General features: G+C 48.9%; 177 protein-coding genes, 2 pseudogenes and 1 riboswitch. Of the genes and pseudogenes, 85 read left to right on the top strand and 94 right to left on the bottom strand.

Features of this window, described 5'->3' with window-relative positions:
• Positions 1–171: 171 nt before the first annotated feature.
• From cas2 to G451_RS0110560, 7 genes are all read right to left on the bottom strand, one after another.
• Positions 172–462, bottom strand: coding sequence for a CRISPR-associated endonuclease Cas2 (gene cas2 / locus G451_RS0110590; protein ID WP_027184232.1), 291 nt, complete (start codon positions 460–462; stop codon positions 172–174).
• Positions 463–465: 3 nt separating this feature from the next.
• The gene (gene cas1c / locus G451_RS0110585; RefSeq protein WP_027184231.1) at positions 466–1,479 is read right to left on the bottom strand and encodes a type I-C CRISPR-associated endonuclease Cas1c; all 1,014 of its coding nucleotides are present in this window, start codon (positions 1,477–1,479) and stop codon (positions 466–468) included.
• Positions 1,464–2,177, bottom strand: coding sequence for a CRISPR-associated protein Cas4 (gene cas4 / locus G451_RS0110580; RefSeq protein ID WP_027184230.1), 714 nt, complete (start codon positions 2,175–2,177; stop codon positions 1,464–1,466). The genes cas1c and cas4 overlap by 16 nt, the downstream gene beginning before the upstream one ends.
• A gap of 4 nt (positions 2,178–2,181) precedes the next feature.
• Positions 2,182–3,102, bottom strand: a complete 921-nt coding sequence (gene cas7c / locus G451_RS0110575; RefSeq protein ID WP_027184229.1) for a type I-C CRISPR-associated protein Cas7/Csd2 — start codon at positions 3,100–3,102, stop codon at positions 2,182–2,184.
• Positions 3,103–3,112: 10 nt separating this feature from the next.
• Entirely contained in the window at positions 3,113–5,095 is a 1,983-nt protein-coding gene (cas8c, locus tag G451_RS0110570) for a type I-C CRISPR-associated protein Cas8c/Csd1 (RefSeq protein WP_027184228.1), read from the bottom strand.
• Entirely contained in the window at positions 5,077–5,799 is a 723-nt protein-coding gene (cas5c, locus tag G451_RS28810; RefSeq protein WP_034641643.1) for a type I-C CRISPR-associated protein Cas5c, read from the bottom strand. Before cas5c ends, cas8c begins: the two co-directional genes overlap by 19 nt.
• 66 nt (positions 5,800–5,865) lie before the next feature.
• A complete protein-coding gene (locus tag G451_RS0110560; protein ID WP_034641641.1) occupies positions 5,866–8,232 on the bottom strand; it encodes a CRISPR-associated helicase/endonuclease Cas3 in 2,367 nt (788 codons plus the stop codon).
• Positions 8,233–8,988: 756 nt separating this feature from the next.
• Here G451_RS0110560 and G451_RS0110555 point away from each other — a divergent pair.
• Positions 8,989–9,222: a hypothetical protein gene (locus G451_RS0110555; protein WP_027184226.1), complete on the top strand. Its 234-nt coding sequence runs from the start codon at positions 8,989–8,991 to the stop codon at positions 9,220–9,222.
• 145 nt (positions 9,223–9,367) lie between these two features.
• On the opposite strand, the gene G451_RS0110550 is transcribed toward G451_RS0110555, so the two are convergent.
• Together G451_RS0110550 and G451_RS0110545 are read right to left on the bottom strand one after the other, a co-directional pair.
• Entirely contained in the window at positions 9,368–9,934 is a 567-nt protein-coding gene (locus tag G451_RS0110550; RefSeq protein WP_027184225.1) for a GrpB family protein, read from the bottom strand.
• A 91-nt stretch (positions 9,935–10,025) separates the two neighbouring features.
• Entirely contained in the window at positions 10,026–11,720 is a 1,695-nt protein-coding gene (locus G451_RS0110545; RefSeq protein ID WP_027184224.1) for an FAD-dependent oxidoreductase, read from the bottom strand.
• 136 nt (positions 11,721–11,856) lie between these two features.
• On the opposite strand from G451_RS0110545, the gene G451_RS28805 reads away from it, so the two are divergent.
• Entirely contained in the window at positions 11,857–12,558 is a 702-nt protein-coding gene (locus G451_RS28805; RefSeq protein WP_051261376.1) for a Crp/Fnr family transcriptional regulator, read from the top strand.
• 87 nt (positions 12,559–12,645) lie between these two features.
• Here G451_RS28805 and G451_RS0110535 read toward each other — a convergent pair whose 3' ends face one another.
• From G451_RS0110535 to G451_RS0110515, 6 genes are all read right to left on the bottom strand, one after another.
• Positions 12,646–12,978 carry an AzlD domain-containing protein gene (locus G451_RS0110535; protein ID WP_027184223.1) on the bottom strand — a complete coding sequence of 111 codons (333 nt, stop codon included), beginning with the start codon at positions 12,976–12,978 and terminating at the stop codon, positions 12,646–12,648.
• A complete protein-coding gene (locus G451_RS34790; protein ID WP_211236346.1) occupies positions 12,975–13,244 on the bottom strand; it encodes a hypothetical protein in 270 nt (89 codons plus the stop codon). Before G451_RS34790 ends, G451_RS0110535 begins: the two co-directional genes overlap by 4 nt.
• A complete protein-coding gene (locus tag G451_RS34785) occupies positions 13,241–13,666 on the bottom strand; it encodes an AzlC family ABC transporter permease (RefSeq protein ID WP_211236345.1) in 426 nt (141 codons plus the stop codon). The genes G451_RS34790 and G451_RS34785 overlap by 4 nt, the downstream gene beginning before the upstream one ends.
• 154 nt (positions 13,667–13,820) lie before the next feature.
• Entirely contained in the window at positions 13,821–14,789 is a 969-nt protein-coding gene (locus tag G451_RS0110525) for a UDP-glucuronic acid decarboxylase family protein (protein WP_027184222.1), read from the bottom strand.
• Positions 14,790–14,988: 199 nt separating this feature from the next.
• Positions 14,989–15,909 carry a 50S ribosomal protein L11 methyltransferase gene (gene prmA / locus G451_RS0110520; RefSeq protein ID WP_245587804.1) on the bottom strand — a complete coding sequence of 307 codons (921 nt, stop codon included), beginning with the start codon at positions 15,907–15,909 and terminating at the stop codon, positions 14,989–14,991.
• Between the two features lie 476 nt (positions 15,910–16,385).
• Positions 16,386–16,814 (bottom strand): response regulator, encoded by a 429-nt coding sequence (locus G451_RS0110515; RefSeq protein WP_027184220.1) that lies wholly within the window; start codon positions 16,812–16,814, stop codon positions 16,386–16,388.
• A gap of 267 nt (positions 16,815–17,081) precedes the next feature.
• On the opposite strand from G451_RS0110515, the gene G451_RS0110510 reads away from it, so the two are divergent.
• On the top strand, positions 17,082–17,744 hold the full coding sequence (locus G451_RS0110510) for a cysteine hydrolase family protein (protein ID WP_245587803.1): 663 nt from the start codon (positions 17,082–17,084) through the stop codon (positions 17,742–17,744).
• Here the strand turns inward: G451_RS0110510 and G451_RS28795 are convergent.
• Positions 17,717–18,109 (bottom strand): DUF1499 domain-containing protein, encoded by a 393-nt coding sequence (locus G451_RS28795; RefSeq protein WP_034641638.1) that lies wholly within the window; start codon positions 18,107–18,109, stop codon positions 17,717–17,719. The two genes, G451_RS0110510 and G451_RS28795, sit on opposite strands and share 28 nt — an antisense overlap.
• Before the next feature lie 481 nt (positions 18,110–18,590).
• Here G451_RS28795 and G451_RS0110495 point away from each other — a divergent pair, with 481 nt between their 5' ends.
• A complete protein-coding gene (locus tag G451_RS0110495) occupies positions 18,591–19,916 on the top strand; it encodes a (Fe-S)-binding protein (RefSeq protein WP_027184218.1) in 1,326 nt (441 codons plus the stop codon).
• A 332-nt stretch (positions 19,917–20,248) separates the two neighbouring features.
• Here the strand turns inward: G451_RS0110495 and G451_RS0110490 are convergent, their stop codons facing one another.
• The 7 genes from G451_RS0110490 to G451_RS0110460 all read right to left on the bottom strand — a co-directional run bounded on the left by G451_RS0110490 (position 20,249) and on the right by G451_RS0110460 (position 27,339).
• On the bottom strand, positions 20,249–22,003 hold the full coding sequence (locus G451_RS0110490; RefSeq protein WP_027184217.1) for an ABC transporter substrate-binding protein: 1,755 nt from the start codon (positions 22,001–22,003) through the stop codon (positions 20,249–20,251).
• A 103-nt stretch (positions 22,004–22,106) separates the two neighbouring features.
• Positions 22,107–22,379 (bottom strand): DUF2160 domain-containing protein, encoded by a 273-nt coding sequence (locus G451_RS0110485; RefSeq protein WP_027184216.1) that lies wholly within the window; start codon positions 22,377–22,379, stop codon positions 22,107–22,109.
• A 95-nt stretch (positions 22,380–22,474) separates the two neighbouring features.
• A complete protein-coding gene (locus G451_RS0110480) occupies positions 22,475–23,278 on the bottom strand; it encodes a carbohydrate ABC transporter permease (RefSeq protein ID WP_027184215.1) in 804 nt (267 codons plus the stop codon).
• Entirely contained in the window at positions 23,275–24,147 is an 873-nt protein-coding gene (locus G451_RS0110475) for a carbohydrate ABC transporter permease (RefSeq protein ID WP_027184214.1), read from the bottom strand. The genes G451_RS0110480 and G451_RS0110475 overlap by 4 nt, the downstream gene beginning before the upstream one ends.
• On the bottom strand, positions 24,144–25,244 hold the full coding sequence (locus G451_RS0110470; RefSeq protein ID WP_027184213.1) for an ABC transporter ATP-binding protein: 1,101 nt from the start codon (positions 25,242–25,244) through the stop codon (positions 24,144–24,146). Before G451_RS0110470 ends, G451_RS0110475 begins: the two co-directional genes overlap by 4 nt.
• Positions 25,245–25,261: 17 nt before the next feature.
• Positions 25,262–26,368 carry an ABC transporter ATP-binding protein gene (locus tag G451_RS0110465; protein ID WP_027184212.1) on the bottom strand — a complete coding sequence of 369 codons (1,107 nt, stop codon included), beginning with the start codon at positions 26,366–26,368 and terminating at the stop codon, positions 25,262–25,264.
• Positions 26,369–26,508: 140 nt separating this feature from the next.
• Positions 26,509–27,339: a DeoR/GlpR family DNA-binding transcription regulator gene (locus G451_RS0110460; RefSeq protein WP_027184211.1), complete on the bottom strand. Its 831-nt coding sequence runs from the start codon at positions 27,337–27,339 to the stop codon at positions 26,509–26,511.
• Positions 27,340–27,642: 303 nt separating this feature from the next.
• On the opposite strand from G451_RS0110460, the gene glpA reads away from it, so the two are divergent.
• The 5 genes from glpA (at position 27,643) to acmB (ending at position 35,070) form a co-directional block, all read left to right on the top strand.
• The gene (gene glpA, locus G451_RS0110450; protein ID WP_156921581.1) at positions 27,643–29,208 is read left to right on the top strand and encodes an anaerobic glycerol-3-phosphate dehydrogenase subunit GlpA; all 1,566 of its coding nucleotides are present in this window, start codon (positions 27,643–27,645) and stop codon (positions 29,206–29,208) included.
• A gap of 138 nt (positions 29,209–29,346) precedes the next feature.
• Positions 29,347–30,618 carry a glycerol-3-phosphate dehydrogenase subunit GlpB gene (gene glpB / locus G451_RS0110445; protein WP_027184208.1) on the top strand — a complete coding sequence of 424 codons (1,272 nt, stop codon included), beginning with the start codon at positions 29,347–29,349 and terminating at the stop codon, positions 30,616–30,618.
• Between the two features lie 88 nt (positions 30,619–30,706).
• Positions 30,707–32,218 carry a glycerol kinase GlpK gene (gene glpK, locus G451_RS0110440; protein WP_027184207.1) on the top strand — a complete coding sequence of 504 codons (1,512 nt, stop codon included), beginning with the start codon at positions 30,707–30,709 and terminating at the stop codon, positions 32,216–32,218.
• A 474-nt stretch (positions 32,219–32,692) separates the two neighbouring features.
• A complete protein-coding gene (locus tag G451_RS0110430; RefSeq protein WP_027184205.1) occupies positions 32,693–33,706 on the top strand; it encodes an AraC family transcriptional regulator in 1,014 nt (337 codons plus the stop codon).
• Positions 33,707–33,879: 173 nt separating this feature from the next.
• On the top strand, positions 33,880–35,070 hold the full coding sequence (gene acmB, locus G451_RS0110425) for a methyl acetate hydrolase AcmB (protein WP_027184204.1): 1,191 nt from the start codon (positions 33,880–33,882) through the stop codon (positions 35,068–35,070).
• Between the two features lie 103 nt (positions 35,071–35,173).
• Here the strand turns inward: acmB and G451_RS0110420 are convergent, their stop codons facing one another.
• The 8 genes from G451_RS0110420 to G451_RS0110385 form a co-directional block, all read right to left on the bottom strand.
• Positions 35,174–35,572, bottom strand: a complete 399-nt coding sequence (locus G451_RS0110420) for a hypothetical protein (protein WP_027184203.1) — start codon at positions 35,570–35,572, stop codon at positions 35,174–35,176.
• 50 nt (positions 35,573–35,622) lie between these two features.
• Positions 35,623–36,456, bottom strand: coding sequence for a hypothetical protein (locus G451_RS28790; RefSeq protein WP_051261375.1), 834 nt, complete (start codon positions 36,454–36,456; stop codon positions 35,623–35,625).
• Positions 36,457–36,617: 161 nt separating this feature from the next.
• Positions 36,618–37,772, bottom strand: a complete 1,155-nt coding sequence (locus G451_RS0110410; protein WP_027184202.1) for an iron-containing alcohol dehydrogenase — start codon at positions 37,770–37,772, stop codon at positions 36,618–36,620.
• A 222-nt stretch (positions 37,773–37,994) separates the two neighbouring features.
• The gene (locus G451_RS0110405; protein ID WP_027184201.1) at positions 37,995–38,837 is read right to left on the bottom strand and encodes an Mrp/NBP35 family ATP-binding protein; all 843 of its coding nucleotides are present in this window, start codon (positions 38,835–38,837) and stop codon (positions 37,995–37,997) included.
• A gap of 266 nt (positions 38,838–39,103) precedes the next feature.
• Positions 39,104–39,358 (bottom strand): FmdB family zinc ribbon protein, encoded by a 255-nt coding sequence (locus G451_RS0110400; protein ID WP_027184200.1) that lies wholly within the window; start codon positions 39,356–39,358, stop codon positions 39,104–39,106.
• A gap of 105 nt (positions 39,359–39,463) precedes the next feature.
• Positions 39,464–39,850, bottom strand: a complete 387-nt coding sequence (locus G451_RS0110395) for a VOC family protein (protein ID WP_027184199.1) — start codon at positions 39,848–39,850, stop codon at positions 39,464–39,466.
• A 45-nt stretch (positions 39,851–39,895) separates the two neighbouring features.
• Entirely contained in the window at positions 39,896–40,555 is a 660-nt protein-coding gene (locus tag G451_RS0110390; protein ID WP_027184198.1) for an HAD family hydrolase, read from the bottom strand.
• A 193-nt stretch (positions 40,556–40,748) separates the two neighbouring features.
• Positions 40,749–41,393 (bottom strand): HAD family hydrolase, encoded by a 645-nt coding sequence (locus G451_RS0110385; protein WP_027184197.1) that lies wholly within the window; start codon positions 41,391–41,393, stop codon positions 40,749–40,751.
• 533 nt (positions 41,394–41,926) lie between these two features.
• On the opposite strand from G451_RS0110385, the gene G451_RS32645 reads away from it, so the two are divergent.
• From G451_RS32645 to argB, 5 genes are all read left to right on the top strand, one after another.
• On the top strand, positions 41,927–44,581 hold the full coding sequence (locus G451_RS32645) for an ATP-binding protein (RefSeq protein ID WP_051261374.1): 2,655 nt from the start codon (positions 41,927–41,929) through the stop codon (positions 44,579–44,581).
• 202 nt (positions 44,582–44,783) lie between these two features.
• On the top strand, positions 44,784–45,341 hold the full coding sequence (hslV, locus tag G451_RS0110375) for an ATP-dependent protease subunit HslV (RefSeq protein ID WP_027184196.1): 558 nt from the start codon (positions 44,784–44,786) through the stop codon (positions 45,339–45,341).
• On the top strand, positions 45,338–45,475 hold the full coding sequence (locus tag G451_RS34105) for a hypothetical protein (protein ID WP_156921580.1): 138 nt from the start codon (positions 45,338–45,340) through the stop codon (positions 45,473–45,475). Before hslV ends, G451_RS34105 begins: the two co-directional genes overlap by 4 nt.
• Entirely contained in the window at positions 45,472–46,875 is a 1,404-nt protein-coding gene (gene hslU / locus G451_RS0110365) for an ATP-dependent protease ATPase subunit HslU (protein WP_027184195.1), read from the top strand. Before G451_RS34105 ends, hslU begins: the two co-directional genes overlap by 4 nt.
• Before the next feature lie 42 nt (positions 46,876–46,917).
• Positions 46,918–47,802 (top strand): acetylglutamate kinase, encoded by an 885-nt coding sequence (gene argB / locus G451_RS0110360; protein ID WP_027184194.1) that lies wholly within the window; start codon positions 46,918–46,920, stop codon positions 47,800–47,802.
• Positions 47,803–47,893: 91 nt separating this feature from the next.
• Here the strand turns inward: argB and pyrR are convergent, their stop codons facing one another.
• Positions 47,894–48,457, bottom strand: coding sequence for a bifunctional pyr operon transcriptional regulator/uracil phosphoribosyltransferase PyrR (gene pyrR / locus G451_RS0110355; protein WP_034641635.1), 564 nt, complete (start codon positions 48,455–48,457; stop codon positions 47,894–47,896).
• A gap of 134 nt (positions 48,458–48,591) precedes the next feature.
• Here pyrR and G451_RS34995 point away from each other — a divergent pair, with 134 nt between their 5' ends.
• The 3 genes from G451_RS34995 to G451_RS28775 all read left to right on the top strand — a co-directional run bounded on the left by G451_RS34995 (position 48,592) and on the right by G451_RS28775 (position 51,387).
• Positions 48,592–48,909 carry an IscA/HesB family protein gene (locus G451_RS34995; RefSeq protein ID WP_245587802.1) on the top strand — a complete coding sequence of 106 codons (318 nt, stop codon included), beginning with the start codon at positions 48,592–48,594 and terminating at the stop codon, positions 48,907–48,909.
• 259 nt (positions 48,910–49,168) lie between these two features.
• Positions 49,169–49,564, top strand: a complete 396-nt coding sequence (locus G451_RS0110345) for a response regulator transcription factor (protein WP_027184192.1) — start codon at positions 49,169–49,171, stop codon at positions 49,562–49,564.
• A 17-nt stretch (positions 49,565–49,581) separates the two neighbouring features.
• Entirely contained in the window at positions 49,582–51,387 is a 1,806-nt protein-coding gene (locus G451_RS28775; RefSeq protein ID WP_084448494.1) for an HD domain-containing phosphohydrolase, read from the top strand.
• Between the two features lie 10 nt (positions 51,388–51,397).
• On the opposite strand, the gene G451_RS28770 is transcribed toward G451_RS28775, so the two are convergent.
• A complete protein-coding gene (locus tag G451_RS28770; protein ID WP_051261373.1) occupies positions 51,398–51,934 on the bottom strand; it encodes a carboxymuconolactone decarboxylase family protein in 537 nt (178 codons plus the stop codon).
• A gap of 40 nt (positions 51,935–51,974) precedes the next feature.
• Entirely contained in the window at positions 51,975–52,565 is a 591-nt protein-coding gene (locus tag G451_RS0110330; RefSeq protein WP_027184191.1) for a TetR/AcrR family transcriptional regulator, read from the bottom strand.
• A gap of 144 nt (positions 52,566–52,709) precedes the next feature.
• Here G451_RS0110330 and G451_RS32640 point away from each other — a divergent pair, with 144 nt between their 5' ends.
• Positions 52,710–53,558, top strand: a complete 849-nt coding sequence (locus G451_RS32640; RefSeq protein WP_051261372.1) for a FecR family protein — start codon at positions 52,710–52,712, stop codon at positions 53,556–53,558.
• 197 nt (positions 53,559–53,755) lie between these two features.
• On the opposite strand, the gene G451_RS28760 is transcribed toward G451_RS32640, so the two are convergent.
• Complete coding sequence (locus G451_RS28760) at positions 53,756–55,744, bottom strand: ATP-binding protein (protein ID WP_169727862.1); 1,989 nt, start codon at positions 55,742–55,744, stop codon at positions 53,756–53,758.
• A gap of 217 nt (positions 55,745–55,961) precedes the next feature.
• Here G451_RS28760 and G451_RS0110315 point away from each other — a divergent pair, with 217 nt between their 5' ends.
• From G451_RS0110315 to G451_RS28750, 6 genes are all read left to right on the top strand, one after another.
• On the top strand, positions 55,962–57,680 hold the full coding sequence (locus G451_RS0110315) for an ATP-binding protein (protein WP_027184190.1): 1,719 nt from the start codon (positions 55,962–55,964) through the stop codon (positions 57,678–57,680).
• 103 nt (positions 57,681–57,783) lie between these two features.
• Positions 57,784–60,558 carry an excinuclease ABC subunit UvrA gene (gene uvrA, locus G451_RS0110310; RefSeq protein ID WP_027184189.1) on the top strand — a complete coding sequence of 925 codons (2,775 nt, stop codon included), beginning with the start codon at positions 57,784–57,786 and terminating at the stop codon, positions 60,556–60,558.
• Positions 60,559–60,570: 12 nt separating this feature from the next.
• Positions 60,571–60,924, top strand: coding sequence for an aspartate 1-decarboxylase (locus tag G451_RS0110305; RefSeq protein ID WP_027184188.1), 354 nt, complete (start codon positions 60,571–60,573; stop codon positions 60,922–60,924).
• A gap of 200 nt (positions 60,925–61,124) precedes the next feature.
• Complete coding sequence (locus tag G451_RS32635) at positions 61,125–61,733, top strand: TetR/AcrR family transcriptional regulator (RefSeq protein ID WP_051261370.1); 609 nt, start codon at positions 61,125–61,127, stop codon at positions 61,731–61,733.
• Positions 61,733–63,112, top strand: coding sequence for an efflux RND transporter periplasmic adaptor subunit (locus G451_RS0110295; RefSeq protein ID WP_027184187.1), 1,380 nt, complete (start codon positions 61,733–61,735; stop codon positions 63,110–63,112). The genes G451_RS32635 and G451_RS0110295 overlap by 1 nt, the downstream gene beginning before the upstream one ends.
• Positions 63,109–66,210 carry an efflux RND transporter permease subunit gene (locus G451_RS28750; RefSeq protein WP_034641631.1) on the top strand — a complete coding sequence of 1,034 codons (3,102 nt, stop codon included), beginning with the start codon at positions 63,109–63,111 and terminating at the stop codon, positions 66,208–66,210. Before G451_RS0110295 ends, G451_RS28750 begins: the two co-directional genes overlap by 4 nt.
• 178 nt (positions 66,211–66,388) lie before the next feature.
• Here G451_RS28750 and G451_RS0110285 read toward each other — a convergent pair whose 3' ends face one another.
• Entirely contained in the window at positions 66,389–67,567 is a 1,179-nt protein-coding gene (locus tag G451_RS0110285) for an alginate O-acetyltransferase AlgX-related protein (protein WP_027184186.1), read from the bottom strand.
• A gap of 8 nt (positions 67,568–67,575) precedes the next feature.
• Complete coding sequence (locus tag G451_RS0110280) at positions 67,576–69,033, bottom strand: MBOAT family O-acyltransferase (RefSeq protein ID WP_027184185.1); 1,458 nt, start codon at positions 69,031–69,033, stop codon at positions 67,576–67,578.
• A gap of 196 nt (positions 69,034–69,229) precedes the next feature.
• Here G451_RS0110280 and G451_RS0110275 point away from each other — a divergent pair, with 196 nt between their 5' ends.
• From G451_RS0110275 to G451_RS28740, 9 genes and pseudogenes are all read left to right on the top strand, one after another.
• Entirely contained in the window at positions 69,230–69,940 is a 711-nt protein-coding gene (locus G451_RS0110275; protein WP_027184184.1) for a class I SAM-dependent methyltransferase, read from the top strand.
• Between the two features lie 17 nt (positions 69,941–69,957).
• Positions 69,958–71,460, top strand: a complete 1,503-nt coding sequence (locus tag G451_RS0110270) for an ATP-binding cassette domain-containing protein (protein ID WP_027184183.1) — start codon at positions 69,958–69,960, stop codon at positions 71,458–71,460.
• Positions 71,461–71,695: 235 nt separating this feature from the next.
• Positions 71,696–72,763, top strand: a pseudogene (locus G451_RS35325) (HAMP domain-containing protein); the annotation flags it as partial.
• Between the two features lie 285 nt (positions 72,764–73,048).
• Positions 73,049–73,738: pseudogene (locus tag G451_RS35320) on the top strand (methyl-accepting chemotaxis protein); the annotation flags it as partial.
• 227 nt (positions 73,739–73,965) lie between these two features.
• Positions 73,966–74,256, top strand: a complete 291-nt coding sequence (locus G451_RS0110255) for an STAS domain-containing protein (RefSeq protein WP_027184182.1) — start codon at positions 73,966–73,968, stop codon at positions 74,254–74,256.
• Positions 74,257–74,286: 30 nt separating this feature from the next.
• Entirely contained in the window at positions 74,287–76,419 is a 2,133-nt protein-coding gene (locus G451_RS0110250; protein WP_027184181.1) for a chemotaxis protein CheA, read from the top strand.
• A 23-nt stretch (positions 76,420–76,442) separates the two neighbouring features.
• Positions 76,443–76,847 (top strand): response regulator, encoded by a 405-nt coding sequence (locus G451_RS0110245; protein ID WP_084448491.1) that lies wholly within the window; start codon positions 76,443–76,445, stop codon positions 76,845–76,847.
• Positions 76,848–76,954: 107 nt separating this feature from the next.
• Positions 76,955–77,752, top strand: coding sequence for a 3'(2'),5'-bisphosphate nucleotidase CysQ (gene cysQ, locus G451_RS0110240; protein WP_034641626.1), 798 nt, complete (start codon positions 76,955–76,957; stop codon positions 77,750–77,752).
• Between the two features lie 38 nt (positions 77,753–77,790).
• On the top strand, positions 77,791–78,072 hold the full coding sequence (locus G451_RS28740; RefSeq protein WP_034641623.1) for a circadian clock KaiB family protein: 282 nt from the start codon (positions 77,791–77,793) through the stop codon (positions 78,070–78,072).
• Between the two features lie 24 nt (positions 78,073–78,096).
• Here G451_RS28740 and G451_RS0110230 read toward each other — a convergent pair whose 3' ends face one another.
• Entirely contained in the window at positions 78,097–78,540 is a 444-nt protein-coding gene (locus tag G451_RS0110230) for a DMT family transporter (protein ID WP_027184178.1), read from the bottom strand.
• Between the two features lie 457 nt (positions 78,541–78,997).
• Between G451_RS0110230 and G451_RS0110225 the strand changes: the two genes are divergently transcribed.
• Positions 78,998–79,672 carry a TVP38/TMEM64 family protein gene (locus G451_RS0110225; protein WP_169727861.1) on the top strand — a complete coding sequence of 225 codons (675 nt, stop codon included), beginning with the start codon at positions 78,998–79,000 and terminating at the stop codon, positions 79,670–79,672.
• Positions 79,669–79,953 carry a GIY-YIG nuclease family protein gene (locus G451_RS28735; RefSeq protein WP_027184176.1) on the top strand — a complete coding sequence of 95 codons (285 nt, stop codon included), beginning with the start codon at positions 79,669–79,671 and terminating at the stop codon, positions 79,951–79,953. Before G451_RS0110225 ends, G451_RS28735 begins: the two co-directional genes overlap by 4 nt.
• A 60-nt stretch (positions 79,954–80,013) precedes the next feature.
• Here the strand turns inward: G451_RS28735 and G451_RS28730 are convergent, their stop codons facing one another.
• From G451_RS28730 to G451_RS0110205, 3 genes are all read right to left on the bottom strand, one after another.
• Complete coding sequence (locus G451_RS28730) at positions 80,014–81,507, bottom strand: mechanosensitive ion channel family protein (protein ID WP_169727860.1); 1,494 nt, start codon at positions 81,505–81,507, stop codon at positions 80,014–80,016.
• Between the two features lie 203 nt (positions 81,508–81,710).
• A complete protein-coding gene (locus tag G451_RS0110210; RefSeq protein WP_034641719.1) occupies positions 81,711–82,454 on the bottom strand; it encodes a DUF6125 family protein in 744 nt (247 codons plus the stop codon).
• Between the two features lie 180 nt (positions 82,455–82,634).
• A complete protein-coding gene (locus G451_RS0110205; RefSeq protein WP_027184174.1) occupies positions 82,635–83,366 on the bottom strand; it encodes a FadR/GntR family transcriptional regulator in 732 nt (243 codons plus the stop codon).
• Between the two features lie 252 nt (positions 83,367–83,618).
• Between G451_RS0110205 and G451_RS0110200 the strand changes: the two genes are divergently transcribed.
• From G451_RS0110200 to G451_RS0110190, 3 genes are all read left to right on the top strand, one after another.
• Complete coding sequence (locus G451_RS0110200; protein ID WP_027184173.1) at positions 83,619–84,497, top strand: NAD(P)-dependent oxidoreductase; 879 nt, start codon at positions 83,619–83,621, stop codon at positions 84,495–84,497.
• A gap of 266 nt (positions 84,498–84,763) precedes the next feature.
• On the top strand, positions 84,764–85,396 hold the full coding sequence (locus tag G451_RS0110195; protein WP_027184172.1) for a CatB-related O-acetyltransferase: 633 nt from the start codon (positions 84,764–84,766) through the stop codon (positions 85,394–85,396).
• A gap of 67 nt (positions 85,397–85,463) precedes the next feature.
• Positions 85,464–85,781 (top strand): hypothetical protein, encoded by a 318-nt coding sequence (locus tag G451_RS0110190; protein ID WP_027184171.1) that lies wholly within the window; start codon positions 85,464–85,466, stop codon positions 85,779–85,781.
• Positions 85,782–85,880: 99 nt separating this feature from the next.
• On the opposite strand, the gene amrB is transcribed toward G451_RS0110190, so the two are convergent.
• The 3 genes from amrB to G451_RS0110175 form a co-directional block, all read right to left on the bottom strand.
• Positions 85,881–86,690 (bottom strand): AmmeMemoRadiSam system protein B, encoded by an 810-nt coding sequence (gene amrB, locus G451_RS0110185; protein ID WP_027184170.1) that lies wholly within the window; start codon positions 86,688–86,690, stop codon positions 85,881–85,883.
• A 125-nt stretch (positions 86,691–86,815) separates the two neighbouring features.
• Positions 86,816–90,271 (bottom strand): tetratricopeptide repeat protein, encoded by a 3,456-nt coding sequence (locus G451_RS32630; RefSeq protein WP_169727859.1) that lies wholly within the window; start codon positions 90,269–90,271, stop codon positions 86,816–86,818.
• A gap of 67 nt (positions 90,272–90,338) precedes the next feature.
• On the bottom strand, positions 90,339–91,352 hold the full coding sequence (locus G451_RS0110175) for a sigma-54 interaction domain-containing protein (protein WP_027184169.1): 1,014 nt from the start codon (positions 91,350–91,352) through the stop codon (positions 90,339–90,341).
• A 180-nt stretch (positions 91,353–91,532) separates the two neighbouring features.
• Here G451_RS0110175 and G451_RS0110170 point away from each other — a divergent pair, with 180 nt between their 5' ends.
• Positions 91,533–92,114, top strand: coding sequence for a DJ-1/PfpI family protein (locus G451_RS0110170; protein ID WP_027184168.1), 582 nt, complete (start codon positions 91,533–91,535; stop codon positions 92,112–92,114).
• A gap of 56 nt (positions 92,115–92,170) precedes the next feature.
• Here the strand turns inward: G451_RS0110170 and G451_RS0110165 are convergent, their stop codons facing one another.
• From G451_RS0110165 to epsE, 3 genes are all read right to left on the bottom strand, one after another.
• Complete coding sequence (locus G451_RS0110165; protein ID WP_027184167.1) at positions 92,171–92,533, bottom strand: flagellar basal body rod C-terminal domain-containing protein; 363 nt, start codon at positions 92,531–92,533, stop codon at positions 92,171–92,173.
• 291 nt (positions 92,534–92,824) lie between these two features.
• Entirely contained in the window at positions 92,825–93,598 is a 774-nt protein-coding gene (folE2, locus tag G451_RS0110160; RefSeq protein ID WP_027184166.1) for a GTP cyclohydrolase FolE2, read from the bottom strand.
• 153 nt (positions 93,599–93,751) lie between these two features.
• A complete protein-coding gene (epsE, locus tag G451_RS0110155) occupies positions 93,752–94,987 on the bottom strand; it encodes an exopolysaccharide biosynthesis GT4 family glycosyltransferase EpsE (protein WP_034641619.1) in 1,236 nt (411 codons plus the stop codon).
• Positions 94,988–95,034: 47 nt separating this feature from the next.
• On the opposite strand from epsE, the gene G451_RS0110150 reads away from it, so the two are divergent.
• Positions 95,035–95,991 carry a metallophosphoesterase gene (locus tag G451_RS0110150; protein ID WP_027184164.1) on the top strand — a complete coding sequence of 319 codons (957 nt, stop codon included), beginning with the start codon at positions 95,035–95,037 and terminating at the stop codon, positions 95,989–95,991.
• Here the strand turns inward: G451_RS0110150 and G451_RS0110145 are convergent.
• The 19 genes from G451_RS0110145 to purU form a co-directional block, all read right to left on the bottom strand.
• Positions 95,988–97,436 (bottom strand): sugar transferase, encoded by a 1,449-nt coding sequence (locus G451_RS0110145; protein WP_027184163.1) that lies wholly within the window; start codon positions 97,434–97,436, stop codon positions 95,988–95,990. The genes G451_RS0110150 and G451_RS0110145 overlap by 4 nt on opposite strands.
• A gap of 39 nt (positions 97,437–97,475) precedes the next feature.
• Complete coding sequence (locus G451_RS0110140) at positions 97,476–98,201, bottom strand: sugar transferase (protein ID WP_027184162.1); 726 nt, start codon at positions 98,199–98,201, stop codon at positions 97,476–97,478.
• A 6-nt stretch (positions 98,202–98,207) separates the two neighbouring features.
• Positions 98,208–99,662 carry a WecB/TagA/CpsF family glycosyltransferase gene (locus tag G451_RS32625; RefSeq protein WP_051261366.1) on the bottom strand — a complete coding sequence of 485 codons (1,455 nt, stop codon included), beginning with the start codon at positions 99,660–99,662 and terminating at the stop codon, positions 98,208–98,210.
• Positions 99,659–101,764, bottom strand: a complete 2,106-nt coding sequence (locus tag G451_RS32620; RefSeq protein WP_051261365.1) for a glycosyltransferase — start codon at positions 101,762–101,764, stop codon at positions 99,659–99,661. Before G451_RS32620 ends, G451_RS32625 begins: the two co-directional genes overlap by 4 nt.
• Before the next feature lie 142 nt (positions 101,765–101,906).
• The gene (locus tag G451_RS28710) at positions 101,907–103,289 is read right to left on the bottom strand and encodes a hypothetical protein (protein WP_051261364.1); all 1,383 of its coding nucleotides are present in this window, start codon (positions 103,287–103,289) and stop codon (positions 101,907–101,909) included.
• Complete coding sequence (locus G451_RS0110120) at positions 103,286–104,569, bottom strand: glycosyltransferase family 4 protein (RefSeq protein WP_027184161.1); 1,284 nt, start codon at positions 104,567–104,569, stop codon at positions 103,286–103,288. The genes G451_RS28710 and G451_RS0110120 overlap by 4 nt, the downstream gene beginning before the upstream one ends.
• The gene (locus tag G451_RS32615; RefSeq protein ID WP_051261363.1) at positions 104,566–105,681 is read right to left on the bottom strand and encodes a glycosyltransferase; all 1,116 of its coding nucleotides are present in this window, start codon (positions 105,679–105,681) and stop codon (positions 104,566–104,568) included. The genes G451_RS0110120 and G451_RS32615 overlap by 4 nt, the downstream gene beginning before the upstream one ends.
• 21 nt (positions 105,682–105,702) lie before the next feature.
• On the bottom strand, positions 105,703–106,917 hold the full coding sequence (locus G451_RS28700) for a glycosyltransferase family 4 protein (protein WP_051261362.1): 1,215 nt from the start codon (positions 106,915–106,917) through the stop codon (positions 105,703–105,705).
• A gap of 26 nt (positions 106,918–106,943) precedes the next feature.
• Complete coding sequence (locus tag G451_RS0110105; protein ID WP_027184160.1) at positions 106,944–109,199, bottom strand: GumC family protein; 2,256 nt, start codon at positions 109,197–109,199, stop codon at positions 106,944–106,946.
• Positions 109,200–109,208: 9 nt separating this feature from the next.
• Positions 109,209–111,014: an MATE family efflux transporter gene (locus G451_RS0110100; RefSeq protein WP_027184159.1), complete on the bottom strand. Its 1,806-nt coding sequence runs from the start codon at positions 111,012–111,014 to the stop codon at positions 109,209–109,211.
• An 8-nt stretch (positions 111,015–111,022) separates the two neighbouring features.
• Complete coding sequence (locus tag G451_RS32610) at positions 111,023–113,230, bottom strand: SLBB domain-containing protein (RefSeq protein ID WP_051261361.1); 2,208 nt, start codon at positions 113,228–113,230, stop codon at positions 111,023–111,025.
• Complete coding sequence (locus G451_RS0110085; protein WP_027184158.1) at positions 113,227–113,736, bottom strand: serine O-acetyltransferase; 510 nt, start codon at positions 113,734–113,736, stop codon at positions 113,227–113,229. Before G451_RS0110085 ends, G451_RS32610 begins: the two co-directional genes overlap by 4 nt.
• A 4-nt stretch (positions 113,737–113,740) precedes the next feature.
• Entirely contained in the window at positions 113,741–114,709 is a 969-nt protein-coding gene (locus G451_RS0110080) for a glycosyltransferase family 2 protein (protein ID WP_034641699.1), read from the bottom strand.
• Positions 114,710–114,720: 11 nt separating this feature from the next.
• Complete coding sequence (locus G451_RS0110075; RefSeq protein WP_027184156.1) at positions 114,721–115,059, bottom strand: STAS domain-containing protein; 339 nt, start codon at positions 115,057–115,059, stop codon at positions 114,721–114,723.
• A gap of 56 nt (positions 115,060–115,115) precedes the next feature.
• On the bottom strand, positions 115,116–115,526 hold the full coding sequence (locus G451_RS28690) for an ATP-binding protein (protein WP_051261360.1): 411 nt from the start codon (positions 115,524–115,526) through the stop codon (positions 115,116–115,118).
• Positions 115,523–115,897: an STAS domain-containing protein gene (locus G451_RS0110065; protein WP_051261359.1), complete on the bottom strand. Its 375-nt coding sequence runs from the start codon at positions 115,895–115,897 to the stop codon at positions 115,523–115,525. The genes G451_RS28690 and G451_RS0110065 overlap by 4 nt, the downstream gene beginning before the upstream one ends.
• Positions 115,894–118,383, bottom strand: coding sequence for a PAS domain S-box protein (locus tag G451_RS32605; protein WP_051261358.1), 2,490 nt, complete (start codon positions 118,381–118,383; stop codon positions 115,894–115,896). Before G451_RS32605 ends, G451_RS0110065 begins: the two co-directional genes overlap by 4 nt.
• Positions 118,380–118,748, bottom strand: a complete 369-nt coding sequence (locus tag G451_RS32600; RefSeq protein WP_051261357.1) for a PAS domain S-box protein — start codon at positions 118,746–118,748, stop codon at positions 118,380–118,382. The genes G451_RS32605 and G451_RS32600 overlap by 4 nt, the downstream gene beginning before the upstream one ends.
• A 398-nt stretch (positions 118,749–119,146) precedes the next feature.
• Entirely contained in the window at positions 119,147–120,004 is an 858-nt protein-coding gene (gene purU / locus G451_RS0110045; protein WP_027184154.1) for a formyltetrahydrofolate deformylase, read from the bottom strand.
• Between the two features lie 182 nt (positions 120,005–120,186).
• On the opposite strand from purU, the gene G451_RS28675 reads away from it, so the two are divergent.
• Positions 120,187–121,707, top strand: coding sequence for an HD domain-containing phosphohydrolase (locus G451_RS28675; protein WP_051261356.1), 1,521 nt, complete (start codon positions 120,187–120,189; stop codon positions 121,705–121,707).
• A gap of 83 nt (positions 121,708–121,790) precedes the next feature.
• Here G451_RS28675 and G451_RS0110035 read toward each other — a convergent pair whose 3' ends face one another.
• The 3 genes from G451_RS0110035 to pgl are packed head-to-tail and all read right to left on the bottom strand — an operon-like array spanning position 121,791 to position 127,054.
• Positions 121,791–123,299: a carboxypeptidase M32 gene (locus G451_RS0110035; RefSeq protein ID WP_027184153.1), complete on the bottom strand. Its 1,509-nt coding sequence runs from the start codon at positions 123,297–123,299 to the stop codon at positions 121,791–121,793.
• A gap of 33 nt (positions 123,300–123,332) precedes the next feature.
• On the bottom strand, positions 123,333–126,308 hold the full coding sequence (locus G451_RS0110030) for an NAD-glutamate dehydrogenase domain-containing protein (RefSeq protein WP_027184152.1): 2,976 nt from the start codon (positions 126,306–126,308) through the stop codon (positions 123,333–123,335).
• Between the two features lie 14 nt (positions 126,309–126,322).
• Positions 126,323–127,054 (bottom strand): 6-phosphogluconolactonase, encoded by a 732-nt coding sequence (pgl, locus tag G451_RS28670; protein ID WP_051261355.1) that lies wholly within the window; start codon positions 127,052–127,054, stop codon positions 126,323–126,325.
• A 218-nt stretch (positions 127,055–127,272) separates the two neighbouring features.
• Here pgl and G451_RS34555 point away from each other — a divergent pair, with 218 nt between their 5' ends.
• From G451_RS34555 to G451_RS0109970, 11 genes are all read left to right on the top strand, one after another.
• A complete protein-coding gene (locus tag G451_RS34555; RefSeq protein ID WP_169727858.1) occupies positions 127,273–127,440 on the top strand; it encodes a hypothetical protein in 168 nt (55 codons plus the stop codon).
• Between the two features lie 86 nt (positions 127,441–127,526).
• On the top strand, positions 127,527–129,629 hold the full coding sequence (locus G451_RS32595) for a sensor histidine kinase (protein ID WP_051261354.1): 2,103 nt from the start codon (positions 127,527–127,529) through the stop codon (positions 129,627–129,629).
• 314 nt (positions 129,630–129,943) lie between these two features.
• Positions 129,944–131,176 (top strand): BtaA family protein, encoded by a 1,233-nt coding sequence (locus G451_RS0110010; protein ID WP_027184151.1) that lies wholly within the window; start codon positions 129,944–129,946, stop codon positions 131,174–131,176.
• A 14-nt stretch (positions 131,177–131,190) separates the two neighbouring features.
• The gene (locus G451_RS0110005; protein WP_027184150.1) at positions 131,191–131,847 is read left to right on the top strand and encodes a class I SAM-dependent methyltransferase; all 657 of its coding nucleotides are present in this window, start codon (positions 131,191–131,193) and stop codon (positions 131,845–131,847) included.
• A 94-nt stretch (positions 131,848–131,941) separates the two neighbouring features.
• Positions 131,942–132,748 carry an FKBP-type peptidyl-prolyl cis-trans isomerase gene (locus tag G451_RS28660; RefSeq protein ID WP_211236344.1) on the top strand — a complete coding sequence of 269 codons (807 nt, stop codon included), beginning with the start codon at positions 131,942–131,944 and terminating at the stop codon, positions 132,746–132,748.
• Between the two features lie 228 nt (positions 132,749–132,976).
• Positions 132,977–134,149, top strand: a complete 1,173-nt coding sequence (locus G451_RS0109995; RefSeq protein ID WP_034641610.1) for a response regulator — start codon at positions 132,977–132,979, stop codon at positions 134,147–134,149.
• Positions 134,150–134,241: 92 nt separating this feature from the next.
• On the top strand, positions 134,242–135,744 hold the full coding sequence (locus G451_RS0109990) for a DUF1800 domain-containing protein (protein WP_034641679.1): 1,503 nt from the start codon (positions 134,242–134,244) through the stop codon (positions 135,742–135,744).
• Positions 135,745–135,821: 77 nt separating this feature from the next.
• Entirely contained in the window at positions 135,822–137,096 is a 1,275-nt protein-coding gene (locus G451_RS28655; protein ID WP_051261352.1) for a DUF1501 domain-containing protein, read from the top strand.
• A gap of 127 nt (positions 137,097–137,223) precedes the next feature.
• A complete protein-coding gene (locus G451_RS0109980) occupies positions 137,224–139,035 on the top strand; it encodes an autotransporter assembly complex protein TamA (RefSeq protein ID WP_051261351.1) in 1,812 nt (603 codons plus the stop codon).
• Positions 139,032–143,468, top strand: coding sequence for a translocation/assembly module TamB domain-containing protein (locus G451_RS0109975; protein WP_156921578.1), 4,437 nt, complete (start codon positions 139,032–139,034; stop codon positions 143,466–143,468). Before G451_RS0109980 ends, G451_RS0109975 begins: the two co-directional genes overlap by 4 nt.
• 28 nt (positions 143,469–143,496) lie before the next feature.
• Positions 143,497–143,850, top strand: coding sequence for a hypothetical protein (locus G451_RS0109970; protein ID WP_027184145.1), 354 nt, complete (start codon positions 143,497–143,499; stop codon positions 143,848–143,850).
• 82 nt (positions 143,851–143,932) lie between these two features.
• Here the strand turns inward: G451_RS0109970 and G451_RS0109965 are convergent, their stop codons facing one another.
• A complete protein-coding gene (locus G451_RS0109965) occupies positions 143,933–144,232 on the bottom strand; it encodes a cysteine-rich small domain-containing protein (RefSeq protein ID WP_084448487.1) in 300 nt (99 codons plus the stop codon).
• A 257-nt stretch (positions 144,233–144,489) separates the two neighbouring features.
• On the opposite strand from G451_RS0109965, the gene G451_RS32590 reads away from it, so the two are divergent.
• From G451_RS32590 to G451_RS34100, 3 genes are all read left to right on the top strand, one after another.
• Positions 144,490–145,734 carry a VgrG-related protein gene (locus G451_RS32590; protein ID WP_051261350.1) on the top strand — a complete coding sequence of 415 codons (1,245 nt, stop codon included), beginning with the start codon at positions 144,490–144,492 and terminating at the stop codon, positions 145,732–145,734.
• Positions 145,735–145,818: 84 nt separating this feature from the next.
• Entirely contained in the window at positions 145,819–147,168 is a 1,350-nt protein-coding gene (locus G451_RS28645; protein WP_051261349.1) for a PP2C family protein-serine/threonine phosphatase, read from the top strand.
• Between the two features lie 522 nt (positions 147,169–147,690).
• Positions 147,691–147,870, top strand: coding sequence for a hypothetical protein (locus G451_RS34100; protein ID WP_156921577.1), 180 nt, complete (start codon positions 147,691–147,693; stop codon positions 147,868–147,870).
• Here the strand turns inward: G451_RS34100 and G451_RS28640 are convergent.
• Positions 147,860–149,272: an MFS transporter gene (locus tag G451_RS28640; protein WP_034641602.1), complete on the bottom strand. Its 1,413-nt coding sequence runs from the start codon at positions 149,270–149,272 to the stop codon at positions 147,860–147,862. The two genes, G451_RS34100 and G451_RS28640, sit on opposite strands and share 11 nt — an antisense overlap.
• A gap of 64 nt (positions 149,273–149,336) precedes the next feature.
• Positions 149,337–149,825, bottom strand: a complete 489-nt coding sequence (locus tag G451_RS28635) for a hypothetical protein (RefSeq protein ID WP_051261348.1) — start codon at positions 149,823–149,825, stop codon at positions 149,337–149,339.
• 235 nt (positions 149,826–150,060) lie between these two features.
• Between G451_RS28635 and G451_RS0109930 the strand changes: the two genes are divergently transcribed.
• The 5 genes from G451_RS0109930 to G451_RS0109910 all read left to right on the top strand — a co-directional run bounded on the left by G451_RS0109930 (position 150,061) and on the right by G451_RS0109910 (position 155,152).
• The gene (locus G451_RS0109930; protein ID WP_027184142.1) at positions 150,061–151,206 is read left to right on the top strand and encodes an ABC transporter substrate-binding protein; all 1,146 of its coding nucleotides are present in this window, start codon (positions 150,061–150,063) and stop codon (positions 151,204–151,206) included.
• A 150-nt stretch (positions 151,207–151,356) separates the two neighbouring features.
• Positions 151,357–152,478, top strand: coding sequence for an ABC transporter substrate-binding protein (locus G451_RS0109925; RefSeq protein WP_425387497.1), 1,122 nt, complete (start codon positions 151,357–151,359; stop codon positions 152,476–152,478).
• Between the two features lie 3 nt (positions 152,479–152,481).
• On the top strand, positions 152,482–153,357 hold the full coding sequence (locus tag G451_RS0109920) for a branched-chain amino acid ABC transporter permease (RefSeq protein WP_027184140.1): 876 nt from the start codon (positions 152,482–152,484) through the stop codon (positions 153,355–153,357).
• A 3-nt stretch (positions 153,358–153,360) separates the two neighbouring features.
• Positions 153,361–154,380, top strand: coding sequence for a branched-chain amino acid ABC transporter permease (locus tag G451_RS28630; protein WP_425387493.1), 1,020 nt, complete (start codon positions 153,361–153,363; stop codon positions 154,378–154,380).
• Positions 154,370–155,152, top strand: a complete 783-nt coding sequence (locus G451_RS0109910; protein WP_425387491.1) for an ABC transporter ATP-binding protein — start codon at positions 154,370–154,372, stop codon at positions 155,150–155,152. The genes G451_RS28630 and G451_RS0109910 overlap by 11 nt, the downstream gene beginning before the upstream one ends.
• Positions 155,153–155,532: 380 nt before the next feature.
• Here the strand turns inward: G451_RS0109910 and G451_RS0109905 are convergent, their stop codons facing one another.
• The 6 genes from G451_RS0109905 to thrB form a co-directional block, all read right to left on the bottom strand.
• Positions 155,533–156,387, bottom strand: a complete 855-nt coding sequence (locus G451_RS0109905) for an HDOD domain-containing protein (protein WP_034641598.1) — start codon at positions 156,385–156,387, stop codon at positions 155,533–155,535.
• Positions 156,388–156,408: 21 nt separating this feature from the next.
• Positions 156,409–156,969, bottom strand: a complete 561-nt coding sequence (locus G451_RS0109900; RefSeq protein WP_051261347.1) for a chemotaxis protein CheD — start codon at positions 156,967–156,969, stop codon at positions 156,409–156,411.
• A 274-nt stretch (positions 156,970–157,243) separates the two neighbouring features.
• Positions 157,244–159,652 carry a glycosyltransferase gene (locus G451_RS0109895; RefSeq protein ID WP_027184136.1) on the bottom strand — a complete coding sequence of 803 codons (2,409 nt, stop codon included), beginning with the start codon at positions 159,650–159,652 and terminating at the stop codon, positions 157,244–157,246.
• 353 nt (positions 159,653–160,005) lie between these two features.
• A complete protein-coding gene (locus tag G451_RS0109885) occupies positions 160,006–160,512 on the bottom strand; it encodes a hypothetical protein (RefSeq protein ID WP_027184135.1) in 507 nt (168 codons plus the stop codon).
• 81 nt (positions 160,513–160,593) lie between these two features.
• Complete coding sequence (locus G451_RS0109880) at positions 160,594–161,187, bottom strand: hypothetical protein (protein ID WP_027184134.1); 594 nt, start codon at positions 161,185–161,187, stop codon at positions 160,594–160,596.
• Complete coding sequence (thrB, locus tag G451_RS0109875) at positions 161,184–161,714, bottom strand: homoserine kinase (RefSeq protein WP_051261346.1); 531 nt, start codon at positions 161,712–161,714, stop codon at positions 161,184–161,186. Before thrB ends, G451_RS0109880 begins: the two co-directional genes overlap by 4 nt.
• Positions 161,715–161,914: 200 nt before the next feature.
• Between thrB and G451_RS0109865 the strand changes: the two genes are divergently transcribed.
• From G451_RS0109865 to G451_RS0109850, 4 genes are all read left to right on the top strand, one after another.
• Complete coding sequence (locus G451_RS0109865; RefSeq protein WP_027184131.1) at positions 161,915–162,529, top strand: D-sedoheptulose 7-phosphate isomerase; 615 nt, start codon at positions 161,915–161,917, stop codon at positions 162,527–162,529.
• 18 nt (positions 162,530–162,547) lie between these two features.
• Positions 162,548–162,787: an FmdB family zinc ribbon protein gene (locus G451_RS0109860; RefSeq protein ID WP_027184130.1), complete on the top strand. Its 240-nt coding sequence runs from the start codon at positions 162,548–162,550 to the stop codon at positions 162,785–162,787.
• A gap of 79 nt (positions 162,788–162,866) precedes the next feature.
• Positions 162,867–163,802, top strand: a complete 936-nt coding sequence (hemC, locus tag G451_RS0109855; protein WP_027184129.1) for a hydroxymethylbilane synthase — start codon at positions 162,867–162,869, stop codon at positions 163,800–163,802.
• An 8-nt stretch (positions 163,803–163,810) separates the two neighbouring features.
• Positions 163,811–165,127 (top strand): hypothetical protein, encoded by a 1,317-nt coding sequence (locus tag G451_RS0109850; RefSeq protein ID WP_245587801.1) that lies wholly within the window; start codon positions 163,811–163,813, stop codon positions 165,125–165,127.
• Positions 165,128–165,209: 82 nt separating this feature from the next.
• Here G451_RS0109850 and cobT read toward each other — a convergent pair whose 3' ends face one another.
• Together cobT and G451_RS28625 are read right to left on the bottom strand one after the other, a co-directional pair.
• Positions 165,210–166,274: a nicotinate-nucleotide--dimethylbenzimidazole phosphoribosyltransferase gene (gene cobT / locus G451_RS0109845; RefSeq protein WP_027184127.1), complete on the bottom strand. Its 1,065-nt coding sequence runs from the start codon at positions 166,272–166,274 to the stop codon at positions 165,210–165,212.
• A gap of 135 nt (positions 166,275–166,409) precedes the next feature.
• Entirely contained in the window at positions 166,410–167,792 is a 1,383-nt protein-coding gene (locus G451_RS28625; RefSeq protein ID WP_084448485.1) for an ATP-dependent 6-phosphofructokinase, read from the bottom strand.
• Positions 167,793–167,902: 110 nt separating this feature from the next.
• Between G451_RS28625 and G451_RS0109835 the strand changes: the two genes are divergently transcribed.
• Positions 167,903–168,919, top strand: a complete 1,017-nt coding sequence (locus G451_RS0109835) for a glycosyltransferase (protein WP_027184126.1) — start codon at positions 167,903–167,905, stop codon at positions 168,917–168,919.
• Between the two features lie 29 nt (positions 168,920–168,948).
• On the opposite strand, the gene G451_RS32585 is transcribed toward G451_RS0109835, so the two are convergent.
• On the bottom strand, positions 168,949–171,390 hold the full coding sequence (locus G451_RS32585) for a hybrid sensor histidine kinase/response regulator (RefSeq protein WP_051261345.1): 2,442 nt from the start codon (positions 171,388–171,390) through the stop codon (positions 168,949–168,951).
• 199 nt (positions 171,391–171,589) lie between these two features.
• On the opposite strand from G451_RS32585, the gene G451_RS0109825 reads away from it, so the two are divergent.
• Together G451_RS0109825 and G451_RS0109820 are read left to right on the top strand one after the other, a co-directional pair.
• A complete protein-coding gene (locus G451_RS0109825; protein ID WP_027184125.1) occupies positions 171,590–172,186 on the top strand; it encodes a MarC family protein in 597 nt (198 codons plus the stop codon).
• A gap of 109 nt (positions 172,187–172,295) precedes the next feature.
• Positions 172,296–173,264: a class I SAM-dependent methyltransferase gene (locus tag G451_RS0109820; protein ID WP_027184124.1), complete on the top strand. Its 969-nt coding sequence runs from the start codon at positions 172,296–172,298 to the stop codon at positions 173,262–173,264.
• A gap of 67 nt (positions 173,265–173,331) precedes the next feature.
• Here G451_RS0109820 and G451_RS0109815 read toward each other — a convergent pair whose 3' ends face one another.
• On the bottom strand, positions 173,332–176,481 hold the full coding sequence (locus G451_RS0109815; RefSeq protein WP_027184123.1) for an efflux RND transporter permease subunit: 3,150 nt from the start codon (positions 176,479–176,481) through the stop codon (positions 173,332–173,334).
• A gap of 3 nt (positions 176,482–176,484) precedes the next feature.
• Positions 176,485–177,756, bottom strand: coding sequence for an efflux RND transporter periplasmic adaptor subunit (locus G451_RS28615; protein WP_051261344.1), 1,272 nt, complete (start codon positions 177,754–177,756; stop codon positions 176,485–176,487).
• Between the two features lie 348 nt (positions 177,757–178,104).
• Between G451_RS28615 and G451_RS0109805 the strand changes: the two genes are divergently transcribed.
• Both G451_RS0109805 and G451_RS0109800 read left to right on the top strand, forming a co-directional pair.
• Positions 178,105–178,377, top strand: a complete 273-nt coding sequence (locus tag G451_RS0109805; RefSeq protein WP_027184122.1) for a phasin family protein — start codon at positions 178,105–178,107, stop codon at positions 178,375–178,377.
• On the top strand, positions 178,374–179,924 hold the full coding sequence (locus tag G451_RS0109800; RefSeq protein ID WP_034641592.1) for an ABC1 kinase family protein: 1,551 nt from the start codon (positions 178,374–178,376) through the stop codon (positions 179,922–179,924). Before G451_RS0109805 ends, G451_RS0109800 begins: the two co-directional genes overlap by 4 nt.
• Positions 179,925–180,061: 137 nt before the next feature.
• Here G451_RS0109800 and G451_RS0109795 read toward each other — a convergent pair whose 3' ends face one another.
• The 3 genes from G451_RS0109795 to G451_RS32580 all read right to left on the bottom strand — a co-directional run bounded on the left by G451_RS0109795 (position 180,062) and on the right by G451_RS32580 (position 182,910).
• Complete coding sequence (locus G451_RS0109795) at positions 180,062–180,274, bottom strand: hypothetical protein (RefSeq protein ID WP_027184120.1); 213 nt, start codon at positions 180,272–180,274, stop codon at positions 180,062–180,064.
• A gap of 76 nt (positions 180,275–180,350) precedes the next feature.
• On the bottom strand, positions 180,351–181,463 hold the full coding sequence (locus tag G451_RS28610; RefSeq protein WP_051261343.1) for a mechanosensitive ion channel family protein: 1,113 nt from the start codon (positions 181,461–181,463) through the stop codon (positions 180,351–180,353).
• Positions 181,464–181,740: 277 nt separating this feature from the next.
• Positions 181,741–182,910 carry a PAS domain S-box protein gene (locus tag G451_RS32580; protein WP_051261341.1) on the bottom strand — a complete coding sequence of 390 codons (1,170 nt, stop codon included), beginning with the start codon at positions 182,908–182,910 and terminating at the stop codon, positions 181,741–181,743.
• Positions 182,911–183,247: 337 nt separating this feature from the next.
• Here G451_RS32580 and G451_RS0109775 point away from each other — a divergent pair, with 337 nt between their 5' ends.
• The 7 genes from G451_RS0109775 (at position 183,248) to G451_RS0109745 (ending at position 189,815) form a co-directional block, all read left to right on the top strand.
• The gene (locus tag G451_RS0109775; RefSeq protein WP_027184118.1) at positions 183,248–184,927 is read left to right on the top strand and encodes a hydantoinase/oxoprolinase family protein; all 1,680 of its coding nucleotides are present in this window, start codon (positions 183,248–183,250) and stop codon (positions 184,925–184,927) included.
• Positions 184,921–186,240, top strand: coding sequence for a histone deacetylase family protein (locus G451_RS0109770; protein ID WP_027184117.1), 1,320 nt, complete (start codon positions 184,921–184,923; stop codon positions 186,238–186,240). The genes G451_RS0109775 and G451_RS0109770 overlap by 7 nt, the downstream gene beginning before the upstream one ends.
• Positions 186,241–186,326: 86 nt before the next feature.
• Positions 186,327–187,058, top strand: a complete 732-nt coding sequence (locus G451_RS0109765; protein WP_027184116.1) for an EI24 domain-containing protein — start codon at positions 186,327–186,329, stop codon at positions 187,056–187,058.
• Entirely contained in the window at positions 187,055–187,699 is a 645-nt protein-coding gene (locus G451_RS28600) for a histidine phosphatase family protein (RefSeq protein ID WP_051261340.1), read from the top strand. The genes G451_RS0109765 and G451_RS28600 overlap by 4 nt, the downstream gene beginning before the upstream one ends.
• A gap of 16 nt (positions 187,700–187,715) precedes the next feature.
• On the top strand, positions 187,716–188,201 hold the full coding sequence (locus G451_RS0109755; RefSeq protein ID WP_027184115.1) for a peroxiredoxin: 486 nt from the start codon (positions 187,716–187,718) through the stop codon (positions 188,199–188,201).
• A 10-nt stretch (positions 188,202–188,211) separates the two neighbouring features.
• On the top strand, positions 188,212–188,469 hold the full coding sequence (locus tag G451_RS34095; RefSeq protein ID WP_156921576.1) for a hypothetical protein: 258 nt from the start codon (positions 188,212–188,214) through the stop codon (positions 188,467–188,469).
• Positions 188,470–188,987: 518 nt separating this feature from the next.
• On the top strand, positions 188,988–189,815 hold the full coding sequence (locus tag G451_RS0109745; protein ID WP_027184113.1) for an MBL fold metallo-hydrolase: 828 nt from the start codon (positions 188,988–188,990) through the stop codon (positions 189,813–189,815).
• 54 nt (positions 189,816–189,869) lie between these two features.
• Here G451_RS0109745 and G451_RS28595 read toward each other — a convergent pair whose 3' ends face one another.
• Positions 189,870–191,378, bottom strand: coding sequence for a hypothetical protein (locus G451_RS28595; protein WP_156921575.1), 1,509 nt, complete (start codon positions 191,376–191,378; stop codon positions 189,870–189,872).
• Between the two features lie 167 nt (positions 191,379–191,545).
• Here G451_RS28595 and G451_RS32575 point away from each other — a divergent pair, with 167 nt between their 5' ends.
• Together G451_RS32575 and G451_RS0109725 are read left to right on the top strand one after the other, a co-directional pair.
• Positions 191,546–192,739: a phosphodiester glycosidase family protein gene (locus tag G451_RS32575; protein WP_051261338.1), complete on the top strand. Its 1,194-nt coding sequence runs from the start codon at positions 191,546–191,548 to the stop codon at positions 192,737–192,739.
• A 10-nt stretch (positions 192,740–192,749) separates the two neighbouring features.
• A complete protein-coding gene (locus G451_RS0109725; RefSeq protein WP_027184112.1) occupies positions 192,750–193,385 on the top strand; it encodes an SdpI family protein in 636 nt (211 codons plus the stop codon).
• A 44-nt stretch (positions 193,386–193,429) separates the two neighbouring features.
• Here G451_RS0109725 and G451_RS0109720 read toward each other — a convergent pair whose 3' ends face one another.
• The gene (locus tag G451_RS0109720) at positions 193,430–194,713 is read right to left on the bottom strand and encodes a serine hydroxymethyltransferase (protein WP_027184111.1); all 1,284 of its coding nucleotides are present in this window, start codon (positions 194,711–194,713) and stop codon (positions 193,430–193,432) included.
• A 36-nt stretch (positions 194,714–194,749) separates the two neighbouring features.
• A riboswitch (ZMP/ZTP riboswitch) is annotated at positions 194,750–194,835 on the bottom strand.
• 76 nt (positions 194,836–194,911) lie between these two features.
• Here G451_RS0109720 and G451_RS0109715 point away from each other — a divergent pair.
• Positions 194,912–195,430 carry a DUF6790 family protein gene (locus G451_RS0109715; protein ID WP_211236343.1) on the top strand — a complete coding sequence of 173 codons (519 nt, stop codon included), beginning with the start codon at positions 194,912–194,914 and terminating at the stop codon, positions 195,428–195,430.
• Between the two features lie 62 nt (positions 195,431–195,492).
• Here the strand turns inward: G451_RS0109715 and G451_RS0109710 are convergent, their stop codons facing one another.
• The 4 genes from G451_RS0109710 to G451_RS0109700 all read right to left on the bottom strand — a co-directional run bounded on the left by G451_RS0109710 (position 195,493) and on the right by G451_RS0109700 (position 198,977).
• Positions 195,493–196,680 (bottom strand): putative sulfate/molybdate transporter, encoded by a 1,188-nt coding sequence (locus tag G451_RS0109710; RefSeq protein ID WP_027184109.1) that lies wholly within the window; start codon positions 196,678–196,680, stop codon positions 195,493–195,495.
• 177 nt (positions 196,681–196,857) lie between these two features.
• Positions 196,858–198,093 (bottom strand): NupC/NupG family nucleoside CNT transporter, encoded by a 1,236-nt coding sequence (locus G451_RS0109705; RefSeq protein ID WP_034641587.1) that lies wholly within the window; start codon positions 198,091–198,093, stop codon positions 196,858–196,860.
• A gap of 158 nt (positions 198,094–198,251) precedes the next feature.
• Positions 198,252–198,455, bottom strand: coding sequence for a hypothetical protein (locus G451_RS34090; RefSeq protein ID WP_156921574.1), 204 nt, complete (start codon positions 198,453–198,455; stop codon positions 198,252–198,254).
• 36 nt (positions 198,456–198,491) lie between these two features.
• Positions 198,492–198,977, bottom strand: a complete 486-nt coding sequence (locus G451_RS0109700; RefSeq protein WP_027184107.1) for a hypothetical protein — start codon at positions 198,975–198,977, stop codon at positions 198,492–198,494.
• A gap of 263 nt (positions 198,978–199,240) precedes the next feature.
• Here G451_RS0109700 and G451_RS0109695 point away from each other — a divergent pair, with 263 nt between their 5' ends.
• On the top strand, positions 199,241–199,447 hold the full coding sequence (locus G451_RS0109695) for a hypothetical protein (RefSeq protein ID WP_027184106.1): 207 nt from the start codon (positions 199,241–199,243) through the stop codon (positions 199,445–199,447).
• Positions 199,448–199,472: 25 nt separating this feature from the next.
• Here the strand turns inward: G451_RS0109695 and G451_RS0109690 are convergent, their stop codons facing one another.
• Positions 199,473–199,790, bottom strand: coding sequence for a hypothetical protein (locus G451_RS0109690; protein ID WP_027184105.1), 318 nt, complete (start codon positions 199,788–199,790; stop codon positions 199,473–199,475).
• A gap of 72 nt (positions 199,791–199,862) precedes the next feature.
• Positions 199,863–200,171: a hypothetical protein gene (locus tag G451_RS0109685; protein ID WP_027184104.1), complete on the bottom strand. Its 309-nt coding sequence runs from the start codon at positions 200,169–200,171 to the stop codon at positions 199,863–199,865.
• Positions 200,172–200,444: 273 nt separating this feature from the next.
• Here G451_RS0109685 and G451_RS32570 point away from each other — a divergent pair, with 273 nt between their 5' ends.
• The 5 genes from G451_RS32570 to G451_RS28580 form a co-directional block, all read left to right on the top strand.
• On the top strand, positions 200,445–203,171 hold the full coding sequence (locus G451_RS32570; protein ID WP_169727857.1) for a type VI secretion system Vgr family protein: 2,727 nt from the start codon (positions 200,445–200,447) through the stop codon (positions 203,169–203,171).
• Positions 203,172–203,177: 6 nt separating this feature from the next.
• The gene (locus G451_RS0109670; protein ID WP_027184102.1) at positions 203,178–205,784 is read left to right on the top strand and encodes a DUF2169 family type VI secretion system accessory protein; all 2,607 of its coding nucleotides are present in this window, start codon (positions 203,178–203,180) and stop codon (positions 205,782–205,784) included.
• Entirely contained in the window at positions 205,768–206,706 is a 939-nt protein-coding gene (locus G451_RS0109665) for a pentapeptide repeat-containing protein (RefSeq protein ID WP_027184101.1), read from the top strand. The genes G451_RS0109670 and G451_RS0109665 overlap by 17 nt, the downstream gene beginning before the upstream one ends.
• 14 nt (positions 206,707–206,720) lie before the next feature.
• Entirely contained in the window at positions 206,721–207,446 is a 726-nt protein-coding gene (locus G451_RS0109660; protein ID WP_027184100.1) for a DUF3540 domain-containing protein, read from the top strand.
• A gap of 71 nt (positions 207,447–207,517) precedes the next feature.
• A partial coding sequence (locus tag G451_RS28580) for a transposase (RefSeq protein ID WP_156921573.1) occupies positions 207,518–207,738 on the top strand: 221 nt, incomplete at its 3' end.

The raw sequence follows: 207,738 nt of genomic DNA, 5'->3' as shown, positions 1-207,738 counted from the left end.
GCTTGGCGCGTAGTAAAATCGAGGACTTTACGCCGACCCTCTCCATCGTTCCGCAGAAATACATGTTTTGTTTTTATATCACCTCCTATTTCATTAGTATATAACGATTTTTGTGAAACGCCGACATCCTGATGGAATGGCCACTGCTTGGGGTCGGCGCAGCATATTTTTTCAGATGATAAGCGGCCCTGTTGGGTCGTATCCTTGCTTGGCTCCCACATGCTCGAGGCGCCGTTTCCAGTTTTTCCCGAGAAAATAGAAACGCAGTGAATCCGATTCTTCATCGATTATATCGAGGAGTTGCAAGCGGAGACCTGTCCATTGGGCTGGATCGACAAGACATTCAAAGACGGAGAATTGCACTCGCTGGCCGTGGTTCTCGCAAGCTTTTGCGACTTGGCGCAGGCGTTTCCGCCCAGCTGGCGTTTGTGTGTTGACGTCATATGTTACAACAATCAACATGGTTCATCTCCAAAGCATGATAGGATAGGAATCGAGATCTCCACGGAGATGACGTGCCAGAAGCATTGCTTGAATATGCCAAAGCATGCCGATTTCAGCGGTTTCATCCAAAAACGGATGTGTTATTGTTTCACGCTTCCGTTCAGCATAGGCAACAAGAACCGTTTTCCGTGTTTTGTCATCCATGAAAATAGCTCCGCTTGGCGAGGTGTGAAATTCTTTTGATTGAATCATCCCACGGTTAATGAGGCGGAGAACCAGCCGATCAGCAAATGTGGCGCGAAATTCTTCCATAAGATCAAGCGCAAGACCCGGACGACCAGGTCGATCGGCATGCAGAAACCCTACTTGTGGATCAAGTCCGGCTGATGCCACAGCGGCCGCACAATCATGTGCCAGAAGGGTGTAGACAAACGAGAGCAGACTATTGATCGCATCAAGCGGCGGACGACGTGATCGACTACAAAATTGGAATCCATCTTGTTGAATACGATTGTTCAGCACATTGAAGTAGATTTGCGCTGCATTTCCTTCAATTCCACGGGCTGTATCGATTGAAACAGAAACATCCAATTGTTTGCCCAGGCAGCCAATCTCATGGGCTGCTTTGCTGATTGCTTCGTCTCCCGTTGTACGAGCGGAACGAAGAAGCATTTGTCTCGCATTCGCCAGCTTGGAGACAACAAAGAGTCGGGCCAGTTCCGCCCGACGATAATCATCATCGGCAACGCGAAATTGTTCTCGCCGCAGCAAAACATTGCCCGATGACGGTGGTCGCACACAAGCAAGATAGCGACCGGAACGTGAAAGAAACGATACCGCCAGACCGCGTTCAGCACAGAATCCCAACAGCGCCGGGCTCGTCCCGACACGACCGAAGGTTACGATACCTTCCAACGTATGGATTGGAATTTGTAATAAGACCTTTTGATCCTGGGAGACGCAAACCGTTTCACCGTCTTTGTGAATATACGTTCCTTGGGTTGTGACATACAGCGTGTTTAGGACATGTCGCATGTATCGTCCTCGAAAACCCGCATCATGCGGGAGTTATGAGTGGCTGCACTCTTTCCGGATTCGCGAGGCATGCACTGTGCAACTAAAGAACATTCCTTGCATTTTTTGCTATAGTGCGCAGGGGGAAGTCTTTTTGTCCGCACAAGTTCATGGAAGGATTGGGCGGCGTTCAGGGTGCATACCCGCAGGGTATCGTCAAAAGATACATCGAGACGACGACGTGTTTTACCGAAAAAAAGTGCTCCATTTTTAATATGAATTTCAAGTATATGTTCAAGGCACATAGCTTGAGCACAGAGTTGGATGAGATATCCCTGTTCCTGGCGCAGTCGACCGCGTTTGTATTCGACAGGAAACGGATGCCACCAGCCTTTTTGTTCTGGTAAGCGACATCCGTTTTCCTTGTGATCGGTCGGCGTAAACTCGACAACATCGGCTATGCCAACGAGTCCTAATTGAAGAGAACGAATATGCAGAGAACGGGCTATCAGTTTCTCTCCCTGTCGTTCGAGACGTATCTCCGCATCGACACGACGATGAAAGTGGGCCCCCTCCATGGTCGCCGCGCTTTCAGCCCAAAGTCGTTCGATATGGATCAATGCAGCCCGTCGAGGGCAATAGGCCATGTGCGCCAGGCCGGAAAGCGGGAGAAGATCGGACTCGTCATAAAGACGCGTTGGTGTCGGTTGCGCCGGCATGCGATTATTCCTGTGCTGTTTTATCTAAAACCGACACGCCATCCGGCATACGATCATTGAGTTCGTCGATAGATGTTACGGTGTAGTCGGTAAAAGCGCGAGGTGTCTCAACCCCTTCAACCCGCTGCACCTTCACCATGTCAAACAATTTGTGCGAAGGGGCATTCCCTAGAGCGCTTTCATGTTCGAACACATAGCAGCCTCGCGCCGCCATGCGACCACGTGCGGCCGAATGATCAAGGTCGAACATATTGGTCAGAGCCGTCCACAATACCTGTAAGTCGTCTTCAGAAAATTGCGTTCCATCATCGCCGCCGGCCAAATTAGGGTTGATGAACCCATATGCCGCATAGAGACCATAGGCCACAGTGTGTTTGTGTCCAATTTCCGTTTGCGCCGAAGTTCCTTCTTTTTTGGATTCCTTGGTATAGGCAACGCGTGTAATCGCATGATCGGTGCTGAAAATGCGATCATAGGAACGGGCAAATGTGATTTGTACCGGACCGCGTACCTGTCCGCACCAAAAGTCAGTGGTACTCATGACTGCGCCGAATGTACGCACATCGAAAAAGTTTTTGCACATCCACGCACGAGCCATTCTCATCGATTCGGCCTTGGTGTTTTTGCCTTTGGCTTCTTTGTCAAGTTCCTTCAAATTATCGTAGGGCATGCGCTGGCGGCTTTCCAAGGAATTGCCTTGCAACACATAAATATCGTAGCCGGGTTCGATGGCTCCAGACTGACTTTTTAAGGCATAAACATAGTCACGGATTTTTCGCTTCAGGCAAACATCGGATACAAGCCCCTGATATGTTTCAGGGTCAAATCGTGGAGTGTTCGCAAAATCTGGGTCTCCATTAGGATTGCCGTCCGTGACATCAAACAAGTAAAGAAAATCATATCTTTTATTAATGATGTTGCTCATTGTCGTCTCCTCAAGATGCTTCAATGTTGTTTTGTTGATCTTTTTCTTCGTTTTTGGCTTTGCTTTGGCGGATACTTTCTGCTTTTTCAGTATGATACCCTATTATAAATTCGCCTTGCTGTTTTAGACTGAGATTGCCGGGAAACGACTTGCCGACCTGCTCCATGAGTTCTGAAATGCGCTTGGAGATCGCAATTGCGGTGCCTTCTCGCTTATTGCTTCGTAATCGTCGGATGTGAGCTTTGCTTAATCGTTCCAGGTAAGGAAACGCCAAAGCCGGCCAAAGGGATGCTTGGGAAAAATAACGATCCACCACAGAGACGTTGAGTCCTGGGCCTTCGTTTTTTTCGCTTGAGTCGTTTTTTGTAGCCTCTACCTTTCTTCCTGCTTGGTATTGCAGATTTTCGTACTGGGCCATGAGTCGACCGCAAACGAATGCAGGGCGTTCGGCGAGATATTCGTTCACGAATGCCTCCATCTCCATGTTGAGGGTGTTTCCGGATTCATGGCGCTCAATATCATAGACCGCCATACGAACCAGGCCGATTCGATAGGGAATGAGTCGATCACTCGATGGTTTGCGTTCTTTCGAATTCGCTTTTTCACTCGGATCTTTTTGTTGACCGATGCGAATGCGTCGCAGAGCGGCATCGAGTATTTCGTAGCCCAATGGCGTGCCGTAAAGCGCTCGCCGCAAAAGCATCATGGCGCGACCACTATTTCCTGAATCTTTGGGGTCTGCGCGTGGAGGCAACAATGATTTGAGCAGGGTATACAGACCGACAGGTTTAGACGGCTCCCCAGCATCAAAGACATTGGGGACACTCAAGCCGCTCAACCAGTTGCGTACATTATCGCGGACACTTCCAAGGCGTTCATGAAACCAATCCCGCACAACAAGCCTGGCACCGGTCGCAGACACCACCAGCAAATAAAAGTCATTGTCCGGATCGATGTCATTCAGTGCGTCTTCCATTTGTCGGGTATATGGCGCGTTAAGCAGATTTCGTATTGTTTCGGGGTCTGGTGAATCCACCATGCCAAACATGGACATGTCTTCGGGGGCTTTGGTCCAATAGAGGAAGGCCATGCCTTCATAGTCCGAACGCGTCGGGAGCATTCTTCCTTCGCTGCGGCCCCGACAATGCTTTCCCGGTCGGAGCAAGTCATTGATACCGGTTACATACGCGCTGGCCGTTTGGATGCCGACAGGACTGTTCGCGTTTTGTTTCCAACCGTACGACTGAAACGCCGCTTTATCGAAGGCCATAAGACTGACGCCGGCCGACTGTCCGCCGAGGCTTGATGTGCCTTTGATTTTTTCGTGAGTGGTGGCAAGCGATGTGACGTCACCGGTGACAAGGCACATGCCAGTACCGCCTTCTTCATGGCGTTTGGTAAAGGCTTCGTCATAATACGGTGCCCACCATGTTTTCACCGCAGATTGTTCAATCACGGGTTTATCGGCGCTATCGCTTTCCGATGAAGAAAACCGAACGGCAAGACAGACGGCTTCGGTTCCAGGTTTCTGTTCTCGATACTCCTGTGCAGCCTGCTTCACGGCTTCTTCATTTTTATAAAAAGCCACACATGCCGCGAGCATCGGGTCATTCGTTGCTATCGCCGCATGACGGAGCAATGCGACAAAGTCAGCATTTTTTTGTTGATCTCGCGGTTTCATTTTTCCATCCGTGAGATACTCTGCCGGGAACACATATTCAGCCGAATCACATCCGAGCAAAGGGAACACACCGGAGTTGCGGTTGACGGGGGATTTCGGCACAAGCAGACTATCCGGAAACGATGCCATTTTATCCGTTCCGTCTTTGTTTTTCCCCGCCGGCCGTTCGTGCGTATGTTCGCTTATCGAGAGAAATGATCCGTCTTCGCGGATATCCACCCAAAAACGGACTGGCTTCTCCTCAAACTGCGGGTGTTCCGTCATTTCTGTGAGATACGTGTGGGCATACTCGGCTAGGGCTTGTACGAGCATGACAACAGCTCCTTTCGTATGGCGTTGTCGGTAATGGCCGTTTCAGGTCGTGTATCCACAACGCCATTGTGCATATGCGCGCGAAAAAACAGCGGGCGATTGTCCTTCCCTTTCTTATCGAACAGGATGTCATAGAGCATATAGCCGAGATCACGCGTTTCAGAGAGAGGGATTTCGTCACCTGTTGGAGGTTCCACACGAGCAACGAATTCTCGGCAGCCAAAACACGGCGTGCGGTACCACTGTCCTTTGTGTAAACGCCGGGTAAACATCTCTACATACTTTCGTGGCGTGTTATTGCCGTCGTTCTCCTCGAATACGATTGGTCGCGCTTCGATAATGTAGGCAACATCCCGTAGAGCAAGAGTGTTACGAGGTGTTCCATCCGTTCCTTGACCGGCTCCGGCTACTTGCGGGGTGTATTTCTCTGGCTTCTTCATCCACCCCAGAACGCCGGATGCTCCTGTTACCGGAATCGTACTTTGCACTTCATTGCGTTTGAGCGCTTGAAACCGGATAGGCGACAACACCGTAATGGACTCGATACGCCAACGCATTTGCGGTTTCCACAGAATGGAATCCACAATACCGCGAGCGGCCGACGGCGTGATAATGTCGTATGAGACTCGCTCAACCTTCATTTCCGGCCGAGAAAAGCAGGCAAGCGGACCGCTGGCCTTTACCCGGACGATTTGGTCTTCCACATGCGTCCTCCTGGTTTGAGGTTGAAAAGCGCTTTCGAAAATACGTCGCGCGTGAAATTTGTCATTTTACATCATCGCTGTTGTCACTCCAGGGCGATCGAGTATCAGGCCAAGGTATTCATCGTAGTTTTCTTGCATACAACAGCCCCAAATATCACCTTCCGGCCAGAGTCGAGTAATGATTCCCAATTCACAGGCCAGGTTGAACTCATGCGGATATAAGCCGACCTGAAAACGACCGGCACGACGCATGATGTCGCGATCGATGTGTTGCGTTGATCGAAGCTCTTCCATCAATTGTTTGCCGTCGCCATACGGAACAAGAACCGCTTTGGTACGATCATCGATAAGATGGAATTGTTTGGAGACTTCAGGGAAATCGAAACTGAGACGAAGATTGTCGATGTTTTTGGGGTCCTGGTCGTCTTCATAGAGCCGATTGAAATAGCGTCGAACGTCTTTGGGGGTGTGCAACGAGAGACCGTCCAAAAGAAGAGCACGCGTTATGTCGGTTTGGCTTCGGTAGGGCGTTGCATTGTCTTCCGGCTCGAAGACGATAAGCCGACCGGCAGGAGCGCCTAAACGCGATGTTTCCCGGCCTTCTCGGTCACAACGACCGGCGGCTTGCACAATGGAATCGAACGGTGCCATGGCGCGCATGACAACCGGGAAATCGAGATCGACCCCCGCTTCAACGAGTTGTGTGGTGATAAGGCGACATGGGAGGTCGGTATTTTTGCAATGGGCTTTGATGGTTTCAAGAGTTGTCAAGCGATGGGCTGCGCACATGCGCGTGGAGAGATGCCAACAGTATTCCGTTGTCTCCCGTAACTGCGCAAAGATATCGGCGGCGAGACGCTTCGTGTTGACAATAGTGAGAACACGACCGGACCGTGTGCCGCGCTCCGTTGCTTCTGCCTCTATTTCTTCGGCAATACGCTCACTGCTCCATGTATCGTCTTTGGATGGCCATATTGGTTCAATGACTCGTCGGAACGTTTCGGAAAGACGTGCATGGAGCGTTGGAGAAATAATGGGAAGAATACGTCCCTGTTCGAAGCGTTTGTCGCGATCACGTGCTTCATGCGGTTTTTCAAAAGCAGGCTGCGTGGCCGTGCAAAAGACGAAATCGACCCCAAAATCGCGGGAGAGGGCATCCATCATGGACAACAAGGGTGCGAGAAATCCTTTCGGAAGTGTTTGGACTTCATCAAGAATCACAATAGAGCGGGCGATATTGTGCAAACGGCGCAGGTCCGATGCCGCGTTGGAAAAAAGTGATTCAAAAAAACGCACGGTGGTCGTCATGATAATGGGAGCATCCCAATTCTCTCGGGCGAGATCGTCGCGAGGGCGATCATAGAGACGTTTTTCCAGATCCTTTTCGTCTGCTGTTTGGAAGGTTTCGTTGCCATCATTTTCAGAAATGCTTCGTTTTCGTCCTTCCTCTGTACGAGGCATCGTGTCCAAAGAGCCGAGTTCGCCTGAATGGTGTTCCACGACCGCGTTTTTTCCCAATGCCTTGGCATAGACGGCAGCGTTTTGCTCAATGACACTCAAAAATGGAACCACGACGAATACACGCCGATAGCGTTCGGGAAAACACTTTGCGCGTTTCAAGGCAAAAGCCATGGACGAGAGCGTTTTTCCTGCCCCCGTGGGGAGGGGAAGTGCAAACATGTTGCCGTCGGTGCCGGCCGCGTCGAGACAGGCGTTCAGGGCATCGCGTCGACCAGCTTTAATCGGACCGTCAGGACAGTTTGCCGCCAGTCCGCCAATATACTTGAGCAATCGATCTAAACGATGCGAGGCATCCAACGGTTTAGCCGTGGGCAAGGCTCCAAGTTCGTGGCGAATACAATCACAACGGTCGGCATCGATAACGCATGAGGACAACATGCGAATACGGAGGTCCATGCGTTTTTTGTCATTGTTGCTTGATGAGTTCATGAGTGGAGTCGGTGCGGGCCAGGGCTCGTCAATTCCGTCGAGATGGTCTTCACTGGCACGGTTGAGACATTCCGTGGCGAGCGAAGCGTTTTTTAGAAGATCTTTATGAGCTTGCGCTTTATGCAAACCTGCATGGTGCCCATATACAGCAAATGCCGCCTCGTGCTTTGCGTTTTGTAAAGCGTGGCATGCACCAATCGGAGCGTGTGATGTCCGTTTCTTAATGTGCCCGTTAGCCGCGTCGCGTAACATCTGCTGAAAGCCATCCTGATATTTTCCCAAATCATGCAACAACCCGGAGCGCTGCGCTGTATCGATAAAAGACTGATCATCCGGCTTGGCGTTGTGTGCAAATTCGGCGGCACACCGAGCCGCGCCCAATAAGTGTTCGCGAAGGTGCTGCCAGTGCGCCCCCGGATCATCAGGAAGAAGGGTAGGATTGTAGGGATCGGTCCGGGCATAAAAAGGTTCTTTTGTCATCATGTCTCTCGTGCGTGTCGACCCGGAGAAGCAGTCGAGAGTGGGGTTGGGTGGGGATTGTAGTATTGATTTTGCTCTGGGACGTATCGATAGCTACTTATTACCAAGCAGCAATACTGAACTAGTTTCAATCCACGCCCTCGCGTAGGGGGCGATATGAGCAACGGTTATGCTTTTGAGTCTTGATTCACGCCCCAGAGCAAAATATAAGGTCAATGCTATGAAAAAATAGTATTTAGAAAAGTAATGCTGTCATGCTATTTTTTTGTTAAAGTTATACCTGTATTGCAATGGGCTAACTGGGAGACTATTTTTAATAAAGAGAGGATACTCGCTAAAAAAACTGGACGTTTAGAAGGTATTCTCCAAATAAATTGACAGAATGTCTCCGTAACCGTTTTTTTGTATACAAAGGAAATTTCCGTGATGCTTTTCAATAGCGTACCCTCATTGTTGGCTTGTGTAAGAATAAGAATACGCAGATAAATACAAAATGTCAATTCTGCAACAATACTTAACTAGACGATGGATTTGTGTTTTGGCGAATGACTTTTATTAGTAGATTGATATTAGATGGCTAGCTCCACGATGTGGTTGTATTTTGTTTGAGACGCCAAAAGCTTTAAGACTGCTAATTGGGTTCACTATAATCCGATACGCAAGCATGCGGTCAATTGACACCCCATCGCAAATGATTGATTTTTAGCGTGACGGGGTGCGAAGATGAATGGAGCGTGCCGCATATGCCAGGATAAGACGATGACATTATTATTCGACGATTCAAAAAAATTGGAAAAAGCGTTGGGCGAAGAAGCTGCCAGCGTCCTGATTAAAATCCTTGAAAAACAGGACGAAGAGACTCGACGGGAGCTTGCCACGAAACAGGACTTGCGAGAGTTGGAATTGCGACTCAAGCACGACCTCACCGTTCGTATGGGAGGGCTTCTCGCGGCGACTGTGACAATTATTGCTGCGTTGAAACTGTTTTCGTAATTGTGTCTGTTCGCATTGTGTATTTTTGTAAACGAAATATTTTATACGCGACTAAAATTTTTGAAAATAGAATGCTTGTTTTTGTGTGAGTATGTAACCAGCCACAATTTTTGACGATGTATTGTTCCTCTTTCTAAATGTACTTTCAAAAGATGTTTTCATCGTCGAGCGTCTCTTGAATGAAGCTCCCTTTGGCGGTGGTATATGCGATACGATTGTTTTTGTGTTGGAGTTCAAGGCGCTGCTTCAGGTTGGCGTATTCATGGGCTCGTTCTGGATTTGCAAGAAGGATATCCCGAAACCGTACCTTGTTTGCCTGCGCTCTGGGGGCATCGATGTGGAGATGGTGGGTGCGTGTGCCATTGGATGCGCGTTTGATGCACCAGGTATAGTATGGGGGGATATTGCGATTGCCATGAGGACGCCAAAAGCAATCATATCCTTGGGATTCGAGAATTTCAGGGATAAGGCGTTTACCGCGTTCCACGTCAGTAATCTCAATGAGCATGTCGATAATGGGTTTGGCGATAAGGCCGGGAATGGCTGTGGAGCCGATATGTTCAATGCGAATGATCAAGTCAGCGGGAAGGCATGCCTCCAAATGGCGTTTTTCTTCTTCGAAATGACTCGGCCATGCGGGATCATACGCCGATAGCATCACGATTTCTGCTGTGACGCGAGCGATTTTTTCTGCAAGCGTTTCTTTTGTCATCGTACGTTGTTCTCGTATAATAAAATACAGGAGAGCCCCCAATGGGGTTCTCCTGCATATTATTCACAATGTAAATTCTGTCTTTCGTTCGTTATTTTTTCCGTCCATACGGCCAGGCCATGACGCCGCCTTCCATGACGGTGACGTTGCTGTAGCCGGCATGGTGCAAGACTTGTTGGGCTTCGTAGCCACGCATGGAAATTTTACAATAGGTAATGATTTCCGCATTTTTGTCTTCCGGAAGCTCGCTCATTTTCGAACGCAAAGCGCCCAAAGGAATAAGCTTTTCACCGATGCCGAGTTCCATTTGGGCGAATTCTTCCGGTGAACGCACGTCGAGGAAAAACAGCTTTTCTCCGGCATCGAGTTTCGCTTTGACTTCACGGTTGGTCACGCCGGTCATCAAGCCGTTCATCTTGTTTTGCAGGATATGCGCCGACGTGATGAAATGATCGATGGCCAAGGAATAGGGGGGCGCGTAGGGCAGGTCGGCGACAGCAAGATCGTTGATACTCATGCCGGCCATGACGGCAACAGCGGCTTCGGCGACCTGGCGGTTGACCTCGCCCGGGCCAACAATCTGGAAGCCCAGCAGGCGCCCGGTTTTGGCGTCGGCAACCATCTTGGATACAAGCAGTTTGGCGCCCATGAATCCGGGACGATCAAGACCGGCATTGGTGGCCGAGACCACATCGAAACCGGCCTGGCGCGCACGCTCTTCAGATAATCCCGTCGTAGCTGCGGTAAAATCGAATACCTTGCAGATACCGCTGTGTATGGTCCCCGGGAAAAAAGAGCTATTTCCTTTCACCGCGTTTTCCGCGGCAACACGGCCTTCGAGGTTGGCCAAGTCGCCATACGGTGCCAGAGTCTTTTGTCCGGTGATGCGGTTGGTCAGTTCCACGCAGTCACCGGAAGCATAGATATCGGGATCGGTGGTTTGCATGAACTCATTGACTTCAATACCACCGAATTTGCCGATGCCAAGACCGGCGTCCTTTGCTAGGCGCACATTGGGCACAACGCCAATAGCGACAACGGCAACATCGCAGGGCAGTGTCGTCCCATCGTTGAGTTTGACCGCGCTGACGTGGCCGTTTTCGCCGATAAATTCGGCAACACCATTGTTCGTAATAATATTGACGCCCTTGGCCTTGACGTGGTTTTCTACGAGCTTGGCCATCTCTGGATCGAGGAACATGAGGATTTGCGGAAGGAGTTCCACGACGGTGACATCAAGTCCTTTTTCGGCGAACGCTTCGCAGGTCTCTATGCCAATTAATCCACCGCCCACGATGATGGCCTTTTTGCCCTTGGCTTGGGCAGCGGCTTCATGCAGGGCATCAGCATCGCGCATGGCGTGCAACGGCGTAATACCAGCCAGTTCACGACCCGGGATGGGGGGAACGCGTGGGCTGGCACCGGTACAAATGATGAGCTTGTCATATTCCAGACTGCCGGTTTCGTTGGAGTCAAGCTTGGAGAACGAAACGGTCTTGGCTTTGGGATCGATCTCAGTCACTTCGGTGCGGACCATGGCTTCTACACCTTTGGCCTTGGCAAAAAAGCCGGGATCACGCACAACCCCGGTCGGGGTGCAGATAAGCTGATTGCGGTCGTCGAATGTCCCGCCGATATAATACGGATAGCCGCATGAAGCCATGGACAACTCAGGATCCTTTTGCAACAACACAACTTGGGCGTCCTGATCAAGACGTTTAGCCCGGGCTGCGGCTTTGGGACCGGCGGCAGAGCCGCCAATAACGACGATGCGTTTGGATTTCATCAAAAGCTCCTTGTCTTTCTCGAAGGTGAAGAAGGTCGCCGTAAGGAAAGCATCCGGCGTTGTATCCACTGACAGCCCAATACTACATTCCCGGAGAAATGACGACATTGATTGCAATCAACGCGAAGGAGATTTTATGAGTCGACCGTCGGTTTTTTACGAACTGCGCGCAATGCCGCTTTTTTCTGGACTGGATGACAACAACCTGGTCTCATTGGCTACTCAGGGGCGGATAGCGCTTATTGAAGCTGGAAGTCTGGTCGCCACCGAACAAGACCCTGCCGATGATTTTCATGTCGTTCTTTCGGGTAAAGCCAAGCTGTATAAACGATCACCAGGTGGAAAAGAGCAAATTGTTTATGTTTTCGAAGCAGGGGAACCGTTTTGTCTATGCGCTATGCAAACCGGTGAGCGCTATCCTTTGAGCGCTGAAGCCATGGAAAGAACACGGTTGTTTACTGTCTCGGCACTTTCTTTTGCCGATGCCTTGGAATCCGATCCTCATCTGGCGTTCAACGTCATTAAAGTGTTATCCCGACGCCTCAAGGAAGCCATGGCGCTTATTGAATCGTTATCTCTCAAAGATTTATCTGAACGGGTTGCCGCTTTTTTGATTCAGGCGCGACCATCTTCCGGAGATTCCACGTATAGTCTTCCTGTGTCGCAACGAGAAATCGCCAAAATTGTCGGTGTCACACCCGAAGCATTATCGCGACATTTTAAAAAATTTGCTGATATGGGAGTTGTGGCCGTGAGCGGTCGTGCCGTTGTTATTCTGAATCAAAAGCGACTTGAAGAGCTTGCAGGCACAATAGAAAAAGAAGATCACGCCGAATAAGTCGTAGACGTCAATATACGGGAGAGAAATTCCCTGTGTGCTCTACATAATGTATACTATAATCCAGAGATTACATTGTTTTGTTGTTTAGAAAATCCACTCAAGAACTCCGACGGCGACCATGCCTGTCGTGATGGTCGCCAATATATTCTTGGTTCTCCAAGCTACTATAGCGGCAGCAATGCCGGCGATAATACGTTCTTTGCCATGCAGCGCGTCAATGTGTCCTTGGTGATAGATAATGGCTGGAACAACCAACGCACTGAGAACGGCCGCAGGAATGAAGCTGAGAAGTCGGATAAATCGTTCCGATGTACGGAGCCGGTCCGCAGCCAAGAGAAATGATGCGCGAAAGATCCATGTTCCCAGTCCCAAGAGAAGACACGCGAGAAAGAATGTCGTCGCTTGATCGTTCGTCATGATGTACGCTCACTCAGAAAGAATCCCGTCGCAATGCCGATAGCTGAAGCAATGACAAGCCCCAGGTTATACGGCAATGTATACGTAATAATCGCTGCCATCCCCGATGCGAGTGCGGCGGCGGCTTTAGGGCGGTTTGTTATTGCAGGAAAAATGAGCGCCATAAATGTCAGAGGTATCGCAAAATCAAGATTGAGCTCGGGTGGCGCTGTCGCACCGGCGAAGATGCCGGCCACAGTAGCGCTTTGCCAAACCACCCATATCATGAGTGACGCACCAAGATAGTATCCGGCTTTATTAACGGGGGGGGCTTTTCGAACCGAATGACAGAAAGTGCATAGCCTTGATCGGTCAGGACATAGGCCATGAGAATGCGTTCAAAAAGGGTACGGTTCTGAAGGTGTGGGGTTATCGACGCGCTATACATGACAAATCGGAGATTGATGACAAGCCCTGTCATGACGACAACGGCTAACGGTGCCCCTGCACTGAAGAGCTCCAGAGCGGCAAGCTGTGATGCCCCCGCAAAAACGGTCAATGACATGAATGAGGCGAGGTATCCTGGTACTTGGGCTTTCATTGCGGTTACACCACAGATCAAAGCAAAAGGGACGAGTCCGGGAAGTGCAGGAAAGACAGAACGCGCACCGGCACGGAATGCGGCAATGAATTCGGGGGAGGGGGACATCTGGAACCTACTTCTCGGTATCCTGTTCTCGCGACGACACGCAGAGGTGGGTCTGCGAACCCGTCTCAAGACAATTCGATGGTGGAAAAATATATACCGGAACCGCGAACATGATTCACGGTTCCGGTAAGAACACGCTTTTCTGTGAATCCGCTTACTGCGCAGCGGCTTCTTCTTGGGTAAGGTATTTGTCGAAATACGTAATGGTTTTCAGAAGGCCTTGCTCGAGTTTGGTGTACGGTTGCCAGCCCAAAACTTCTTTGGCCAAGGTGATATCAGGGCGTCGTTTTCGGGGATCATTTTCCGGCAGCGGCTTGTAAATAATCTCCGATTTTGAGTTTGTGTACTCTATAACGAGATTTGCAAGCTGGAGAATCGTAAATTCTCCTGGATTACCGAGGTTTACCGGGCCGGAAAACGCGTCGTCCGTCACATTCATGAGGCGGTAGAATCCTTCGACAAGATCATCGACATAGCAGAACGATCGAGTCTGCGAACCATCGCCATAGACCGTGATGGGCTCGTTTTTGAGAGCCTGAACAATGAAGTTGGAGACAACGCGGCCGTCGTTGGGGTGCATGCGAGGTCCGTACGTGTTGAAAATGCGAGCGACTTTGATGCGCAAGTTATGCTGGCGTTTATAGTCGAAGAACAATGTCTCAGCACAACGTTTTCCTTCATCGTAGCACGAGCGCATGCCGATAGGATTCACGTTACCCCAGTAGGATTCCTGTTGTGGATGCATTTCGGGGTCGCCGTACACTTCGGATGTCGATGCTTGCATGATCTTGGCGCGAACTCGTTTGGCCAGACCAAGCATATTGATGGCGCCATGGACGCTTGTTTTCGTTGTTTGGACGGGGTCGAATTGGTAATGGATGGGCGATGCCGGGCAGGCCAGGTTATATATCTGATCCACCTCAAGGTAGAGCGGAAACGTAATATCGTGTCGTAAAAATTCGAAGTTCGGATCATTATGCAGGTGGAGAATATTCTGCTTCGAACCGGTGAAGCAGTTATCGAGGCAAATGACCTCGTAGCCTTCTTTGAGAAGGCGTTCGCAAAGGTGAGAGCCGAGAAATCCAGCCCCGCCCGTAACGAGGACACGAGTTTTTCTGTACATAGCAAATATTCCCTTCAGGTACGAAGCGCTTGAAGTAAGCGGTTTTTTGCGTTTTGTCCTGTCCGTATTGATTTCAATCTTTTGCCTCGACACACACGATAGCCCCCAAACACAGCACGTGTGCTGACTTAAGCGTCGCCGTTTATACAGCAGACAGGAGAAAAGCAAAGATTTTTTTATGCATACCAATACAAGGTATTCATGACCATACAAGAACTGCCCAGGTATCGTCATCCCCTTTCGTCTCGATGCGTGGTCGTCCACGTCTTGAGTACGCACGCGCGACATCTTCGGCTTGGTGAGATAAAATGCCGGAGAGAATAAGAACACCGTCTTGTGCAACGCAGTCCAAGAGATCCGGGGCCATGGAAATAAGCGGCCCAGCCAGAATATTGGCAACGACCACATCGAATCCTCGTGTTACGGCAAGACTATCGAGGCTCCCTGCAGCCAAGGTGAATTTCTCGGCCACGTGATTGCGAAGAACATTTTCTCTGGCACAATGCATCGCTAAAGGATCAATATCGAGACCAACACCGGTTAATCCAAGCAAGGACAAAGCGATACCGAGAATGCCCGACCCTGTCCCCAAGTCGAGGAACTCCATATTTTTTTTAATTCGACCAGATTCAACCAAATTGGAAAGATGTTCAAGGCATAACGCCGTTGTTGGGTGATGCCCCGTACCAAAGGCCATTTTCGGTTCGATGAATATGGGAGTGCGTGTTGGATCGGCTTGGTCGGCTGACCATGGAGGGAGAATTTCAAAGCGCGATCCAGCTTTGATGGGAGTGAAGTACTCTTTCCAGGCGAGACTCCAGTCCTGGTCCGATATTTCTTGGACAAGGAGGCCGATATTGGGCCAACGCAAAGAAATTTCTTCGATTAATGCCGAGCTGGATGGTCGTTTGTCCAGTATTACGCGAAAAACAAGATGACCATTTGTCGCGTTTTCTTCTTCCTCCCATCCATGGGCAATGTTCATCGTGAGGAAGGTCGTCAGTTGAGCTATGAGTGCTTCACGGTTGCAATCCGGCGAAAGCACGTCTTCGGAGCAATATGACGGAGTTGAGCCATTTGCTGCGGGTACAGTAATATCAATTTGCAATAGATTGCCCACGTTTCTCGGGACCTCCAAGCAGGAAGATTATTTAGAGTTCAAAATCCGATTTAGTGCATATATCTTTTTTTTTGCTTTTGTCCATGCTGAAATGGAGAGCCCTCTTCCGCAGGGAACGTTTTCATTACGATTAAGTAGCGATGAGAATGTTACGAGGGATCTCTTGAGAAACAATACACAAAGCATTTATTATTTCTATATTACGTAAAAGTGATACGTCGCAGGGTATATCCCCATTGTTTATTTTTGTTAATATACCAGATTCATGTGGTTTTTAGTTGAATAGGCGTAGTCTTGATGTTGCATCTCCGCTGTTGTGTGTCATGATACGGTATATTGTTTTATAATGTATGTGAGGCTGATTTTGTATGATGTGTGATAAACGCACGTATGGTTGATATGAATGCACTTTCGCGAGTTTTAGAGCTAGTGCGATAGGAAATGTCAGAATTGGACGCGTATAAAAAAAATGAATTTTAGTCGATCAAACGTGCACAGTGTCGATCGATAATCGCGATGAGGTCGAAGAGATCTAAGGGTTTGGAAATGTAATCATCCATACCGGACGAAAGCAGTTTCTCCCGGTCACCGGCCATGGCATGGGCCGTCAGCGCAATAATAATGGGAGCCGTAAGTTCTCGTTCAGCGAATTCAGTGCGAATACGTCGTGTCGCTTCCACACCGTCGAGACCGGGAAGTTGAATATCCATGAGAATAATATCGAATTTTTCCGACAAAGCTGTGTTGACGGCTTCGATTCCATTTTGCACTTTGGTCACGGTGTGCCCAAAACGTTCCAGAAAAAGAGACATGGCAAGACGGTTGGCTGCTTCATCCTCGACAATGAGTATACTACACGGGTTTTTTGTAGGCTCAAAAGATGATTTTATCGTATGTGATTTCATTGTGTTGAATATTTCGTTGGCTTCGTGTTGTGTACTTTAAAGCAGAACCGCATATGCTCGTATCAAACGTCTCTCTTTTGACTAACTTCATATTTTCGTCAGGAGCACGATGCTGGTTTATACTGAAAACTGATCAATAAGTGAAGCAGGTACTTAATTTTTATCTATCGATTTTTATGTGGTGTTGCGTTGTGGACTGGATCCGACGCGGCCCTCCATTGTAACATTGGTATATCATGTGTTTGGCTTCTGTTATAGGTGATTCCTATGCAGTGCTTTGTTTTGTATAATTTATTTGTGTTGTGTCTTGAGATCAAACCTATTGAAAGGAGCGTTGAGATAATGAGCAATTCCTTTGCGTTAGTATCGATTGATATGCAAAATGACTTTGTTCTTCCTGGAGCGCCTTTTGCAGTTGGAGAAGCGATGTCCAGGATAGAGAATATGTCAAAAGTTCTTCATTTTTTTCGTAGTAAAAATCTTCCTGTAGTCCATGTATGTAGAAGGTATAGGACTGATGGTTCTGATGTTGAGCTTGTCAGGCGAAGCGCGTTTCTTGACGGAACATCCCGTGGAGTTGTCGAAAATACAGAGGGTGCGAAGATAGTTCAAGAACTTTCTCCCTCTAACAATGAATACGTTATTGTAAAGCCACGGTTTAGCGCCTTTTTTGCTACTGAGCTTGATTTATTGCTTCGCCGACTTGGTATTCATACAATTGTTCTTATTGGTGTCAATACAGCGAATTGTATTCGATCAACAGCCTATGATGGCATAAGCCTTGATTATGATGTTGTTGTTCTCGCTGATGCAACAGCAGCACAGACGAAAGCTATCACAGAGTATAATCTTCAAGATATGGCTCGAATTGGTATTGCTACGCCGAGTTTCGAGGAGTTTCGTCACAGCTTTAACTCTTTGCTGGCGTAATTGTGCTCGAATATTCGGCGAATACGTTCGATGCGCTTTCGGTTCGCACCAAGATCCCAGTACCCAATGCGTGATGCTGAATGCACATCAATGACCGAAGCATCAGGTCGCATGACAAAAATGACGTCATCTATGAATTTAAAAATGTGACTGGTTACAGTACAAACCAGCCTATCTGTGCTTTCCTCGATAAGTTGCGTTCCGGGGATGGCAAGAACAACGGACCGAAGGCGTTTCCATGCGGTTGAACGAGATTCCTGTGTTTCATCAAACGTCAAAGGCAGAATGGCATTCCGTGGATGCGTCTCTTTTGAATTGACGCAGTTTGGTCGCGAAGGACAGGTGGGGAATGATGCTTTTGTCATGGGAAACTCCTTGTTTTCTTTTTGTGTTCGATACCATTCCTCAAAAATCAAAAAAAATGGAATCAGAATCTATCTCAACGCTCTCTTTGTTTTAACAATTGAAAATCAAACAAAGTTCATGCCAATGATATAGGTTTTGGTTTGGTAGTGATGATCATTTTATGTTGTAGATGTGCATTCATCGGTAGAAAAGAACATATTCAAATCAGGTGAACCTCTCATATGTCCGTATATGCCAGCATTGCCACATGTTGAAATGATGATCATATATTTATACAATGATCAGAACAGTATTTTTCTGTTTTGTGCACCAACACAATATCCATACTCTTTGCTTTACTAGGTGCATTGTTTTCGGTATAAAGATTTCATTGCCGTTACCGTACTGTGTAATCAACGATATGGATATTTTTGACGATCAAGCCGGAAGGATGCACTTCAGCGCTACGGCTATTCTTATCTTTTCACCAAGGATTGTATCATGAATTACCCGCCTAATAGTCGATGCATGGACCCGGAGCTCCGATCACTTCTTGACCAGTATGATTTCTCTGAATGCATGGTCTGTGGTGCGTGTTCAGCCGGTTGTCCAACGAGTGGTGCTCCTGAATTAGATGGTTTGGACACACGCAAAGTCTTGCGCTTGCTTGCTAATGGGCTTGTCGACGAGGTTATCGAGTCCCGTTTTCCGTGGCTTTGCACAGGGTGCGGCCGCTGTGCCAGCAACTGTCCACATAATATCGATGTTCCGGCAATTATGGCGCATTTGCGGAGTCGCCGCAACCGCGATAGCGTTCCTGGATCATTACATAAAGGCGTTCTCAACAATCTTAAGACCGGCAATAATCTTGGCATCACGCAAGAAGAATATCTTCAAGGAATGGCTGAGCTTGGTCAGGAGTTGTCTGAAGAGTTGCCAGGGTTTTATGTGCCTGTCGACAGAGATGGTGCGAAGACATTGTTTTTCCCGAACTCGAAAGAGGTCTATGGGGATTTTGAAGACCAGTTTTGGTGGTGGCAGATTTTTTATGCTGCTCGTGAATCCTGGACCGTCCCGTCTGAGAATTGGGAGGCTGTTGACTGGGCCTTGTTTTCAGCCAATCCCGACGCCAATCGTGAATTTGCCCGGCGGAAAATCGACTATGTGAAAAAACACAATATTGGTCGATTGATCATGCCTGACTGCGGTGGGGGATCATATGGTTTCCGGAAGGGCATGGAAACATTGGTGAAAGAAGATCCAGCCAATGCGATCAATTTCATCTATTTGTATGATTATCTTATGGAGATCATCAAAGAAGGGCGTATTACGTTGGATAAATCCGTACATGCAGGGAAGACATTTACATTTCATGATTCCTGTAAGCATGGTCGCGAACTCGAACGAAATTTTGGGAAAGGATATTTTGACGAACCGCGTTGGATAATTCAACAGTGTGTTGATAACTTTGTCGAACTCACGCCGAATCGGCATCAAAATTATTGTTGTGGAGCTGGTGGAGGCTTGTGGCCCATGCCGTATGAAGAACAATCGGCTTGGCATGGTCGCTACAAATATGAGCAAATTCAGCAGAGTAAGGCCAACGTTATTGTTGTTGGCTGCTCGAACTGTCGTGATCAAATCATGAAGCGTTTGCCAAAATACTTCGATGGGTGCACGTATGAAGTCAAGTATATTTGGCAACTTGTCGCCGAAGCGCTTGTCATTACACCCTGGTCTCAAGAGCGTATTGAAAAAGCTGAAGCTGAAGCCAAGGCACAATGGGATCATTTCGGCATTACACCTGAAGGTGATGTGGATTGGTAGGAGGGGGGCCTCCGGCGGTTGGGGAAGGGGGGAAACTTTTTGAAAAAAGTTTCCCCCCTTCCCCAGACCCCATCCCCTCTTCAAAAACGTTTAACGGGACGCTGTTTGGAATTCGTTTGTTGAATATTTAGATCATCTTCTGTTTTTATTGAATTAATTTTACCTGTGATACATTTGTGCGTTGTAAGTGTTTTAATTTATTTTGTATTTCGAAGTTGTTTTGTTCGGGGATTTATTGAGTCGCCGAGGCTTTTCTTTGTCTTTTCTTTAAAAATAAAAAGGGACGCCACGAATGGCGTCCCTTTGTGTAAGGCGTGCAAGGAGATGTTGGCTTATCGCACGCGGCCTTCCTTCCAGGCTTGGAGAAGCTTGTCATAGGCAACGGTTTCGCCCTGGGGCTTTTCGTTTGCCAATTTCGGCTTGGGAGAACCCGGCTGCTTGAGCCAGTATTCAGGATCTTTTTCGGGGTTCAACTTAGGACCGCATTCGCCGAGAACATTGGCGCGCTCCAGACGGGCAAGCACCTTATCCATAGCAGCCGCCAGATTGTCCATGGCCTTCTGCGGAGTGACTTCACCAGACAGGGTTTCACCGATGTTCTGCCACCAGAGCTGCGCGAGTTTGGGGTAATCAGGCACGTTGGTTCCGGTGGGGGTCCAGGCAACACGAGCCGGGCTGCGGTAGAATTCAACCAAACCACCGAGTTTCGGGGCGATATCGGTCATGGCCTGCGAATTGATGTCAGATTCGCGAATGGGAGTCAGGCTCACCAGGGTCTTTTTCAGCGAGGTGGTCTTGGCCACGCAGAACTGAGCATACAACCAGGCAGCTTTCAGGCGATCGATCGGGGTAGATTTCAGGAATGTCCAGGAGCCGCAATCCTGATAACCGAGCTTCATGCCTTCTTCCCAATAGGGGCCGTGTGGGGACGGAGCCATACGCCATTTGGGCAGACCTTTTTCATCGACAACTGGTGTGCCGGGCTTGGTCATGTCGGCGGTAAACGCGGTGTACCAGAAAATCTGCTGGGCGATGTTGCCTTGAGCAGGAACCGGGCCGGATTCGTAGAATGTCATACCCAAAGCTTCTTTGGGAGCGTACTTTTCAAGCCATTCCATGTACTTGCTCAGAGCGTAAACCGAGGCCGGTGCGTTGGTGGCACCACCGCGGGACATGGAAGCGCCAACCGGACGGCAACCATCGACACGGATACCCCATTCGTCGACGGGCTTGCCGTTGGGCAGACCTTTGTCGCCGGTACCGGCCATGGACAACCACGCGTCTGTGAAACGCCAGCCAAGGTCGGGGCTCTTTTTGCCGTAATCCATGTGTCCATACACGGGCTTGCCATCGATTTCTTTGACCTTGTTGGTAAAGAAGTCGGCGATGTCTTCATAGGCAGACCAGTTAACAGGCACGCCCAGGTCATATCCGTAGATTTCTTTGAATTTCTTCTGAAGTTCAGGATTTTGGAACCAGTCGTAACGGAACCAGTACAGGTTAGCGAACTGCTGGTCGGGAAGCTGATAGAGCTTACCATCGGAGCCAGTGGTGAACGACTTACCAATAAAGTCGTTGATATCCAGCGTCGGCAGGGTGACGTCCTTGCCCTTGCCGTCCATGAAATCGCTCAACGGCAATACATAGCCGTAACGCATGTGCGTGCCGATGAGGTCGGAGTCATTGATGTAGCCGTCATATATATTTTTGCCCGACTGCATCTGTGTTTGAATTTTTTCAATAACGTCGCCTTCTTGAATCAGGTCGTGCGTTACTTTGATGCCGGTGATTTCTTCGAAGGCTTTGGCCAGCGTTTTGGATTCGTATTCATGCGTGGTGATGGTTTCCGACACCACTTTGATTTCCATGCCGCGGAAGGGTTTGGCTGCTTCGGTGAACCACGCCATTTCCTTCATTTGTTCTTCTTTGGTCAGAGTCGACGGTTGAAATTCGCTGTCAACCCACTTTTTCGCAGCGTCGGCATATTGCCCATCTTTGGCGTAGCCAAGAGTCGCTGTCCCGACCAACGTTGTCGCGGTCAGGCCGAGAACCAGAAATCGCCAGAACCGTGCGTTCAGCATGTTCATGGATCCTCCCATGTAAAAATGATTCAACCACACACAATCACATCAACACACCAGTATCGTTTGATCCATTTTGTCCCTGTGGCACAGGACACCGTTGCATGTCTTACCCCCAGCGCATGACAACGATGATATACAAAACGGCAAGCGCCAAAGCATACCAAAGATTTGATTGAATCAAACCTATCCAAAGAAGAAGAATGTAGACTCCACCAAGCAAACCGATAAATAAGCGGTCGCCTCGAGTGGTCACAATGGGCAAAAATCCTTTTCGTGGAACAGTGGGACTGACAAGTTGCCAGACGGTCATGCCCATAAGGATGAGGCCGATGGTGATGAAGAACCATGCCGTAATCGGCGTCCAGGCCATCCATTGCATAGAGTTTCCCCTCCCGTCTCCAAATCATGAATTACATCGAAAAACCTGTGTCAGGCGTTGCCGAAATGGAAAGCCCAACGGTGCGTCCGAATTGATTAGACGCGTCCCATTGCAAAACCCTTTGCCATGTAGTTACGGACGAACCAGATAACGATGGCGCCGGGAATCATGGTGAGGACGCCGGCTGCGGCCAATCCACCCCAATCCATACCGGCTGCACTGATTGTTCGCGTCATGGTGGCGGCAATAGGCTTGGCATTGACTGTCGTCAGTGTGCGGGCCAAGAGCAATTCGACCCAGGAGAACATGAAGCAGAAAAACGCGGTGACACCGATGCCGGCCCGAATGAGTGGAATGAAGATCGTTACGAAGAACCGTGGAAAACTATATCCGTCGATGAATGCGGTTTCATCGATTTCACGCGGAACGCCGGACATAAATCCTTCCAGAATCCAGACCGCCAGCGGTACGTTGAACAAGCAATGCGCCAACGCAACGGCAATATGGGTGTCGAAAAGTCCAACCGTTTGGTAAAATTGGAAGAAAGGAAGCAAAAAAACAGCGGGAGGCGCCATGCGGTTGGTCAGAAGCCAAAAAAACATGTGCTTGTCGCCGATGAAGTTATACCGCGAAAATCCATAAGCTGCGGGAAGGGCCACACTCAGCGAGATAACGGTATTCATGGCCACATACTGAATGGAGTTGATATACCCCATATACCAGGATGGGTCCGTGAAGATCATAACATAGTTCGCCAACGTGAAATGCTCGGGAATAAGGTTGAAACCTCCGAGGATTTCATTGGTTTCTTTGAACGACATATTGACCAACCAATAGAGCGGCAATGCCAGAAACAGAAGATAGGCGATAAGACCAATGGTTTTGCCTTGGATTCTCATTTGGCGGCTCCTTTGTCGTAATTCATCATTGCTGTGTAGAAAATGAAGCAGAACAGCAGGATAATGAGGAAGTACATAAGCGAAAACGCGGCAGCAGGACCAAGGTCAAATTGGCCGACGGCCATTTTCGTCAAAAACTGGCTCAAGAATGTTGTCGTATTGCCCGGTCCGCCACCCGTAAGCACGAAGGGTTCCGTATAAATCATGAAGCTGTCCATAAAACGGAGCAACACGGCAATAAGCAAAACGCCATGCAGCTTGGGCAATTGGATGAATCGAAAAACGGCCCAACGGGACGCGCCGTCGATTTTTGCGGCCTGGTAGTAGGCTTCAGGAATAGCACGGAGTCCGGCATAGCACAGGAGAATTACAAGCGATGTCCAATGCCATACCTCCATGACGAGCACGGTGATCCATGAATCCACAGGGTTGGCTGTAAAGTTGTAATCAATGCCAAGAGAATTGAGGAATACCCCGGCGAGACCGATATCTGGACGGGCGAAAACCACCCAAATGGTCCCGACAACGTTCCAGGGTATAAGAAGTGGCAATGCCAACGCAACAAGACAGAACGACGCCCCCAATCCTTTTTTAGGAAGTGTCAGTGCGACGGCGATACCGAGAACAACTTCAATGGTAAGCGCGGAAAAAGAAAACAGAAGTTGACGAAAGAACGCTTCATGGAGGCGTCCATTATGGAGCATTTCTCGATACCACTCATCACCGACAAAATAGGCTTGACCGGGGCCAAAGATATCTTGGACCGAGTAGTTGACCACGGTCATAAGCGGGATAATGGCACTGAAGGCAACGATCAAAAAGACCGGCAGAATAAGAAACCAGGCTCTATTGTTGTCCCATTTGTTCATGAGGCGTTCTCCTCCCCGACCAGATAGCCGTCACTGAAGATTTTGGTTTTCTCTTTGGGGAAGTGAACATAGCACTCACTCTCCGGAATGGTCTTGTCTTCAGCTATGCGGGCTTTGAGCTTTTGTTCTCCGACGATGACCGTGACGATGCGCGAAGCGCCTTCATCTTCAACCGTTTCGACACGACCAAGAATAGCATCACTTGAAGCTTCCGTACGAAGGTCGAGGAAGAGCGGGCGAATGCCGAGTTCGAGTTTTCCCCCTTTTGCGAGTGCTTTTCGTGCCAGTTCAGCATCAATGGGCACCTCGCCACAGGACATCTTGGCTTTATCGCCTTCAAGCGTGCAGGGAAGGATGTTCATACCTGGACTGCCGATAAAGTAACCGACAAAGGTATGCGCGGGATTTTCAAAAAGTTCTTCAGGCGCACCGATTTGCAATAATCGACCGTCAGCCATGATGACGATGTTGTCGGCAAAAGTCATGGCTTCGGTTTGGTCATGCGTGACATAGATGAGGGTCAATTTGAATTGCTTATGAATTTCTTTGAGCTTCCGACGCAACTGCCATTTCAAATGGGGATCGATAACGGTCAGTGGTTCGTCAAAGAGAATAGCAGCAACATCTTCTCGGACAAGTCCGCGTCCAAGCGATATCTTTTGTTTGGCATCGGCAGCCAAGCCACTGGCGCGTTTGTCAAGAAAGGGCGTCAGGTCGAGTGTTTCGGCAATTTCAAGAACGCGCTGCTTGATTTTCGTTGGATCGACGCCGCGATTTTTCAAGGGAAAAGCCAAATTATCAAAAACAGTCATCGTATCGTAGAGAACCGGAAACTGAAACACCTGAGCGATATTGCGCTTTTCTGGAGGGAGATTCGTTACGTCTTTTCCATCATAAAGAATGCGTCCCTGACTCGGAGCGAGCAGTCCGGAAATGATGTTGAGCATTGTGGTTTTTCCACAACCGGAAGACCCAAGGAGAGCATAGGCACCTCCGTCATCCCAGGTGGTATGAATACGCTTGATAGCATAGTCATCCGGCCCTTGGGGATTGGGTTTGTAACTATGAGCAATATTATCGAGTTCAATGCGCGCCATGAAAACCTCGTTGCCTATCAGGCGCCGACTGCCTGGTTGATGGAACGAAACCGGTCAGGCGAGGTGACCAGCTCACCAGCTTCGTCAAATACATAAAAATCACACGGGCAAACATAGACGGTAACGGGATCGCCACCTTTTCTGCTGTGGATTCCTTCTTCCTGAAGAACGAGGGAGCGGTTGCGATAATGAAAATGCAGATATGTTTCCGACCCATTGATTTCCGCCAATTCCACGGTCGATTGAATGGCGATAACGTTGTCTTTTTTGGGAGTCAGATGAAAATGGTGTGGGCGGATACCGAATTGATAAATACCCGGTGCAAGGTTGGCGAGATGACCGGATAATGGGAAATCAATCCCGATGCGCAGATGCGCCTTTCCATCTTTGACTTCAGCGCGAATCGAGTTGATGGGTGGGTCGCTGAACACCTCGGCAACGTTGGTATTGGCCGGATTATGGTATACTTGCGCTGTAGGGCCATGTTGAAGGACGCGGCCTTCGTGCATGACTATAATATTCCCACCGAGCATCATGGCTTCGGAAGGTTCTGTGGTGGTATAGACGACGATGCTGTTGCGATGTTCGAAAATCTTGAGCAGTTCGTCGCGGAGTTCTTCACGGAGCTTGTAGTCAAGGTTGACCAGTGGTTCGTCCATGAGCAGAAGCTGGGTGTCTTTCGCAAGAGCACGGGCAATAGCTGTACGCTGTTGCTGGCCTCCGCTGAGTTCCTCGGGGAGTCGATCAAGAAGATTATCAATGTGCAGCATGGACGCAATGTGCCGTACACGCTTATCAATCTCGTCTTTGCCCATTTTGGTATTTCGCAAAGGCGAGGCAATGTTATTGTAAATGGTGAGTGAAGGATAGTTGATAAACTGCTGATAGACCATGGCAACGTCGCGTTTACGTACTGATACTCCGGTCACGTCGTTGTCATCGACGTAAATACGTCCTGATGTAGGCTTGTCGAGTCCTGCTAAGATGCGCAGAAGCGATGTTTTACCGGCAAGAGTACGTCCGAGAATGACATACCGTTGCCCGGATTGTAAGTCGATGTTCACATCATCAAGGTGAACCTCTCCAGCCACGGTTTTGTTGACGCCAACAAGTTTGAGCCCCATCGAGACCTCTTTTACGGCATGCTGCCGGCGAATAAAGTTGCCAGACAGTGTGTTTTCGTCACTATTGTGACTAGGTAACATGTCTGAAACATGTTCTCAACCGAAAATAAGCGCGAAAACGAAAACAAAACGAAAAAAAATTAGCTTACCATATTGGCAACAAATAACTTGGTGTCGCCGCGGTCCATCTCGTCCAGCACACTTTGCGGTGGAATTTTGTCTGTAAAAACAGCATGTACTTCACGGATGCTGCCAAGCCGAACCATGGCGTTACGTCCGAATTTGGTGTGGTCGGTCACGAGAAAAGTCTTTCGAGAATTTTCCATAATGGCTTTCGCGGCGCGCACTTCACGGTAATCGAAGTCGAGCATGGTGCCGTCCATGTCGACGCCGCTTATCCCGATGATACCGTAATCCACTTTGAATTGTTTGATGAAGTCTACGGCCGATTCTCCAACGATTCCTCTGTCGCGATGGCGGATGACACCGCCCGCAACGATGATTTCGATATTTTCGTTATCGCTGAGAATTCCCGCTACATTGAGGTTGTTTGTGATCACCCGAAGCTTGCTGTGGCGGGCAAGTGCTTTGGCCACTTCCTCTGTGGTTGTACCGATATTGATGAAGAGCGAAGAGCGGTTGGGGATGTGTTCAGCGCACAATTCTCCGATGCGACGTTTTTCCGCACGACAAATGACTTGGCGGCTTGAGTAGTCCACATTTTCCGTGCTGACGGATGGCCCGGCTCCACCATGATATCGCTGTAACAATCCGAGATCACTCAGGGTATTGATGTCTCGCCGAACGGTTTGAGGGGTTACGTCGAAATGCTCTGCCAACGCTCCAATTGTGGCGAATCCCATCTCTTGGACAAGGTGCACCATTTGTTCATGACGTTGTCTGACGGCAGCGTGTTTGGCTGAGTCGTCACGGACGTGTCCAGCCGGAGAGAGGGTTGGGGAGTCGGACATGGGGAGGCTCCATTTTTTCGTATATGAAAATAAAATGTATGTTTTCGTTTTTTACTGAAAAAAAACTTGGCGAACAAAACCGCGTCGTGCTAGGTGAAACGCAACGACCAAGGCGAAAATACTCGAGAATGGACGGTATCATGCCATTGTCTTTTGCACAATTGTATTTCGTTCCGTTGATAACGCAACGCGTTGCCGTCCATTTCCTCCAATTTTTTTTCGTTTTGCTTTCCGAGGGTTCGGTTTCGCACATAGAAGTCGATCATATTTCTCTCTCGGTGCTGCCAGCAAGGAAGGCGACACATGATTGAAACAATTCCAGTTCTTGTCATCGGTGGAGGATCCACCGGTACCGGCATCGCCCGTGATCTCGCGTTACGCGGTGTCCCCTGTTTGCTTATTGAAAAACGCGACATCAATTCCGGAGCTTCCGGGGGGAATCACGGTTTACTGCATAGCGGAGCGCGCTATGTTGCTTCGGATATGGAAGCAGCAGTCGAGTGCCGTGATGAAGGAGATATTTTACGGCGCGTCGCACCACAGTGCATTGACGACTGTGGTGGATTATTTGTTGCCGTTCCCGGAGATGATGAAGGCTATATTGCCGATTTTCCCGGGCTTTGTGATCGAAGCGGTATCGGATGCAAGGCGCTCGATCCTCAGGAAGCACGGGAACTCGAACCCGTCCTCGCCGAATCGCTTGTTGCAGCATATCGTGTTCAAGACGCTTCCATTGATCCGTTCATGTTATCTTTGGATAATATGGCCCACGCCATGGAGCTCGGTGCACGTGTTCGACGGAATACCCGCGTCACCGGCTTCGATATCGAAAACGGGTGTATCAAACGGGTGAGGTGTTGTGATGACACATCCGAACGCGAAATCATTATTGAGCCCGAACTTGTCGTGAATGCGTCGGGAGCGTGGGCTGGATTGGTCGCAGCAATGGCTGGGGCGCAGATTGAGATTTTATACTCAATGGGGGAACTGCTCGTCACGCAAGACCGGTTGGCAACTCGCGTCATCAACCGTCTTCGTCCCGCTTCGGATTCCGATATCCTTGTCCCTGGAGGCGCCGTCTCCATTCTTGGCACGACGTCCGTGCGTATAGATCATCCGGACCTTTGTCGGCCCAGTATTGCTGAAGCCGATGCAATTATTGATGATGCCAAGGCCATGGTCCCATTGTTGGAAACTACTCGATATATCCGCGCTTATTCCGGGGTTCGTCCATTGGTCAAATCGGGAAATGCCGGAGACGACCGGAGTGTTAGTCGTGGTTTTGCACTGATCGACCATGCGCACGATGGAGTCGAAAATTTTGTCACGATTACTGGGGGCAAGCTCACTACATATCGCCTCATGGCGGAAAAGACGTGTGATCTTGTCTGTGCCAAACTTGGGGTGAGTACACCGTGCTCGACTCAAACAGAACCACTACCTGCATCGGAAAAGGCAATGTGGACCGAACCGGGCAGGGCACCGCGGACGTGGGTGGACAAGAAAAGCTCCACTGACCTCATTTTGTGTGAATGTGAAATGGTCTCTGCTGGGGTGATTGCCTCCATTGTCGACAATATGGGGGAGATGCGAGGACGGAGCCTCCTCAAGGCAGTGGGGCAGCGTTCACGCGTTGGCAAGGGGCCGTGTCAAGGCGGGTTGTGCGGGTTGCGCATAACAGGTCATCTCTATGATTCCGGCCGGGTGACCGATCATCATGGACTTCATGAATTGCGACGATTTGTTGAACGTCGTTGGCGAGGTTTTGCCCCTGTTTTATGGGGAGCATCCTTGCGTCAAGCTGAGCTGCAGGACGCGTTATATTGCGGCATGCTTGATCTCGAACTTGAGGATGAATCCGCGTCATAATCGTCAAAACGTCGTTTGTTCCGGTTTTCGACTTTGATTCAAATCACGCGGTGTATGCAAAGCGTACACAGGAATTCGAGGTCATCATTTTCTCTCGGTGTGATTGGCGTTTTTTCAGCAAGCAGGAAAGGATGAAGCATGGACGAGACACGCTCCCCCGTTTATGATGTTATGATTTTGGGGTCGGGCTATGCCGGTCTGGCCGCGGCGTTGTTTGCCCAAAAAGCCGGTTTAAAAGTTGCCCTGTGTGGCGGAGCCGGCGCGATTGATTTTTCAACGGGCTGTATCGATCTTATGGCTGTTGTCGATGGAAAACGGTTCGATGATCCCTACGAAGCGATTACTCAGGTTGTGAAAAGCAACCCGGAACATCCTTTTGGCCGCATGGCACAAGAAGAGATTGAGACGGCCTTGACGGAATTTACCGGTTTTCTCGGTTCGATCGGTTTGCCGTACGTTCATTCATTTGGCCGTAACCAACGCATGGTGACGTTTGCTGGATCGATTCGACGCACATACAGTGTCCCGATGATGAGCGCTTCATGCGTCGCCGCATTGGCGGCAACAGCACCGACCTTGTTTGTCGATTTTGCCGGACTTAAAGGATTCAGTGCCAATCAAATTGTCGAGACGAGAAAAGCGGATTGGCCCGGGCTACGGTCACTTCGTGTCCGATTTCCCAAACCGGAAGGGGAGTTTTACCCGGAGGCCATTGCGCGGAACCTCGATTTTCCGAACAAGCGAGAAGCCTTGGCCGACATGGTGCGCGAGCACGTACACGATGTTGAATATATAGGATTTCCGGCTGTTTTGGGGTATACAGACCCACCGGCAGCCATTGCTCACCTTGAGGAACTGCTTGGTCGACCGGTTTTTGAAATTCCTGTCATGCCACCGGCGATCAGTGGCGCACGTATTCGGGGGATATTCGAGCGCCATATGCCAACCATGGGGATCGAACTGTATCCACAAAAGACCGTGGAGTCCGTTCGGGTTGACGAAAATGGGGAAATCGAATTCAGCATTGGCAAGAAGTATCCCAAAACGGTTCGTTCCCGCACTACACTGTTGGCAACCGGCCGTTTTTTCAGCAAAGGAATTCGTGCCGATCGGCATACGGTCCGTGAGTCCGTATTTGATCTTCCAGTTGTGCAACCCGCAGTTCGTGCTGACTGGTTCAAGCCGGACTTTTTTGATCCAGGCGGGCATGGATTACACTATGCCGGTATTGCGACAGACAATCTGTTTCGGCCGTGCGATGAAAACGGGCAACCTATGTTGCAAAACCTTTATGCAGCAGGATCGATACTTGCCGGAAATGATTGGTCACGGAATAAATCCGGCGCCGGGTTCGCCATTGCAACGGCGTGGAAAGCGGTGGAGTGTTTACGCGCCGAGAGAAGTCGCTAACGTTCGGTTGAAGAAACACCTCGAAATAACCGAGCACAGCTGTAATTCTTGAAAAATCGTTGACCTATACCGTATTGAGGAGGGTGCCATGGGCAAATATGTCGGGGCGGTCGATCAAGGGACGACAAGCAGTCGGTTCATTATTTTCGATGAACGCGGCCGTATAAAGGCTTCGGATCAAAAAGAGCACAGGCAAATTTTCCCCAAACCGGGCTGGGTTGAACATGACCCCATGGAAATATGGCGCAACACTCAGGATGTCATTGCCGGTGCACTCGCCAAGGCGGGTATCAAAGGCTCGGACTTGGCCGCCATAGGGATTACGAATCAGCGCGAAACAACGGTCATTTGGGATAAATATACGGGTGAGCCGTATTATAATGCCATTGTCTGGCAATGCACGCGTACCCATGAGATTTGCAAGAGCCTCATCGCTGATGGGGGACAGGATCGATTCCGTGAAAAAACCGGTCTGCCCATTGCAACGTATTTCAGCGGCCCCAAGATCAAGTGGATTCTCGACAATGTTCCGGGCACACGGGAAGCCATAGAGCAAGGGAATGGGCTTATCGGCACCATGGAAACCTGGATTATCTGGTGGTTGACCGGCGGTCCGAGCGGGGGAGCCCATGTCACGGATGTGACCAATGCCAGCCGCACCATGCTTATGGACTTGAAAACGCTGGAATGGGATCGTGATATCCTGGCGCTTTTGAATATTCCTGAACAGGGATTGCCGCGCATCGTCCCCTCGAGCGATTCCGCGACATGGGGACCGACCGAGGAAACCGGGCCACTTGGCGCACGGGTTCCGGTCTGCGGCGCTTTGGGAGACCAACAAGCTGCACTTGTCGGTCAAACGTGTTTTTCTGTTGGTGAAGCCAAAAACACCTACGGGACGGGTTGCTTTCTTTTGCTCAATACCGGGGAGACTCCGGTTCCCTCGAATCATGGATTGATTACGACTTTGGCCTATCAGATGAGCGGATGCAAACCGGTGTATTGCCTGGAGGGCTCCATTGCTATTGCCGGGGCTCTAGTTCAGTGGCTTCGTGACAATCTTGGTCTCATTAAGTCGGCACCAGAAGTGGAAAACCTGGCCAAAGCCGTTGAGGATAATGGTGGCGTTTATATCGTGCCGGCATTTCAAGGGTTGTTCGCCCCATATTGGCGCTCCGACGCCCGCGGGGTTATGGTCGGGTTAACGCGATATGCCAATAAACATCACATTGCGCGTGCCGTCCTTGAGGCGAATGCGTATCAGACGAAAGATATTGTTGAAGCCATGAATAAAGATTCCGGCGTGGATCTCAAGGCCTTGAAGGTGGACGGCGGTATGGTCCACAATGATTTGCTCATGCAATTTCAGTCTGATGTTCTTGACGTGCCGGTCATTCGCCCGACGGTTTCGGAAACGACTTGTCTCGGTGCGGCCTATGCGGCCGGCCTGGCTATCGGTTTTTGGAAAGACCTTGAGACACTCTGCAATAATTGGTCGATTAATAAGACCTGGACACCGTCCATGGATGCTGAAGCACGAGAACAGGGATATGCCGGCTGGAAAAAAGCCGTTGAACGAACATTGAACTGGGTCGAATAAATTTTAGTGTATCGTGTGCCAGCGGTTGTCTGGCATTGGTATGCAATATTGTTCCGGCGACGGCGTACGTTTTGTACTCCGTCGCCGTGTTTTTTATCTGGATGGTTACGCGAGTTTTACCATGATTTTTTATAGAACCTTGACGAAGATTGCAGCTTCTGCCAGAGCAAGAAAGAGGAATGGAAATTTTTGTCGGCCCGTTCCTGGGAATCGCTTGCGTTGCTTTTGAGTATCGTTGAAATACGTGGACGCGTGACCCCCCCCTTCTTTTACCTTCCATGGTTGACTCCTCAGCAACGCGTGTGTGCCTGTTTGTATACCCCTCAAGGCAAATAGGTGTTCCGTTTTTGCCATCATACTATCGTCTCATGAGAGATGAGAGGGAACGATCAAGGCCGTTATTGATACAATTGTATCTCTTGTCGGCTTTGTGGAGTGGGCGTTCGTATCCATACCAAGGAGGGAAAACGGCTCATGCTTGGCCAAACGCTTCTTCTCGATGCCTCCGGACGCCCATTACGGCAGAAGCACCGAACCCATTCGCGCGATTGGGATGAAATTCGAAGTTTTTGTGATTCTGTCTATATGCCCTATCAGGTCCGTCCACTGAAAAAAGATCGCCACCCGAACGCGACGATGTATTCAACAAAAGTTGGCAGCATTGTTGTGACAAAGTTCGGCTATGGCGTGCCTATTCGATTAAGTGATTTTTCTCCGGAAGCCGGTAATATTTTGGTGCTTACCACGTTACAGGGGACGCTTCGTCACGGCGTAGAGAGAAAGAAGCATGCGGTCACCGTTTCCGGGGAAAGCTTTGTCGCCGATTGTAGCCGGACAGAATACTGGTTGGAAGGAGATGCGCAACATCTCCAATACAATTTGACGATTCCTCATGCTAAAATGGAAGCAACCGCTTTGGATTGGCTTGGTTTTATTCCTGACGACACATTGTGGAAGCGCAAGGTGAAGTTTGGTGGCGTCCATTCGTCCTGGTGGGCCTTTCTCGCGTACCTCATGCAGGTGATTTCAGAAAATCCACCTCCGAAGAAACAACCGCATCTCATAGCACATGTGGAGCAATCGCTTTGCTTACAACTTCTTGTCTCCTGGACGGAACAAGCTGGCTTGGATTTGTCTCCCGAGCATTGGTCTGTTGCTCCGAAATATATTCTCCGTGCGGAAGAATACATGCGAGCCCATGCGCAGCAGGCACCAACACTTTCGGAAGTGGCTCGCGTATCGGGGGTCAGTATACGTGCGTTGTCAGGGGCTTTCCGTCGGTATCGCGGCATGACGCCCTATACCTTTTTGCGCGAGCAACGGTTGCAGGGCATTCGGAAGGCACTTCGAAGATCTTCGGAGAATGACACTATTTCGACCATCGTCAGTGATTGGGGGTACTGTAACTTTGGTGTTTTTGCCAAGGCGTATAAAAATCGATTTGGCGAATTACCATCTGAAACAGTCAAGCGCTCGCATTATCGTTGACTGAACAATATCTGAATGACTGTTGGCGCTTTTTCCGTGCATTGCACGCAGTTCATGGTGGAGAAAACGTTTTTACATCGTATTCCGTTTTAAGACGTGATGTGCCGTTCAAAGGCGGTACTCTGTTCACCGTATGCATACACTCTTTGTGAACCTATTCGAAGGAGGAGTGTATGGAGCCGAAGCTGACCGCTGTGTGTGATGAGATTTTGGCTGGTGCGACCTCTGACCCTACTCGTGTTCCTGGGGTTGTTGCCATGGCCACCAATCGATCTGAAACAGTGTATGAAGGTGCGTATGGGAAAAGAATGCTCGGGGGGAAAGAAGCCATGTCAGTCGACACGGTTTTCGGCATTTTTTCCTGCACCAAGGCGTTGACTGGAACCGTTATCATGCAGCTTGTCGAGCAGGGGATGCTTGACCTTGATGTCCCGGCGAAAGAGTACTGCCCGGAACTCGGTGACGTCATGGTGCTCGATGGTTTTGATGACTTGGGGGAGCCCAGATTACGACCTCCTAAGCAACCTGTCACGACGCGCAATTTGCTGCTTCACACGGCTGGATTCGGGTACGATTTTTTTAGTGAATCTTATCATCGATTGTATCAGAAGGATGATATCCCTGGCATTATATTATGTCGCAAAGTCTCAATCCAAATGCCGCTTTTGTTCGATCCTGGTGAACGTTGGGAATATGGCGTCAATATGGACTGGGCAGGCCAGGTCGCGGAATGCATTACAGGGAAACGGCTTGGAGAATTGATGCAACTCGGCATCTTCGATCCGTTGGGGATGCAAGATACAGGCTTTACGATGAGCGACTCCATGCGAGAACGCCGTGCTGTGTTGCATCAACGCGACGCAGAAGGAATCCTGACCCCTTTACCGGACTTGACGTTGCCGGATGATCCGGAAGTCCATATGGGCGGCCATGGACTCTACTCAACGGTGGGGGACTATATGCGTTTCATACGGATGTTGCTCAACGACGGCAAAGGAGAACATGGGCGTGTTCTGGCCGCGGAAACGGTGCAAAAGATGAGTCTCAATGGTCTTGGGACATTAAAGGTCCGTCCCTTTATCAGTGCTGATCCTTTGTTGACAAATAGTTGTGAAGTGTTTCCCGGTATGCCCAAGTCATGGGGATATACGTTCATGATTAACGATGAGCCAGCCCCGACAGGGCGTCCAGCCGGAAGTTTGGCCTGGGCCGGATTAGCGAATTTGTATTATTGGATCGACAGGTTGAACGGGCTTGGAGGATTTTGGGCGACGCAAATCCTGCCATTTGCCGATCCTCCCTCATACGAAGGGTATTTGGGATTTGAAACGGCTGTATACGACAATTGGCAAGAGAAATCTTAAACAGGTGTATTGAGGCCATCTGTGTGCATGCTGTTGCAACACGGATGGCCTGTCATTATGGACAAAACATAAATACGTATGTCGAATCTTAGAATTATGTGGTTCAAGAATATCTATACGTGTATTGTACGTAGCAGCTTATGTTGTCGAATGATTCTGATGTCTTAAAATACGAGTTGATATTGTACTCACGGCCTCCCGTAGCACGGATTGCTTGCGCTGAGAACGAATCGACCTTTTTCCCATCCTTATACAGGCGGAAGACAACTTTTATGCTATGGATTCGACCTACATCGGGGTTCGTCACATTCATCGTGGCCGTGATTTGATATTCGTCTTGTCCCCGCTTGTAGACGGTACCATTGAGAGAAAACGTGTCGTTGGATATGGCAATATCTTTCGATGTATCGGCTGTTTGCCTGATGTCGATGTGCTTGGTGCAAGCAGCGAAGAGGAAGACGAAACTCAATAACGGTCCCCATAAACGAATGTTGATAGTCATCGTGATGTCCTCCCTTCAAGAAGAATGCGTTTGGTGATTTGTTTCTTGCCTCAATCTTGGGTTGTCAGTTGCGCGTGGTTTCCTGGATATACCATATTAAATTTTTCCCCGTCATTCATTTGGGCAATAAGTTTCAGGAGACCTCTCGTTCCGACTTCTTGGAGCCATGGGCGGACTTCGTGACCAGCCGCAGAATATAACGGGTGGATTTCCAGTTCTCCTCGCGCTTTTCGTTCATCGTTGGTTGTTGCGCCAAAACGTCTCGCTGCACTGAGCCATTGTCGTAACGATGTATATGAGATCAATTCTTCTCGCGTCGGGCGATTTATATCCGATGCGACAAGATACTCCCAATGCTCTTCCGAGTGCTCTGGCGCCTGACTCACCGCAACGGCAACTCCTTCGTCAAACCATTGTGGTAATCGACACCATGCGATGAATGAAAGTCGTGTACGCATTTCATCGTGCGACCATTCATGAGCAAGAAAATGCCAGTCGAGTCCTCGTGGTGAGAGGAGAATACGATCTCCATAGACCTTTGCTTTTGAGCTCATGCCGCCAAACTTATGATAGCATTCTTCGGTAATACACGCATTCGTTACCGGCTGGGATTGCACACTGCCATATGTCGTCTTGACAGCAGTCTCGGCTATTTTCATGGCCGATTGAAGAGCATGTATAGCTCCCTCATCGGCGCCTCTCTCGACGTAGAGATTGTCTTCAACCTTGACCAAGCCAAATTGTTCCGGTGAATACAATTTGGCGCCTCTGAGATTGCTACAACTTCCGAGGAGTACAATAAAAAATGTTGTAATAATTCCTAAGAAAATATTTATACGGTACATGACGACCTCACTTGGTATGATATACAGCAGTCTGTTCATACCATCTCCAACATGGAGTATATTTACCGAGAATTGATGGAGATGTTGTTTGTGGAAAAACAGTATAGAGCACATGGAAAGTCGTGCACAATACCCCAAATTGATACAGTTGAACTATCTCTTGCATTTCGAACTGTATCAATAATGGAGACTATGATTTTTTACATCGATTTTTTAAGAATGGCGAGTAATTCATCGTGTGTGAGTTCTACCGGATTCCCTTTCATGCTACTTGCACGAGCTGCTTTCGTGGCGATTGTTTCGTGATGTTCATCTGTTATGCCAATGGATGCGAGACCGTGAATATGCAGTTTTTCCGTAAGAGACCGGATAAATCCAATGCTATCATACACAGTGGCTGAGGGATTACCGGAGAGAAGAATTGCAGCTTCGATGAACGCTCCATATGCTGGGTTTTGCGGGTCACGCTGTTCTAAGGCCGTAAGGTTGGTTTCCATGACAGCCGGAAGCAGAGCCGCGCAAATTGCTCCGTGTGCAGCATGAAACTCTCCTCCAATCGGTGCGGCAAATCCGTGGACCGCACCAAGTTTCGCATTCGCCAGCGCAATACCGGAAAAAAGCGCAGCGAGGCTCATATCTTCGCGGGCTTGGATATTTCCGGGGTTGGCAAACGCGATGGGCAAAGATCGGGCGGCTCGAGGCAATGCTTCGCGGCACAACGCTGTTGTCATCGGATTGGCAAAACGCGAGACCATAGCTTCGAGAAGCTGCGTTAAAGCGTCCATACCTGTTGAAGCCGTAATATGCGGTGGCATATCCAAGGTGAGTTCCGGATCAACTATTGCCAGATCGGGTATCATGGCTTTATGCCGCATACTCACCTTCACCCCATGCTCCGTGGACGCCAAAACCGCATTGGCTGTCACTTCGGCTCCCGTTCCGGCCGTTGTCGGGACAGCAATACAGGGAGCCGGCGCATTCTCCAACGGCATCCCTTTTCCGATCACTTCAAGGTAGTCATACAGGTTGCGGTGGTTGGTCAAAAGAGCTGACAGCGCTTTCCCGGCATCGATAACACTGCCTCCGCCGATGGCGACGACGGCGTCGCATTGGTCTCGGCGCGCACAGGTGCTTGCTTCAAGAATGGTTTCTGTATCGGGCTCCCCGGCAATAGGCACGACAAGGATATCCAGTCCGTGAGCAAGCAAATCATCCTTAATGGCGTTGTGCCGTTGAGGACGACTTCCCGTTACAAGAAGAATGCGTTTCCCTCTGGCTGCTGTTTCCGTACACAGGTTAGCGATCGTGCCGCAACCAAATTGAATACGTGACGCTGTCGAGAACTGAAAGTGCATAATCGTTCTTCTCCGGATTGGGCTGGTGTCGTAAGCAATATGCGACATGATGTTTGCGAGAAGTATAAAGGTTTTGCGCCGTTCTATCCATGGCAAAGATGGGAAGAGAAACGATTTGCTTGGAGGAGGATGTGTTCTGCGCTGTCCTCTCCTCACAAAAAAGCACATGCCTGCATGACGCAAGCATGTGCTTTCAAAAGCGGGAAAACCACAATACAATGGCTATTTTTTACTTGATTTAATAACAGCGCGAACAACATGCTTGAAGGCTTGCGACGCCGGAGAATCACTTTTGACGGCCAACAAAGCTTCGCCATTGTCACCTGCTTTGGCAGCTTCCATATCGATGGGAATACGGCCGAGAAAGGGAACACCTGCATCAAGCGCGAGACGCTCACCGCCGCCCGTGTCGAAAATGTTGTGGACGGCTCCGCAATCCGGGCAAACAAAACCACTCATATTTTCCACAATACCGATGATTTCCGTATCCATAAGCCGGCAGAATGTAATAGAGCGGCGAACGTCGTCCATCGCTACCGCTTGAGGAGAGGTGACAATAACCGCTTTGGCGTCCTTTCCAAGAAATTGCAAGACGGACAGCGGTTCGTCGCCAGTTCCAGGAGGGCAGTCAATGATAAGGTAATCGCGCTCGCCCCATTCCACTCCGTCAAGAAACTGCTTGATGACGCTGCCTTTGACTGGTCCACGCCAAACAACAGCTTCGTGTTCATCCGGCAGCAGAAAGCCAACGGACATTACGCCGAGATTCCAGCTATATTCTACTGGGATCATCGTATCGTTGCGTACACCGGGTCTGGTACCTGTCAGTTTGAGCAGGCGAGGGATGCTCGGGCCATGGACGTCGACATCAAGCAAACCGGTTTTGTTGCCTTCAAGCGACAGGCCCACAGCCAGGTTTGCAGCAACGGTGCTTTTCCCTACGCCGCCTTTTCCCGACAAGACAACAATCTTATTTTTGATGCGGCCCATCAATTCGGCCATTTTTTTTTCTTCGGCTTCCTTATTGGTAGCGCAACCACCACTTCCACAGCTATTTTCCGACATAGTATGCTCCTAATCAAGCGTATGTTGAATTGTCGTCGGAATGCCTCCGGCGGCCTAAGAACGTTATTGGAAACAGGTTCTTAAAGAATCTTCAAAAACTTTCATCGGGTACAATATTTCAAGCACCAGCATTCTTCTGTTAACTCTTTCCCAATAAACATCTCGATACACGTCTTTGAAGAGGGAGGTGAGGTCTGTTCTGCATTCGCTATGGTGAACGCCTTTCATCAAGGTGAGAGCAAAACAGACGCCGGCGGCATTCCGTCTTATAAACCTGCTTTTCCGCAGCACGATCCTGGGCCGGCACATCCCGCATGTTGGGGGCGGGAACCACAGCATCCTGTATCTGATGGACCAGGAAGACCAGACGATTCTTTCCCGGTCAATGAACTTGTCGCAGCCATACGTTTCTGTGTGTTTGTGCTGGCACACGATGGACATGGGGGAGAGGTTTGCGTGATGGATGCGATAACTTCCCCGGAAAATCCACAATCCGCACACTCGATTTCGTATATAGGCATAGATGACTCCTTATGGATGAAGTCGTTAATAAAAGGCTAAAGAAGAGGCTCTAGTTCCGGTCGGAGAACCTGTCAAGATTTCCGTACGAAAAAGAGGAGAATTCCTTAAGTCGTAATCTCAACTCGGTTTCCGTCGGGATCAAGAACGACACTTTCGTAATATCCATCTCCTGTCGTTCGGGGCTCGCTAGCAATGACGACACCGGCCGCTCGAAAACGTTCGGTCAAGGTGTCGACATCGTCGGCATTGCCAACAGAGAACGCCATGTGCGCCAAACCGAGTTGTTCGCCGTCAGATGAATTTAGAGATGTGATATCGGGACGCTGCATGATTTCCAGCCGTGCTCCTGTGCTAAAAGACAGGAAATACGATGTGAATCCGGTTTGTTGATTATGGTACTTGGTGTTTGCTCTTCCACCAAACCATGTTTCATAAAAGTGTTTGGATCGCTCCAGGTCCGATGTCCAGATAGCGATGTGACTCAGATGCATGGTTTACTCCAATGAATGAAGATGACAACACGAATATGTGGACGTTCAGGACCACCAGAGGCCGGTTGCAAAAGCATGCTCCAATTCAACTAACGACGGGACAATAATGTCCGCCAAAGAAAGATCTTGGTCGCCTGTGCCAGGGATCTGCAACCCGGCACAACGCATGCCTGCGGCCTTGGCGGCTTTGACGCCATTAGTTGCATCTTCGACAACAATGCAACGTGGAGCCGGAACGTTGAGTTTTTGTGCAGCTGCCAGAAAAACATCTGGTGCCGGCTTGGCATGTGTCACGTCTTGACCGCTGATACGCTGTGAAAAAAACTGGCCGATACCGAGCATGTCGGGCACCGCGTCAACAACTTTACGCGTATTCGAAGAGGCGAGGGCCATGAGAACGCCCTCGTTGGTCAAATAGGTAAGCAACGATGAGAGCCCTGGCATCGGTCCGGGCCTGATTTCGGCTAATACCGCAAGATATCTGTCCATTTGCTCTGCAGCAATGTCCTCGGGACGCTCATCAAGCTGGTAGGTGTTTTTCAGGTCGGTCCACTGAACAATAGGGGAGCGGCCAATATAGGCGGCCAAGGCCCCTGGAGGCAATGTAATACCGCGTTTGGCGGCAATTTCTTGGAAAACACGTTGATGGATGGGTTCAGAATCAATAACAACACCATCCATATCAAAAATAACAGCATACGACATGGGGAGGCACCTCGAAGGTTACGTGTTCTTAGCATAGAAAATTGAGTACGAAATATGCTACGAAAGAACAAAGAGGAAAATGGAGAATGTTCTGAAGGCGTTCCTGTTCAGCATCATAGTGTCAGCGAGTGTTCTCTGTTCTTGTCAGGGGGTCACTTTTGTGTGCCCTTGTTCGACAGCTCCGCTTGGGGGACTATAATAATGCAAGAAGTTCGTCCGGGCGATTAATTACAACTGAGGCACCTGCTTGAAGGAGTTCCTCCCTGTCTCGAAATCCCCAGGATACTCCAGCACCGAACATGCCGGCATTGACGGCCGTTTTTATGTCCATCTGTGAGTCGCCGACGAATATCGTCTGGTTTGGGGAGACGCTCAATTCTTGGCAAATCGCCAAGGCGGCATCGGCTGACGGTTTTAACGGAACGTTCGGCTTGGCGCCAGCAACCACCGCAAAGGGGGTTTCCGGAAAGTAGGTTTTTACTGAATCCAAAGTGAGATCATGTGGTTTGTTGGAAAGAATGGCCAATGGCAGTCCCATGCGAACCAGATCAGCCAGCATTGCATTGATTCCCGGATATGGTGCTGTTGCTTGGTCCAGGCGCTTTCCGTATTCCGTATGGGCATCGGCAAGGACAACGGAAAAATAGGAGGTATTTTGAGGGCCAAGAGCGCGTTCAACAAGCTTTTCAAGGCCATTGCCAATCATCGTGCGGTATGCGTTCTCCGGATGCGTGGGCAAATTATGCATGGATAACGCGACATTGATGGCGTTAGCGATATCGGTCAGCGTGTTGAGAAGCGTTCCGTCGAGATCGAAAATAATGGCTTGTGTTTTCATAAGGCCGTTTTTGCCCCAACCCCCAAAGAGGGTCAAGCCTCTTTGCAAAATGGAATTGATCCTTCTGCCAGGAGGGCGTATTGTTTCTCTTTATAATTTTTGTCGATGTTTTTTCTCTTATATGCGATGAGAAAATATGCCTGTATACCGTGTATTGGAAGGGGGGTGAGAAGAATATCGTGCGTATTTTTCCTGCAACGATCCAGCGTATGGCGTTTTCTTCATTGCAACACGAGGGTAATGTGAGTAATATCGATAGATTGAGTTCAACTCGATGGGTGACGGGCATATGTTTTAGTTGTATAATACGGATGATAACGAGACGTAATTCATTCATTGTGTTGTGACGTGTTTACAAGATAGTGAATATTATTGTGTGCCGTTGGTCAATGATGCTATGTATGGTGATCACTCTGTATTGTGAAGTTATGCCTGTATGCTATTGTTTCTATTTGTATTAGCGAGCTATTTTTGGCGAGTCATCATCTGGTAATGCGATGTTCTTTTGCCGGATAATTGCAGGAGTATGGTGAATGCCGAATCCGTTTTCCGGTTTTGAATCTCCACATGATATACCTCTCTCTAAACGACTTTCATATCGGCAGGCTCGTAATGCCTTTGTCGTTGCATTGCTGCTTGGGCTAATGATTAGTACGGCTGTCATCCTCAATGATTTACGATTAGAGCGACAAACACTTTATTCCACGATTCAACATGTCGTTGAAGTTGTTTCGATGCCTGCAAGGCAGGCGCTGCATGACCTTGATGATGGGTTGGCACGGCAAGTTGTGGAAGGGCTTGTAAGGTTTCGATATATTCATGAAGCAATGATTGTTGACGACTTTGGGTCCATTTTGGCGTCGAGAACGCGACCGGAGCTCATGGGAGATTGGGGCTGGTTGCTCAAAAAACTGAAACCACACGAAATTGAATATACGTTTGACGTCATGTCTCCAGATCAGCCAAAATCTCTTGGTTTGATTCTCGTGCGAGTAGATTCCCGTGCTACCCTCGGGCCTATCTTAGATCGCATGGCTACAGTCTTAGGTTTAGGGATCGTATCCAGTCTTGTTTTTGCCTGTATCCTAACGATTCTTTTCAATCGTTCCCTGACTTTTCCTCTCGTCGCTATGATTCGACGTCTCGCCGACGTGAACCCCGAGGAGCCTGGTAGTTCGCTTATCCCTATCCCTCCTGGTCATAGAACTGACGAGCTGGGATTACTTGCAGTCACGACTAATCGTTTGCTTCAGACGATGGATGCCAGCTTGCAAACCCGACATGAAATCAATCAAAAGCGTATTGAAGCAGAACAAAATTATCGTCGAATCGTTGAGAACGCCGTTGAAGGGATTATGCAGGCAGGGCCTGATGGGCAAGTTTTGGCGGCAAACCCTGCCATGATGTACATGCTGGGCTATGAAGACGAAAAAGAGTTCAAAGATAATGTTCGTGATGTGGACCGCGATATGTATTTCGATCCAATGGATCGGGCTGCTTTGTTGTACTGTTTGAATGAAACCGACATTGTTACCGAATTTCAGACACGGTTCTGGCATCGAGACGGGTCCGTTCTGTGGGTATCGGTGAAAGCTCGGGGAGTGAAAAGTGCCTCAGGGGAATTATTGCTCATCGACGCTATGATTGAAGATATTACTGAGCGCAAAAAAGCTTTGGATGAACTTGCACGGTTGAATACGCACCTTGAGGAGAAAGTAAATCACAGAACACGCGAATTGGCTGAACGTAATACGGAATTGGAATGTGCCAATATTGCCTTGACCCAAATGGACGAGATCAAATCGGGCCTGTTGTCCATGGTTTCGCACGAGCTTCGCACCCCGCTGACGTCCATTCTCGGGTTTGCCAAATTGATCGATAAAGAATTTGCCGGGACGTTTCTTCCTCTTACCGGAAAAGAGAAAAAGCTGGTTCAGCGAGGGGGTCGCATTCGTGACAACCTTGGAATTATCGTCCATGAGGGCGAACGCCTTACACGCCTTATCAGTGATTTTTTAGACCTTGAAAAAATCGAATCCGGCCGTATTTTGTGGAATGAAAAAGATGTGAACATCTTTTCATTACTTGAAGACGTTGTTGATTCCGTGGCGGGACAGTTTTTGGAGAAAGAAGACGTCTGTTTCGAAGCAACCATTCCTCATGGCGATCTACAGCTCCAAGTCGATCCGGATCGTCTGCGACAGGTTTTTATTAATCTTTTAAACAATGCAGCAAAATTCACAGATAAAGGTTGCATCGCCTTGCGTGCATCCCGACATGATTCTTTTGTACGTATCTCGATAGAGGATACAGGTATCGGTATCCCCAAAAGTGAGCACAAGAATATTTTTGGAAAGTTCCACCAAGTCAGCCAGCCTGATATGTTGGGCGAAAGACCTCGGGGAACGGGCCTTGGATTGGCTATTTGCCAACAAATTGTTGAACATTACCATGGCTCCATCCTTGTGGAATCGGAACCTGAAGTGGGAAGCACGTTTCATGTTGACATCCCCATTGAAGAAAATGCCTGCGCACATCCCTTTCCTCTCGATGTGGAAGTTGAATCGAATAACGATGTCATGAAACCTCTGATCCTCGTCGTGGACGATGACCCTGGAGTGCGCAGTTTTTTACGGCAATTTCTTTTTCGGAAAGGGTACCGGGTTATTGTTGCAACCAACGGTCGTCAAGCCTTGGAGATGGCACAGGAGACTCGGCCGGATCTCGTGACGATGGATCTTCTTATGCCGGTCATGAATGGTCGTGAAACCATTGCGGCATTTCGCAGTGATGCCAATCTTTCATCCATCCCTATTATGGTCATTAGTGTTATGGGAGATGCAGACGATCACAATGTGGCCGATGCTGCATTGAGCAAGCCTATCGATGAGGATAGACTTGTGGACATGATTAACAGCCTGCTGAACGGTGCCCACTCCACGGAACCGGCTCTCGCCTTGCAGACAAACGGCAAACCTGATATCGAGCCCGCTTTTGCTTTGGCGCGGGAGAGTTTGGAATATTGCCGTGAATATGAACTCTACAAGCGGCTTGAATCAGGATTCCAAGGGACTGTCATTGTTTCGTCCAGAGCGGCGGCAGCAGTCGATTTCGAACGCGTCGCATCGTATTCCGGTGTGCAGGTGTTGCTTTTGCCCGACAGCATTCGCTCAAGCGTAACGTTGTAATTGCGTGGGGCAAATCGTTCCGAACTCCCAAAGACGAAGGACGTCATAGCCTGTACCCCTGGCGACTCGGCGTGGGTAATCGGCTGGAAAAGTTCCTCAAATCAAGGTATTGTTATTGATTGGCGCGGGCAGTATGCGCTATGGTGCCCGGTTTCTTTCAGATATTGATATGTCCGGTACGTCCGGGGTGGAGTGTGATAACATGGAGATTCGTGGAACGACGATTCTGGCAGTCAAAGACGCCAATGGCGTGGCCCTTGCCGGAGACGGACAGGTAACGCTGGGCCAAAACATGGCCATGAAGCATGGGGCAAAAAAAGTACGCCGTTTGTATAAAAACAAAATCCTTATCGGCTTTGCCGGTTCCACGGCGGATGCTTTCACCCTGTTTGAACGTTTTGAGTCCAAGCTTGAAGAATTCGCTGGCAACCTGACGCGAGCGGCCGTAGAACTTGCGAAAGATTGGCGAAAGGATAAATATTTACGCCGACTTGAGGCCATGCTTGTGACGGCTGATGCCGAAACGGTTCTCATTTTATCCGGAAACGGCGACGTCATCGAGCCCGATGATGGATTGGCCGCTATTGGTTCCGGTGGCGCGTTTGCTTTGTCTGCTGCCCGGGCGCTCAAACAAAACACATCGTTGTCCGCTGCGGAAATAGCACAGAAGGCCATGGAAATTGCCGCTAATATTTGTGTGTATACCAATGACAACATTACTCTGGAAACCATATCGAAAAACCCCGACGAATCATCATGATCGTTAAGACGCGTGCCGGTTGCCGCGGGCTCATTGGATGGGGAAGCGGCCAGGGATTTCCGAAACGATACGGTCCATTATGGAATCGTCCCGTGAATAGATTACGACAAGCAGCCGTGACGGAGGCTTCATGAGCACAATGACGCCACGAGAAATCGTGTCTGAACTCGACAAATTCATCATCGGCCAGAAGGATGCAAAGCGCATGGTGGCCGTTGCAATGCGCAATCGTTGGAGACGTCAACAAATCGATCCCTCATTGCGTGACGAGATCGCCCCCAAAAATATTCTGATGATTGGGCCAACCGGGGTGGGAAAAACTGAAATTGCTCGCCGATTAGCTAAACTGTCGAATTCTCCCTTCTACAAAGTGGAGGCGACCAAATTCACGGAAGTTGGGTATGTCGGACGCGATGTCGAATCCATGGTGCGCGACCTCATGGAGATTGGCATCAATCTCGTTCGCCAGGAAGAAATCGACCGCGTTCGCGTGAAGGCGGAAAAACAAGCCGAAGAACGACTTCTTGATTTGTTGCTGCCAGGGGGAGTTCCGCAGGCGCAACCTCCTCAGGGATCGCCGCTCGGGACAGCGTTGGTTACGCCACCACCGCCTTCTTTCGAAGTAGAGTCCAGCCAAAGCGCTCCGTCCGACGATAAATTGTCGACGCGGGACAAACTGAAAAAATTGTGGCGTGAAGGCAAACTTGATGACAAGCAAGTCGATATCGAAGTGACTGCCCAATCTCCTCAGGTGGAGATTATGGCTATGCCGGGCATGGAGGATATCGGCTCACAGTTTAAAGACATTATGGGCAAGATGTTTCCGCAGAAGAAGAAGATGCGGCGCATGCGTGTGAAAGACGCCTATGAAGTCTTGCTGCAAGAAGAGTCGGAACGTTTGGTTGATATGGACAAAGTCACGGATTTGGCTCGGGAGCGCGTTGAGCAGACCGGGATCATTTTTATTGATGAAATCGATAAAATCTGTGGAAAAAATAGCGGTGCCGGAGTGGATGTGTCACGCGAAGGCGTGCAACGAGATTTGTTGCCGGTTGTTGAAGGCTGTGTCGTTAACACGAAATATGGCATGGTCTCCACGGATCATATTTTATTCATTGCGGCTGGCGCATTTCATTTATCCAAACCTTCGGATCTCGTTCCCGAGTTGCAGGGACGTTTCCCGTTACGCGTGGAACTGTCTCCTTTGAGTCGCGATGATTTCTTCCGCATTCTGACCGAACCCAAGAATGCTCTTTCCTTGCAATATCCTGCATTGTTAGCGACGGAAGGCGTGACATTGACCTTCGAGAAAGAAGCTCTTGAGGAAGTGGCCGCGTTCGCTCAACAAATCAATGAGGAAACCGAGAATATCGGGGCTCGCCGGCTGTATACCATCATGGAAAAGATTCTCACTGACTTGTCGTTCGAAGCGCCTGATCGGAGTGGTGAAACGGTCGTTGTCGATCGTGACTTTGTTGTGGGACAGCTCGAAGACGTGGCCGAAGACCGCGATTTGTCGAGGTATATTCTTTAACCTTCTCAACCGGCCTGAGCCGGAGCGCTGTGGAGTATCGCCGTGGACAACGAACACGCTAAAGCCAAAATACTTCTTGAGGCACTGCCCTACATCCGAGATTTTTACCATAAGACCGTAGTCATTAAATACGGCGGGCATGCCATGAAGGATGAGGCGCTCAAACGCAGCTTTGCGCTCAATGTCATCTTGCTCAAATATATTGGGGTCAATCCGGTTATTGTGCATGGCGGAGGACCGCAAATCGGAACCATGCTCGATAAACTTGGCATCAACAGCCATTTCCGTGAAGGGTTACGCGTGACTGACGACGCCACGATGGATGTGGTTGAAATGGTGCTCGTCGGCAAGGTCAATAAACAGATTGTTGGCCTCATCAACCTGCTTGGTGGAGAATGCGTTGGCTTGTCGGGGAAAGACGGTCACCTGATTAAAGCACGAAAGCTTGAAATGGTGCTGGGTAAAAAGGATGCAACCCCTGAAATTATTGACCTGGGAAAAGTGGGTGAAGTCGCATCCATCAATGCTGATCTCATTCGGACGCTAACGCACCAGGATTTTATACCGGTCATTGCACCTGTCGGCGTGGATGAATCCGGCGAAACTTACAACATCAACGCCGATTCCGTTGCATCGGCCGTTGCTTGTGCGCTTGATGCCAAACGACTTGTATTGTTGACGGATGTTCCTGGCATACTGGACGAGAATAAAGAGCTTATTTCCACTATAGATATGCGCGCCGCGTCATTGGCCATTGAGCAGGAAACCATTTCCGGCGGCATGATTCCCAAAGCAAAATGCTGCATGGAAGCCGTTCTTGCCGGAGTGGAAAAGGCACACATCATTGATGGACGCATCGAGAATTCTCTTATTCTTGAGCTGTTCACCAAATCCGGAATTGGGACAGAGTTTGTTCTGAAACTTTAAGGCATATCGGCGGACAACGTTCTGCACAGAAACGGGCAACTCGTTGACGGGTTGCCCGTTTTATTTGGGGGGAAATGCAACAAAAGGTCGGTTAATCGTCAGCACGACAGGAGAGACAAACTTTATCCTCACTATCACGTTCACTGACAAACACGTCAACGCGTTCAGCCGGTGCCGTATCGACACGCATGCCGACATAGTCTGCCTGTATCGGGAGTTCTCGGTGACCACGGTCGACCAAGACAAGGAGCTTCACAGCTTTAGGGCGTCCGTAATCCAATATAGCTTCCAGAGCTGAACGAATGGTCCGCCCTGTGAACAACACATCATCGACTAAAAGAATATTGAGATCATCAATGGCAAAGTCGATATGCGTCGGTCCGATATTGGGTTGTTTCACTGAGGTGGTCCAGTCGTCTCGATACATGTTGATATCAAGCTTGCCGAGAGGAATCGTGGTTCCCAACCGCTCTTCAAGTGCTCCTTTGATACGTTCGGCCAGTTCGACACCACGGCGTTGGATGCCGATAATGGCAAGCCGATTATCGACAGCGAGGTCGGCGGCGACGGCATCGACAAGATCTTTCAAGGTTTTGGCCATTTCGGCACTACCGAGAACGAGCATTTCCTTCACGGGCGTAGTGGGTATGTTCATAAACGAAATTTATCGCATATTGTCATTTCTGGCAATCAGGCTGACGACGACTTTGTGCTGGTAAGACGCAAGAAATTTGACAATCACTGCGGAGAGACTTACCTACCACGCATCGAAACACTTGAGGAGGAAGTATGATTGAACTGACCGATTCCGCATTGAAGCAGCTTGAAGCGTACTTTGCGGACAAAGAAAAGACGCCTATTCGCATCTATCTGTCCGCCGGTGGCTGAAGCGGGCCGCGCTTGGCACTGGCTCTGGATGAGCCAAAAGATACCGACGACAACGTTGATGCAAACGGCTTTCAATTCATCATCGATAAAGAATTGTACGGCAAAGCTGCTCCAATCTCAATCGACATGTCCTATATGGGATTCCAGATAAACTCCCAGCTTGAATTCGGTGGCGGTAGTTGTGGGTCATCATGTTCCTCAGGATCCTGCTCCTGCTAGATGGATGCTCTGCACATCGTGTTTGATACGTGGAGAAGAAGGCTTTTGGGTCTGTCGAGCGTACGATACGAAGAGTGTCCACTGAGTAGCACAACATGAATACGAAGGCGGGTTCACAATGAATCCGCCTTTGCTTTATAAAGAAGTACATGGTAAATTTTTCAAAGTAGGACAATTCGTTCTTCACGTTTGTTTTACTCTGTGCTAACAAAATCCTTGAACCATAGTATTCCAATTTTGCTATCCTTGGAGTGCATTCATGCCTGGCAAGATACTAATTGTAGATGATGAAGTTCATATTCGGATGCTTCTCGAACAAACACTCGAAGAACTGGAAGAAGACTTTGATGTCGAGATTTTGTCCGCTTCGAATGGAGAAGAGGGGCTTGGTATTATTGTTGAGGAAAAACCAGATTTGGTTTTTCTTGACATTATGATGCCGAAACTCAACGGGTATGAAGTTTGCCAAAAAGTAAAGGCCGATCCTGCGCTACGGAATGTGAATATTGTATTGTTGACAGCGAAAGGACAAGAAGTGGACCGTAAGCAAGGATTAGAACTTGGGGCAAGCCGGTATATGACGAAGCCGTTTGATCCCGATGAAGTCCTGGATGTGGCAAAGGAACTCCTCAATATTGAAGATTCTCTTGCATAGGATTTGAACGTTAGCCGATGACCGCCTCAAAACGGCTTCTAAAGCAACACCTTCTTGTTTCGCTGCTTGAACGATCTATACAATTCCTTGGACCGGGATATGGTATCTTCGTATTGCAGGGCGAGACCATCCTCGGAAGTGCAGGTGATGTACAATGCGACATTACGGGGCTGCCTGAGCAGACTCTTTTTCAGTCGTTGAGACACGATGGAGTGGAGGTCGCACAACTTTTATTAATCCCACCGGTGCCGACATGCGCAGATGATTCCTGTACACGACTACACCTCCCCAAATTTATTGAATTTCTCGCGTATTCTATTGAGGAGCTTCTGCGTGGAGAAGCTGTTCGGCGTAGTCTGGCTTCGGAAACACTGCAAAAGTATCGAGAGATCGCGTTGTTGCATCGGGCATCGGTCAATCTCAATAATTCATTACGTCCGCGTGATGTGGCCCGAGCCTTATTGAATGAATGCCAGCAAGGAGCAATGCCAGCTGAAGGCGGTATGCTGTTTTTGCGGGATGGAACTTCAGCTGAACTTATTCCATATGATTATTATGGATCGGCTTATGAACTTGAGTTGGAAAAAGTAGTCGACACAATATTGTTCCTCGATATTATTCGTGGAGGAAAAGGCGAAATCATTAATGATTTGACACACGATTCGCGGTGGCACAATGAGATTGAAGCGGTCAAGGCGATGCTTCTCGTTCCTCTTGTATCCTCGAATAAATGTGTGGGCGCCTTGGTCCTTGCAACAAGTCAAACGCCACGTTTCGACGCCAGTCATCTTCAATACATTTCGACCATAGTTTCCGTTGTCGGCATTGCTTTAGGCAACGCGCTCAATTTTGAATCCGTCCAAGTGCTCATGAAGGCTTTGTTGCAGGCCTTGGCTACAGCGATTGATGCTCGTGATCCCTTTACATCGGGGCACTCCCAACGCGTTGCTCGTCTTGCTGTCGCACTATCGAAAGTGGTTCACGACGATAATACGCTTTTTCCCGATGTTGTGTTTTCCGAAGACAACCTGCATGAAGTTTTTTATGCGGGTCTGCTCCACGATGTTGGAAAAATTGGCATTCGTGAGCAAGTTTTGACGAAGTCGTCACGTCTGCCTGCTCGTGTCATGGATGTTATCCAAACACGTATGGCAATGTGGGGTGAAATCACTGGCAAAGAATGGCGCAAATATTTTGAGCACCTTTCACGAATTAATTCATGTGATATGGTTTCACGGGATGATGCCGCGATCATCGGAAAATTGGGCAAGTTTGAACTTCGCATTAATGGAACCATTTTGCCGCTTTTGTCTGATGATGAAATTACGTCTCTGCTTATTCCACGTGGTAATTTGACCGTTGATGAGCGTCGAGAAATTGAACGTCATCCGGTCGAAAGTTTTCGTATTTTGCAGCATATCCCATTTCCTGAGAATATGCGAAGTTTGTTGAGGATTATTTCACAGCACCATGAACGTCTCGATGGCTCTGGATATCCATCCGGAGATAAAGGAGACGATATTCTCCTCCAGACGCGTATTATCTCCATTGTCGATATTTATGATGCGATCACGATGGAACGCCACTACAAACCGGCACTTCCTCGTGACAAAGCGCTTGATGTCCTTACCAAAGAAGCCGATGCTGGGCGTATCGATGCACGTTTAGTCGAACTCCTCAAGAATTCAATCAATGCTATCGAGGAAGATGCGCAACGTATGGCGACACATGAAGATTTCCAGGAATATCTCCAACGTTCTCAAAATCGTGAGCACTCCGATGATGAAGCGGCGCGTCCAGTTTCTTCGCTTCCCTCGAATTGAGAAAGTTCTATCACTCTTCCTTCTCGTCCTCTTTGACGAATGCCTTGAATAACGTCGTTGGCACAATGAACGATGCAGCATGATAGGCGGCATCGAAGATATCTGTGTCGGAGAAACCCATTTCGCGGAGTTCGTCAACATCGTTTTTTGTCACGTCCTGTGGCGCATCAACAACTTTCAGTACAAACAAAAGCAATTGTTTTTGTTCCGGTTCAAGTGGAGCCGTCGCAGGATCTTTGGCCATGGATTCAAGTTCGCTTGGCGTGAAACCGGCAGCAAACTGAAGTAAGTGAGCATTGAAACGCATGCAAAAGGCATAGTTATTTCGCGTTGCAAGAATATAGCGCAAAGCCGCCATGGTTTGCGATTCCATACGACTTTGCGTCATGAAATATGAAATGATTTTGCTTTGCAGTTGTGCCAACTCCGGACTTGCGCTCATCATAATAAGAGGCTCGGGAACAGGGACACCGTTGGGGAAAATACTGTAGGCGTGTGCAAGTTCACCTTGGGCTTGGTCGACCGGGATGTGATTGAGCAGGTACATGTGGCAGTTCTTCTCCAAGGTTACAGTGAGATTGATGTCTTTACACAAGAATTTCCTTAAACATGAGATCGAAAAAAGCCTCGATGGGAGCCGTCGATCTCGTCAATTTGGTGTACAGTACAGCTCCTTGCCACCCTGACATCAGCCATTGCGCGGTTTGATTTGGATCGATTGCACGGGTGATGTCTCCACGGTCAATTGCTTGCTGAATAATGTGCGTGAGGCGATGTTCCATAGAAGTGAAACCGCTCTGAAGTTTCTCACGCATTGCTGGGCTCAAATCACTCATTTCCAGGACAAGATTGCCGAGTGGACATCCCATCTCGCACTGATGAGCCTTGATACCCTCCAAGAATGTTTCGAAATACGCACGAAGTCGTGCAATCGGTGGCATTGTAAGCTCATCGAAAATAGTACGGGAAATTGCACCAAACTGCTCAAAATGAAAATCGATAACAGCTAAACCGAACTCTTCCTTGCTTTTAAAATAGAAATAAAACGAACCTTTCGGGACATCACAGGCATCAAGGATTTCTTTGATGCCCGTATGGTTAAATCCCTTCTTATGGATAAGACGCGCTCCGGTTTCCAGTATACGTTGTCGCGTGTTTGCTGATGTTTTGGATTGCATATTAAATAGTAGACCGGTCGTCTAGTAATGTCAAGAAAGGGATTTGTCTGGAGAAGAGGTGACAATATGGCGACGGAATGTCATCAAAAAAGCGCGTTAACGTTGTTGATATGTGATTCAAGATAGAGAAGGAGGACACATGCCATGTCTCAACGCGGAGTGCGACATCGTTTTCTCTGTCATTTGAAAAAGGCGACGATTGGACTCTCTTTCGGGGGGCTCGTTTTCGTACTCCTTGTTTCTACAGCGCATGCAGAAACCCTGGTGGGATATGCCCAAGAATTATCTCCAGAAGTCTTTGCCAAGGCTCAAGGTGCGCAACGAACGCTTGCACAACGAGACCCTGTGTTTCGTGATGATACGGTGGAGACACGCACACAAGGTCTTGCAACTCTGGAATTCTGGGACGGTTCGGTATTGTCCATGTCTTCCGATTCACAGGTGCTGCTTTCTGACTTTGTTTATGATCCTGATCAAGCACAACGTGCACGATTGACGGTATCACTTGCTGTTGGGACTCTTCGATTTGTTTCCGGAGAAACTGCCGATCCTGATGCCGATCATATCCAGATACAAACCCCAATGGGCTTTTTAGGAATTCGTGGGACAGATGTAGCGGTATCCGTGGCCGATGATAATGTTGAAGTGGCTGTTTTCGAGGGAGGACCAGCCTTTTTTACGGATCATTCCGGCCAACGCCGACGTTTGTTGGCGGGACGATTTCTGCGGTTTCGTCGTGGGGTGTCTCCAGAGGAGTTCGGAGATATCCCTGCTATGTTTCGTCAACGGTTGGCGACGTTGGCTATTGATCGCAATAGAACGCTTGACGCTGCTATGGAGATACTCGGGCAACGCTTTGGTGCAAATCGTCGACGCGCCTTGGCCGCATTACGCGCCTGGTATGCCCGTCGCTTTCAACGACAAAATGATTTTATGCAATCCGGTATGCGACAACGCCGAGAAGAACGACGAAAACGACGTAATTTGCCATAGTTACGTTTCCGCTGAGGGGGATTCCAAGAAATTGTCATTGGCGTTTTTTTATTATGATCGGTTGCTTCTGGTCTATGAGTACAATGGTCAAACGTACGAAGATGAAGACAAAAGAGGATCAGATTACAGTCTATGCGTTGTAACGTGCAGTAAGAGAGCTATGATGTCAGGGTGAGTCGAAATAGACTCACCCTTTTTTAATCTTGCGAGGTTAAAACGAGACAGACACGGTCAATACTCGCCAACGTGTTGGGCAAAAGATATTCAAGGCGGGCGATACATTTTTCCAGGGTTTCCAGGCGCTCGTCTTTCGCGGCATGTTCAGCAGCGTGGGCTGCTTCACGAACAGCCTGAGCGCCAACCGTGGTGGAAATCCCTTTCAGGGAGTGCGCTGCATCGGCAGCGGCTTTAAAATCTTGATTGGAGGCAGCTTGCCGAATGGTAATGAGCTTCGGTGGAGCATCCTCTTTGAAGATGGTGACAAGCTCGGTTAAAAAATCGGCTTTGTCTTCAAAAGTACGGACAATCCAGTTCTCATCAAACAATTCAACAACGGATTTTGATCGTTGTGCGTCACCACTACGTTTTTCAGCCAAACGGAGAAGTACGCCTTCAAATTCGCTGAGATTGAATGGTTTCGCCACGTATCCATTCATGCCGGCAGCAAGAAATTTTTCTTTATCGCTGGGAAAGGCATGTGCTGTAAGCGCGATGATGGGGACAGGGGGCTCTCCGTTTTTAGGGGCCGTTTCGCGAATGACTTTGGTGGCTTCTATACCGTCGACCACGGGCATAGAAATATCCATCAAAATAATATCCCAATCCTGGTCAACGGCAGCATCAATCGCTTCCTGGCCATTGCTGACGATATGAACCGAGTGTCCTCGACTTCGGAGAAAAACGCTTGTGAAACGTTGGTTTATCTCATTGTCTTCTGCCAACAGGATACGCAATCCTGCTTTGGTCGGAGACTGCGTTTCCAGGGTATCATTGGGTAGTTCCAACGAGGTATCGCGCGAAATGCCAAATGGTAACGTCAACGAGAACGAGGAACCTTTTCCCACTGTACTCGTCACCCACAAGCGACCTCCCATCATTTCGACAAGTCGTCTGGTGATAGCCAATCCCAGACCGGTTCCTCCATATCGACGATTCGTCATCGTGTTGGCCTGGGTGAAACTATCGAAAATCGTATCAATTTTTTCGTCGGGAATGCCAATACCTGAATCACGCACTGTCAGTAACAAACAGGCGCGATCGTGGCACCCTGCATTCATTTCTCGCGGCTCAATAGTGAGTTCTATTTCGCCCTGCTCCGTGAATTTGATGGCATTGCCTAAAAGATTGGAGAGGATTTGACGAAGCCTGAGACCATCCCCAATGAGCATATCCGGTACATTGGCGTCGATCGTCACATGCAGGGGAATGTTTTTCTTTTTTGCCTGCAGAATGAAAACTTGGATAAGGGTATGGATAAGGCGGCGAAGTGAAAATGATTCCGAAACAAGTTCGAACTTGCCAGCTTCAATTTTGGAGAAGTCGAGTATCTCGTTGAGAATATCAAGCATTTGGTCGCACGCATCAAGTGCGCTTTCGAGCATGCGCCGGGTTTCCGCCGAAACAACGCTTTCCTGTGCCAGGGAGATCATCCCAATAATACCGTTAAGCGGAGTACGAATTTCATGGCTCATGTTCGCCAGAAATTCACTTTTGAGACGGTTTGCACTTTCCGCTGCATTTTTCGCTTTTTGGAGTTCGCGCTGTATTTTGCGCTCTTTTTGTATATTATCAAAAGTCCAGACCACACCTTGAGCAACGTTGGAGGCATCGAGAGGAGCTACGCGGATTTGGCACCATATCTCGTTGCCATCTTTGGTTTTGAATGCATGCTCAAAATGTGCAGTGCCACGTGCAGCAAGGCGACGTTCACATTCCCTATGGAAATTCTCGGCATGCGAAGGAGAAAAAAAGAATAATGATGTCGTATGACCGAGAATTTCTTCCGGGAGATAGCCGAATATTTCCGCGCCGTGCCGGTTGATATTCACAATCTGCTGATTATGGATCAGCGCAGCACCCGTTTGGATAATGTCGAATATGGCTTTGTAATTGTCCTGAGGATAAGATGATGCAGGGCTGAGTTGTGCCGTATCATCTAAAGAATCGAGTCTGTTTGAGGCTGTCACGCGAAGCACATCATCCCTTGAATCGTTTAATTCGGTTGAGGCGCATGTTTTCTTGATATCCGGTTGCGTCAACCATGGTCCTGCCGGTTCTGGACGTCAACCGATTTGAACTGTACCAATTCAAAGATACTATCCGATATTATGAGGAATGGAAAGTGAGAGGAATGTCCTTTCCGGACACAAGCTGTTGTCCGAAGGGTTCGCTGGAGGAGAAGGTATGAAGACTGAAAAAGATGTAGTTCGTATCGATCTGAATGCCGAGCCTGGGACATTATTGGCAACGTTGTATCGATTTGAGCTGACGCTTCCGATTGCCGTTGTTTTACTCATCGGGCTTGGTTGGTATGTGAGTATCCATTTTGACAAAGCCCTTCGTAATGGCGTTGTGGCTGCATATCAAGAAACCCAACTTGAAATTGTCCGCGCAATGGCCAGGAGCGTAGAAACGGCTATGTCGGAAGGCTTGGCACGCGGAGAGTCCGTTAGCGATCTGGAGCAAACAGTTCTTGCTCGCTATGTTCAACCGGTACATTTGTTGGAACATGGTGATGCGTGGATTTATACGCCGCAGTATGTTGTTTTCGATGCCAGTTCTGATTTTCCGCAAGCCTATCGTGGTAAGTCCATGGCGGAAATTTTCAAAAAACAAGAAAAAAAGGGCGCATTCCATTTCGAAACCATGGTCTCCAAAGTTTCTAAAGGGGAAGAGGGCGTCGGATGGTATGTTTGGTTGCCAGAAAAGGGACCGGAGATCGCGGCATGGACTCCAGTATGGGCTAATGGTCGAACCTGGATCATTGGAATTTCGACACCACTTGATGAAATTATGGTTGCTGCCGGGGCGCACCGACAAAATCAACTTGCAATCGTGATCATGACGATATCGACAATTTCCGGTTTGGGATTGGCGTTTCTCTCGACGCGTAATGTGTTTCGACGACAACGCGCTGAAGAGCAATTACGTCGAGCGAATGCTGAACTGGAGTCACGTGTTGAAGAGCGGACAGCGGAGCTTGGTGCACGCACACGAGCACTTCTGGAGTCACGGATACGTGAAAAAGAAAAGGAAAAGGAAGCCGGAATCGCATTTAATGCCGGTTTGTTTGAATCGGCCAGTTCCTACTTGCATAACGTGGGCAATACGCTGTCCGCTATGGATGGTAAATTTCTTAAAATTAACGGGCTCATTGCATCACTGGAAAAATATGGGACAGCTGTTGAAACGATTCGTACAGCACACCGAGATGCTCTTGAGGGAAAAGCTGATGAGACCGAAAAGTATCTCGATGCCTTACGAACGGTTTTGCTTGATCGAACGTTGCCGCGCCTTCAAGACGGCATGAAAGATATGGAGCAGTTGAAAGACCGGATGATTACGACTATTCGGCATCAGCAAGACATGTTTTCCGATACGCAACGGAGCCAGGCGCGGTACGTCAGCGATATTGATGTTGGGCATATCCTTCGTAATTTGATCGATGATTTTGCATCGACATTGGAGAAACGGGGGATTGTCGTGGATATCGAAATCGAAGACGGTCTTATGATCCGCAATCAAAAACACCAATTTATCCATGGCCTGCATAATATTTTAAAGAATGCCATGGAAGCCATTGATCTTTCGGAACAACGAGAAAATGGCCATATTCAGGTGAAGGCTGTGAAGGCGCCGATTGAGGAAAATAGAGTGGTAATTCGTATTGCTGACAACGGCATGGGGATTCATGCAGATGATTTGCTCAAAGTCGGATCCTCCGGATTTTCGCTTAAACCAGGCGGACATGGACTTGGGCTTCATGCTTTTGGGAATTTTCTCAATGAAAGCAACGGTCGCCTCAAAGTAGTGAGTAATGGGCTTGAGCAAGGTGCTGAATTTACCGTGGAGATTGGCGATGCTGAAGGCAAAATGATCCCCGCTGATGCCTCCCGAGTGTAACATTTCTTTGCGAAAAAACCTGCCTGTCCTCTTCTTCTTTCCCCCTTTGCAAATGGCGCCAGATGATTATAAAGGCCGAGTGCGTCAACAAAACGGAGACTTAATGAATCGTGAAAATGCAATCCATATAGAAGGGGCGCGTCAGCATAACCTTAAAAACCTCGATCTCGATATTCCACGTGAACAACTTGTTGTGGTTTGTGGACCGAGTGGATCGGGGAAGTCGACTCTTGCGTTTGACATCATTTATGCCGAAGGACAGCGTCGATATGTCGAATCGTTGTCTGCGTATGCCCGTCAATTTTTGCCGCAAATGGATAAGCCGCAGGTCGATAAGATTGAAGGATTGTCCCCGGCAATTTCATTGGAACAACAGACAACTTCGCGTAATCCCCGCTCCACTGTTGGAACGGTGACCGAAGTTTATGACTTCTTACGAGTATTCTATGCCCGTTTGGGCGTCGTACGATGCCCCGAGTGCGGGAAACCCATCGAAGCCCAGACGTCGGATCAAATTGTCGACGATATCTTGGCTATGCCCGAAGGCAGTAAACTGCTTGTTATGGCGCCGATGGTGGAGAACAAAAAAGGCACTCACGCAGATCGTTTGGCAAAACTCAAGAAACAAGGATTTGTCCGGGTTCGTATCGCTGGCCAGGTTACGTCGCTTGAAGCCGTGCCGACATTGGAAAAGAACAAGAAACATACGATTGAACTCGTGGTGGACCGGCTTGTCGTGAAGCCTGACATCCGCAAGCGGTTAGCCGACTCCGTTGAACTGGCTCTCTCGCAAGGTGATGGACGGCTACTTGTATCCGATGTGAGTCAAAAAGAAGAACCCCCGAAAGATATATATTTCAGTACCGCCTCAGTATGTCCGTCTTGCCGCGTGAGTATGCCTGCGCCAAGTCCGCAATTGTTTTCATTTAACAGTCCACAAGGCGCGTGTCCGGCATGTAGCGGGATCGGTTCGGTAGAATATTTCGAACCGATTTTACTTGCTCCCAATAAAGGGTTGTCCATTTCGCAAGGTGGCATACTACCATGGAAGAATGAGCGCGTTCTGGAACGCTACGTCTCGACGCTGGAGAAGGTTGGCAAAAAGCATGGTTTTACGCTGAAAACACCGTTGGGAAAATTTTCTGAAGCGGCATGGAATGCGCTTTTTTTCGGTGATGACACATGTGATTGGGAAGGGGTGACGTCCGTTCTTGATCGTGGTCAAGCTATGGGATCAATCTGGCGAGATGAATTGGCGAGATTCCGACAGAGTCGACCATGTCCGGCTTGTAAAGGGGCGCGATTGCGTCCTGAGGCTTTGGCCGTCTATGTTGGAGATAAAAATCTTTTCGAGTTTTGTGCCATGCCTATTGGCCGGACGGTCGATTGGTTGGAAAATTTGTCCTTTACAGGGATGGAAGCGCGTATTGCCGAACCCTTATTGAAAGAATTGACACATCGTCTTGGCTTCCTGGCTGGGGTCGGGCTCGATTACATCAGCTTGGCTCGGAACATGTCCACGCTTTCCGGTGGTGAGGCCCAGCGCATTCGTCTGGCCGGTCAGCTTGGTTCGGGGCTGGTCGGGGTCACCTATGTGTTGGATGAACCAAGCATCGGGTTGCATCCCCGCGACAATGAACGGTTGCTGCAGACGTTGCGGCAATTGCAAGGGCGAGGCAACACGGTCTTGGTTGTCGAACATGATGAAGCCACGATTCAAGCCGCTGACCACGTTGTGGAGCTCGGTCCTGGATCAGGGCGTTTGGGTGGCGAGATTGTGTATCAAGGAGACGTCACGGATTTGCTTCAGCATTCCAATTCGTTGACTGCGCGGTATTTGCGTGGTGACATGGTCATTAGCCGGCCGGAAACGCGTCGTACCGGCAATGGAAAATTGACCGTGCTTGGAGCGCGGACCAACAACTTACAAAATCTTGATTGTGAAATTCCGCTCGGCTGCCTCGTGTGTGTGACTGGTGTTTCAGGGTCCGGAAAAAGTTCGCTTGTCGTTGATACACTCTATAAGCATCTCGCTTTGGCGCGTGGTATCAAAGTGGAAGAACCGGGAGAAATTGACGGGTTTTCCGGCGATGACAAGGTGGAGAAAATCGTTTCCATCGATCAAACGCCTATCGGACGCACGCCACGATCCAACCCGGCGACATACACCAAAGTATTCGACGAAATTCGCAATATTTTTTCCTCTACTGCTGAGGCCAGAAAGCGTGGATACAAACCGGGACGGTTCAGCTTCAATGTCAAAGGTGGCCGATGCGAAGCCTGCCAAGGTGATGGACAAATTCGGGTGGAAATGCACTTTTTGCCCGATGTCTTTGTGACGTGTGAAGTCTGCGGAGGTAAACGCTATAACCGCGAAACTCTCGACGTTACATATAAAGGGAAAAATATTGCCGATGTCCTTGGGCTGACTGTGCGCCAAGCTCGTGAATTTTTTGATAATTATCCGATTTTAGCGAGACGTCTCGGCGTTCTGGAAGAAGTCGGACTGGAATACCTCGGCTTGGGACAACCTGCCACAACGTTATCTGGCGGGGAAGCGCAGCGCATCAAAATATCCCGAGAACTCGGTAAGCGGAGTCTTCCCGGAACGTTGTATATTTTGGATGAACCAACCACTGGTCTGCATATGCACGAAGTGGGGAAACTCATTCAGGTTTTGCATAAACTTGTGGAGAAAGGAGCCAGCGTGGTTGTTATTGAGCATAATACCGATGTCGTGCTTGCGTCGGATTATGTCATCGACCTTGGACCGGGCGGCGGCGAATCCGGCGGCCGTATTGTGTCCCGCGGTACTCCTGAAGATATCATGAACGATCCGGCTTCGGTAACGGGCCGATTTCTTTCGTCTGAACGATAAGGAGAGCATCCTATGGCATCTCGTTGTTTTTTGCGCTCGAAAATTCATAGCGCCAGATTGACCGCCACCCATCGCGATTACATGGGATCGATTTCAATTGATCCAGAGTTGTTGCGTCGAGCCGATATTGCGCCTTTTGAGCAGGTCGATGTGTATAATGTGGATAATGGAGAACGTTTGACCACGTATGCTATTGAGGGCGAACCTGGTGAAGTTTGCCTGAATGGTGCAGCAGCCCTCAAAGGCGAGGCAGGTCAGCGTGTTATTATTGCGACATTTACTTGGTTAGATGAGGACGAGCGCAAGCGTCACGTACCTTCAGTTGTCCTGTGTGGACCGGGAAACGTTCCCATGGCTGGGCAATAAGGCTTTTATTCTCTTGTAATGTGAGTGGGGTACTCCCCCACAAAAAACGATGCTGTGCTTCGGTACGGCATCGTTTTTTTTATGTTTTTGGAAAAATGTAACCTGCTGCGGATGATTGCGACCGAGAGAACACATGAGGATTGACAGGTGAGGCGTGGCTGTTTAGATGTGAATTTATATTCACGTGAATGGAGATTTACATGATCGAAAAGAAAGCAACCGATATTCGACAGGAAGAAATTATTCGCGCCACGTTGGCAGTAGCAGCTGAGCATGGCGTTTCCGGTATTACCGTCAAACGTGTTGCCGAGAAGGTGGGACTTTCTCCCGCGGCGCTGTACCGACACTTTGCGGGGAAGGATGAAGTTCTTTCGGCGGTACAGGATTTTTTGTCAGACCGGATTGGGCCTGCCATCATGGAAGCGTTGTCTGCCAAATCGCCTTTGGCTGGAGTGCGCTCCCTCTTCGAGCGAATTGTTGCGGCTATTAATGAACATCGCATGTTGCCTGTTGTTATGATTTCTCAGGATGTGTGGGGGGAGCATCCACAGAATAGAAAAAAGATGCGTCAGAATTTCGAGATGTTGCACAACGGTCTGACGAAGCTCTTTGAAGCGGCTCGCGTTGCAGGTGAGATTCGTGGAGATATCGATGTGACCAAGCTCCCGTTGTTGTTTGTCGGCCTGTATGTTCCGCCGGCTCTATTATCCATTCGTATGCCTGATCTCGTTGATTTTCAGGAACAGGTTCAGGCGAATTGGGAATTGTTTGAACGCGCCATTGTCTCAGAGACATATCGGAGGCCATAATGCATGTTTCAGCATCGTGGAGACGATTTCTGTTTTTTATCCCTGTAATTGTTGCCATTGCAGTATTCATCGTTTTGTTTTCCCGTCGACAACAGCCCGAAGAGCATTCTTTGGAAGAGCGCTCCATTCCGGTCCGTGTGGTGAGAGCGAATACAGTCGATCTCGTCCCGCGAGCTATTGGGTATGGTTCCATCGAACCGGAGATGACATGGGAAGCCGTGGCCGAGCTTGAAGGACGCATTGTCGGGATACATCCTGAACTCAAGCGAGGTGCTCTTATCTCCAAGGGTGATTTGATTGTACGGATTGATCCGTCCAAACGGATTACGGCTGGCGAACAAAGCCAAGCCGAGGTCAAAAGGTTGCTTGTCGAACTTGATGATATTGAGCAGCGGGAAAAAAATACGAGAGCGAAACTTGCTGTTGAAGAACGTGCTCTGGATATTGCACGTGTAGAGCTGGAACGGCGCCGCAAGCTTGCTGCAAAAAAAGTTATTTCAGCCAGTGAATTGGATTTGGAAGAAAAGACCTGGCTGAGTCAGAAAAACTCAGTGCAAGAGCTACGGAATCAACTTGCATTGTTGCCGACGAATCGAAAGCAAGTTCAGGCAGAACTCACGAAAGCCTATTCTTTGGTGACGGACAAGCAGCTTGATTTAGAAAAAACGGAAATTCGAGCGCCGTTTGACGCTCGCGTTCGGTCGTCTGATGTCGAGCTCGGTCAGGCCGTCAATCCTGGAGAAGTGTTGGCACTCTTAGATTCGATTGGGGTCGCAGAAGTGTTGGCGGAGTTTCCTATCAATATATTTCGAAGGACAATACCCGTTGGAGCAAATCCGCTCTCCAAAGGTTTTGAGAAAGTGGTGATGCGCGTCTTTCAGGATACTCACGCGCTGGTGACTTTTGAGATGGGAGACCGGCACGTTGCCTGGAATGGTCGGGTTGTACGCATCAGTGACGAGATCAATCCTTCCGCAAGGACCCTCGGCGTGTATGTGGCGGTGGAGAATCCATATAAAGGTGCCAAACCGGGAATACGTCCTCCGCTTATTCGTAACATGTTCTGCAAAGTTGAATTGCGTGGTGCACCGCGACCGGGCTCGCTCGTGATTCCGCGCTCAGCGGTTCGTCAGGGAGTCGTGAATGTCGTGACGCCGGAGAATCGTCTTGAGCGGCGTACAGTTACCATAGATTTTACAATGGATGATCTTGTCGTGATTGGTTCGGGTATTGAAGTCGGTGATCAGGTGATCATTTCTGATTTGCCCTATGCCATTGATGGTATGCGTGTTGACCCGGTTTTCGATGAAAGCGCACAGCAACGAATGCTCGATCAAGCTGAAGGCCGGGGAGCCGAAGCACAGGAGGAACCATCATGAAGACGACCATTCGTTGGTTTGCCGGGCATCCAACGGGAGCGAATCTCTTGATGCTCCTCTTCCTGTTTTTGGGAGTACTTGGTACTCCGCAACTCCTCCGCGAAACCTTTCCTGACTATGCAGCAACGGAAGTTCAAGTGCAGGTGCTCTGGCCTGGAGCATCGGCTGAAGATGTAGAAGACGCCATTTGTCGACGCATTGAAGACGCTGTCGAAGCGGTCGTCGGTGTAAAAGAGGTACGCTCCGAAGCACGGGAAGGTGTCGGTATTGTAACCATCGAAATGCGTGATGGCCGCAACTTTGTGACCTTCTTGAATGAAGTCAAAACCGAAGTTGATGCCATTGATGATTTTCCCGAAGATGCAGAACCGCCTGTTGTGCGTGAATTAGGGAAAACCGATATGGTCGTGTCCGTTGCTATTACAGGTCCTATGAGCGAGGTCGACCTCAAAGCATATGCTGAAGAATTCAAAGATCGAATGAAACGCCTGCCAGATATCTCGGAAATTGAGATCCTGGGTTTTTCCGATCATCAAATACGCATTACTCTTCCCGCTTTGAGTCTCAAGCAACACGGATTGTCCATTCAGGATGTCGCTCAGGCCGTTGCCGGACAGAGTGTGGATATGCCTGCCGGTGTCGTGGAAACCGCTGATGAAAATGTCATGTTGCGGTTTACCGAGTTACGCCGAACAGTTCCTGAATATGAAAATCTTGTCGTCGTTTCGTCAGCGAGTGGGGCACAAGTCAGACTAGCAGATATCGGACATGTTGTTGAACGCTTTGAAGACGATGAGGATGCTATTATTTTTAATGGGCATCGCGCCGCGTTATTGCAAATCAACAAAACCGATGAACAGGATGCGTTGCGTATTCTGGACACAGTGAAGACGTTCCTGGAACACGAACGGAAGGTTGCTCCAGCGGGGATGACGTTTACCTTGACGCGTAATGTTTCCAAAATTGTGTCTGATCGTCTTTCCATGCTGATAAAAAACGGTATTCAGGGACTCATTCTTGTCTTTCTCGTCATGTGGCTTTTCTTTTCCTTTCGATTTTCTTTTTGGGTCGCCATGGGATTACCGGTGTCATTTGCCGGTGCGCTTTTTATCATGAGTCAGATCGGCTTTACGCTCAATATGCTCACGATGGTCGGGCTATTGCTGGCTTTAGGACTCATTATGGATGACGCCATTGTTTTGGCTGAGAATATTGCAGCGCATCTTGCCAAGGGGAAAAAAGCTCTTGAAGCGGCAATCGACGGAACCATTGAAGTGGCCCCCGGGGTCTTTGCGTCTTTTGTTACTACCCTGTCTGTTTTTGGGAGTTTGGCGCTTTTTGCAGCCGGCGATATTGGTAAAGTGCTTTGGGTTATGCCGGTGGTGCTTATACTGACATTGTCGGTCAGCTTGGTGGAAGCGTATTGTATTTTGCCGAATCACCTCGCCCATTCACTGCGTGGCCATGAACAAGCCTCGCCAAACCGTTTCCGCCGTACCTTTAATGTCGTATTCGAGCGATGTGTTGATGTTGTCGTAAAACGCGGAGTAACGAGCTGCGTGCGACATCGGTATCTGTTTTTGGGTGTAGTCATAGGAGCGCTTCTCATTTCCATATCACTCCTTGCATCGGGAACCGTGAAAACTTCTGCATTTCCCGATATTGATGGTGATGTGCTTGAAGCCAAGCTTCTCATGCCACAAGGAACACCACTTGAAAGAACAAAATCCGTCGTAGGTCGGTTGGTTGCCGGCCTGCAATCTGTCAATACTGAATTGACACCGCAGCAACCTGACGGACGAAGCCTCGTTGAAAATATCAATATTCGCTACGGGTTCAACAGCGATGCGAAAGAAGATGGGACGTATCTCGCAACAATCACGGCTGATTTACTTTCGGCCGAAGAGCGTACCGTCACAGTTGATGAGGTTCGTACGGCGTGGCGTCATGCTGTTGGTGAATTACCTGATATTACAAGTCTTGTTTTTACGGAGCCTGCTATTGGACCGGCAGGGAGAGCATTCGAAATCCGGTTGATAGGATATGACCTGAACGAACTCGATGCGGCCTCCTTTGAGCTGCAAGATGGTTTGAATCGGTTTAAAGGTGTGCTCGATGTCCAGGACGATCTTCGGCCTGGCATGAAGGAATGGCGCCTCACCATCAAACCGGAAGCACGTTCACTCGGATTTGAAGCCATTGATATTGCTCGGCAAATTCGCACCGCATTTCATGGAATGACTGCTGATGAAATTCAGATTGGGGGCGAATCGTATGAAATCGACGTTCGTCTTGCTCTTTCTGACCGCGATTCCTTGGGAGACATTGATATCTTTACCTTGTCCGGCAAAGACGGAGCACAGATCCCTTTGAGGAGTCTTACCGATATCGAAGAAGGCCGGGGATGGTCGCGCATTTCTCGTATTAATGGCCTGCGGGCAGTTACGGTTATCGGGGATGTGGACACACGTATTGCCAATGCCAATCAGATTATGAAGGAAATCAAAGCACGAGTTCTGCCTGAAATTTTATCCCGACATCCCGGGGTGGAATTTGATCTTGAAGGCCAAGAGGCATCAGGAAACGAAACTGGTCGATCTATGTTGCTCGCTTTGGTCAGTGGCTTGTTTGGAGTCTTCTTGCTCCTGTCGCTGCAGTTCCGCAGTTATCTTGAGCCACTGGCCGTCATGGTGATTATTCCGTTGACATTGATCGGGGTAATCTGGGGACATTTCTTCTTGGGCTATGATCTTTCCATGGTGTCCATTATGGGGTTTGTCTCTTTAACCGGCATTGTCGTCAACGATTCCATCTTGTTGGTGGAGTTTCTTCGTTTCGGTGTGGAAAAAGGGTTGTCCGTAACAGACGCGGCAATTGATGCCAGTCGCCAACGGTTTCGCGCCGTTTTATTGACGTCATTGACGACATTAGCCGGTATGTTTCCGCTCCTTCTCGAAAGAAGCATTCAGGCGCAGGTTCTTATCCCACTCGTCATCAGCATTGTTTTTGGATTGATGACATCGACAGTCCTTGTCTTATTCTTGGTGCCATCGCTCTACGCAATATTCAATGACTTTCACCTGACACGCTCATCGTAAGATCACGACGGAAAGAGGAGGTGCTCAGGGGGCATCGATACAAAGTTCAGGGAGGGGCATAGAGCGGTGGTAAGAACAATCAGGCTTGTGAGGAGTACTGAATAGACAATGCCAGGGAAGAAGTTCTTCCCTGGCATTGATGGATGATAGTCATAGTTTTTGTGGTGATTGCCATCGTTTATTGACGACTATGCTTCGGGGGCGGTCTCGTGAAATACCGTTCGACGAACTCGTCAATAACCACATCGGGCTTTTCAGCATCAATGACCTCTTCACCGAAGTGGCGAACGTATTGGCTATCGGTGGGATACGGCCAAAGATAAATGATACGGTTGAATTTCTCCGAAAGCAGAGGAACGAGTTCGTGGGAGAACGAATCCCGAATGACGACGGCTTTCGGCAGGGTTGGATCCCCCGTTTCCATAGCGATAGGAGGCTGAAAGAAGCGCGGATGGGTGTAATCAACCGGTACTTCCCGAGCTTTTCGGCCAGCTTTGGGGGTGAATGTAATTTTATCTTCGGTATAGTGGTCACCCATTGCCAACATATATCCCAATCCACCGAGTAAACCGGGACGAACATCAATATTATAGTCGTCGAGGGTCGTTGGTTTGAGATTGGGGAACCATTTGGCCAACGCATTGATAATAACGGTATAGCCTGCATGGGCTCCGTAGGTTGTCCAGTGGTTGTCCGTGCGATAATAGGTGAGATGGTCTTTGGTGGCTTTGGCCAGTGCATCTCTGAGATCGACGACTTCGATACCGACATTGCGAAGTGCTGTAATGAGCTGATCTGCTTTCGAGAAGTCATGCACCCGGTTGAGTTCATCCGGAAGTTGGTCCGCATAGACCGTGTGCTTATTCGGTGGCATCACCACCAGGTAGTGAATACCTTTGGCCGCAAGCATATCTCGACGGCGTGTGAATTCTTTGACCCAAAAATCCAGGTCATGTTGGGTGTATGGGGTGACGGTTCGGTAATCGGTGACAACATTAAGCTCGTGATTTTCCTGCGACAGGAAGAGCCAGTTGTTTTTCCCCGCCATGACGGAATCGTATTGCGTGGACGAGTCGAGCGCGAGAATATTGAACATATTCTGCCAGCGTACCAGTACTTCACGAAATGCGAAGTTCTTTTCCAACCACCCGCGACGGAGTTTCGTGAACACGGAAGATAACCATGCCACATCACATCGAAATTCAGGCAATGGTGGTGGTGAACTCTCCATAATCGGTACACTTGGAGCGAGCTTGAACACCGAACCAACGATGGGCGTGCACAGAAACGCAATAAAGATAATCGATGAAAGAAGGGCAATGCCCTTTCGCACAATGTTCGAACGGTGACTTGTCACATTGGCCTCTAAAACTGAAAATAAATGAACGGGTTGTGGGTTCCGCTTGCCAGGGACATAACGCAGAGAACGAAGACCGCAGGCAACAGCAGAATGCTGACAACAGACTCGATGCCGTCGTCAATGGCGATAGATCCGTGTTTATGATGCGTGACGATACGTTCTCTCCAATTCCGGATAAGAGGAACAATGGGCATGGAGCCGATAATTCCGGCAGCAATGACGGCGATGACTTTCGGGTTGAGGTACAGGCCGACATGCCATTCCACCCCGGAACCCTGCGCAAAACCGAACAGAGCGGAAACATATGCCAAGGACATATCGAGCGTTTCCGCACGGAAAAAGACCCACGCAACCATGACAGTCAACAGCGTATAGCAGTGGCCTACAATTGATGGAGCGCGATCCATCATACGGCCGAAAGGTGTCCGTTCGAGAACGAGAAACAGGCCATGAAACAATCCCCAGATGATGAAGTTCCAGCTGGCGCCATGCCACAGACCGCACAGAAAGAAGACCGTGACAAGGTTGAAGTACACACGCCAGGGAGCCACCCGACTGCCACCCATGGGAATATACAGATAGTCCCGGAACCACGTGGATAAGGAAATATGCCACCGGCGCCAGAACTCTCGAATTGATTTCGAGATATACGGATAGTTAAAGTTTTCAAGGAATTTGAAGCCGAACATGTTTGCCAAACCAATAGCCATGTCCGAGTATCCGGAGAAGTCGAAATAAATTTGGATGGTGTAGCAGATAATCCCAAGCCAGGCGACCGGCGTTGTGAGTTGATCTGGTGGAATGGCGAATATTTTATCGGCAGGCAGGGCAACAACGTTGGCAACAAGTACTTTTTTGCCAAGTCCGACGATGAATCGGTTAATACCTTTTGAAAAGCGTTCGATAGAAACGATGCGGTACGTGAGTTGCTCGGCCACGTCTTTGTATCGTACGATCGGACCCGCCACGAGCTGTGGGAACAGCGCGATGTACAATGCCGTATTCGTGAACGATGTCTGTGCCGACGTCTGCTTACGGTAAATATCCAGAATGTACGATACGCAGTGGAAGGTGAAGAAGGACACCCCGATAGGAAGGTGCACATGGCCGATATCGATAGGAGCAATTCCCATCGCATCAAGGCCGAGGTTGAGGTTGTCCACGATAAAATTGGTGTATTTGAACACAATGAGCAAACTGATATTAAAGATAATACACAGTGTGATAGGCAATCGTGATTTGCCTAATGCTCGAGTTCTATCCACCCAAAGAGCGAAAAAGTAGTTGATTACAATCGAGCCGATCATAACCAACACATAACCGCCTTCGCCCCAAGCGTAGAAAAATAAACTGGCAATGATGAGAATGACATTGCGAAGGGTGCCGTATTTGACCAGGGGAAAATAGATGGCCATGACGATCGGCAAAAAGAAAAACAGGAAAGCCGCCGAGCTAAATACCATGCCGAAATTCCGTATGCTGTGGGTTTTGCCCCGGCGCGAGCGCTTTTCAATGGGGCGGGTTTTCAGTAGGGAATCATGATGTGAACCACGTGGGACGGCTGCCCATGCATCCGTAACCCGTAGGAGGGTTCCGTGCATACGCCAACCGGGACGTTTTTACAACTCTTGATGAAGCACTGAGGAAATGACAGACTAAATGCTGGAAATTAATACGGAAAAATTGGACTGCAAAAAAGACGATGTGTCTCGCCTCAAGCGACTTTTGACCGAGCTTGGCTCAGAAAGGGTCTGGAGGCCGGTTTTTATTGAAGGCAAGCAGGTATGCCGAGGACAAGGTTTTGATGAGGATGGCCCTCAGCATGCGTTAAAACACATTGACTTCAACAACAAGACGGTCATCGATTTTGGGTGTAATGTGGGACACTATGCGTTTTGGGCGGCTGGAAAAGGAGCACAAGCCTGCTTTGGTGTCGATGTCGATGCTGATGTCATTGAAGCAGCACGTTTGATGGCATATGTGCTTGGCATGCAACACGTTGACTTTGACGTGATCAACTTTTTGGAAAACCCTTTACCAACCCAATATGATGTTGGATTGCTCGTGGATTTCATCGGGAAAGCCACGATTGCAAAAGGTCGACTTCCAGCCGTTGTGCGTGCTGTGGACCAAGCGGTGACGAAAGAAGCCATTGTCACGGTGAGGCCACGTTATCACCTGCAAGATGATCTTGCGCGCTCTGAAGAAGAGATTGCTGATCTTCAGTTGGCTCCCTTTGTTCATGATGGTTGGTTCGACCTGGTGGCTTGCCTTAAAGCGTGGATGCCGGGGTGGCATTTCGATATGGCCACACAGAGTGATAGGTTGAATAGAAAATTTAAATACAGCCTGTATCTTACACGAATTTGAAGAAGGAATAGAGTTGTATGGATATGATGCAAACCCGGTGTGAAATTCCCGCGCCGGGAAGTCTTCTTGTGTCAATGGACGCTGTCAGTGTTCATCGTGGTGGTCGGGCACTTGTTTCCGGAGTAAATTTTGTGTTGCGTGCGGGGGAGCATTGGGCCGTGACGGGAGAAAACGGCTCAGGAAAAAGTACTTTCTTACGACTCGTGCGCGGTGATCTCTGGCCAGATCAGGGTGCCACCGGCGGGACACGACATTTTTACGTTGATGGACAACCAAGTCACTCACCTGTCGGCATGCGTCATCGCGTCGGTTTGGCCGGAGCGGATTTGCGTGATTATTACCGGCATCGTGAATGGAATATGTCGGTGACCTCTGCCGTCGCATCGGGTCTCAGTGATGCGCCACGCTATTACGGACCATGGAACGCTTCCGTGGAAGAACGTGTGCATCGCGCATTGACCAGAGTCGGCATGGAGGCGTTCGCCCAAACCGGTCTCGAGATTCTTTCTCAGGGAGAACTTGTCAAAGTCCTTTTGGCGAGAGCCCTCGTGACAGACCCGATTGTTCTCATTTTAGATGAGGTGGATGACGGGTTGGATGAGATGTCGAGACGTGATGTATTGCGAGTCGTCGAGATGTTGGCGCAGGGTGGAACGACGATTTTGGCTGTAAGTCATCATCGGGAATCCAGACCTGATTTTTTACACCGAGAGATTCGTTTTGAAATGGGAAAGGTGGCGTTTTGTGGAGACGTGCCGCAAGGCACACATGGCGGCTCGTCTTCTTTGCCCCTTGCTACTGATGTGACTTGTGAAAATCGAGAAGTGCAGCGGACCGATACACCTCTTATTGTACTGCACAAGGTTCAGGTGCATATTGATGAGCAAGTTATTCTCGAAGATATCGACTGGCAGCTTTTTCCTGAGGAAAATTGGGCCATTCTTGGTCGGAATGGAGCCGGTAAATCCACGTTTTTGAAATTGGTGGCTGGAGAAATTCATGCCGAAGCCAATCCGGAAACTGTTGTATCCCGGTTTGGGTACTCGTCGCTCCCACTCTCGATGTTGCGTCGGCAAATAGGGATGGTCTCATATACTATTCAAGCGGGTTTTGATGATGATGATCCTGCGTTGGCCGTAACAGCGACAGGAGTACGTGGTGACTTGGCATTGCATGTCCGTCCGGATGATCACCACTTTGAAGCGGCGGAGTCATTATTGGATCGGTTGGGCTTGATTCGGTTGGCTGGGTGCCGGATGGGGGAATTATCTCAGGGAGAACGGCGCAAAATTATTTTATGTCGCGCTTTGCTCTCAAGTCCTCGTGTTTTATGTCTTGATGAACCGCTTGGAGGGCTTGATACTTTTTCCAAACGGACATTTCTGGACTTGCTTGAAGCTCTTGATCCTCAACAAACAAATCTTGTTTTCATTTCGCATCACCAGCGAGACTTGCCTGCAACCCTTACACATGCAGTATTTTTGGACCAAGGACGTATTGTAAAGCAAGGACGGTTATAACCAATACTCGGCTTGCGTCTTGTTCATTGCAACAGAGAGCATGTTACGCTTTCTTTGCAGACTGTACTTCTTGATGGTCCAGAAAAGGATCTTGCGAAAAAATTCTTCCTGTCGCATAGTCAAATTTGATGATACCGTATTGCGTATTGTCACGAAATATTTTGACTCCATGTTGTATTGTATCTGTAGACATTAATTGCTCTTGATACCGACAGAGGTATGTACTGTGAAGAATATGAAAATTGGCTGGAAATTGGGGCTTGGGTTTGGTTTTGTTCTGGTTTTGACAAGTGCGCTGGCGATTATCTCGTGGTCGTCTATGCATAAGCTCGTCTCTGTTACCAACTCCGCCGATAATGCCAATACACTTATTGGGAAGATGCTCGAAACACGGCGAGAAGAAAAAAATTACATTATGCGTGGAGAGAGCACTGCTCTCGAAAATTTAAAAAAGAACCTTGCGGCAGTCAAAAAACTCGCAACAGAGGGCCGGCAACAGGCGTCGATTCCTGAGATCGTCAAATATTATGAGACGGCACTGTCGGAAGCTGATCGTTATTTTTCAGCCATAACAGATTATGCAACGGCTGTGTCCAAAGCCAATGATCAAGCGCAGGTTTGGCGAGACGTCAATACCGAGACCGTGGCCGTGGTCAAATATATTCTTGATACGCTGATTGCTCCGGCCAAACAAAGTGCATTCGACCTGGGAGATATCTCTGGGCTTAATATGTGGAGCGTGCGTGCGATTGCTGTCGATGAACTGGTGATGCAACGATTCTTGTATCTTCGCATCAATGCCATTTATTACATCCTCAAGAAAAATGAAAAATCCTGGACGGATTTTCAGAATGCCCAAAAGACCATGCAGGAAGGACTTGCGCTTTGGCGGGAAGGCATTGTGGGAAATACTGAATTGGAAGATGCAACGGGCCGATTGGAGCGTGCGCTTGCCCTGTATGTTGCTGCAGGTAAAAAGTATTTCGATGCGGCGTCTGAGCAACGCACAGCCGAAGCCCATATGATTCAGAGTGCGAGAGCAATCCAAAGTGCAGCCAATGGTGTTCGAGAACTGGAAAAGCAGTCTCTGGCCAACCAAGTAAGTTTTCAGGAGAAATTGCTTCTTATCGGGACGAGCGTAGCGCTCCTCGTCGGCATTTTTTCAGCCGTTTTTATTACCATTGGTGTCGTTGGCCCGATTCGTAAAGTGATTGATGCAGCGAAGAAACTTGCTGTCGGTGATCTTGACCAGCATATTACGACTGATCGAAAGGATGAAGTTGGCGAATTACAAACAGCAATGAGTGCTCTGGTGACTACTGAACGTGCTATGGCCGAGGCGGCGTCATCGCTTTCGGTCGGCGACCTTGGAGTTCAAATCAAGAAACGATCAGAGAGTGATGTCTTGGCTTCGGCACTCATCGGTCTCGTGAACGCGGAGTGTGAGGTCGCGAACGTCGCAGAAGAGTTGGCTGAGGGGAATTTGCAAGTTTCCGTCAACATGCGTTCTTCAAAAGATCGTTTGATGGGAGCGATGGCGGAAATGGTCAGTCGTCTTTCCGATATTGTTGGTGATGTCATAGAAGGTGCTGAAAATGTTTCCGGAGGGAGTTCTCAGCTCAGTTCGACCTCTCAATCGTTGTCCCAGGGGGCAACTGAGCAGGCCGCCAGTGTGGAAGAATCCTCTTCGTCCATGGAAGAAATGGCGGCCGGTATCAGCCAAAATGCGGATAATGCACGGAAAACGGAATCTATAGCTATCAAGGCTGCAGAGGATGCCATGGAATCCGGCAAGGCCGTGCGCGAGACTGTGGCAGCAATGAAAGATATTGCCGAACGTATTTCAATCATTGAAGAGATTGCCAGACAGACGGATTTACTTGCATTGAATGCCGCGATTGAGGCCGCTCGGGCCGGTGACCAAGGCAAAGGTTTTGCCGTGGTTGCTTCGGAAGTTCGAAAACTCGCCGAACGTTCTCAAACGGCTGCGGGACAAATCAATGATTTGTCCGGGTCAAGTTTATCGGTTGCTGAACGAGCCGGGCAGCTTCTCGATAAGCTCGTTCCCGATATCCAAAATACAGCTCAACTTGTTCAAGAAATTGCTGCATCGAGTATTGAGCAAAGTTCCGGTGCAGACCAGATCAATAAGGCTCTCCAGCAACTTGATCAGGTCGTCCAGCAAAATGCGGCCGCCGCTGAACAAATGTCGTCTACGTCCGAAGAGCTTTCGGCGCAGGCCAGGCAGCTGCAAAGTGCAATTTCGTTTTTTCAAGTGAAACGTCAGGCACGACAAGCTCCAACACCGCAAAAAATTCAACGAAGCGTCGAGCTTCCTGTACATCAAGAAGAGTTACCATCCATGGATGATAACAATGATGAAAACGGAGAGTTTGAGCGTTTTTAATAATTCATATTGAAAGCTTGACGTAAATGAGGTTGAATACTCTCCACACTGAAACACAGCGTCTTCTTTACAATGATTGAGAACACACAGGGTGTACTATGAATATTGAATTTGAGGGTGACTTGACAGTGGAGCGAGCGGCCGACATCAAACAACAACTCCTTGATGCCCTTTCCACCGGGGAATCTGTGGAACTTGGATTTTCCAAAGCAGCTGATGCTGATCTGACCTTCTTTCAACTTCTACATGCAGCGAAAAAATCTTTTGCTGCCAGGCAACAGCCTCTTATCTTGAAGAAAGATTTGCCTGAGCATCTCGCGTTTAAAGCTCAGGTGTCCGGAATGGAAGAAATTATTGTTGTTGGCGTGGATGCCAACAGCTCCCGATAAGCAACTCCATAGAGGGTATTGCGAGGGTGTATGTCTGATCTGGATGCAGCAGCCAAGACATTTATTGATGAAGCCTATGAGCAGTTGGCAGATCTTGAAGAATCACTGCTCGAGTTGGAGGAGAACCCTGAAGACCTTGAACGTGTGGCGCGTGCATTTCGCGCGATGCATACCATCAAGGGGTCGGGGGCAATGTTTGGTTTCGAGGAAATTGCCAGATTTACCCATGATATTGAAACGGTATACGACCGTGTTCGCAATGGGGAACTGCCCGTCACGACCGAACTTCTCACGTTGACATTGACGGCAAAGGATCATTTGCACAGCCTGCTCAGCGACGATCCAAGCGGCTCTGAGCACAATAAAACGAAATCCGATGCCATTATTGTATCGTTTCAAAAATTCTTAGCCCACGATGAGGAGCCGCACCCTGAGGAAAAGCGGCAGAAGGCACCAGCTCCGGGATCTGGTGAAGTGGATCAGTCTTCAGGTGATCCGGAAATATATTGGATTCGTTATACTCCACACATTGATGAGTATCTTACAGGAACACGTCCGCTGGGATTACTGCAAGAAATTGAAGAACTTGGAGTCTCGTCTGGACTGCCCCATGTAGACGCGATCCCTTCCTTGGAGGAAATTCGTCCAGACGGTGTCTATATTTACTGGGATATCCTTCTGGCGACGAAGACCGGTCGTAATCCCTTGGAAGATGTTTTTCTCTTTGTAGACGATCCCAATCAGGTTCGTATTCAACTCGTTGGGCCGGGCATGCTGCGGAAAACCGACCTGCATGAAATCGGAAGTTTGTGTATAAGCTTGGATGACTGTGATGACGCAACTATTTTGGCTTCATTGCGCAAAGCCTACACAGTAAAACAACAAAAAATATCCGAAGCAAAAAGCAAGTGGGGAAAAAAACAAGACTCCGGCAACACGGTGGACACACCGAAACTTGCAGGTGCATCCGGTGGAAGTTCTTCGAGCATTCGAGTGGATTCATTTCGATTGGATAAATTGATCAATATGGTCGGTGAGATGGTTATTATTCAGTCTCGTCTGGCTTTGATTGCTCGCAATGTTCATAATCCGGTTCTAAGTCAAATATCTGAAGATTTAGAGCGTTTGACAGATGAGATGCGGGATAACGCGTTGTCTATTCGCATGTTGCCGATTGGAACGGCATTTTCCGCATTTCGACGCCTTGTGCGCGATCTTGCCGGCAGTTTGGGAAAGAATGTTGAGTTGGTGACAGTTGGTGGCGAAACCGAGCTGGATAAAACCGTCATTGATCGTCTTAAAGACCCTCTCATGCATATTCTACGCAACAGTATCGACCACGGTCTTGAAGATCCGGCGAGTCGGGAAGCTGTTGGAAAGCCGACAAAAGGAACCATTCGCCTCAAAGCCTCGCATTCAAGCGGTGACGTTCTCCTCACGGTTGAAGACGATGGCCGTGGTATTGATCCGACCCAAATTATGAATAAGGCTGTCGAACGTGGACTTGTTGATCCAAGTGAGGAGCTCAGCACAAAAGAAATTTATTCGCTTTTGTTCCTCCCCGGATTTTCCACAGCGGAAAAAGTTTCTGACGTATCCGGGCGCGGGGTGGGGATGGACGTTGTCAAGAAAAGTATCGACAACTTGCGTGGCACTGTAGATATTGACAGTGTTCAGGGGGTAGGGACCACGTTGACCGTCCGTTTACCTCTGACCCTGGCAATTATTGATGGTCTCAATGTTCTTGTTGGCAAAGAATCATACGTCATACCATTGGCCTCTGTGGACTCGTGCCAAGAACGATTTATCTCGTCACCGGAAAACGTCAAAACGTTCGAGACCATTGAATGTATGGGGAAGATGACGCCCTGTATCAGTTTGCGACGCCTGCTGAGTGTTCCTGGAGAACAGCCCGACTATGAGCGTATCATTATTGTTGCTGTTGACGGGAGCTACATCGGGTTGAGCGTCGATTTTGTTGTCGGCAGACAACAAGCGGTTATTAAGAGCCTTGGTGGAGCATACAGCAATCTCGAATTATTTTCCGGTACGACCGTCAATGCAGACGGCGGTATTTCTCTTATTTTGGATGTGGCGCAGCTTGTACGTACCGCCAATCAGCGCCAAGCTCAACTGACTGCTGAAACGGCGATACGCCTTTAAAACGTTTGCCACGCAACGAGGCAATGATGAAAACTCTTGTGGTTGATGATGATTATATTGTTCGTGCCATGTTGTGCGAATTGCTCGCTCCGTATGGAGATTGCGAAGAAAGTCCCAATGGACTTGATGCGCTCAAACGATATAAGCGAGCATATCACGAGGGGACTCCGTATGATCTCATTGTCATGGATGTTTTGATGCCTGAGTTGAGTGGTCGTGAGGTACTGAAGAAAATCAGAAACATGGAGTACAAGCGTGGGGCGGCTATGGTGGACGAGGTGAAAGTCATCATGATTTCCTACCTTGGTGATCCCGAGGATGTCGTCTCATCGTTTCGTTCCGGAGCGACAGCATATATTGTGAAACCCATTGATGCCGGTGTGCTTCATATGCGTATCAAAGAGCTTGGTCTTCCTGGGGGGGAGTGAAGAGAATTGTTTGTCTTTACGCTACATGATGGTGATTGAGCTGGATTGGGAAGGAGAAACGCGGACATGAAGTGTACGGTTTACATGATGACAGCCAGGATAGAAATATGACTGCTCCTCATCCTTTCTCTTTTGATATCGGCTCATTATTGTCGGTGGCCAGGCATGCCGGGCAGGAAATCCTCCGAGTATATCATACCACGTTCGAAGTGCGGCTCAAGGCCGATTTGACTCCCTTGACGAAAGCGGATGAATCCTCCAATGCGATTATCTTAGCAGGGTTATCCGATTTGACTCCGGACATTCCTGTTTTGAGCGAAGAAACCCAACATGCGCCGTATGAAGAGCGCATGGAGTGGGAGACCATGTGGTTGGTGGACCCGCTTGACGGCACCAAAGAGTTCGTCAAAAAAAATGGTGAATTTGCCGTTTGTATTGGCTTGATTGAAAATGGGCGACCCGTACTTGGTGTTATCTATGTGCCGATTTATGATGCTTTATATTATGGTGGCGCACAGCTTGGCGCTTTTGTCAGCACTGGTGGAGGTCCACTTGTTCCTATCGAAGCAGCCAGACATCGACCTCAAGGTCCTTTGGTTGCATTGAAAAGTCGATCACATCCTGATGAGCGGTTAATTGATTTTATGAAACCATATTCGCCAATTCAATGGGTAACAGCTGGAAGTGCCTATAAATTTTGTTTATTGGCGAGCGCCGATGCGCATGTGTATCCACGTCTCAATAAAACGTATGAGTGGGATACTGCGGCCGGACATGCTCTTCTGGAAGGCGCGGGGGCTATCATGACAGATTTGGAAGGGAAACCGTTTCTCTATAATAAACCCAATCTGGAAAATGGTCCGTTTATCGCAAAGGCTCCAATTTTTCCGGATGTCTTTCCGTAAGTTTGCATTAGCGCCAAAGACTGCATAAAGATGCGAATATGGGTAAAATCGTTTTAAAACTGTACGTTACAGGAGGGCAGTCAGCAGTCGAGCAAGCTGCAGACGACCTCCAGAAATATTGTGAACAATCAACCGGACTTCCATGTGATGTGGAAATTGTGGATGCAATGCGCTGGCCACAAAAAGTCGTGGGTGCCCGGGTTCTTGCGTTTCCAACAATCATTCGCGAAGCTCCACTTCCTCTTCGTCGTGTCATCGGCGACATATCCAATCCCACTAAAATTCTTGCTGCACTCGATTTACTCCCTACGCTCGATTGATCCACCGTTGTTTGCTATGAGACATTAAAAGCGACGGATCAAAAAGACGCCCAGAACGATAAGGATAACACCGACAATGCGGCCGAATGAAATCGGTGCGGTTGTGAAGCCCAACAAGCCAAAGTGATCCAGAATTAATGATCCTGTCAGTTGCCCCGCGACGATTAGAGAGAAGAATACCGTCGCTCCGATGCGTGGACCGGCAATAACGGCAATTGTAACATAGAAGGCGCCGATAAGTCCGCCGAGCCAACTCCACCATGGTGCTCCGGAAGCAAGTTGCGACCATGTGGGCCACGCCATACCGGAGGCAAGGGAATAGGCGAGGAGTCCCAATGTTCCAACAGCAAATGAAATGAGAGCAGCAAAAACCATACTGCCCCCGGCGACGCCGAGAATCGAATTGAGACCAATTTGGACGGGGAGAATAATACCAGTTGCTATCGTGATGGCGATGAATTTGATCACAAGAAATTCCTGTGGTTAAGATAAAATCGAATAGGCGGATTGACCGCTTGCAATACGGTCAATCCGCCAAATAATAATATGGGTATGCATTCAATTGAGGGGATATTGCACCGAAATTCATTTTCAGTACAGAGAAAAGGTGTACTGAGGACACGTGAGGCGTTCGTATAAAACGAAACATATGGGTTTTGCCACTATTGCAACGTGATCTTTCTCTCTGGCAAGATATGTATGCTTCATTATGGAGAGAATATAACATGTATTTGAATGATTATATATGAATATTATATGGTTATACAAAGTGTAGTTGTGTCAAGAATGGAATGCATTCAGGCATTACTATCATACTCTCTTTTTCACAAGATAGCGTTGATGATAAGTTTATATTTATTATTTCGAGACAGATTGTGGTGATATGAAACGTATCGTATATTTTTTCTTTGGCATAGTGATCGTTATGGCTATACTTTTCATAGCAAGCCATTTCGAACTTCTCTCGAATAGTCTTCAGAAAAATGCCCTTTGGTTACGCTCGACAATAGGAAATCATGTTGTTCTTGCAGCAGTGATTTACCTCGCGTTGTCGACAGTCTTCTATAATATACCACTACCATTTGCTGCTATATTTAAAACGCTTGCAGGAGTGATTTTTGGAAGTCTTTATGGGACTGTTCTCAATGTCACGGCATCGGCGCTCGCTGCCATGCTCGGGACGTTCGTTGTTCGGCACGTTGTTTTTCGGGATGCTGCATTCTTGCATCATGCGCGACTGAACGGAATTCATCGAGAAATCGACACAAATGGATTTTGGTATGTGTTGGCATGCCGTTTTTTTATGGGAGTACCGTTCTTTTTGGTGAATGTGGCAGCAGGCATGTCGAGAATTCGTATTGTGACATGTGGAGTGGCAACGGCTGTCGGAGTCATTCCCGTTTCATGGCTATATGCTGAGGCTGGGAGCCGGCTTCGGTTTTTTAACACGATTTCAGATTTGGCTTCACCGACGTTTCTCTTTGTTCTGGTGGCGTTGGCTGCTATCTCCGCCCTTTTTCCCGCGGTGTTTCGCAGGATTGCAAAGAAAGAATTCATTTCATCAAACAGCGCATTCCATTCGAAGAAGGAGGACAAATGACATGGTGGGTCTATCTTGCACGCTGTGCCGATGATTGTCTGTACTGCGGTTGCACCACGAGTTTGAAGCGTCGCCTGGCGCAACATAATGGTTTTCTGCCTGGTGGAGCACGCTATACGGCGAGCCGACGACCGGTCTGTTTCGTTGGGGTGCGAAAATGCCAAAATCGGGCAGAGGCCTATCGTTTGGAATACCGCATTAAACGAACAGCAACAAAAAAGAAATTGACGGTGTTAAAAACGTGTTCTGATCATGTGAAGGAACGTAGCGAAGATGCATAGCATGCACCAATCGCTTCCCGCGTCCAGCTTTGGAGGACGCGGGAAGCGATATCGTTGGGTTTACGCATTGTTTTCAGAAGCGGAAATAAGATGGACTTCACGCTGTGGAAAAGGAATGACAATGCCCTCGGTGTGAAATGTTTTATAGATGGTGCAATTCAGTTCATGAAGGAGCCGTCCCCGATCTTGTGGTTTTTTTGCCCAACAGAGGAGTTCGAAGTCGAGTGATGAATCTCCGAAGACACGAAAACGGACACGCGGTTCCGGATTTTGGGCGACAAGATCACTCGAATGCGCGATATTGAGTAGCAAGGACTGCACGTGATCGATATCCGAACCATAAGCCACACCAATTTTTACCCGCACACGATATTGCGGAATGGGCGCACTTTCATTGACGATTTTGACATTCGTGATGACTGAGTTCGGCACCGTAATCATGACATCGTCTCGGGTTTTGATGCGGGTGCTTCGCATGCCAACTTGCATAACTTCTCCACGCTCCCCTTTGTCCAGCACAATGTAGTCACCGGTTCTAAACGGGCGATCGACAAAGATGCTGATGCCGCCGAAAAAGTTTGCCAACATTTCCCGTGCGGCTAAAGCAACAGCCACACCGGCAATCCCGGCCGATGCAAATACCGCTGTGACGGGTAAACCAAAATAGTCGGCTGCGCGATAACACACAAAGAACACGAGTACGAGCGAGATCAGTCGAATGACAAGGCGGATAAGATCGGCATCAATCCCTTGAGGGCGTACTCCCGGAGCATGAAGTGCTGTCCACGTCAGAATATTGCTGGCAATGAGGATGCCCCACACCGCAAAGAAAAAAGTACTTGCTTTTAATGCCATCGTCGTACCAGCAAGGACCGCACCGGTAATGTTGATTTGCTCATCGATGAAATAATTCACACTATAGGCGATAGCCGCTCCGCAAATTGGAAAGAGTAAGCGAATCCACAATGCACGGACGGCCTCTTGTTCCAGTGCATGCCGTGCTCGCGTTGCTTTGAAGATGAGCCAGATGAGCCCAATGCCGACGATGAGGGAGGCGGCAAGACCAGTCCATTGCCATATGGCTTGGTCGTGAAAGCTGTTTTTTGCCCATGGAGGTAAAGCATCAATGAATTTCCTCGGGATCATCCATCCTGGCGAATAAATGTAGTATTCGTATCCGGCCTCGTTTTTCCCTGTAATCTTGGGAAGATGTTTGACTCGGGAATAAAACGTTTCGGCATCGGCAACCGTTTCGGTGGAAAACAGATATTTTCCTTTGTAGGGGCCAGTCTCCATTTTTTCTATCACGATATCCGTTTCCGGAAGGCGCCACATGGTTTCTTTGGCGATACGCATAGCTTTACGATCAGGTATCGTGGCTGGATCAGGCAGAGGAATGCGGTCGAGCACTTCTTTAAGGAGCAGGACGGTCTCATAGCCGACGTCTTCGCGTAGAGATTGGGGGATATCACTGAGATCAAGCGTACGAGCGGCACGTTCGTTATATTCTATGGTTGGGGCGTTTCGATACCCGCTTTCGGAAAATGCTTTCATTGACATTTCAGCATTTTCAAGAAAACTTTCAAACGTAGAACGTGGGCTGGACAAATCGACTGTTTCCAAAGGCGAAGCCGAGAAGGCGCTTGCCATTGGAGGAACACAAAAAAGGAAGATGTAAAACACGAAAACAACACGCCCAATCTTGCGCGAAAACACAAGCACAACTCCTTTTGATAAGTGGTGAGCAGGAATGCGTTTTACTCAGGCTCATTTATCGTGAAACGCCAAGCACAATACCATTCGTCAGGATGTTTATCCGGTGGGCAACCGATGCATTCGGTTTGAATAGCGGGATCAATTGCTTCGGCAAACGTGGTGTACTCTGTTAACCCACCTGATTTACATGGATAATCGTCCAAACCTTTTCGTTTTCTTGCCGACTGCACACGACAGTCTTGCATATACAGAACAAGACTTCTTTCGTTTTCAAATTCAATGCGTTGGATGTTAATACAGCTATAGAGACGAAACTCCAGCGCGCGTTTCAATCCTTCAAGACCAGGCCGTTCTTCAAGACCCAGAAAATGTTTGATCGATACAGCCTCTACGGGGGAAAATTGTGCCCAACATGAGTCATTTGAGCGTTTCGCATCATTCATTCCCCGGGTGAATTCCAATGATTGAAACCAGACTCCATCATTAACCAACCAGTTCTTAGCAATGGTCTCCCTGAGCGCCGTCAAAGTCTGATCATCCATTTCAAGAAGCGGAGTCGGTAAGCCGTCATCCAGTGCAAAACCAAGTGTTTTGGAAAGTCGCTTCATGTGTATCGCGGAGCTGCGCTCCACAACATCAATGAAGAGTTGGCGTGCTTTCTCATGACCATGTTGGTGACTGACCTCGGCAAACCATAGGCCATGATGAATTATCAACCGCTGTATGAGATCCATTATAAACCGGACGTGTTCTTTTTTATCCAATCCCTCGATATTCTCTGCCATGATGTTCACGAGATTCTCCTTGTCTGGGGATGAGTGCGCATTGAGGGGGAATGACTTGGCTGCCCTTGGAAAACGTAAGAAGTATGATCCATTTGCATTGGAAAGCCAACACTCCCATATAGAGTTTTGGTGCTGATTTAAATGAAAGAACATTGAAACAATATGGTATTGAAATAATGATTATTCAAGGGAATCCCCCGTATCGATTTCTGACAAAGCGGCAACGAGTTTCTTGCCAGCGTCTTCTATGTGTACTTTCATGGCGGCCTGCGCTGCATCAATATCGTGTGTTGCAATAGCATGGAGAATTGATTCATGCTCTTCTATCACACGATTATAGCCCCAATTGAATTTTGTTTTTTGCTCCATCCAGTGCCGAACCGGCTGACGTAGCTCGGAATATAATCGCAAGAGTATGCTATTATGGCTGGCGATTGCCACGGCGTTATGAAATGCGAGGTCGGCAGCGATACGTTTTCTTCCGCTTTGTTTCGCTTGAGTGAGCTTGTGGTGCTCCTTTTGTATCGTCGCGATATCGGTTTCGGTTGCCCGTTCGGCTGCAAGCTTGACCATCGTTTGTTCAAGCTCGGATCGTGCTTCAACCAATTCTTGAATCTTCTCATGCCCTATGGTTATGAGAGAAAGTCCAACAGACCGTGACCCCAGTGTGTCCGTCGCGTCGGTCACTACGGTTCCGTGACCAGGACGGACGGAGACTAAGCCTAATAACTCCAGTGCGCCAATTGCCTCGCGAATAGAACTTCGTCCCACTTCGAACTGTTCCATAAGACGTGGTTCGGGGGGGAGTTTATCTCCGGCTTTCAAGTCACCGTTGGCAATCATGGCAAGAAGGTTTTCGATGATTTGATCGGAAAGACGTCGTCGCTGAAGTTTAGGTGGGTTGCATTTCATAATGTGTTTTTTATAAAAGAAGACAGGAGAAGATTCAAACAGAAACAGTGTCGACTCCTTTATTGGTCAGATATCGTTCAATGAATTGCGTTGACAAGAGGAAGAAGACTCAACTACTTTCATCATAACATCTGATGTTATGATGATATGATCACACTATGTTTTAGTGATCATTGAGAAAACGCATCCCCTGGGAAAAGACGACGTTCATCGGGTCTCTTTTAAAATTATTTCACGACGAGGAATTCAACTATGGACAGAACGATAGGATGGATTGGAACCGGTGTCATGGGCGCTTCCATGTGCATGCATCTCATGAAAGCAGGGCATGAGGCCTTTGTTTACAACCGTACCAAATCTAAGGCCGAGGCTCTTCTTAACGAAGGCGCTGTCTGGTGTGAATCACCTGCACAGGTCGCACGAAATGCCGACGTCATCTTTACGATTGTAGGCTACCCATCGGATGTCGAACAGACCATTCTAGGGACAGATGGCGTCTTGCAGCATGCTGATGCCAGTAAAATCATTGTGGATATGACGACATCAGAGCCAGCACTGGCGGAGCGTATCTTTCAGGAAGCCGCTCGCAAAGGCGTGGAAGCATTGGATGCTCCTGTTTCCGGTGGTGACGTCGGAGCGCGTGAAGCAAAGTTGGCTATCATGGTTGGAGGAGAGCGAGAAACGTTTGACAAAGTGAAAGACCTTTTGGATGTGATGGGTACCAACGTCCAATACAGAGGAAAAGCGGGGAGCGGGCAGCACACCAAAATGTGCAATCAGATCCTTATCGCCGGAACCATGATCGGAGTGGTTGAATCCTTGTTTTATGCATACAAATCGGGCATGGATTTGAATGAGGTTATCGATGTTATAGGGACAGGGGCCGCATCGTCTGTCTGTATCAATGTACTTGGTCGTCGGATAGCCAATGGAGACTTTGATCCCGGTTTTTTCATCAAGCATTTCGTCAAGGATATGGGAATTGCATTGGCAGAGGCAAAGCGGATGCAATTCGCCCTCCCTGGCTTGGCTCTTGCGCATCAATTCTATGTTTCGGCTATGGCCCTGGGCTATGAAGATCTTGGAACACAAGGGCTCTATAAAGTTTTTGAAAAAATGAATGGCGAATAGTTGAATGGAGAGGGAAAGGCTCCTCACTCTGCACAGAGCGCCGTCTCCCATCAGAATGTAGGTGCGCCTACTCCTCGAAAGAAGGGGGATCGTTTTCCATATTGGGTGAGAGAAAAGCGGGACATGTGTTATTCGACGCATGTCCTTTTTCGTATTCCATTTGTCGTGTGAGAGTGCCACCCTGTAACGCAAGCAACCTGTACCTCGTGTTGTTCCTATAGAAATCAACCATCGTACGAACGAAAACCCAAGGATAGTGCTCTGCCATGCATGGACCGCAGCCCACTTCAAAACATCCAATGGAAGGATTTCCACAGGTCAGTTTCATCAAGAATTATTGTAGCAATCCCAACGTCATTATTGGTGACTATACGTACTATGATGACCCGAATGGACCAGAACGATTTTTTGAAAATATTTTGTATCATTTTGATTTTATAGGCGATAAACTTATTATCGGGAAGTATTGCGCCATTGCGAGGAAAACCACGTTTATCATGAATGGAGGAAGTCATGGACTTGGTGCTTTTTCAACCTACCCATTTTTTATTTTTGGCTCCGGATGGGAGGAAGGGGTTCCTGAGAAGCATCTTTTTCCCGACGTGCAAGATACCGTTATTGGGAACGATGTTTGGTTAGGGTATAATGCCACGATTATGCCAGGAGTTCACCTCGGTCATGGGTGCGTTGTTGGAGCGCAATCCGTTGTCACGAAAGACTTTTCTCCATACAGCATTGTTGCTGGCAACCCTGCAAAGTTGATACGTCCTCGATTTCAAAATGATGTTGTTGACGCTCTGCTGCAAATTTCCTGGTGGAACTGGAGCCCCGAAAAAGTCACACGAAATTTGAAAGCTATTGTTGGATGTGATCTCGATGCGCTTGTGAACGCACAGTGAGGCGATGATTGAAACCTAACGAAGGTTACGTATCAAAACGATATGGAGAGGGAAAAGGAGAACACGAGTGAAGATACATAAACCATGGAATCTGTTTCTGTTGATTGGTTGGGTGGTGTGTATGACAGCACCGGCTTGGGCTGGCGCACAGTTTACGGAAAAAGGCAGACAGCGTTTTTTCGATCGCTTTGAAGCAAACTGCGTTGTGCAAGAAAAGACTCTTGAAACGCCACGTGCTGACGACATTGCCGCGTTTTGTTCGTGTGTCAGGCAGCGATTGTCCAAAGAAATGACGCAAGAAGAGATCATGGGCATGATTCATGGTGGAGGGCAGCAGGAATCGGTTGGAGAAAAACGGGCAGCTGCAGAAAAAGCCTGCCAATAAGGTTTGAGAGCAAACGGCGACAGGTTTTTTCAGTCTGTCGCCGTTGCTCGTCTATGCTTTAAAGATTCGGTGGAGCCTTTCGCAACCGCCACCGATATTTCAGTCCACAATGACGCCGGCGTATCCCACGACTCGGCTCGTGTCGCCATTGACTTGCCCAGAATTGGAGTAAGAGACGATGGTCGCCTGTTGGGCACCCAATTTGATTGCTGCTGCTAAACCAAGGGTCATGGGGAGCACTCCACACATGGTGATGCCGTTTTCTCGTACCGTATTGTAGAGTCGGTCTGGTCGTAACTCGACAATGGCTTGGAGTGCCATGCTATCGAGTGTTTTGGCATCTTCAGCGCTGATATAGTGGCTCATGTCCGAACTGACCAGAATAGAAACTGGTGCAGGGGACGCCGATATAGCTTGTGCTAGCCCATGGGCGGCGTTGGCCAGGTCGTGCGGATTAGTCTGCGATACGGCGATCGGGACGATGGTTGTTTTCGGATTTTTGGCCACGAGAAACGGAAGCATGACTTCCAGTGAATGTTCACGAGCGTGCGCCAGATTATCAGCTTGGAACCCCGTATTTGTTGCAATAATAGCCTGCGCTAAGGCGCTGTCCACGGGGACATTGTGTCCGGGGAAAAGCCAGGAATCTTCAGTCCAGACCGCAAGGCGATCTCCAAGCCCGGTATGGTTGGGGCCGAGAAGAATAACCGTATCGGCCAAGTTCGCTTTGCCTATGGTTGCCCCGGCAACGGCACCGGAAAAAACATAGCCGGCATGCGGTGCCATGGCGAGAAGTGTCCGTCGTTCTGATGGTGTTTCCGCCGCGCTGATATACTGTCCAACCTGAGCCATAAGCTCTGTTGGGGTGCCGGGATAGAATTGGCCGGCTACGACAGCTTGACGATTCATAGTTCAAACCCTCCGAGTGGCGGATAGAGTGCGGAGCACGATACAATATCCGCACAAACAGTTTTTTCACACTGTTTATACGAATACCGGAGGAGCATGGCAAGCCATGCTCCTAAATTTTTATTTTACATATCCGGGTTGGTCAATTCTACGGCTTGACGTTCAAGTTTTCGGGTTTTTAATTCTGTGGCAGCCATTTTTCCATACAGGCTGTCGGGCATGGTATCGCGCATATCTTCAAGAATCTTCTTCCATTCATCCGTATTGCCCATACTCCGATAGATATTTGCCTGACGGAAGCGATTGGCGGCCCAATCCGCATCACCTTTTGTCGTCAACTTAGCGTAATCATTGCTTCTATCCAAAGCTTCAGAATAATTGCCGAGAACCTGATTGGAGTAGATAAGAATATTGAGGGTATTTTTGATCTTCTCTTTTCCGCCCATCGTTTCATCGAACAAGGAAAGGGCTTCCTGCCCATAGACGCGGGCTTTGGACGGATCGTTCGCATCCAAGGCATATTTCGCTTGGAAATACATGGCTTCCGCTTTCCAGGCCGGGTCAAGCCGAGGATCGGCAGCTAACTTCGACCACAAAACACGGCTTCTGCGTTCATCGCCCAGATTCTCCAATGCAACGGCCATGGCATACTGTGTCCGACGGCGCAGGTCCGTGTCCATCTTCCAATCTTGCACTTTGGAAGCCAATTGCAGAATATCGTTCCAGGATTGGCTTTCCATGTAAATCGAGAGCAAGAGCGATAACGCCATCTCACCACTTGGGGTCTGGTCATGTTTGATATAGGGCACAGCCAGTTTCAAGGCTTCACGGGGATTGCCAAGGCGCAGATAGCTCAATGCCACAGCAAGAACCGATTTCGGGAGAAGAGCATCCGGATTTTTACTCAAGAAGGGATTGTCTTCCCAGAGAAGCAAGACACGTCGGTAGTTGCCGTCTTGCATAATCCGGCTGATCATTCTGTCGAAGGCTTGAGCGCCGACTTCGCGGGCACGCCCTGTTAAATCACTATCCGGGAACTTACGCAGGAAATAGTCAACGGCTTCCATGCTGTCCTGATCGCGATCACGGTAGAGATACCACATGGCGAGCTTGAGTTGAGCAAGTGGAGCAAGTGGGCTTTTTGAATGCTTTTCAACGATTTCTTTATAGATTTTTTCCGGGCTCGTATCCTGAGGAAGAGAGAAGGCACTGAACATGTCTTCAATAGACGGTTGATCAAAAACTCCCTCTTCAGCCAAACGCATTTTGGAAATAAGCCCACCTTCGGAATCGGGGTAATCGTGAATGACAAGATCGTAAAAATCACGTGCAGCGACTTTACGGCCAAGCAAAGAATAGAGATCACCAAGACGGGCGAGCACAATATCAATACCTTCTGCTTTGGGATCGATATTGTAATAGGTGAGATAGTTTTCTTTTGCTGAGTCAAAATTTCCGAGTTTGTAATCTATATCGCCGCTAACGCGGAGCAGCGGAGGATATTCGATATAATAGCGCGGCCATCGTTTACCGATGTAGTCGACAATACGACTGGCTTGATCATAGTATCCAAGTTTGACAAACGATTTTGCCAATCCCATGGCCGCTTCCCGGACGTAGGTATTTTCCGGATAATTCTGAATGAGTGCCTGGAATTCGTCGGCTGCTTTGTTATATTCTCCGGAGTTGTAATAATAGTCGCCCCAGTAGTAATTAATGAGCGGGACATTTTCATTGTCCGGATAGCGTTGTTTGAGGACATTGAAATAGCCTTGCGCTTCCGGTGTGTTGTTCACACGAAGGCTGAGTAAACCAAGTTGAAGCAAGGCTGCAGGAATTCGGTCGGACTTCGAGTTGTGGTTAATCGCTTCTTCGTAGGTTGCTCGAATCTGATCATAGAACAGGTTCAGCTTGTCCTTATACATTTCAAAATACGTGTCAGCTAAATTGTAGAGGCTTTCTTCTCGAATCTCTGGTTTGACATCGGGTCTGTTTTTCAAGCCTTCCAGGAGTCGTTTTGCCTCGTTATAGTTGCCCGACATCATCGCGGCTTGCGCAGCCACCATGTCATTGTAGTCTTTATTTTCAGCTTCTTCGGGAGTCTCTTGTGGAGCTTCGCTCGTTACCTGTTCTTCAGTAGGTAATTCTTCTTCAGGAGGTGCTTCCGACTTTTTATCGTCTTCTTTGGGTGCTTCTGTCGTTGCAATGGGAGCACCAGAGTCTTCAGGAGTAACTTCAACCTGGGGACGAGGCGCAACCGATTGTTTGACGGCCGCTTGGCCTGAAATCGACTCAGGAACAAGTGGTGTCGATGTCGGTGTCTCCATTGCCTGTTCAGGAGTTGCCGGTGTTTCCTCCCGTGTGGCTGCTGGCGACGGAATTGCCTCTGGTGTCGCTACAACTTGACGTACTGTTGGCTCGTCAGGCGTTGCAGCGGGAGGTGCCGGTGGCGGCGTTACGGTTTGCTGGGGAGATGCTTCAGGCAACGTGACGGACCGCTTCACTTCCGATTGTTCTGGACCGGGTGTTGCTGTGGGAGCAGGAGAGACTGCCCGGTTGATCACACCGCGCTCAGAAGACGTCGGTGAAGGAGTGCTACGCGCTTCGGAAAGATCGGGAAGCTTGATATCCGGTGGTGGAGCAACTGCCGAACGGCTTGTGCTCGATCCCTGTGGAGTCGGGGAGGGCGTTACCATTGTCGAAGCATCACTCTGTTCATTCGACGATGCATCTTGGGGGCGAACGACCAACGCGCTTGAACGATCAGTTTGCCTGATAGGGGCGCGGATACTACTTGGGACAGCAAAAAAAGGTTCTTTATATGCTTCCGCCTCGGCTTCCTCCGTCGGCGGAGGAGAAACGGGAGTTGGGGTCGGTGTCGTCAACACGCCGCTTCCAAGGTCATCTTGAAGAGTCATTGTTGGCGTACTTGTTGGCGGAGGAGTTATTGTGCCGCTTACTGACGAAGCGTTAGGCGTATTGCCTTCGGGGGCTTCTGATGGAAACACAACAGGGGATGTTGTCAGAGGTGGCGGTGTATCAAGCGATGTTGCCGGTGGTGGCGTCCCCATAACTGCCGGAGGGGGACTGGGATTGATTCCTTGAGGGAGCGTTGAAGTCGGTGTTGGAGCGGTTGTCGGTGTCGGCGATGCTTCCGAAGTTTGGGAGTCCTCGCTTTTCCACTGCCCTCCCTGCGTGTCTCGATAGAATTGAATATCAAGTCGCCGCGGAGTATCAGCAGATGCTATATAACCGAATTCCGGCGATTTTGTCGTGACAATGATAGAATCGTTTTGGACCTGCACCCCTTGGAGAAATTTGGCTTTGTCGAACGATACGGGGTTACGATTGGAAATGGGATTGAGTGTATTGGCTGGGAGCGTAATGGTCAGTTGGTTGAGTCCGCTCCGCCGAATATACGGCAACGGGATGGTATTTTCAAACGACAATCGAAGAGTATCTATATCTGATGACGTGAAGTAATTGTAGGTCAACGCATGTGCATCGTTCGCTATACAAGTCACGAGCAAGGCCATGACAAGGAGGAGTCGCACGGAGGCGTTTATAAATCGTGTTGTCACGTTTTGGTGCTTAGCAATTTTTGTGCAAAGTTTTTTATTGTGTTGGCATTGTGCACAAGGGGACACATCAGACCTTTTTTTTCTTGAGCTTTTCAATGAGTGTCGTTCTTTTGATACCGAGGATTTCCGCAGCCTGATTCTTGACGCCATCGGCTTGATTGAGGGCTTCCTGTAAAAGACGGCCTTCAATTTCATCAAGGAATTCTTTCAGGCCCAGTGCCTTGTCGCGCATGTCGTCCACGGTCGGCCAATGAAAGCCGGCAGGTGCTGAAACAATTTCAGGAGCAGTTGGTTCCGGGAGCGGTTCACCCACGTTTTCCAAAATTTTGAGAGGCAAATCCTCAGGCATAATAACATCGTTATCGCAGAGGATTGATAACCGCTCCATGAAGTTTTCCAGTTCACGTACGTTCCCAGGCCACGGGTAGCGCATGAACAGACTCTTGACCTCGGGAGAAATTTTAAGCTTTGAACGTTTTTTAAGTCTACAGAAGCGTTCGAGAAAGTGATCAATCAAGAGCATGATATCATTGCCACGTTCTCGAAGGGGTGGGAGGTGTAAAGGAATAACATTGAGTCGATAATAAAGGTCTTCACGGAATCGACCAGCCCGTACTTCGTCTTCAAGGTCGCGATTGGTTGCGGCGACAATGCGCACATCAGCTTTGTAGGTTTTGACTCCTCCCACACGTTCGAATTCACGTTCCTGTAAAACTCGAAGGATTTTGACTTGGAGGCTACCGTCCATTTCCCCGATTTCATCGAGAAAAATGGTGCCACCTTCGGCGAGTTCGAATCGGCCCGCTCGGTTTCGTACGGCTGACGTAAACGCCCCTTTTTCGTGACCAAACAGCTCGGATTCCAGCAGCTCTTTCGGGATCGCTCCGCAATTGACAGGTACGAATGGGTGCGAAGCTCGCTGACTGTTTTGGTGCAATGCCCGGACAAACAGTTCTTTGCCTGTGCCCGACTCACCCGTTACCAAAACCGTGCTGTCTGTCGGAGCGACCTTGGCCAAGATCTTGAACAAGTCCGTCAAAACCGGGCTTTTACCGATTATGCCCGACAGGTTGAGTTCCATCCACAGTCCCTTTGCTCTAGTGAAAAGATATGTCCCATTTTGTCAAACGCATTGTCAATTTAATGACAGGGCGACAAGAGTCAAGCGGAATTTCGATCAATCTCCAAACTTGACCAGGTTGAAGAAAGCAGCATAGTTATCTGTAAAATCTACTGAAGTCTTGCCTGAAAAGGAGCTATTATGGGTCATGACCTGTTTTCCATCGGCATTTTGCTGTTTCATGACGTCGAAGTTCTTGATTTTGCCGGTCCATATGAAGTGTTCAGTTGTGCTCGAAACGAGGAAAATGCTCCATATTTTCAACTTGCCACAGTGACAGAACAGAACCCGGTCATGTGTCGAGGCGGTTTAACGGTTACTTCTCAGTATACATTTGATAATGCGCCTCATTTTGATGTGCTGATTATTCCGGGTGGGCCCGGTGCTCGTGCTGTCCCATCGCCTGCATTGGACACCTATGTGCGTAAGGTATCGGACTCGGGTTGCATTTTAGCGACGGTTTGTACCGGTGCATATATCTTAGCGCATCTCGGTCTGCTTGACGGAAAACAGGCAACAACGCATACGGCATGGCAAGCCGATCTGGCGCATCGTTTTTCTGAAATTACGGTTGTCTCTGATAAAATTGTTGATGCCGGCCGAATCATTACAGCTGGAGGCGTGACAACAGGCATTGAGCTGGGACTCCATCTCCTTGAGCGCTATTTCGGTTCCGAAGCCCGGCGTCGTGAAGCCATCAGGTTGGATGGACCTTTTGTATAACGGAGAAAACACGCCGTTTGCCCTCCCAAAGAGAGGAATGCGGCGTGGATATCCGTTTACGTAACCATATCAATGACTTGTCGAGTCATATCGTCTTGAACGCGTACCGCTTGGGCGTTCGCGGCAAATCCGTTTTCTGCCACCGTCAAGTTCACCATCTCGCGCGCAACGTCGACATCGGAAGGGTGGGCTCCGGTCGACGACTCAAGTCGAGCGCGTTCAGCGGTAATTTCTTGCGGAGGTGTGGCATTTTCGAGGCGAGCATTGTCAATTGCACGAACCCCGTTGGGGTCAAGCATGCTTTCGAGTGCCACCCGGCTCGGTGTAAAGCTCGGAGTACTCATGTTGGCAATATTGTGGGCGGCCACGGATGCCATTTCAGAGTACGCACCGAGTGCGTTGACATTGGCATTTGACATGGCGTGCTTCCTTTTTTGTTGAGTCAGAAACACAATTCATCACACATCCGATGCCTTTGTATTCATGCATCTATGTTCAAACGTCAATAGCTTTTATGCAATTTCAACGCATCAATTGCAGGTAAAGTGCGTCGATTGGTCGATGTGATGCAAAACTTCCTCTGGAAGATCATAATGAGAAGAAGTCACTTGGTACGGACAAATCCGGCATAAGAATAGGCCGTGCAACGTGCAGAACCTGAAGATATTCGTATAAAGCGCGGAGTTTCGACAAGCAGCGGACGGTTCGAATCATGCGATGGATCGCTCTATTGTTGCAAATGCGCTATGATTGTGGATGGACTCAAAGCTTTCGGTTTCAACCCGATACCATGTGATTTGCGGATGATCTTCCAACGCCTTTGCAGAAGCCCGCACAACGTCTTCTACAAATGTCGGCTTTGCAAATGCCTGCTCGGTGACGTATTTTTCATCCTCGCGTTTGAGGAGTGAAAAAACAGGGGAGGATGCTGAAGCTTCGGCAATATCAATCAGTTCCTCGAACCACACAAATTTCTTGAAGCGGCATCGAATTCGTATAATGGCACGTTGGCTGTGCGCTCCAATATCGGCAATGGCAAGAGAGCATGGACATACCGTCATCACCGGGACATCCACACCAACCGTCAAGCGAACCCCGTTCGTACCAAGTTCACCTTCAACGATGCAGTCGTAATCCATCACACTTTTCGCTCGACTGGAAGGGGAAGTCCGTTCGAGAAAATAAGGGAACGTCAGGTGTACATGGGCATTGGTTGCTTCGAGACGCGTTTGCAAATCGGTGAGCAAATGCCGAAATGTCTCGAAGTCCAATCCCATGGTCCATGAGCCCAGAGCTTCGACAAAACGGGACATATGCGTTCCTTTGAACGCGGCCGGTAAATCGACGGAGAGCGAAAGATCGGCAACGGTATGTTGCTTACCGTGAGCTTTATCGCGGACGACCAAGGGTAAGCGCACATGTTTTATGCCGACACGATCAATGGCCATGGAGACATCGGCGGGGCTATTTTGTACGTCTTTCATGAGAAGGCCTTTCCGTGCCAAAACGGATTTGCAATTTTGCGAAAAGCATACGGTATGTATTGAGGTCGCAATTTGATGATAAACCTCATGCAAAGTTCTGTGTTTTGGCTAAGTTGATGAAGTTGCTCCATGTAGTTGCTTCAGGTTGTCGTGTCAAGCCGGGGCTATTTTCTGGTGTATCTGTCTGATATGTTGGGCCAAGACGTCAGCACTTCGTTTTGAGTGGAACTCACGTACAACCGTGTTTTTGCCGGCTTCTCCCAAACGCAATGCGAGATCTGGTTCATCCAGCACGGATTGTAAAGCATATGCGAGCGCTTCGGGGGCTTGGGGTGGCACAAGCAGACCATTGATGTGATCCTGGATAAGTTCGGGAACACCTCCTGCCCGTGTCCCGATGACGGGCACCCCCATAGCCATGGCTTCCATGTAGACGACACCCAAAGCCTCATGCCATGACGCAAGCGCAAAAATATGTGCCTTGTCGAGTTCTTCTCTCACTGTTGTTTCCGGAACAGCCCGGAGAAACACAACGCGTTCGGTCATACCCAAATCGTGTGTCAATTCCATCAATTCAGTCACATGCATTCCCGTGCCGGAGTCATCTTCTCCGGCAATATGGAGCTTGATGTCGTATCCGTTTTCGACGAGTTGTGCGACGGCCCGAATAAGGTCGGCGTGTCCTTTGCTCGGGTTGAGTCGACCACAGGAAAAAATCAATGCCGTTTCAGGCCTCCTGTAGGGGGTATACGGCTGTGACCGTTGGAATCGATCCAAATCAACGCCCATGGGAGCCACGGCCAATGTCGCAGGCAAATATCCTGCCAGTCGTTTTTCGACATCGGCGCGAAGCGTCTGTGTGATTATCACGGCGAACGCGGCATGACGCCATTTTTCCGGCTGGTTTCCTCCGAAAACGTCAAGAGATTCATGGAGAGTCATGCTATATGGCACCCCGGTGAGAAGGTGAGCAAACAGGGCAATATTGGCCGCATCAGAGCACATGTGAACATGGATGTGGTCGATATGTTCTCGCAGAATATGGTCGGCAAAAAGCGCGGCAGGAAGGACAAGTCCACACAAGCGGGGAAGATTACGCAATGGAAGATCTGTCCGGGCAATGGATGCGAGAAGGTGTGCCCAGGCTTTGGGACCGGAACGCACAAGACGCAGTCCGGCACGCAGTATGTCGGACAGTGACGGAGGAAACAAATAGAGAGTTTGCACTATGGCCGTCTGCGCCCATTCATGTGAAATAATTTCAGCTCTGGGTTTCCGGGTGGAGAACAGACATACTGTAATAGCGAGTTCTTCCAGAGCGTTCTTCTCTCGCCAAAAGAACGTATGGGTTTGTCCGGGAAATTCTGGTATGAGATAGGCAAGACGCATATATTCTCCTTTCGCCACAGAATGCTGGAAACCGGGAAGGTGAAACAATGATACCGCAATGGGACGACGCTGAAGTCGAGATGTTTGAACGGTTGGCACTGCGTATCGGCTTGCCCCATCTCCGTTCTCGTTTACGTCTCCAGATTAAATATGCCGCCAAAATGTACGGAGGTCTGGGGCGGGTCAAATTCCATCTGGAAAATATTGATCAAGCCTTTGTTGTGCTTCGCCTGGGGTTACAGTGCTGTGGCCTGTTCAATCTGGGGCAACAGAACTGCCTCAATGTGATTGTGCGTCATGTCGACCATGTTTTTGACGATTTGCCTGTACCGTTTCACGAATTTACATTGCTCCATCTTTCCGATCTCCATCTTGACGCCTTACCCGATCGCGGAGATCGGTTGATTGCCGAAATTGGCCGAATACAGGCGGATATAGGTGTTTTAACCGGTGATTATCGGTTTTTAACCCATGACGAATATAGAACGAGCATGGAATTGATGCATCGTCTCTCGGCCGAGTTGCCTGCATCGACGTTTGCGGTACTTGGCAATCACGATGCTATTGAAATGGTTGCTCCTTTAGAATCGTTTGGGATTCGCGTTTTGCTCAATGAACATGAAATCATTGACCGTGACGGTTCCCAAATTTGTCTGGCCGGCGTCGATGACCCGCATTTCTATGGAGCCGACGACTTACATAAAGCGCTTTTCCCCGATCCTGTTTTTACGGTACTTTTGGCCCATTCACCGGAGCTCTATGAAGATGCAGCCATCGCCGGAGTGAAACTGTATTTGTGTGGGCATACGCATGGAGGGCAAATATGTCTTCCCGGAGGAGTCCCCATTATGACCAATGCCGCCTGTCCACGGCAGTATACCCGAGGTCGTTGGCAACACCGAAAAATGATTGGATACACCTCGTCCGGAGCTGGTGCATCCGGGTTGCCGGTTCGCTATTTCTGCCCGCCGGAGATCACCGTGCACCGCCTTTTTCGATCCTAAGTTGTTGTTCCTTGCAAGCGTTCACGAATCCATCGACGCGTACATTGGAGTGTCGCTTTGGCGGTGAGACGAAGATCCGTCATCAAGCTTTTGGTTGCCACATAATAATTCTCCATGACGCGTTTGGTGTCGTCATCCGTCATCGGCATATCGAGTTCATCCCAGGGATGAAAAAAACCGGGTCGTACTGTGAACCTGGGGTGAGCCCAGGTATCAATATATTGCTGCGCAACGTTGATTGATAAGGGTTCAGGACCGACAAGATCGAGAGTTCCGGTCACGACATCGAAGAGTTCCGGCAAGCGGCTGAGTGTGGGGCAAAGCGACATGTGGTGAAGATGCAGAGTTTCCACGGTCTGTTTTCCATCAAGCGTTTGTGGAATGAGCTTTCCAGCGCGGAGAACGAACGTGAATGTGCGAGCACTTCGAAAAGTATTTCTGATCAAACACATTGCCAGAACGGGGCTGGCAAGCAGAAGTAAAACGAAGGCGATAAAACGACACAGGAGTCGGTCCAGCGTAGATGTATCGGTCAATTCGTTGACTGCGCCAAGAAGAAAGGAGTCCGGAACAACGACAACCGTACCCTCGGGCAACGTGACGAGCAGATTGTGACAGGCAAGTTTGGATTGCAGTGTTTGCGAGCTGCCAACATACGTTTCCGGCCAGACAATACTTTGAACAATCTCTGCATCATCGTCGATGACACACCCTTCATTAATAACGGCATATGGTCCGATGAGGCAGTTTTTCCCGATGGTTGTGTGGTCACTGATGGCAACAGGAGGAACCAGTCGGGCTGTGGGATGAATACGGCACTTGATGCCGACAGAGACCGAATCGGATCGAGGTGCAAACGGTGGGTTTCCTCCAAGCCATTCTCGGGTCGCATGCAGATATGAAGGAATGTCCTCAATGCGCTGGAACGCGGCGTGCGTTGTGACAGATGCCGGAGCGATGTTTTCTGCATAGGTTGCCAGATCATGACGTGAGCGCAAACCGGCCGGCATGTGTGTGAGTGCATCGCGTCGCAGCATCAAAATATCGCCCTGACCTTGAAACCAGGCAAGATCGGACTTGGTCGCTTTGAGATGCTCTTCGAGCAGGTTCGGATCGGCATGAGTAAGGACAAACCCGGCGATGAGTAAAAATGTTTCCGGAATTGCCGACAAGCGAGTCAGTGACGTGGAGACATCGACAAATTCGCGTTCCAATGCGTAATTCACATTGATACCGAACCGTTCTCCTTGGCCAAGATATGATTCATAAGCATGGGCATGGTCTGTGATGATGATCGTGACTGACATGAGTCCGCTTTGCGCCAGGTATTCGATGATGTGGCGCAGCACAGGATGTGTCCCCAGAGGCATGAGTCCTGTTGGATAACGTTCCGACAAGGACTCGGGAAAATCGCTGTCAGGAAGAAGAAGGACAATGGCGTTCATAGTATACCTGACAAATATCGTTTGGTGAAAGTCGACATGTTAGTATGCTCCTTTCCCGGAAATGACGGCAGGGATGGTTTTGAGCAAAATGACGATGTCGGTCCAGAGTGATTGACTTTCAATATATGCTTTGTCGAGTTCGACCTGTTGAGAAAAACTGAGTTCGCTTCTTCCGGAAATTTGCCACAAACAGGTGATTCCCGGTTTGACATCAAGGCGTCGTCGTTCATCAGGGGTATAGAGGGCCGTTTCACTGGGGATAGGAGGGCGTGGGCCGACCAGTGACATGTCCCCGAAAAGGACGTTGGCGAGCTGTGGCAATTCATCGATGCTCAATTTACGAATAATGCGTCCGGTTTTGGTTATGCGGGGGTCGTGTTGCATCTTGAAGCGAACACCATCTGCCCCAGGATCAGACGTCAATGTTTGACGAATGGCATCGGCATTGACCACCATGGAGCGAAATTTGAACATGGAAAATGGAGAACCATGTTTGCCCACACGCGTTTGTTTATAAAAGATGGGACCACCGTCTTCACGTTTGATGCAGAATGCTGTCAGTGCCAACACTGGGGAAAGAAGGATGAGTCCGCACAACGAACCGACAATGTCTATGACACGTTTCAGAATATAGGCTGATGCAACGGTGGCGCGCCAAAACCACGCTTTAAAGCGGGAACGCCAGCGTGCTGTACGACCTCCGCGGGTGAAACGACGGTGAAGAGCCTGAATCATTTCAAGACGATCGTGCTGCCGTGATTTCATAATGCCTCAGTGAGAGGATAGAATGTTGAGGTAGCGGTCAATTTTGACGAGTGTAAAGGTTTGTTGCACCGCAGAGGAAAGCTGTTCAAATTCCAATTGTCCTCCATTCTGGTGAAGTATTCTGTGCAAAGCAATCAGCACAGAAATTCCAGCACTATCAATAAACGATGTTTTTGCCATATTGAGAACAAGATGCTGTATTTGTGAAGACGATTCGCTGAGGGTGAGCAGTTCGGTTTTGATGGAGTCGGCCACTGAAGCATCGAATCGTCCTTCCAGATGAATTGTCAGTGTTTCATTATCGATAACGTACTTCTTCATTCCGCCTAAGCGCTTGGGAAATGTCGAGGGAGGCAGCTCATCCACCGATTCGTAAATCGTGAAATAGTCTTTGAGACGAGCAAGTCGGAATGTTTGTAAAACGACAGATGAAGGTGCCACGAGGCGCAGAACGTCGTTGTGGCTTCGTGCCTGTTTTTCCAGAGCGACAAGAGCGCCGAGTCCGGAGCTGTCTAAAAAAGAAACTCTCGACATATCCAAGAGAAAAGGACGTTCGTTTTGGAGAAACGGAAGACACTCTTCCTGCATGCGAGTGATTCCAATGGCATCGAGACGGCCAGATAAGGCGACAACGGCAATGGTGCCAGCGGTCTCTGTATGAATGTCGAGAACAGCTTCATTGTGCGTTTGTCGTGTCATCTGACGCTGATGGGCGAGTTGCGCCGTGATGGCTCGGAAAAAGATAATACCATCATATAAATAGCGGCGAAACATTCTGCGCGGTTCCATGGCTAAACGAAAGAACCATTCCAAGCCGAGACGTTGTATAATGGCCGGGGCGCGTCGCACACGGCCAGCGAGAAAGTCAACGGTGGCTCCCACTCCCATGGCAACGGGGACATCAAGTTTGTGAAGATGCATGCGAATCCATTTTTCCGCCTTCCCTGCGCCAAAAGAAACAAAAAGCATGTCCGGGGCAGCCGCTTGGACGGCTTCAAGAATCGTGTCATGCTCCATTTCAAGCAGAGGATTGAAGTCTGGGCTGTAATAATGCGCGTTCAGTTCAGGGTGAAGTTTTTTGAGATTCGCTACGGCAGCTTCGGCAATGCCAGTTGCCCCGCCAAGAAAAAAAACGCTGTAGCCTTTACGAGCCGCAAGAGCGCACAATGCGGGAACAAGATCAGCGCCCGTTACCCGTTCCTGAACTGGTTTACCGAGCTGACGTGCCGCCCACACAACAGGCATGCCGTCCGGTGTAATGATATCAGCCATGCGTACCACATCGGAAAACTCGGGATCAGATAGAGCCATTGCGATGAAATTCACGTTGGCTGTGGCAACATAATGTGGTTGCCCCGAGGCAATGAAGATTTCGATGCGTTCAATAACTTGCGATGTGGTCAAGTTGTCGATGGGAATCCCTGCCACAACGACAAGGTCACGATGGTACGATGTCGTCATACGGAACTCTCGGCTAAACGATTGGCAAAAAGCGCCGCGAGTCGATCGAGATTGGTTTCAATATCGTAGTGATTAATGATGACCTGCCGTGCCCCTGTGGCGAGTCGAGATCGTAAGTCAGGGCCACGAAGAAGACGGGCCAGCGCCTCAGCAAGTCCGGCTTCGTCGCCGGGCCACACAAGAAGACCACTCGTTTCATCAATGAGTTCCGGGATGCCGGCAACACGGGTGGAAAGGCAGGCCACCCCCATGGCCATGGCTTCCATTAAAACGACGGGAATACCTTCATCAAAGCTGGGTAATACAAATACATCGGCCTGTTTATACCATGCGAATACATCGTCCTGGGAAAGGGGGCCTGTGAAGCGGACCGAATCCGCTAGGTCCAGGCTTATCGTGAGTGTTTTGAGCTCGCTCCGGTCCGGTCCGTCTCCGACGAAAACGGCTTGGAAGGGGAGCCCTTGCCGCACGAGTCGAGCCAGTGCAGCAAGAAGAACGCGTTGTCCTTTGGCTGGATCAAGTCTCCCCACGCAGAGAATAATGGGAACCGATGATGCTTCGTGGTGTAGCGGAGCATAGTGCAAAGTGTTGACACCCAGACGGACGATATCGACTTTTCCCCAATTTCGACTTTCGAGAATACGTAAGAGACGGGAGCGGCAATACCAACCAATAGCTCGTATGAATACGGCGCGACGGGCTTTTTCGGCGAGCATATCGGCATCTATATTATAAAATTCGTACGGGCCATGAACGCTCATGCTATATTCGATCAATCCCGTTGAAGCGGCAAGCATGGCAACAGTGGCGGCAGGGTTGGCAAAATGTACATGGACATGTTTCAGACCATGACGACGCATGTCTTCGATGAGCCGGACCGCTCCCACAAAATAGGCAAGAGCGCGGACGGAGCTTTTGGGGCCAGTGACAAAAAGTCGGAACATCTGGCCGACCAATCGCATGTATCCACCTGGAGATGCGCGAAATACACTCCATTTGGCTCGACCGATCAACCAAGGGTTGAATGTTTTCAGCACATGCGTGAATGCGGCTTCACGCTGTTCGGCTTCTCCGAGAACCATACGATTCCGAGTGGAGTTAATGCTATATGTTCGGATGATGAAACCGCGTTGACGTAACCCCATGACCTCTCGATAAATGAAAGCATGAGAAACGGCTGGATACTCGCTGACGAGCCACGCTAAGGAATGAGTTGTCTCGGGCTTGGCATGATCACGAACACGTGATGAGTTGTCACGATCCCACGCGCCTCGTCTCTGAGGGTTGGTAAATTGGAGAAAGCCTTTTATGCGAGTGGTGACGGTCACCATCCCATAAAGCAGGGCATCAAACCAGTTCCGGGGATTGGCAAGGACGCCGAGAATGCGTTGTTTATAGGATTCCGGATTGGCAGGTTTGAGCTCCGGAAATTGCTGTTCGAGTTGATAGAGACTGCGTTGGTGCCGTGAACGGACAGCAATGAAGTCGCGGAGGGTACGGGGGGCGCCAAGATGAAAAACAGCGTCATGCGCGACAACACGCTCCTGTGGATCATAGAGACGTCGAATGTATTCATCTTCGGCCAGAAGGTCAGGAAATTCTCCAAATCGGCCACGACCTGCGCAGGAGAGACCGTATACACCACCGCCAATGAGATTTCGAGCATATGGTAATTGTTGCCAAATGCGATAGTATGCGCGAACAGCCATACTGCTTTGGCTCAAATCGAGATCAAGCCGCGGTGAGGCGGCCATTACCCCATCGAGTCCAAGAACACGGATAAATTCGCGCATTGATGCGGTATCCATCGTTACATCGGCATCAAGGTAGATTCGTGGGAAACACGTTGACGCGGTTTCCCCAAGATTGATGGCGTTACACTTGTTGCCCTTCTCGGTTTCTTTAACGACAAATCGTGTCTGGAGTGTCTCCCCGAATGCTCGTGCGATTGCTGCCGTTGTGTCGGTACACCCATTCGGTACAACGATGATTTCAAATTCGTCGGGCATCATATCCGCCGTGATTGAATGCAAACAATGTTCAAGCACGGCTTCTTCATTGTGAGCGGCAATGATGATTGAGGCGGTTGGTGATGTTGTCATCAATAAACTCCAACTTCAGCGGCGAAGTGGTGCAACGCGAATATTCGGACCAGACCGACAACCAGCGAAGAAACTCTTTATCAAAAGAAACTGGAGAATTGATAAAAGTCAATGGTATTATGAATTTTATATTCCCTCTATCCTATAAGAATCGTGGTCGCGAGAGTGCTACAGACCCTGCTGTTGTGACAGGGGATGGCTTCTCCTGCTGGAGGTCTACTTGTTGAGGCTGAAGAGCCGTCGACGTCAATGCGCCAGCCATCAAGATAAACATGGGATTGATCATAGCATTGAGAAGGTTGTCTACCATGTACAGCGTTAAAAGAACGGCAATGACAGCCGATGGTGCGGCGCGAGGAGTCCCCCAGCTCTTCGCTGGAAACCGTCGTAATGTGAGAAACACTGGCAGGAGTAAGGACGCGGTCATCGCGTATAGACCGAGTAAACCATATTTTCCGTAAATTATGATCCACAGGCCGTCTGTGACCGTAATGTCTTCACCTTCGTCATTATAGATTCGGGAGCGTCCCCATCCTCCCCAGCCCAACCATTGTCGAATCCGTGCTTTTTCAATGAGCATGTCTTCATTGTCGAAACGAAACCGAAGGGAACCTGCGCGATCTTCATTATACGAGGCCAAGGTATCGATGAGGTTGTTACCATCCCAACCAGCCGATGCACGTGCCACGAAATACGCTATGGGAATGGAGCAAAGAAGCAAAACGACAATACCGGATTTCGCAAACCGTGCAAATGACAAGGCAACCGTTCCAATAAGAAAAAGACCGATGGCGCCAGTGGATTTTACCATAATCATGGTGACAAGCTGTAATCCGAGCAGCCCGGCGGATTTCCCTTGGAAGTAGCGCTGAAGAACGCCAGAGAGAAAAAGCCAGACTCCGCAGAGCGATGCACTTGTCATCCACATGCCGACCATGAGTCCGTGTTCCATGAAAACCATAGGACGATACCCACCATATCGGATTGTTTGGGAGAAATCGTCATGCGCAAAAAATCCATATACCATGCGGTGGAGTTGTGGGCTGAAACGGGCTTCATAGAGGCAAAACGGAACATAGAGCAGGCCTCCGACGAAAATGCCCAAAGCAAGTTCTTCCATAGCTTTGGGGCCACCGAGAAATACGCGTCCGATGAAATAGGGCAGTCCCCAAGCGACGGTTTGACGGAGGATTTCCGAAGCTCCGTCATACGCTCCAAGACCGTTGGCCATAGATGAAATAAAGGGGCATATGCAAAAAATAATCATAGGAACATCGGCGAACCGGGGGCGTAATCCACTGAATCGATGGGATTCATAGGTTGCGGCGGCAAGAAGAACACCGATGCAGGTGGCGAACATTTTGGTATAATCCGGAAGCCCAGATAATCCATAAGATGCAACCGGCAAGAACAACCATGCCAGAATAAACGCCGCAATAACTGCACGTTGCCCTTTGAAACGGGCAAACAGGTAGAGCACAAACGGTATCCAGCCAAACATGGCAATGGGAACAAGAAAGCTCACGGCGTCCGTCCTGATGCTGCGCTTATGCATGTACGATATATTTCGATAAGCGCTTTTCCTTTCGCTTCCCAAGAAAATTGTTGAGCGCGCTCAATAGCAGCACGTGACATGGCCTGAAGACGTCCCGGATCATTGACGAGTTCGTTGAGGGTCGACGTCAGGGATGCGGTCAGTTCCGTTCGCGACGTCGGTGGTAAAGCGATGCCACATTCGTCGGTGATATATTCGGCGATCCCCCCATTGTCTGCCACAATACAGGGAAGACCAGCAGCGATAGCTTCGAGAACGACTGCGCCACCAAATTCCCGAACGGAAGGAAATACAAAAATATCGGCATCAAAATATGCTTGTCGCGTTGCGTCCTGCGGGATGAATCCGGTGAATTGGACGTGCTCCTTCAGGCCGTGTGTCTGGGTGAGTAATTCCAGCTCCTGACGTTGCGGACCATCGCCAACAATTGTCAGACTGACATGTTTTCGTACGCTGTCGGGGAGTCCGGCAAGAGCTTCGATGGTCATATCTGCCCCTTTATAGGCAGTCAGTCGGCCGACAAACAGCAATTTGATCTGGTTGTCGCTATACGGTTTTACTTCCTGGCGAAAGAAGGATTGCGGTACGCCGTTTTCAGGAAAATAGAGGAGTTTGTCTGCGGGAATGCCAATACGAGTTTGTAGAAACTCTTTGGTGAAGATCGAGCCAGCGAGAATCTGATTGGCGCGAGCGTAGGTTTGCCGATATCCAGGGAGAAAGCGTGCAAACTGGCGAAGAAAATTGAAACGTGACCCTTCGGTACGGCCGACTTCGGCAAAACCGGGAGGAAATGGAACGCCGCCGTTGACCGGACCGAGCACAAACGGAACACGAACACAATCCTTGGCTATGGAATAGGGATAGCGCGGCATAACAGGAGTCATGGCGTGGACCAGGTCGAATTCACCAGCACGGACACGAGAGCTGAACTGTTTTCGCACGCGGAAATCGAATTCCATGTAGAGAGGGTAGGACATCGCGTGGAGCAGAGGCCAATTGACTTGGCCTGTACCAAACGCTTTGGCGACAACATTATACAATCCGGAGCTGAAACGAGATTCTTCGATATACGTGATTGTATCCTGCCCTCGTACCCGTTCGAGTCCTTCGCGGTTGCGTACGTGCGTCACAAGGACCGTCTGACAATACTTCCGAATTTCATCATAGAACCGAAAGGCAACGAGTGGAACGGACGGCCAGTCGGGATTGCATTCTTCCATGACAAGCAGAACGTTGGGACGTGAGGTCATGATGTGCCCTCCAGAACCGAAGAGATGATAGCTGTAAAGTTGGAAAGAAAGACAGAGCGATCAAATGTCGCGGCGCGGGTGTATCCTCCCTGACGTAGCCTTTCCGCCAAGTGCGGTTCTGTGATAACGCGGAGAATGGCGTTGGCCATTGCATTGGGATCATTTACAGGAATCAGAAGGCCACTTTTTTCCGGTTCAATAATTTCCGAGGGACCGAAGGGACAGTCCGTGGAGATGACGACGGCGCGGCATGCCATGGCTTCAATGAGAACAAGACCGAACCCTTCTTCGCGAGAGGATAAAATGAATGCATCGGCGGCCGCCATGAAGGAAAAGGGATTGGATTGATATCCTACCATCGTGACGGCATCATCCAGTCCTAATTCTTTGCATAAATGGAGCAATCCACTGTGGAATGGTTCGGTTTCAGAACCAACGAGCACAAGACGAGCGTTAACATGCGTTCGAACCTGCGCAAGAGCACGGAGTAAGATATCCTGCCCTTTACGATGAAACATTTCCGCGACATTGACAAGAATAGGGCCGTGTCCATCCTCAAACCACGGATGCGGGGGAGACGTTGCCGCTAATCGTTCTATCTCGCCTCGCGGTTTCAACAGCCCATTAACGACAACGTGGATATTGTCTCCAAGATGCGGAAACAAGAGCCGTAAATCATCGGCGACCCCTTGGGATACGGCAACAATACGCTGTGCCCGAGGATACAGACGTCCAGCAAGAAATCGTTTCGCCGGATGTTGTCCTTCATGAACGGAAAATGTGTTGTGTTCGATAGCAATAACACGGGCTTTGCGCGAGAACAGCGTCATAGCACAGGCGAGAAGATTCGGGCCTGTACAGGACGAAATGACAAGATCAATCGCATGATGTTTGACAAATTGTGCGAGTTTCCAGGCGGAGAGAATCGCCGCACGATTGCCCCCGTTGAGTGAGAAGACCGGGACACCGGCAATATCGATACGTGATGTGGGGCGAACAACGATAATACGCAGGTCGAATCCGGACAGGCCCTCCGCTAATGCGCTCACGTATTTGAATACACTGGATTCATACTCAGCATCGAACAATAAAAGGGCAATCCGGTGCGACATAGGGGCCTCCAGGATATCACGTCACAATGCACGTGTACGTAATGTTTGGGCTAAATGAATCGCACGTAAAAGCATATGTTGAAAACTTGATTCCGGATTCCGGAACACGCCGGCAACTGATTGTGCATGGTGACAGAGTTCGACATAACGATCAGGGGTGTTGACGAAATCGGTTATGGCATCGGCTAGTGCAGCGGGCGCGTACGGAGGAACTACGACAGCCGCCGCGGCAACCTGTTCAAGAGCTGGGTTGACGGCCGTAGCGATGACAGGTCGTCCAGCAAGAACGGCTTCGGAAAGACTTTGGTTAAACCCTTCGTTAAAGTCCGGGGTCGTCGGAGCGGCAACAACATGGCTCGCTCCGAGCCGATCCATCATATCGGGACGAGAGAGATGGCCGTGTATCTGGACGATATCACCTAAACGTTCATTGTCCACGCGTCGTTTGACTTCGGGAAGTGCGGCCCCGGTCCCACAAATATCGAAAGCAATGGGGAGCCCCCGATCCTTGAGCAATGCGGCAGCCTGAACGAGGTCGAAAATTCCTTTGTTGGCCTCGATGCGACCGGCAAAAAGCACTCGAAATGGGCGGCAATGTGGATCGGGAGGGGGGAGATCGGAAAATACATCATGCCGATATAAAGGCAGAAATTCCATAATCGGCTGCGCTTCGCCATCGGTAAGATGTTCGACTTGCTGACGAATGGCACGTGATGCCGATAAAATACTAATGGCATGTTTGCTGAAGTACGGACGTGCAGCACGGAGTATTACGCTTTGAAGACGGCTTTTCGGGCCTGTGTCGGTCCAGAGCGTATTATGAAGTGTTGGGATCGGCATGATTCCTCGTGTTCGAAAGAGATCGGCAATAAAAAAATGCGTTGTGTCCTCGGAGATAAATGCAACATCGGCCTGAAATGCAGCGGCGATGTGCAGAAGGCGCAAGCCATAGGTGATGTGTGCACCATGCCAGAGCGCACCACGGGCATGTTTGAGGAATCGTGGCATATTGCGGGCCGATATCTGTTGACCGTGTGCTGTATCCGGTCTGTCATGTGAGGAGACGCACAGACCTAAGCTCTCGGTTTGTCGACATGCTTCGAAAAATTGCGTGGAATAGGCAACCGCCGTCTGCGCAGGGTCGTCACGGCCTTGGAGAAAATGGCGAAATGAGCCGACGACATCGCCGGGACCGGCTGCATAAAAAAGACGCAGTGGAGAAGTGGTATGTGACATAAGAGAACAATCTCCGCGCCGACAGTCTAAGCGGCGATATCGTTAAATTTCGAATCCGTATCTGCCATGAGGAGTTTTTTGCCGAATTTTGTCAGGCCGCGCAGCATGGGACGAAGCACACGTGGGCAGCGATCGATAATGCCGTCGAGTCGGGTAACGGGTTTTTCCCCTCCCCAGTTCAGGACGGTTGCCATTGCCGGAACTTCGAGACGGAAAATGATTTCCGCACTTCGTGTAAACAGAGGGAACAAGGTCCGATCGCCTTGAACGACAAGCACTGTCACCTGGGATGACAACAGCAAGGTTTCCGTTAGATCGTTTTCAAGAACTGGGGCCGCATCAATGAAAACGATATCATAGCGTTCCGCAACCTGGGCGAGAAAATCGGGAAGCGCTCGATATAAAGCTCGAGGCCAAGGGCCTTGTCGCAAAAACAGGAGATCAATACCGCGTCGTGTATCCGGCGTCAGGCACTCAGCCAATTCGGTGTGTCCATGAAGAGCATCCTCCAGGCAGGATTCTGCCGGAGGCGTTTGGCTTAACCGCGAAAGGCCGGGGCGTAGATTGTTCCCGTCGATGATGAGAACCCGGTCACAAAAATATTTCATGGCATGACCGAGATTAAGGCACAGAGCCGTGACTCCCGATGCATTGCTGACACCCGTCACTGTGACAATATGGGCGTCATGCTTCTTGCGTTCTTTGTCGATGCGTACCGCCAGCGAGCGAATAGCCTTTGCCGTCTGGCTGGCGGGGTGGTCCAATGTCAGTTGTGGAAATGGGTCTGCCTTGGTTTCTGAGACAACACGAGAGATCGGCCAGGATGGTGGTTGTCCTAATGCGTCTGCAATATCTTTGGGGCCGCGCACGCGGTTATCAGTGAAATCATAGGCGAGAAATCCGGCGCCAGCGATACCAAACGATCCAAGAAAGACGAGCATCAGCAGTTTTTTGAGATTCGTTCCGGCAGGTTCACCTGGTGCACTGGCATAGGTCTCAATGGAAGCGCGCAAAGGGGATTTTGATTCAACGAGCAAGTCTCGAATACGTTCTTCAAAATCGAAGAATTTTTTCTTGTTGTTATCAATGCCAGCGAGCAGACGTTTGCCGCGAAACATAGCCAGGGTCGAGTCTTCAAGCTGTTGCAAGGCTATGTTGAGTTCTGCTTGTAGAGTATCTGCAGTTTCTTTTTTGGAAAGATAGTCATGTTCAAGTTCAACAACGCGTTCTTGTTGTTCGTAAGTCCGTTTTCCGTTGATGATGCGTTTGGCTTGATCCTGGACTTCCTTGCGTTGTTGCGTTTCATAGCGCTTCATGGCGGCCATGCGATCTTCAATGTATTTGCGATCGGGATTCGATCTCGTCACCCCGTCGATGGAAGCACGCAGTTCTTGGAGTTTTTCATAGGTCCAGGACGTAGTGCGCCATAGCACTTGGCTCCCGGCAACAAGTTCTTCGGATAAGGCATTCGTTGGAATAGACTCAATCGCTTCCTTCTGTTTGAGCGCTTGGAGGTAAGCATTCTGTGCGGTAATCATTTCCGTATGCGCACGCGTGGCGGCTTTTTGCAGATCAAGAGCCTTTTCAAGAAAAATATTGGTATGGTCAATGTTGGGATTGGTTTTGGTCGCGTCGATGACCTTGGCAAGTTCGCGTGTTTGGTCGTTGATTTCTGTATCGAGAAATGTGAGTTCCTGGCGTAAATAGCTTAAGCGCGTTTCTTCTCGCCGTTCTTTCTCGCTGCGCAATTTCCCCATATAGGTTTCCATGATGGCATTGACCATATCAGCTAATCCGGTGGGATTGGGGCTTTGCAGACGCACTTCAACCAAATGTGTTCGACCGATTTGCCCGACAGAAAGACCTGCTCGAACAATGGCCGCTGCTGCGGTCAGTGGCAGGCCCGGCCGTCTGTAAATATCGCGCACATCATCAGGAAGTGCGAGAATGGCGGTCTCAATATGTTGTAAATTGAGAATGCGCTCCACCTGCGTTCGAGCATAATCATGGAAATAATTGACGATATTAGCATCATCGCGTGACTCGTTCCCCAAACGCCCCGTGATGGCAGGCATTTCTCGTGCGATCAGCAAGGTACCCGATGCTTCAAAATAGGGTCTTTCTTTGAGGAGCGCCAATGGAAGCAAGACGAGAAATAAGGCCGATCCCATAATGAGAATAGGGACAGCTCGACGTTTGACAAAGCCAAGTGCATCAAAGCGTTTGCCTTTGGGGTTGGGGGTAGGTGTAGGTTGGAGACCGGTGTCGCTTTCGTTGGGCATAATTGTTTTTTATTGCCGTTTAATCTTTTTGGCCAGGGCTTGGACAACAAGTTCCCATTCCGTTGTGTCGAGAAAAAAGTATTTGAGGAGAACCATCGTGAATGCAAGGTGGAAGAGGCCAAGTCCCAGAACAAGCCCGGCCGTATTGACGCGAGAAAGGGGAGGGAAGCTTGCCGCGAGCGCAAAAACGCATCCTCCTGAAAGGAGCGGTGCCAACATCGGAAGAGCAATACGGTGCAGTGCATGACGAAGGGGAAGTTTGAATGCACGCAATGTTCGTTTGAAAAAATAGAGGCTGGCGACAATAGCAGCCAGAGAAAAACCAGCCGAGACCCCGACGAGGCCATAGAGTTCGCCCAGAGCTGGAGCCCAGACCAAGAGCAGGACACATTGTATAATCATATATTCAAATTCTCGTCCTGAACGATCAATGCCGCGGAAAATGAGGGTTCCCGGTCCGGTTCCCTGATGAACAAGGCCTGCTGCTGAGACAAGCACAAGAATGATGGCTGCTTCATCATAACCTGCGCCTACCCAGGCAAAGAGTAAACGGCTTGAAATAGCCGCCAGGAAAACAAAGACCGTAGCATTGACAAGATTGATGAAGCGCGAGCCGGTGAGAAAGAGGTTGCGAACGTCCTCTCCGACAAAATATTCATCCTTGCCATGGAAACGATGGTACAGACCGGTTATGAATAAAATGAGAATAACCGCCACGATGATAAACACCCCATGTGTCAACTTGAGGGTGAACATACCGGCTATGGAAATGCCGTCTTCTCGCATAATAAGAAGAGGAACTAACGCTGCGACTGCGAAGACTGAACCCAGCAGAACCAATCGAAGGTATTTTCCTGCGCGGTCCCGAAAACTGGGCCATTCGCCATCGGCCCAAAATCCACCGAGATATGAGGCTGCCGGCATAAAAGGACCAAACGCGGCCGATGAGAATCCGCGTGCCGTGTTGGGAAATTTGCGACCGATTTCGAGGAAGCCGACGGCCTCGAGCCCGAGCATCGACGATGCGACGACCTTATCAAACGTATCGATAAAAATTCCCATGAAACCAAGAAGCTGAATCTTTCCACCAAAAACAAAGAAAACGCGCAACATGGACCGGTCAAACAACGCAGGGGACAAGCGCAATCCAGGCAGTTTACGAAATACAAAAAAAGCCATGGACACAATCAACGTCAAGGTTTTGGCCGCATACGCATAGAGCAGGCCTAACACTCCCGCGCCAAAGGGCAAAAGGGTAAAAATTAACACCACTTCCAAAACTACGGTGGCGAGGGACACCCAACTGACGAGAGCTGTTTCCTGTAATCCTTCCAGAATACCGCGAAATCCGCCCAATCCAATATCGAGTAAAAAAATCGCTGCCGATCCCAAAATCAGTGAGCGCGCCATGTCGTTGAATGCCGGGTCGACGCCATGTTCAGCAAGTAATAACGGTGCGAGAAAAGCAAGAATCCCATACACGGCAAGACTGACAGCAAGCATGGCAAAGACGCCGGTGGACAAGAGACGGCTGATTCCGTTTGTATCGTTTTCTCCATGATACGACGCGGTATAGCGTACATACACATTGCCGACACCAAAGGCGGTGAGCCCGGCATATGACAGAATAACAAAACAGATCGTCCAGAGACCATATTCACGAAGCCCAATAAAGCTCAGGATAAAAGGCGTCAGCGCAATGCGGCTGACAAGGTGGAAAAACTGGGTGATGACGCCAGCCGCGGCATTGCCGGCGACTTTTTTGCCGACAGCGGAAACGCTCATTCGTTTTCCCGTGGTATCCTGGTCGGTCATGTATGGTCCTATGGGGTGGATGATGAAGAGTTTTGGCCCGAGACGGAATTAATGAATCCCAAGTCGGACCCTGTACTCAGGTCATTTTTAAGCTTGTCGCGAATAGACGTTGTCATATCGACAATAGAGGTACCCATCTGCAAAATCTGCAATGTCGGCATGATTTGTTCAAGCGCGTAGTTGAAGCGGGCCATTCCGGTTTTATCGACATAGACGACATCATTGTCCTGCAACATGTAGTTTTTCGTCATTTGACCGGTTTCAATCATATCTTTCAAATCGATTTCAAGTACGGTGCCTTTTTTCCCATCGAAACGAATGAGATACACCCGTTCTAAACTGGCGGTGTCAGTGGGGCCGCCGGACATCATGATCGCGTCAAGCAACGTCAGCCGCGTTTTGAGTTTAAGTGCTCCAGGTGTTTCGACCTCGCCCATGACATAAACAAGTTCATCATCGGACTCGGGGATAAAGACCACATCGTTATTTTTGAGTCGGGCATTGAGTGCAACATTGCCATCGTTGAGCAGTGATCGGAGATCGATCCATATAATGGTGTCACGCCCGCGAATAATGGAACATTTCGTAAGAAAGGCTTCCTGACGGATAACGGGTAACCCTCCCGCCAAGGCCAACGCTTCCAATAGTGTACCGCGTCCTGGAAAGTGGACAACACCGGGATTACTGACTCGACCCAGCACGAAGGCTTTATTGTTGTTGTACCGGACGATGGACAACGCGACTTCAGGGCGTTCATACAGTTTACCGAGTTTGCTTTTTATCAGCTCGGTTGCTTCGACCATGCTTTTGCCTTCAATATCGAGAATACCGATTCGAGGCAGGGTGATTTGTCCATCCGGACTGATCACGATCTCCTTGCGGGAGAGTTCCGGACGGTTCCAAACCGAAAAATCAAGCACATCGCCTGGCCCGAGTTGGTACTCGTCGGGAACCTCGTTAGAAAATGCTTCTACCGTTGCGGGATCAGCGTATCGTTCCTGATCTCGCACTGGTTCAAGCGTGAACCCTTTTGAAGAGGTCTGGCCTCCATTGGTATCAATGGGAGTCGGCTTCGGGCTGGGACTTGGGCAGCCTGTGAGGGCGAACGCTACAACGCACAACATGAGCATGGTGAGTCGACTGACACCGGATTTGAGCCGGCGCGACTTGTTTTTCAGTGGGAGATGCAACACGCATCCGAGATAATACCGCAAGGCGCCAAAACATTGTGGAATCACTACAACGGAACAATGCAAAGCATAAGTGCTGGCAAACTCGGGTGAAATGTTGTTTTGCCGGGCAATTTCGTTCTTTTTGCCGAGGAAGGGACGAAACAGCACATAGAGTCCGAGAAGCAAACACGCAACAGCCAGAAAAGGTTTCCCCAACGCAAGAAGAGTAATGCAAGCAGGAAGCGACAAACACGAAATACCGCCACGGAGAAGAATACGTTGGGTCTCAGCAACCCAGAAGCCTCGAGTTGCGCCGTGCCTGGCGCTTACGGCGGCATATCCATAGCCGGTGCGAAAACTCCGTCGCCAATATTGGCCGACGTATTTCATCGCAATATCATGAGTGGTCATGGGGACATTGAGCCGGAGAATTGTCCAGCCCGCGTCAATGATGCGTTGAGACAATTCCGGGTCTTCTCCAGCAACAAGGATATCATCATACCCGTTGACGGCTTCGATGACTTCACGTCGAATGAGTACGTCGCCCCCAAAAGCATTCGTCGGACCGGCAGGTCCGTTCCATTCAATGTCGGCAATAGCATTATATACCGTGTCATTGGGAAAACGTTCCTGACGCAAACCACAGACCGCGCCGACATGCATTTCCGCGTTCGTCAATGCCTGAAGTCCATGTTCAAGCCAATCTTTGTCCAACGTCGTATCGCAATCCATAAACTGAATATATGGTGCCGTTCCGGCTTGATAACCACTATTACGTTGTCGTCCCGGTGTCGGCGCATCCCCGGAATCATCTATGATACACACATCGGGTCGGTTTTGCGCAATGGAAATCGAGGTATCGTTTGAACCTCCATCGACATAGATAATTCGCAAATCGAGATGGGGGCGTCGTGCACGGTCGATGCTGTCAAAACACGCTTCGAGAACCTTTTCTCCATTGATGCCGATGACGACGATATCGACAGCAGTAACATCGTCGGAATGCTCGTGCTGGTAGTAGGGTTGCAGGATCTGCAGGGTCATGAACGTTCCTTTTTCGGCAAAATGCGAGCTGGTACACCTACGGCAATACTGTTGTCCGGTACATCGGTAAGCACCACGGCATTGGCACCGATATCGACATTGTTGCCAATGGTGATATCGCCGAGAATTTTTGCTCCGGCACCGATATCGACGTTATTTCCAATAGACGGGGCGACGGGGTGAGCGACATCTTTGAGACCGATGGTAACCCCCTGACGGATAACGCAATTCTCACCGAATGTCGTATATCCACTGATGACAATGGCGCCGAAGTGATCAATGCGGAAGTTTCGTCCGATAATCGCTTCACACGGTAATTCAACGCCACAGAGAATCTGAATAAGCTTAAACAAGATTTTGTAGAGCAAAGAAAACGGTATACGTATAACCCGTGGTTTGATGCGGTAACGCCATCTGCCGAATCGATAAACGACAAGAACCCAAAAACCTTGTTGGAATGGGTCGTTACCGTGTGCGGCAAGATCGTTGCGGATATTGTCGAACATGATGTCACCACGGGCGTTGTGGGCTATATGTCCCACGCTTCGTATCACGGAATGCCGCCACCGCGCATTGTATGATGGTTCGAGAATACTGGCGTTTTGAGCGACATAAAGGACCGGGACGGCAGTTGACGAGCATGCGTAGCCCATGCCAACCAATCTCTATCGCCGCAACGGCCAGTACGCCGAATATGCCATGATGTTTACGGAAATACAGGTATTGTGAACGCAATCGAAAGGACAATACTTGTGAGCCTCCCGTGTCGAATACTTTGTCTGTTTGGGTTTTACTGCTGGCTCCGCCTTCATGGACGACCGTAGCTTCGGGGAGAAACCAGACTTCCAAGCCGACGTAATTCATTCGACGGCACAAGTCGGTTTCTTCATAATAGAGGAAAAAGCGTTCATCGAAGGTGCCGACACGTTCAAGCGCTTGAGATCGGATGCACGCAAAGGTTCCAGGAACCCAATCGACGCGTTGGGCTGCATCATGCGCCATACCAAGGCGATCGTGTTTTCCAAGAGTACGAGGAAAACGTGCAGCCAATCCGGAGAGGGTAAGAAAAAACGTGAATGGCGTGGGAAACGCACGGGCTGACGGTTCAAGGGTTCCTGATGGATTTTCGATACGGCCACCGACCATGGCGCATGATGGCTCGGTTTCCAATAATCGCAGACATGCATCGAACGAACCAGGCATGACTCGGGCATCAGGATTCAGTAAAAAATAGAATTGGCAATCGACTGCCGAAAAGGCTTGATTGCACGCCGCTGCGAACCCCATGTTCATTGTGTTTTTCAGAAGAACAACGTGAGGAAAGCGTTGCTGAATCATTTCTGTCGAACCATCAGATGACGCATTGTCAACGATCACGACCGTAAAATCACTATGCGGTGGATGAGCAAAGACTGCTTCGAGGCAAGAGGAAAGCAACTCGCACGTGTTATAGCTTATGATAACAATAGCGACATCCATAGTATCGTCCATCATTGTGCTGATGAGAAACCATGAACCGCGGCATCTCTTTCTTGATAAATATCGAAGACTCTGTCCAGCCGTGTCAACTCAAACAGTGCACGAACTTCCTTTCGTAATCCACAAATTTTCATATCTCCGCCGCTGTTTGCAAGTTGGCGGAGTGATGAAACCAAAATACCGAGTCCTGCAGAATCAACAAAGATAACATTGCTAAGATCCATTACAATTTTGTTCATTCCGTTTTTAACACACTGCACAGTAATATTTTTTATGTGAGGAGCTTGAATCGCATCAAGCCGACCATCTGGTTCGAGAATGGTGATATTATTTTCTGTTGTGTGTTTCATGTCTTGGTATCCTTTGTGGAATTTATTCATCTCTGAAATCAATTTGTCATGGCTTTTTAAAGCGGTATAAAACGTTTCTGCATTGTGAGGATGTTTGCCGTTTCGTTCTTTTCATATGTGACGTTGTCCATAGATTCTTTAATAATGAAAATACCGTAACCTCCAGGAGGATGGTTATCGAAATCCGGGTCAGGGACGTCATCAAAAGCAAAACCGAGACCATGATCGGTGACGCATAGCGTTATTTCACCGGAGTCGACAGCAATATTTAGTGAGATGTCTTTTATATGTGGTTTTGTGTGTTTTATGGCGTTTGTAACAGCCTCGCTTAATGCAAGATCAACGGCCGCTGCGACATCGATCGGTATTTGTGCCAATGATATTGCGAGTGCAACAAGTCCTGCAGATATTGTTAAGCTCTCAAGTTCTGCAGGAAACGTAGCGCGAAGTTCGAATGTGGCATTCATGTTATTTGCCCTGAAAGTGGGGTTGGATACGCTGCTAAAGCATCTTCGACGTTGGGATGAATGTCGAAAATTGTATGTAGCTTTGTCATTGTGAAAATCGTTTTGAGCTTATCCCGAAGGCCACAGAACTTCATCTCCGCGTGACGTTCCTTCAAAGCACGGAATACAAAGACAAGCGCCCCAACACCGGAGCTATCCATGAAATCGACTCCGGATAGATCGACAACAATACGCAATATTTCGGAATCGATGTCTTCAAGCAGTGCTTTTTTGGCTGCTCCGGCGGATTGAGCATCAAATCGTCCTGTCATGGAGACAACGGCCACAAGGCCGACTTGGGAGTGCGTAATCATTAAGGTGTGTTCTGTCATGATGGGTCCTTTAATGTGGTGCCGCGAAGTGAATGAGGTGTATAATGAATAATCATAAGGCTGAAATCATCATCAAGTGGAGTCTGTTGTCCGTAATCCATAATGTTTTTATACACGCTGGAAGGAATTTGGTCCAAGGGAAGTTCATTGCAATGAGAGAGAAATTGCTTGAGATTTTCAAGTCCAAAAAGATGTGTTTTGTTGTCCTCTCGTTCAATGACTCCATCGGAGTATAAAATGACTTTGTCGCCGGAAGTGAGTTGGATTGTTGATTGAGCAAAGGGAAAGAGTCCTCCCATTCCAACAAGTGTTCCCCCGGTTTCCAAATGCTGCATGTGACCATTCTTTGAGAGAACCAATCCTGGGGGATGCCCTGCATTGGTGGAGATGAATTGTCCATTGCGATATAAAATTCCATAGAACATGGTGAAATGTCTTCCAAATCGTTCAATAGGAAAAAGCAGATCCAGTTCTTCTAGTACATTTGCTGGTTCAATGATATATCCCTGCGTTTTATCAATAAGAATACCAGAATGAAGATTTAATAGTTGGGCCACGCTGACAGCAACCAATGCCGCAGGAACGCCATGTCCAGCAACATCGAGAAGAAAGAGTCCCAAGGCATCGGGGGAAAACTTGATAACGCCAAACATATCACCCCCGACGTGTGCACTGGGTTCGAATCGCCAGGCGATGTGAGCGAAGTCGATCTCAGGAAGTGACGACGGCAAAAAACTACGTTGTATCGTCGCCGCTGCCAATAAGTCCTCGTTGAGACGTTCCGTATAGTCGTGAAGTTCGTCATGAGCGTACTGAAGTGCAGCTTGAGCGGCATGGTGTTCACTCATATCGCGTACAACGCCGAGGACTTGGGACTTACCGCCAATATTAAATCGCGTCGCACGGACTTCTGCTGGAAATGTGGAACCATCTTGGCGTATGAAGTCGATTTCAATGGAGACGGATGAATGGGTTTGAAGATCGCGAACGGTACGACCTGCTTTTTCGAGCATGGTCACAGGGTGGAGGCTGGTGACAGATTTTCCTCGAAGTTCTGCATGGTTGAAGCCAAGCATGTTAAGCATTGTCTCGTTGGCATCAAGGATGGTTCCGTCGAGTGTATGCAAAATGATACCATCACCGGCATATTGAAAAATTTTTCGAAATTTCGTTTCCCGTTCAGCTAATTCCCGCTCGGCATGCTGCCGTTTTCTGTCATTTTCCATAGATTGGAAGAGCGCGGCACAAGTGGAAAGAAACGGCGATAAAAAATCTTCGATATCTGTTCCTGCATGATTTCTCTCAACTCCAGCCAAACACACTAAGCCGATGACACGATGTTGCCGTAGAATAGGCAGGCACACAATATTGGAGAGGCCAGCTTCAGGAGAGGGCGCATTGTCAAAGACAGCACGTTTGGATGTAAAAGCCTGACGGATACGAGGAAACAAAATGCGAAGCTGGGTTCGCCATAATGATGGAGAGGACGCGGTTATAGTATTCCGGAGGTGCAGCAGTGCCGATGTTTTCAAGTGAGGTTTATTTTTTCTGGTATACAATACTTCTCCGACGATACCAAAACGAGCACCGGTGATTGCTTGTAAAATATGAGAGAGCTTCTGGAAGAGTGCTTCTGGGCCTGGCGATGCAAGGTATGCATCTTGACTTTTACGTAGGCCGTCAAGCAACACGTTCGTTTCCATTATACGCTTTTGGGTTTCGATACGTTCTGTAATGTCATGTTTTATCGCAATGAAGTGTGTAATAATCCCCGTGTCATCCACGATGGGCGTGATGGTTTGTTCTTCATGATAGATCGTGCCGTCTTTTCGTTTGTTGATAAGCTCTCCACGCCAGACTTGTCCGGAATAGATTGTGTTATACATAGCGTTATAAAACGCCATGTCGTGCTTTCCTGAACGCAGTAATTTAATATTAAATCCGAAAACTTCATAAAATTCATAGCCTGTCAGGGTAGTAAATGCCGGATTGATCCATTCGATATTTCCATCGGGCGTCGTGATAACAACGGCGCTGGCCGAGGCTGCTAACGCAGCGCCGAGAAGTTTGATTTGCGAGGATTCCGCCTCATCGGTCATGGATCGCAGAACGAAAACAATACTGACCTCGTGCTTGGCATTCGTGAAGCGTGTTGCCGACAAATTGACGGTAACAATGCCATTGGTGGTAAAAAGTTCGTAGACGGCATCAAGATTTTGTTCGTCAACTAATAGGCGGGTAATCGGATGCGCGGAATCCGGGAGCGTGACACCGTTCAACCGTAACCGAGCGATGTCGGTCACCGGTTTCCCGAGAATGGCAATGCGGGCTTGTCCAAGCAGACGACAGAAAGCTGCATTACACCATTGGATGGTTCCACTATTGTCAGTCCAGACAATAGCTTCGTCAATGGAAGCAAGAGCCGTTTCCATCTTGCCGAGGACGGCATGAAGTTCATCGACGAGCTGTGTAGAATCTTTTGTCACGCGAGTGATTCCTTCTCCGATAAGGGCGTAATATACGCAACAAAACGCGGAGGGAAAGAATCAGGCTCTCGCTCTATGCGATGTATTGCAGCGAGAATATGACCGTCTCCGGCCTTGATATCCAACGCAAGACTCTCTCCGAGTAAGGTAGGAATTTGTGTTTCCAGGTAGCGAGAAAATCCAAGGTGGTGCGCGTCCCGCAGTTTTTCCGGAATAATGGTTGTCAATGAAGCGCCGAGGAGATCTTCGGCGTTCCAATGAAATGTTGTGCAAAACGCGGGATTAACATCGGTAATAATTCCCCGATGGTTGACATGAATGCAGGGGACTTTCTCTTCTTGTGAAGATATGGAGTATTCTGTCATGAAAATTTCCCAAATGCAGGACTGTATGAGAGAAAAAATTAATAGAGAATACAGTATACACAAGAAAAATATTTTTTTCTATGCCTTGAGGTAAGGTTTCAAAGTTGACTCATTACAGTGTAACGTTTGCTGAGGTAATCTCAAGAGTAAGAAAAAATGACAAAAGCACTGAACGATAAATCATACAAGAAAGAACAAAAACAATAAATTCTTTTTATGCTTGGCGGCATTGTCTTTGGTATGATTGCGTTGCGGGAGGAGAGAACAAGGAAAGACGTCGTCATCAGCGTCTTTCCTTGTTGGAGAGCAATTCTAGAATGCGTTTTAACGAAATCTTCGAAATCAGCAGCGTCCTCAGGTCCTAAAGAAGCGTTTCAGTCGAGAAAGCTTCGACGAACTTAAGTAAAAACGACCGTTTTATTTCCATGCACAAGAATGCGGTCTTCCAAGTGCCATTTGACAGCGCGTGCAAGGACGGTTCGTTCGAGATCCGATCCAAGGTTTTTCAGATTGTCCACATTTCTCCGGTGGGTCACTCGGGCCACATCTTGCTCAATGATAGGGCCTTCGTCGAGTTCTTCCGTGACATAGTGCGCCGTTGCACCGATGAGTTTCACCCCTTTATCGTATGCTCTCGCATAGGGATTCGCACCAACAAACGCTGGCAAAAAGGAGTGGTGGATATTAATAATCCGGTTGGGAAAAGGAGAGATGAAGCGAGCGGTAAGAATTTGCATATATCGCGCTAGAATTACAAGGTCTGTGTCGTCCCCTAATAACTTCAGTATGGCGTCTTCAGAGGCTTCGCGGTTATCTTTATCAACCGGGACGTGATGAAAAGGGATACCGAATGCTGTCACTTCAGCTTCAAGGTCAGAGTGATTACTTATGACTTGGGTTAAGTTGCATTTGAGATCGCCGCGTTGGACCCGCCACAAGATTTCTAAAAGTGCATGATCATGCTTGGAAACAAGCACAGCGGTTCGCTTGGGCTCGCTGGCATAGGAGATTTGCCAGTCCATATCAAACCGGTCGGCCACGACGTTTCCGAAAGATTCCTCAAGAGATTCTTTCGATACATTGAGATGCGGCGTTTGAAATTCGAGCCGCATAAAGAATGTTCCACCTTCAGGGTCGGTGGAATGCTGATCCAGGTCGTTGATATTGGCATTATGGGAATAGAGAAATGTCGTCACGGCCGAGACAATGCCTGGTCGGTCGGGACAGGTGATAAGCAAGCGTGCAGTATTGTTCATGAGAAATGTCTCCGTCGATGAGAAAATAAATATCGCGGCAACCTACGTGAAAGCATCCGTTTTGAAAATGGCGTTGCTGCCTTGAATTTACGGAAAAAGCACGCTAGTTCGATTGAAGAGAGCCGGTGTCCCAATTTCTTTGTATGACGCTTGTGTTGGTCCTTGGGTTGTGGAGGTCGAAGGTGAAAGAAAAGATTTTGTTTGTTGATGATGAGCCCCGAGTACTGAAGGCGATACAAAGGAACTTACGGAAAAAATTTGATGTCGAAATTGCAATTGGCGCTCATGAGGCGCTTCAATGCATCGCATCAAAGGGACCGTTTGCCGTCATCGTATCGGATTTAAGCATGCCCGATATGGACGGCATCGAATTTTTTGAACGGTTACGCCGCTCTCAACCTTTGAGTGTCCGTATTATGTTCACTGGTAATGCCGATGTGCAATCGGCGATGGAAGCGGTCAACAAAGGACATGTTTTTCGCTTTCTCATCAAGCCAGCGTCCAGCGATATCGTGATGGAGACCGTAAAAGCCGGCTTAGAACAATATCGGCTCATAACAGCGGAAAAAGAATTGTTACGCGGGACACTCGGCGGCATCATTAAAATGATTACCCAGCTTTTGGGGTTGGTAAATCCCGAAGCCTTTGGCCGGGCTTCACGAATTAAAAAGAATGTTGTGGCAACAGCCAAAATTCTGGGAGCTGACCACTTGTGGCGATTCGAGCTGGCAGCCATGTTGAGTCAGATTGGCTGTGTCATGCTTCCGCAAGATACTCTTGGTATGAGTTATCGGGGAGACGTTGTCAGTAGTGAAGAACAGCGCCTGTTCGCCATGCATCCAGTTTTAGCTCGTGAACTTGTTGTCAATATTCCGCGACTTCAAGAAGTGGCCGAAATGGTGGCGTATCAGAATACGTCATTTTCCGGTGAAAGGATGTCTGAAAAGAATGTTACCGGACAAGCCATTCCTCTTGGAGCGCGCATTCTTAAAATTGCTTTAGATTATGATAGTCTTATTCTTTCCGGGAGTTCTGAAGAAAATGCACTGGTGCAGCTAATGGAGCACAAAGAGCATTATGACCCGGAAGTGCTTGAAGCCTTCGCAAGTATTCTTGCATCGACACCGAACCCGAAAATACAGAAGAGACCTGTTAAAGACATCCTTCCCGGAGCGATACTCGCCCAAGATGTGAGGGGAAGAAACGGGATGCTTTATTTTGCCAAAGGCATGGAACTCTCTCAACCCTACTTGGAACATCTGCATCATCTCGTTCGTTCCGGTCATACTGATGACGTCGCCAAAGTTGAGGTTCCTTCTTCAGAACGCACCGTTTGGGGGGATGCCTCATCGAGGTCTGTAAAAGATACTCCGGTTTTGGATGTGCCGGCTGTAGCTATTGGGACGGCTCGGAAGATCATGCAGATGTTTAAGACAATGCTCGATCATGACATGCTCGGCCCGGCAATCGATGCGATATGTAGCGCGCTTGAAGTATATATGGCGAAGGATATCGTACCGCAGGATAAAAAAGAACTCTTTCGACTTATTCGTAGTGGAGTTCTTCTTCTTGGAGAAAACGAGCGGTTTGCCAGTCTCTATCCCGACACGTTGGTTTTTAAGCAAGGTCGTGAATACGAACTTCTTGCCCATCTCAAAATGTTCGCTAAAGATTTAACTATTATCGAATCGGAGAACACATAAGCTGGATTGATTTCGGAACAGCGTACAAAACGGGCGCGTGAAGAGCTGTTCTTCGCGCGCCCGTTTTGTCGATTTGGGTCTGTTTAGAGTAATAGGGCCATTTTTTGCTTCAATGCGTCGACGAGGTATTGGGCATTCGGCAATTCACCTGTTGCCTGCGATATCAGTTCGGGAGGATCGAACTGGCGTCCTTTGGAATGAACAAACCGACGGTTCCAATCGAGAAACGGTTTGAAATCTCCAGCTCGAAAATGCTCATCCTGTGCACCGAGGTCTTTGATCAGTGCATTATAGAGCTGCGCAGCATAGACATTCCCTAGCGTGTATGTCGGAAAATACCCAATAGCCCCAAGGGACCAGTGGATATCCTGCAGTGCGCCGTCACTATCGCTGGGGGGGGTGATATTAAGAAATTCCTGCATACGTTCGTTCCACGCTGCAGGCACATCTTTGACGTTGAGTTCGCGCCGCGTCAGACCAAGTTCGATTTCGAAACGAACCATGATGTGCATGTTGTATGTAAGCTCATCGGCATGAACCCGAATGCAGTCCGGACAAACATGGCTGACATAGCGTGCCATATCGTGTGGGGTGAATGCCGCAAGTTGTGGAAAGTATTGCCTGGCAATAGGAAGGGCAAATTCCCAAAACGGTAGGCTGCGACCAATGAAATTTTCAAAAAGGCGCGATTGGGACTCATGCACCCCCAGAGAGACATATTGCCCCATAGGAGTGCCGAAGTGTTCAGCGGGTAATCCTAAAGAATAGAGCGCATGACCAGTTTCATGGATGCCGGCCAGGAGTGCTTTTGTGAAGTCGGATTCATCATGAGCGATGGTAATACGCACATCACCGGGAGAGAGTTGTATGGAAAAGGGGTGAGCCGACTCATCCATGCGTCCGCTTTGAAAATTATAGCCGAGCGCGGTGGCAATATCTTGAATAAATGCAGATTGCTCTGCTACTCCATATGGGCCGGGGGGCAAGATCGGGCACGCCTCCGCCGTGTCACGTTTCTTCACGATGTCTTGAAAGAGTTCCGTCAAGTCTTCACGAAGTCTGGAGAAGAGGTGGGCAACATCACGGGTTCGGCTTCCGGGCTCGTAGGCGTCGAGGAGGGCGTCATACGGTTCCTCTTCATACCCTAAAGCTTCGGCTTTCGTCAGCGTCAGGTCAAGGATCTCGCGAAAGAGTGGTTCAAATATCGCAAAGCTATTTTCTTTCCGCGCTTCAAGCCAGGCATCTTTGGCGCGTGCTGCTGTTTCGGCAAGTTTTGAAGCGAGTTCCGCAGGGACTTTCACTTCTCGTTCATAATCCTGCCGCCAACGATGTAAGTTTGTCATGATGACGTCGCTGTGTTCCGTCGACGATGCATGATCTTCAGCTTGGCTGAGAAGACGGCCAATTGATGGATCGGTTCGGCGTTGGTGAATAATTCGTGTTAAAATTTCAATCTGTTCAGCTCGATACGGACCGCCTTTCGACGGCATTTTGGTTTGGCTATCCCAGTCGAGAAGTTCGAGAGCGGATTCCAGGCGACTGACTTCCGCAAAAAGCGTAACAAGTTGGGAATACGCGGTGTTGTCATTCATACAAAGTGCCTTCGGTACAAGGATGTGAAAGGTTTACGCCAGATCAAGAGATTCCATGGTCAAGAGTTTGCGGCCTGATCGTTCCAGAATACGCCTGGCTTCTGCGGCTTCCTTCGTATCAGAACACGACAGATGGTGCGTCAAGACATTGAGTTTGTCCTTTTCTTCAAAATAGGCGCGAATAACCTGGAAGGGATCGCGCAATTTGCTGAGTGCATCGAACCAGCCTACCCCTTCAGCGTAGACAATAGTTGAGGCGGCATGGGCTGCAATAAGAGCATAAATATAACGCTGAGGGACGTGGGTAAAAAGACGATCCTTGTGTGCCTCGACAAGACACGTGGGGCAATACGTCGTGTAGAGACGAGATAAAATGGGATCGTTGGCGATGTCGGGCGTGTTTTCTACCAGGGTGTTCAACAATGAATCGGCAAGACGATTCATTTCCCGAGCTAGGGCTAAGCTTATTTCTGTTAACGGCTTGTTTCCCCCTGCCGCTTTTCGTTCGCGGAGCATAAGCTTCGCTTCATTGGATGCACGAAGACGCAAAATGTCGAGAACATCCGTGACATAACAATCTTTTATAGCCAGGAACTCGTCTTCCGTCATGACGAGTCCCCCGAGGATTTCATAGGAGGAACAGATAACGCCGGTTTTATTGGCAGACGCACCATGAACAATGAGAACGCCTTCCTCCTGGAGGAAGGCCCGTGCTTCGGCCGTGATGAAAATGTTTGCTCCCTCAACAATAGCTCGAGCGGTCGGAAGTCCTTCGGCATCAAGAAAATTGCGCCAATTGCGCGTATTGATGGTATCGGGTCTACCTCCTGCCGGGATAAACAGGTCGGCCTTGACCGTGTTGTGCAACATATTTCGAATGCGCACATTTTCGCGATGGTTCGGGGCATTGGGATCAGCAGTCGATACAACAAATGCCTCTTTTCCGCTGAGGAGAGCAGGGTTGAACGAGTCGATGCTCTTTTCTTCACTGACTAGACGCAACAACTCGTTGTGGTCGAGGCCTTGCGGATCAAAGGCTGCCCCATGACCATCCGACATGGAGACGATGACGGCATTTTCGCCGTACTCATTATGGAGAATGCGTACAGCATTCCCGGCAACATCTCCGGCCGGTCCTCCAGTCAGTTTGACTGTAAACGGCATGCTGCGAGGATCGATGCCGAGATGGCGCAATATCTCTTCGGCAAACACGACAACGCCGAGACTCGTGACGCCATATTGCTTGTGATTGATGCCCGCTTTGGGCTTTGAACTCATGAACGCCTGTGGGTAGGGGTAACCGCGCATTTTGGCGCGTTCTACAGCCCATACAATATGTTCGGGGTCAATATTTTCATCTGGTCCCAGATAGATAAGTTCCTGCTGCCCGAGATAGTCGACAAGATCGGGCAAGGCTGGGCTGTCTTCATCGGGTAAAATGATGTCGAGAAGAGAATCGACCATGCTTTTAAAGGCCAATCCACATTCGCCGCCTGGTCCAAGTAAAATGACCGCTTTGGCTCCGCCTTCAGGGATATCCTTGTTTTTATATTGTTGCGCTCGTGCCAAGTTTGTGACTTCGGTGAACACGCGATTGGATTCAACTTCAAATTGTTCTTGAGTACGGGTGGGAACAATACGAACGCCTCCACGAGAGGTTTCTCGATAGCGAACGTGAAATCCCTGCGATAACGGCCCATGGAAAAAGAAGAATCCGTATGGTCGATCTTTTTCTGGAATATCCGCAAGATAATCTGAAGATAAACGGAAACTCAGCCCGTAGCGCGACGGGAGAAAGTAGTTTGTCCGGAGGGTGAATTTAAAGAAGTGAAGAATTTGATACAGTACTTCACGTGCGACATCATCATCAATGCAGTCCGTGGCCGCCTTGGCTTTATCGTAGATTTCGCGACTTCGATCCGTCCCCAATGGCGTGATTTTGAATACTTTCGGATCAAATCGGGAATAAAAATATTGTATGACAAGGTCGGTCTCATCGGGGTGTGCCAAGAGTGAGCGTACGATATTGTCCGAGGTAAAGGCATACAAATTGGTTTTGATAAGAAACTGATGGGCAAATTCACAGGCAGCCTGGAGAAGGGCAACTTTTTTGATATTCCATCTCCGGTGGTCGGCAAACCATTGCAGATCATGGGGCGCAAGCCATTTTATAAGCGGAAGCTGATCTTTTATTGATCTCCAGACATGGTCCGCCTCGTAAAGTGGTTGACCGTTGAGTGTCACATAAAAACTGAGAACACCGAAAACCGGAACGCCATCTTCGCGAAAAATATCGAGATAACCTCTATGAATATGTAACCCGGCACGCACAAGCAGGCGAACGGCGCGACCGAGAAGTCCTGTCCGTGGAGGGTTGGCCATAGCACAAATAATGCGTGATTCTTTTTCGTTCTCGATAGGGGTCAAGGTAACATGGACGTCTTCGCATCGACATTGGGTTCGTTCGATATCGAAATGCCTGGCTGCACGGATGGGGTCGAATTTCTCGACATATTGAGCCGGAGCACGGCGCAAAAAAGCGATGAATTCATCTTTATCGGCTTGGCGAACAACACCTTCCTCAATCGCTTCGGCCGTATCGTGTTGGATCTTTTCATCATTGGGGAGAGCTGGGTTTGCATCTTCAATTGTGAAATCATCAAGGCGTAAGGATGAATCAAAACTCTCGTACATAGCTGCCGAAATAACATGCGAGCGTGCAATGTCTTTGAGTCGTCCGAGAAATCCGTCGATGTCCTCTCCCGGTGCGAGATAGGTCACTTTGGTTTGTTCAGGGTTGCGGATGGCTACGGTGCGGCCTTCGCGGGTGACTTGACCGGAGATGAGCGAGCGTAAATGTTCCACTTGCTCTTCAAGGGTGTGTGTACGGAAATAATATTCTGGAAGGTTATCGAAGAACCAGGGGGCAAGTCGATCGGCATGACTATCGAGTTGTCTTCCCAGTTCATCGATGACAAGACGGCGTTCAGACTCGGACAGTGCAGACATAGGCGCATCCCTTTTTATGTATTAACAAACCAGTAAAGAGTACCAGCGGGTGAGATTCGGGCAGCCGGGTAATCTTGCGCAGCTTCGTGTGGATTGGTGGTAATGCGCTCAATAAGAGTTTTTTTGGCTTCACCAAACGCGAGAAAGAGGACGGTGCGGCTCGCGTTGAGTACAGGCAGCGTCAGACTTGTTCGAGCCACGAGCGGTGTATGCCCGGCGACAGGGACGTAGACCGCCCAGGCTGACGTTTCGTCAAGCGAGCTTTGTCCGGGGAACAGAGAGGCTACATGTCCGTCCGGCCCCATGCCGAGCAGACAAAAATCGAAGCAAGGAAATTTTCCTGGAGCAACGTCGGGGAACGCTGTGCGCATTTCATTTTCATATGTTTGAGCAGCGTTTTCCGGGGGAATAGTATCGCCACGGATGATATGAATATGCGATTGGGGTAAAGGAACACGGTTGAGGAGGCGTTCGCGGACTAAAGCGTGATTGCTTAATGTATCGCTTGGAGTGACCATGCGTTCATCGGAAAAAAAAATGTGGGTTTTCTCCCAGGGAAAATTTTTTCCTGGATCACCTGAAGCCAGTGTTTCATATACATTATTGACCGACGATCCCCCCGTGAGGATACACATAAAACGTCCTCGAGCAGCGATGCTTTCGTCAGCGCATTCTCGAAGATATTGTGCAGCCCGAGCTTGGGCTTCTTCCGGGGTGGGGAAGCGGCGCACGATCATACCGGACATGGTCTGTTCTCCTTATAAACGGTACAGGACCTGAAATAGCACAAGTATATCGAGTATGAATGATTTTGAACTTTTTTTAAAGTCCTGATCGACTTATACACGATATTTTCATATCAAATAGGATGTTTACTCTTTTGGAGTATATCGCCATATGCTACAATACCAAATACGGCATTGTCATCCAAATGTGATAAACCTTGTTTGAGGAAGAGACATTTATGGTTACGTATTACCGTCCTACTATTATTAAATATGGTGTCGGCTTTGGCTCAGCTCTCGCTATGGCTGTTTCTTTTTCTATCAACAAATCGATCTTTTGGGCTATTATCCACGGTGTCTTAGGGTGGATTTATGTCCTTTACGCATTGCTGTTTGTTCAGTATTGAGGTGCAACTCTCATTGACATGTGGCCACGCCTCTCCCCGGCTGAAGGTTTCGTTTTTTCAGTCGCCAACGACTCGAGGAGTTCTGTGTGGTAAAACCTCCTGATGCCAGCTTGCAACGGCAGCGGGCGTTTACTTTTGGACTGCGGAGTAAGCTGCTTACGTTCGTCTTATTGACGTCGTTGGCCCCGCTCGTCTTTTTGCTCAGTTCATATGACCACAATATGAAGAAGGTATTGACAGAGGCAGCCTATAATTCCCTCTACGCTGCAGCCAGCAGAGCTTCGGTCAGCCTTGATGCGTTTCTTGAAAAAAATGTGAGTTTACTCACTGCAGAAGCTCGGTTGCCAGCCATTGCAGACGTCTTGCAAACATCGGATTTGGATCAACATTCCGTCATTGATATCAATCGATTCATTGACATGGTTCGTGCTTTTAATTGGGAATACCGCGATTTGCTCATTTCCATTGAGATAGCATCGCCGCAAGGTGGTATTATTGCCGGGTCCGGACGTGCTCGCCCAGGTGGATATGTTGGAAAAAAGCCATTTTTTTCCAGAGCATTGGAAGAACCAAATGTCTTTCGACCATCATTTGAAATCGATCAGGAATCGGCGAAGGCCGAACTTGTTTTTGCCGGAAGCGTGTTTGACGAGCAAGGGAATGCGCTGGGTGTACTCAGCGTGATTTTTGACGCGGCTGTTTTTAGTCGTATTCTTCGTACATACTCTGATGCCGCCGGACCAGGGTCTTTTCCTATGCTTGTGGACGATCATTTCGTTCTTCTTGCGTTGTGTGAAGCAGGAAAGTCTGATTTGTCCTCATGCTTATATCGCCGGCTCATTCCTCCAAGCCCGGCTATGGCGGAAAAGCTGCGGAGTCAGGGGCGACTTCTTCCGTCACGAGCTGGACCGGAGTCAATCCACCTCTCGACGGCTTTAACCGCGGGCTTGTTGCAAGCGGACAAAAACAGACCCTATTTTGAAACGGATATTCGATTACGAGGCCACGAAGAACACATGGCCGCCGCCGTGTCGGAAGTCTCGTTATTACCGTTTCAAGTCGTTTTCATGCAACCACAGAGCTTTTTTTTGAAACCTGTTGTGAATCAGACTCAACAGGCGCTCATGTTGGCCGTGTTTGTTGCAGCCGTTGCTGTGCTTACTGCGTTGATTATGGCTGTTATTATTGTTTGGCCCATCTCCCGGTTGACCGGGGTCGCGATGCAGGTGGCGAATGGAGATTACAACGCTCGAGCTCAAATTGAGACACGGGACGAAATTGGTCTCTTGGCTTCGTCGTTTAATGCTATGACCAATAAACTGTTGTCCGTCCAAGCCGATTTGGAGCGAAAGGTTGAAGAACGGACCAAGGACTTGAGCCGGAAAGCGCATGAATTGGAATTTGCCAACCAGCGATTGCGCGAGCTTGATGAATTGAAAACGGCGTTTCTTTCATCGGTTTCCCATGAACTCCGGACCCCATTGACCTCGGTATTGGGGTTTTCCAAATTATTGCGCAAAGATTTTGCGACATCCTTTGAACCGTTGGCCAAGAACGATTCACGACTTCAAAAGAAGACCGGTCGTATCCGAGAGAATCTTGATATCATTATCCACGAAGGGTTGCGCCTGACTCGTCTCATCAATAACGTTCTTGATTTGAGTCGTATTGAGGAAGGCAAAATGATGTGGAATGATATGCCTGTCAGACCGGTTGATATCGTGAATAGAGTCGTGCGGTCGGTCATGATGCAATTTGAAGAGAAGAAAGGCGTTCATCTGGTGGTCGACATTGAAGACGGCCAGCCTGATTTCGTGCTTGATTCGGATAGACTGGAGCAGGTACTGATCAATTTGCTTGGCAACGCGATAAAATTTACTGAGAAAGGCGTGATTCGCCTGGAATCGACGTTTTCGCCTCTTTTAGGGTACCGATTTGAAGTAAGCGATACAGGAATTGGCATCGAGCCTCGAGATATTGAAATGGTTTTTGACCGATTTCAACAAGCGGTGTCCGATGATACGCTGAACGGTAAACCTGTCGGAGCAGGGTTAGGGCTGGCTATTAGCCGAGAAATCATTGCTCATTACAGGGGGGATATTTTCGTATCCTCCATACCAACTCAGGGAAGTATTTTTGTTGTTACCTTGCCGGTATCACTTGCTGTTTTAGATCAAGAAAGCGCGTAATACCTCACGGATGACATCCTCGTATTCTATGCGTTGAGAGTAGTGTTGAAAAAAACGAATAAAAGTGATGTGTGACCGGATCAAGGGGTACTGCGTATTTGAGGGTGTGTCACGAACTGTTCAGACATTCCATGTACACACCGTCTTATTTCTTCGTGTGGAATCTTGGAACGAGGCTGGGTGGTTAAATATCCCCCCAATATTTGAATGCCTTCATGAATTCGTAACTCATCATATGATACACTGATAAAATCCCCTTTGCACGGCAAAGGGGGCTCTTCAAAACCTTTTAGCATACAAGGAAAAAACACCTCATGGCACACGCTTCGGCCACGCTTGTCAAAAAGGCCGTTCATCAAAATACCGTTCTCAGTCGCCAGGGCATGTTGGAACGCCTTTTTAGTCTCTGGTTTTCCGGTTTTGTGTACAATCAGATATGGGAAGATCCGGATGTCGACCTTGAAGCGCTTGAAGTTGATGATTCAAGCCGCATGCTGACGATTTCGTCTGGCGGATGCAATATCATGAATTACCTTCTTGCATCGCCCGAAGCCGTGTTTGCTGTGGATCTCAATATCAATCATATGAGTTTGGCTCGGCTGAAAATAGAAGCTGCACGTCGTCTGCCCGATCATGACGCATTCTTCACGTTTTTCGCCAAGGCAGACAGTCCTATAAATGTTCGTCGCTACCACGAATATATCCGGGACCATCTTGATGCTACCACGCGCAGTCACTTTGATACCTGGATTTTCTCAGGGCTCAACGGTCCACGAATCAACTATTTTCAGGACAATTTGTACGACCATTCCAAACTTGGTTGGTTTCTGCGGTTTCTGCATCTGGCGACACGCCTTTTCGGAAAGCATCCGGCTGAAATTTTGAAAGCAAAGACGCTGGAAGAACAGGAAGCATTGTTTAATCGTCATATTGCCCCGTTTTTTGATCATTGGCTTGTGAAGGCGCTTGGTCGCTCACCGATCATGGTGTACAGTTTGGGGATTCCTCCACAGCAATGGGATGCAATGAAAGCTGACCTCAAGCAAACGAATATGATTGAGGAATTTCGGTACCGGGTGCATCGGCTCACGTGTGACTTTCCCATTCAGGATAATTATTTTGCATGGCAAGCATTGAGCCGGCGATATGACCTGAAAAATAGACAAGCGCTCCCACGGTATCTGAAAGAAGAAAATTTCGATTTGCTCCGTGCGAATGTCGATCGAGCTGAAACACATGTGACCACGCTTTCAGCCTTCCTCCAAACACAAGAGACCAATTCACTTAATCGATTCGTGCTGCTTGACTCCCAGGATTGGATGAAACCTGAAGCGATGATTGAACTGTGGTCGGAAATTGCGCGTACGGGTCAACCTGGAACTCGCGTTATTTTCCGTACAGCCGGGGAAATTTCACCCTTGGAGGCGATATTCCCGCAGGACCTGAAAGATACATTTATTTACGAACCCGAGTTGTCGCGCGCCATGCATGCGAAAGACCGTTCTGCTATTTATGGCGGGTTTCACCTCTATCGTATTCCTCGATAGGAGATCGGACGACCATGACCGAGCAAACGTGCGGGCAACAAACGAAAATGGACAGGATGTATGTCCTGCAACGACATATCTATGATCTGACCAGAAAGTATTATCTTTTTGGGAGAGATCGCTTGTTGACGTCCATGATTATCCCTGAGCATGGGCGGGTACTCGAGATGGGCTGCGGGACGGCGCGCAATCTCATCAAACTGGCAAAACTTCGACCGGATTTGCAGTTGTATGGTATCGACGCCTCATGTCGCATGCTGGAAACTGCGAAGAAGAAAGTCGTTTCGGCCGGGATCGAACAGTCGATTGCGCTTAATCCCTGTTTGGCTGAAGACACCTGCCATCTGGAGACGTTTTCGTTAACCGATCCGTTTGATGCGGTGTTTTTCTCCTATTCGTTATCCATGATTCCTACTTGGGATCAGGCTCTGGCTGCCGGATTGCGAAATGTCAAACCGGGTGGAAGTGTTTACATAGTTGACTTTTGGGATCAAAACGGCCTCCCGGAGTGGTTCGGGAGACTCTTGCGATCTTGGCTTGCCTTGTTTCATGTGCATTTCCGACCGGAGCTACTTGATGCTGTTCATCGTCTTGATCAAGCCGGATATGAGGTTGACGTTCGAAGCGTTGGCCGAGGCTATGCATATATTGCGCGAATAAAAAAGTTATAAGCTATACCTTGCTTCAACTTGGCCCTTTGCGTACAGAGGGGACAAGGAATTTTGGTATCCACTCTCTATCACTTTCAACTGAAGGATGCGCCGCATGATGCGATCGCTGTGTTTAGGATTTCTTCTATTGACTATGGCGGTGTCTTCGGCTCTGGCTCAGGATGTGAAACTTGAGTCCGATAAGGACAAAATCAGTTACGCTTTGGGATATAATATTGCCGAAGGTCTGAAACGCGACGGATTTGACGTCGATACCGATATCTTCATTGCAGGCTTGCGCGATGCTGGGAAAGAAGGTGAACCGCAGTTGTCCCGCGAAGATATGATGGCCATTATCGAAAAGTTCAAGACCGAGCTTATCGCCAAGAAACGTGAGGAAGCCAAAAAGCAAGCTGAAGAACTTGCGAAAAAGAATCTCGAAGAAGGGAAGGCCTTTCTCGATGAGAATGCGAAAAAAGAAGGCGTGACGGTCACGCCGAGTGGGCTGCAGTACGAAGTTTTGCAGTCCGGAGATGGTGCAAGCCCTCAACCGACTGATATCGTCACGACGAATTACAAAGGAACGCTCCCCAATGGTGAAGAGTTCGATAGCTCGTACGCCCGAAATAAACCGGCGACATTTCCTTTGAATCGAGTGATTAAGGGATGGCAAGAAGCGTTGGGACTCATGAAGGTGGGGGACAAGTGGCGTGTGGTGTTGCCGGCGAGCCTTGCCTATGGTGAAGCTGGTGCGCCTCCGAAGATTGGTCCCAATCAGCCTCTCGTTTTCGAAATCGAGTTGTTGGATGTAAAACCGGCAAAAGCTCCGGCATTACCGTCCAAAGCCGACAAGCCTGAAGCGACAGACAAGACCAAAGCTGGCGAGGCCTTGGAAAAGGCTACTACGACAGATAAAAAATAGTGCATGTGCCCAGTGTGGCACGAACTATTTATGCTCTCAACGCGGTCGGGAATATGTTTCCTGACCGCGTTTTTTCTTGAAATGTATTCTTTGTTCTTTGGGCCTAAAGATATTTGCTGTGTTGCCCGATAGATATGTGGGGAGAGGAACGCCGCGGGGGCTTGGATCGTCCGGCAAAGAAAGGCCCCGCGGCTCCCATTCATGAATTTCGGAACAACGAGATGAATTATGGCCCGATATCGTTTTCAAAATACATATTCGCCGATTAAGGCGCTGGTTGTTTCGTCTAATGTCGGTCACGCTAAAATCGACCGGGATTTTTTGAAATCTTTGAGGATGCGTATGCCGAATGTGGCCACGCATTCGAAGCATGCCTTTTCGATGCTTGAAAAAGAAGGGGCCGATTTCATCCTGTGTGATGATCATTTAGATGATATGAGTGGAGTGGCGTTCCTTAAAAAATTGCGTACTCATCCACGCTTCAAACACGTGGCCGTCATTATGGTGTCGACGAAACGCGAAAAGCGTTCCGTGGTCTCGGCCATTGTGGCTGGATGTTCCGGATACCTGCTTCGCCCGTACTCTCATGAGACGTTTGCTCGTCAATTGCGTCTTGCGCAGCACATCAATCAATTTGGCTTTGAGGAACGCTTGCGACTTCGTTTGGCCGAGCAGGCGCGAATTGAAGGACGGGCCGACGCGGCCATTCGAGATTTTGAGCGAGTCACATCCAGACCGGACTATGCCAAACGATACTTTGAATCCGGTATGGTTCATCTGGCAAAGTCGGAATACGACAAGGCTATCAGCCTGTTTGCCCGAGCCGTCAAAGTCAATGATTTGTTTTCCGAAGCGTATCTGGGGTTGGCGAAAGCCTGGCAAGCCAAAGGGAATGCTGAAAAGAGCCGGCTGTATGCCGCCAAGGCCGCTTTCGCGTGTGCACGCCAGCGACGCTTTCAATTGCTCAAAGAACAATTTGTTGAGCTTATGGGGAAAGAGGGACTGGATTTCAACCCCTTTCTCGCTTTGGGACGGAGACTTATTCGAGACAAAGACTATACGGCAGCTGTAACCGCTTTGGAACACGCAGCAGAACTTGCTCCAGAGAATGATGAGATTCATGTAGAGTTGGCCCGTGCCTGCCATTTGAACAGGAATCCCGAAAAGGCCCGGACTGCCGTCGCCAATGCATTGTCCGTCAATCCGGGGAACGAGACTGCTCGCATTATGCATAAGCGCCTCACCGGTGAGGATTTTGCTCCTCGTGTTCATTTTGAGCATTTGGAACGTTCAGAAGAAGACCATGATGTCGTCATGCCTTTTGGGCTTCGCATAGCCATGATGGTTGCAGGGGTTTTAACGGAAAGTCTGTACCGATTGCGTCCTCGACTGTTTGCTTGAGTATTTCCCGCAAACTGCGCTTTTTCATAAAGAGGGTGCGTCAAGTTCCGTTGGGTTTGACTTTTCGCCGTGTGCACTTCAAAGTGGCAACCATGCAAAATCGATTGCGGTTATGGGCATGGAAAAGCCTTCTTGTCGCGATTTGTTTGGGCATGGCCGTATCGGCCCTGGGTGCTGAAATCGCTCAAGAGAAAAAAACTATTCATATTATCAACCGTCTCAGCTTCGGCCCGACACCGGGTGAAGTTGAGCGCGTTTCTGCTTTGGGTATTTCTGCCTATATTGATGAACAACTTGCCCCCGATGCTCTGGACGAATCTCCTCTCCTTGAAGAACGCCTTAAATCGTTAAAAACGGTGTCGTTGGATGCCGTGGAATTGTTTCGGGCGTACGGTCCGAAAAAGCTGAAACCGGGAGAGACCATCGGGAAAGATGAGCTCATGGAAAATCGGGCTCGGGCAAGTATTATTTTACTTGAGGCTTCATTGGAAAAAATGTGGCGTGCGACAACAAGCCGGCGTCAACTCCAAGAGGTCATGATTGATTTCTGGTATAACTACTTCAATGTCGATGCTGCGCATGGTCTGACCAGATTATGGGCAGGTGCCTACATGAGTGAAGCGATTCGCCCCAATGCGTTGGGACGATTTGAAGATTTGCTGATGGCGGTGGTGAAACATCCTGCCATGTTGATCTATCTAGAGAATTGGAAAAATACTGATCCGGCAAGCCCAAAAGCGAAAGGACCGTTCTCGGTATTGGATGACACGTTCGCGAGGGTGCTGCTTCATATGTATACGCTGGGTGACCCCTCCGTCTTTAAAAAAGAAGATGTTCAGACCGTAGCGCGAGTATTTACGGGGTGGACGGTTGGGGCACAGAAGAGCCGGCAAGACAATAACGGCTTTGCTTTCGATTCTGAGAGACATGATACCGAAGATAAAATATTTCTCGGAACGCCTTTGACGGCTCAAGGCATTGAAGAAGGGCATGAAGTGTTACACATGCTTGTTCGTCACGATGCGACAGCACGTCATGTCTGTTTCGCGTTGGCACAACGGTTTGTGAATGACACTCCGCCAAAAGAATTGGTCGACCGGATGGCACACGTTTTTTCGGAATCAGGAGGGGACATTGCCGAAGTATTACGCACTATGTTCACCTCTCCTGAATTTTTTGATGAAAAAGCTTGGCTTTCCAAAATCAAAACACCATTCCATTTTGTTGTCTCGGCTGTTCGAGCAACGGGGGCTCCTCTTCGGGAGGTCGCACCTTTGGTCGGTATGGCGCAACTCCTCAATATGCCGCTTTTCCTCGCTCCCGACCCGGATGGCTATCCGTTGTTGCGGAAAGACTGGATTACACCAGGTGCCGTCAATGCACGTATTCATTTTGGTCTTGATTTGTGTGCAATGAAACTGCCACTCTTTCGCGACGCCGATGAGGAGGTAGTACGTACTGCTTTGACACCGGCTGCATTGGAAAAAACACTCGGTGGAGCGTTGACAACGAGAACACGCAAAGCTGCAGATACTGCATCCAAAGAAGAAGCAGGCGCCGTCGTGTTGGCTTCTCCTGGGTTTATGAACTATTAAATAGGCATCGCAACGGAGAGTCCATAAAACGCCACGGATATTTTGATATATCGCGGCCGTGATAGAGGGAAGAACGAGTGAATCGACGAGAATGTCTCGCTTTTTTGGCTGGTTGTGGTGCAGCGACGTTGCTTCCACACCAAGCTGTAGCCTCAGGAAACACAGCGGCGCGGTTTATTGTCGTGTTTCTTCGTGGTGGAGTCGATGCGTTGAGCGTTCTTGTGCCCTATACTGACCCTTGGTACCCCGTCTACAGACCGACAACATCCGTTCCTCCACCGGGAAGCCGACATGGAGGAATTGATCTGGATGGAACGTTTGCGCTGCACCCCGCTTTGGCCGGTCTCCGTCGGTTTTGGGATGCTGGTCAGTTCGCATTTATTCCATGTGCGGGTATTCCCATTTTAGAAAACAATCATCAAAAAGCGCAACGAAATCTGGAGACCGGAATGCCGGGCAACGTCAACGTCAAAGACGGCTGGCTCAATCGATGCGCTGCAGAGCTTGGTACGCCCAAAGGGAAATATGGGCTCATTGCGTTAAGCCGAAGCACTCCATTTATCGTTCGAGGGCGAGAAAGAGTACGTGTGCTTGGAGGTGGTTCATCACGATATGACCGACCTGAAACGCGTTTACCCAGAGCGTATTGGGCTTTAGACCGCGTTTATCCACGGCATGATGATTTAGCCACAGCTTACCACCAAGGCGTTGTGGATCGGAAACGGCGCTTGCGACACATCGGCCGAGAAATGGCGGCCGCGAATGACAGTGCTCCGACAATTGATAGCTTTAAAGAACTGGCAGTTCGACTTGCCAAAGAAATGACCAAACATCCGGAGTACCGCATTGGTTTTTTGCATTTCGGAGGGTTCGATACCCACATTGACCAGGGGGGAAAGGATGGGCTCATGCAGCGTCAACTTGCTGCAACCGGAGAAGGTCTCGTGGCTTTGGCCAACGGCTTAGGTGGACTCTTCGAACAAACTGTGGTTGTTGTCGTTTCTGAGTTTGGACGTAGTGCCCGAGAAAATGATTTAGGTGGAACTGGAAATGGGCATGGTGGACTAGTCTGGCTTTTGGGTGGACCTGTTGTTGGTGGCCGCGTCTTTGGACGTTTTCCCGGATTGGCTGCAGAGTATTTATTTGAAAATCGTGATTTGCCCGTATTGACAGATTTGCGGGATGTTATTGTGCCAATTTTGACGAGGCATATGATGTTTGATGCACATGCCGTTGCGACGGTTTTTCCCGGTTTTACTTCCTCGAATGATGTTGAAGGCATCGTGAAGGTAAATCAGGAATCAAAGAAAATGGAACAGGGGATAACGCATAAAAAACAGGTTTCCCCCTGAAAAGAAAAAACATAGAGTGCTGATCGTTATGTGTCAAAATATACGTTTTTTATCTCGTCGCGTGGCAGACATCCCCCGTACACTATGCCTCCACAGGTCAGCTCGGCTGTTTTGGGGGGTGTTGTTCATGGTTGCTGTGACAGGATGCCTTTTTTGTACAGTTGCCCCCGTGCAAGCTGAAGATGACGAAGCTATAGAGAAGCTTGATCTGCCTGGCCCCGAGGTTCGATATACGGTATCTTTTGTTGGTATTGAAGAATTAGAATTTGTTGATCTTTTGCATAAGGTCTCTAAAACCGTAGAAAAGGAATCGGATCCTCCGGCCTCACTGTTGCTGCTTAAAGCCCGTGCGGATGGCGATGTTTCTCGTTTTCTCGAAGTGTTTCGTTCAAAGGGATATTTTATCCCGCAAATTGCCGTCAAGGTGACTGGGGATAATAAGAAAGGGATTGTTACGTTTGATATAAAACCGGGGCCCCGGTTCGCGTTTGGTTCCGTGAAGATGGTGCTTTCTCCCGATGATGAAGACGCGCGATCACATCTCCCGTCTCTTGCCGATCTCAAGCTCTCCCCGGAAACTCCCTATACCGCATCGGCTGTTGTTGACGCACAAGGAAAAATAGAAAGTGCACTGAAAAACAACGGCTATCCCTTTGCGAAACAAACCAACCGTGAAGTCGCTGTTGATCTTGGCTCCGAGTCAGTCAATGTCGAATATTTCATATCCCAGGGGAAACGCTCCAATTTTGGGACGACATCATTTTCTGGAAGTGATCGAGTCGATGAAGACTATCTTCGAAGCCTCATTCCCTGGAAGACAGGCCAACTTTACGACCTCAGACTTCTGGACAGCTACCAGAGGACGCTCATTAACCTGGGGTTGTTTTCCATTGCCATTGTTGACGTTGATAAAAACGATGTCGATTCTGATGTCGCGAACATTGTCGTGAATCTGACGGAACGTAAACCACGCACCATCAAAGGCGGTGTCGGCTACCAAACCGATTCTGGTCCGGAAGCAACATTGTCGTGGGAACATCGAAACCTTTTTGGCAAAGGAGAAAAGCTCTCCCTGTCGGGCAAAGCCTCGTTGCTCGAAAACTATGCCGAACTGAAGTATACACAGCCACAGGTTCTTTCAAAAAATACAAATCTTGTCGTGACAGGGAAGTTCGCCGACGAAGACAAAGAATCTTTCACCGGTCGGAATCTTTCGGCGTCAGCCTCTTTCGAACATAAATTTTCTCCCTTGTTCAAAGCTGGATTCGGTTTAGGGTATCGATTTTCGTATGTCCAAACGGACGAAGCCAAACCGTGGGAAGAAGGGGCAACCTATGAATTTGTGTCCCTTCCCCTGGGCGTTGGCTACGAAAATCCCAATGATCCCATAAGTCCTTCAGCTGGTGGAAAGTATGGTCTGACGATCGAGCCGTTTTATGACCTGAAAAGCGGTTCTTCCAACTTCCTGCGGAGTGTCGCGTCTGTCATTCATTTTTGGGGGATTACAGACTCACCTCGCATTGTGTGGGCCAATCGTTTGCTTGTAGGAAGCGAGTTTGGGGCCGGGCGTGACGATATTCCTCCTGATTTGCGGTTCTACGCTGGTGGAGGTGGATCAATTAGAGGATATCCTTACCAGACTGTTGGACCATTGCGCGGATCGACACCACTTGGCGGCCGTTCTTTGTTGGAATTTTCTACAGAATTTCGCATTCGCATTATGGAGAATGTCGGGATCGTGCCGTTTCTTGATGGTGGATCGGCTTTTGAAAGCGAAATGCCGTTGACGGATCAGGCTATCCTGTTTGGCGCCGGACTCGGTGTGCGGGTGTATACGCCGATAGGTCCTATTCGGCTTGATGTTGCCACGCCGTTAAATAGGCGTCCGGATATCGACGATATCGTTCAATTTTATATCAGTTTGGGACAAGCATTTTGAAAATACAGCGCAAACGTCTCTTCAGATGGATAGGCATTGGCGTGGCCGGCTTGGCCGGGCTTGTTATTCTCCTCTGTCTTTTGGCCTACGGCTTGTTGCAAACTTCTCCCGTCACGTCGTGGCTGGCTTCTACGGTGTCCAAGGCAGCCAGTAATGAAAACATGCAGGTGGAAATAACCGATATCGGAGGGAGTCTTCCGTTTTCCCCAACCCTTGGAAATTTGCGTGTATCCGATAAACACGGGGTATTTCTGTCTGTTGAGAATTTTCATTTGGGAATGAGCCTGGGAAAACTGTTTTCCGGCGAAGTTTTTATTGAAGATATTTCGGCGTCTCTTATTGATGTCGAACGAGCCCCTGATCTGCCCCCCTCACCTGAGCCAGAGCCTGCTTCATCTGAAATCGCTTGGCCTGTAGAAATTCCGTCGCTTCCATCCATATTGGTCAATCGCATTGAGCTCAGTCGTATTCGTCTTGGTCCCCAACTCGCTGGCAATGAAACGATTTTAAATATGACGGGACGTGCCGAGGCCACAGGGAAAATCGTTCAAGCCAAAATGGATGTCAAAACGTTGTCGGGATCGGCGGAATCGCTCGGGTTGGATGCCGTTGCAGACCTCGGAACACAAACACTCGATGTAAACCTTGAGGCAACGGAAGAGCAGGGTGGGCTTGTCGATACGCTGGCAAAACTTCCCGGTGAAGGCGGATTCAATCTGAAACTTGCTGGCTCCGGACCGTTCTCCGATTTTAAAGCCAATCTCATGGTCAAAAAAGGTGAAGCCGAGCTTGTTTCCACCGATATTGGCTTAAAGATTCTCTTGGATACGACGGGTCGGATTGATCTTGCACTGAATGGCTATATCATTCCTCCAGCCGGGTTGCTTCCTCCTGACCAGGCAGCACTGGTTGGCAACAAGGCAACATACGCAGTGCAGGCGTCTGTTGACCCGGTGAGCGGCCTGGTTGATTTGAGTCAGGCCGATGTGGCCGTTGCCGTCGCGAATGTCTCGGCTACGGCAAAGCTGGAATCGGATGCCAAAACCATTACAGCCAAGACAACCGTTACGGTGCCTGCGCTTTCCGCATTCGACAAACTGGCTGGTCAAGCGTTGACCGGCGATCTTACCGTCGTTACCGATGTTTCTGGGACAATCAAACAACCACTTGTTTCGACAAATATTGATGCCAACGGTCTTGGTGGGGGCGGAGTCAGCGTCAAGCACATTGCGTTGCAAACCGATCTTGCACTGCTCGGCGAGCTTGAGGAGGGCTTTCCTGGCCTAACGGTGAAGGGCAAAGGCCGTCTGAGTGGTGTTCATTCCAAAGACATGGCCCTTCCAGGGAAAAATGATATCGATATTGCCCTTGATGTCTCTGCATCGAAGGATATGGCGGTGACTGTCAGCACCTTGCGCGTTTCACAAGATAATGTGCTTGTTGATGTCAGTGGCTCCTCGCAGGCCAATGGCGATACGGACATGAAGGCCAATGTTTCGGTGCCGCGTATTCAGGCATGGGCCAATCTTTTTGGAGTTCCTCTTGCTGGCGTGTTCGATGCTTCGGCTACGGTGACGGGGAATTACAATACGATGCCCCTTGCTGTGAATGCCACGGTGAATGCGACGAAATTGACGGCTACAGGAGAGAGTGATCTTGCCAAATCTTTGGCTGATGCGCTTGCAGCGATAAATTCGGCAGTCAATGTGACATTGGTAGCCAATATGCCGGATAAAAATGTAGCGCGTCTCGAAAAGCTCAACGTCAAAGCTGGCCAGATTTCGACACTTGTCACTGCAGATTACCGGCTCGACAAAAAGACCGTGGATGCGGTGGTAAAGACCGATATTGCCTCCCTGAAACCTTTTTCTGCGATAGCGAAGACGCCGCTTGATGGTGCGGTCAAGACTGTTATCAAAGCGACAGGGCCTGTTGATGCGATTGCTGTGACTGCCGAGGTGAATGCAACGAAGATCGCGGCAGCACAAAATGTGATCGATTCCGTAAAACTTCAGGCCAAAGCTACCGGGTTGCCTGCCACTCCGACCGGTAACGTCAGTGTCAGCGTTGTCAAAGCACGTGATACGCTGGATGTTTCCACACAATACGCACTGAAGGAACAACGTCTCAAACTGAGTAATATTGCCGTTGGCGGTGCGGGCGTATCGTTATCGGGCAATTTGGATGTTGATCTTGGAAAAACACTTATTTCCGGGACGTTGAATGGCGGAGCAAAAGATCTATCCGGCGTGGGGCAATTCGCGCAAATCCCGCTTTCAGGTTCGTTCTCACTGGATGTGAAACTCAGTGGAACGGGAGGGGGGCAAAATGTTGCAGCAAAAGTGGGATTACGCAATGTGACCACTTCGGGCGTTGAGGTTGAGAATGTCGATGTTGCCGCTCAAATGAGCGATGTCTTGCGGGCTCCCCGAGGTACCGTGGCTGTGAGTGTTGCCGAAGTTGCCGCAGGAACGGCTATTGTTCATTCCTTGGCCTTGGACGCCAAAGCATCGGGGAAGCAGATCGATTTTACGGTTGCGACGAACGGAACGGCCATGCAGGATTTTACCATTAAAACTGCAGGGAATATCCGTCCAGGGGAAACCATATCGCTTGGCCTGACGCAAATTCAGGGAAATTTTGGCGATTTTCCATTGGCTTTAACACAGCCCTCGACGCTGACCATGAAGCAAGGGAAAGCGACATTGTCGCCGCTGAAACTCACCTTCGGTGATATGGCCGTAACGGCTCAGGGCGGTGTGGGACCAGGCCCCATTGATTTTCAAGCAAAGATTGAAAACTTCACGCTGGAAATGCTGGCGTTAGCCGGAGTGGACACCATGTCCGGTCGCGTTGATGTTAATGTGACCATGGCAGGGACCGGAGCAAAGCCGACGATTGATGTCGTAACGACGGCAAAAAACATCAAAGCTGTGGGGTTGGGGACACAAAAAACGCCGGCTGCGGCGGCTCGCGCAACGGTTCATATTGATTCGGGAAAGCTTGATATGACGGCTGGCGTCGGGTTGAAAGGCTCTGTTCCGGCCAAACCGCCTCTTTCTGTCACCGCGTCTGTCCCGCTTTCGTTGAGTTTAGCACCATTTGCGTTTGATCTTCCTCAAAGCGGGGCGTTATCCGGCACGTTGTTGGCTGATCTTGATCTCAGTGAACTGAACGGATTCTTGGCGGCGGCTCAATCCAAAGCCAAAGGACCGTTTGCGGCCAACTTCACATTGGCTGGAACCATTGCCGAACCGGCCATGTCCGGTCAGGCGAGTCTTCAGGGAGGTGAGTTTGATACGGCGCTGACGGGTACCGTACTGCGCAATATGAAACTCGATCTTCAGGCGAGCTCTTCACAGATCACGCTGAAAGAATTTTCAGCAACAGATGGTGCCAAGGGAACGCTCCGTGTGACTGCAGACATTGGTTTAGATCCGGATGCAGGATTTCCTATGGACCTCGCCGTTGCCATGCAGAAAGCGACGTTGATGCGTTCGGAAATTGCGACGGCACAGGTTGATGGCAATGTCGGCGTCAAAGGGAGCTTGAAAGGAATGGATGTCACCGGTAATCTGACCGTCGGGCCGGCTGAAATTACGTTGCCTGATACTTTGCCGCCAGGCGTCACAACGGTCGATGTTGTCTATGTCGGACCAGGGGCCGAACAATACCAATCTGATGAAGCATCACAAAAAGGTGGTGGCGGTGCCGTACCGATAAACCTTGATGTGAAGGTTGACCTGCCAGGTCGGGTGTTTGTGCGTGGGCTCGGTTTGGACTCTGAGTGGAAAGGAAATATTTCGGTCACGGGGACTGGAGCTGAACCTATTGTCACCGGTATTATCGAGCTTGTGCGCGGTCGCCTTATCATGTTTGACCGCACCTTGACGCTGAAAAAAGGAACAATTCGATTGACCGGGAACTCTCCTCCAAATCCAAGCCTGGATATTGAAGCATCGACAATGTCTGGCGATGTGGAAGGCATTATCAAGATTCAGGGAACCGCCTTGAAGCCGGAGATTGTTCTGTCATCCGATCCTGTTCTCCCCCGTGATGAAGTTTTAGCCCATATTTTGTTTGGCCGAAGTGCTGAAGACCTCACACCATTTCAGGCAATACAGCTTGCTCAGGCGAGTGCCATGCTTCTTGGTGGGGGAAATTCGTTGGATATGCTTAATAATACCCGTCGGCTTATCGGAGTGGATCAGCTTTCGTTTAAAGAAGGCGACTCCGATGATTTGGCTTCAAGCCGTCTGGTTCTGGGGAAATATATTACGGATAATATACTGGTAGATGTGGAACAGGGACTTGGCGCAACAAGCGGGGCCGTATCCGTTGAAGTTGAGCTGACTCGAAATCTTAGTCTGGAAAGCACCATTGACGCCGAAGGAAAGCAAGGTGTTCGCTTCAACTGGAAATGGGATTATTGATACGCTTTCCGTAAGAAAGGAGACCGATGTGGTACAAGGTTTCAAACATAGTTTAGCAGCAGCCTTGCTGCTCCTCGCCCTTGTCGGGTGTAGTCAAATAGCTCCTCAATCTCGGCCCTTATCGGACCAGACATTGAATAGCCTCATAAGTGAAAAGGCGCAGTTGGAAGAACAACGCAGAATCGAAGAAGAACGTCGCCGACAGGCATATTCATCGGAAGAAGTGGAAGATTTGACGTCGGCCGACACGATGAACAGCAATTGGGTGAAGCTCAATAACAAGATTGATACTATTGACGATGAAATACGTTATCGCAAACGTCAGCAACGCGTCCTGGAATTCCTTGATGAGACGGATAGAGCGCGAGGCGGGCAGATGTAGGGCGTATCTCTATCGTTTCGATCTCTACCGGTATCTTGTTTTCAGGATACCGGTTTTTATTTTTTGTAAGACAAACAGCGTATTATGAGCTTGTGTCTGTATCATTTGGGGAGAACAAATTGCGAACAGCCTCAGGACGGCCCTCAGCAAACCATGTTTTTAACTTTGCCACAATATGATCATACCCCGCGGTACTGTGAGGTAAAGTACATTGCGAGCAGTCTTTGACTGCTCCGCGAAGCTGGGGATTGCCGCCACAGTCAGGAAAAAAATAGAGAGGACAAAAACAGAACAGACAATTGAAATCCGCTTGTGGGTCGCATTCATGGCAAGGATAATAGCGACAAGAAGTGTTTTTATAATATTTGAAACTGTGTTCCATACGGTGTCCTTGGTTTTAAAAATAACGATGCAGACATTGTTACGGAAAACACTCCAGAGGTCAAAATACTGTCGCCATAAGATTCTCGTCATGTTTTCTTTTTGACTTACTATGCGCAAAGTGCCTTCCCTGTTTTCTTGTCTCCATAAAATACATTGTTATCTTGTATAGTTATTCGTTTCTGTTTTGAGATTGCCTCGCGGCATGGATATTGCTTGAAAAGTGCAAGTCTAATTTTGACCGGGAGGCAGTAGTTCATGGCAGTCAATCAGACCGCATTTATTCCAATCAAGCCGCTCAAGTCGTATAGGGAACGGCCGGGAATGGACGTCGCGAAGAACGACAGCGCCAACTTCGAAACCATGTTGACGCGACGTCTTGGAATTAATGGCGCCGTTCTCGGAGATGGAACTGGAACTGGAACCGGAAGCAACATTTTTACTGCTGACCAAGAAGCAATGAGTGACATTGTCGGCGGCGGACGAGTTCTTGGCTCACTGAATATGCTTGATTTCAGCACGCTTTCTACGGTTTCCAAGTTGACCAAAGATCCGACTGTGCGTGAGCAGATCGCATCAATGAATAATGAAGCCGTTGCTCCGGCTCCTTCAAATGTATATCGCGGACGTGTATCCGGGAATGTGGTGCGTATGGCCGTAAATAAGACCGCGCGCCATCCAGATGACCTTGGGCGTTTGCAGGCAAGCGTTCAGGGGCCGAAACCAGAACCTGGCTTTACAGCAGAAGAAGAGGCTCTTCTTGTCGCTGCGGCCGAAGCAGAATGTCGTTTTGAGCAAAATAAATCTCCAGATGCTGCACTCACGGCAGGTGACAGAGATTGCATTGAGAGCAAAGTTGCGGAGCTTACCGGAGATCCGGAACGTGCCGGGCAATTAAGTGCAGCCTATGAGTCGAACGGCTCGGTTGGGGCTATAGGATATGATCGCCGTGGCGGAACATCATACGGGAAATATCAGATTGCATCCCGACCAGGGACCATGGATAAATTTCTCGACTTTCTTGATGACGAAGCCCCGGAATTGGCAACAAAGCTTCGTAATGCCGGTCCAACAAATACGGGAAGTCAACGCGGACGTATGCCGGCGGTATGGAAACAAATCGCCAATGAGCAACCCGAACAGTTCGAAGCGCTCCAACATGAGTTTATTCGCGAGTCCAATTACGAACCGGCCAGAAAGAGTATTGTGCTAAGTTCCGGAATCAATATTGCGGAAAAACCCTATGCGGTGCGTGAGGTATTATGGAGTACCGCTGTCCAGCATGGCCCGGCCGGTGCTGAAAAAATATTCAGTAAGGCATTGGAGAAGGCACAAAACGTATCCAGTGCAAAATTTGACGAAACGTTGATCAACGAAGTGTATCGGATTCGACAACGTCAATTCGGTCGACATAGCCGCCAAGTACGTATGGCTGTACAGAGTCGATTGAAAAATGAACGAACGGAGGCGATTGCTCTTCTTAATACTCGCGAATTGACGTAAAATGCTCTATCATGGCGTCATTCTGCCAACGGGAGAGTGTGCAATGCGATTTTGCATTGTACGCGCCAAATGTAACGAGTCGCCATGAGTGTTTGTTCGTCTTCCAATCCATTGGAACCCCGAGATTGCGACGGGACGTGTCAGCGTTTTCTCAATTTGAAGAAATGCTTCAATTTGAGTGCCTTAATTACATCGTCTTTAGATCCTGACGAGGTACTCGAACGCATCATGAGCACGTCGCGTCAAGCTCTTGGCGCTGAGACATGTAGTTTATTGCTCGCTGACGAAACAGGAGAGGAGCTTGGATTTGCTGTAGCGCAAGGGCCGGCCAGCACTGGTATATCGCGCGATTTCCGCATTCAGCGGGGGCAAGGCATTGCTGGTTGGGTTTTTGATAAAGCAAAACCACTCCTTATTCCTAATGCATATGAAGACGATCGGTTCAATCCTGACGTCGATAAAAAGACCGGGTATCGAACTCTGACCATTTTGTGCGTCCCTCTTGCCGTAAAAAATAAAGTCATTGGTGTTGCTCAGCTTATTAACAAATGTAATGGTCAACCCTTTGACGCCGCAGACCTGGAGATGCTTGAACTCTTGGCTGCTCAGGCCGCCATTGCGATCGATAATGCCCGCTTGCACCGGGAAATGTTGACAAAGCAACGCATCGATTACGACCTCAAGATTGCCGAAGATATTCAACGGCGTTTTATGCCATCATCAGCGCCGATTATTGATGGACTCGATATGGCTGGCATCACATTGCCGTGTGATGAAACAGGCGGTGACTATTTCGATTTCATCGAATTTCCTGAAAAGATACATAACAAAGTCGGAGTGGCCATTGGCGATGTGAGCGGACACGGTATCCCCGCGGCGTTGCTTATGGCGACAGCTCGCGCGTTTCTTCGTGCCCGAGCCGAACAACCCGGCGATATTTCAGCCGTTATTTCCGACGTCAATCGATTGTTGACGGTTGATACAGGGCATTCTGGCCGATTCATGACGCTGTTCTATATGGTCATCAATGCCAAAGCCGGACATATTGACTGGATTCGTGCCGGGCACGATCCGGCCTTGATCTATGATCCACATACCGACACGTTCTCTGAATTGGGAGGGCGAGGGCTGATTCTTGGCGTTGATGGAGAGTGGATGTATGAAGCCAACCATATCGAGGGACTGAGTCCGGGGATGATCTTGTTTTTAGGAACTGATGGAATCTGGGAAACGCGGAATGCGGCTCGAGAAATGTATGGAAAAGACCGGATACGTGAAATTCTCTCTCAAAATGCACACCGTTGCGCTGCCGATATTATTAACGTCATTTTATCCAGCCTGGATGCTTTCGGCGGCGTGGGTTGCCAAGGAGACGATGTCACCATGGTGGTGCTCAAGATATTACCGTCTTCGGATGAATCTATCGCCATGTGATTTGCTCTTTGGCGGGAGATGAGATTATCTGTAGAGAGGTTGGAAAGACTTCAAACGGATTGTGAGAAAAATAGTCCTTTGGGATCCTCCACATGTGTACAGGTCTTCTGTTCCTCGGAGGGGACGTTGTCCAACGTGGTTGACACCTCGCCGCTGGAACCGAATGTGCCTAACTTTAAGAAAAATTCCTGGAGTTGCTCCAGTTGAAGGCGAGATGCCACAGAATGGCTATGCATGGCCATGACACCTATACTTCCCCACATAGCTTCTTTTGAGTCCATTGTCTTTTCCCTATCAGCTTGTACATTCCTCTTTTGTAAACTTTCTTTAACGATAGGAAGGATAGGGGCTTTTGGCAATGCTTTTCTGACCATGTGGTGTTGGAAAGTACAAAAGATAACAATTGTACATGTCACTTATGACAAACAATGTACAAAATTGTAAGTATTTTTTGTTGTTCCAGATGTATCTTTTTGAAATAAATATATTTTTTGTTGGCATGATTCATGCTTTGCCAAGAACATGACTTACTACACCATTACCCTCGTATGCCTGGCCCTGTTGTTTTTCAACTACGAACTGAAAAACCGCAAACATGTTGAGCCGGTGTGCGAATTCGATCAATTCCACACCGAGGACACGCTCACCCCGTGTCGCTGTCACGATGGATATGAATCGGATTGGGTAGGGATTATTTCCTGAATATCGGTTTCCGCAAAGCCGAGGCCGTGGCTGCGATGAGCGCCACGGCCGCAGCCGAAAAAAAGGCCGCGCGAAGTCCGGCCATAAAGGCTTCCTCTTGTATCGCTCCAGTATTGAGTGCAATTCCTCGAGCTGCTTCATAAACTGCCGTCGCCAGAGCAACGCCAATCACCATCCCGATATTACGAGCCAGGGCGATGATGCTTCCGGCCATTCCTGCATGAGACAGGGGCACACTGCGTAGCACGCTGTTATTGTTTGGCGCGATAAAAGTTCCATATCCCAGACCGAGAAGCGATTGACCAAGAACGACACGCCATGCAGGCGAGGTCGTTGTCAGTAATGCCAGTGACACCAAACCGGCAATGAACACAACAAGCCCACTTGTGGGGAGAAGGACTTCGTGAGCGCGTTCTGAAAGGTAGCCGCTGATGGGAGACATGATAGCCATGCCCAGAGGAAAAATCGCAAGAAATGCACCGATGGCCGTGGGGGGGAGGTGCATGACATCGTGTAGGTAAAAGGGAAGCAGAATAAAATCGCAAAACGTGGCGGTGAATCCGCAAAGAGAAGCCAGTGTCCCCAAGGCGTACGGGCGCACGCGAAACAAGTTGAAATCGATGATCGGTGACGTTGTGTGCCGTTCCACACGATAGAAGACAAATGCGCTACCGACGGCAGCGCATGCAGTCATAATGGTTGGCCATGTCGTCACCCCCCATTTCTGTCCTTGTGTTAAAACGAGGATTAACGCGGTGATACCGACCGCAAAGCTCACGGATCCCCCGAGATCAAATTTTTTCTGCTTTCCGAGATGATAGTTCTCCAGATAGATCAATGCCATGACAATCCCGGCCAATCCTATCGGAACCCCCAAATAAAAAAGCCAGCGCCAGGAAAGTGCGCCTAAAACGAATCCGCCAAGCGTCGGGCCGATAAGTGAGCCGACACCAACGATCGTACCGATAATGCCAAAGGCTCGTCCACGACTTCGTCCGGGGAAGGCTTCCATGATGACTGCCGGTCCATTAGCCATAAAAATAGCCGACCCCATTGCCTGGACAAAACGTGCAAACAGCAACATGCCCATAGAGTGGGCCGCACCACAGAGGATTGATCCCACCGAGAAAACGAGGAAGCCGATAGCGAAGATGTACTTTCTTCCATACCGGTCACCCAGATTGCCGGTTAAAGGAAGAAAACTCACAATTGTGAGTAAATAGACGGAGACGACCCACTGTGTTGTTGGCAACCCGACGTGAAAGGTGTCTGCGATGGTGGGGAGCGCAACATTGACAATACCGCTGTCCAGCGTCGCCATAAACGTGCCCGTCGCTGCAACGAGAAAGGCAGTCCATGGTCTGGAGAGAGGAGACGATTCGGATTCTGGTGATGGCTGCATAGATTACTCAAACGCCCGGCAATTTAGAACTGTCGGGCGTTCATTTGGCAATGGAGTGGAGGGGTTAATCGAAAAGATAGGAATAGGTGTTGGCAACGCGATCGGTTTTTGTCAGCAATGCCTCAACAGTTTCAGTAACAGTTTCCCTGTCGACTATACCGACATCACTCGTCAGATAGTACTTCAACGCTCCGTCCTTGCTCGAATAAAGCCAGGAGACGCTGTACACTGAGCTGAGTTTGGGACGGTCACCGAATTCTTCGGCGCTCTCAATAGCAAGCACAATTTTTTTGCCGTCATCAAGCTTGAGATTGAAACGGGATGACGTGTTGATCATTTCTTTGAGTTGATACGCCAGCCGGATTCCAACAACATCGGAACCATCATGTTCAACAAAAAGAGGGATCTTTTTCGCATCACTCTCTGTTGTCCGTGGCGAATCGGGAATGGTGGCCGGTGTGTTTCCCGTGCTCGACGCCGCCTGAGCAAAAGCTGCTCCGGGGAGGGACAACAGAAGTCCAACAAGAAGTATCCAAATACGTACGCAGGGCATGTGTCCGTCCTCCATGAGGAAAACGCAGGTTGGGAGTAAGTGAACTCTGGGTCTCTTATAGTGCCCTTGACTGGAATTGACAAGCAAGGAGGATAATTGTTCTTTTCTTGTATTTGTTACTATTCTGGAGTCTGAACGATTCTTGACCAGTTCGTTTCAATTCTTTACGAGCAAATATTGTTTGACTCTTTTATCCCGTGATCAGCCTGTATGACCTTCTGAAGGAGATAAATGCATGCGTACTTTGTTTGGACTGTGTGTGATGATTTGCGCCATAATGGTTTCATCAATGGTTTCTGCGGCCGATGATCCTATTAAAATTGGCGCTGTATTATCTGTTACAGGCCCTGCATCTTTCTTAGGTGAGCCGGAAAAAAACACAATTTTAATGTTGGAAGAGCAGATCAATGCTGCAGGCGGTGTACTTGGACGCCCTGTAGACATTATCGTGTACGACGATGAAACGAATGTCAATAAAGCTGTTCTTTCTGCTGATAAACTCCTGAAAAAGGATAGAGTCGTTGCGGTTCTTGGTCCTTCTGTATCAGGAAACACTTTAGCTATCATGAATAAATTCGAGACAGCAAAAGTCCCGCTTATTTCATGTTCAGCCGCGGAAAAGATTGTGAAGCCGGTTAAGCCGTATGTTTTCAAAACGCCCCAGTCTGACCGACTTGCCGTTGGGAAAATTTTAGATTTTGCCAAGGTCAAAGGCCAAAAGAAAATTGCCATTATCACTGTTTCCAATGGCTATGGCCAGGCCGGTCGGGAAGTGCTCAAAGAAATGATTCCTGCGTCTGGTATGGAGCTTGTTGCAGATGAAGTCTACGGGCCGAAAGATACGGACATGACAGCCCAATTGACGAAGATCAAAAACATCGCTCCCGATGCCATCATCTGCTGGGGAACGAACCCCGGACCGGCAGTTATCGCAAGAAACCGTGTACAGCTTGGGATTACGACACCTCTTTATATGAGCCATGGTGTTGCTTCCAACAAATTCATCGAACTTGCCGGCGAAGCCGCCAATGGGTTGATACTTCCGGCAAGCCAACTGATCGTTGCCGACCAACTGGCGGATGACGATCCTCAAAAAGCGCTCCTTCTCTCCTATATCAAAGCGTATAGTGACGCATTCGGTACGCCGCCTTCAGCTTTTGGTGGATACGGACATGATGCACTTATGCTTGTTGTGGAGGCCATCAAATCTGCCGGATCTGCCGAACCGCACGCTGTGCGTGATGGTTTGGAAGCGACAAAAGACTTTCGCGGGATTACCGGCGTCTTCACCATGTCTCCGGAAGACCACAACGGTCTTGATTCGTCTGCTTTTGTTATGGTGGCGATTGAAAACGGGGCATGGAAGATTATCGGAGAATGACGCCACTCGTCAGCAAGTGACGTCCCTTTTCTTTTGGGGCAACGTAGTATATAAGCCCCGGTTGCGCCTGCATTTTGAACGCCAAACGGTGTGAACTTCCAGGCTTGATGCCTGGCAACGACAGGGAGTGCATCCATGTTACGACTGGGAATGCTGTTGCTTTGTATTCTGATGACAACGGGGACGGCGTTTGCCGACGATGTTGTGAAAATCGGTGCGGTGTTGTCCGTGACCGGCCCGGCATCGTTTATCGGCGAGCCCGAGAAGAATTCAATCGAGATGGTACGCGATGCCATCAATGCCAGCGGTGGGGTGCTCGGCAAGAAGATTGAAGTCATTATCTATGATGATGAGTCAAACGTGAACAAGGCGGTTTTATCCGTTGATAAGCTCATCAAAAAAGATCGTGTCGCCGTTGTGCTCGGTCCTTCCATTTCCGGCAATACATTGGCGGTCATGAATAAATTTCCTGCAGCCAAGATACCGATGGTTTCTTGTGCGGCAGCAGAAAAAATCATTAAGCCTGTCAATCCTTGGGTCTTCAAAGTGGCTCCGTCCGATCGGTTCGCAGTGCAGAAGATTCTGTCTGACGCCAAGGCCAAAGGGTATAAGAAGCTGGCAATCATTACCGTATCCGATGGCTTCGGCCAAGCCGGCCGCGAAGAGTTGAAAGACCTCATTCCGAGTTCTGGATTTGAACTTGTTGCCGATGAAGTCTATGGCCCCAAAGATACGGACATGACTGCACAACTGACTAAAATCAAAGAAATCAACCCCGATGCCATCATTTGCTGGGGGACGAATCCTGGACCGGCTGTGATCGCACGAAATCGTGTTCAGCTTGGCATGACAACACCGCTGTACATGAGTCACGGTGTTGCTTCCAAGAAGTTCATCGAACTTGCAGGGGAAGCCGCCGAAGGTTTGTTGCTGCCGGCCGGTCATCTTCTGGTGGCCAGTCAATTGCCCGACTCTGATCCGCAAAAAGCGGTGCTGCTGGACTACACCAAGCGCTACACAAAAATGTTCAAGAAGCCGGTGTCCACGTTCGGTGGGCATGGGAGTGATTCGTTGAACCTTGCCGTCAAAGCCATGGAAAACGGCGGGTCAACCGATTCGCAAGCCATTCGCGACAATTTGGAAAAAATTCAGAATTTTGCCGGTATTGGCGGCGTATTCTCTTTTACTCCGGAAGATCATGTTGGTCTCGATGAAAACGCCTTTATTATGGTTGTCATCGAGAACGGAGAATGGAAAATCGCGCAGAAGTAACTTATGACGTCTGGTCTTTTTCAATATCTTATATCCGGTCTCACTGTCGGGGCAACCTACGGTCTGACCGCCTTGGGCTTCACTATGATCTTCAATACCACGGGGATCATCAACTTTGCTCAAGGAGAGTTTGTCATGCTTGGGGGAATGCTCAGTGTCTTTTTTTATAAGACCGGCATTCCCTTGGGCCTGGCCATTGTTGCGGCCGTCTTCGCAACGGCCTGCATTGGAGGCATCATTGAAAGGTTGGCAATCAGACCGGTCAAGAATGCTTCTGCCATCAATCTTGTTATCATAACTATCGGTATTTCCATTTTTATTCGCGGCGTGGTGATGCTCACGTTAGGTAAGGATACGTTTTCCTTACCGTCGTTTTCCGGCGTCAGCCCGATTCTTTTCATGGGGGCTGCTATCCTGCCGCAAAGCATTTGGGTGTTGTGCATTACCTGTATCATGTTGCTTCTGCTGAAGCTCTTCTTTGACAGATCGATATACGGAAAAGCCATGCTGGCGTGCGCGTGCGAACAAAAAGCCGCGTATCTTGTCGGTATCAGTGTTGAGCGCATGGCCTTCCTTTCGTTTGCCATTTCCGGTTTTGTTGGCGCTATTGGTGGCGCCATTCTGACTCCTATTACTCTGACATCGTATGATGTCGGTATCATGCTCGGGCTCAAGGGATTCGCGGCCTGTATTTTGGGCGGTCTCGGCAACCCCTTCGGGGCGGCTGCCGGTGGTCTCATCTTGGGGGTGTTGGAGTCCTACGGTGCAGGACTTGTGGCCTCGGGATACAAAGACGCCTTTGCCTTTATCATTTTGCTCATCCTGCTTTTTGTCAAACCATCTGGTCTTTTTGGAAAGGCCGATTCCGAGCGAGTGTAAGCCGTGTTCCGCGTATCAAAAAATCTGCTGTCTGTGCTTGCGTTTGCCGTGCTGATGGTTGTCGCACCATTTTTATTGGCCAATGACTATTACATTTCGGTTCTTATTCTCGCCTCGATCAATGCACTCATTGTCATTGGCTTAAACCTGTTGCTTGGCTATGCAGGGCAGATATCCCTTGGACATGCCGCCTTCTTCGGTTTGGCCGCGTATATGACAGCAATATCCACGGTGACGTGGGGAATGCCTATTTGGCTGGGGATGATTCTTGGAGTCGCGCTTTCGGCCATCGTTGGATATGTCATTGCGGTACCGACGCTGAAGCTCAAAGGACACTATCTCGCCATGGCGACCTTGGGTTTCGGTATTATCGTCTATATCGTCTTCAATGAAACAATTGAGCTTACCGGCGGGCCTTCGGGATTTATCGGCATTCCTCGGCTTGAACTTTTGGGTTTTACTTTTGAGAGTGACCTCTCGTATTATTATGTCATGGTCGTGACATTAGTGTTGGGTGTTTTATTCGCGCTGAATCTTATCGATTCCAGAACCGGCCGTGCTTTGCGTGCTATTCATGTCAGCGAGAAAGCTGCAGCGTCTATGGGAGTGAACATTACCGGCTATAAGCGGTTCATTTTTGTTCTTTCTGCTGTTTTTGCCGGTGTTGCCGGGGTACTGTATGCACACTACCTTGGGTTCATTGCTCCGTCTTCATTTGGTTTTCATTTCTCCGTTCAGCTTATCACCATGGTTGTTCTCGGCGGCATGGCGAGTGTGTGGGGTGCTGTTGCCGGAGCATTCTTTTTGACCACCTTGCCAGAATTCTTACGCGTCCTTGAGGACGTGGATATTCTTGTTTATGGGCTCATCATGATCCTCTGCATGATTTATTTGCCCGGCGGTATTGCCGGCGGTTTGGAAAGCCTCTTCCGTCGTGTTCGCCAGTTTTTTTCGACCAAATCAGCGCAGCCGACGGATTCCGATAGCGCGGACCAGGACAATGGAGGGGCTCGTGTCCGTTGATCGTGGGACGAATCTGCTTACCATGCGTGATATCGGTGTTCGTTTCGGTGGTATTCAAGCGCTGTCCGGAGCCGATATTCAGGTCGATGAGGGGGATATTGCCGCGATCATTGGTCCCAATGGCGCGGGAAAAACGACATTGCTCAATGTCATCAGCGGTATGGTCCTTCCGAATGATGGGACCGTTCTTTTCGACGGACAGGACATCAGTACGCAACCCCCACATAAGCGCGCCAGACTTGGTGTGGTACGGACTTTCCAGAATCTTGAAGTCTTTTCCAACATGACCGTACTTGAAAATGTCATGACCGGAGCACACCGACTCGTCGAATACGGCGTTTTGGCCAGCATATTCAAGAGTCCAGGATATCATGCCGGGGAACGGCGTTTGCGTGAATTGGCCATAGATCGCCTTGAATTCGTCGGATTGGCGGATAAAGCCCATCATCCGGCCGGTGACTTGCCATACGGAAGTCAACGCTTGTTGGAGATGGCCCGAGCGATGGCGGCAAAGCCCAAGTTACTTTTACTTGATGAACCAGCTGCCGGGCTGAATACCAAAGAAACCGGTCGGTTGGCAGAAATCATCCTCGCCATGCGTGACGACTATGGTATCAGTATTGTCCTTGTCGAGCACGATATGGATTTGATTATGGAAATCAGTAATCCTATCACGGTGTTGAATTTTGGGTCCGTCATCACCACCGGTACCCCGAGAGAAGTTCAAACACATCCTGAAGTCATTGCAGCCTATCTGGGTGAAGACGATTAAGAGCCACTCACAAAATCTAGCCAGTCTTCGAATATGTTCTCTTTATTAGCGGAAGCTGTCGATGACGTCCGCTGGCTTTGAACGTATATTGATCCTTTTTTTCCTATCAATAATATCCTGATGGTACTCCGGAGACACATTTATCTTGTCTATCATGACTTTGAGATAACTCTTACTATGGATTTCAGAGCAAATGGATTGATAATGCGAGAGGAAAAGAAACTTTTAGTGCAAGACTCATTAATATTTTATGATCCATGATCGTAGTGTGTACAATGCTTATAATTCTGTTCTGTACTATTCAATAAACACCAATAAGCGATCTCTATGCATGCAGGAAGCATTGAAGCTTTGGTGTTTTTGATATGGGGTGAGGGTTGCTACACAAAAATGGGGGTTTTCAATCGTTTAAATTGATCGTTTAATTCAATGATTATTTCTTCCAGTGCTTTCTCAGAGAGGACAAAGAGTTCGCTATATGAGGTATCGAGAGGATGATTGAGACAATCAATGCCCGTTCCGACACCTTCCATCATAGCGAGAATATCGGCAATGTGGACAGTATAGACAAGCGAGCGCCATTCAGGGGCGGCGTGTTGCGGAGTGTGATGGAAGCGAATGGCTTGGATGAGTGGTTCAGGAAGGTTCCAATGCTTCGCGAGAGCATATCCTGCTTCGCAGTGATCCCCCCCTGCTTGGAACTGCTCAATGGTCCTGAAACCCTGTTCTTTTATTTCATTCGAAAATTCTTCATGCGAGATATTGCAACCGGAGAGCACTTCAGAGAGCACGGCTTTTCCAATATCGTGCAGTATACCAGCCGTAAAGGCCAGCTCGCTGCTTATAGGATATTTTGAATATTTGACGATTTCGCGAGAAGCCATCGCTGTATACAGCGCATGAAGCCACAATTCGCCACGTTCTGCTTCATAGCCAGGAAGGGGGACGCCATAAATTGCTGGAGAGCAAGTCGCCAGGGCCAGAGCAACCACCATTTTTAGGCCGAGAAAGGAAACGGCCCGCGAGACCGAGGGAATGGACTTGCCGAGACCAAAAGCCGGTGCATTGACCATTTTGAGGATGTTAATGGTCAATGCCGGATCTTGAACGACAATTTCAGCTATTTGCTTCATCCCCATCGTTTGCGTTTCCATTCCCTCCAATAACGTGAAGGCACTTTGGGATAACGGAGGGATTCGCTGTATGGATTTGACGATTTCGCTGTATATGGTCATGTTCGGTAGTGTTTTGTCATCTTATACTTCCCAGCATCCACGTCCTGGTGATGACACATGAACTTTGCCCGTGTCTACTGAAATAGAAACGCTACGATTGACATTTCCTCCAATATCCATCGCTGATGCGCTCAATCCGAGACGTTGTAGTATTAATTTTGCAGCATCGACATTACGCTTTCCGATATCAAAAGCTCCTGAACTATACAACGCACTGGCCCCTCCGACAATCTTGGCGATGATCCGTGTCTTTGCATTGCGCTGTGAATTTTGAATCAGCATTCCCAGCAATGTCGGGACGCCACTGTCCGCAAAAAACGCGGGTTGGTGTCTGGTATAGGACGGCTTAATGTTGGAGTCCGGTAACGCAATGTGAGCTAACCCCGCAACTTTATTCAAAGCATCGTAAAGAATAACAGCAACACTTGAGCCAAGCGATACTGATTGAAGGTGATGCCCAGCACTTTGGGATACGGCAACATTCCCGATATCCACCGTGGAGACGTTGATTATTTCATGACATTGCGAAGGGGGAGAGGTCGAACCGTGATGGGGCATGCTGTTGGGCTTCTCGTGATTCATGGTGGACTCCTTCTGTCCCCTGTTTCTTACCGGGGCGTGACATCGCCCTCGGAGAGAAGTTCAAGGACAATTTCGCGCGAACAGAAGAACAACGTGAACAAATTTGAAACGGAAAAACGGATCAAAGTCAAAGTACGTCGGTATGCGAAAAACTACAATGGGGAACTGAACTGTATTTTAAGGAAAAGAAGAAAGGCGAAGTGAATATGGACAGGGGAATATTGGGGGAAATGCAGAGGACGTTACATTTCCCCAAGAGGCTTAACGCTTATGGTTAGCTGGCGTTCTTATACAATTCCCACGTCGAATTGAAGGCGTTGTCATACGAACGATTTTCCATGTTTTTTCGGGCGACTTGACTCATGCGTGTGCGCATTGCGGTATTTTCAAGCAGATTTTCCATCGCATCGGCGAGTTTCTCCGCGGTGATGTCTCTGACAATAATACCGGTTTCACCATCGTTCATATTTTCTTGAGGACCACCTACATCCGTTACAATAACAGGCAGACCCGAGGCTTGCGCTTCGAGGATCACATTGCCAAACGTGTCGGTGGTGCTTGGAAAAACAAAGAAGTCACATGAGGCATACAGCGTGGCAAGATCTTCGCCTTTGAGATAACCGGTAAAAAGGCAATTCGTGTTTTTGAGCTTTGTCCGCATTTCTTCACGGTAGGGCCCATCGCCCGTAATGACGAGGCGAGCGTCAGGATGCTGTTCCGAAAGTTTCGAAAATGCTTCGGCTAGAATGTGAAGATTCTTTTCTTTTGAGACGCGACCAACATAGAGCATGTTGATCTTCTTTTCAGCATTATAGCGCTTTTTGAGAAAGCCGTTTGCTTTTGTCGGATGGAAACGGAGTGTATCAACACCGCGAGGGAAGATAACAAGCTTCTTGGGATCAATACCTTTCGCCGTCAGTTCTTCTCCGGAGTTCTTCGACGAAACGAAGACCTTGTCCATCTGGTTGTAATACCAGATCATGTATTTCCACATCACGTCTTCCATGGCATCGTCTTCCGTCAAATATTTCGCATACTGCGGAAAGGCCGTGTGGTAGAATCCATTGATCGGCAGTTTCAAAATTCGCGAGATGGCGAGAGCCGCCAGGCCGATGGGGCCGGGTGTTGCTGAATTGATGAGGGTAAAGCCGTTCTCATAGACATATTCAAGCATATCGAGAAACGGAGGATAGAAAAATTGCTGGCTCGGATATTCGGCGAGCTTATAGCTTCCTATCGGCTCAAAATTTTTGACAACATGTCCGTTTTCAGACTTCTGGCCACAGGTGATCAGTGTCAGATCTTTATGGTGTTTGTCGGCCAACTGGGCAAACATCTGCATCGTGTGAGCCACCCCGTTGACTTCGCTAAACGTGTCAGTGAAGTGGGCGACTTTGGGATGATTGCTCCGGCTATCAGGTGATTTTCCGGAAACAGCGGCCAGAGCCTCGCGACTGAATGCGCGATCTTTGGTGAAAATTGTATAGGCGACAAAATAGGGTGCCAGGACGGTGTAAAGGGCACCGGCGGAGCCAATGCATTGAAAGATATCGAAGACATTGGCACCGGAAATATGATTGAGCAAATGGTTGCCAAAGACCGAAAGCACATTGTTGGAAGCGCGGGTCACAAAGCGAAACCAATCATTTTCCAAAGGATTGTCCTGATTCTTCGGACCATGCTTTGCCATAAGAAACAAGCTGGCGTCTTCGTAGATGAGTTTTTCGGCTTCGTACTTGAAGAGTTGATCCAAAGACGACGCATCTGGCTTTTTCTTGCGCCGCATGCCTCCCCAGAAAGCCTGCAATTTGAAGAATACCCCTGTTTTGTCCGTTGAATTTCCCGACAGAAAGCGGTCGATAAATTTGAGAAAGACATCTTTATCAACATAGCGTTCCAGTCGAAATTTATTTTTATAGTATTGGTAGGCAATGCTATAGAGATTGTGTGCCATTGTTTTCGGATTAGCCGGACGACCATCCGGACGGCACGTCCCCGAGCCAATGCCATCGAGAAATTCGGTCAAAGTGGTCGCACCAGGAACAAGTGTGTACATGCTCGCTATATTGAGCGAGCTGTGATCATCCGATCCGCCCGTGAGATGTTTGACCCATGGCTCTTCAAACTCAGGTTCAAAGCCATAGCGATTGGATAAACGATCAATATCTTCTGACGTCAGATTGTCGAGAATGGAGCGGAGAATGTCATTCTGATAGGCATCACGTGTTCCATTGAGTTCAAAATTTTTAAAGAGGAGAAGCAGTTGCTCAAAATGCTCGATGGTGAGCTTGTCATTGACGGCGAAGAGTGGGTGAGCAACAATGTGCGTTATGTGCTGCTGACGCAGAAATGGAACAAGTTCGTAGATATTATCTCTATATTTCTGAATTTCACGATGATGCGCTTCTGTAATATTTAAAGCCAGTACATGGATTTTACAGCGATCTTCAGGGAAATAGGCAGTAATTTCTTCGCTAATGAAAAAGTCGTCTAAATGCGCTAATTCCAAGGCTCCGGCAATGGTATTATGGTCGGATATCGTCACCATCGACATGCCGCGTTTTTTGGCGATCTCATAGAGCTGTCGTGTTTCTGTAAAACTTTCCGGGCACCCGAGTTTTTGTAAAAACCATTGTGACGGGCGTGTCGAATATTTTGAATGGACGTGCACGTCTATTTTCATGGTCTTCCCCTTCGTTGCGGTGTTCACGTATCACCTTACGGCAATGCCTTTCAGCATGTCTCAAACCGGTCAAACATCGTATGTGAATATCATTGCGATGGAACATGACCGTTCTCTCGCCTTGTGGCTTTGACGAATTGATTCGAATCTCGTTTGGATGTCGATTATCAGGCGGATGTACGCAGAGGAGATGAGAAAACAGACCACCCTGTATGCATCCGGGTAGGATGTAGTCTCGAAAGCAAATCGATGTGTTACAAAAAATGAATCATTGGGTGACAATTCCCAACGATATGATGACGAATGCGATGAAAAAGAGAAGGGTAAAGTTGTCGAAAACCCGCCTTCGCAATCTAATAGCGAGTGACGGCGGTTTCACTGGCAAAAAATTCGTACTGCTGTGGATCGATTCCTGCTTGTGCCTTTTGGGCGCGTGATGAGAACATCGAATGATACCCAAACGTGATATAGGTTTCATCAGGAGTCGTTTTATTGTTCTTGAGAAAGAAATCGAAGGGAACCCCGTTTTGTCCAGGGTTTTCGCGGGGAAGATATTGTTTTTCGTCCATATCAACAATATGGCCTTCGGCATCGGTCAGATAAGCATACAGAGTTAATTCCTCCACATAATCGACCCAGGCCGGAAGATTTTCCAATCTCGCATAGGCCATTCCCTTGACGCCAAGTTTATCGTGAACGGCAACGGTTTCATAATCAAACCGCCAGAATTGCATGCTGACCGATTGATTGGTTCCTGCTTTCCACGGCGTTTTTTTGAGGTGCTTGACCGAAGGCGCGGCACAAGCTGTAAGCAGAAACAGAGCCAGACCGAATGATATCCATCGGGTTTTGGCATTCATGAGCGTTTCCTCCCGCTTTTCCGGCCGGATTTTACACGTTGCAAAATCGGCTCTGTTTCATGAGTTGTTCAATACCGTTGATTACTTCAAGCTCGGTGGACCCATAACAAGCATTTGGGCCAATGTCAGGTCGATACGTGGCGGTGGCGTCTTGCGTTTTCCTAGCAGTTCCATTTCCAGGCCCGCCAATGCACGATACATTGCGGTCCTATCCATTACTGGAGCTTCAGGATTGGATTCAAAAAGTTTTTTTGCTTTGAAACATCCCTGAAAATGCTGCAAGCCATTGCGAGAAAGAATAACGTTAGGAACGCCATGTAAACGGCAAATCATCAGACGATGGTCATATACAGCACATCGCCCATCATCATTGAGCGGACACATGACTGTCGGAACTTCTCCACGAGAGAGTGATTCTCCGACGGCTTCCACATATTCTTTGGCACGTTCAATATATCGCGCACGGGTCTCTTCCGGGAGAGCTTCAAGCCCCCTAAAAAGATAGAGCCATTCAATATGGGTATGGTGCTGGAAGTAACTCGTACAGCAATTATTTTCACAGTCAACACATGATAAGCCAAGTGCTGATGCAGCATTGGTATATGCAGCATCCATTTCTTGGTAGAGTTTTCCAAGTCGTTTGAGGACAGCGTCGGTCTTACGTCGAGAAATCATAGGGAAAGTTGATCCTTCAGCATTGCAAGACAGGTCTCTGGAGCCTGCTTGTCGGTTTCAATGATAATGTCGGCAGCTTTTTCGTAAAGAGGTGTGCGTTCGGTGTACACGTCTTCAAGAGTCAAACCGTTGGGTTTGATGAATGCGCGAGCATCGACGTCGCCGAGTCTCTCACGAAAGGTTTCCAGGTCAATTTTGAGATAGACCAGCTTGCCGAGACGTCGTAAGTGTTCCATTGCCTTTTGACTATAGATGACACTTCCGCCTGTGGCGATAATGGATCGATAGACGAAGAGATCGCAGACAACGGATTCTTCAATCTTCAAAAAATCATCCAGACCGTCTTTTTTAAGCAATTGCCCTAAAGACATACCATACGTTGCTTCTATCAATCGGTCTGTGTCGAGGTATGCCCAGCCGGAAGCCTCAGCGAGAAGTCGCGCCAAGGTGCTTTTCCCAGCTCCAGCCATACCAATGAGGCTTATAGACGCCATATTTTCTGTGATTTTCGTTTGCAGCTCGGTCATGGTGTTCGGATTGTCGCATGCGCGTCTTGAAATGAAAAGACACAAGGTTGAAAAAATCGGGTTGCAACATCAGGCGATTAGTGTCACCACCGGGCTCGTGTCAAGCCATACGAGCGTTGTCTTTGGGCGGTGTTTTCGTTACTTTATTCTTTCCCGCTATGCACTGCCGGCGTTTTGCCGTTTTGGATGAGGACAACCGTATGTCTGAAAAAGCAACGGAATTAGTACGTGAGTATGGCCTTGAAGGCGCACGACTGCGTGAAGACTTCTTTTCGCAGCATAGTGCGCATGTTGTGGCTGTAGGCAGAGCCTTGGCTCTGTCATTGGCGAGAGGGTGTAAAATCTTTTTTTGCGGAAATGGTGGAAGTGCGGCCGATGCGCAACATTTGGCCGCTGAATTTGTCAATCGCTTTCAATTGGAGCGGCCACCGTTGCCTGCATTGGCATTGACCACAGATACTTCAGCTTTGACAGCCATTGGAAATGATTACGGTTTCGATTTGATTTTCGAAAAACAAGTCCGTGCTTTAGGGGCTCCGGGAGATGTGCTCGTCGGCATATCGACATCCGGTTCAAGCCCCAATGTTCTTGCTGCCATGCGGGCTGCCCGCGAAAAAGGAATGCTTACGGTGGCAATGACCGGCCGAAACGGCGAAATTGTGCCACTGGCTGACTATCCCATTTTGGTTGACCACGATGTCACCGCGTTGATTCAGGAAATCCATATCGCTGTGGGGCATATGTTGTGTAAACTCGTCGACTTCTTTTTATTTGAAGCCGTCAATGAATTACGCCCTTATCTCGATGGAAAATAAATACGACGGAGATGTGTTATGCCCATTTATGAATATGTTTGCGACGAGTGTGGCAAGGAGTTTGAAGAAATCGTTTTTGGTGATCCAGAATCCGTTCCCTGCCCCAAATGTTCCTCGACCAAAACACACAAATTGATGTCTCGCTGTCGGACCGGCCGTTCGGGTGGGGAACTTGGCCCCATGACGAGTTCGGCGCCCAGCTCAGGTGGTGGCGGATGTGCCGGGTGTTCCGGGGGATCGTGTTCTACCTGCGGCTAGTTCTAGCATGTCATTGCGTGCGGCGTTTCAGTGCGCATTCTGATTGAAGTATTCTTTTTTGACGTAAGGAATCCGAATCATGTCTAATTCGTTGACCATTGCCACACGAGGCAGCAAGCTGGCTCTCTGGCAGGCCCATCATATTTCCGCTCAACTTGTCGCGTTGCACCCCGGACTGGAGGTTTCACTTGAAATCATCAAGACCAAAGGCGACAAGATTCTTGATGTTCCATTGGCGAAAGTCGGTGGCAAGGGGTTGTTTGTCAAAGAAATCGAAGATGCATTGCTTACGGGGCATGCTCATCTTGCTGTACACAGCATGAAGGATGTGCCTGTCGAACAACCCGATGGCCTTGTCCTTGGGGTTGTTCCGGAACGTGAAGATCATGCCGATATGCTGCTTTCCGTCAAATATGACGGCCTTGATGCCTTGCCGCACGGAGCACGAGTTGGAACAAGTAGCTTGCGTCGACAGTGTCAATTGATGGGGTTGCGACAAGACCTTTGCATTGAGTCATTACGAGGAAATCTCGACACGCGAGTCAACAAACTCCTTGAAGGGCAATACGATGCTATCGTCGTTGCTGCTGCCGGTTTGAATCGGCTTGGCATCACGACTCCCAAGATGTTTCGCCTTGAGCCTCCTGTTTTTTTGCCTGCAGTGGGGCAGGGAGCGCTCGGCCTGGAGTACCGGGCCGATGATACGCGTGTTGCCAGCCTTGTCGCGCCGTTGAATCATAGCGATACCGCTGATTGCGTCGCTGCAGAGCGGGGCTTTTTGACCGGCCTTGATGGAGGTTGCCAAGTTCCCATTGCGGCTCACGCCCGCTTTATTGAGACTGGAGATTTGCGTTTGACTGGTTTGGTTGCCGATCCCGAAGGGCAGCGTGTCATTCGCAAAGAGGTGGATTTTGTGCGGTCTGAGGCTTTTGATTCTGGAATGACGTTGGCTGCTCAAGTCCTCGAAGCTGGGGGCCGTGCTATTCTGGATGAGATGTACTCCAGCTCAAACTGAATATCACCGTGCGCTATATCTCTCGAGACCGCCTGACGGATATTCTTTTCGGTGCGCTTTTTGCCGCGGTCATGGTCATGATGTGTGTCATGGCCATGACAAGCCGACTTAATGCCCATCCTGACGAGCTTCATCATGTCGATTCCGGTCGGTATTACATGAAATACTGGGATCCACCGAGTATTGGCGATGAACGCACGATTTTTACATTCAGCAAATACGGGGTGTCGTATCTTTATCAACTTGATGTCGTGTATTTTCTGGCCGGGAAGTTTGCGAAACTGACATCAGCCTTTTTTCCTCACGACTATCAAGCCTTACGTTTTTTTAATATTGGTCTGTTTTTTATCTTGATTCTCTTGTTTTATCGCTTACCGCGACAACGGCGAATTGCGTTCGTCCCGTTGCTCCTGACGCCGCAGCTTTGGTACGTGTTTAGTTATTTCAACGGGGATGCGTTCCCGTTTTTTCTTGCCTATGTCTGTGTGTATATGCTGTGCCGGGACCGGTACACCGTTCCACCCGCGGCTTTGAGTCTCAAAGATCCTTTTTTTCGTAAACTCTTGTTTTTGGGAATGGTCATCGGTCTCATGGCGGTATCGAAACGTAACTATTATGTTTTCTTATGTTTCTTGCTCGCCTTGTTTGGTGAAAACGCTTATTTTGACCATGCTTTGAAACCTATTCTCAAAAATCTTGCCGTTGTTGTTGCGATCTGTTTAACGCTTGTTACGCTTCGTGTCGGCCTTGATGCCTATGTGAATAAATCCGTCAATCAAGACGCGCTGTCACACTATGCCGAGACGTTTGCAAAAAACGAGTTTAAACCTTCAAAAGTTTACAGTGGGGAAGCCTACTTCGGCTATAATATGCGCGAACAAGGCCTGTCTTACAGTGAGCTGTTTACAAAGTGGAATTGGCATATTTGGACGTTTCGAACAAGCTACGGGGTGTATGATTACATGAAGATTTATGCCCCGTATATTTACTACCGTTGGGTTGGCTATGCGCTCATTGCGTTTTTGCTTGTTCAGCTTGTCCCGCTTGCCTTTTCGTCGACGGAACATCGGTGGATGCTGGCCACTTTGGTCTTCTTTTCCGGCGTCACGATATTTCAATCGACCTGGCATTCATGGATATCGGATTTTCAGGCCCAAGGTCGGTACCTCTTTCCCATTCTTCCGATGCTGGGGCTCTCCTTGGCCCAAACCGGAAGAGCGTCTCTTTCGTCGAAGCCGCTTACCATACTTTTAACTCTGATTCTCTTTGGATTTGGCACATATTCCTTCATTTGGATTGGCCTCGCCAATATTGCCAAAGGATAGTTCGTACATTCTATAACGACAACGGCGGCAGAGGGGGTTCCCCCTTTGCCGCCGTTGTCGTTTGCTTTATGGTATAGCCTGATTAGGATGTGGATACTCCAGCTTGAGAGAACGTTGCCATATTATTAAATATGTCGGCAGCACTTCGCATGACGAACAAGGCCATGGCTGCGCCTGTGCCTTCTCCCAACCGCATTCCTAAGTGAAGTAACGGCTCCATTCCCAGGTGCGATACAGCGGCTGCATGTCCTGGTTCTGCAGATTGGTGGCTAATAAAACAGTAGTCTTTGACAAGAGGACAGATACGCCATGCCGCCGTATAGGCTGCAGTGGAGATAAATCCATCCACAGCGACAGCCATACGATTTTTGGCCGCGCCAAGAATAAGCCCGGCGATAGTCGCAATTTCAAGGCCACCCAACGCAGCAAGAACGCGCACCGGATCACCACTCACGACAGCGCTTTCATTGGCACGCAGGCCTTTTTCGATGATATCGGCTTTCCTGCGTACAGCGCTGACATCAAGGCCTGTCCCTGGGCCTGTCAGCAAGGAGGGAGACAAGCCGAGATAAGCGCAATACAGAGCGGTTGAAGGCGTGGTGTTGCCGATCCCCATATCGCCTGTTCCTATAGCGGCGATACCCTCGCTTGCTGCTTGGTCAGCGAGTTCGATACCATTGACCAGAGCCTGCTCGCATTGTTCTCTCGTCATGGCTGGACCGGTAAGAAAACTAGAGGTTCCTTGAGCGACACGTTTTTCAATGAGCTTCGGGTGAGCTTCAAAGTGATCTCCACAAACACCTGCATCAACAATTTTCAAATCTATCCCGGCTGTTTGCGATAAAACATTGATGCCCGCTCCACCATTGAGAAAATTATAGACCATTTGGCGGGTGACTTCCTGAGGGAAGAGACTCACTCCTTCAGCGGTCACGCCATGATCTCCTGCGCACGTGTAAATGCGGGCAGGGTCGACTTTGGGAGCATTGCCCTCGGCAATTCGGTATAGGTTGAGTGCTATTTCTTCGAGACGCCCCAAGCTCCCGCGCGGTTTAGTCAGGTCATCAAGGTGCGCTTGGCCTTTGGCGATAAGGTCTTGATCAAGAGGTGTGATAGCAGCAATGGTGGACGCGAGAACAGTATGCATGCAGATGAATCCTTCGGTTGATAGTCATAATGAACAAGCAACGGCAATGAAAAAACAAAGGCGGAAATTCCGCCTTGAAAGTATATGTGGCCGAAGGCAATGCAGCCTTCGGCCCAAAGAATCGTGCGTGATATTTTAGGATTCCAAATCAGACTGGCCCGTCGTCGAAAGGGCACGTTGCCAATACAGAGACCCTGGGTCGATGGTCTTACGAGCTTTTGTGACAAGGTGCAAGGGGACGTGAACATTGCGATCGTGCCAGCGACTGACCATGAGGCCGGTTTTCCCAGCCATTCCTGCGTGCACCGCATTTTGGGCTAGAGAGCCGCAATACACGCTGTCTTCGGTATTTGCAGGGATTGAGCGGATAATATAGCTCGGATCGATAAATTTTAAGGTCAGGGGCCGTTGTCGCTGCTTAAAATGTGCCTTGATGCGGTTTACAAGCAGACCGCAAATGTCGCCGAGGATGGGATTTCCTGAGGCATCGACGCCACCGTTTTCCGGCAACAAATGCTGACCAGCACCTTCAGCAACAACAATGACGGCATGGCCACGACGATCAAGCCGTTCTTCCAAAGCGCTGAGCAGTCCGGTAGGCCCCTCCAATTTGAAGGGGGATTCAGGGATAAGGACAATATTGACATCCTGCAATCCCAAGGTCGCTTCTGTTGCGATAAAACCGGAATATCGGCCCATAACCTTGACGAGACCGACCCCAGCCGGAGCACCTGTGGCTTCCACGTGCGCGCAGCGAATTGCTTCGGTCGCTTTATCCACTGCCGTATTGAAGCCAAATGTACGGCTGACAAAGTGGATGTCGTTATCAATGGTTTTGGGGATGCAGACAATCGAAATATCAAGTTGGCGAGACTGGACTTCTTTGTAGATTTTTTCTGCGGCGCGCATGCCGCCAACGCCGCCGATCAAAAAGAGAATGTCGATGTTCATTCTGTCCAATGCATCGACAATGGTGACGATAGATTGCGGTCCGCGGGATGAACCCAGAATAGAGCCGCCAAACTCATGAATGCTGGATACCGATCTTGGTGTCAGCTCCATGACATTATGTCTGAATTCCGGAATAAAGCCGCGCAATCCATAGCGAATACCGATAGTGGCAGCTACACCGTACTGATAGTGAGCTTCATTGACAATCGATCGAATGACATCGTTTATACCGGGACAAATTCCTCCACAGGTGACGATAGCACATTTTGTTCTGGGAGGATCGAAATAGATCGATTGACGTGGCCCCGCTTCTTCAAACGTAACGGGTTGCGAGTCATGAAAGCAAAATTGTTGCTTTTCAATAAAAATAAGTACGCCATCTTCATCGGTAATGTAATGATTTGTTTTTTTGGTTGAGGAAAACCGTGGGTTGCCCAACGTATCAATACATGTCCCATCAGGACATATAGGGGATTGTTTGGTGACGTCTTTGGAGGATTGTTCAACAACGTCTTCGGAGGGTTGCTTGACGACCTCTTCAGGGGATGGTGACGTGTGTTCGGTCATGGCGACTCCTCGGTCGTTTACACGGTTGACTGGATAGTCGAATTTTAGCCCGCACAGCCGGGATTGACAAGACAGGTCGAGCGGATACAACGAAACAAAGGGGAGGAGACATGAGAATATTCTTTTTTCTTCCACCGTTACGTAAAATGACGGGGGGATTATATGTACTCGGCACAATCGCTGATGCACTGGCCAAACAGGGATTCAATGTGTTCTTTGTTCCACGCGACGAACATAATATACCGGCTTTTGAAGGCGAAACAAAGGCGATTTCTCATATTCCGTTGAATCTTTTACAATTGACTTCCGACGATGTATGGATTGTGCCAGAAGGATGGCCCAATGCGTTGGCTCCTGGTCTTACGGCCAAGGCTCGTTGCGTTGTCTATTGCCAGAATTGGGCATATTTATTTTCCGGACTCCCGGAACATGTTAATTTACGCTCTCTCCCCGTTTCTTTTATCGCCGTCTCCAATCCTGTTGCACTCTATATTCAGCAAACACTCGGGAGTATTGCTCCGATTTTACGCCCTGGTATTGATCGTTCTCTTTTCCGTGCTCCTGATGCAAAGCCCGGAGGTGTAGTGCGTATCGCCTATATGCCCCGCAAGAATAAAGCACAGGTTGAACAGATCCGATCTGCCGTGATGGCAATGCACACCGGCCATCAAGCAGACAGACCGCAAATCCATTTTATTCCAATCGCCGACATGGACAAGTCCGGTGTGGCGAGAGTGCTTCAGTCTGCCCATATTTTTCTGGCGACGGGATTTCCCGAAGGTTGTCCGCTACCTCCCCTTGAAGCAATGGCGTGTGGATGTATTCCTGTCGGATTCGCTGGCTTTGGAGGTTTCGACTATATGCGTCAGGCGATTCCAGATGCGCCAGGGGCGTTTGATCCATGGTGGAATCTTCCATCGCTTGACTGGGGGGGCAACAGTTTTATTGCTGCCGACAACGACGTTTTAGGAGCAGCTTGTCTGCTTGACAGAGCCGTCGAATTGCTTCATTCGAACAAACTTTTTTGGGAGACGATTGTTGAACACGCTCAAGCGACAGCTCAAGCATACGATATGGATGCTCATCGTCACAATGCCGTTGCTGTGATCGGCGGGATGGCGACGTAGAGTGCTCCGTAAAGGAGGAGCGTTCTTACCTATGAAGAGGAGAGCGTGCGTTCTTGATCCAGTGCTTGGCGGATAATATGGGCAAAGCGTTCTTCAACAAGCGGTTTCATGGCGAACTCGGTAATACCGAGCTTTTGGGCCTGTTGTGGAGACATATTCTCTGAATATCCCGTGATGAGAATTGTTGGGATATCAACACGTAGTGCCATCACTTCGGCAAGCAACTCGGCCCCTGTCATCATGGGCATCGTTTGGTCGGTAATCACGAGGTCGAAATCGTTTGGGTTGTTCATAAAGCACCGAATCGCTTCCACCGGAGAGGTAAACGCTGTGACTGTGTACCCAAGACCGGTAAGCATATCGTACGCCATGGATGTGATGAGCTCTTCGTCGTCAATAAAAAGAATACGCTCTGTTCCGCCTTCCGATGACTTTTCTTCGACATGAGGCGTTGTCTGGGACTCGGCATGCTTAGGAAGCAGAACATGGAAGCGGCTGCCAACATTGAACGTGCTTTCCACATGGATTGTCCCGCTGTGATTCTTGACAATTCCATGAACCACGGAAAGCCCCATACCCGTTCCTTCACCCATCTCTTTGGTTGTATAGAATGGGTCGAAAATTCGATCGATTATCTCCGTGGGGATGCCATGCCCGGAGTCTGATACGATAATTTCAAGGAAGTCTGAGGGCTGTTTGGAAGGATTACCAGTTGTAAGTTCCACGGGAAGCTGCTCTGCCTCTTGGAGCTCGATTTTGAGTTGTCCTCCGTTTTCACGCATGGCGTGGGCCGCATTAGTGCAGAGGTTCATTAAAACTTGGTGAATCTGAATGGGGTCGCCCATAATGGAGTCAGACGGTGCCATGATGTTCGATTGAATCTGGATGTTTGGCGGCAATGTCGCCTTGAGCATCTTTTGAATTTCTTTAATCAGGTTGCTGATATGAACAACCGTCGTCTCCTGTTCAGTTTGTCGGCTAAAGGTGAGTATTTGCCGAACCAATTCAGAAGCACGCATGCCGGCAGATTGGATTTGGCGAAGGTATTCTTCGAGCTTGCTGTCTTTTTCCGTTAAATTAAGGGCAAGACGAGCAAATCCGAGAATAGCAAAAATCATGTTGTTGAAGTCATGTGCAATACCGCCAGCCAGGGTGCCAAGAGCCTGCATTTTTTGGGCTTGTCGGAATTTCTTTTCAAGCTCCGTACGCTCGGCTTCAGCCTCGATGACTTCTGTGATGTCAACAGCAACGCCCAGTACCTGGCGTTTGCCAGGCAAGGGCAGTTTTGTTTTTGTAAACCAGCGTCGTTCTCCTTTGGGAGCGGGGATACTGGTTTTCGGGACAAACAAAGGATTCCCCGAGTCGATGACTTGGCGATCTTCTCGAAGGTAGGGTTCTGTTTCATCGGCGTCGGCATCGGCATTGAAATCCGCTCCACGTCGACCAACAAGGCCTTCCGGAGTGGAACCATAGAGGGTGGCCATGGCTTTATTGACAAGAATGAACGCACCGGTTTCGTCTTTAACGAAAATAGGGCACGGCACGGTATCGATAATTTGTCGCAGAAAGGCTTTGTTTTCCCGTAATTCTTCTTCGGCAAGCTTGCGTTCTGTAATGTTTTGTCCTACGGCCTGATACTCGATCAATTGGCCTTCTTCATCGAAAATAGCACGGTGTGTCCAGCGTTGCCATTCTATGCGTCCGTCGTCGAGGATAACACGATGCTCAAATGTAGTAACCGGATTCTCTTTGGTCAGGCGGATGACGTGCTGTCGAATGTGTTCGAGATCCTCTCCTGGGATATGAGGGATATAATTGGTATTGAGTAGGTCCAATCGTCCTTTGCCGACAAATCGAACATACGCGTCATTGACGTAAGAAAGCCGTCCATCGGGTAAATAACGACAAATGAGCTCGGTCTGATCTTCCAAAATGGCGCGGAATCGCGCTTCACTTTTCGTAAGCTGAGTTTCTATACGTTTGCGTTCATTGATTTCAATAATAAGTTGCTCGTTTATGTGTCGCAATGTTTCTGTACGCTGTGCAACGCGTTGTTCGAGCTCATCTTTGGTCTTTTGAAGCTCTCGTTCAGCGCGTTTATATACCGTAATGTCACGCAACGTAAGCATACGAGCCGGATTACGTTCCCAAAAAACCGGCGTTTCACGGAGTTCCGCAATGATGGAACTGGAATCATGAGGCTGGAGTTCTATTTCCTGCGGTTTGTCTGCGGCGGAAAGACTAAGGTGTTGTCCGACAAGCTCTTCACCTTCACGTTGAAGCATATGCCGTGCGGCAGAGTTGGCATACAGTACATGGCCATCAGGGTCGGTTACAATGAAACCATCGACATTTTGCTGAATAAGCGCCCCAAGGCGTTCTTCATAATGGAGAAGATGCCCAACGCATTTATCGTCAGGTCCGTTGGGGTCAATCTGATCAAAAAGCGGAGGGGGGCAATCTCGACTCATGGTGAGTGCTCTTCATGTTGAACTTTCATGGACCGGGGACATCGTTCCTAGGTACCCTGTTGACACATTACAAAAATACGTGAGCCTTATTGCGACTTGTATAACTCTCCTATAGGGGAGAATCAACCCGAGAAACAAAAACATTTCAGACTTAGACGTATTGGTTTGATATGAAGTCTGGAAGAGGAGAATATGTATTATGGTAACGTTGTTTACTCAAGTGTACTTGAAGTTTTTTTTCTTGTTGACTCCTTTTTTTGCTATTTCTACGTTTTTAGCTATGACGTCAGAGTATAATCCCAGTGCAAGACGTCGGCTTGCCGTCAAAGTTACCGGAGCTGTAGTAATTATTACAATTGGTCTCTTTCTCTTTGGATCGTCTATTTTTAAAATTTTCGGTATTACATTGGATGCATTTCGTATTGGAGCTGGATCACTGCTTTTTCTCTCTGCAGTATCTCTTGTTCAGGGTTCACGAAAGAATCCAATGGAAGATAAGACGGATGATATTGCCGTTGTACCATTAGCTCTTCCTGTAACCGTCGGTCCAGCAACAACCGGTGCTCTTCTCGTCATGGCGGCAGACATGCAAACAATTGGGCAGATGACCACGGCATCGGCAGCCCTTATCGGTGCCTGTCTGACTGTGGGAACTTTGCTGTATATGGCGGGAGCCATAGAACAGATTCTGGGCCAGCGTGGTCTTGTTATCATGAGTAAACTTACCGGTCTCATTCTCGCTTCCATTGCCGCACAACTTGTGTTTACTGGGGTTCATAATTTTATGGCACAGTAGTGTTGCATGATGTGAATGGATTTTAGCAATTGGACATAGTTGATTTGTAGATGTGTATCTTGGTCTCTCGTTCACTTTTTAACTGTGTAACTTGGGAGTGATCTTCAGTATGAAAGAATTTTTACTTCCCTTGATTATTTGCCCTGAGCATATTGCAACACAAACTCCGCTGCATTTCCATGAATCGGACGTATGTTATTCTGGTGATGATATTTGGACGGGAAATCTTATTTGTCCACAGTGTCAAGCTATCTACAGCATCCGCGACGGTGTGGCTGATCTTGCGCCCGTTGCAACACCTCGGCCGGCTGTGCAAGGAAAATACGAGTTAGATTCCACAGTTGGAGCGTATCTCTGGAGTCAATTTGGTGACTTGTATACCGAAGATACAGCAATATTGAATGAATTGGTGAAACCGAGTGATGCGTACGCGTCTTGGGCAAACTTGTTTTCTTTTGGCGAGGGACCATTTCTCGATGTGGGCTGCGCCGTGGGCCGACTTGTTCTTGAAGCGGCTGGTCGCGGGCTTCTTGCTGTTGGGGTGGATTTGTCTCATGCTTTCATATCTGCGGCTCGGTCACTTGTTCGTACTGGTCGCATTGATACACTTTTAACGGTTGAAGGGCAGATTACACAGCCGTTTTCTTTTGCCTTACCGAAGAGACTGCGAAACGAAACCGTTGAGTTTATTGTCGGTGATGCTCTTGCACTGCCGTTTCGTTCTGATTGTTTTGCCAGCTTGGCTTCCTTGAATATTCTCGACAAAGTACCATTTCCTCTTCGCCATCTTGAAGAACTCTCGCGTGTTGGCCACCAACACGGGTGTGAGTTGGTGGTTTCTGATCCATATTCCTGGTCGTCCGATGTTGCCGCTCCAAGCGACTGGCTCGGTGGAACGTTGGAAGGTCCGTATGCTGGGCGTGGCATCGACAATGTTCGCGCACTCTTGGCCGGACGTGACGGTCATATTAATCCTCCGTACACGACAGATTCATGTCCGGATATTCCTTGGACCATCCGAAATCATACGCATCACGCCGAATATATTGTAAGTCGTCCGCTTTATGCGACCCGATAAGAGAAAACCACCCGCCACTGTTAGCGACGGGTGGTTTGAAGATAAACGTTGAAGAAGAATACTGCTCTTAGGAGGTAGGAGTATCCTTTTGGGGCGGAGGAGATTTCGTTCCTCGTCGCGTTTCAATAAGTCGTTGAATGAGAAAGTAGAATAAGGGGACGAATATCGTTCCCAGTATTGTTGCTGCCAACATCCCACCAAATACGGACGTACCCAAAGCGTGACGGCTGGCAGCCCCGGCTCCAGCTGCAATGACCAGTGGAATGACGCCAAGAATAAAGGCAAATGACGTCATCAGGATGGGCCGGAAGCGCAAATGGGCTGCTTCCAATGCGGCATCAAGTATGGACATGCCTTCTTCGCGTTTGTTCATTGCGTATTCGACAATGAGAATAGCGTTCTTTGCGGCCAGACCAATGAGCATAACAAGACCGATTTGCGCATAGACATTGTTGTCGAGACCTCGGATGAGTTGCGCAGCCATGGCACCGAATATACCGAGAGGAACCGCGAAGATAACCGCAATGGGGATAAGCCACGATTCATACTGAGCCGACAGGAACAGAAAGACCATAACAATGGCCAACCCAAAGATGATGATGCTTTGGCTGCCGGATGATTTTTCCTGATACGCGATGCCGGTCCATTCGAAACCGTAGTCACGTGGGAGTGTCTTGAGCGCCGCCGCTTCCATTGAGGCAAGTGTTTGTCCCGAACTGAAACCGGGAGGAGTGGAAGCATTGATTTCAACGGTTTTATACAGGTTGTACCGTTGAATGTATTGCGGCCCAGAAGTGTGCTTGACTGTAACGAGCGTCGAAAGCGGAACCATCTGGTTGTCTTTGTTGCGGACATAGAGTCGTCCGATGTCGCTTTCCTTGACGCGATAATTCGCTTCTGCCTGTAAGGTAACCTTATAAGTGCGACCAAACAGGTTGAAATCGTTGATATAGAGGCTTCCTAAGTTGGCCTGCAAGGTGTCGAAAACGTCACTCAACGGAATACCGAGATTTTTGACTTTTTCTCGGTCCACCTCGACGTAGTATTGCGGGACATTGACGCTAAATGGCGTAAACACTCCGGTTACTGCCGGATCCTGCGATACGGTTTTCATGTATTCATTTGCAATCTTGGCGAGTTCTGTGATGTCGCCACCAGAACGATCTTGGAGTTCAAATTGTGAACCACCCGTCGATCCGAGACCCGGGATTGGAGAAGGATTGAGACAGAAGGCAAGTCCATCACTGAGGTGATTGAGCGCGTTCTGTGCAGACTTCATGATGGCCGGGAGTTGGAGTTCCGGAGTTGTACGCTGATCCCATGGGTCAAGAATAACGAAGATACAGGAGGTATAGGAACTTTGCGTGGAGTTGATAATATTGAGTCCACCCAAAGCAAGGTAATCGTGTACCCCCGGTGCTTTTTCAAGGTATGCTTCGATTTCTCGCAAGGTTGCATCGGAGCGCTGCAGCGAAGCCCCTTCAGGAAGCTGGACTGTGATGATAAAGTACCCTTGGTCTTCCATGGGGACAAAGCCCGTCGGCAAAATTTTCAACAATGATGCCGTCGCAAAAAGTAACGCCCCCATAATACAGACGAAGATAAAACCCCGTTTTATGGCTGAGCGAACAATGCCGAGGTATCCCCCGGTGATCTTTTCAAAATAGAAGTTGAATTTGCCATAGAACCACCCTAATGGGCCTCGCGTTTCGCTGACCGGCCTCAGAAGCAAGGCACTCAGTGACGGACTCAAAGTCAAAGCGTTGATCGTCGAGATGGCCACGGAAACCGATAATGTCAGCGCAAATTGCTGGTAGAGTCGTCCTGTAATACCACCCATAAAGGCAACTGGTACAAACACGGCGATGAGAACGAGTGACGTGGCGACGATAGGGGCCGATACCTCGGCCATGGCCTGTTTCGTGGCTTCTTTGGGGGAAAGTCCTTTTTCATCGATGAGGAGTTGGACTGCCTCCACTACGACAATGCCGTCGTCAACCACAATTCCGATGGCCAGAACAAGGCCGAAAAGAGTCAGGGTATTGATGGAAAAGCCAAGAACAGGAAACAGAGCAAATGTCCCGACCAATGAGACGGGGACCGCGATCATGGGAATGATCGTTGCTCGAAAATTTTGAAGAAATACAAACACGACGATAAAAACAAGAACAAGCGCTTCGAAGAGGGTTTGAATGACCTCGTCAATGGATGCAATGACGAATCGTGTTGTATCGTATGGAATACGAAATTCAATGCCTTCGGGAAATGCTTGAGACAACTTTTTGACTTGTTCTTTCACCTGATCGGCAACATTGAGCGCGTTGGCGCCGGGAAGCTGGTAGATCAGGATAGACGCGGTCGGGTTGCTGTTCAGGCGAGTAAAGGCGTTATATGAGGCTGAGCCAAGTTCAATGCGAGAAACGTCGCGAAGACGCAAGGTGCTCCCATCGGGATTAGCTCGCAAGATAATATTTTCGAATTCTTTAATTTGGTCGAGTCGTCCTTTCACTTGGACGGTATACTGGAATTCCTGTCCGGCAGGGGCCGGTTCTCCGCCGATTTGGCCGGCCGGAGCTTGAATGTTCTGTTCTTTGACCGCATTGGCAACATCGGTCGCCGTGAGCCCGAGTCGTGTAAGCTTATCCGGATCGAGCCAGATACGCATACTATATTCATCACTCCCATACACATTGATGTTCCCAATGCCGGGAATACGCGCCAAGGTATCAGCGATGTTGATCTTAGCATAGTTGCTCAGAAATAGTCCGTCATAGCTGTTATCTGGAGAAACAAGGTTGACGGCCATCAGCATGTCAGGAGACTGCTTTTTGACGCTGATTCCTTGTCGAGTGACGTCTTGGGGAAGTTTCGGTTGGGCCAAGGAGAGACGGTTCTGAACATCAACCGTGGCAAGATCAAGATCGCGTTCAATGGCAAACGTCACGTTCAGAATCATCTGCCCTTGGTCTGTACTAATGGAGGACATGTACATCATGTCCTGTGCGCCGTTGACCTGTTCTTCAATAGGAGCGGCGACGGTTTCTTCCACGACTTTGGCCGATGCGCCTGGGTAATTGGCCTGCACCTGCACCGTCGGGGGAGAAATTTGGGGGTATTGGGCAATGGGTAACGATACAAGCGCAAGTGTACCCACTATGAGAATGACAATTGAAATAACGGCCGAGAAAATCGGCCGGTCAATGAAGAAATTGACCATGGCCTAGTTCTCCTTCGTGGGAGTACCTGCATCGCCCTGTGTTTGTTGTGCAGATTCTTCGTCCGAGAAGACCGGAGCATCCTTCGTTCCGCTGGATTCATCTGTAGAGTCCATCTGAGGAGTCACTTTATCGCCGGGGCGGATTTTGTTGACGCCCTCGGAAATAACAAGATCACCGGCTTTCAGTCCTTCCTGAATGACCTGCATATTATCGGGAGCCTGGGGGCCGAGTGTAATGGGGCGGCGTTCCACGGTACCGTCGTCTTTCACGACAAGCACGGCTTTGGATCCTTGAAACGAGACAACAGCGCGTTGTGGAATGATAACCGCATTTTTCAATTCATTGACAACAAAACGTACTTTCGCAAATTGTCCCGATTTGAGAATATTGTCGGGGTTGGGAAAAACAGCTCGTACACCGAGAGTTCCCGTTGTCGGGTCGACCTCGCGGTCAGCCATATCGGGCTTCCCTTTTTCCGCATAGACAAGGCCGTCGGCTAAAATCAGTTCCATGCGCATGGGAGTTTCGTCTCCCCGCCCTTTGGCGCCGTACCGCATGACAAAATTAAGATAGGTCTTTTCGGCAATACTGAAATTGACATACATGGGATCAATGGAAGAAATGGTCGCAAGAAGGGTATTTTCGCCTTTGCCAACCAGTGCCCCGATTTTGGCCTGAGCTCGTCCGATAACACCAGTCAGCGGTGCATATACTTTGGTATATCCGAGATTGAGTTGGGCTTCGGCAAGGTTGGCTTTCGCACGATCAAGCTGTGCTTTCAGATCTTTTTCATGCGTTGTTTTCTGATCGTATTCTTCCCGGCTGACAGCACCGGTTTTATAGAGTTTGCTGAAGCGGCTGACGTCGAGACGGGCTTTATCTAATAAAGCGATAATTTGATCGACTTGGCCTTTGGCATCGTTAACATATTGTTCCTGCTGGCTTGGATCGATAACGAACAGTAAATCCCCTTTTTTGACAATGGAACCTTCGCGGAAAAGTCGTTCCTTAAGGTACCCTTCAATGCGAGCTCGGATGTCGACAGTGCTGACGGCTTCTGTTTTTCCAACAAATTCACCGTAAACATTAACATCTTCTGTTTTGGTCTTGAAAACTTTTGCTGGAATCGCCTGTTGTTGCGCCGCCTTTTGGGCCTTTTCGTCCTGACTGTTCTCGCCACACGCTGTTATAAAACCCAATACGATAAAGCCGAGCAGCAAAATATAAGGAACTTTGAACGAAACACTGTTGGATTTTTTTCCGGTCGAAACCACGCTACGTGCCCCCCTTGGCAGAAATCAGTCAATGTATGGTGTCTGTCCAGACGTGAAGTGCAGATCAGACAATGACAACAGATGAAGCCTTTTCCATTCGTCGAAATGAGGTTGATGAATTTGTAATTTATTGTTGATTCTGTACCATGGTGGATTCATACGATCAATGTGTAACCTTCCAAAAAAAGAATATTCCGATACCAGGGAGCAGAATAGTTTCGATAGATTGTGTGTCATGGCAAACCACCAATATACAGGCAGGACGTGGTGGCTTGTCGTTCGGGCGGAATATGTTATGGTTCCGACCATCCAATACAACGTATTCACGTAGTGAGGAGGAATGTGTTTATGAAAGCCAGCGATTTTCTCTACCTCGGACTTGGCGCCGCGTTTTTAGCGAAAGACAAAATTGCGGAACAACTCACAGAAATGGAAAAACGGGGCGATATCAGTAAAGATGAGGCCAAACAGTTTATGGATGAAGCAGTCGCCCGGGCCAAGAAAGAACGCGAAAGTTTCGATGCGCGTTTGCGGGAGGCCGTGAAGGACGTCGTATCCGAACTTGGGCTTGCAACGAAGGATGATATTGAGGAACTCAAAGCGTTGATGAACAAATCTTGAAACATCCCTATTCACCGGGGCGTGTTCTGTGCGCATTACACTTCACGCTGACCGTGTTCCTTCTTGTTCGGGGACGGCCGAAATTTCTCTGGTTTCGGCCTTTGTCCCCGGAAAAACTTATGGACGCCATTGCACAGCTTGGTGTCTGTTTTTTGAAATTAGCTCAGGTGTTGGCGACACGGGCTGATTTTTTTCCTCTTGAATATCTCGACAAGCTCAAGACCATTCACGACCAAGTTTCTCCCATGAATGCTGAGGAATATGAAAAGGTTTTTGCGCGGGCTTTTCCCGATCCTTCGTGTTTCTCTTTTTTTGATTCTGCGCCTCTTGCCAGTGCTTCCATTGGCCAAGTGCACGAAGCGAGGTTGCAAAGCGGGGAGCGTGTTGCGGTCAAACTCCGTCGTCAAGGTGTTGACCGTCTCGTCGAAAAAGATATCCGTTTACTGCGTGGGATTTTATGGTTGGCTCAACCGCTTTTTAGCCGACTGACCAGGAATTCTCTCGAAGCCGTAATAAGCGAGTTTTCCGATATGATTCGTCGGGAAACGGATATGTTGTCGGAATGTGAAAATCTTGAACAATTTCGAAAGCGTTTCGTCAAATCCGACGTCACATTGCCTGAAGCCTATCGAGAGCTGACATCAAGTGATGCTTTAGTCATGAGCTTCATCGATGGTGTCCGCATTGACGATAAAGAAGCCATTGGGGCCATGGGGATTGATGGTGAAAAACTCATCTCCAAGCTTGTCGTTTTTTATATGGAGCAAATGCTTATCGCGGGCTTTTTTCATGCCGATCCTCATCCAGGCAACCTCCTTGTCCAGAAAGGAGGGCGATTGGCTTTGCTTGATTTCGGGATGGTGAAGCGGCTTTCCAATGCGACACGTATTGCCATGATTGAAGTGGTGAAAGCGGCAAATGAACGTGACTTTGAGCTGTATATTCTCGCGTGTAAACGATTGGGTGTTGTCGCTGCAGATGCCCCGGATGATAAAATGACGGAGTTTGCTGAGCGTATATTCGATATTTTTGGAGATGCCCGTCTCTCTGCTTCGTCCATGCGTGATATTGCTTTTACTACGCTGGCATCAATGCGTGACCTTCCATTCAAAATTCCTCAAGAAGTTGTCTATGTCATGCGAGTGTCCTCGCTGATTGAAGGCCTGGGAACGACATTTGTAGATAATTTCAACGGCGTCAAAGATGTCTTGCCAGTGCTCAAAAGCAATTTGACCCGTGCGCTTGGCGCTGAAGCAGGACTTTTTCCTACCATTGGTCAAGAATTGGCTGGGCTTCCTTTAACAATGCGTCGTGCCAAAACTGTCTTCAATGATTTGGCTGAACAGAATCTGCACGTTAAACTTTCTCGAGAAACACTTGATCTTTTGGAAGGGCGTATTCGAAATATGATGCGGCCGATTTGCCAGGGGGGACTCTTTATCCTGGCCGCCTTTCTTGTTGTCGGTATGGAGCTGCCTTGGAAAAATGAAATCGCCGTATTGCTTTTTGCCGTCGGTGCTTTGCGGATCGTTATTGGTTTGAAATAAAGGTGTTCTCCTTATTACCTTCCTGAAATATCGTGACGAGCTAGGATGTCATCTCCTTGGAGGACAGCCATAACACTCCAAGGCTATTGGACTTTTAGGAGATGCATACAATGCATACGAAAAAACTATGATGTGTATTATGGGACACTGGGTTCTTCTGATGCGAGAAGTTCTCGACAAACACCGCCCACAACACGACGTAGGCAAAATTGACCTCCAGCACTGTGTGAAATACTGGCGTTAGTCACTTCCGCACATGCACGTTGCACAGCGTCACTTCGCGGCATGCCACATTCAATATATCTTCCAGCCTTCCGAAGCAGTACTTCTTTGATAAGGTGCGTATTCATGACAGTCTCCTTGTGTTATCAAGAAGACATGCATTTTTTACACCACTTGGAGGTGTTTTGTTTTTGCGTGGAATAATTATGCGGAGGCTGAATTCTTGTCTTGGAGACTGAGGCGATGAGAGGGAAGACAGTCGGGATGATTCCGTAAAAGGTAGAGTACCATGCGTTCACGAACCAGACAGCGCAATTCCCAGAGTTTTGATGAGTTTCCCGCACTGACCAGGGCGCGAACTTCCATGCTGTCGATTCCTGATTCAACAACATGGATAACAGCTGTCCGTCCATCCCAATAGGCTCTGCCTTCATCACGGCAAATACGCTCCAGCTCAAGTCGCATGTCATCAATATTTGTATGAAACGCAACGTGCCAAATGACGGCACCAAGCATTTCAGACGACGTGCGTGTCCAGTTCTCGAACGTTTTTTCAAGAAATCGATTGATTGGAATGATGAGGCGACGTTGGTCCCAAATGCGAAAAACGACATAGGTCAGAGTTATCTCTTCGACCTTTCCCCATTCTCCTTCAATGATGAGGACATCGTCTATCTGAAAAGGACGCGTGAACGCCACTTGGATTCCGGCAAGAATGGCCGCGAGGCTCTTTTGAGCGGCAAAACCGATAACGACACCAGCAACACCGGCTGACGCAAGAAGGCTTGTGCCGATAGCTTCAAGTTGGTCAAATGTCATTAAGGCCGATGCAATAGCCAATAGGACGATCACAAATTGCGTGACGCGCTGAAATATTTTGAATTGGGTAAAAATTCGACGTGCGTGAAGATTATCGTCTGCAAGAAGGTTTATCCGTGAGAGTAATACATCTTCAAAAACATTTAAAAGATTAAAAGCAATCCAGGATACGCAGAACAACCAGGAGAGGCGCAGGCCGTTCTCTATAGAATGATTGGGTTCTGTTGAAAGAAAAAGCGTACGAAAGAGTGAGTAGAAAAACAGCATGACCAACAACCGGGTTGGCCCCTTCATGTTGTTTGACAATGCTTTCTCTACTCTCGGGTGCTTCTTTTGTGTAAGTCGCCGAATGACGATGACAAGAAGCATATGCACCAGAAGACCGCAGATGAGCGATACCAGTACAGTAATAATGAAGCCTGTTGTACCGGGGAGTGAAGGAAGGTGAAACTGACTGGCAAGAAATGTCGTTATCTGTTCCAGTAATGTATCAAACATAAACAAGTGCTGGCTGATTGTGTGCTACATCAAGCCATTTTTCATCAGAGGGTATCGTCGGAATGGTCCAAACAATCATACCCTCCTTTCAAAAACGCTTGAAACGATTCGGAAGCAAGGATTTCAGGCGCATCCGGGCTAGGGCAGAGGGCTTTGTTTTTGGGGAGCTTGGTCAGTTCAAATTGTCCGCTATAGATTACGTCGCCGCAATATCGACAAATGTATTCCGTCGCTTTCTTGCTGCAATTACAGTCTTTCTTTTGGTATATATGTTTTTTCATGAGATACAAGACATTTTGGGTATGCAGTTGTCATATTGCTCCTGATCAGCAAAGGAGGAAGAAAGCTCCCGAACAACATGAACGCATCCAATCAGTTCATCGTTTTGGTCGTAAAAAGGGCTGGCAGTGATAAGACGTCGCGTTCCTGTTTGATGGTCGGTGATTTCTCGCTCGTGGGAACACCCGTCACGAATAAGCTCCTCCAGTGGACAATTTTTTCGCAGACAAAAATTTTGAGGTGAGATTTCGTCGCACTTTTTGCCGAAGGCTTCATGGGCACTAACACCTGCTGTTTGTGCCATGGCCTCATTGATCAGGATAACGTTCTTGTCGAGATCAAGGACACAAATTTGGCTTGGCATGGAGTTGATTGTCCGTTTGAGCAATTCCATATAACGGGCAGACGTTTCTTCGGCTTCACGTCGAGCTGTGATATCGAGCATTGATCCTTCGAATTGAATATCTGCATCACCGATATCGTTCACCGATTGAATATGCAGTGAGACCCAAACGAGATTTCCATCCTTACCAAGGACGCGTGTTTCGAAATCTTGAAGGCCTCCATGAGAGAGTCCTTTCTGAAATCGTATGGCATCTTCATCGTCAAAAAAGAGAGCATCAAGACGATGGGCATACTGCCTGGCTTCCTGTTGGGTGGCATATCCCAGCATGTGGGCAAATGCTTTGTTCAAGTTTGAAATACGACCATCTGCATTGAGGGTAAACATGCCGATGACGGCTTGATCGAACATCGCACGATGTTTTTCTTCCGAAGCACGAAGCCGTTTCTCAAGACGTGCATTGTGGAGTGCGAGTTCAATGTGAATTTGTACATCTAAAAGGCGAACCGGTTTCTGGATAAAGCCTCGTGCACCTGATGATTTGACTCGCGAAAGCAGTTCGTCTCCCATTGCCGCTGTAATGTATATGACTGGAATATCGAGTAATTGATGAATAGTTGACGCCGCCACCACACCATCAATGGCGCCGGCAAGATTGATATCCATAAGAACTAAGTCTGGATGGAGTTCAGAGATACGCGCGATAGCCTCTTCTCCCGTTGAGAGCAGGGCGCTCACCCTATAGCCAAGCTTTTGGATAAATTGTTCCAGGACGAATGCCGTTGTGGGGTCATCTTCAACAATAAGAATCTGTTCTAAAGCCATGAAATATCCTTCGTGCACTATCCTTTTGCGCCTAAGTTGAGGAAAGTGATCACAAAATACAACAAGATATTTCTCATTACGAGGATTTTAGACTCTTTGCAACACGGTTCAATTTCAATTCGGCGGCAGTTTGGAGAGCGTAAAGGACTTTTTTTCGCGTTGCGCTTGGTGAAGTGTTTCGGTACACGAAGAGAACATTTTCATAATTATAACAGTTCTCGCGGCTTGTTTTCAAAGAGCATGTGTGCTTTCGTCATGGCGGGGCCCGAAGGCATGCACATCCTGCTGAGTTCTCAATGCTGGATCGCGGGATGGGGTACCCTGCCTGGAGGGTTCCATGCTTCTTGGCATTGATGTCGGCGGTACACATACCGATGCTGTGCTTGTGTCAAAAAACGGTATTGTGGCTTCAGCCAAAATCCGGACACGGCACGATGACTTGCTGTCTTCAATTAACGACGCTTTGAGCGCTGTATTATCCGATACGCCTGCTTCGGCCGTTACTCGTCTGAATTTGAGCACAACGTTGTCCACCAACTCTATTGTAGAAGGGCGAACCGAACCGGTCGGTGTCTTTGTGACCGGAGGCCCTGGTATCGACCCGGAAGAATATCGCATTTTCTCCCATTATTATCCTATTACTGGAGTTATTGATCACCGTGGAGAAGAGACGGGCGCTCTTGATATGGCTGCCATCGAACGCGGTCTTGAACAGTGCCGCCAGGATGGAGTGAAAGTCTTTGCCGGTATCGGTAAGTTTTCCGTACGTAATCCGGAGCACGAACAAAAGATCAAGGAAGCGGTTCATCCTACTGCTGATTTTGTTTCACTAGGTCATGAATTTTCCGGACAACTTGGCTTTGGTCGCCGTATTGCTACCGCGGCATATAACTGTGCGGTTTGGCGATTGTATAATCGATTTGCCGATGCTGTGCAGTCGAGTGCGGTCAAACTCGGGCTGCAGGCAAAAATCAATATTCTCAAAGCCGATGGTGGTGTCATGCCATTGTCATTGTCACGTTCAATGCCGGTTGAGTCTATTTTATCCGGCCCAGCTGCCAGTGTTATGGGAATTATTGCTGTTTGCGATGTCAACCACGATTCGGTGATTTTGGATATCGGTGGAACAACCACAGATATTGCCGTTTTCGCTGACGGAGCCCCTTTGATTGAAACCGAGGGGATTGCTATCGGCGACAGACCGACGTTGGTGCGTGCGCTCAAAACCCGATCCATTGGAATTGGCGGTGATTCCGCGGTGCACATCGAAAACGACCGTGTCCTTGTTGGACCGAAGCGCCTTGGGCCGGCAGTGGCCGAAGGAGGCGAAACGCCGACATTGCTTGATGCCCTCAATGTGCTTGATTTGGCCAGCCACGGCGATGTTGACGCCTCGTTAAAGGCCATGGATACCCTTGCTCGTGAACACGGGCTTGAGGCGACAGTTTTGGCCGATTATGCCGTGAGTTACGCCGTCAACCGGATTCGAGAGGAAGTCGCCAGCTTTCTGCAAGAGATTAACGCCAAACCCGTTTATACCATTTTTGAATTGCTCGAAGGAAAGGTCATATCTCCGCAGCAGATTTATATTATGGGAGGACCGGCCAAGGCCATGACCGAACCGTTGTCCGATGCCTTCACGCAGACTTTGGTTGTTCCAGAGTACTATTCTGTGGCGAATGCCATTGGTGCGGCATTATCGAGGCCAACAATGTCGGCTGAGTTGTTTGCCGACACAGATCAGGGCAGGATGGTCATTCCCAGTCTTCACGTTACGACCGACGTCAGCCGGTCCTATTCGTTGGAGCAGGCGAAACTTGATGTCGCGGAGCACTTGCGGGAACATCTCGACGTTGTGGAGATGGAAGACGCTGGCGCCTTTATTGAAGTCACATCGGCATCGTCTTTCAATATGGTTTCGGGGATGTACACCACAGGAAGAAATATTCGTGTCAAATGTCAGGTTCGCCCCGGCATTGTCGACGATTTCAAACAGGCGGTCACGTGCGCATGCTGAAAGCGAAGAACAATCTTGGCGTTATCTTTTTTCCTGCCTATGACTGGGCCATTAGCGAAACGCACCCCGAACGACAGGAACGCCTTTTATACACCCAGGATCAACTGCGTGAAGAGGGCGTTTTCGATATTCCCGGAGTGACGGAATATAAGCCCGATATCGCCGATTCCAGTCAGGTGGATTTGATTCATTTTTGTTTTCCCGATGTTGAATCCGTGACCACCAAGTCCCATCTCATTTCGGCAGGTGGTGCCATCAAGGCGGGCCGGCTGGTTATGGAAAAAGAAGCGGATAAGGCTTTTGCCTTGGTCAGGCCTCCTGGACACCACGCTATGCGAGTGGTTCACGGTTCACGCGGCTTTTGCAACATTAATATTGAAGCGGTCATGATTGAAACACTCCGGGAGCAGTACGGCCCCTTGCGTGTCGCTATTGTAGATACGGACTGTCACCATGGAGACGGGACGCAGGATATCTATTGGCATGACCCGAATACACTGTTCATTTCCATTCACCAAGATGGGCGTACCCTGTACCCCGGATCAGGCTTTCCTTATGAAATGGGTGGCCCTACGGCCATGGGGAAGACCTGTAATATTCCGCTTCCACCCCATACTTCGGATGAAGGATTTCTCTGTGCCTTGGACAATCTTGTTTTGCCACTTCTTGAAGACTTCAAGCCTGACCTGATTATTAATTCCGCTGGCCAGGATAATCATTATAGCGACCCTATCACCAATATGAATTTTTCCGCCCAAGGATATGCCGAATTAACGACACGCCTTAATGCCGATATTGCCGTTCTTGAAGGAGGGTATTCCATTCAAGGCGCGTTACCGTACGTCAACTTGGGATTGACGCTGTCCATGGCCGGATTGGATTATTCGCATGTGCGTGAACCCGATTATGATCCTGCCAAGATTCGTCAGAGCGCTAAAACGACCGAGTATATCAAGGTGTTGTGTGACGAATTGTTGAAAGCCTATCGCAATCCGCCAGCAAAACCAAAATCAGGCGAGATGGTTGGTGATTTTTTTGTTCGGGAAAAGAATATCTATTATGATACTGACGGGATCAGTGAGTACCAAACTGAAAGCTTGCTTGTGTGCGGCGATTGTCCAGGCATGATGAAAATTGAGACCGATGCATCCGTCAACCCGTTATCTCTTGGTGTGTATATTCCTCAAAATGCCTGCCCACGGTGTGTGCGAGAAGGACTAAAAGCCTATGAAGAAGGCCAGATAAAAGGGAAGTACCGCTATATTCAACTCATAGACAGGCTCAACAAAGAATATTTGCGTTATATTGTCTAAGCGCAATCAAGAGCAGGAGTCCGCATTGTACTTGTGGAGCACGATGCGGACTCCTTTGGACATGACGACAAGGTAAAGGAACTGATATGTTACAGAGTGTTGGTGATTTTTTTCGTGGACTGAGTGCACATATTTCGGGCATTCGGTTTGCTTTTGAGCATAAGGCTTATCTCGGACTGATTTTTGTGCCGTTTGTTTTGACGTTAATCCTCTACGGCGTGGCTATATCGTTGTTCTCAGGTTATGGAGAGGTCTTGGCTCAGGCTATTTGGTCGTTTGATCCTGGTTCGACGAGTCAGACCATGGGAGTTGTGCATTCGGTGTTTGAATATTTTATCGTCACCGTTGCGTATATTATTGTGTTTGCAATCATGTACTTCCTCTTCATGGTCATTGCCAATATTTTGGCTTCGCCGCTGTACGATGTGATTGTAGAGCGTATGCGTCATATTGTCCGGCCTGACATAGGTGCTCCGGAATCCAGGATCGGCATCGTCGCGACTGTTGTCGAGGAAGTGAAAAAAGCAATGTTTCTGCTCATTGTGCCGTTAGCCTTATTTTTTGTTCCTGTTATCGGCCAGGTCTTGTCTCTGATTGCGGCAATGCTGTTTTTAGCCTGGGACTTCGTCGACTTTTCCTTGTCCAAAGATGTGCCGGATTTTAGAAGCCGCTTGGGTGCTGTATGGAGCCGTAAGTTTGCATTGCTCGGTTTTGGAGTGCCTTTGCTTATCCCCGTGCTCAATTTGTTTTTGTTTCCGTTCGCTATTCTTGGTTCAGCTTTGTTATATCTTCAAACAATCAAGAAGCCGACGGCATGAATGCTATCTGGCTCATTCGCCATGCTCAAAGCGATTCAAATGCCGGTCTGCCGACAAAAAGTCCTCAGTCAACACGGATTACAGACGTAGGAGAGTATCAAGCCAAACAACTTGCCAAGCTTTTTTCAGCGTCTCCGAACCGGATTGTGGTCTCACGCTACATTCGAACGCAACTGACGGCAGCACCATTGTTGGAACGATTTGCCGGGATACCTGTTGAGGAGTGGGACGTTCATGAGTTTACTTATCTTGCTCCCATCAAATACGCCGGTACTACAGGAGCCGACCGGCGACCGGATGTCCGAGCGTATTGGGCAAGGAACGATCCGCAGTATATTGACGGTGATGGGGCAGAGTCTTTCGAAGCTTTTATTGCACGTGTCGATACTGCTCTGCACAGGCTGACCACATTGAACGGATTCACAGCGGTTTTTACTCATGGACAGGTTATCCGAGCGATGTTGTGGCGTATGCTGTACCGAGAAGACGTGATTTCGGCATCCACAATGGAAAAATTTTATCATTTTCGAGAATCTGCCTCCCTTCCTAATGCAGCCGTTGTCCGCTGCATTCTGTATGAGGGAGAGATGTGGACAAGCGGGGTGTGCAACCCTTGCGAACATGATAAAATTACTTTTTGAGGAACGGGAGAGAGCAATGAGTGAGACATCGTTTCCGGAAAGTGGCCAGCCCGCTCCGGAGTTCTGTTTACCGGATGCTTCTGAAAACATGGTGTGCCTTTCGTATTTCAAAGGAAAATTTGTCGTCGTATATTTTTATCCTCGTGACAATACGACGGGCTGTACGACGGAAGCCCTAGAATTTACTGCTCTTGCCGATGAATTTGCGAAACACAATGCCGTTGTTCTGGGAATCAGCAAGGATTCCGCCAAGTCGCATCGTTCTTTTATCGAAAAACATCAACTTGGTATTACCCTTTTGAGTGATCCGGAGAAGACTGTTTTGATGGCCTATGGAGCATGGCGCCTCAAAAAGATGTATGGCAAGGAATCCATGGGCGTCGTACGGAGCACTGTTCTCGTTGGTCCTGATGGTAACGTTGTGGAAGCGTGGCCCAAAGTCGCCAAATCGGCTGGACATGCTGCCAAGGTGGTTGATGCTTTGAAAAAACATATCTCCTGACGATTTGCTCATGCCGGAAAATACAGATTTACTACGCGAATTACTGGCCGTTCAGCGCGAAACGCTTGGAGAGTTGCAAGCCATTCGTCGTCTACTTGAACAACAAGCATCATGTGAAGTGCCCTTGGGACGAGCGGCGGAGGCTGCTCTTGCGACGCATGGTATAAGCCCAGAAACGCATACGGAAGCACCTCTTCGTGTGCTTGATGCACTGAAACGAAAGAATAGGAGAAAACGAGAACAATTTCAGGGTAATAATCGTTGGTAGTATTGCGGAAGACAGTGCGTTCGTCACGAGTTTCGTTGGTGAGGGCTCTTGTCTCCGTGATTTTCCACAGTTTATCGGAGACCAGTCCTGTCTCTGCTTGCTCAAGTCTATCGGCTTCAACCTGAATGCTCTTCCAATTTGCGACAAGGGGACGTGGACAAGACTTGGCCAAGATAGATTGATATTGTTTTGAAGTTGTTTCAGCATTCCTTCGCCAGTGATTTGCTTGCCGGCGATTGTAAGCCAATGTTCAGTCTGAGACTACACAACGTTTGCATTGCGTCGCGATGCCAGAGTTTTTAAGCAAATGCGCGTCTTGCGTGGTTTTCACCAAATTCTATGGAAGCCATCGGCATAAAGGAAGCGTGCACGTGCGGTATGAGCTGTGTCATGGACCCGGCGTCTTCGAAATGTGCTTGAGTATACACAATAACGCCGAGCTGGAGTGGATTGGCATACTGCTTGATTCATGATGCTCCCAATGGGGAGTGACGTCGACAAAATAAGGAGAGGTAGGCATGAGTCGTCTTACTGTGGTTGTTGAGAATTTGGTTGCGGATGTGGGGCCGCTATTGGCTGAACACGGATTGAGCATTTGGATTGAACATAATGATACACATATTTTATACGATACTGGGGGCGGACGGGCACTGTTGCCAAATTTAGAGTCGCTTGATTACGAACCGGACCAACTCAATGCGCTTGTGTTGAGTCATGGACATTATGACCATACCGGCGGGCTTGAAAAGTTGTTGAAAGTCCGGCGTGCCCCACTGCCGATTTATTGTCATGCCGATGTTTTCTCAGCGCACTTGGATGAAGAGAATGGAGCATTGCGAAATATTGGCATGTCCAAGTCACAGAAAGCATATGAAGATTTAGGGGCGCGTTTTCATTTTATTGAACGCAAAGCGAATCCCTGGCCGGGTATTACACTGTTAGCAGACATTCCCCGGGTAACACCGTACGAAAAGCCGGTTCCAAGCCTGGTGACCATGCATGATGGGGGCACTGAAACAGATCCGTTTCATGACGACTTAACACTTGTCATAGAGGGCGACCAGAGAATTGCTGTCGTGACAGGTTGTGCTCATGCAGGGGTAATCAATGTGCTGACGGACGCAGAGGAGCATATTGGACGGAAGGCAAATTTTCTCATTGGTGGAACGCATCTTGGTCCGGCAGAACCGGAACAGCAGCAAGCGGCCATGGAGGAACTAGCTCGTCGTCAAGAACTGGATGTCGCCGCAGGACACTGCACCGGACCTGTCGTTGCCGGCTACATGCAGGGAATGCTCGGTTCGCGCTTTACCCATATGGGAGTCGGACGGATTTTTGAAATCTAATAATCGCGACCGTGCAGAGCCGTTGCGTCGTAATAGAATAGGAACGACGGCACGCTATCTTGTATACACAATAAGATTGGTCGCCTTGACGACGTCGACAGGGCCACTTGGGCCGGGAACTTTCTTTCCCTGCTTCGTAAACACGTCGAGAATATTGTACGAACCGACATCCAAATTGAGCATGGCTTCGATTTTTTTGCCGTTTTTCACGCGATTGGCGTAAATTTCTCGGGCAATGACCGCCAAATTGGATGATTTTTGGATATCGAACACGACGTGATAGAGAACACTTGTTTTTTTGTCTCGTTCGAGCACGAGAATACGCCGTTCACGAAGCTGCTTTTTTGCACGTTGCTCATCGATCATGAGTTTATCGCTATACGCCAAGAGTTGTGTCTGAAATAGCGTGACTTTAAATCGTTTGCACCAGGCGAGCAGTTTCGAATAGGAAATGAGGCTTGTCAGGGGATTGGTGATCCGCAACAACGAGTTTGGACCGTTGCGTAAATGGATGATTTTGCGTTTGAGGTTGACGACACTGATTCCACCCGTATCGTCAACAAGAACAAGCCCATGGCGATCGGGCATGAGAACGGCGTTGACAACCTTGCCGCGCTCTACGGTCAGTCCTTCCGGTTGACGCAAGTTATTGGTGAAGCCTCCTGTTGTGGCGAGAACAACAGATTGTTTTTTTTGAGTTTGTCGAAATTTTCCCAGAATATCCTTGTAAGCAAAATAATGGGCGTTGAGTTCGGGGCGACGGAGGAATACCGCATACCCAATTTTCGATCCATCCGCGCGCGACGTCAGCTTATATACATGAACGGCGTGACCGGAAGCGATCGGGTAATCTCGATAGTGATTATGAAATTGGATATTTGAAGCGAGCACGTCATTTTGAGAGTCCATATCGAGCCAATCGGTAACAGACTCCGAGTATTCATAGAGTTTCAACTTCATTCGGTCGCCAAGGTAATCGAAATTCCCGGCTTTGAGCGCGTCGAGAATTTTTTCCAACGTCCCTTTATCAATAGGAAGGTAAACGCGATTTTTTCGAAGTCTGACAACGATTTTTTCATTGTCCGGGGCAGAGAGATCAAAAACCCCTTTTTTCACTTCCTCGACAATTGTGCGGGCTGTAGCACTTAAGATGAAGTAACCGATACTCACATAAGCTTCATTTTGCGCATGACGCACACCATGCTTTTTCGCCAAATATTTTTCGCCGATTTTGATTTTTCCCAGAAGGTTTTGGCGTGAGATAGGGTATATTTTGATAAAATTCTCACCAAGATAATACAGAAAATCATCTCCGGCACCGATTTTGGTGTTAAGAAAGCGGCGATGCTGCTCCAGAACTCGAAAATTGATGAACGAAACCGATTCAAGATAGACCTTGTAAGGAAAATTGGCCAAAAAGGCTTCCTTGCTTTTGTTTGCTGTTTTCTTGTAATACGCGGCCATATCGAAGGCGTTGGCCGGTGCGGAATACCCTGTTACAAAAAACGCCGACAGAAGAAGCAGGAGCAGACTGAAACGGGCCGGGAGAGCGTATATCCTCATGCGATCTTTCATACCTCGGAAAACGTCGATCCAAAAAGTTTACCGTGTGATGCAGCCAGCCATGGAGCTTGGTCTGCGGTGTTGCTTGGTATGGAGAGTGTACTTATGATCGCGCAGGCATTCAACCATGTCGCACACGCTGTTTTTCGTGTTTTTTCGGCAGCACTATGAATACTCGTCCCCATAGTGGGTATGGCCTCGTTTTTATTGGGCTTTCTTCAGATGCAAATCGAGAGGATGCTCTTGTTGAATTTCAACATTTCCGTGAGAACAATGACGTTATCGTCGAAACTCGTCTTCGTCCTAAACAAGTTATGACACGATATCCACTTTCCTTTGACGATGCAGAACTTCTTTCCAACCGTTTGAGCGGCCTTGGGGTGCGCTGTCATATCATCGATCTTTCTCCTGTCACACAGCCTACTTCAGGTATAACCCGACTCGGACTCCTGCTTGCTTTGAGTCTGGTTTATAATATCGTTGTGACAGCATTTCTTGTCTTCTCCATGTCGCCTGCTTCTGAACCCAAAATGTCGAATCCACCACCGATCTCGGCCTTTGCTCTTGGCGCCGATCTGTTTGATTACGGTGGTGAAGACTATACGTCGTTTCTTCTTGATATTGACGAAACCGATGTTCGACTCTTCTGGAAAGGCGACAGTGGGCAACATATTTCCAATTTTTCCGCGTTGTCTCATCTTGTGGATCAACATGGCTATCAATTGGTTTTTGCAACCAATGCAGGCATCTTTAATCCTGATTTTCGTCCCGTTGGACTCTATGTCGAAGAGGGACGTGAGATCGTTCCTCTCGAACTCGGTGACGGATACGGCAATTTCTATATGAAGCCGAATGGTGTGTTCTATATTACGGATAATCGAGCCGGCATTGTCGCGTCCGAACAATATCCTCATGTCGCCGCGACGCATCATGTTCGCTTTGCAACGCAGTCTGGTCCCTTACTCTTGCAAGATGGGACGTTGAATCCGCTTTTTACTGAAGGGTCTAAGCATCGTAAGATACGAAGCGGCGTCGGTATTATTGGCGATAAGATCGTTGTATTCGTCAAATCCAATGAACCGGTTTCATTTTATGAGTTTGCCACCATGTTTCGAGATAAATTTGGCTGCCGGAGCGCTCTTTATCTTGATGGCGTTATTTCTAATATGTTTATCCGAGAATTTGACCCTGTTCCTTTTGGTGGTGATAAATTCGGTGCTATGATTGCTGTTGTGGAAAAGCATGAACCCGTTGCAGGCAATGCGCCGACCATCGAACTTCCGGCTCTTCCCACTGATCTTTCGGGGCCGGCTGTTTCTGATAACCCTGCCGGTCAAGTTGAACCGGATAATGTCCAATGAGTATTCCCACATGATCTGGCTTGCAGGGATGATCGCATGGGCATCGCTTGTCGCGACAGTTTTTGTTTATAACCATCTTCCTGCTACATTGCCCATCCACTTTGGAACAGACGGTGCTGTGAGCGTTGCCAACAAAAGCATTGTCTGGGTATGCACAGGGCTTCCTGTTGTTCTCTGGCTTTTGTTCTTTCTGAAGGTGCGCCCCCTGTCTTTTTCATCTTTGAAAACGTCCTTCTCGCAAGCTATGCAGGCCGGAATGCTGGCCGTCGTTGGCTTTCTCATCGCATTGGCCTGGGCGCTTATCGCTTATGCTCTCGGCTTTCACATCAATATGAACTTCGTTGTTAAATTTGCCGTTGGCTGCCTGTTCCTTATTGTGGGTGCGGTCATACCCCGTATAGAACCCAATCCGAGCTTTGGATTACGCTATCCTTGGATCATGCATGACAACGTTGCGTGGAAAAAGACGCATCGACTTGGAGGCTGGGGATTGAGTCTGATTGGTCTTGCAGCTTTGGGGTTGGCTTTTATTGATGCGCAATGGAGTATTGTCGCATTTATGGTCATGATTTTTGGCTTTCTCACGTTGACAAGTGTTTACTCTTGGCGTGTGCACACGAAAGAAAAGACCCAACCAAAGCGGTAGAAGCCTCAGCCGGGTCTTTCCCATCAATCAATGTAATTCGTTTGTTAACTGTTCAAATCGAGATCTGTCATGTCGATACCGGGAACAGGAAACTGAGCGCAGAAGTGTTCCACGTCACGCTTGATTTCAGCAATACGACCGGTGTTGTTCGGATGTTGCAAAATTTCATGCATCCAGTCGGCCAATTGGGTCATGTCGCTATTGCCCATGCCTCGTGTCGTGGCGGCTGGCGTACCGACACGAATTCCGCTGGGACGAAGCGGTGGATTGGGATCGTCCGGGACGATTTGCTTATTGACAGTGATACCGGCTGCGTCCAAAGCTTCTTCGGCCTCTCTGCCGTTTATGCCATAGGTCGTCTGCGTATTCATCACGAGCATATGGTTGTCGGTCCCTCCCGTGATTAAGTCTGCACCAAGCTCCATAAGTCGTGCCGCCAGAGCTTTGGCGTTGGAAACGACGTGAGCGGCATATTCCCGGAATGCCGGTTCGGCAGCTCGTTTCATAGTATATGCAATAGCTGCAATGACATTCATATGCGGTCCGCCTTGAAGTCCGGGGAAGACGGATTTATCGATGCGTGCGGCTAAATCCTTGCGGCATAAAATGATACCACCACGTGGTCCGCGCAACGATTTGTGTGATGTCGTCGTGACGACATCGAAGCCGGCATCAAATGGGTTCATCATGGCTCCACCGGCCACCATACCGGCATAATGCGAAGCATCGGTCATCGTGAGAGCGCCGACAGAATCGGCCACTGCTTTAAAAGCTGCATAGTCCATATCGCGTGGGTATGACGTATAGCCGGTAAGGACGAGCTTGGGCCGGTGCTTTTTGGCCAACGACATGACTTCGTCCATATCGATGGCGCCTGTTGCCGGATCCGTCTTATACCGGATAAATTGAAACAGTTTGCCCATATGAGAGACCGGGGCACCGTGGGTCAAATGTCCCCCGTGTGATAAATCCATAGCCAGGATGGTGTCGCCAGGCTCGAGCAAACCGAGATACACGGCTTGATTCATGGGGGAGCCGGAAAGCGGCTGCACATTGGCATGTTCGGCTCCGAACACCGCACACGCCCGTTCCCGAGCCATATTTTCGATCACATCAGTGAATTCTTGACCACCGTAATAGCGTCGGCCAGGATAGCCTTCGGCGTATTTGTTGGTGAACACGCTGCCAAGCAGGCAGAGTACTTCGGGATAGGTGTAGTTTTCTGAAGGGATGAGTTCAATGCCCGTCGACTGTCGTCGCATTTCTCCGACAAGTGCTTCTTGTAAAGATGAATCCGATTGGGCTAAAAGATCAAGACAGGTGTGCATGGGCGCGTCCCCTTTGTTGAGATGTTCACATCGGGATGATGCAGCCCAGGCGAGCGGCTTGGAATGGTTTGCGCGCTTCCTTATGGTTGATTCCATATGCCTCGCCAGTCACGCGCAAAATATTTTAAAAGAGCAATGGTGAATTTAACGGTAAGGGCGTCATAATGTCAATTCTCCCCGTGCCCTGGAGGCAACAGAATGATTGAAGAGAGTATCCGGTTTGTACTGGCCAATGACACCTTGGTGTTGTTTCTCTGTTGGCTGGCAATCACGTTAATTCGTCTTCTTATGCGCTTTCGTCAGCTTGACACGGCACTGGCTGTCGACATCGCGCTTTCCTGGTTTCTTTTTTTGAATATCGGAATAAGTTTTTTGTATAATTTTGTTATTCATGCGTTTTATGGTGATATGGTGGCCCACTTTATTGGTTGGGCACCAAGTCCCTTTCAATTTGAAGTGGCGACAGCAAGTCTGGGATTTGGACTCGTCGGGGTACTTGCCTTCAAGGCGAGCTTATCATTTCGTTGCGCGGCAATCTTAGGGCCTTCCTGTTTTCTGCTTGGGGCGGCTGCAGGACATATCAAGGATATGATTGTCCATCACAATTTTGCTCCGGGGAACGCCGGAGCCGTCTTTTATACAGATATTGTTATCCCGGTTGTGGGATTGGCACTCCTCTTTTTGGCAGCCCGGTTTGATATGCCGCGCAGCCGTTGAAAAAGCTATGGAGCGCCATACGTCATGACTCAATACAGGTGTTGCGTTGGATGAACGACTGATCACACCGAGAACGATTTGTTTTGCAAGACATACCACATGATTGAACCGAGAATGAACCCGACAGCAAGATTGGATGCCAACGTAACACCGAGAATCAATGTCGTAATGAACAAATCTTTACGATTTTTCACATCAAGAATCGTCAAACTGAGCTGACTGCCGGCAAAAAGGAGTAAGACGCCGAGAACTGATAATGGAATAAGTCTGGCGGCATCAAGAACGCCCTCGCCAAGAATAAGGGCAGCGATAACGAAGATCGCACCAATCATGATATTCGATCCAGCCGTTCGTGCGCCAAACCGGACATGCGCGGCCAAGCCTCCTGCGCCGTGACACATCGGCATGCCGCCCAAAAGGAAGCCGCCGATATTGGCCAGTCCCATACTGATACAAAGTGCTTTGTTGGTTGTTTTATAGGCGTCATCTCCAAAATACTCGTGTGCCAAATCCGTATTGGCGATGACTGCGTTGCCAAGGGTCATTGGAAGTTGTGGCATAGCGAGTACGATGAGCGCGGTGGCAAATGATGCCCACCCTGGGAATCCTCCCGGTAAAAAATGTGGCATGTGGAGTCCTAAAGCGAGTCCATCCATGCTGGCTCCACATAGAATTCCGGCGAGGATACCGAATCCGATAACAGCGAGACCAGCGGGAAACCGTCGACTGTTGAGGAGCCAAACCGTTAAACAAAATGCGGCTGCGCCAAAAATCCAGGTGAGTGGAAGAGGACCAAGGGTGGAGATGGCTAAAAATGGTTCAGCTTGTTCATGGCTTGTCTGAAGCGAAGAATTTCCTAGAACAAAATGAATTCCCTGTGTCATGAGGAGCGTACCGGTGGAAAGCTGAATGCCACGAACAACAGGGCGATGGACAAAACGAGCGATGGTCGACATGAGACCAGTCGCCCCGATAATTGTTAATAAAATTCCAACTGTAAGCCCTGCAGCATAAATATCGCTTGCCGGCAACGCCATCGCAATGGCGTAGGAACCAACGACTTTCATGGGTTGTACCGGAGTGGTCACCCCGAAATAGGTTCCTGAAATAATATAAAACAGGCCAACAGAGAGAAACAATCCCATGGGGTCCAATCCGTTGACCATAATCATACCGACGGCCATGGGAAGAAGAATACCGAGATCTCCAAGTGACCCGGCGAATTCCAGGCGATCAAAACGATATTGCATAGTGTACCTCACGTCGTCGTTTGGCATCATGAAAATGTTAATGGGTGAAAGAGTGCGGTGTACGCGGAAAATTGGTCTACAGCAAGACTGACACGATATCTCGCAATGGCGAGACCAAAAATAGAGCGCGAACCAGAAATGATCCGCGCTCTATTGTAAAAAATATAGTTTTGGGGATTAGAGAATAATACCTACAATAGCACCGGTCGACAGGCACGCCAAGACGCCAGCCAAAACACTGCGCATCCCAAGTTCCGCTATTTCGTGACGCCGACCCGGACACAGATAACCTAACCCGCCAATAAGAATACCAAGACTGCCGAAGTTGGCAAAGCCGCACATGGCATACGTCATGATAAGGCGGCTTTTCATTCCCAGAGCTTCTGGAGGTAAGTTGGCCATGTCTTGATAGGCAATAAATTCATTTAATACGATTTTGGTTCCCATGAGTGAGCCTGCCGTTTGGGATTCCGCCCAGGGGATACCAATGAGCCAGACTACCGGTGAGAGAACAAAACCGAAAATACGTTCCAATGTGATCGGCCCCCCGGCAATGTCTGGAGCAAACGCGAGCAGCATATTGGCCAATTTGACCAGCGCAACGAAAACGATGAGCATGGCAATAATATTGAGAAAAAGTTGAAAACCATCCCATGTCCCATTGGCAATAGCATCCATGGGGCCTTGTGCTGGAGACGCCGGGAGTACATCACCTTGGGTCGTGACGGCATTCTCCGGAACGAAGACGCCGGCAATGAGCAGCGCTGCGGGTGCGCTGATGACCGACGCCGTGAGAATTTGTCCCATGGAATTGGGAATGATCGGTTCCAATACGGAAGCATAGAGCACGAGCATGGTGCCTGCGATACATGTCATCCCGACGGTCATGAGCGCAAAAAGTTCGGATCGGGTGAGTTCTTTGAGATAGGGTTTAATCAAGAGCGGTGCTTCAATCATGCCAAGAAATATATTTGCAGCCGTACCGACACCGAGCGCGCCGCCGATCCCCATTGTTCTCCGAAGCAGAAAGGAAAACCCACGAACCACGATCGGCAAGATGCGCCAATAATAGAGAAGCGAGGTCAATGCTCCAACGATGAGGACTAAGGGCAAGGCCTGAAATGCAAGGACAAAACTTGCCCCTGGAGCATTCTCTGAAAACGGAAGAGGACCGCCTCCGATGTAGCCAAAGACAAAAGAGGTGCCTGCACGAGTCGCGTCTTCCAGGGCGTGAACAAGATTGTTGAGCCAAAGAAAAATCTGCTCGAACCCTGGGGCCTTCAACATGAGCAGTGCAATGGTAAATTGTAGGGCAAGACCGGATACGATAATTCGCCAAGGTGGCGTACGCTTGTTTTCACTGAATAGCCAAGCAACGACAATAATAAATACAAGCCCGAGAAAGCCACGCATGGTCGAATCTCCATTGATTTGCACCGTTAGGTCAGGAAAGAAAAGCCGCAACACAAAAAACAGCGGGCAAGAGAAACAGGTACGTTCAGAAGGGGGAACGCAATGAACGGTGCAAAACTAGAGAAGAACCAATTAAATTGTCAAGGAATTCAACAATATTAACCGTATACGTTAGCAATAAGCCCGGTGATGGTGTTATATCCCGTTGTGTTGGCCAGAGATAAGTCTGTAACAGGGCGATACGGCGAATACGTCTCTTCACTTGGTGGGGTTCTAATGGTGAACGCGAGTTTGGTTTTCGGCATCAAACCATTCCCGACACCGACGGACATGCTGTGAGTGACTGTGGAGGAATCGCTCATAGGTTACCTCGAATACTTGATGTTCATGTACAACTCTTAAAAAAAAGAATCGTCATTTTGTCCATTTCTGTCAACAGATTTTGACCGAATGGACAATGCGCCGCGCGTTGCATTGCTTGTTAATACCGTTTTCAACATGGGAGAATTCCAGATGGCTGTATTGCTTTCAGGAGTTGCATCGGTTGAACTGGGGTCACCAAGCAGAATGGAGATTTGACCGTATACTGCATCTGTGTCGGCAGATGAAAAAATAAGATCAACGCCGATGAATCGTGCGTTCGATGAAAAGCGATAGAGTATCCTTTTAAGTGGAATAGAGCCAAGCCGGAGGTCGTCATTTGTCGCTATATAGGTTGGTATTGAATTTCCCGGTGCTTTTTTCATATTGAGATGCTTTATGTCCGAAAGTGGTGTTCCCCATGCAATGCCCCGAAAACCATCCTCAATATCTCCAGCTATGGCGTATAGACTTGTCAGGCACAGAAAAAGAATAGTGAAGGGAACAATAACTCTCACGCGCATTCCTGTCTCTCTTCTGTTGAGGCCACTCGTACCAAAACACACAGTAATTATTCTATGTCTGGAAGAAAGCGATGTGTCAATATTTTAACCTCGACACATTCTATGGAACGCATTGAAGATGCAGGAGATAATTTGTTCTCAGGAAAAACCTGATAGTAAACCGTTATGGAACGTGCTAAAAAAATAACTGTATTGCCAAACGAGAAGAGCGTGCCTATAAGTACGGCTCTTTTCGAATCGGAAATTGGTACGAGGAGGTGCATGTGCAGGAAGAAAAGTTAGTTGTTCTCGATGGGAGAACCTATGAACGCTTGCCGTATGATGGAGCCGATGAGCCATGTCCTGGCTGTGGTGCTGAGTTTGGCCAATTGCACGTTGCCGGATGTGGGTATGAACGTTGCCCCACATGCGATGGCTATCTTGTGACGTGCATGCAGATGGAACCGGACAGCCACACGAAACATGATTGAGCGCTGGCACATCCCTCTAGACTTCTCATTTCGCGATGATTTTATAGTGATGTTGTGGAACCGGAATGAACGTTTTCTCTGATTGTATCGGCGCAACGGAAAAACTCTGCTGACTGCCAACTTTTCCGGACGAAAAAAGAGAGGACGGCGTCTCGCCGTCCCCACGCAGTTCCCGCTGTTTTTGTGCCAAATATTCTTGGACCTCTCGATTGGTGTAGTCGATGCCGGTGACGGAAGTGGTCACGTCGGCATCATTTCGAGATGCGTTGTCGAGCAGAGTCAAAGCCAGATAGGCCAGGCCGGCAAGAACGAGGACGGTCAAATACAACATGACCTTTTTCATCGGGGCTCCTTCTGTATACGTGTCTGGCTATACGTTGAGGCCGATGTGTGATGTTTCTTCGCTAAAGTCTTCCTATTTTCTGAGAAGACGTCCATCCTTAATAAAAATAATAAGTTTCTCATCGTCAGCCGGGGTGCTTTTGTAATGATTCAATCCCCGTCTCGTTTCGGCGTCGAGCAACGTAACGGGACACCCTTTTGAACAGGGAACAAATGTTGATTCTCCTGGACCGAGAACTTGTTCGAATTCATTGATTTGTAGAATATACGATTTCGTATCACCGTTTTGGACTTCAAACGCCAGAGCCGGGTGCGTGGTGAGGCATAAAATGGCAAAGGCAAGTCCAACAGAAAAGCGTGTCAAAATGCTTCGGTATGACATGATTGCGTGTCCGGGTTGACGTTGAAAAAGAGCGGGGCATGCTAAATTGAGGAGTCGTCTGCTCCATTATGGGCTTTTCTCAGACATTTCTCGAATCCTAAGCACGACGAGCCATCGCGATGAATTCGAAATAATGACCGGAATGCTTTTGGCAATATGCGTCCATTTGTTGTTCATGGCAAGAGGGGAAGAGACAGGCTTCTCTACCGTGACTATGGAGAAGGAGGACTTGCCAGAGATTGCGAGAGATTTCGTGGTCAAAGTCTTGGAGAAATGCTATCTGAACACAGACAACAATTCCATTATACCAACAGGATGAACTCCCTGCTTTTTCAGGAAGCTATTGCGTTGTCGTTTTTTCTCATTTTTTTTCGGGGGCGAGTCATGCAGGATAATACAACGATTTTGGCTTCATTGCACATTGAAGACGCTGAAAATGCTTTGCTGGATGTTATTGAATTTAAGGGGACTGATGCGCTGTCTACTCCTTATGAATTTCATGTTTTATGTGCGTCGTCTGATCCTGGACTGGCTTCGAAAGGTATGATTCAACGCCAAGCAACCCTTCGTCTTTCTTGGGCAGAATGGACCAACGCCTATAGTGGGGTGCTTTTTTCATTCAAAAAAATGCAGACAGTCGAAACATTGACGTTCTATAAAGCAACCCTTGTTCCCAGAATAAAACTTCTTGATCTCACACAGCATAATCAGATCTTTCTCAATAAAACATTACCACAGATCCTTGAAGTCGTTTTCGAAGAATGCAATCTCAAACATTACGAATTTCGATTGGCGGCAGAGTACGAGAATATGGAGTATGTCTGTCAATATAATGAAACACACTTTAACTTTATTTCACGTTGGATGGAGCATTTTGGGCTTTATTATTTTTTTGAAGAGAGTGAAGCCGGTGAACGTCTTGTGATCACAGACTCACGTATTGTCCATGTTCCACTTGGAGATGGGGTTTTTCCCTATAGACAGCCCTCAGGCATGGATGATCATGAAAAATTGAAGTCTATTTTTTCTTTTTCTCATGAGGAACATATCGTTCCCCAACGTGTTATGTTAAAAGATTATAATCCGTTGCATCCTGATATGGAACTCCTCGCCGAAGCTGAAGTTGATCCAAATGGCATTGGAAAAACCTACCATTATGGTGATCATTTTCAAACGCTTGATCAAGGGCAAGCACTGGCTCGAGTTCGAGCTGAAGAGCTGTTATCTGGAAAAACTGTCTGTCATGGACGCAGTGGATGTTTGCCCTTGCGTGCTGGTGGGTTGTTTACATTATCCAGACATCCGGACTCCTCATTCAACACCGCGTATTTATTGGTGAGCGTTGCTCATGAAGGGAAACCCGCGTCTCCGATGACAGCTGGAGTGGAAGAGGTTGCAAATCTGCATGGTGAGCTTGGCTACCGGAATCAATTTGAGGGCCGTCCAGGTTCTCGGCAATTTCGACCGCGACAAACGGCAACGAAGACCCAAATTTCCGGTGTACTCAACGGTAAAGTGGATGCTGAAACCGGGGATGACTACCCTGAATTGGACTCCATGGGACGGTACAGAGTGCGACTTCCTTTCGATTTGGCTGGGCGTCCTCCAGGGAGGGCCTCTTCCTGGTTACGTATGGCGCAACCGTATGCCGGAAATAGTTATGGTATGCATTTCCCGCTGCATAAAGGAACGGAAGTCTTCATTGGATTTGAAAATGCCGATCCGGATCGGCCGTATATTTCTGGGGCCGTCCATAACGGGGAAACACAGAATTTCATCAAAGATAGCAATTCTCGATTAAGTGGAATCAAGAGTTCAGCTAATAATCAGTTGATGTTCAATGAGACAAAAGGACAAGAGTGTGCGACGCTTTGGTCGCCCTACCATAATAGTGGTTTTGCCGTGGGCTCGGTGAAAGAAGGTGGTGGCGGGAGTTTATTGCAATGGACAACCGGGGATAATGACTGTTGGGTGCTTGGCAGTAGTGTTGAAGGAGTCGTGGGGTCCTATACACAAGCTGTTGCTGGCGCTACAAACTATATTTATGCCGGATCGACGAGCAATATTATCGGTCCCTTTACGGTGAATTTGAACTTCGGTCAGGGGTTTACCTATACGAAGGGATCCTTTGTCGAGTTCGGTGATTCGACGCTTGATATGAGCTCAACGATTACTCACTCTGCACCAACATCGGTGACGATATCCGCTGGAGTCCCTGTTGAAGCAGAGGGAATATTGCAATCGGCAAAGAAAGCTATGTATCTCATGGCAACTGCTGTTGCGTTTGCTTCCGTTGGAAGTATTGCTGCGACCGAATGTTTTTCGACGAACGGCGCATGGAGTCAGGATGGGCCAGCTTCTTTTCTTGGAGGGGTTGCGGGGGGGACGTCAATGTATCTTGGCGCTGGTCTCGCTGTGGAAGCTGCGAATATTACAAATAAAATTTGCAAGGATTTCAATAAGGCCATGTCACAGACACAGGCAGGTTCTGTTGTCGTCAATTCGTCCGGGGTAACGGCGACCGCACGGAATGTTCCCCCAAGTATGGATAGAAAAATAACGCTTGAAGTGGGAACCGCCAGTATCGAATCCGTTGTATCGCCGAAGTCCTCGGTGGTTATGAATAGCACCGGGGTCAATATTAGTACGTCAGCGGTTGCATCAATGGTCATCGATGGAGTTAATGTTGATCATCCGCTCCAAATTAAAGAGTTGACGGGAGATAACACCTTGTCCATGGGACCTACGGGTATCACACTGGATGCTGGAGACAGCGATTTGGGAATATCTTTTTCTATGAATGCTGTGGAAAGAAAAATCAGTGCGTCGGTTTCTGAAGGACCAAGCGCCACCTTCAATGAGGAGGCAATTAGTTTGGAATCCACGGACAAACAATCGTCAGTAAAAGTGTCCAATACCAGTCTCACACTCAAAAGTCCTTCCGTGTCGGTGGGGGGAGCAATTAAAGTCAACGAAGCCGGTTTCGTTACGATTGGGTAAGATGCCATGAGAGTCCTGAAACCGGAAACGTTGGCGTTTTTGAGCAAGATTTTTGACTCTGAACGCGGTGCGGTGTTATCGTCGACAATTCTTGTCGCATTTGCTTTTGATGAATCATTGCCGAACAGAATTTATTCCGAAGATGTATTGTGGCCGACGGCGCAATCATGTCTCAATCCCGGTGAAGCGTTGGACTGGAGTTTTCCAAAGCCCGAAGCGGAGTATCTTGTCTATGGATCGTGTCACCTTCAAACACCGGCGAGTGCCGCCGAAGTTCAAGTGAAGGTGGCGGAAAAGACCAAAACGCTTGAAGTTTGGGGGAAGCGTGCCTGGCTTGGTACGCGTCCAAGTGATCCCGAGCCGTTTTCCTCCATGCCGCTCACCTGGGAAAAGGCTTACGGGGGACCTCACTATCCGGAAAATCCCGTGGGAATGGGGCACGATACAGAAGGAAACATCGGATATGCATTGCCTCACATACAGCCAGTGGGAAAGGCCTTCAGGCCTGTTGCGCAATCGTGGGCACAGGATGGGTTTCGCGCATTGTCGCCTGGTTGGCCACAACGTACGCGTTTTTTTGGTCCCTTCGATCAGGAATGGCTTCTTCATCGATGGCCGTACTATCCGCATGGTTCTTCCATGCAATACTGCATGACGGCTCCTGAAGATCAATGGATGGGACGATTCTTTGATGGCGATGAGCGGTTTGCTCTCTCCAATATGCATGCAGAAAAGCCTCTTATTGAATCGTCGTTTCCCGAAATCCGGGTTCGTCTTTTTCTCAATCGCGTCATTGAGGATAAAGAGTCTTTTTCCGAGCGACCATGTAAAGCGGACACCTTATGGCTTTTTCCTGATCATGAAATGGGGATTGTCGCGTACAGAAATTTGACATTAGTTCATGATGAAGAAGTCTCTGATGTACGGCATGTTTTTGTTGCAATCGAATCGCTTAGCGAATCGGCCAAGCCTGTTGCGCATTATCAGGAAACGCTGAACGATATTATAGCTCCTCCAAAAGAAGAACCGAAACCTGCCCCTGCATCTCCTCGTCCGACTCCCCCTCCGTCATCTCCTCCAGAAGACACGACGTCTCCTCTTATGGGAATCAAAGATGCTGTGGCAAAATTGGAAGCCGATGTGAAGGCGGCGTTGCAACGCATTGGGGTGAGTGAAGCCGATGTGCAGGCGCAAATGCGTGAATTTGAAAAACAGCAACCGCTGACGAGTTTTGACGAGTTGGTGAAAGCATATACTCCGGAGCAGGAAATCGATCCGAAGGTTGCACTCCGCAATTTGGAAAAACAAGCCGATAAAGTGACGAAGCAAGTTGAAGATTTTTTTACCAAGTTCGGTATTCGTCCGGAAGAAGTTGAGCAGTTCGCGTTAGAGCGTAGCACCGCTACGCAAAGCAATATGGAAGAACTATTCTCGCAATTGATGGCTCATCCTGCTATGTCGGCGGAAGCAAAGGCGAAATTCAAAGAAGCGCAGCAAACTCTGAATGAAGCCAAATCACTGAGTGCGAAATTGAGTATGGACGTTCCGGAAGCGGCTGACGAAAAAGTCACGGAGCAAGCCGAGGGCTCTGGTGTTATTGAAGAGGCTGCCTCTATGACAGTGGAACAGGTCCTCGCCATGCATGCCAAGGGACAAACGTTGCATGGCTATGACTTGCGTGGACTTGATTTTTCCGGACTGGACTTGTCCGGGGCTGATTTTTCAGGGTGTCGTTTGGAAAAAAGTCGCTTTACCAAAGCGACACTTGTTGGAGCAAACTTCACAGAAGCGCGTCTCGACGAAGCCCACTTTGAGGAAGCCCATGCCGAGTCCGCGCAATTTACGTCGTGTCTTGCTGCTAAGACGGTCTTTTCTGGGGCTGTTTTGACTGGAGCGGATATCTCCACATCCGACTTGACCGGAGCTGATTTCTCTTCCGCAAGCATGCCTGGAGCATCGTTGGATGGCGCAATTGTATCTGAAGCCAACTTTACGCAGGTTGATGCTCGCAATATTTCCGGCAAAAAAGCGGATTTTTCACGAACACATTGCGAAGCCACCAACTTTAGCAATGCGATACTCGATGATGCAGACCTGACCGGTTGCAACTGTGCTGCTGCTGATTTTCGATATGTTCAGGCCGAGAGACTTCGCCTGTATGAAGCAATTTGTTCTGGCGCATCGTTTGCTGATGCGGTCTTGCCAAACTTGCGAGCTGGTCAGGGAACTGATTTTTCATCAGCCGATTTTCGACGAGCCAATCTCACAATGGCCTCAATTGCCGGGACGACGATGAGCAGGGCGAATTTGAAGCGGGCCGTTCTATATCGTGCCGACTGCTCGAAAACGGATATGACCGCAGCTCGATTACGGAAGGCCGATGCTCGGTATGCCCGTTTCAATCAAGCGGATTTTACAGAAGCCGATTTAACGAAAATCAATGGCTTGAAAGCTTCATTTCGTAAAGCACGGTTTACCTTGTGTCGTTTGGTCAAAGCGAATTTGTACGGTGCTGATGTGTATAAATGCGTCCTGGATCAAACGGTCTTGGACGGAGCCAATGTCAATAAAACTTTTTTCAAGCCGCAGTTTCTCCATGATGCAGAGAGATGATTTTCTTGCCGCGCTTGGTACTCATGGTTCCATTCGTGATTGCGATTGTTCCGGAATCGATCTGTCCAATCTCGATCTTGAGAATGTGGTTCTGGAACGCGTTGTTTTTCGTGGAGCCAACTTTCGTCAAACAACAATACGTTATGCTGAAATAACGGACTGCGACTGTTCCGAGTCTTCCTGGGCGCAAGCGGACACATTTCAGGCCGACTTTCGCAGATGTGATTTGAGCCGCGCTGACTTCAATGGTGCCAGTCTGGTTCGGGCAGTGTTTTTGAATTGTCGATTCGATGCCACGGATTTTACCGGGGCCGACTTGACTCGAACTCTTCTCGATAGTGCCGATCTCTCGACGGCTATTTTCAAAAACACCGTTTTGCAGAAGGCATGCCTTCATGATGCTATTGTAGCAGGGCAATCGTTTTCAGGCTGCGACCTTCGCTTAGCCATGTTCATACGAGCGGACATGACCAAGGCTGATTTATCGGGTCTTGATGTTACCCAGGCTAATTTTTCGGGAGCCAACCTTTCATCGGCACGATTTCTCTCAGCACACGGGAAATATACACATTTTATTGGTGCCAATGTGGAACAGGCTGACTTTTCAGAGAGTATTTTACCACAAGCAACGTTTCGTGAAGCACAGCTTTCCAAAGCCATTTTTCATGGAGCTGATGTGGAACAGGGACAATTTTCTCATGCCATATGTGATGGCGTTGATTTTGTTCAAGCAAATTTAACATTTGCCGATTTTTCGTATGCAACCGTGAGCAACGCCCGATTTTACGGCGCACAACTCTTTATGACGAATATGCATTGCGTGCACCTCGATACAGTTGACGGGACAGGTGCTGACTTTTCTTCTCTACGGACAACTGACAAGGATTTAGCTGAAGCTGAAATGTGGACACCAGACGCATGACCATGGAGTATTTTATGAATGATCAAACTGAAGCCGTCATGAAGAGTACGGCCGAGAAGCAAGACGCCTCTCCTTACTCGGAGCTTGGTCGGCCTCTCCTGACGGTTGTGACACGGTCGGGACAGAACGTGGAGGTGGAAGACGCCTTATTATCGTCCCCCAACGCGGTGACGGGCATGGGACGTGGTGCTGTGCTTTGCTGGAAAGGAAACGAAATGGATGTGGAGTGTGAAAACAATGTTGTCATACACGCCCGTCAAGCAGATGGTTGTTTAATGCGACCTGAACCGGGAGATCTCGTTCTTTTTCATGCTCCCGAATATGGTAAGCCGGGAGCGGTGTTTGTGCTGCACGTTTTGGAAAAAACAAGCGATACAGCCAGACTCCACATTCCGGGGAAGCTCCACATACAATCAGAAGGGGCGATGCAGTTTCAGGCCCCAGACATGCTACTCCAGGCCGAGAAGACCACGGTGGCATCGTCGAAATTTCATGTCTTGGCCGATTCGTTTTCTACCAAGGCCGGTCAAATTCTTACAACAGCCGCATCGATGGATAACGTTATCGGTGAGTTGACGCAAAAAATTTGTACATCGGTACGTGAGGTCGAGACTGAAGTTGTGCGAGCAGGTGGTCTACGGCAATTTATACGTAATCGTTTTCTTGTCCGCGCAGGGCGTGCGTCCGTCATTGCCGAGGACGATGTGACCGTAGACGGGGAAAAGGTGCATTTGGGCTAGGTAGTGTCGTCACAAGATTGCTTTATTCTTCTTTTCCTGGCATCGGATACTAAAAGGAAAAAGAAGACAGAATGAAGAGTGCAGCACATAGACGACATGATATTTCTGACCGGGTATGGGAGTTGCTCGAACCTCATTTACCAGGAAGAAAAGGAACGTGGGGAGGTGTCGCCCATGACAATCGGCTTTTCATTAATGCCGTTTTCTGGATACTCCGAACTGGGGCTCCATGGAGAGATCTTCCACCCGATTACGGCGATTGGAAAAATACACATCGTCGATTTTGTCGTTG

It is taken from the genome of Desulfovibrio inopinatus DSM 10711 (assembly GCF_000429305.1).
Classification (GTDB): domain Bacteria; phylum Desulfobacterota; class Desulfovibrionia; order Desulfovibrionales; family Desulfovibrionaceae; genus Alteridesulfovibrio; species Alteridesulfovibrio inopinatus.
The sequence above is the reverse complement of the archived record's forward strand: the minus strand, read 5'-3'. Positions and strand labels throughout refer to the sequence as shown.

Bases quoted from the DNA above. Each gene is read 5' to 3' on its own strand.
- cas2 (WP_027184232.1), bottom strand. From the start codon at position 462: ATGTTGATTGTTGTAACATATGACGTCAACACACAAACGCCAGCTGGG.
- cas1c (WP_027184231.1), bottom strand. From the start codon at position 1,479: ATGCGACATGTCCTAAACACGCTGTATGTCACAACCCAAGGAACGTAT.
- cas4 (WP_027184230.1), bottom strand. From the start codon at position 2,177: ATGCCGGCGCAACCGACACCAACGCGTCTTTATGACGAGTCCGATCTT.
- cas7c (WP_027184229.1), bottom strand. From the start codon at position 3,102: ATGAGCAACATCATTAATAAAAGATATGATTTTCTTTACTTGTTTGAT.
- cas8c (WP_027184228.1), bottom strand. From the start codon at position 5,095: ATGCTCGTACAAGCCCTAGCCGAGTATGCCCACACGTATCTCACAGAA.
- G451_RS0110560 (WP_034641641.1), bottom strand. From the start codon at position 8,232: ATGATGACAAAAGAACCTTTTTATGCCCGGACCGATCCCTACAATCCT.
- G451_RS0110555 (WP_027184226.1), top strand. From the start codon at position 8,989: ATGACATTATTATTCGACGATTCAAAAAAATTGGAAAAAGCGTTGGGC.
- G451_RS0110550 (WP_027184225.1), bottom strand. From the start codon at position 9,934: ATGACAAAAGAAACGCTTGCAGAAAAAATCGCTCGCGTCACAGCAGAA.
- G451_RS0110545 (WP_027184224.1), bottom strand. From the start codon at position 11,720: ATGAAATCCAAACGCATCGTCGTTATTGGCGGCTCTGCCGCCGGTCCC.
- G451_RS28805 (WP_051261376.1), top strand. From the start codon at position 11,857: ATGAGTCGACCGTCGGTTTTTTACGAACTGCGCGCAATGCCGCTTTTT.
- G451_RS0110535 (WP_027184223.1), bottom strand. From the start codon at position 12,978: ATGACGAACGATCAAGCGACGACATTCTTTCTCGCGTGTCTTCTCTTG.
- G451_RS34790 (WP_211236346.1), bottom strand. From the start codon at position 13,244: ATGATATGGGTGGTTTGGCAAAGCGCTACTGTGGCCGGCATCTTCGCC.
- G451_RS34785 (WP_211236345.1), bottom strand. From the start codon at position 13,666: ATGTCCCCCTCCCCCGAATTCATTGCCGCATTCCGTGCCGGTGCGCGT.
- G451_RS0110525 (WP_027184222.1), bottom strand. From the start codon at position 14,789: ATGTACAGAAAAACTCGTGTCCTCGTTACGGGCGGGGCTGGATTTCTC.
- G451_RS0110515 (WP_027184220.1), bottom strand. From the start codon at position 16,814: ATGAAATCACATACGATAAAATCATCTTTTGAGCCTACAAAAAACCCG.
- G451_RS0110510 (WP_245587803.1), top strand. From the start codon at position 17,082: ATGCAGTGCTTTGTTTTGTATAATTTATTTGTGTTGTGTCTTGAGATC.
- G451_RS28795 (WP_034641638.1), bottom strand. From the start codon at position 18,109: ATGACAAAAGCATCATTCCCCACCTGTCCTTCGCGACCAAACTGCGTC.
- G451_RS0110495 (WP_027184218.1), top strand. From the start codon at position 18,591: ATGAATTACCCGCCTAATAGTCGATGCATGGACCCGGAGCTCCGATCA.
- G451_RS0110490 (WP_027184217.1), bottom strand. From the start codon at position 22,003: ATGAACATGCTGAACGCACGGTTCTGGCGATTTCTGGTTCTCGGCCTG.
- G451_RS0110485 (WP_027184216.1), bottom strand. From the start codon at position 22,379: ATGCAATGGATGGCCTGGACGCCGATTACGGCATGGTTCTTCATCACC.
- G451_RS0110480 (WP_027184215.1), bottom strand. From the start codon at position 23,278: ATGAGAATCCAAGGCAAAACCATTGGTCTTATCGCCTATCTTCTGTTT.
- G451_RS0110475 (WP_027184214.1), bottom strand. From the start codon at position 24,147: ATGAACAAATGGGACAACAATAGAGCCTGGTTTCTTATTCTGCCGGTC.
- G451_RS0110470 (WP_027184213.1), bottom strand. From the start codon at position 25,244: ATGGCGCGCATTGAACTCGATAATATTGCTCATAGTTACAAACCCAAT.
- G451_RS0110465 (WP_027184212.1), bottom strand. From the start codon at position 26,368: ATGGGGCTCAAACTTGTTGGCGTCAACAAAACCGTGGCTGGAGAGGTT.
- G451_RS0110460 (WP_027184211.1), bottom strand. From the start codon at position 27,339: ATGTCCGACTCCCCAACCCTCTCTCCGGCTGGACACGTCCGTGACGAC.
- glpA (WP_156921581.1), top strand. From the start codon at position 27,643: ATGATTGAAACAATTCCAGTTCTTGTCATCGGTGGAGGATCCACCGGT.
- glpB (WP_027184208.1), top strand. From the start codon at position 29,347: ATGGACGAGACACGCTCCCCCGTTTATGATGTTATGATTTTGGGGTCG.
- glpK (WP_027184207.1), top strand. From the start codon at position 30,707: ATGGGCAAATATGTCGGGGCGGTCGATCAAGGGACGACAAGCAGTCGG.
- G451_RS0110430 (WP_027184205.1), top strand. From the start codon at position 32,693: ATGCTTGGCCAAACGCTTCTTCTCGATGCCTCCGGACGCCCATTACGG.
- acmB (WP_027184204.1), top strand. From the start codon at position 33,880: ATGGAGCCGAAGCTGACCGCTGTGTGTGATGAGATTTTGGCTGGTGCG.
- G451_RS0110420 (WP_027184203.1), bottom strand. From the start codon at position 35,572: ATGACTATCAACATTCGTTTATGGGGACCGTTATTGAGTTTCGTCTTC.
- G451_RS28790 (WP_051261375.1), bottom strand. From the start codon at position 36,456: ATGAACAGACTGCTGTATATCATACCAAGTGAGGTCGTCATGTACCGT.
- G451_RS0110410 (WP_027184202.1), bottom strand. From the start codon at position 37,772: ATGCACTTTCAGTTCTCGACAGCGTCACGTATTCAATTTGGTTGCGGC.
- G451_RS0110405 (WP_027184201.1), bottom strand. From the start codon at position 38,837: ATGTCGGAAAATAGCTGTGGAAGTGGTGGTTGCGCTACCAATAAGGAA.
- G451_RS0110400 (WP_027184200.1), bottom strand. From the start codon at position 39,358: ATGCCTATATACGAAATCGAGTGTGCGGATTGTGGATTTTCCGGGGAA.
- G451_RS0110395 (WP_027184199.1), bottom strand. From the start codon at position 39,850: ATGCATCTGAGTCACATCGCTATCTGGACATCGGACCTGGAGCGATCC.
- G451_RS0110390 (WP_027184198.1), bottom strand. From the start codon at position 40,555: ATGTCGTATGCTGTTATTTTTGATATGGATGGTGTTGTTATTGATTCT.
- G451_RS0110385 (WP_027184197.1), bottom strand. From the start codon at position 41,393: ATGAAAACACAAGCCATTATTTTCGATCTCGACGGAACGCTTCTCAAC.
- G451_RS32645 (WP_051261374.1), top strand. From the start codon at position 41,927: ATGCCGAATCCGTTTTCCGGTTTTGAATCTCCACATGATATACCTCTC.
- hslV (WP_027184196.1), top strand. From the start codon at position 44,784: ATGGAGATTCGTGGAACGACGATTCTGGCAGTCAAAGACGCCAATGGC.
- G451_RS34105 (WP_156921580.1), top strand. From the start codon at position 45,338: ATGATCGTTAAGACGCGTGCCGGTTGCCGCGGGCTCATTGGATGGGGA.
- hslU (WP_027184195.1), top strand. From the start codon at position 45,472: ATGAGCACAATGACGCCACGAGAAATCGTGTCTGAACTCGACAAATTC.
- pyrR (WP_034641635.1), bottom strand. From the start codon at position 48,457: ATGAACATACCCACTACGCCCGTGAAGGAAATGCTCGTTCTCGGTAGT.
- G451_RS0110345 (WP_027184192.1), top strand. From the start codon at position 49,169: ATGCCTGGCAAGATACTAATTGTAGATGATGAAGTTCATATTCGGATG.
- G451_RS28775 (WP_084448494.1), top strand. From the start codon at position 49,582: ATGACCGCCTCAAAACGGCTTCTAAAGCAACACCTTCTTGTTTCGCTG.
- G451_RS28770 (WP_051261373.1), bottom strand. From the start codon at position 51,934: ATGTACCTGCTCAATCACATCCCGGTCGACCAAGCCCAAGGTGAACTT.
- G451_RS0110330 (WP_027184191.1), bottom strand. From the start codon at position 52,565: ATGCAATCCAAAACATCAGCAAACACGCGACAACGTATACTGGAAACC.
- G451_RS32640 (WP_051261372.1), top strand. From the start codon at position 52,710: ATGTCTCAACGCGGAGTGCGACATCGTTTTCTCTGTCATTTGAAAAAG.
- G451_RS0110315 (WP_027184190.1), top strand. From the start codon at position 55,962: ATGAAGACTGAAAAAGATGTAGTTCGTATCGATCTGAATGCCGAGCCT.
- uvrA (WP_027184189.1), top strand. From the start codon at position 57,784: ATGAATCGTGAAAATGCAATCCATATAGAAGGGGCGCGTCAGCATAAC.
- G451_RS0110305 (WP_027184188.1), top strand. From the start codon at position 60,571: ATGGCATCTCGTTGTTTTTTGCGCTCGAAAATTCATAGCGCCAGATTG.
- G451_RS32635 (WP_051261370.1), top strand. From the start codon at position 61,125: ATGATCGAAAAGAAAGCAACCGATATTCGACAGGAAGAAATTATTCGC.
- G451_RS0110295 (WP_027184187.1), top strand. From the start codon at position 61,733: ATGCATGTTTCAGCATCGTGGAGACGATTTCTGTTTTTTATCCCTGTA.
- G451_RS28750 (WP_034641631.1), top strand. From the start codon at position 63,109: ATGAAGACGACCATTCGTTGGTTTGCCGGGCATCCAACGGGAGCGAAT.
- G451_RS0110280 (WP_027184185.1), bottom strand. From the start codon at position 69,033: ATGGTATTTAGCTCGGCGGCTTTCCTGTTTTTCTTTTTGCCGATCGTC.
- G451_RS0110275 (WP_027184184.1), top strand. From the start codon at position 69,230: ATGCTGGAAATTAATACGGAAAAATTGGACTGCAAAAAAGACGATGTG.
- G451_RS0110270 (WP_027184183.1), top strand. From the start codon at position 69,958: ATGGATATGATGCAAACCCGGTGTGAAATTCCCGCGCCGGGAAGTCTT.
- G451_RS0110255 (WP_027184182.1), top strand. From the start codon at position 73,966: ATGAATATTGAATTTGAGGGTGACTTGACAGTGGAGCGAGCGGCCGAC.
- G451_RS0110250 (WP_027184181.1), top strand. From the start codon at position 74,287: ATGTCTGATCTGGATGCAGCAGCCAAGACATTTATTGATGAAGCCTAT.
- G451_RS0110245 (WP_084448491.1), top strand. From the start codon at position 76,443: ATGATGAAAACTCTTGTGGTTGATGATGATTATATTGTTCGTGCCATG.
- cysQ (WP_034641626.1), top strand. From the start codon at position 76,955: ATGACTGCTCCTCATCCTTTCTCTTTTGATATCGGCTCATTATTGTCG.
- G451_RS28740 (WP_034641623.1), top strand. From the start codon at position 77,791: ATGGGTAAAATCGTTTTAAAACTGTACGTTACAGGAGGGCAGTCAGCA.
- G451_RS0110225 (WP_169727861.1), top strand. From the start codon at position 78,998: ATGGCTATACTTTTCATAGCAAGCCATTTCGAACTTCTCTCGAATAGT.
- G451_RS28735 (WP_027184176.1), top strand. From the start codon at position 79,669: ATGACATGGTGGGTCTATCTTGCACGCTGTGCCGATGATTGTCTGTAC.
- G451_RS28730 (WP_169727860.1), bottom strand. From the start codon at position 81,507: ATGAAAGCATTTTCCGAAAGCGGGTATCGAAACGCCCCAACCATAGAA.
- G451_RS0110210 (WP_034641719.1), bottom strand. From the start codon at position 82,454: ATGGCAGAGAATATCGAGGGATTGGATAAAAAAGAACACGTCCGGTTT.
- G451_RS0110205 (WP_027184174.1), bottom strand. From the start codon at position 83,366: ATGAAATGCAACCCACCTAAACTTCAGCGACGACGTCTTTCCGATCAA.
- G451_RS0110200 (WP_027184173.1), top strand. From the start codon at position 83,619: ATGGACAGAACGATAGGATGGATTGGAACCGGTGTCATGGGCGCTTCC.
- G451_RS0110195 (WP_027184172.1), top strand. From the start codon at position 84,764: ATGCATGGACCGCAGCCCACTTCAAAACATCCAATGGAAGGATTTCCA.
- amrB (WP_027184170.1), bottom strand. From the start codon at position 86,690: ATGAATCGTCAAGCTGTCGTAGCCGGCCAATTCTATCCCGGCACCCCA.
- G451_RS0110175 (WP_027184169.1), bottom strand. From the start codon at position 91,352: ATGGAACTCAACCTGTCGGGCATAATCGGTAAAAGCCCGGTTTTGACG.
- G451_RS0110170 (WP_027184168.1), top strand. From the start codon at position 91,533: ATGGGTCATGACCTGTTTTCCATCGGCATTTTGCTGTTTCATGACGTC.
- G451_RS0110165 (WP_027184167.1), bottom strand. From the start codon at position 92,533: ATGTCAAATGCCAATGTCAACGCACTCGGTGCGTACTCTGAAATGGCA.
- folE2 (WP_027184166.1), bottom strand. From the start codon at position 93,598: ATGAAAGACGTACAAAATAGCCCCGCCGATGTCTCCATGGCCATTGAT.
- epsE (WP_034641619.1), bottom strand. From the start codon at position 94,987: ATGCGTCTTGCCTATCTCATACCAGAATTTCCCGGACAAACCCATACG.
- G451_RS0110150 (WP_027184164.1), top strand. From the start codon at position 95,035: ATGATACCGCAATGGGACGACGCTGAAGTCGAGATGTTTGAACGGTTG.
- G451_RS0110145 (WP_027184163.1), bottom strand. From the start codon at position 97,436: ATGAACGCCATTGTCCTTCTTCTTCCTGACAGCGATTTTCCCGAGTCC.
- G451_RS0110140 (WP_027184162.1), bottom strand. From the start codon at position 98,201: ATGAAATCACGGCAGCACGATCGTCTTGAAATGATTCAGGCTCTTCAC.
- G451_RS32625 (WP_051261366.1), bottom strand. From the start codon at position 99,662: ATGACGACATCGTACCATCGTGACCTTGTCGTTGTGGCAGGGATTCCC.
- G451_RS32620 (WP_051261365.1), bottom strand. From the start codon at position 101,764: ATGACAACATCACCAACCGCCTCAATCATCATTGCCGCTCACAATGAA.
- G451_RS0110120 (WP_027184161.1), bottom strand. From the start codon at position 104,569: ATGACCTCACGTCCCAACGTTCTGCTTGTCATGGAAGAATGCAATCCC.
- G451_RS32615 (WP_051261363.1), bottom strand. From the start codon at position 105,681: ATGTCGCACCGGATTGCCCTTTTATTGTTCGATGCTGAGTATGAATCC.
- G451_RS28700 (WP_051261362.1), bottom strand. From the start codon at position 106,917: ATGTCACATACCACTTCTCCACTGCGTCTTTTTTATGCAGCCGGTCCC.
- G451_RS0110105 (WP_027184160.1), bottom strand. From the start codon at position 109,199: ATGCCCAACGAAAGCGACACCGGTCTCCAACCTACACCTACCCCCAAC.
- G451_RS0110100 (WP_027184159.1), bottom strand. From the start codon at position 111,014: ATGACCGACCAGGATACCACGGGAAAACGAATGAGCGTTTCCGCTGTC.
- G451_RS32610 (WP_051261361.1), bottom strand. From the start codon at position 113,230: ATGACCCTGCAGATCCTGCAACCCTACTACCAGCACGAGCATTCCGAC.
- G451_RS0110085 (WP_027184158.1), bottom strand. From the start codon at position 113,736: ATGTTCGACAATATCCGCAACGATCTTGCCGCACACGGTAACGACCCA.
- G451_RS0110080 (WP_034641699.1), bottom strand. From the start codon at position 114,709: ATGGATGTCGCTATTGTTATCATAAGCTATAACACGTGCGAGTTGCTT.
- G451_RS0110075 (WP_027184156.1), bottom strand. From the start codon at position 115,059: ATGAAACACACAACAGAAAATAATATCACCATTCTCGAACCAGATGGT.
- G451_RS28690 (WP_051261360.1), bottom strand. From the start codon at position 115,526: ATGAATGCCACATTCGAACTTCGCGCTACGTTTCCTGCAGAACTTGAG.
- G451_RS0110065 (WP_051261359.1), bottom strand. From the start codon at position 115,897: ATGACAGAACACACCTTAATGATTACGCACTCCCAAGTCGGCCTTGTG.
- G451_RS32600 (WP_051261357.1), bottom strand. From the start codon at position 118,748: ATGACAGAATACTCCATATCTTCACAAGAAGAGAAAGTCCCCTGCATT.
- purU (WP_027184154.1), bottom strand. From the start codon at position 120,004: ATGAACAATACTGCACGCTTGCTTATCACCTGTCCCGACCGACCAGGC.
- G451_RS0110035 (WP_027184153.1), bottom strand. From the start codon at position 123,299: ATGAATGACAACACCGCGTATTCCCAACTTGTTACGCTTTTTGCGGAA.
- G451_RS0110030 (WP_027184152.1), bottom strand. From the start codon at position 126,308: ATGTCTGCACTGTCCGAGTCTGAACGCCGTCTTGTCATCGATGAACTG.
- pgl (WP_051261355.1), bottom strand. From the start codon at position 127,054: ATGTCCGGTATGATCGTGCGCCGCTTCCCCACCCCGGAAGAAGCCCAA.
- G451_RS34555 (WP_169727858.1), top strand. From the start codon at position 127,273: ATGGTTACGTATTACCGTCCTACTATTATTAAATATGGTGTCGGCTTT.
- G451_RS0110010 (WP_027184151.1), top strand. From the start codon at position 129,944: ATGGCACACGCTTCGGCCACGCTTGTCAAAAAGGCCGTTCATCAAAAT.
- G451_RS0110005 (WP_027184150.1), top strand. From the start codon at position 131,191: ATGACCGAGCAAACGTGCGGGCAACAAACGAAAATGGACAGGATGTAT.
- G451_RS28660 (WP_211236344.1), top strand. From the start codon at position 131,942: ATGATGCGATCGCTGTGTTTAGGATTTCTTCTATTGACTATGGCGGTG.
- G451_RS0109995 (WP_034641610.1), top strand. From the start codon at position 132,977: ATGGCCCGATATCGTTTTCAAAATACATATTCGCCGATTAAGGCGCTG.
- G451_RS0109990 (WP_034641679.1), top strand. From the start codon at position 134,242: ATGCAAAATCGATTGCGGTTATGGGCATGGAAAAGCCTTCTTGTCGCG.
- G451_RS0109980 (WP_051261351.1), top strand. From the start codon at position 137,224: ATGGTTGCTGTGACAGGATGCCTTTTTTGTACAGTTGCCCCCGTGCAA.
- G451_RS0109965 (WP_084448487.1), bottom strand. From the start codon at position 144,232: ATGGAACACAGTTTCAAATATTATAAAAACACTTCTTGTCGCTATTAT.
- G451_RS32590 (WP_051261350.1), top strand. From the start codon at position 144,490: ATGGCAGTCAATCAGACCGCATTTATTCCAATCAAGCCGCTCAAGTCG.
- G451_RS28645 (WP_051261349.1), top strand. From the start codon at position 145,819: ATGAGTGTTTGTTCGTCTTCCAATCCATTGGAACCCCGAGATTGCGAC.
- G451_RS34100 (WP_156921577.1), top strand. From the start codon at position 147,691: ATGACTTACTACACCATTACCCTCGTATGCCTGGCCCTGTTGTTTTTC.
- G451_RS28640 (WP_034641602.1), bottom strand. From the start codon at position 149,272: ATGCAGCCATCACCAGAATCCGAATCGTCTCCTCTCTCCAGACCATGG.
- G451_RS28635 (WP_051261348.1), bottom strand. From the start codon at position 149,825: ATGCCCTGCGTACGTATTTGGATACTTCTTGTTGGACTTCTGTTGTCC.
- G451_RS0109930 (WP_027184142.1), top strand. From the start codon at position 150,061: ATGCGTACTTTGTTTGGACTGTGTGTGATGATTTGCGCCATAATGGTT.
- G451_RS0109925 (WP_425387497.1), top strand. From the start codon at position 151,357: ATGCTGTTGCTTTGTATTCTGATGACAACGGGGACGGCGTTTGCCGAC.
- G451_RS0109920 (WP_027184140.1), top strand. From the start codon at position 152,482: ATGACGTCTGGTCTTTTTCAATATCTTATATCCGGTCTCACTGTCGGG.
- G451_RS0109905 (WP_034641598.1), bottom strand. From the start codon at position 156,387: ATGACCATATACAGCGAAATCGTCAAATCCATACAGCGAATCCCTCCG.
- G451_RS0109900 (WP_051261347.1), bottom strand. From the start codon at position 156,969: ATGAATCACGAGAAGCCCAACAGCATGCCCCATCACGGTTCGACCTCT.
- G451_RS0109895 (WP_027184136.1), bottom strand. From the start codon at position 159,652: ATGAAAATAGACGTGCACGTCCATTCAAAATATTCGACACGCCCGTCA.
- G451_RS0109885 (WP_027184135.1), bottom strand. From the start codon at position 160,512: ATGAATGCCAAAACCCGATGGATATCATTCGGTCTGGCTCTGTTTCTG.
- G451_RS0109880 (WP_027184134.1), bottom strand. From the start codon at position 161,187: ATGATTTCTCGACGTAAGACCGACGCTGTCCTCAAACGACTTGGAAAA.
- thrB (WP_051261346.1), bottom strand. From the start codon at position 161,714: ATGACCGAGCTGCAAACGAAAATCACAGAAAATATGGCGTCTATAAGC.
- G451_RS0109865 (WP_027184131.1), top strand. From the start codon at position 161,915: ATGTCTGAAAAAGCAACGGAATTAGTACGTGAGTATGGCCTTGAAGGC.
- G451_RS0109860 (WP_027184130.1), top strand. From the start codon at position 162,548: ATGCCCATTTATGAATATGTTTGCGACGAGTGTGGCAAGGAGTTTGAA.
- hemC (WP_027184129.1), top strand. From the start codon at position 162,867: ATGTCTAATTCGTTGACCATTGCCACACGAGGCAGCAAGCTGGCTCTC.
- cobT (WP_027184127.1), bottom strand. From the start codon at position 166,274: ATGCATACTGTTCTCGCGTCCACCATTGCTGCTATCACACCTCTTGAT.
- G451_RS28625 (WP_084448485.1), bottom strand. From the start codon at position 167,792: ATGACCGAACACACGTCACCATCCCCTGAAGAGGTCGTCAAGCAACCC.
- G451_RS0109835 (WP_027184126.1), top strand. From the start codon at position 167,903: ATGAGAATATTCTTTTTTCTTCCACCGTTACGTAAAATGACGGGGGGA.
- G451_RS32585 (WP_051261345.1), bottom strand. From the start codon at position 171,390: ATGAGTCGAGATTGCCCCCCTCCGCTTTTTGATCAGATTGACCCCAAC.
- G451_RS0109825 (WP_027184125.1), top strand. From the start codon at position 171,590: ATGGTAACGTTGTTTACTCAAGTGTACTTGAAGTTTTTTTTCTTGTTG.
- G451_RS0109820 (WP_027184124.1), top strand. From the start codon at position 172,296: ATGAAAGAATTTTTACTTCCCTTGATTATTTGCCCTGAGCATATTGCA.
- G451_RS0109815 (WP_027184123.1), bottom strand. From the start codon at position 176,481: ATGGTCAATTTCTTCATTGACCGGCCGATTTTCTCGGCCGTTATTTCA.
- G451_RS0109805 (WP_027184122.1), top strand. From the start codon at position 178,105: ATGAAAGCCAGCGATTTTCTCTACCTCGGACTTGGCGCCGCGTTTTTA.
- G451_RS0109795 (WP_027184120.1), bottom strand. From the start codon at position 180,274: ATGAATACGCACCTTATCAAAGAAGTACTGCTTCGGAAGGCTGGAAGA.
- G451_RS28610 (WP_051261343.1), bottom strand. From the start codon at position 181,463: ATGTTTGATACATTACTGGAACAGATAACGACATTTCTTGCCAGTCAG.
- G451_RS32580 (WP_051261341.1), bottom strand. From the start codon at position 182,910: ATGGCTTTAGAACAGATTCTTATTGTTGAAGATGACCCCACAACGGCA.
- G451_RS0109775 (WP_027184118.1), top strand. From the start codon at position 183,248: ATGCTTCTTGGCATTGATGTCGGCGGTACACATACCGATGCTGTGCTT.
- G451_RS0109770 (WP_027184117.1), top strand. From the start codon at position 184,921: ATGCTGAAAGCGAAGAACAATCTTGGCGTTATCTTTTTTCCTGCCTAT.
- G451_RS0109765 (WP_027184116.1), top strand. From the start codon at position 186,327: ATGTTACAGAGTGTTGGTGATTTTTTTCGTGGACTGAGTGCACATATT.
- G451_RS28600 (WP_051261340.1), top strand. From the start codon at position 187,055: ATGAATGCTATCTGGCTCATTCGCCATGCTCAAAGCGATTCAAATGCC.
- G451_RS0109755 (WP_027184115.1), top strand. From the start codon at position 187,716: ATGAGTGAGACATCGTTTCCGGAAAGTGGCCAGCCCGCTCCGGAGTTC.
- G451_RS34095 (WP_156921576.1), top strand. From the start codon at position 188,212: ATGCCGGAAAATACAGATTTACTACGCGAATTACTGGCCGTTCAGCGC.
- G451_RS0109745 (WP_027184113.1), top strand. From the start codon at position 188,988: ATGAGTCGTCTTACTGTGGTTGTTGAGAATTTGGTTGCGGATGTGGGG.
- G451_RS28595 (WP_156921575.1), bottom strand. From the start codon at position 191,378: ATGAGGATATACGCTCTCCCGGCCCGTTTCAGTCTGCTCCTGCTTCTT.
- G451_RS32575 (WP_051261338.1), top strand. From the start codon at position 191,546: ATGAATACTCGTCCCCATAGTGGGTATGGCCTCGTTTTTATTGGGCTT.
- G451_RS0109725 (WP_027184112.1), top strand. From the start codon at position 192,750: ATGATCTGGCTTGCAGGGATGATCGCATGGGCATCGCTTGTCGCGACA.
- G451_RS0109720 (WP_027184111.1), bottom strand. From the start codon at position 194,713: ATGCACACCTGTCTTGATCTTTTAGCCCAATCGGATTCATCTTTACAA.
- G451_RS0109715 (WP_211236343.1), top strand. From the start codon at position 194,912: ATGATTGAAGAGAGTATCCGGTTTGTACTGGCCAATGACACCTTGGTG.
- G451_RS0109710 (WP_027184109.1), bottom strand. From the start codon at position 196,680: ATGCAATATCGTTTTGATCGCCTGGAATTCGCCGGGTCACTTGGAGAT.
- G451_RS0109705 (WP_034641587.1), bottom strand. From the start codon at position 198,093: ATGCGTGGCTTTCTCGGGCTTGTATTTATTATTGTCGTTGCTTGGCTA.
- G451_RS34090 (WP_156921574.1), bottom strand. From the start codon at position 198,455: ATGAGCGATTCCTCCACAGTCACTCACAGCATGTCCGTCGGTGTCGGG.
- G451_RS0109700 (WP_027184107.1), bottom strand. From the start codon at position 198,977: ATGCGCGTGAGAGTTATTGTTCCCTTCACTATTCTTTTTCTGTGCCTG.
- G451_RS0109690 (WP_027184105.1), bottom strand. From the start codon at position 199,790: ATGAAAAAGGTCATGTTGTATTTGACCGTCCTCGTTCTTGCCGGCCTG.
- G451_RS0109685 (WP_027184104.1), bottom strand. From the start codon at position 200,171: ATGTCATACCGAAGCATTTTGACACGCTTTTCTGTTGGACTTGCCTTT.
- G451_RS32570 (WP_169727857.1), top strand. From the start codon at position 200,445: ATGCTATCTGAACACAGACAACAATTCCATTATACCAACAGGATGAAC.
- G451_RS0109670 (WP_027184102.1), top strand. From the start codon at position 203,178: ATGAGAGTCCTGAAACCGGAAACGTTGGCGTTTTTGAGCAAGATTTTT.
- G451_RS0109665 (WP_027184101.1), top strand. From the start codon at position 205,768: ATGATGCAGAGAGATGATTTTCTTGCCGCGCTTGGTACTCATGGTTCC.
- G451_RS0109660 (WP_027184100.1), top strand. From the start codon at position 206,721: ATGAATGATCAAACTGAAGCCGTCATGAAGAGTACGGCCGAGAAGCAA.